198 protein-coding genes, 3 tRNA genes, 3 rRNA genes, 2 pseudogenes, 1 CRISPR repeat array and 1 riboswitch (2 of these 208 only partly in view) are annotated in these 226358 nt (G+C 67.5%); of the genes and pseudogenes, 88 read left to right on the top strand and 118 right to left on the bottom strand.

Annotated elements, in window-relative coordinates; all coding sequences use genetic code 11:
- The 5 genes from AAG895_RS17540 to AAG895_RS17520 form a co-directional block, all read right to left on the bottom strand.
- A protein-coding gene (locus AAG895_RS17540) for a BPSS1780 family membrane protein (RefSeq protein WP_345793257.1) crosses the window boundary here: on the bottom strand, positions 1-648 show its 5' portion. 162 nt of this gene lie to the left of the window's left edge; only the first 648 of its 810 coding nucleotides appear in the window; the start codon lies at positions 646-648; its stop codon lies beyond the left edge, outside the window.
- A gap of 21 nt (positions 649-669) precedes the next feature.
- Positions 670-1626: a homoserine kinase gene (locus tag AAG895_RS17535; RefSeq protein WP_345793256.1), complete on the bottom strand. Its 957-nt coding sequence runs from the start codon at positions 1624-1626 to the stop codon at positions 670-672.
- 38 nt (positions 1627-1664) lie between these two features.
- On the bottom strand, positions 1665-2204 hold the full coding sequence (locus AAG895_RS17530; RefSeq protein WP_345793255.1) for a DNA-deoxyinosine glycosylase: 540 nt from the start codon (positions 2202-2204) through the stop codon (positions 1665-1667).
- Entirely contained in the window at positions 2201-2524 is a 324-nt protein-coding gene (locus AAG895_RS17525; protein ID WP_345793254.1) for a DUF2782 domain-containing protein, read from the bottom strand. Before AAG895_RS17525 ends, AAG895_RS17530 begins: the two co-directional genes overlap by 4 nt.
- Before the next feature lie 111 nt (positions 2525-2635).
- Entirely contained in the window at positions 2636-3361 is a 726-nt protein-coding gene (locus AAG895_RS17520; RefSeq protein ID WP_345793253.1) for a TIGR00730 family Rossman fold protein, read from the bottom strand.
- A gap of 134 nt (positions 3362-3495) precedes the next feature.
- On the opposite strand from AAG895_RS17520, the gene polA reads away from it, so the two are divergent.
- On the top strand, positions 3496-6267 hold the full coding sequence (polA, locus tag AAG895_RS17515; protein WP_345793252.1) for a DNA polymerase I: 2772 nt from the start codon (positions 3496-3498) through the stop codon (positions 6265-6267).
- Complete coding sequence (gene msbA / locus AAG895_RS17510; protein WP_345793251.1) at positions 6267-8090, top strand: lipid A export permease/ATP-binding protein MsbA; 1824 nt, start codon at positions 6267-6269, stop codon at positions 8088-8090. The genes polA and msbA overlap by 1 nt, the downstream gene beginning before the upstream one ends.
- A gap of 96 nt (positions 8091-8186) precedes the next feature.
- Here msbA and vapC read toward each other — a convergent pair whose 3' ends face one another.
- The 4 genes from vapC to AAG895_RS17490 form a co-directional block, all read right to left on the bottom strand.
- Positions 8187-8588, bottom strand: coding sequence for a tRNA(fMet)-specific endonuclease VapC (gene vapC / locus AAG895_RS17505; RefSeq protein ID WP_345793250.1), 402 nt, complete (start codon positions 8586-8588; stop codon positions 8187-8189).
- Complete coding sequence (vapB, locus tag AAG895_RS17500; protein ID WP_345793249.1) at positions 8588-8821, bottom strand: type II toxin-antitoxin system VapB family antitoxin; 234 nt, start codon at positions 8819-8821, stop codon at positions 8588-8590. The genes vapC and vapB overlap by 1 nt, the downstream gene beginning before the upstream one ends.
- A 61-nt stretch (positions 8822-8882) precedes the next feature.
- Positions 8883-10718, bottom strand: coding sequence for a nucleoside-diphosphate sugar epimerase/dehydratase (locus AAG895_RS17495; protein WP_345793248.1), 1836 nt, complete (start codon positions 10716-10718; stop codon positions 8883-8885).
- A gap of 16 nt (positions 10719-10734) precedes the next feature.
- Positions 10735-11286 (bottom strand): sugar transferase, encoded by a 552-nt coding sequence (locus AAG895_RS17490; protein ID WP_345793247.1) that lies wholly within the window; start codon positions 11284-11286, stop codon positions 10735-10737.
- Positions 11287-11337: 51 nt separating this feature from the next.
- Here AAG895_RS17490 and AAG895_RS17485 point away from each other — a divergent pair.
- Positions 11338-12204, top strand: a pseudogene (locus AAG895_RS17485) (IS630 family transposase); the annotation flags it as partial.
- A gap of 159 nt (positions 12205-12363) precedes the next feature.
- On the top strand, positions 12364-14064 hold the full coding sequence (locus AAG895_RS17480; RefSeq protein ID WP_345791802.1) for an IS1634 family transposase: 1701 nt from the start codon (positions 12364-12366) through the stop codon (positions 14062-14064).
- An 8-nt stretch (positions 14065-14072) separates the two neighbouring features.
- Here the strand turns inward: AAG895_RS17480 and AAG895_RS17475 are convergent.
- From AAG895_RS17475 to AAG895_RS17380, 20 genes and pseudogenes are all read right to left on the bottom strand, one after another.
- Positions 14073-14739, bottom strand: a pseudogene (locus AAG895_RS17475) (IS630 family transposase); the annotation flags it as partial.
- 124 nt (positions 14740-14863) lie between these two features.
- A complete protein-coding gene (locus tag AAG895_RS17470) occupies positions 14864-15766 on the bottom strand; it encodes an NAD-dependent epimerase/dehydratase family protein (protein ID WP_345793246.1) in 903 nt (300 codons plus the stop codon).
- Complete coding sequence (locus tag AAG895_RS17465) at positions 15763-16905, bottom strand: glycosyltransferase family 4 protein (protein ID WP_345793245.1); 1143 nt, start codon at positions 16903-16905, stop codon at positions 15763-15765. Before AAG895_RS17465 ends, AAG895_RS17470 begins: the two co-directional genes overlap by 4 nt.
- A 110-nt stretch (positions 16906-17015) precedes the next feature.
- The gene (asnB, locus tag AAG895_RS17460; protein ID WP_345793244.1) at positions 17016-18917 is read right to left on the bottom strand and encodes an asparagine synthase (glutamine-hydrolyzing); all 1902 of its coding nucleotides are present in this window, start codon (positions 18915-18917) and stop codon (positions 17016-17018) included.
- Between the two features lie 84 nt (positions 18918-19001).
- Complete coding sequence (locus tag AAG895_RS17455; protein ID WP_345793243.1) at positions 19002-20231, bottom strand: glycosyltransferase; 1230 nt, start codon at positions 20229-20231, stop codon at positions 19002-19004.
- The gene (asnB, locus tag AAG895_RS17450) at positions 20224-22140 is read right to left on the bottom strand and encodes an asparagine synthase (glutamine-hydrolyzing) (RefSeq protein ID WP_345793242.1); all 1917 of its coding nucleotides are present in this window, start codon (positions 22138-22140) and stop codon (positions 20224-20226) included. The genes AAG895_RS17455 and asnB (AAG895_RS17450) overlap by 8 nt, the downstream gene beginning before the upstream one ends.
- Positions 22140-26414 (bottom strand): D-glucuronyl C5-epimerase family protein, encoded by a 4275-nt coding sequence (locus tag AAG895_RS17445; protein WP_345793241.1) that lies wholly within the window; start codon positions 26412-26414, stop codon positions 22140-22142. The genes asnB (AAG895_RS17450) and AAG895_RS17445 overlap by 1 nt, the downstream gene beginning before the upstream one ends.
- On the bottom strand, positions 26411-27793 hold the full coding sequence (locus AAG895_RS17440) for a glycosyltransferase (protein ID WP_345793240.1): 1383 nt from the start codon (positions 27791-27793) through the stop codon (positions 26411-26413). The genes AAG895_RS17445 and AAG895_RS17440 overlap by 4 nt, the downstream gene beginning before the upstream one ends.
- A 6-nt stretch (positions 27794-27799) precedes the next feature.
- Complete coding sequence (locus AAG895_RS17435; protein WP_345793239.1) at positions 27800-29488, bottom strand: methyltransferase domain-containing protein; 1689 nt, start codon at positions 29486-29488, stop codon at positions 27800-27802.
- The gene (locus AAG895_RS17430) at positions 29478-31244 is read right to left on the bottom strand and encodes an ABC transporter ATP-binding protein (RefSeq protein ID WP_345793238.1); all 1767 of its coding nucleotides are present in this window, start codon (positions 31242-31244) and stop codon (positions 29478-29480) included. Before AAG895_RS17430 ends, AAG895_RS17435 begins: the two co-directional genes overlap by 11 nt.
- The gene (locus tag AAG895_RS17425; protein ID WP_345793237.1) at positions 31237-32019 is read right to left on the bottom strand and encodes an ABC transporter permease; all 783 of its coding nucleotides are present in this window, start codon (positions 32017-32019) and stop codon (positions 31237-31239) included. The genes AAG895_RS17430 and AAG895_RS17425 overlap by 8 nt, the downstream gene beginning before the upstream one ends.
- Positions 32020-32023: 4 nt before the next feature.
- On the bottom strand, positions 32024-33106 hold the full coding sequence (wecB, locus tag AAG895_RS17420; protein ID WP_345793236.1) for a UDP-N-acetylglucosamine 2-epimerase (non-hydrolyzing): 1083 nt from the start codon (positions 33104-33106) through the stop codon (positions 32024-32026).
- Positions 33096-34202 (bottom strand): DegT/DnrJ/EryC1/StrS family aminotransferase, encoded by a 1107-nt coding sequence (locus AAG895_RS17415; RefSeq protein WP_345793235.1) that lies wholly within the window; start codon positions 34200-34202, stop codon positions 33096-33098. Before AAG895_RS17415 ends, wecB begins: the two co-directional genes overlap by 11 nt.
- Complete coding sequence (locus AAG895_RS17410; RefSeq protein ID WP_345793234.1) at positions 34199-34792, bottom strand: acyltransferase; 594 nt, start codon at positions 34790-34792, stop codon at positions 34199-34201. The genes AAG895_RS17415 and AAG895_RS17410 overlap by 4 nt, the downstream gene beginning before the upstream one ends.
- Positions 34789-35829 carry an FAD-dependent oxidoreductase gene (locus AAG895_RS17405; RefSeq protein WP_345793233.1) on the bottom strand — a complete coding sequence of 347 codons (1041 nt, stop codon included), beginning with the start codon at positions 35827-35829 and terminating at the stop codon, positions 34789-34791. The genes AAG895_RS17410 and AAG895_RS17405 overlap by 4 nt, the downstream gene beginning before the upstream one ends.
- Before the next feature lie 3 nt (positions 35830-35832).
- Positions 35833-36891, bottom strand: a complete 1059-nt coding sequence (locus tag AAG895_RS17400) for a Gfo/Idh/MocA family oxidoreductase (protein WP_345793232.1) — start codon at positions 36889-36891, stop codon at positions 35833-35835.
- Position 36892: 1 nt separating this feature from the next.
- Entirely contained in the window at positions 36893-38194 is a 1302-nt protein-coding gene (locus AAG895_RS17395; RefSeq protein WP_345793231.1) for a nucleotide sugar dehydrogenase, read from the bottom strand.
- 97 nt (positions 38195-38291) lie between these two features.
- Entirely contained in the window at positions 38292-39467 is a 1176-nt protein-coding gene (locus tag AAG895_RS17390) for an ATP-binding protein (RefSeq protein WP_345793230.1), read from the bottom strand.
- Between the two features lie 53 nt (positions 39468-39520).
- Positions 39521-39781, bottom strand: a complete 261-nt coding sequence (locus AAG895_RS17385; protein ID WP_345793229.1) for a GNVR domain-containing protein — start codon at positions 39779-39781, stop codon at positions 39521-39523.
- Positions 39782-39813: 32 nt separating this feature from the next.
- Positions 39814-40362 carry a hypothetical protein gene (locus AAG895_RS17380; protein ID WP_345793228.1) on the bottom strand — a complete coding sequence of 183 codons (549 nt, stop codon included), beginning with the start codon at positions 40360-40362 and terminating at the stop codon, positions 39814-39816.
- 282 nt (positions 40363-40644) lie between these two features.
- Here AAG895_RS17380 and AAG895_RS17375 point away from each other — a divergent pair, with 282 nt between their 5' ends.
- On the top strand, positions 40645-41838 hold the full coding sequence (locus AAG895_RS17375; protein ID WP_345793227.1) for an AAA family ATPase: 1194 nt from the start codon (positions 40645-40647) through the stop codon (positions 41836-41838).
- Positions 41839-41866: 28 nt separating this feature from the next.
- Here the strand turns inward: AAG895_RS17375 and AAG895_RS17370 are convergent, their stop codons facing one another.
- Both AAG895_RS17370 and AAG895_RS17365 read right to left on the bottom strand, forming a co-directional pair.
- Positions 41867-43213, bottom strand: coding sequence for a HipA domain-containing protein (locus AAG895_RS17370; RefSeq protein ID WP_345793226.1), 1347 nt, complete (start codon positions 43211-43213; stop codon positions 41867-41869).
- Positions 43214-43218: 5 nt separating this feature from the next.
- Entirely contained in the window at positions 43219-43560 is a 342-nt protein-coding gene (locus AAG895_RS17365) for a helix-turn-helix domain-containing protein (RefSeq protein ID WP_345793225.1), read from the bottom strand.
- 355 nt (positions 43561-43915) lie between these two features.
- Between AAG895_RS17365 and AAG895_RS17360 the strand changes: the two genes are divergently transcribed.
- Positions 43916-44359 carry a glycosyltransferase gene (locus AAG895_RS17360; RefSeq protein ID WP_345793224.1) on the top strand — a complete coding sequence of 148 codons (444 nt, stop codon included), beginning with the start codon at positions 43916-43918 and terminating at the stop codon, positions 44357-44359.
- 277 nt (positions 44360-44636) lie between these two features.
- On the opposite strand, the gene AAG895_RS17355 is transcribed toward AAG895_RS17360, so the two are convergent.
- Complete coding sequence (locus tag AAG895_RS17355) at positions 44637-45605, bottom strand: GDP-L-fucose synthase (RefSeq protein ID WP_345793223.1); 969 nt, start codon at positions 45603-45605, stop codon at positions 44637-44639.
- Positions 45606-45642: 37 nt separating this feature from the next.
- A complete protein-coding gene (gene gmd, locus AAG895_RS17350; protein WP_345793222.1) occupies positions 45643-46776 on the bottom strand; it encodes a GDP-mannose 4,6-dehydratase in 1134 nt (377 codons plus the stop codon).
- A gap of 157 nt (positions 46777-46933) precedes the next feature.
- On the opposite strand from gmd, the gene AAG895_RS17345 reads away from it, so the two are divergent.
- Positions 46934-47332, top strand: coding sequence for a DUF6165 family protein (locus AAG895_RS17345; protein ID WP_345793221.1), 399 nt, complete (start codon positions 46934-46936; stop codon positions 47330-47332).
- Here AAG895_RS17345 and AAG895_RS17340 read toward each other — a convergent pair.
- From AAG895_RS17340 to cobU, 15 genes are all read right to left on the bottom strand, one after another.
- Complete coding sequence (locus tag AAG895_RS17340) at positions 47314-48273, bottom strand: glycosyltransferase family 9 protein (protein ID WP_345793220.1); 960 nt, start codon at positions 48271-48273, stop codon at positions 47314-47316. The two genes, AAG895_RS17345 and AAG895_RS17340, sit on opposite strands and share 19 nt — an antisense overlap.
- Entirely contained in the window at positions 48270-49505 is a 1236-nt protein-coding gene (locus AAG895_RS17335) for an O-antigen ligase family protein (protein WP_345793219.1), read from the bottom strand. The genes AAG895_RS17340 and AAG895_RS17335 overlap by 4 nt, the downstream gene beginning before the upstream one ends.
- 7 nt (positions 49506-49512) lie before the next feature.
- Positions 49513-50586, bottom strand: a complete 1074-nt coding sequence (locus AAG895_RS17330) for a glycosyltransferase family 10 (protein ID WP_345793218.1) — start codon at positions 50584-50586, stop codon at positions 49513-49515.
- Between the two features lie 10 nt (positions 50587-50596).
- A complete protein-coding gene (locus AAG895_RS17325; RefSeq protein WP_345793217.1) occupies positions 50597-51607 on the bottom strand; it encodes a glycosyltransferase in 1011 nt (336 codons plus the stop codon).
- Positions 51608-51903: 296 nt separating this feature from the next.
- Positions 51904-53034: an ISAs1 family transposase gene (locus tag AAG895_RS17320; protein WP_345793216.1), complete on the bottom strand. Its 1131-nt coding sequence runs from the start codon at positions 53032-53034 to the stop codon at positions 51904-51906.
- A gap of 72 nt (positions 53035-53106) precedes the next feature.
- Entirely contained in the window at positions 53107-54447 is a 1341-nt protein-coding gene (locus AAG895_RS17315; RefSeq protein ID WP_345793215.1) for an ISL3 family transposase, read from the bottom strand.
- Positions 54448-54594: 147 nt separating this feature from the next.
- The gene (locus tag AAG895_RS17310; RefSeq protein ID WP_345793214.1) at positions 54595-55680 is read right to left on the bottom strand and encodes an IS5 family transposase; all 1086 of its coding nucleotides are present in this window, start codon (positions 55678-55680) and stop codon (positions 54595-54597) included.
- Between the two features lie 98 nt (positions 55681-55778).
- Complete coding sequence (locus AAG895_RS17305; protein ID WP_345793213.1) at positions 55779-56909, bottom strand: glycosyltransferase family 4 protein; 1131 nt, start codon at positions 56907-56909, stop codon at positions 55779-55781.
- Positions 56910-56916: 7 nt separating this feature from the next.
- Entirely contained in the window at positions 56917-57237 is a 321-nt protein-coding gene (locus tag AAG895_RS17300) for a type II toxin-antitoxin system YafQ family toxin (protein ID WP_345793212.1), read from the bottom strand.
- Entirely contained in the window at positions 57215-57487 is a 273-nt protein-coding gene (locus AAG895_RS17295) for a type II toxin-antitoxin system RelB/DinJ family antitoxin (protein ID WP_345793211.1), read from the bottom strand. The genes AAG895_RS17300 and AAG895_RS17295 overlap by 23 nt, the downstream gene beginning before the upstream one ends.
- 83 nt (positions 57488-57570) lie before the next feature.
- The gene (locus AAG895_RS17290; protein WP_345793210.1) at positions 57571-58473 is read right to left on the bottom strand and encodes a mitochondrial fission ELM1 family protein; all 903 of its coding nucleotides are present in this window, start codon (positions 58471-58473) and stop codon (positions 57571-57573) included.
- A gap of 17 nt (positions 58474-58490) precedes the next feature.
- Entirely contained in the window at positions 58491-59219 is a 729-nt protein-coding gene (cobC, locus tag AAG895_RS17285) for an alpha-ribazole phosphatase family protein (protein WP_345793209.1), read from the bottom strand.
- A gap of 30 nt (positions 59220-59249) precedes the next feature.
- Positions 59250-60017, bottom strand: coding sequence for an adenosylcobinamide-GDP ribazoletransferase (locus AAG895_RS17280; RefSeq protein ID WP_345793208.1), 768 nt, complete (start codon positions 60015-60017; stop codon positions 59250-59252).
- A gap of 171 nt (positions 60018-60188) precedes the next feature.
- Complete coding sequence (gene cobT / locus AAG895_RS17275) at positions 60189-61238, bottom strand: nicotinate-nucleotide--dimethylbenzimidazole phosphoribosyltransferase (protein ID WP_345793207.1); 1050 nt, start codon at positions 61236-61238, stop codon at positions 60189-60191.
- Between the two features lie 97 nt (positions 61239-61335).
- Positions 61336-61884, bottom strand: coding sequence for a bifunctional adenosylcobinamide kinase/adenosylcobinamide-phosphate guanylyltransferase (gene cobU, locus AAG895_RS17270; protein ID WP_345793206.1), 549 nt, complete (start codon positions 61882-61884; stop codon positions 61336-61338).
- A gap of 103 nt (positions 61885-61987) precedes the next feature.
- Positions 61988-62227, top strand: a riboswitch (cobalamin riboswitch).
- Between the two features lie 129 nt (positions 62228-62356).
- Between cobU and AAG895_RS17265 the strand changes: the two genes are divergently transcribed.
- The 9 genes from AAG895_RS17265 to AAG895_RS17225 all read left to right on the top strand — a co-directional run bounded on the left by AAG895_RS17265 (position 62357) and on the right by AAG895_RS17225 (position 71392).
- Entirely contained in the window at positions 62357-64192 is a 1836-nt protein-coding gene (locus AAG895_RS17265; protein WP_345793205.1) for a TonB-dependent receptor, read from the top strand.
- Between the two features lie 54 nt (positions 64193-64246).
- Complete coding sequence (locus AAG895_RS17260; RefSeq protein WP_345795329.1) at positions 64247-65227, top strand: iron ABC transporter permease; 981 nt, start codon at positions 64247-64249, stop codon at positions 65225-65227.
- Complete coding sequence (locus AAG895_RS17255) at positions 65224-66033, top strand: ABC transporter ATP-binding protein (protein ID WP_345793204.1); 810 nt, start codon at positions 65224-65226, stop codon at positions 66031-66033. The genes AAG895_RS17260 and AAG895_RS17255 overlap by 4 nt, the downstream gene beginning before the upstream one ends.
- 10 nt (positions 66034-66043) lie before the next feature.
- Entirely contained in the window at positions 66044-66841 is a 798-nt protein-coding gene (locus AAG895_RS17250; protein ID WP_345793203.1) for a hypothetical protein, read from the top strand.
- A complete protein-coding gene (gene cobO, locus AAG895_RS17245) occupies positions 66838-67443 on the top strand; it encodes a cob(I)yrinic acid a,c-diamide adenosyltransferase (protein WP_345793202.1) in 606 nt (201 codons plus the stop codon). The genes AAG895_RS17250 and cobO overlap by 4 nt, the downstream gene beginning before the upstream one ends.
- 132 nt (positions 67444-67575) lie before the next feature.
- A complete protein-coding gene (locus AAG895_RS17240; RefSeq protein ID WP_345793201.1) occupies positions 67576-67815 on the top strand; it encodes a helix-turn-helix domain-containing protein in 240 nt (79 codons plus the stop codon).
- Entirely contained in the window at positions 67809-69185 is a 1377-nt protein-coding gene (locus tag AAG895_RS17235) for a type II toxin-antitoxin system HipA family toxin (protein WP_345793200.1), read from the top strand. The genes AAG895_RS17240 and AAG895_RS17235 overlap by 7 nt, the downstream gene beginning before the upstream one ends.
- Positions 69182-70030, top strand: a complete 849-nt coding sequence (gene cobA, locus AAG895_RS17230; RefSeq protein ID WP_345793199.1) for a uroporphyrinogen-III C-methyltransferase — start codon at positions 69182-69184, stop codon at positions 70028-70030. The genes AAG895_RS17235 and cobA overlap by 4 nt, the downstream gene beginning before the upstream one ends.
- Positions 70031-70126: 96 nt before the next feature.
- Positions 70127-71392, top strand: a complete 1266-nt coding sequence (locus AAG895_RS17225) for a cobyrinate a,c-diamide synthase (RefSeq protein ID WP_345795328.1) — start codon at positions 70127-70129, stop codon at positions 71390-71392.
- Positions 71393-71458: 66 nt separating this feature from the next.
- Here AAG895_RS17225 and AAG895_RS17220 read toward each other — a convergent pair whose 3' ends face one another.
- Positions 71459-72343 (bottom strand): LysR family transcriptional regulator ArgP, encoded by an 885-nt coding sequence (locus tag AAG895_RS17220; protein WP_345793198.1) that lies wholly within the window; start codon positions 72341-72343, stop codon positions 71459-71461.
- Between the two features lie 122 nt (positions 72344-72465).
- On the opposite strand from AAG895_RS17220, the gene AAG895_RS17215 reads away from it, so the two are divergent.
- The 3 genes from AAG895_RS17215 (at position 72466) to AAG895_RS17205 (ending at position 74738) form a co-directional block, all read left to right on the top strand.
- On the top strand, positions 72466-73071 hold the full coding sequence (locus AAG895_RS17215; protein ID WP_345793197.1) for a LysE/ArgO family amino acid transporter: 606 nt from the start codon (positions 72466-72468) through the stop codon (positions 73069-73071).
- A gap of 123 nt (positions 73072-73194) precedes the next feature.
- Positions 73195-74052 carry an archaetidylserine decarboxylase gene (gene asd, locus AAG895_RS17210; protein WP_345793196.1) on the top strand — a complete coding sequence of 286 codons (858 nt, stop codon included), beginning with the start codon at positions 73195-73197 and terminating at the stop codon, positions 74050-74052.
- A 251-nt stretch (positions 74053-74303) separates the two neighbouring features.
- The gene (locus AAG895_RS17205; protein WP_345793195.1) at positions 74304-74738 is read left to right on the top strand and encodes a CBS domain-containing protein; all 435 of its coding nucleotides are present in this window, start codon (positions 74304-74306) and stop codon (positions 74736-74738) included.
- A gap of 82 nt (positions 74739-74820) precedes the next feature.
- On the opposite strand, the gene AAG895_RS17200 is transcribed toward AAG895_RS17205, so the two are convergent.
- The gene (locus AAG895_RS17200; protein WP_345793194.1) at positions 74821-76119 is read right to left on the bottom strand and encodes an acetyl-CoA hydrolase/transferase C-terminal domain-containing protein; all 1299 of its coding nucleotides are present in this window, start codon (positions 76117-76119) and stop codon (positions 74821-74823) included.
- Between the two features lie 138 nt (positions 76120-76257).
- Entirely contained in the window at positions 76258-77847 is a 1590-nt protein-coding gene (locus AAG895_RS17195) for a DEAD/DEAH box helicase (protein WP_345793193.1), read from the bottom strand.
- A gap of 422 nt (positions 77848-78269) precedes the next feature.
- On the opposite strand from AAG895_RS17195, the gene AAG895_RS17190 reads away from it, so the two are divergent.
- Positions 78270-79400 (top strand): M48 family metallopeptidase, encoded by a 1131-nt coding sequence (locus AAG895_RS17190; RefSeq protein WP_345793192.1) that lies wholly within the window; start codon positions 78270-78272, stop codon positions 79398-79400.
- 67 nt (positions 79401-79467) lie between these two features.
- On the opposite strand, the gene AAG895_RS17185 is transcribed toward AAG895_RS17190, so the two are convergent.
- From AAG895_RS17185 to cbiB, 4 genes are all read right to left on the bottom strand, one after another.
- Complete coding sequence (locus tag AAG895_RS17185; protein WP_345793191.1) at positions 79468-80517, bottom strand: MBL fold metallo-hydrolase; 1050 nt, start codon at positions 80515-80517, stop codon at positions 79468-79470.
- 120 nt (positions 80518-80637) lie between these two features.
- Positions 80638-81600 carry a cobalamin-binding protein gene (locus AAG895_RS17180; protein WP_345793190.1) on the bottom strand — a complete coding sequence of 321 codons (963 nt, stop codon included), beginning with the start codon at positions 81598-81600 and terminating at the stop codon, positions 80638-80640.
- Between the two features lie 29 nt (positions 81601-81629).
- Positions 81630-82700: a threonine-phosphate decarboxylase CobD gene (gene cobD, locus AAG895_RS17175; RefSeq protein ID WP_345793189.1), complete on the bottom strand. Its 1071-nt coding sequence runs from the start codon at positions 82698-82700 to the stop codon at positions 81630-81632.
- The gene (gene cbiB / locus AAG895_RS17170) at positions 82693-83655 is read right to left on the bottom strand and encodes an adenosylcobinamide-phosphate synthase CbiB (RefSeq protein WP_345793188.1); all 963 of its coding nucleotides are present in this window, start codon (positions 83653-83655) and stop codon (positions 82693-82695) included. The genes cobD and cbiB overlap by 8 nt, the downstream gene beginning before the upstream one ends.
- 173 nt (positions 83656-83828) lie before the next feature.
- On the opposite strand from cbiB, the gene AAG895_RS17165 reads away from it, so the two are divergent.
- The 3 genes from AAG895_RS17165 to AAG895_RS17155 all read left to right on the top strand — a co-directional run bounded on the left by AAG895_RS17165 (position 83829) and on the right by AAG895_RS17155 (position 86636).
- Entirely contained in the window at positions 83829-85340 is a 1512-nt protein-coding gene (locus AAG895_RS17165; RefSeq protein WP_345793187.1) for a cobyric acid synthase, read from the top strand.
- 16 nt (positions 85341-85356) lie between these two features.
- Positions 85357-86202 (top strand): NADPH-dependent 7-cyano-7-deazaguanine reductase QueF, encoded by an 846-nt coding sequence (gene queF / locus AAG895_RS17160; RefSeq protein ID WP_345793186.1) that lies wholly within the window; start codon positions 85357-85359, stop codon positions 86200-86202.
- A 125-nt stretch (positions 86203-86327) separates the two neighbouring features.
- Entirely contained in the window at positions 86328-86636 is a 309-nt protein-coding gene (locus AAG895_RS17155) for a c-type cytochrome (protein ID WP_345793185.1), read from the top strand.
- An 89-nt stretch (positions 86637-86725) separates the two neighbouring features.
- On the opposite strand, the gene AAG895_RS17150 is transcribed toward AAG895_RS17155, so the two are convergent.
- From AAG895_RS17150 to AAG895_RS17135, 4 genes are all read right to left on the bottom strand, one after another.
- On the bottom strand, positions 86726-88936 hold the full coding sequence (locus tag AAG895_RS17150; RefSeq protein ID WP_345793184.1) for an EAL domain-containing protein: 2211 nt from the start codon (positions 88934-88936) through the stop codon (positions 86726-86728).
- Positions 88937-88988: 52 nt separating this feature from the next.
- A complete protein-coding gene (locus AAG895_RS17145; protein ID WP_345793183.1) occupies positions 88989-90944 on the bottom strand; it encodes an ATP-binding protein in 1956 nt (651 codons plus the stop codon).
- Between the two features lie 122 nt (positions 90945-91066).
- Entirely contained in the window at positions 91067-92203 is a 1137-nt protein-coding gene (locus AAG895_RS17140; RefSeq protein WP_345793182.1) for an HDOD domain-containing protein, read from the bottom strand.
- A 15-nt stretch (positions 92204-92218) separates the two neighbouring features.
- Positions 92219-93229 carry a CDP-6-deoxy-delta-3,4-glucoseen reductase gene (locus AAG895_RS17135; protein WP_345793181.1) on the bottom strand — a complete coding sequence of 337 codons (1011 nt, stop codon included), beginning with the start codon at positions 93227-93229 and terminating at the stop codon, positions 92219-92221.
- Positions 93230-93250: 21 nt separating this feature from the next.
- On the opposite strand from AAG895_RS17135, the gene AAG895_RS17130 reads away from it, so the two are divergent.
- The 6 genes from AAG895_RS17130 (at position 93251) to AAG895_RS17105 (ending at position 100194) form a co-directional block, all read left to right on the top strand.
- A complete protein-coding gene (locus tag AAG895_RS17130) occupies positions 93251-94123 on the top strand; it encodes an SDR family oxidoreductase (protein WP_345793180.1) in 873 nt (290 codons plus the stop codon).
- Positions 94124-94195: 72 nt separating this feature from the next.
- Positions 94196-94606, top strand: a complete 411-nt coding sequence (locus tag AAG895_RS17125) for a CopD family protein (RefSeq protein WP_345793179.1) — start codon at positions 94196-94198, stop codon at positions 94604-94606.
- A gap of 67 nt (positions 94607-94673) precedes the next feature.
- Positions 94674-96110 carry a sigma-54 dependent transcriptional regulator gene (locus AAG895_RS17120; RefSeq protein WP_345795327.1) on the top strand — a complete coding sequence of 479 codons (1437 nt, stop codon included), beginning with the start codon at positions 94674-94676 and terminating at the stop codon, positions 96108-96110.
- A gap of 133 nt (positions 96111-96243) precedes the next feature.
- Complete coding sequence (locus tag AAG895_RS17115; RefSeq protein WP_345795326.1) at positions 96244-98256, top strand: cache domain-containing protein; 2013 nt, start codon at positions 96244-96246, stop codon at positions 98254-98256.
- Complete coding sequence (mobB, locus tag AAG895_RS17110) at positions 98253-98744, top strand: molybdopterin-guanine dinucleotide biosynthesis protein B (protein ID WP_345793178.1); 492 nt, start codon at positions 98253-98255, stop codon at positions 98742-98744. The genes AAG895_RS17115 and mobB overlap by 4 nt, the downstream gene beginning before the upstream one ends.
- A gap of 115 nt (positions 98745-98859) precedes the next feature.
- Positions 98860-100194 carry an NAD(P)/FAD-dependent oxidoreductase gene (locus AAG895_RS17105; protein ID WP_345793177.1) on the top strand — a complete coding sequence of 445 codons (1335 nt, stop codon included), beginning with the start codon at positions 98860-98862 and terminating at the stop codon, positions 100192-100194.
- 15 nt (positions 100195-100209) lie between these two features.
- Here AAG895_RS17105 and AAG895_RS17100 read toward each other — a convergent pair whose 3' ends face one another.
- The 3 genes from AAG895_RS17100 to AAG895_RS17090 form a co-directional block, all read right to left on the bottom strand.
- Positions 100210-101115 (bottom strand): helix-turn-helix transcriptional regulator, encoded by a 906-nt coding sequence (locus AAG895_RS17100; protein ID WP_345795325.1) that lies wholly within the window; start codon positions 101113-101115, stop codon positions 100210-100212.
- Positions 101116-101213: 98 nt separating this feature from the next.
- On the bottom strand, positions 101214-101852 hold the full coding sequence (mobA, locus tag AAG895_RS17095) for a molybdenum cofactor guanylyltransferase MobA (protein WP_345793176.1): 639 nt from the start codon (positions 101850-101852) through the stop codon (positions 101214-101216).
- The gene (locus tag AAG895_RS17090) at positions 101849-102712 is read right to left on the bottom strand and encodes a formate dehydrogenase accessory sulfurtransferase FdhD (RefSeq protein WP_345795324.1); all 864 of its coding nucleotides are present in this window, start codon (positions 102710-102712) and stop codon (positions 101849-101851) included. Before AAG895_RS17090 ends, mobA begins: the two co-directional genes overlap by 4 nt.
- 176 nt (positions 102713-102888) lie before the next feature.
- Between AAG895_RS17090 and AAG895_RS17085 the strand changes: the two genes are divergently transcribed.
- From AAG895_RS17085 to AAG895_RS17045, 9 genes are all read left to right on the top strand, one after another.
- Positions 102889-103356, top strand: a complete 468-nt coding sequence (locus AAG895_RS17085) for a DUF3305 domain-containing protein (RefSeq protein ID WP_345793175.1) — start codon at positions 102889-102891, stop codon at positions 103354-103356.
- Positions 103353-104039, top strand: coding sequence for a DUF3306 domain-containing protein (locus AAG895_RS17080; protein ID WP_345793174.1), 687 nt, complete (start codon positions 103353-103355; stop codon positions 104037-104039). The genes AAG895_RS17085 and AAG895_RS17080 overlap by 4 nt, the downstream gene beginning before the upstream one ends.
- A 128-nt stretch (positions 104040-104167) precedes the next feature.
- The gene (locus AAG895_RS17075; RefSeq protein WP_345793173.1) at positions 104168-106261 is read left to right on the top strand and encodes a 4Fe-4S binding protein; all 2094 of its coding nucleotides are present in this window, start codon (positions 104168-104170) and stop codon (positions 106259-106261) included.
- 10 nt (positions 106262-106271) lie between these two features.
- Positions 106272-106910: a molecular chaperone TorD family protein gene (locus AAG895_RS17070; protein ID WP_345793172.1), complete on the top strand. Its 639-nt coding sequence runs from the start codon at positions 106272-106274 to the stop codon at positions 106908-106910.
- Positions 106911-106978: 68 nt separating this feature from the next.
- A complete protein-coding gene (locus AAG895_RS17065; protein WP_345793171.1) occupies positions 106979-107185 on the top strand; it encodes a hypothetical protein in 207 nt (68 codons plus the stop codon).
- Between the two features lie 13 nt (positions 107186-107198).
- On the top strand, positions 107199-110111 hold the full coding sequence (locus tag AAG895_RS17060) for a formate dehydrogenase subunit alpha (protein ID WP_345793170.1): 2913 nt from the start codon (positions 107199-107201) through the stop codon (positions 110109-110111).
- Between the two features lie 18 nt (positions 110112-110129).
- Positions 110130-110762, top strand: coding sequence for a formate dehydrogenase FDH3 subunit beta (gene fdh3B / locus AAG895_RS17055; RefSeq protein ID WP_345793169.1), 633 nt, complete (start codon positions 110130-110132; stop codon positions 110760-110762).
- Positions 110759-110992, top strand: coding sequence for a hypothetical protein (locus tag AAG895_RS17050; RefSeq protein WP_345793168.1), 234 nt, complete (start codon positions 110759-110761; stop codon positions 110990-110992). Before fdh3B ends, AAG895_RS17050 begins: the two co-directional genes overlap by 4 nt.
- Positions 110993-111002: 10 nt before the next feature.
- Positions 111003-112025 carry a formate dehydrogenase subunit gamma gene (locus AAG895_RS17045; RefSeq protein ID WP_345793167.1) on the top strand — a complete coding sequence of 341 codons (1023 nt, stop codon included), beginning with the start codon at positions 111003-111005 and terminating at the stop codon, positions 112023-112025.
- A 135-nt stretch (positions 112026-112160) separates the two neighbouring features.
- On the opposite strand, the gene AAG895_RS17040 is transcribed toward AAG895_RS17045, so the two are convergent.
- Together AAG895_RS17040 and AAG895_RS17035 are read right to left on the bottom strand one after the other, a co-directional pair.
- Positions 112161-115040 (bottom strand): EAL domain-containing protein, encoded by a 2880-nt coding sequence (locus tag AAG895_RS17040; protein WP_345793166.1) that lies wholly within the window; start codon positions 115038-115040, stop codon positions 112161-112163.
- Positions 115037-116626, bottom strand: a complete 1590-nt coding sequence (locus AAG895_RS17035) for a FecR domain-containing protein (RefSeq protein ID WP_345793165.1) — start codon at positions 116624-116626, stop codon at positions 115037-115039. Before AAG895_RS17035 ends, AAG895_RS17040 begins: the two co-directional genes overlap by 4 nt.
- A 281-nt stretch (positions 116627-116907) precedes the next feature.
- Here AAG895_RS17035 and AAG895_RS17030 point away from each other — a divergent pair, with 281 nt between their 5' ends.
- Entirely contained in the window at positions 116908-118071 is a 1164-nt protein-coding gene (locus AAG895_RS17030) for a THUMP domain-containing protein (RefSeq protein ID WP_345793164.1), read from the top strand.
- A 25-nt stretch (positions 118072-118096) separates the two neighbouring features.
- Here the strand turns inward: AAG895_RS17030 and AAG895_RS17025 are convergent, their stop codons facing one another.
- Positions 118097-119230, bottom strand: a complete 1134-nt coding sequence (locus AAG895_RS17025; protein WP_345793163.1) for a PilT/PilU family type 4a pilus ATPase — start codon at positions 119228-119230, stop codon at positions 118097-118099.
- A 19-nt stretch (positions 119231-119249) separates the two neighbouring features.
- On the bottom strand, positions 119250-120293 hold the full coding sequence (locus AAG895_RS17020; RefSeq protein WP_345793162.1) for a type IV pilus twitching motility protein PilT: 1044 nt from the start codon (positions 120291-120293) through the stop codon (positions 119250-119252).
- Between the two features lie 92 nt (positions 120294-120385).
- Here AAG895_RS17020 and AAG895_RS17015 point away from each other — a divergent pair, with 92 nt between their 5' ends.
- From AAG895_RS17015 to AAG895_RS17005, 3 genes are read left to right on the top strand one after another with little or no spacing between them, the layout of a single operon-like run.
- Positions 120386-121093, top strand: coding sequence for a YggS family pyridoxal phosphate-dependent enzyme (locus AAG895_RS17015; RefSeq protein WP_345793161.1), 708 nt, complete (start codon positions 120386-120388; stop codon positions 121091-121093).
- Between the two features lie 43 nt (positions 121094-121136).
- Positions 121137-121961, top strand: coding sequence for a pyrroline-5-carboxylate reductase (gene proC, locus AAG895_RS17010; protein WP_345793160.1), 825 nt, complete (start codon positions 121137-121139; stop codon positions 121959-121961).
- 3 nt (positions 121962-121964) lie between these two features.
- A complete protein-coding gene (locus AAG895_RS17005) occupies positions 121965-122546 on the top strand; it encodes a YggT family protein (protein ID WP_345793159.1) in 582 nt (193 codons plus the stop codon).
- 90 nt (positions 122547-122636) lie between these two features.
- On the opposite strand, the gene AAG895_RS17000 is transcribed toward AAG895_RS17005, so the two are convergent.
- The 5 genes from AAG895_RS17000 to AAG895_RS16980 are packed head-to-tail and all read right to left on the bottom strand — an operon-like array spanning position 122637 to position 126499.
- On the bottom strand, positions 122637-123914 hold the full coding sequence (locus AAG895_RS17000) for a dihydroorotase (RefSeq protein WP_345793158.1): 1278 nt from the start codon (positions 123912-123914) through the stop codon (positions 122637-122639).
- A gap of 32 nt (positions 123915-123946) precedes the next feature.
- Positions 123947-124906 carry an aspartate carbamoyltransferase catalytic subunit gene (locus tag AAG895_RS16995; RefSeq protein ID WP_345793157.1) on the bottom strand — a complete coding sequence of 320 codons (960 nt, stop codon included), beginning with the start codon at positions 124904-124906 and terminating at the stop codon, positions 123947-123949.
- Between the two features lie 55 nt (positions 124907-124961).
- Positions 124962-125465, bottom strand: coding sequence for a bifunctional pyr operon transcriptional regulator/uracil phosphoribosyltransferase PyrR (gene pyrR, locus AAG895_RS16990; RefSeq protein ID WP_345793156.1), 504 nt, complete (start codon positions 125463-125465; stop codon positions 124962-124964).
- Complete coding sequence (gene ruvX, locus AAG895_RS16985; protein WP_345793155.1) at positions 125452-125940, bottom strand: Holliday junction resolvase RuvX; 489 nt, start codon at positions 125938-125940, stop codon at positions 125452-125454. The genes pyrR and ruvX overlap by 14 nt, the downstream gene beginning before the upstream one ends.
- Positions 125933-126499 carry a YqgE/AlgH family protein gene (locus tag AAG895_RS16980; RefSeq protein ID WP_345793154.1) on the bottom strand — a complete coding sequence of 189 codons (567 nt, stop codon included), beginning with the start codon at positions 126497-126499 and terminating at the stop codon, positions 125933-125935. Before AAG895_RS16980 ends, ruvX begins: the two co-directional genes overlap by 8 nt.
- Before the next feature lie 92 nt (positions 126500-126591).
- On the opposite strand from AAG895_RS16980, the gene AAG895_RS16975 reads away from it, so the two are divergent.
- Positions 126592-128037, top strand: a complete 1446-nt coding sequence (locus AAG895_RS16975) for a deoxyribodipyrimidine photo-lyase (RefSeq protein ID WP_345793153.1) — start codon at positions 126592-126594, stop codon at positions 128035-128037.
- A 159-nt stretch (positions 128038-128196) separates the two neighbouring features.
- Positions 128197-129357 carry a PatB family C-S lyase gene (locus AAG895_RS16970; protein WP_345793152.1) on the top strand — a complete coding sequence of 387 codons (1161 nt, stop codon included), beginning with the start codon at positions 128197-128199 and terminating at the stop codon, positions 129355-129357.
- A 196-nt stretch (positions 129358-129553) separates the two neighbouring features.
- Here AAG895_RS16970 and AAG895_RS16965 read toward each other — a convergent pair whose 3' ends face one another.
- Genes AAG895_RS16965 through AAG895_RS16940 form a run of 6 tightly spaced genes read right to left on the bottom strand, consistent with a single transcriptional unit; the run spans position 129554 to position 139140 of the window.
- Entirely contained in the window at positions 129554-135436 is a 5883-nt protein-coding gene (locus AAG895_RS16965; RefSeq protein ID WP_345793151.1) for an Hpt domain-containing protein, read from the bottom strand.
- A gap of 26 nt (positions 135437-135462) precedes the next feature.
- Positions 135463-137568: a methyl-accepting chemotaxis protein gene (locus AAG895_RS16960; protein ID WP_345793150.1), complete on the bottom strand. Its 2106-nt coding sequence runs from the start codon at positions 137566-137568 to the stop codon at positions 135463-135465.
- A 58-nt stretch (positions 137569-137626) separates the two neighbouring features.
- Entirely contained in the window at positions 137627-138133 is a 507-nt protein-coding gene (locus AAG895_RS16955) for a chemotaxis protein CheW (protein ID WP_345793149.1), read from the bottom strand.
- 6 nt (positions 138134-138139) lie between these two features.
- Positions 138140-138505, bottom strand: coding sequence for a response regulator (locus AAG895_RS16950; protein ID WP_345793148.1), 366 nt, complete (start codon positions 138503-138505; stop codon positions 138140-138142).
- A gap of 19 nt (positions 138506-138524) precedes the next feature.
- Positions 138525-138929 carry a response regulator gene (locus AAG895_RS16945; protein WP_345793147.1) on the bottom strand — a complete coding sequence of 135 codons (405 nt, stop codon included), beginning with the start codon at positions 138927-138929 and terminating at the stop codon, positions 138525-138527.
- Between the two features lie 58 nt (positions 138930-138987).
- Positions 138988-139140, bottom strand: a complete 153-nt coding sequence (locus tag AAG895_RS16940; RefSeq protein WP_345795323.1) for a rubredoxin — start codon at positions 139138-139140, stop codon at positions 138988-138990.
- A 150-nt stretch (positions 139141-139290) separates the two neighbouring features.
- Between AAG895_RS16940 and AAG895_RS16935 the strand changes: the two genes are divergently transcribed.
- From AAG895_RS16935 to hemL, 3 genes are all read left to right on the top strand, one after another.
- A complete protein-coding gene (locus AAG895_RS16935) occupies positions 139291-140124 on the top strand; it encodes a bifunctional hydroxymethylpyrimidine kinase/phosphomethylpyrimidine kinase (protein ID WP_345795322.1) in 834 nt (277 codons plus the stop codon).
- A complete protein-coding gene (gene thiE / locus AAG895_RS16930) occupies positions 140117-140758 on the top strand; it encodes a thiamine phosphate synthase (protein ID WP_345793146.1) in 642 nt (213 codons plus the stop codon). Before AAG895_RS16935 ends, thiE begins: the two co-directional genes overlap by 8 nt.
- A gap of 82 nt (positions 140759-140840) precedes the next feature.
- Positions 140841-142124 (top strand): glutamate-1-semialdehyde 2,1-aminomutase, encoded by a 1284-nt coding sequence (gene hemL, locus AAG895_RS16925; RefSeq protein ID WP_345793145.1) that lies wholly within the window; start codon positions 140841-140843, stop codon positions 142122-142124.
- 482 nt (positions 142125-142606) lie between these two features.
- Here the strand turns inward: hemL and mgtE are convergent, their stop codons facing one another.
- The 11 genes from mgtE to AAG895_RS16870 all read right to left on the bottom strand — a co-directional run bounded on the left by mgtE (position 142607) and on the right by AAG895_RS16870 (position 153079).
- The gene (gene mgtE, locus AAG895_RS16920; RefSeq protein WP_345793144.1) at positions 142607-144049 is read right to left on the bottom strand and encodes a magnesium transporter; all 1443 of its coding nucleotides are present in this window, start codon (positions 144047-144049) and stop codon (positions 142607-142609) included.
- A gap of 98 nt (positions 144050-144147) precedes the next feature.
- Positions 144148-144840 carry a monofunctional biosynthetic peptidoglycan transglycosylase gene (gene mtgA, locus AAG895_RS16915; RefSeq protein WP_345793143.1) on the bottom strand — a complete coding sequence of 231 codons (693 nt, stop codon included), beginning with the start codon at positions 144838-144840 and terminating at the stop codon, positions 144148-144150.
- A gap of 22 nt (positions 144841-144862) precedes the next feature.
- Positions 144863-145696: a shikimate dehydrogenase gene (aroE, locus tag AAG895_RS16910; RefSeq protein WP_345793142.1), complete on the bottom strand. Its 834-nt coding sequence runs from the start codon at positions 145694-145696 to the stop codon at positions 144863-144865.
- A gap of 8 nt (positions 145697-145704) precedes the next feature.
- The gene (locus AAG895_RS16905; protein WP_345795321.1) at positions 145705-146577 is read right to left on the bottom strand and encodes a TonB family protein; all 873 of its coding nucleotides are present in this window, start codon (positions 146575-146577) and stop codon (positions 145705-145707) included.
- A gap of 73 nt (positions 146578-146650) precedes the next feature.
- Positions 146651-148558, bottom strand: a complete 1908-nt coding sequence (locus AAG895_RS16900; RefSeq protein WP_345793141.1) for an RNB domain-containing ribonuclease — start codon at positions 148556-148558, stop codon at positions 146651-146653.
- Between the two features lie 33 nt (positions 148559-148591).
- On the bottom strand, positions 148592-149470 hold the full coding sequence (rarD, locus tag AAG895_RS16895; protein WP_345795320.1) for an EamA family transporter RarD: 879 nt from the start codon (positions 149468-149470) through the stop codon (positions 148592-148594).
- A gap of 197 nt (positions 149471-149667) precedes the next feature.
- Entirely contained in the window at positions 149668-150564 is an 897-nt protein-coding gene (locus tag AAG895_RS16890) for a methyltransferase domain-containing protein (protein WP_345793140.1), read from the bottom strand.
- A gap of 16 nt (positions 150565-150580) precedes the next feature.
- Positions 150581-151153 carry a YqiA/YcfP family alpha/beta fold hydrolase gene (locus tag AAG895_RS16885; protein ID WP_345793139.1) on the bottom strand — a complete coding sequence of 191 codons (573 nt, stop codon included), beginning with the start codon at positions 151151-151153 and terminating at the stop codon, positions 150581-150583.
- Between the two features lie 15 nt (positions 151154-151168).
- Positions 151169-151993 carry an undecaprenyl-diphosphate phosphatase gene (locus AAG895_RS16880; RefSeq protein WP_345793138.1) on the bottom strand — a complete coding sequence of 275 codons (825 nt, stop codon included), beginning with the start codon at positions 151991-151993 and terminating at the stop codon, positions 151169-151171.
- Positions 151994-152255: 262 nt separating this feature from the next.
- A complete protein-coding gene (locus tag AAG895_RS16875; RefSeq protein ID WP_345793137.1) occupies positions 152256-152510 on the bottom strand; it encodes a YkgJ family cysteine cluster protein in 255 nt (84 codons plus the stop codon).
- A gap of 50 nt (positions 152511-152560) precedes the next feature.
- The gene (locus AAG895_RS16870; RefSeq protein ID WP_345793136.1) at positions 152561-153079 is read right to left on the bottom strand and encodes a DUF2478 domain-containing protein; all 519 of its coding nucleotides are present in this window, start codon (positions 153077-153079) and stop codon (positions 152561-152563) included.
- 113 nt (positions 153080-153192) lie between these two features.
- On the opposite strand from AAG895_RS16870, the gene hrpA reads away from it, so the two are divergent.
- Complete coding sequence (gene hrpA, locus AAG895_RS16865) at positions 153193-157533, top strand: ATP-dependent RNA helicase HrpA (protein ID WP_345793135.1); 4341 nt, start codon at positions 153193-153195, stop codon at positions 157531-157533.
- Positions 157534-157558: 25 nt separating this feature from the next.
- Here the strand turns inward: hrpA and AAG895_RS16860 are convergent, their stop codons facing one another.
- Complete coding sequence (locus AAG895_RS16860) at positions 157559-157897, bottom strand: hypothetical protein (protein ID WP_345793134.1); 339 nt, start codon at positions 157895-157897, stop codon at positions 157559-157561.
- A gap of 232 nt (positions 157898-158129) precedes the next feature.
- Here AAG895_RS16860 and rpsF point away from each other — a divergent pair, with 232 nt between their 5' ends.
- The 12 genes from rpsF (at position 158130) to AAG895_RS16800 (ending at position 168768) form a co-directional block, all read left to right on the top strand.
- Entirely contained in the window at positions 158130-158516 is a 387-nt protein-coding gene (gene rpsF / locus AAG895_RS16855; protein WP_345793133.1) for a 30S ribosomal protein S6, read from the top strand.
- A gap of 1 nt (position 158517) precedes the next feature.
- A complete protein-coding gene (priB, locus tag AAG895_RS16850) occupies positions 158518-158832 on the top strand; it encodes a primosomal replication protein N (RefSeq protein ID WP_345793132.1) in 315 nt (104 codons plus the stop codon).
- A 1-nt stretch (position 158833) separates the two neighbouring features.
- Complete coding sequence (gene rpsR / locus AAG895_RS16845) at positions 158834-159109, top strand: 30S ribosomal protein S18 (protein ID WP_133590273.1); 276 nt, start codon at positions 158834-158836, stop codon at positions 159107-159109.
- A gap of 15 nt (positions 159110-159124) precedes the next feature.
- A complete protein-coding gene (rplI, locus tag AAG895_RS16840) occupies positions 159125-159574 on the top strand; it encodes a 50S ribosomal protein L9 (protein WP_345793131.1) in 450 nt (149 codons plus the stop codon).
- Positions 159575-159710: 136 nt separating this feature from the next.
- The gene (dnaB, locus tag AAG895_RS16835; RefSeq protein ID WP_345793130.1) at positions 159711-161111 is read left to right on the top strand and encodes a replicative DNA helicase; all 1401 of its coding nucleotides are present in this window, start codon (positions 159711-159713) and stop codon (positions 161109-161111) included.
- A 420-nt stretch (positions 161112-161531) separates the two neighbouring features.
- Positions 161532-163068, top strand: a 16S ribosomal RNA gene (locus tag AAG895_RS16830).
- A gap of 72 nt (positions 163069-163140) precedes the next feature.
- A tRNA-Ile gene (locus AAG895_RS16825) sits at positions 163141-163217 on the top strand.
- Between the two features lie 25 nt (positions 163218-163242).
- Positions 163243-163318 (top strand) — tRNA-Ala (locus AAG895_RS16820).
- Positions 163319-163600: 282 nt separating this feature from the next.
- A 23S ribosomal RNA gene (locus AAG895_RS16815) occupies positions 163601-166487 on the top strand.
- A gap of 120 nt (positions 166488-166607) precedes the next feature.
- Positions 166608-166721 (top strand): 5S ribosomal RNA (rrf, locus tag AAG895_RS16810).
- Together the 16S, 23S and 5S rRNA genes with 2 tRNA genes alongside form the textbook arrangement of a ribosomal RNA operon.
- 137 nt (positions 166722-166858) lie before the next feature.
- Positions 166859-168022, top strand: coding sequence for a UbiH/UbiF family hydroxylase (locus tag AAG895_RS16805; RefSeq protein ID WP_345793129.1), 1164 nt, complete (start codon positions 166859-166861; stop codon positions 168020-168022).
- 17 nt (positions 168023-168039) lie between these two features.
- The gene (locus tag AAG895_RS16800; RefSeq protein WP_345793128.1) at positions 168040-168768 is read left to right on the top strand and encodes a DsbC family protein; all 729 of its coding nucleotides are present in this window, start codon (positions 168040-168042) and stop codon (positions 168766-168768) included.
- Between the two features lie 68 nt (positions 168769-168836).
- Here the strand turns inward: AAG895_RS16800 and AAG895_RS16795 are convergent, their stop codons facing one another.
- Positions 168837-170087: a murein transglycosylase A gene (locus AAG895_RS16795; RefSeq protein WP_345793127.1), complete on the bottom strand. Its 1251-nt coding sequence runs from the start codon at positions 170085-170087 to the stop codon at positions 168837-168839.
- 63 nt (positions 170088-170150) lie between these two features.
- On the opposite strand from AAG895_RS16795, the gene AAG895_RS16790 reads away from it, so the two are divergent.
- Genes AAG895_RS16790 through AAG895_RS16780 form a run of 3 tightly spaced genes read left to right on the top strand, consistent with a single transcriptional unit; the run spans position 170151 to position 172070 of the window.
- Positions 170151-170273, top strand: a complete 123-nt coding sequence (locus AAG895_RS16790; RefSeq protein WP_345793126.1) for a hypothetical protein — start codon at positions 170151-170153, stop codon at positions 170271-170273.
- Positions 170263-171138 (top strand): ATP-binding protein, encoded by an 876-nt coding sequence (locus AAG895_RS16785; protein WP_345793125.1) that lies wholly within the window; start codon positions 170263-170265, stop codon positions 171136-171138. Before AAG895_RS16790 ends, AAG895_RS16785 begins: the two co-directional genes overlap by 11 nt.
- Positions 171135-172070 carry a Nudix family hydrolase gene (locus AAG895_RS16780; protein ID WP_345793124.1) on the top strand — a complete coding sequence of 312 codons (936 nt, stop codon included), beginning with the start codon at positions 171135-171137 and terminating at the stop codon, positions 172068-172070. The genes AAG895_RS16785 and AAG895_RS16780 overlap by 4 nt, the downstream gene beginning before the upstream one ends.
- A gap of 64 nt (positions 172071-172134) precedes the next feature.
- Here the strand turns inward: AAG895_RS16780 and AAG895_RS16775 are convergent, their stop codons facing one another.
- From AAG895_RS16775 to AAG895_RS16720, 12 genes are all read right to left on the bottom strand, one after another.
- Complete coding sequence (locus AAG895_RS16775; RefSeq protein ID WP_345793123.1) at positions 172135-172356, bottom strand: DNA gyrase inhibitor YacG; 222 nt, start codon at positions 172354-172356, stop codon at positions 172135-172137.
- A gap of 7 nt (positions 172357-172363) precedes the next feature.
- A complete protein-coding gene (gene zapD / locus AAG895_RS16770; RefSeq protein ID WP_345793122.1) occupies positions 172364-173119 on the bottom strand; it encodes a cell division protein ZapD in 756 nt (251 codons plus the stop codon).
- A 63-nt stretch (positions 173120-173182) separates the two neighbouring features.
- Entirely contained in the window at positions 173183-173842 is a 660-nt protein-coding gene (coaE, locus tag AAG895_RS16765; RefSeq protein WP_345793121.1) for a dephospho-CoA kinase, read from the bottom strand.
- 15 nt (positions 173843-173857) lie between these two features.
- Positions 173858-174805: an SPOR domain-containing protein gene (locus tag AAG895_RS16760; RefSeq protein ID WP_345793120.1), complete on the bottom strand. Its 948-nt coding sequence runs from the start codon at positions 174803-174805 to the stop codon at positions 173858-173860.
- Between the two features lie 88 nt (positions 174806-174893).
- Entirely contained in the window at positions 174894-176258 is a 1365-nt protein-coding gene (locus tag AAG895_RS16755) for a TrpB-like pyridoxal phosphate-dependent enzyme (protein WP_345793119.1), read from the bottom strand.
- A 32-nt stretch (positions 176259-176290) separates the two neighbouring features.
- On the bottom strand, positions 176291-177022 hold the full coding sequence (locus AAG895_RS16750; protein WP_345793118.1) for a type III pantothenate kinase: 732 nt from the start codon (positions 177020-177022) through the stop codon (positions 176291-176293).
- Positions 177019-177801 (bottom strand): biotin--[acetyl-CoA-carboxylase] ligase, encoded by a 783-nt coding sequence (locus tag AAG895_RS16745; RefSeq protein ID WP_345795319.1) that lies wholly within the window; start codon positions 177799-177801, stop codon positions 177019-177021. Before AAG895_RS16745 ends, AAG895_RS16750 begins: the two co-directional genes overlap by 4 nt.
- A gap of 194 nt (positions 177802-177995) precedes the next feature.
- Complete coding sequence (gene ntrC, locus AAG895_RS16740; protein ID WP_345793117.1) at positions 177996-179414, bottom strand: nitrogen regulation protein NR(I); 1419 nt, start codon at positions 179412-179414, stop codon at positions 177996-177998.
- Positions 179415-179487: 73 nt separating this feature from the next.
- A complete protein-coding gene (gene glnL, locus AAG895_RS16735) occupies positions 179488-180555 on the bottom strand; it encodes a nitrogen regulation protein NR(II) (protein WP_345793116.1) in 1068 nt (355 codons plus the stop codon).
- Positions 180556-180610: 55 nt separating this feature from the next.
- A complete protein-coding gene (locus AAG895_RS16730; protein WP_345793115.1) occupies positions 180611-181099 on the bottom strand; it encodes a DUF4124 domain-containing protein in 489 nt (162 codons plus the stop codon).
- A 128-nt stretch (positions 181100-181227) separates the two neighbouring features.
- Entirely contained in the window at positions 181228-182637 is a 1410-nt protein-coding gene (gene glnA / locus AAG895_RS16725) for a type I glutamate--ammonia ligase (RefSeq protein WP_345793114.1), read from the bottom strand.
- 218 nt (positions 182638-182855) lie between these two features.
- The gene (locus AAG895_RS16720) at positions 182856-184046 is read right to left on the bottom strand and encodes a cation diffusion facilitator family transporter (protein ID WP_345793113.1); all 1191 of its coding nucleotides are present in this window, start codon (positions 184044-184046) and stop codon (positions 182856-182858) included.
- Positions 184047-184105: 59 nt separating this feature from the next.
- Here AAG895_RS16720 and AAG895_RS16715 point away from each other — a divergent pair, with 59 nt between their 5' ends.
- The 4 genes from AAG895_RS16715 to clsB all read left to right on the top strand — a co-directional run bounded on the left by AAG895_RS16715 (position 184106) and on the right by clsB (position 187713).
- Positions 184106-184558: a rhodanese-like domain-containing protein gene (locus AAG895_RS16715; RefSeq protein ID WP_345793112.1), complete on the top strand. Its 453-nt coding sequence runs from the start codon at positions 184106-184108 to the stop codon at positions 184556-184558.
- A 114-nt stretch (positions 184559-184672) separates the two neighbouring features.
- On the top strand, positions 184673-185773 hold the full coding sequence (nadA, locus tag AAG895_RS16710; protein ID WP_345793111.1) for a quinolinate synthase NadA: 1101 nt from the start codon (positions 184673-184675) through the stop codon (positions 185771-185773).
- Between the two features lie 36 nt (positions 185774-185809).
- Positions 185810-186559 carry an endonuclease/exonuclease/phosphatase family protein gene (locus AAG895_RS16705; protein ID WP_345793110.1) on the top strand — a complete coding sequence of 250 codons (750 nt, stop codon included), beginning with the start codon at positions 185810-185812 and terminating at the stop codon, positions 186557-186559.
- The gene (gene clsB / locus AAG895_RS16700; RefSeq protein WP_345793109.1) at positions 186559-187713 is read left to right on the top strand and encodes a cardiolipin synthase ClsB; all 1155 of its coding nucleotides are present in this window, start codon (positions 186559-186561) and stop codon (positions 187711-187713) included. Before AAG895_RS16705 ends, clsB begins: the two co-directional genes overlap by 1 nt.
- A 49-nt stretch (positions 187714-187762) precedes the next feature.
- Here the strand turns inward: clsB and AAG895_RS16695 are convergent, their stop codons facing one another.
- Both AAG895_RS16695 and gluQRS read right to left on the bottom strand, forming a co-directional pair.
- A complete protein-coding gene (locus tag AAG895_RS16695; protein WP_345793108.1) occupies positions 187763-188188 on the bottom strand; it encodes a CoA-binding protein in 426 nt (141 codons plus the stop codon).
- A gap of 9 nt (positions 188189-188197) precedes the next feature.
- On the bottom strand, positions 188198-189124 hold the full coding sequence (gene gluQRS / locus AAG895_RS16690) for a tRNA glutamyl-Q(34) synthetase GluQRS (RefSeq protein WP_345793107.1): 927 nt from the start codon (positions 189122-189124) through the stop codon (positions 188198-188200).
- Between the two features lie 357 nt (positions 189125-189481).
- On the opposite strand from gluQRS, the gene AAG895_RS16685 reads away from it, so the two are divergent.
- Positions 189482-190393, top strand: a complete 912-nt coding sequence (locus tag AAG895_RS16685; protein WP_345793106.1) for a DMT family transporter — start codon at positions 189482-189484, stop codon at positions 190391-190393.
- A gap of 22 nt (positions 190394-190415) precedes the next feature.
- A complete protein-coding gene (def, locus tag AAG895_RS16680) occupies positions 190416-190940 on the top strand; it encodes a peptide deformylase (RefSeq protein WP_345793105.1) in 525 nt (174 codons plus the stop codon).
- Positions 190941-191042: 102 nt separating this feature from the next.
- On the opposite strand, the gene ychF is transcribed toward def, so the two are convergent.
- From ychF to AAG895_RS16640, 8 genes are all read right to left on the bottom strand, one after another.
- Entirely contained in the window at positions 191043-192134 is a 1092-nt protein-coding gene (ychF, locus tag AAG895_RS16675) for a redox-regulated ATPase YchF (RefSeq protein ID WP_345793104.1), read from the bottom strand.
- A complete protein-coding gene (pth, locus tag AAG895_RS16670; RefSeq protein ID WP_345793103.1) occupies positions 192131-192823 on the bottom strand; it encodes an aminoacyl-tRNA hydrolase in 693 nt (230 codons plus the stop codon). Before pth ends, ychF begins: the two co-directional genes overlap by 4 nt.
- Positions 192824-192868: 45 nt before the next feature.
- On the bottom strand, positions 192869-193474 hold the full coding sequence (locus AAG895_RS16665) for a 50S ribosomal protein L25/general stress protein Ctc (protein ID WP_345793102.1): 606 nt from the start codon (positions 193472-193474) through the stop codon (positions 192869-192871).
- A gap of 90 nt (positions 193475-193564) precedes the next feature.
- Positions 193565-194515 (bottom strand): ribose-phosphate pyrophosphokinase, encoded by a 951-nt coding sequence (locus AAG895_RS16660; protein WP_345793101.1) that lies wholly within the window; start codon positions 194513-194515, stop codon positions 193565-193567.
- 89 nt (positions 194516-194604) lie between these two features.
- Positions 194605-194681 (bottom strand) — tRNA-Gln (locus tag AAG895_RS16655).
- 45 nt (positions 194682-194726) lie between these two features.
- The gene (gene ispE, locus AAG895_RS16650; protein WP_345793100.1) at positions 194727-195614 is read right to left on the bottom strand and encodes a 4-(cytidine 5'-diphospho)-2-C-methyl-D-erythritol kinase; all 888 of its coding nucleotides are present in this window, start codon (positions 195612-195614) and stop codon (positions 194727-194729) included.
- Positions 195596-196201: a lipoprotein insertase outer membrane protein LolB gene (lolB, locus tag AAG895_RS16645; RefSeq protein ID WP_345793099.1), complete on the bottom strand. Its 606-nt coding sequence runs from the start codon at positions 196199-196201 to the stop codon at positions 195596-195598. The genes ispE and lolB overlap by 19 nt, the downstream gene beginning before the upstream one ends.
- Entirely contained in the window at positions 196198-197913 is a 1716-nt protein-coding gene (locus AAG895_RS16640; protein ID WP_345793098.1) for a tetratricopeptide repeat protein, read from the bottom strand. The genes lolB and AAG895_RS16640 overlap by 4 nt, the downstream gene beginning before the upstream one ends.
- Positions 197914-198114: 201 nt before the next feature.
- On the opposite strand from AAG895_RS16640, the gene mutM reads away from it, so the two are divergent.
- On the top strand, positions 198115-198933 hold the full coding sequence (mutM, locus tag AAG895_RS16635; RefSeq protein WP_345793097.1) for a bifunctional DNA-formamidopyrimidine glycosylase/DNA-(apurinic or apyrimidinic site) lyase: 819 nt from the start codon (positions 198115-198117) through the stop codon (positions 198931-198933).
- A 159-nt stretch (positions 198934-199092) separates the two neighbouring features.
- Entirely contained in the window at positions 199093-201063 is a 1971-nt protein-coding gene (locus tag AAG895_RS16630) for a dynamin family protein (RefSeq protein ID WP_345793096.1), read from the top strand.
- Between the two features lie 93 nt (positions 201064-201156).
- On the opposite strand, the gene AAG895_RS16625 is transcribed toward AAG895_RS16630, so the two are convergent.
- The 5 genes from AAG895_RS16625 to AAG895_RS16605 are packed head-to-tail and all read right to left on the bottom strand — an operon-like array spanning position 201157 to position 205210.
- Positions 201157-201408 (bottom strand): YfhL family 4Fe-4S dicluster ferredoxin, encoded by a 252-nt coding sequence (locus AAG895_RS16625; RefSeq protein WP_345793095.1) that lies wholly within the window; start codon positions 201406-201408, stop codon positions 201157-201159.
- A gap of 19 nt (positions 201409-201427) precedes the next feature.
- Positions 201428-201916, bottom strand: a complete 489-nt coding sequence (gene coaD, locus AAG895_RS16620) for a pantetheine-phosphate adenylyltransferase (protein ID WP_345793094.1) — start codon at positions 201914-201916, stop codon at positions 201428-201430.
- Positions 201913-202452, bottom strand: coding sequence for a 16S rRNA (guanine(966)-N(2))-methyltransferase RsmD (gene rsmD, locus AAG895_RS16615; protein WP_345793093.1), 540 nt, complete (start codon positions 202450-202452; stop codon positions 201913-201915). Before rsmD ends, coaD begins: the two co-directional genes overlap by 4 nt.
- Positions 202449-203825, bottom strand: coding sequence for a pitrilysin family protein (locus tag AAG895_RS16610; protein ID WP_345793092.1), 1377 nt, complete (start codon positions 203823-203825; stop codon positions 202449-202451). Before AAG895_RS16610 ends, rsmD begins: the two co-directional genes overlap by 4 nt.
- Before the next feature lie 8 nt (positions 203826-203833).
- Positions 203834-205210 carry a pitrilysin family protein gene (locus AAG895_RS16605; protein ID WP_345793091.1) on the bottom strand — a complete coding sequence of 459 codons (1377 nt, stop codon included), beginning with the start codon at positions 205208-205210 and terminating at the stop codon, positions 203834-203836.
- A 164-nt stretch (positions 205211-205374) separates the two neighbouring features.
- Between AAG895_RS16605 and ftsY the strand changes: the two genes are divergently transcribed.
- From ftsY to AAG895_RS16570, 7 genes are all read left to right on the top strand, one after another.
- Positions 205375-206706 carry a signal recognition particle-docking protein FtsY gene (ftsY, locus tag AAG895_RS16600; protein WP_345793090.1) on the top strand — a complete coding sequence of 444 codons (1332 nt, stop codon included), beginning with the start codon at positions 205375-205377 and terminating at the stop codon, positions 206704-206706.
- Positions 206703-207398: an ATP-binding cassette domain-containing protein gene (locus AAG895_RS16595; RefSeq protein ID WP_345793089.1), complete on the top strand. Its 696-nt coding sequence runs from the start codon at positions 206703-206705 to the stop codon at positions 207396-207398. The genes ftsY and AAG895_RS16595 overlap by 4 nt, the downstream gene beginning before the upstream one ends.
- Positions 207395-208291, top strand: coding sequence for a permease-like cell division protein FtsX (gene ftsX, locus AAG895_RS16590; protein WP_345793088.1), 897 nt, complete (start codon positions 207395-207397; stop codon positions 208289-208291). The genes AAG895_RS16595 and ftsX overlap by 4 nt, the downstream gene beginning before the upstream one ends.
- A 239-nt stretch (positions 208292-208530) precedes the next feature.
- The gene (gene ahpC, locus AAG895_RS16585) at positions 208531-209094 is read left to right on the top strand and encodes an alkyl hydroperoxide reductase subunit C (protein ID WP_345793087.1); all 564 of its coding nucleotides are present in this window, start codon (positions 208531-208533) and stop codon (positions 209092-209094) included.
- A 128-nt stretch (positions 209095-209222) separates the two neighbouring features.
- Positions 209223-210779: an alkyl hydroperoxide reductase subunit F gene (gene ahpF / locus AAG895_RS16580; RefSeq protein ID WP_345793086.1), complete on the top strand. Its 1557-nt coding sequence runs from the start codon at positions 209223-209225 to the stop codon at positions 210777-210779.
- A 66-nt stretch (positions 210780-210845) separates the two neighbouring features.
- A complete protein-coding gene (locus AAG895_RS16575; protein WP_345793085.1) occupies positions 210846-212741 on the top strand; it encodes an ABC transporter ATP-binding protein in 1896 nt (631 codons plus the stop codon).
- Between the two features lie 47 nt (positions 212742-212788).
- The gene (locus AAG895_RS16570; protein WP_345793084.1) at positions 212789-214570 is read left to right on the top strand and encodes a diguanylate cyclase; all 1782 of its coding nucleotides are present in this window, start codon (positions 212789-212791) and stop codon (positions 214568-214570) included.
- A gap of 69 nt (positions 214571-214639) precedes the next feature.
- On the opposite strand, the gene AAG895_RS16565 is transcribed toward AAG895_RS16570, so the two are convergent.
- A complete protein-coding gene (locus AAG895_RS16565) occupies positions 214640-215839 on the bottom strand; it encodes a CaiB/BaiF CoA-transferase family protein (protein ID WP_345793083.1) in 1200 nt (399 codons plus the stop codon).
- 124 nt (positions 215840-215963) lie between these two features.
- Between AAG895_RS16565 and AAG895_RS16560 the strand changes: the two genes are divergently transcribed.
- The 10 genes from AAG895_RS16560 (at position 215964) to cas2 (ending at position 226160) form a co-directional block, all read left to right on the top strand.
- Entirely contained in the window at positions 215964-216572 is a 609-nt protein-coding gene (locus tag AAG895_RS16560; RefSeq protein ID WP_345793082.1) for a DUF938 domain-containing protein, read from the top strand.
- Between the two features lie 93 nt (positions 216573-216665).
- A complete protein-coding gene (locus AAG895_RS16555) occupies positions 216666-217100 on the top strand; it encodes a hemerythrin family protein (protein WP_345793081.1) in 435 nt (144 codons plus the stop codon).
- A gap of 9 nt (positions 217101-217109) precedes the next feature.
- Complete coding sequence (locus AAG895_RS16550) at positions 217110-218024, top strand: cation transporter (protein WP_345793080.1); 915 nt, start codon at positions 217110-217112, stop codon at positions 218022-218024.
- A gap of 136 nt (positions 218025-218160) precedes the next feature.
- Complete coding sequence (locus AAG895_RS16545; RefSeq protein WP_345793079.1) at positions 218161-220419, top strand: CRISPR-associated endonuclease Cas3''; 2259 nt, start codon at positions 218161-218163, stop codon at positions 220417-220419.
- 343 nt (positions 220420-220762) lie between these two features.
- Positions 220763-221437, top strand: a complete 675-nt coding sequence (gene cas5c / locus AAG895_RS16540) for a type I-C CRISPR-associated protein Cas5c (protein ID WP_345793078.1) — start codon at positions 220763-220765, stop codon at positions 221435-221437.
- The gene (cas8c, locus tag AAG895_RS16535) at positions 221434-223269 is read left to right on the top strand and encodes a type I-C CRISPR-associated protein Cas8c/Csd1 (protein WP_345793077.1); all 1836 of its coding nucleotides are present in this window, start codon (positions 221434-221436) and stop codon (positions 223267-223269) included. Before cas5c ends, cas8c begins: the two co-directional genes overlap by 4 nt.
- Positions 223266-224147: a type I-C CRISPR-associated protein Cas7/Csd2 gene (cas7c, locus tag AAG895_RS16530; protein WP_345793076.1), complete on the top strand. Its 882-nt coding sequence runs from the start codon at positions 223266-223268 to the stop codon at positions 224145-224147. Before cas8c ends, cas7c begins: the two co-directional genes overlap by 4 nt.
- 33 nt (positions 224148-224180) lie before the next feature.
- A complete protein-coding gene (cas4, locus tag AAG895_RS16525) occupies positions 224181-224816 on the top strand; it encodes a CRISPR-associated protein Cas4 (RefSeq protein WP_345793075.1) in 636 nt (211 codons plus the stop codon).
- Between the two features lie 3 nt (positions 224817-224819).
- Positions 224820-225860, top strand: a complete 1041-nt coding sequence (gene cas1c, locus AAG895_RS16520) for a type I-C CRISPR-associated endonuclease Cas1c (protein WP_345793074.1) — start codon at positions 224820-224822, stop codon at positions 225858-225860.
- Between the two features lie 9 nt (positions 225861-225869).
- Positions 225870-226160, top strand: coding sequence for a CRISPR-associated endonuclease Cas2 (gene cas2, locus AAG895_RS16515; RefSeq protein WP_345793073.1), 291 nt, complete (start codon positions 225870-225872; stop codon positions 226158-226160).
- Between the two features lie 188 nt (positions 226161-226348).
- Positions 226349-226358: a CRISPR direct-repeat array (repeat unit 32 nt) (it continues 4202 nt past the right edge of the window).

The following is a 226358-nucleotide window of genomic DNA, read 5'->3' as shown; positions in this document are numbered from 1 at the left end:
CCACACGGCCACGTAGAGCAGCGCGGCGAGCACGAGGAAGGCGAGCAGGTTGTGGAAGCAGGCGCGCACGGACAAGCGCATCGCATCGAGCGGTGCGACCTCGTGCAGCATGACCAGGGCGGGGGCGAACCACAGCGCCATCATCAGCAGCGCCCACAGCACGGTGAACACGGCGACGCCGAACATCATGCCGCCGGCCGCCATGCCCATGCCGGCCATGGCACCCACTGCCATGCCGGTGAGCGCGGCGCTGCCGCCGATCGCCGCGGCCGCCAGCGCGGCCAGCAGCAGCCCGAGCAGGTGGAAGGCGCCCAGCAGCAGGAGGTTGCCGGCGTGGCGGCGGATGCCGTCGAACAGCGCGTCGATGCGCAGCCCCTCGCCGCGGTCGAGCTGCTGCGCGCCCGAGAGCATGCCGGCGACCAGCACGGGCAGGGCGATGGGCGCGGCGGCCCAGCCGAGGAAGGGCAGCATGCCGAGCGCGGCGATGATGACGAAGAAGATCAGGGCCTGGATCACCCAGGCGCCGGGCGCCTTCATGAACAGCCGCCAGCCTTCGGCCAGCCAGTTGAGGGCGTGGGCGGGCGCCACGTCGCCGGGGGCGGGCGCGGGCGGATGGGGGTGGCGGGGCGGGGGCGTTGCAGAATTCATCGCGGTCTTTCCGGGCGCGGGTCAGCGCGGCAGCGGCGGCACCCCGGCGATGCGCAGGCGCAGGATGTCGCGGTACTCGTTGGGGTCCTTCACCAGCACCATCTCGCCGGCACGCGGCAGATGGAAGTCGGCCGCGCGCGACAGCCAGAAGCGCAGCGCGGCGGCGCGCAGCATCGCCGGCCAGGCGGCGCGCTCGGCGTCGGTGAAGGGGCGCTCGGCATGGTAGGCGTCGAGCAGCGCGGCGGCGCGCGCATCGTCGAGACCGCAGCCCGGCGTGGAGCACCAGTCGTTGACGGTGACCGCGACGTCGAACAGCAGTGCGTCGTAGCCGGCGAAGTAGAAGTCGATGACGCCGCCGATGCGCACATCGCCGTCGGCGTCGGTGTCCCACAGCACGTTGTCGCGGAAGAGGTCGGCGTGGATGGCGCCGGCAGGCAGTGCGTCGACGTCGATGGTGGCCTGGAAGGCGAGCTCGGCGTCGAGCAGCGCCTGCTCGTCGGCGGGCAGGAAGGGGCGCACGACCTGCGCGGTGGCGGCGCGCCAGGCCGCGCCGCGCGGGTTCTCCTGGCGGCGGCCGTAGGACTGGCCGGCCAGGTGCAGGCCGGCGAGCATGGCGCCGACCTTTTCGCAGTGCGGCAGGCGCGGGCTCATCTCGGAGCTGCCCGACAGCCGCACGACGAGCGCGGCGGGGCGGTCCTGCAGGGTGCCGAGGTATTCGTTGTGGCGGTTGGCGATCGGACCCGGCACCGGCAGGCCGTGGCGCGCGAGGTGGGCCATCAGGTGCAGGTAGTAGGGCAGCTCGGCGCGCGGGATGCCCTCGAACAGCGTCAGCACGTAGCGGCCGAGCGTGGTGGTGACGAAGAAATTGCTGTTCTGCACGCCGGCCGAGATGCCCTTGAGTTCCACCAGGCGGCCGATGGCGTAGTCCTTGAGCCAGTCGGCGAGCGCGGATTCGGGAACGGGGGTGAAGACGGACATGCGGACTCCGGTGGCGTACCGTGAAGGCGGAATAGGGGCTAGTGTGCCGCCGAGTCGAGCGTGACTGCGGCGCGCACTGCTTGCCAAGCCGCAAGCTTCGCGTCGAAGTGGAGTGACGCGTATGTTGGGCTTGTTGATGGCAGGCGGGTTAAAAACAGCTCGCGCGAAGCGACGCGATTAAGCACATGGCGACGAAACACCTTCTCAGCGAAAGTACCGTTGAAAAAAATGTGGCGAATCTGTGGGCAGTCGTGGAGTAGGCCAGCGAAATCGTTGACCTTGACGCTGGCGGGGATGATTGCGTTGTCCTTGCTGCCGGCGCGCTCGCAGTAGCTGATGACGTCCCACAGCGCCACGCCCGCGGCGGCGAGGCGCTCGAGCCGCTGCGCGTAGGGCAGCTCGGGCCCGGCGCCGAACAGCGCGCTCATGATCTGCCAGAAAGCGTTGCGCGGTTGGGCGTAGTATTCCCCGGCCGCCTGCGAGGTCGCGCCCGGCATGCTGCCGAGCACCAGCACGCGCGCGTCGGCGCGGAACAGCGGGGCAAAGCTGCGCACCAGCGGTGCGGCGGTCGTGCTCACCAGGACTTGATCACCCACATCGGTACGGCGAGGTCGGGCGTGCCGTCGTGGCGCACCATCTGGCCGTTGCCTTCCTTGTCGATCAGGTAGTAGGGCACGCCATGCGGCGGCGTCACCTTGACCATGTAGAGCTTGCCGCGGATGCGGTACTCGGTGACGGTGTCCTCGCCGCGCTGGAGGATGGTCACCTCGGGTTCGTCGCTGGCAGCGCCCTCGGCCGGCATCGGCGGCGGCTCGGGAATCGGTTCGAGGTTCGCGGGCTGCTGGGCGAAGGCCGGCACGGCGGCGGCGAGCAGCAGGGCGAAAAGGGTGCGGCGCATGATGTTCTCCTGAAAGTGCCTCAATTCTAGCCGCAATGCGCCGGATACGCCGGCCGCGCGGCGCGGCAGGGCGGGCGCGAGCCCGGAGGGGCGTGGCCGCGCCCGCAGGACTCACAGGTTCAGCATCATCTCGCGCTCGGCGGGCAGGGGCTGGAAGCCGCGGCGCTCATAGTGCTTGAAGATCGCCTCGACCACCTCCTCGGGCTGGTCGATGACCTGCACCAGGTCGAGGTCTTCCGGGTTGATCATGCCTTCGGCGACCAGGCGGTCGCGCAGCCAGTCGAGCAGGCCCTGCCAGAACGGGCGGTGCACCAGGATGATTGGGATCTGGCGGCTCTTCTTGGTCTGCACCAGGGTCATCGCCTCGAGCAGCTCGTCGAGCGTGCCGAAGCCGCCGGGCATCACCACATAGGCCGCGGCGAACTTCACGAACATGAACTTGCGCGCGAAGAAGTGCTGGAAGGTCTGCGAGATGTCCTGGTAGGGATTCGCGTCCTGCTCGAGCGGGAGCTGGATGTTGAGCCCCACCGAGGGGCTCTTGCCGAAGAAGGCGCCCTTGTTGGCCGCCTCCATGATCCCCGGGCCGCCGCCCGAGATCACCGCGAAGCCCGAGTCCGAGAGCAGGCGGGCGATCTTTTCGGTGAGCATGTAGTACATGTGGTCGGGCGGCGTGCGCGCGCTGCCGAAGATCGACACCGCCGGGCGGATCGCGGACAGCCGTTCGGTCGCCTCCACGAACTCTGCCATAATCCCGAAGATCCGCCAGGACTCGCGCGCGTTGTAGCGCGGCGCGGTGCTGTCGGGCACGCTGCGGGGGAGTTTGTCTTTCGCGGTCATGTTGTTCTCGTCTGTGTTCTAGGCCGGCGCCAGAATCGATGGTCATCGGATCAATGGGGTCAGACCCCATTGATCCGATGACTCGTTGGATCGTGCCGCAGCCCGCCCGGTTTCCCGCAAGGATGTTCCAGAAGATGCCCACCCTGCTGCTCGTCGACGGCTCCAGCTATCTCTATCGCGCCTTCCATGCGCTGCCCGACCTGCGCAACTCGCACGGCGAGCCGACGGGCGCGATCCGGGGGGTGCTGTCGATGCTAAGGCGGCTGGAAAGCGACTACAAGGCAGAATTTCGCGCCTGCGTCTTCGACGCCAAGGGCAAGACCTTCCGCGACGACTGGTATCCCGAATACAAGTCGCACCGCCCGCCGATGCCCGACGACCTGCGCGCGCAGATCGCGCCGCTGCACGAGGCGGTGGTGGCCGAAGGCTGGCCGCTGCTGTCGGTCGAGGGCGTGGAGGCTGACGACGTCATCGGCACGCTCACCCGCCAGGCGCTCGAGCGTGGCTGGGAGGTGGTGATCTCGACCGGCGACAAGGACCTCACGCAGCTCGTGCGCCCGGGTGTGAGGTGGGTCAACACGATGAACGAGGAGGTACTCGACGAGGCCGGCGTCGAGGCCAAGTTCGGCGTGCCGCCCGAGCGCATCGTCGACTACCTGGCGCTGGTCGGCGACACGGTGGACAACGTGCCGGGCGTGGAGAAGTGCGGGCCCAAGACCGCGGTGAAGTGGCTCACCGAATACGGCACGCTCGACAACCTGGTCGCCAATGCCGACAAGGTGGGCGGAAAGGTGGGCGAGAACCTGCGCCGGCATCTGGATTTCCTGCCGCTGGGCCGCAAGCTGGTGACGGTGGCGACCGACGTCGAGCTGCCGGTGGGGCTGGACGAACTGCCGGCGCGCGACGACGACAAGGCGGCGCTGCGCGCGCTGTACGAGCGCTTCGAGTTCAACTCGTGGCTGAAGGATCTGGATGGCGGCGCGGAGAGCGTGGCCGCATCCAAGGCTGCGGCCGAGACGCGGCGCTTCGACGGCCAGGGCGATCAATGGGGTCAGACCCCATTGATCGCCGGATCAGGATCAAAGGGGTCTGACCCCATTGATCCGGTGTATGTGACCATCCTCGACTGGCCCAGCTTCGACGACTGGCTGGAGAAGATCTCCGCCGCCGCGCTCACCGCCTTCGACACCGAAACGACCAGCCTCGACCCGATGGCGGCGAAGCTGGTGGGGATGTCGTTCTCGGTCGAACCGGGCGAGGCGGCCTACCTGCCGCTGGCGCACCGCAATCCGGACGCGCCGGCGCAGTTGCCCTTGAGCGAGGTGCTGGAGAGGCTCAAGCCCTGGCTGGAGTCCGACAAGCATGCCAAGCTCGGCCAGAACCTCAAGTACGACGCCCACGTGCTCGCCAACCATGGCATCCGGCTCGCCGGCATCGCGCACGACACGCTGCTCGAGTCCTACGTGCTGGAGTCCGACCGCCCGCACGACATGGACTCGCTCGCCAAGCGCCACCTCGGCCTCACGACCATCACCTACACCGATGTCTGCGGCAAGGGCGCCAAGCAGATCGGCTTCGACGAGGTCGCCATCGAGCGCGCCACCGAGTACGCCGCCGAGGACGCCGACGTCACCCTGCGCCTGCACCGCCACCTGTGGCCCCAGCTCGAGGCCGTGCCGCAGCTCGAAGCGCTGTACCGCGACATCGAGATGCCGGTGCTCGCCGTGTTGCAGCGCATGGAGCGTACCGGCGTGCTGATCGACCCCTTCCTGCTCAGCCAGCACTCCGAGGAGCTCGGCCGCCGCCTGCACGCGCTCGAGCGCGAGGCGCAGGATCTCGCCGGCCAGCCCTTCAACCTCGGTTCGCCCAAGCAGCTCGGCGAGATCCTGTTCGGCAAGCTCGGCCTGCCGGTGGTCAAGAAGACCGCCACCGGCCAGCCCTCCACCGACGAGGAGGTGCTGGAAAAGCTCGCCGAGGACTACCCTTTACCGAAGCTGCTGCTCGAGCACCGCGGCCTCGCCAAGTTGAAGAGCACCTACGCCGACAAGCTGCCGCGCATGGTCGATCCGAAGACCGGCCGGGTGCACACCAGCTTCTCGCAGGCCACCGCGGTCACCGGCCGGCTGTCGAGCTCCGAACCCAACCTGCAGAACATCCCGATCCGCACCCCCGAAGGCCGCCGCATCCGCGCCGCCTTCATCGCCCCGCGCGACCACCTGATCGTCTCGGCTGACTACTCGCAGATCGAGCTCCGCATCATGGCCCACCTGTCGGACGACGCCCGCCTGCTCGAGGCCTTCGCCCACGGCGAGGACGTGCATCGCGCCACCGCCGGCGAGGTCTTCGGCGTGGCGCCGGCCGAGGTCACGAGCGAGCAGCGCCGCTACGCCAAGGTCATCAACTTCGGCCTCATCTACGGCATGAGCGCGCACGGCCTGGCGAAGAACCTCGGCATCGAGCGCGCCGCCGCGCAGAGCTGGATCGACCGCTACTTCGCCCGCTACCCCGGCGTCGCCGAGTACATGGACCGCACCCGTGCCGAGGCGCGCGAGCAGGGCTTCGTCGAGACCGTGTTCGGCCGCCGCCTCTACCTGCCCGACATCCGCGCCAGCCAGGCCGGTCGCCGCCAGGCCGCCGAGCGCGCGGCGATCAACGCGCCGATGCAGGGCACGGCCGCCGACCTGATCAAGAAGGCGATGATCGCCACCGACGCCTGGCTGGCCTCCTCCGGCCTCGAGTCGAAGCTGGTGCTGCAGGTGCACGACGAACTGGTGCTGGAAGTGCCCAGGGCCGAGCTCGACACCATCCGCGAACAGCTGCCGAAGCTGATGGGCGGCGTGGCCGAGCTGAAGGTGCCGCTGCTGGTCGAAGTCGGCGCCGGCGACAACTGGGACGAGGCGCACTGATGACCGCGCCGACGCTCGCGGAGAAGCCTGCCGCCAGCAGCATGAAGGTGTACATGCGCCTGCTCGGCTACACGCGGCCCTTCCTCGGCTACTTCGCGCTCAGCATCCTCGGCTTTGCGATCGCCGGCGCCTGCAAGGCCGGGCTGGCGAGCGTGCTCAAGTACTTCATCGACGGCCTTGCCGCGCCCGACGCGCCGATCGCCACCGGCCTGCCCTGGCTCGACGCGCTCGACCTCATCTTCGCCATCCCGCTGATGATCGTGGTCATCGCGCTGATCGAGGGCCTCGGCACCTTCCTCGGCAACTACGGCATCTCGCGGGTCTCGCTCGGGCTCATCCACGACCTGCGCACCCAGCTCTTCGGCAGCTTCCTGGTGCTGCCCAACCGCTTCTACGACGCCAACAACTCCGGCCACCTCGTCTCCAAGCTCACCTACAACGTGTCGATGGTGACCGATGCCGCCACCGACGCGGTCAAGATCCTGTTCCGCGAGGGCCTCACCGTCGTCGCCCTGCTCAGCTATCTGCTGTGGATGAACTGGCGCCTGACGCTGACCCTCCTCGTGGTGCTGCCGGCGATCGCCTGGCTGGTGTCGAACGCCAGCCGCAAGTTCCGCCGCCTGTCGAAGAACATCCAGACCTCGATGGGCGAGGTTACCCATGTCGCTTCCGAGACCATCCAGGGCTACCGCGTGGTGCGCAGCTTCGGCGGCGAGGGCTACGAGCGCTCGCGCTTCGTCACCGCCAGCACGGACAACACCAAGCGCCAGCTGAAGATGGTGCGCACGCAGGAGACCTTCTCGGCGCTGATGCACCTGATCGTGTATTCGTCGATGGGCCTGCTGCTCTTCACCGTGCTCAAGGTGCGCGGCGACGCTTCCGCGGGCGACGTGGTCGCCTACATCACCGCCGCCGGCCTCCTGCCGCGCGCGATCCAGCTGCTGGGCGGCGTCAGCGCGCGCATCCAGCGTGGCGTCGCGGCGGCCGACAGCATCTTCGAGCAGCTCGACGAGGCGCCCGAGCCCGACACCGGCACGGTTGAGCGCGCGCGCGTCGCTGGCCGCGTCGAAGCCCAGGGGCTGGGCTTCGGCTATCCCGGCGCCAAAGGGCGCGCGCTGCAGGACATCGACTTCAAGGCCGAGCCGGGGCAGATGATCGCGCTCGTCGGTAAGTCGGGCAGCGGCAAATCCACGCTGGCCAACCTCATTCCGCGCTTCTACCAGCATGACGAAGGCCGCCTACTGGTCGACGGCGTCGCGGTCGAGGACTACACGCTCGCCAACCTGCGCCACCACATCGCGCTGGTGACCCAGCAGGTCACGCTGTTCAACGGCACGGTGGCCGAGAACATCGCCTACGGCGAACTCGCCGGCACCAGCCGCGAAGAGATCATCGCCGCCGCCGAGGCTGCCAACGCCCGCGAGTTCATCGACCGCCTGCCGCAGGGCTTCGATACCGAGATCGGCGAGAACGGCGTGCTGCTCTCCGGTGGCCAGCGCCAGCGCCTGGCCATCGCGCGCGCGCTGCTGAAGAACGCGCCGATCCTGATCCTGGACGAGGCGACCTCGGCGCTGGACACCGAGTCGGAGCGGCTGATCCAGGCGGCGATCGAGCGGCTGATGGCAGGGCGGACGACGATCGTCATCGCCCACCGGCTATCGACGATCGAGAAGGCGGATCAGATCCTGGTGATGGAGGCGGGGCGGATCGTGGAGCGGGGGACGCATGCGGAGCTGGTGGCGCGCGGTGGGGTGTATGCGCGGCTGCAGGCGATGGGGGAGGAGCCGGATGTCTCACGCGGTCCTCCGGTAGATCCTTCGTAACTGTGTCAATTCGCTGATAAACGTTGGCTTGGCGTGGGCCTCGCGAGCAGATTCAAGACCTGACCCCAGCAACTCATTTGCTCGGTGCCCGCACACTCAAATCGCCCAGTTCGCCAGCTGCAGCGCTTCCACGCGCTCAAACTCACGCAGATTATTGGACACCAGCGTCAGCCCCTCGCTGCGTGCGTGCGCCGCGATGTGCAGGTCGTTGACACCGATTGTCTGGCCCCGGGATTCCAGCTTGGCGCGGATGCTCCCATAGTGCATTGCGGCCTTGGGCCCGTAAGGCAGCACTTCCAGCCGGCTGCAGAAATCCTCGACTGCGGCCAGTGAGCGCGTGGGCGCGTTGCTCTTTTCAGCGCCGTGCATCAACTCCGCGAGGGTGATCGACGAGATCGCCATATGGCCGGCGTTTTCGTTGAACAAGGCCAGCGCCGAAAGCGGCCGGCGCTTGATCACGTAGATCACGATGTTGGTGTCGAGCAGATAGCGCAGCATCAAAGCGCCTCGCGTTCCTGCTGTTCCTGGCTGGCGCGGGTCTCCATGAAGTCGTCGGCAACCTGGGGGCCGTCGATGAAGAAGGAGTCCCAGGTATGGCCCACCGGCGCGATGATTCGCTCCACGCCACGTGCGCGGATATCCACCCGTTTCACATCGGGGGGCAGGCGCATGTCGGCTGGCAGGCGCACGGCCTGGCTGCGGTTGTTGGTAAAGACGGTGCTCGCGGTCATGAGACACTCCTTGGGAAGGTGGGATACGGCAAAAGTATATCCCACTGCTGGAGGAGCTAATCTAGTGCCGCGCCGGCTCATACTCCGTCACCCACCGCTTCAGCCCCATCCTCACCTCTTCATCCGCCACCGGCCCCGGCTGTGCCAGCCACTGCTCCAGCTCTTCGAGGAACGTCCCATTCACCGGCCTCGAGCGCGCGATGCGCAGCTTGGGGTGCGGCGTCTCGCGCGTCTCCTCCGCATCCGCCAGCAGCTCCTCGTAAAGCTTCTCGCCCGGCCGCAGCCCGGTGAACTCGATGCGGATCTCGTCTTCCGTATAGCCCGACAGCCGGATCATGTTGCGTGCGAGGTCGACGATCTTCACCGGCTCGCCCATATCCAGCACGAACACCTCGCCCCCTTGGCCCATCGCCGCGGCCTGCAGCACCAACTGCGCCGCCTCGGGGATGGACATGAAGTAGCGGTTGATGTCCGGGTGCGTCACCGTCACCGGCCCGCCGCGGGCGATCTGTTCGGCGAACTTGGGGATCACGCTGCCGGTGCTGCCCAGCACGTTGCCGAAGCGCACCATCTCGATCTGCGTGCTGGCCGTGCCCGAGCTGTGCAGTGCCTCGCAGGCCATCTCGGCCAGGCGCTTGGTGGCGCCCATCACGTTGGTGGGGTTCACCGCCTTGTCGGTGGAGATCAGCACGAAGCGCTCGGCCCCGAAGCGCTGCGCGTGCGCCGCCACCAGCAGGGTGCCGAGCACGTTGTTGCGCACCGCCTGCCAGGCGTTGGCCACTTCCATCAGCGGCACGTGCTTGTAGGCGGCGGCGTGGAAGACGAGCTGCGGCTTCCAGGTGGCGAAGATCTCCTCCAGCCGCGCCGCGTCCTTCACGTCGCCGGCCAGCGGCTCGATCTGCGTCTCGGGCTTGTGCACGCGGAACCACTGCTCGATGTTGTACAGCGCGAACTCGCTCGCCTCCACCAGCACCAGCCGCGCCGGGGCGAAGCGGGCCAGCTGGCGACAGAGCTCGCTGCCGATCGAGCCGCCGGCGCCGGTGATCAGCACGGTCTTGGCGGTAATCATGTGGTGGACGTGTGCGGTGTCGATGTGCACAGAGTCTCGGCCCAGCAAGTCCTCAATGTCGACCGGACGCATGGCGTTGATCGCCACGTTGCCGTTCATGAGGTCTTCGATGCCCGGCACGGTGAACACATGCGCACCCGCACGTACCGCGAGATCGGTCGCATGCTTCAGGGCGTCCGACGCCGCTGACGGCATTGCGAGAATGACGTGGTTAGCGCGGTACTCCTTAAGCACGGCCGGCAGAGTGTGAATGCCGCCCGCAACGGGGTGGCCATTCAGCTCAAGACCCCACTTATCGCGATTGTCATCGACCATCGCCACGACACGCCAGTCGGGGTTTCGCTCGAGTTCCCGGACCAGCATGGCCCCGCCTCTGCCTGCGCCGACCACAATCACCGGCTTGCCTGCCGCGACCAAATCGCCGTACAGGCGGTGCTCCTTCCACATGCGCCAGGCCGCGCGCCCGCCGCCCATGATCATCAATAACAGCATCGGGTAAAGCACGATCATCGACCGCGGTAGCGCGGGGGCGCCGCGGTCGAGTGCGATCAGAATGGTCAGCGCGAGCGCGGAGAGGGCTATGGCCTTCAGGACCCGCTTCAGGTCGGGCAGGCTGGCAAACACCCACATGCCGCGGTAAAGACCCGCGATCCGGCATCCGATGGCATGTACGAACAAGAGCATCGCGCCAGCGACCAGCAGCTTGCTCTCGTAATGCGCCGGCCATTCCAAGTTGAAGCGCAGCAGGAAACCTCCAACCCACGCGGCGATGGCGGCCAGAAGGTCGAACAGAAAAACGAGCGTCGATCGCGCGTGGCGAGTGATCATGAAGAACGTGAGGGTCTCAGGAACGAATCCGGTCGCCGGCCCCCTTGCCGGTCACCGTCAGGAGGATGTAGCGGAAATAGGCCGCCGTGTTCAGGGAGCGCAGCATGCGCGCATCCGTCTCGGCCAGCAACTTCGGTGTTGACATGTCGATATCATTAACCTGCGCCAGGCCGGTAATGCCCGGACGCGCATCGAAGACGCCGCGCCGCGCACGCTCCTCGATCAGCTCGTGCTGGTTGAATAGGCACGGCCGCGGCCCGACCAGGCTCATCTCTCCCTTCAACACGTTCCACAGCTGAGGTAACTCGTCGAGCTTCGTGCGGCGCAAGAAACGACCGAAGGGGGTGATGGCGCTGGCGCTTGCAAGGTGCGTGGCGACCGATGCTGTCCCGGGACGCATTGTGCGGAACTTTATCAACGTGAAGGGTTGCTGAAAGCGCCCCACACGTTGCTGGCGAAACATGGGCGAGCCCGTCTCCACCTTACCAACGAATGCGATCAGCAGCAGTAGAGGCCATCCCAGTGCCAGGCCCAACGAGGAAAATAGAATATCGAGAATGCGGATCATCGAACTACCAACCTTCCCGTAAGTAGTGTCATGTGAGCGATAATATGCCCCATGAAATGCAAACGACCTTCCGACGGCCGCGCCCTCGATCATCACACCTTGCAGGTGATGCGGCAGCAGGCTGTCAAAGCGGTGCGTGAGGGGCAGACGGTGCAAAGCGTCGCGGCGGCGTATGGCGTGAATGAGCGCAGCGTTTTCCGGTGGCTCGCCGACTTTGCCAATGGCGGGCAGAACGCATTGCTGGCCAAGCCGATTCCGGGGCGCCCCAGCAAACTCAGCGCCGAGGAGTTGTCGTGGATCGCCAATGCCGTTTGTGACCACAACCCGCAGCAGTTCAAGTTCGAGTTCGGCTTGTGGACGCTGTCGCTGATCCGTCACCTGATCAAGCGCCAGTTCAAGAAGGAACTGTCGGTCTCCTCGGTCCACCGTCTCATGAAGATCCTGGGCTTCAGCGCCCAGAAGCCGCTCTACCAGGCGTGGCAGCAAGACCCGGTGCTGGTGCGCACGTGGGAGACGGAGACCTACCCCACGATCCGCGCCGAAGCCAAGCGGGTCGGCGCAACGATCTACTTTGGCGACGAGTCGGGTGTCCGCTCGGACTACCACACCGGCACGACCTGGGCGCCGCAGGGCCAGACGCCGGTGGTGCAGGCGACGGGCCGGCGCTTCTCGCTGAACATGATCTCGGCGGTCAGCACGCAGGGCGAGTTTCGATTCATGCTGCATGAAGGCTCGGTTGGCGCGAAGGTGTTCGTCGAGTTCCTCAAGCGCTTGATGGTCAATGCCGAGAAGCCGGTGTTTCTGATCGTCGATGGTCATCCGATCCACAAGGCAAAGATGGTCAAGAGCTACGTCGAGGGCTTGGACGGCAAGCTCAAACTCTTCTACCTGCCGCCGTACTCGCCGCATCTGAACCCCCAGGGTTCGACACTTAACCCCGATTTTCGCGCCTTTTCGGAAAGTGACTCCAGTTCCGGCGCGGGTTTGAAGGCCATGATCGCAAAAGTGCTGTGGTGGCACGTTTGTAACAGCCACCGCCAAACTTGACGGCACTTTGTAGGTCGCTAAAGTGGCGGCATGCACGTCAAGCTCACCACCTCCGGAGGCCGCCGCTACGTCCAACTCGTCGAGTCCTATCGCGACGAGGCGGGACGAGTGAAGAAGCGCACCGTCGCCACGCTCGGCCGCGCCGAACAGGTCGATGGGTCGCTCGACGCGGTCATCAACGGCCTGCTGAAGATCACCGGTCGCGAACCGATGGGCGCCAAGCCGCCGGCGCCCACGGTGTCGTTCGAGTCCGCGCGGGCACTCGGTAACGTGTGGGCGCTGACCGAGCTGTGGAAGTCGCTGGGCTTCTCGGAGCTGCGGCGGGTATTTCGCCGTACGCGCCGCACCACGGACGTGGAAGCGCTGATCCGGCTGATGGTGCTCAACCGCCTGTGCGACCCTGAATCCAAACTCGGCGTGCTGCGCTGGGTGCAGACGGTGGCGCTGCCCGACTTCGGGCCGAAGGCGGTCACGCACCAGCAGTTGCTGCGCAGCCTCGATGCGCTGATGGATCATCAGGACGAGGTCGATGCGGTGGTCGCCGGGCTGCTTCGCCCGCTGATCGATCAGGATCTCTCGGTGGTCTTCTACGACCTCACGACGATCCGAAGCGAAGGACTCAGCCAGCAGGCCGGCGACGTGCGCCAGTACGGCATGGCCAAGGAGGGGCTGATTGCCCGCCAGTTCATGCTGGGTGTGGTGCAGACCGCCGAAGGGCTGCCGATCTACCACGAGGTGTTCGACGGCAACACGGCCGAGACGCGCACCCTGCTGCCCACGCTCACCCAGGTGCTCGAGCGCTTCCCGTCGGTGCAGCGCCTGGTGCTGGTGGCCGACCGGGGGCTGCTCAGCCTGGACAATCTCGAAGCGCTGAAGGCCGTGCGCTTGGCCAGCGGCAAGCCGCTCGAATTCATCGTCGCCGTGCCCGGTCGGCGCTACAACGAGTTCATCGAGCTGCTCGAACCCTTCCACGAAGCGCAGTGCGCTGGCGCCACGCAGGAGGTCATCTCGGAGCACACCTGGAACGACCTTCGGTTGGTGGTCGCGCACGATCCCGCGACGGCCGCAACCAAGACCGAGCAGCGCAATGAGCGTGTCGACGCGCTGATCCGCCAGGCGGACCAATGGTCGGGCAAGCTCACCGAGCAGGATGAAGGCGTGAAGCACCGAGGGCGCAAGCTCTCGGACAGCGGCGCCAAGGCGCGCTTCTACCACGCGGTCAGCGAAGCGCACCTGTCGCGCATCATCAAGGTGGATCTGAGCGAGGAGCTCTTCAGCTACCACATCGACGACAAGGCGAAGCGTCTTGCCGAAATGATGGACGGCAAGCTGCTGCTGGTCACCAACGCCGAGGGCCTCGCCGCGCAGAGCGTGATTCAGCGTTACAAGTCGCTCGCCGATATCGAGCGCGGTTTCAAGGTGCTCAAGTCCGAGATCGAGATCGGCCCGGTGTATCACCGCCTGCCCGAGCGGATCCGCGCGCACGCGTCGATCTGCTTCATGGCGCTGATCCTTCACCGGGTGATGCGCAGTCGCCTGAAGGCGGCCAATGCGGGCTACACGCCCGAGCGGGCGCTCGAGCAACTGCAGCGCATCCAGCATCACCGCGTGCGCCTGAACGGCGGCGAGCCGGTGGCGGGGGTGTCGACGCTCAGCACGGAACAGAACGAGGTGCTTCATGCATTGGGGATAGAAAAACCAGCGGCGCCGGAGCAGTTGGCGCTGTTGTAGTGGCATTTTTGAAAGTGCGATCTAGCAAAAACAAGCACTTGCGAGCGTAACTGTCGAACTCGGGCGGCCCGTCGCCTGCACCACCGGCGTCTGGCCCTGCGGCGCCCAGGTCGTGCCGGTGTGGTAGTCCGAGCGGATACCCGACTCGTCGCCAAAGTAGATCGTTGCGCCGACCCGCTTGGCTTCGGCGCGGATCGTGGGGTAGGTCTCCGTCTCCCACGTGCGCACCAGCACCGGGTCTTGCTGCCACGCCTGGTAGAGCGGCTTCTGGGCGCTGAAGCCCAGGATCTTCATGAGACGGTGGACCGAGGAGACCGACAGTTCCTTCTTGAACTGGCGCTTGATCAGGTGACGGATCAGCGACAGCGTCCACAAGCCGAACTCGAACTTGAACTGCTGCGGGTTGTGGTCACAAACGGCATTGGCGATCCACGACAACTCCTCGGCGCTGAGTTTGCTGGGGCGCCCCGGAATCGGCTTGGCCAGCAATGCGTTCTGCCCGCCATTGGCAAAGTCGGCGAGCCACCGGAAAACGCTGCGCTCATTCACGCCATACGCCGCCGCGACGCTTTGCACCGTCTGCCCCTCACGCACCGCTTTGACAGCCTGCTGCCGCATCACCTGCAAGGTGTGATGATCGAGGGCGCGGCCGTCGGAAGGTCGTTTGCATTTCATGGGGCATATTATCGCTCACATGACACTACTTACGGGAAGGTTGGTAATACCAGCACTCTTGCGATGCAGGTCTACCAATGAGTCGTGGTCGGTCTCTGTACATTTACACAGAGACGCTCAACGCCTACTGCGGTGAAATCGCCATCGTCATCGCGTCAGCGGGACGCACCGGCGGCGTCCAACCAATCAGGTTGCGAGCGGAAGTCCAATCGACGAGCATCGGGCGGGTCAGACTGTCCATGGCCCGCCTCACACCAGGCGCTTTTTCGAGCACATGAAGCCACGGAACTGGTACCGCAATATTGATCGCTCGGTTTCCGAGAATCAGCGAAATCTCCCGGATCAACTCTGATGTGCTGTAATCGGAGCCATCGCCAAGCACGAATAGCCCGCTAGGGCGGTTCATTTCGCTGCATTGAAGGAGGAAATCGACCAAATTGTTCACAAAAATGAAGGATCGTCGAGCATGCGCGGCACCAAAAGGCAGAGGAATGCCACTAGTCACTAAACGGTAGAGACGCGCAAAGTTGCCAGGGCATCCTGCACCGTAGACCATTGGAGGCCGCACGACGGTCAGACGGTCTTTATCGGATCTGAATCGCGCCACGAGCTCATGGTCCGCCCTCAACTTTGACTCGGCATAAGGTGTCATCGGAGATGGCTTCGACATCTCTGTAATTGGTTGGGCGCTCCAGTTCCCGTAGACTCCCAACGAACTGAGATGAATCATTCGACCGACCCGTCCATCCAGCACGCAAGCAGCAAGCTCCAATGGCAGCCGCCGATTGGCGAAGTCGAAGTCGGCGATCGTTCCGCGTACATGTGCTGTTCCGGCCGCATTGATGAGCGCATCAGCCGAACTGCCGATCAGGTCTTTAGCTTCGTCGATAGATGCTTGCTCACCATACGGTGCCAGTGTCTCGCTCCTGCGCCGTAATAACATCAGGACTTGATGACCGTGCTCGACGGCAAGATGCACCAACGAACGTCCGATGTAGCCGGAAGCTCCAGCAATGATGAGTTTCATGTGCCTTCCCTGGGGGGGACGTCGAGCAACTCCAGGTAACGAGCAGCGAGCGCATCGTAACTGTGCCTTGCGATCACATACTCGTACCCGCGGTCACCCATGGCCACACGTTCAGTTATTGGCATTTCTGAAAAACTGGCGAGTGCCTCTGAAATTCCGGGGATGTCTCCGGGAGAAACGGAAAATCCTGCATCGCACTCCGCCACTGGATTGTTTCCAGCATCGATCGCAAACAATACGGGCAGCCGCGCCAGCATATAGTCGAACAGCTTGTTCGGGCTGACGCCAAAACGGAAAAGCGGCTCTGGGCGTAAGGAAATGTAGCCAACCTGACAGGCTTCCAGCAGCGTGGGAATCTCTCGCTTCGGGATCTGGTCAAAAATGGCGACTCGATCCGACAGCCCCTTCGAAACAACTGAAGCTGCGATCGCGGAGCTTCTTTCCCCTCGTCCGACGACAATTGCGACGACACGCTGTTCCCCGCGTTGGTGTAGCAAATCAATTGCTTCAATCAACGATTCGACGTGGTTCGGCGCTCCCAATGCACCCGCATAGACGACGACCAGTCGGCCGTCGGCACGCCACCTTAGCGCTCGCGTCAGAGCCTCGCCGCTCGAGCCTCCGACCCGCGGTGCATGAGTGTCGACGCCGTTGGGGATGTAGTGCCAACGTTCAGGAGCCAGCCCTCGTTCGGCCATATGAGACAAGGTTTCAGGAAGCAGTGAGACGACTGCGTCTGCATGTGTGTATGCGTATCGCTCCAGTCTTTCCGTTACAAGCACGAGTGGATGGCTGGGCCGTACGCCTGCGAGTTCCGTAAGGCTAAGAGGCCACAAATCACGTACTTCAAAAACCGAACGGGCGCCCAGGCGGCGCGCGACACGATGACTGGTGGCGAATACGTACGGATGCGGTGAAGAGGCCACGACCATCGATGGGCGACCGTATCGTCGTGCTAGGCGATCAGCATGAAAGGGTAGCAACGCAGCAAGCGAAGCCATGTTCAGGATTCGTCCGGCACGGTTGCCCTGATACGCGGGGGTTGGGAGAAACTCATACGGCACGCCTTCGATGTCATGGCTACCCCGAAGCGCACCTGGAGAGTCCATCAAATGATGAAAGCCGGCCGTGATGACCATGGGGTTCGCCCTCTGATGCTGCCAGGCGCGAGACAGTTCATATGGGCGGTTGTAACGACCAACCCCGGGGCCTCCGGCATAAGGATGGATGTACCAGATGTTCGGCGCGCTCAAGATGCAGAAACCTTGAATCGATTCAGCCAATGCGCAAGCGTACCGAGCCGGAAGACGAGGGACTGACCGATCTCCCGCCCCGATGGAGAAGCAGTGCGCCAGACGTGCAAGGCGGCTCGCAAGTCGACCCAACGGTCCAGGGTTGATGCGGAATCGAGACAAACCGCTTCGATATGCTCGCCTAGCGCACCATTCATCCAACGAGATTGGGGCGTAACAAATCCCATCTTGTCTCGCCGATCGAGCACTGCGTCGGGCACGATGCCGCGCAGACCGGCCCGCAGCACAGCCTTTGTTTGCCCGGCACGAAGTTTGTGCTCGACTGGAAGCCTGATCGCAAACTCCACCAAGCGATAGTCCAGAAAGGGGACACGGCTCTCGACTGACCAGGCCATGGAGTTACGGTCCTCGTAACGCAAGAGGCTTGGTACGCTGTAGCGATTGAGATCGAGCAATTGCCGCTGCCGTATGTCCGGCGTCGCGCCTAGTGAGACCGCACTCGTCGTGCTCAGGGCGTGCGTGGTCGGTCGCAGCAAACGCTCCATATCAAAGCTGTGTCGGCGAAGAACACGCGGGAGATAACGCGACCCTTCATGCCAGCGCCAGTATCCGCGATCACCTTTCAGCAATAATGCGAGTACTTCCCTAGACGCGTCGATGACACGTCCCTGCCGCAACAGCGACATTACGTAGAAGGCGTAGAATTTTCTATAGCCGCCCAGGATCTCGTCGGCCCCTTGGCCGTCGAGCAGTACGGGGATCCCTGCTTCGCGAGCCTGTCGCATGATCAGCCATTGGGCATACAGGCTGGCAGACGAGAAGGGTTCTTCCTGGTGCCAGACAAGTTGCGCGAAATCCGAGATCAATCCTGCTTCGGTCGGCTCGGACATGTGCCCCGAGGCACCCACGGCATCGATGACACGTTGTGCCCATGGCCCCTCGTCGAATTCGGGCTCAGGGAATCGCGCAGTAAACGTATGGAGAGATCCCTTCGTCATCCTCGCCATTAGCGAGACGATGCTTGACGAATCCAGTCCCCCGGAAAGGCACGCGCCGACAGGAACGTCACTACGCATGCGCAACGCTACTGCTGACGTGATCAACTCCCGAAAGGTATCGCAGGCCTGTTCGAAAGAAGCTAAGTTTTCCGCAGGCGCAGAGAGGCCTAGCTGCCAGTATGCCTTGGGCGAAACCGTGAGGTCCTGCGGTGAAACGACCGCATAGCAACCGGATGGGAAGGCAACGATGCCATCGAAGAACGTGTGATTGGAGGTATTGACGGTCCCGTGAACAAGATAATCGTAGATGGCTTGGTCATTCGTCTTGATGGGTAGAGTGCCGGCCGCGAGCAAGCCTTTAATTTCGGACGAAAACCAGAGTGATCCGTTCTGGGTGCAGAAATGAAGTGGCTTGACGCCAAAGCGATCGCGAGAGAGAACGAGGCATTGCTCGACGCTATCCCAGATGGCCAAGGCCCACATTCCGTTGAACCGCGAAAAACAATCCGCACCCCATACGGAATAGGCTGCAAGGATCACTTCCGTGTCCGATTCAGACCGAAAGGTGCAACCTCGTCTTCGGAGTTCCTCACGCAGTTCGCGATAATTGTAGACTTCGCCGTTGTATGTGATCCAGTATCTGCCCCCGTCATAGCTCATCGGCTGATGACCACTGTCCGTGCAATCAATGATCGAAAGACGCCGATGCCCCAAGGCAAGGCGGCCGATGGATGCGTTGGACAGGTCTGGCTGCTCGCGCCAGAGGCCTGCATTTCCTTTGTCATCGAACAACACGTGACCGGCCCCGTCCGGGCCGCGATGAGCTTGCACGGCCGTCATCGCGAAGATCGAGCGCAGATCACGAACATTCCTGGATACCAGCCCAGCAATTCCGCACATCAGAATGCCCCCGCGTTTCGACCGATCATCTCAACTGCACTCCCCATCGGGCGTTGCCCAAAAAGCATGCTGGGGATTGACTGATCAAAGTTCGTCGTAGATAGCGACAAGCTTCTGACCCTCGACTTCCCAGCAAACATCGTTCCGTACAAGAGACACGTTTCGTTTCCACGTTGAGAGGCGCGTCGTGTCACCAAAGAAATCTTCAATTAATCGGCCTATGGTTTCAGGGGCGCTCATGTCGCCAACCAGGCCAATGTCGCGCCCTTTGACCATTTTCGTTATCTCAGGCAAATCACTGGCAAGGATCGGGAGCCCGGCGGCGATGAACTCGAAGAGCTTGTTTGGCGTACAAAGGTAATTGTTAAGACACGTAGCTTGATAGGGGATGACGCCAGCATCTGCGGCCGCCGTGTAACGTGGTAGTTCTTCCTGTGCGACGGCAGGGTGGAAGAAAACACGACTGCCTAGCTCGAGCTCTTTCACTTTCGCCGCCAGTGGTTTAGAGAGCGCACCATCGCCGAGGATGATCAGTGCAATCGAATCGTCGCGGATATGGGCCATCGCTGCAACGAGCGATTCCAGGTTGCGTCCCGCCGACAACCCTCCCTGGAGGAGCAGAATCCGCGTTGACTCTGGAAGCTTGAATCGCCTATGGAAGAGTTTGGTGGGCTCCGGCGGAGCTGATGCACGGTCCGCGTTGTGAATCACGCCCACACGGCCTATTCCATACCGTTTTTCAAGTTCCGCTGCAATCGACGCATTGACCGTGATCACCGCATTACAGGCACGGATGTGCTTTGCTTCGATCTGAGCCCAGCGCTTCCGCTCGCGTTCGGAGAACTCCTGCTCGCAGTAGAGTTCATGGCTGTCATAGACGAGCTTCGCCCCACAGCGTTCCGCCTGCAGTCGGGCAACGGCGAGCATTGGCAAGTCATGCGCCACAAACACATCAGGCGAGTAGCGTGCTGCCGTATCCGCGAAGAGTCGGACAAAGAACGCCTCCTGATCCACCAGATAACGCCAAGTCAGACGCTTCAGCGTGCGCATGGCGAATCCGTTCATCGGAATCGCACCCCTGATCCAACGATAGGCCTGTAGAACCAGGTTCTCACGCGCTGCCGCGCTGCCGGCAGACAGTCGCACGATCCGACGGTCCCCGTCATCCCTTGCCGAATCGAGGGGCATCGCGACGATCGTAACCACCCAACCTGCGGCCTCGAGACTGTCTGCCTCGAGCAGAATGCGTCGGTCGATCTGACGGTCGGCGGTTAGCATCACTACCGACTTAGCTGCATGCTTCGACTCAGGCATTGACCTTCATGTCTCCGTCAATGAAGATCCGGTGCCAGAGCTCGAGACACAGCAGCCCCCAGACCACGCGCCCGAACTCGCGTTCGCTGTCAATTGCACGTTCGATCGCATTGACGTTATAGATACCCCGTTGCCGAACTCGATCGGAAAGCAGGATATCCCGTACGAACTCGCGTGCCACGCCCTTCGTCCACTGCGCGAGCGGTGTCGGGAAGCCCATCTTGTCCTGTCGGTCGAAGATCTTCTTCGGCACCGTGTTACGAACGGCTTCCTTGAACAGATGCTTCATGCGACCGCCGGCGAACTTGATATTCGGCGGAATGGTCGCCATGAACTCCACGATGCGGTGATCCAGCAAGGGGACGCGCGACTCGATCGATGCCGCCATGCTCGTGCGATCCTCGACGTGAAGCAAAGCCGGCAACGAGCCCTTCAGATCGAAATAGGTCATCCGATTGATGAGCGAATCCAGTCCATCGCGGTTGAAGATCTGCTGGAAAGACTCGAAGGGCGAATAGCCACTCGAGAACAGGTCGTTGCTGAACAGGTGGTTCATGCCTTCGCTACGGTCGATCAAGCTGAAGTAGCGCTTGTCAGGTGCATCGAATAGCCCCTTGCTCCAGAACCCCTGGAGCATTGGGCGATAGGTCTGCAGAAGCGGCAGGTTCGGAACAATCGATTCCAGGGAGACCGCGTATCGATGCTGGTCAGCGGTCTGATAGATCGCGCCGGCAAGGCACTTCTCTAGGTACGCAACCAGATAGCGCGTATAGCCGATGAAGAGTTCGTCGCCACCTTGCCCCCCGAGTACGACTTTCACATGCTCCGATGCGAGCTTCGACACGTAGTACTGCGGAATGACTCCTGGCCCCGCCAGCGGCTCGTCCATGTAGTACATCAGCTTCGGGAGAACATCGGGCAGCTCGGAGCCCTGAATGTAGATCTCCCTGTAGTCCGTCCCCGCAAAGGCGGAAACCTCTTTCGCATAGCCCGTTTCATCGAACTGCGGACCTTCCGGAAAGGCCCCGGTAAAGGTCTTGATCCGCTCCCCCTGGAGCAGACCGGCGGCCAGGCATACGACCGTGCTTGAGTCCAGGCCGCCGGAAAGATGTGCGCCCAGCGGAACGTCCGAACGCAAATGCATACGGGTGGCGTCTTCGATCAAGCCAGCGAGATGGTCCACAAACCAGCGCTCGTCGTGGCCTTCGTCGATCTCATACCTGAGATCCCAGTACTGCCGTGTATGCAGCGAAAGGCGATCGCCATCAAGCTGGACCGTCATGCAATGGCCCGGCTCGAGCTTGAGGATATTCTTGAAGAGCGTCTTGTCGCCCAAGCAGAACTGGAACGTGAGGTAGTCCTGCAGTCCTGGCCTGTCCGCCTCCGCTTTCACCACGCCAGACGCGAGGATTGCCTTGATCTCGGAGCCGAACGCAAGCGTTTTTCCGTCAAATGCGTAGTAGAAGGGTTTTATTCCGATCCGGTCACGTGCGCAGAACAAACGGTGATTTCGCTCATCCCAGATCGCGAACGCGAATATTCCTAGGAAGCGATCAACGCAATGCTCGCCCCATTCACGGTAGGCGTAGAGCAGTACCTCGGTATCCGAATAGGAGTGAATCGGATGACCCTTGCCGATCAGTTCACGCCGCAATTCGAGGTAGTTGTATATCGCGCCATTGAACACGACGGTCAATTCCCCGTCTTGCGTGGTCATGGGCTGCCTGCCGTGTTCGGGGTCGATAATCGCGAGGCGACTATGCCCTAGACAGACCTTCATGTTTCTTGACGTAAAAAGCCCGTCACCATCTGGTCCTCGGTGAGCGATCGACTTGAGCATCGCCTCAGCATGTTTCGGAGATACTGTTGAGGCAACGTCGCTGCCTGCCAAACCAACAAAACCACACATTATGAATTCTCCTCGTTCATGCGCTCAATCCTGTAGCTCTTCATCCACATATACCGAAATCTAGGGCCTCTATATCGATGCGATAAGATGATCTTGATCTCGGCGTTATCAGCGACAAAATGAATTCGCCAAGGCGCCACCGGCTTCATTGAGAAGTCGAAGTTGTGCAAAACTTCTTCTTGTTTCTTTCGTTCGCCCTCAATGGTCGAGAAAAGAGAAAAAATATAACTATCGCCAACCTCAATATCGCCCCCGAGATACTCTGGTTCGACCGAAAAAATATATGCATGCCCAGGGGTTAGTCCAGAAATTATCCATTCATGATTCTGGTTCGTGCTGGCTGCTCCCAAAAAATTCGCCCCTTGAAACTTCGGTCCAAAATCGGCCTGTAGTAGCTGTGGACGATCGGTAGCGTCGAGAAAGAGCCGGAACACCATAGGTCGGTCGGGGCCAATAACACCAGAGGGATCTGCTTTGACAAATATATCCCTGCCGGTGAATCGGTCGAGACCAGGACGGTAGGTGAGAACCTCTTGCCCGATATCTACGGCTCCAGTCATAAACCCGGTCTTAATTTCGTCGAAGGATAGGGCTCCTGCTTCCGGCCGGCGTCGATCGATGTAATATGTCCCATAGGTCGGGTCATAGAGGCGCCACTTGCCGTCGGTGAATATTTCCGCAACAGCGTGGCCATCGTTAGTAGGGAAGTTGAGCATGCTAATAACACGCCCTCTAAGGTTTTGTGAAGCGCTCAATGCCAGCAATGTATTTGTAAACGTCCCGCATGCGCCGATTCGCTCTGTTACTGTGGCCTCAGGAGATGAGTCTGAAGCAACCCCAACTTTGAACTGACCAATATAGCGCATGAATTCAACGATCTTGTCATGATCAGAACTCGCGTCGTCTACCAGAGACCTTGCAATGTGGCGGATCGATTCCGTGATTGGAATCCTAAATACGTTAAGCGGATTAGCGGGGTCAGTGCTTGTGAGAAACTGGTTGGTGTCCCGCCGAAAAAGAGACGGAGTAGTTATGCCGTGCTCCGCCTCAATTGCTTTGATTTGCCGGAGTAGGATGCGTGCCTGTCCGGCGAACGCGCCAAAGTCGATTCGAAGCCTCCTGACTGCGTGTCCAGGGTCGAGACGCATTCTGACCACCTGCCCCGGACCTGGTGAGCCCTCTGCCAGCGTGCGTCCGATCGAGCCGTCGGAGAGAAGCTCACGGACACGAACGAAGTCTGCACGGTTTTGCTCGCTCTCCCAGTGCAGACCGATCGCTGCCAATCGAACTTCGCGCTCAAGTTCGACTACGACATAATTCGTGTCGTTCTCGAGCCCTGCGGTGTAGTCGTCATTCGGGTCCCCATCAATGGAGTTCTCAAAGCCGTGTCCCGGATAGGTGCCGCCCGCGTCCAGTACCCGCAGGGTGATCGGCAGGGTGTTGCTCGCGTCTTGCTTTTCGACGATTGCAGCGACTCCGTCGCGTTGCCGCGCAAGAAAGTCCCGGTGGCGGTCTGCATATTGATAAAAGAACCAATCGTTGGTCAGGTTCGCAATGCGTTGTAACTGTTCGACTTCGTACTGCTGGTAGTCAGGACCTTTGTACCAACCCATGTCTTGGGGGCGAATCGTGAAGACTGCCTCTTTCCATTGCTGATCGCCTTGAAGAGTCCAGATGCCTCCACGCAGTGGGACGAACGTCAAGCGATTTCCTTCGTGGATGGCCTGCGTCTTGATCGCAAAGTTACCTTTACCGGTGTCCTTGTATCGAATGATCAGGCGATGTGGGGGAGTATCGAAAACATCGGCGTAATCCCAGTCTGGAAGTTGAAGGATGAGAAAAGCGTTATGTGTTGTTCCTCCCTGTACAGCTTCATCGCGTGTTTGATAACCATTGGAGAAGTGACGCACTGTTCTACCGTCTACGATCTGCTGGGGGCCCCATTCGGTTCCAGAAAGTCGGACGTGCCCCTCTGCATCTGTAGGAGTGCCAATGTCTAGGCTAATGTATTTACCGGTCTGAGGGTTCTGAAGCAAGACTGTATCGATTAGTGGCGATCTATCCCCATCAATCCAGTCCAGCTGAATGAGTAGTTCTTTCCTTGGGTTCTGGTCATAGCGTAACCAATATCCCGTGTCAAAGAGATTCAGCTTTTCTCTTAGCGCAAGAATGGCTCGACTTGAGAGAGTGTTAAGTTCCTTGTCGTTCAGCGTGCGAGACGCCTCAGCGAGTTGAGGCACGCTGACTAGGTGCGCGTTCAGTACGTGCGTGCCGTTAGGAACCTCCTCGTACCAAGCGTGTCCAGATCGATCTATGTGGGTGATACCGCCTTCACCCAACTCAACAGAGAATCCAAGTCCGGTGCGCTTTATGGCCGACTTGAGGGATTCGTCGTTTTCCTTTGTGCTCTCAAAGGTCCGCACCAAGGACTTAAGCACGTACGCCTGTCCGAAAGCGGATGGCCATGGTGCGCGGCTGGCTATATCGTTATAAGTGTTATCAAATGGATAGTAATAGATCGACGTATTGTTCACGGATGAGTAGTTGGCAGGGTCGAGAAGCCAGTGCAACGCAGAGTCCTTGCGAATAAGATGTGCGTTATCCATGAATGAACTCGCCCCGGGCATTTCTGATCCCGATATCAGCTGTTCCGCAACAATGTATGGCGAATAGACGGGAGTTCCTCGTCCGCTAGCGGGATCCAGTTTTCCGTCCGATTGCCACTTTGTTGATGAATCGCCAATATGTAGTCTTACAACTCCATTTGAGTCCAGAGAGTAGATAGGTAGGAGCGGCGTTTGATCAGGAAGGCTGAGTTGCCCCTTCGGTTCGACGCGGTTGACAAGAGCGGGTGCTCCGGTGAGGTTCAGGTAGCCAGCAGCAATCCTTGCCCAAGGTTCCAAACCTTTCTTCCGCTCCGAAAGTTTTGCAAGGTACTGGAAGTGCTTGGAGGCGTAAGATCTCCCTACTGAGTATCCGAGATCCGATGGACGTACCGGTATGATCCATTTTCGCCAGTGACGAGCGCCGTTCAGATGAAGATCACCATCGCGCATGTCTCGGAAAGTCTGCCCGGGTGCAATTGAACGTTGCTGGATCGTGATATTGGCTGCGATATCGTCGTAGTACTCGATGATGAGTTCGTACCATTGGTCGCGGAGGTTGTCCTTCCACTCGCCGGGTAAAGAGACGTAGAAGTAGGTGTGCGGAGCCCGCATTTCGTCGGGCTTGTCATCGAGCGCCGCGGGGATGAGTTTCCGTGCCGAACGACCGGCCACCTCTTCGATCTGTCCCCAGTGCGTCCCCGCGATGCGTGCCGCACCGGTGGCATCCATCTCGCTTCCGACATCGACCGATACCTCTGTCTTAGAAACGGGATCTCGCAGCGTGATCTTGTCGATCGCGAGTGCGTGAGCGGGAAAGCCGTACGGATTGGCAAACCTGAACAGCAGATCTTCCTTGCGGGGATTGAGGTCGTACCGCAACCAATAGCCCGTGTCGAATTTCGGAAGCCATCGATGCAGCGTGTCGGTACCCCGTTGGAGCCATGTTGCGGCCGTCTCGTCGTTCGTTGCCTCGTGAAGATCCGCCAGCGCAAGAAGTACCCGCATGTGGCCATTCAGGATATGGCCGGGGTTCTCGATTGGCTCAGGAATCTCCTCGAACCAGATATCGGCACCGGCCTCGAACAGGAAGCCACCTGCGCGAAGCGGAGTAAATAGCGGCTGTGCAGCCTTCTTCGCCAAATCGATGTAGCGGCTTTCGCCGGTGCGCTCATATGCTACGAGCAGCGCTTGGATGCCCGTGGCCTGAGCAAAAGCGCTGGACCACGGGGCCTTGATCGAGATGTCGTTGTACGTGCTGTCGAAGTGGTACTGCCAGACCCATTGGCCGTGTTTGTCCTGGCGCAGGTTGTTCTCCAGCCAATCGATACAGGCCTGGAACTTCAGGTCATCCTCAAGCCCCGCAAGCCTTTCGTCATAGACCTCCCTGCCGGCATAGGCGAGCGCATAGAGCGCTATCCATGCAGGGTGGCGCTGTTTACCCACGTTGTTGATGCTTAGAAAAGGGATGCCGTCCGCATCGACCAAGTGGTGGGCGCGATCTACATCCGTCTGCGCTGAGGATGATGAGGCGCTAGCAAAAGGAACGTGGGACCGAAGACTGAGGTAGTCGAGATCCTGATTGCAGCCGGCGAGGACGCCTGTGGCTGCAACAAGGGTGACGAGAGCCTTTCGTGAGCGCAGCGAGAGCGCCTTCAAACGGTTGTTCATGGTGTTGCCTCCGCTTCGCACACCGGGGGCCTTCTCTCGACCGCGGAGTTGAACACTGACCGCATTGCCTCCAGGTAGCTGACGGATTGAGTCCGCCAGGCAAATTCGCCCCGACGCATCTGGATGTGACGTCTCCAGTCCGGAATCTCCGTGCGTGAGAAGGCATGATCGACCGCGGCCGCGATGTCATCTGCGCATTGCATCGGGCGAGCAACGCCAAAGCCCTGCTGAACGACGAACCGATCCAACTCGGGCGACTCGTTTGCCAGTATGGGAAGGCCGGCCTGGATGAATTCGAACAACTTGTTCGGCGTGCAGTAGTAGGAGTTCAGATCGACATGGGGGTACGGGATGATGCCCATGTCTGCGGATGCGCTGTGCTGCAGGAGCTCTGATTGTGGAACTGCCGGCAGAAAGAAAACGCGTTTGTCGAGCAAGCCGTGCTTGCTTGCGATGGCGCGCAAGGTGTCTCCGAACGGGCCGAAGCCCATCATGATCAGGTCAACGTCGGGGGTGGCGACTTTCGAGAATGCAGCGACGAGGTTCTCGAGGTTTCGATTTGGAGCGAAACCTCCCTGGAATAGCAGGAGGCGTCTGTCCTTGCTGAGCCCGAGCTTCTCTCGCAGGAGGTCATACTTGAGCGACGGATCGAACGCAGCGGGAGGATCGATTGCGTTCAACAAGACCTTCGGCATGTCGATTGAGTAGCGCTCAGCCATCTCGCGTCCAATGGATTCATTGACAGCGAAGATCAGGTCGGCATGACGGATCAAGCGAGCTTCGGCAGCTGAGCAGATTCGGCGCTGTATCGCCGAAAAGGACTTTTGCTCTGGATAGAGTTCGTGCGCGTCATAAACGAGGGGGGCGTGGCGCTGGGCGGCAAGTTCGACGCCGGCTTCGAGGGCCGGCAGATCGTGCACCTGGATGACATCGCCCTCGAGGCTCGCTGCAGCGTTCACGAATGCACTTCGGAAGGGCAGGGGGTCGTGCAAGGTGCGGTTTCGATACACCAGCAAGAGCATCGCCCGATAGCACTGCCAGTTTGTCTTTGAAGCGAGCCGAAACGCCGTGTTGAAAGCGGAACGAAGCGCCGGAATTCGATTGGCTGACCAGTTCAGGATTGTGTTCAGTCTCTGCTGACGCCTCATGTAACTGCGATATGTCGGGTTCTCCGGAACTATATTGGTGAGTCCGATACGGACAAGATTTATTCCCTCGGGCGTAACTTCCCTGCTGCTTTCCGGACCAAACGAGAGCGCCACAAGCGTTACCCGGCAACCGGTCGAAATAAGGGACTGGGCCTGGGCAACGACACGCCGGTCGAGATGCTGGTCGTGACAAAGCATCAAAATGGTCTGCGGATGCGGGGTGACACTCATGCTGGCTTACGCTCCCTTTGACTTGCGATGCGCGCGGAGAGTACGACGCATCCAATCGCCAAATCGTACTTCGGTTCGCTCTTTGAACTGCTCGAGCTCCAACTTCAACTGCTCGTAAGAAGACTGTAGTTGAAGCTTTTCATGATTGAGTTGAATCAGTTGGTGCCCTACACCGTCCTTATCTTGCGTTAGGGCATCTATGAGTCGCTGTTGTTGCGTGATCTGCTCGGCGAGGTCATCGCATTTCTGCGTGGCGAGAGTTGCCTCTTGTTCACATGCAGCGATCAGTTTCCTTTGCTCGATCACTGTTCTTGCCAACTGGATTCGGTCCTCAAGACCCGTCTCGGCTCGAACCAGGGCGCGAACTGCGGACGTCTCGATCTGGTCGACTCGTAAAGACGACGAAACAAGGGATTCGTAATCAATCCAGAGGTGGTCCGTTACCTGAATGTGGATCGTTGTGCCGGGTACGTGACAATAGTTCGTTCCGTCCTTGTGTGGGAACACGTAGGAGACCGAAGGAGTCTTGCCTTCGAGAGTGATCGACTCCAAGAAATCGATCGATGGCAGGCGGACGATAAGGCCGTAATAGCCGGCCCGGACCTCGCATGGAAGCGGGACTCTCGTTGGCGTGTCCGGGAAAAGATCGACATCACCGCTGAACACGAGGCCGCTGCCGTCCTCAACAACGATAGAAATCGCCCCGGTTCTGCGTGCTGCAAAGCTCAACAGCGGCAGGCTTTCCGGATAGACCGGGAACTGTGCGACATACCCGCCGCCGACAGCTGAAACCATTCTCGCAGCCTGGGGATAGGGGTCGAGGTTGTCTGCCACACCCAGACGGGAAACCCACTGTGCAGCCGAGATCCGTTCGGTGTCGCATGTGAGGGGGGCGTCGTTCTCGAGGGGCAGGTCGGAACGGCAGAAGATGACGAGAATCTCGCTGTGGCTGCGGAGGAAGCGCCGCTCGGATGCCACGTCGTAGATGTATTGGCCCAAGGCACGCGCAACATCAGCGGCAAGTGCGGACGGCTCGACGGGTGGCTGACCAGGCGCCCCGCATGCAGGGCACACGGCTTCTGTCCAGCCGGACCACTCATTCAGTGCCAGGCGTCGGTAATGGGTCTCTGGTGGGAGCATCGGTGACCATCGCTCGCCCGACAGGACTGCGCGAACTAGTCTCCAGCCAGGTGGGGTGCGGTTTGACAGACCCGCAAGATCGTAGCCTCTGTGATGCCAGTTGACGTGATATTGCTCTCCGCAATTCGTGCAGATTGTGCTGGCATCTAGTAGTTCTTCGCGGAATGGAACGGCGAAGAACACCCAGCCGCGCGCAACTCGAAAGAGTTCCTGCCATGCGACCTGCTCGACCTGATCAGGAAGATGCTCAAAAACGTCTGTAGTGAGCACGACGTCGAATGCATCATCATCGAACGGAAGTGCGCTAACGTCGCCATGTGTGGATGGCAGACGAAGGCGAGAAAGCGCCTCACGGCTACCATCAAAGCCATGAAAAGATGTGTTTACGCGCTCTGCAAGCGTATGGGTGATCTTTCCGTCTCCACAGCCGACGTCTAGTGCGGTCCGAATGCCTTTGGGCCAGTGGTCGCAGATCGCCTGTATCAGGTTGCGTTGCCCAAGCTGAAATTCCTGGTCCCAGACAGCCGCAGATTCGTAGAGCTTCTCATCGGCCATGCGACAACACTTCCCAAGTGGCCTGTTGATTAACCACGCCAATCTCGATCCCAACACCGGGGGGAGGCAGCATCTTGAGTGCGTAGCATCGATCGTGCAGGTCGTACGCTTGTGGCTCAACGCGTGTCGCGATGTTGAGCTCTTTGAACAATGCGACTGAAACGATGTAATCACCTGGACCGAGTTGAAGTGGAGCGAAATTGACTCTTATGAGCCTTTCGCCTGCTACCGTCCCAAACGATGTGCCATCTCTATTGGAAACGACCTGCATTACGCACGTGCCGTCCGGGCGATAAATGGCAATGACCGCAACCGGGTCCAGTAGCTCTCCCCGCGCGGAAAAAGCAATGACTGCCGATGCCTCTTCACCTGTAATCAGGGTGTGACGGCGTTCCCCGTCGGCATCCAGAAAACCGAAGGCCGTGATGTGGGCCTCTCCGGAGCCGTAGCGATCATCCGATTTCAGCTCAAGCAGATCGAGTTTGTGGGTGACACGCTCTCCCTCGGCAATAGGTTGCTCAAGGCAGGATACTTTCACTGCTTGCCATTGGTCCGTGCCGCTGGCCTCGATCTTTCCGAGGCGCACATAGCCGTTCGCTTCGGGATCGAATTGTTCGACCGCGACAGGGTCCGTTTGTGACGCCAGGACATCCAGTTCGATCCAGGCGCCTTCGACAGGTGCCGTTGGCCATGTGATCTGCCATGGGGCATGGCCAAATAGCCCGCCAAAGTCACCGAACTGCCAGCACAGCCGGCCTGAAGCGGTCTCAGGGCCTCGCCAGTTCATATGGGCCGCATCTAGCATCGGGCCGTTGCCTTCGTCGGCGCTCCTGGTCGGCTCAATGCGCCCGAGTTCGGTATCACCGGAACCGAAACGTATTGCCGACACTGACAAGGGTTTGCGAGGTGGCGTAACCTCTCCGATCAGTCGGAAAAGTGTTACACGGCTCTGGCGATCGAGTCCCGCTGCCTGTTGTCGTGTGAGCGACATGGTGCGCGCTCGGGTACGGATCTCCTCGTCTTCACGGACAGCGGCCATATAGGCTTTGCTGACTTGCAGTATTGGTCCTTCCTTACGAACCATACCGCGATCGATCCAAATTGCGCGCTCGCATAGTAACTGGACCGAACTCATGTCGTGCGATACGAAAAGTACCGTAGCGCCGTTTTCCGTGAGGGCTTTCATGCGCTGTATGCTTTTCCCCACAAAGTAGGCATCGCCCGCACCGAGAATTTCGTCGACGATGAGTATTTCGGGCTTGATCGTGGTTGCGACTGCGAACGCGAGCCGTGCGTACATCCCGGCTGAGTACTCGCGGACAGGTCTGTCGATGAAATCTTCGAGTTCAGTGAAGTCGATGATTTCTTCGACCTGAGTGCGTAACGATGAACCTCTCAAACCCTGCAGAGCGAGGGCCGCGTGGATGTTCTCGATGCCGGTAAAATCCGGATGAAAGCCGGTACCGAGTTCCATCAAGGCTTGAATGTTGCCGGTCACCTGGACGCGTCCTGAGTCGGGCTGCATCTGGCCAGAAATTAAGCGCAGAAGGGTGCTCTTGCCCGCGCCGTTGCGGCCAATCAGTGCAGTTCGTTCGCCCTGTCGAACCTCAACGTCTATGCCCCTTAGTGCGTCGAAGATATCGTATCGGCTACGCGGCACGGAGACTCCGAAAGCATCGAGCGCTCGCCAACCTGGGTGGCGAAAGCGTCTAAAGGACTTGGTGACGCCCTCGATCTTGATCGCAATGTCAGACATAGTCGGCGAATAGCGGTTTCAAACGTGTGATGAAGGCAAAGCCGACGAAAAAGACAATGAAGGCCATTCCCGCGAAGATGAGGAGATCGGCAACGGGGACATGTCCGTCAAGTAATGCTGAGCGATAAAGGGACATCAACCGCGCAAGTGGATTGAAGTCGAGCATTGGCTTAAGGCCTGCTGGCACCATGTCGTCGGTATATGCGATCGGAGAGACAAGCATCATGAAAAGAATAATGATGGGGGTTGCCTGCTGTAGGTCTCTGAAGAAAATGGTGAGTGTTGCCGTTATCCATACGAGGCCGAGGGCCATGACGATTTGTAACAGGAAAATTAGCGGAAATGCAAAATGGGAGAGATGGAGATGGCCGCCGTATATACAGGCACCCCAAACCATCAGCATGCCGAGTCCCATACTCGCGTGACCAACCAGTACGTCCTTGGCGACAACCAGCTCAACTGGGAAAAGTGTGTTTCTCAGTAGGCCCCGATTTGCCACAAGACTGGGCGTACCGATGCCGAACGCTTCTGAGAAGGCCAGAAACGGCACCAAGCCGCAGAATATAGTCAATACGTAATCGGCTGTGCCCAGCCCCGGAAGTCGGACCTGCAGAATATGGGCGAATACCACCGCATACATCAGCAGGAAAAGCAGGGGGTATAGTACGAGCCAAACAGCACCGAGCACGTTGCCAGATGTCCTGGCCTTTAGGCCTTGCAGCACTGTCGCCTGCAGAAGACGCCGGTGCTGATAGAGGGTTGCAAGCGCGCGCATTGGCTCAGGTACTCAGTGCCGCGACGATCTTCTCGCTAGCCTTGCCGTCTCCATAAGGGAGATTACCCTTTTCTACAGGTCGAGCAGGCGATGATGCGGCTGACAGGATTCGTTCCCGTGATGCACCGGTCAGAACATTCCAGCCCAGTTCCACGGTTTCGACCCATTCGGTTTCATCACGCATCGTGACGCAAGGGACATCATAGAAAAACGCCTCCTTCTGTACGCCACCTGAGTCGGTGACAATCAGGCGGGCAGACTGTTCAAGGCGAATCATGTCGAGAAAAGGCAGGGGGTCGACCAGCTTCACGTTTCGCATAGCTGGGATGAGTCCTTGGTCTGCCATTATCTTGGCTGTTCGTGGGTGAACCGGAAGGATCACTGCTTGATTGGCTGCAAGATCTGCAAGTGCGAGTCCGATTTCGCGAAGCCGGGTAGGATCGTCCGTGTTCTCTGCCCGATGGCAGGTTGCGAGCACGTATTCACCTTCCTTGAGGTTGAAGCGATCGAGCGCATCGCTACGCGATCGTGCGACATCACGGTAGTACAGGGATACGTCGTACATCACGTCACCGACGAGTGATACGCCCTTCTTAACGCCTTCCCGTGCCAGGTTTTCCACTGCGACTTCAGTAGGACAAAAAAGCAGGTTGGAGACACGGTCCGCCAGGATGCGATTGATCTCTTCGGGCATCCGCATGTTGAACGAGCGCAGTCCAGCCTCCACGTGGGCGACAGGAATATGCAGCTTAGCCGCGGCCAGTGCGCCGGCTAGCGTGGAGTTGGTATCGCCGTAAATCAAAACCCAATCAGGTTTCTCCGACAGCAGCACATTTTCGATTGCTTCCAGCATGCGCCCGGTCATTACACCGTGAGTGCCACCTGAAATCTCGAGATTGAACTTCGGGTGTGGAATGTCGAGCTCGTCGAAGAAGACCTGCGACATATTTGTGTCGTAATGCTGTCCTGTATGAACCAGGATCTCTTCGATGGTGCCTGCATGGTCATTGCGAATGACACGCGACACGGCTGCCGCCTTGATGAACTGCGGGCGGGCGCCGACGATAGTGAGGATCTTAAGCATCATGAATTCCAGTCTTGAGGAGATTGCAGACTGTCCGTTGATCTTCGTACGAAAAGTCCGCGCTCATCGGCAAGCTCATAACCTTCTTTGCTGTTTCTTTGGCAATAGGCGTGCAATCCGGGCAGCAGAGATGCTTGTAGGCCGGCTGTTCGTTCAGCGGAACAGGGTAGTGCACCGCCGTCGGGATGCCCGCCTTCTGGAATGACGACTGAACCGCCTCCCTGTCTTCGCAGAGCACCGTGAACTGGCCGTATACAGAAGTACGTTCGGGACGCTGGATCACGCGTTGGAAACCGATTTCGTCGAGTAGTTGGTTATAGCGCGCACCGATCTCGAGCCGCTGTGCGATCTCCCAATCGAAACGCTCCAGCTTTGCGAGCACGATCGCGCATTGCAGCGTGTCCATGCGCCCACCGACGCCGACGCGGGTGTGCACATAACGCTTGCTCTGGCCGTGAACGCGGATCTCGCGGCAGGCCTGTGCGATCGCGTCGTCGCTGGTAAAGATCGCGCCGCCGTCGCCATAACAGCCCAGCGGTTTGCTCGGGAAGAAGCTGGTGCATCCGATGGAGGACAGGTTGCAGCTCTTGCGCTCCTTGTACTCGGCTCCGAAGCTCTGCGCGGCGTCTTCGATCACCGGGATATTGCCGTGGCGCGCGGCGATGGCGTTGATCTCATCCATATCTGCCGGCTGGCCGTAAAGGCTGACCGGCATGATGGCCTTGGTGCGCGGGGTGATTGCGGCTTCGATCAGGTTCGCATCGATGTTGCACGTGTCGGGCTCGATGTCGACGAAGACCGGCTTGGCACCAAGCAGGACGATGACCTCTGCGGTGGCCACGAAGGTGAACGGGGTGGTGATGACTTCGTCTCCGGGGCCGATACCCAAGGCCATCAGGCTGATCAGGAGGGCCTCGGTGCCGCTGGCGACGGTGATGCAATGCTTTGCACCGGTGTAGGCCTCGAGGCGCTCTTCGAGTTCGCGAACCTCCGGCCCCATGATGTATTGGCCGTGCTCCAGGACCGCATTGATGCTGGCCTGGATCTGCGGTTGCAGTGCGCGGTACTGGGCCTTGAGGTCGATGAAGGGGATGCTCATTTGCTGATGCGCTCCAGGGTTTGGTCGTTGAGTCGATACTGTTGGCCGGTGTGAGGACAGGTGTATTCGCCCTTGCCTTTCACCGGCAGCGGGATCTGTTCGCCGTATTCGCTCATCCAGCCGACCTGGCGGGCCGGCACGCCTACCATCAGGGAGTAGGGCTTGACGTCCTTGTTGATGACGGCGCCGGCGCCGACGAAGGCGAATTCGCCGATGGTGGTGCCGCAGACGATGGTGCAGTTGGCGCCCAGTGTGGCGCCGCGCTTGACCAAGGTATTACGGTATTCGCTCTTGCGCTCGATGAGCGAGCGAGGGTTATAGACGTTGGTGAACACCATGCTGGGGCCGCAGAAAACGCCTTCTTCGAGGGTGACGTTGTCGTAGACCGACACGTTGTTCTGGACCTTGCACTTGTCGCCGATGACGACCTTGTTGCCGACGAAGACGTTTTGGCCGAGCGAGACGCCCTTGCCGATGCGCGCGCCGCCGCAGACGTGGGCGAAGTGCCAGACGCGCGAGCCTTCGCCGATCTGGGCGCCGTCATCGACGATGGCGCTGGGGTGGACGGTGTAGAGGGTGTTCTGAGTCATTGCAGGATCCTTTGTGCGGCGTCGTTGCCTTGGAGCTTGGCGGTGGTCCATTTGCCGCCGTAGATGTGAAGCACCTGGGCGGTGCGCTCGAAGGCCCATTCTCGGGTCGCTTCGGAGGGGTTGGCGGCGCTGCGCAGCAGCGGGCGCACGCCCGAGAAGACATCGACGACATCGTGGCGCGTGACGGTGGGTGTCAGGTAGGCGTTGTGGGCGTCAAGCAGGTATTGGATTTCGTCCTCGCTCGGGCCGGGGTTGTTGGGGCCGGTCTGGCGCACCTCGGTGGTGCCGATGAGTGTTCGGCCCTGGTAAGGCAGCACGAAGAAGATGCGGCTGGAACCGGGCACTTCCAGCAGCATGGCCGCCGGACACGGACGGTCGAGCACGAGGTGGCTACCACGCACCCAGTCGAGGTGGTAGCTCGGCCTGTCGGGCATTGTCTCGCGCAGTTGCATGACCCAAGGGCCGGTGGCATTCACGATGCGGTCGTAGTCGTCGAGTTCGGCGAGGTTGCGCACCTCATGGTCGGTGACCAATTCGCCGCCCAGATCGCAGAACTGCTCGACCACCCAGCTGCCCAGGGCGTAGTCGTCCATCTGTGCATCGAAGAAGGCCCACGCGCCGACGAGCCCCTCGGCTGACAGGCCCGGCTGCAGGGCGAGTACCTCGGCCGGCTTGAGCATGCGCGCGCGCGGAAAGCCGCTACCCATGGCCAGCACGTCGTAGATGCGGATACCGGCCGCGATGGTGAGCTGTGAACGCCCCTTCTCGCGGTACATGGGCAGCAGCATTTCGAGGCGGTGGCACAGGTGCGGGGCGAGTTCCAGCCAGTCGCTGCGGGCGTGCAGCGCCTTGCCGACGAGGCGGAACTGCCCGGTTTCAAGGTAACGAAGGCCGCCGTGCAACAGCTTGGACGACGCGCGGCTGGTCTCGCCCATTGGCTGCCTGCGCTCGTAAAGGGTACACGCCACGCCGCGACGCGCGAGCGCCCAGGCGGTGCATGCCCCCACGATGCCAGCGCCGACGACCGCCACACGCACGTCTCAGTACTCCAGAGGCAGTGCCACGCGCTTGCCGTCGCGCGACGACAGGTACATGGCGATGAGCAGCTCTAGGCTCTTGAGGCCTTCGCGGCCGTCAGTCTCGGCTTCGGCCTCACCACGCAGCGTATTGATCACGTTGTCGTAGTAGAGCGGGTGGCCGAAACCATAGACGCTGGTGGTGGCGTAGCTGGCGTGCTTGATCTCTTCGTCTTCGGGGCGCTGTTCGTCGAATTCCCAGTGCTGGATTTCGTTGACCGCGACGCCGCCGACGCGCACCGTGCCCCTCTCGCCGAGGATGGTGATGCTGCCTTCGAGGTTCTTGGGGTAGGTGAGCATGCTGACGTTGAGCGTTCCCATGGCGCCGCTGCGCCAGCGGATGGCGGCTACGCCCGAGTCTTCGACCTCGATGTCGCGCTCCAGGGTGCCGGTATAGGCCATCACCGATTCGACCGGGCCGATGAGCCAGTCGAGCAGGTCGATGTAGTGGCTGGCCTGGTTCATGAAGGCGCCGCCGTCGAATTCCCAGGTGCCGCGCCACTTGGCGCTGTCGTAGTAATCCTGCGGGCGCGTCCAGAACACGTTGACCGACACCGCGTAAATCTTGCCGAAGCGCTTTTGCTCGACGGCGCGCTTGAGCAACTGCAGCGTGGCGTTGCGGCGGTTCTGCTTGACCACGAAGAGGCGCACGCCGGCCTTGTCGCAGGCTTCGACCATCCGCAGGCCATCGTTCCAGCGCGTGGCCATGGGTTTTTCGGTCATCACGTGCTTGCCGGTCGCCGCAATCTCGATGGCTTGCATGGGATGCAGGCCGCTCGGCGTGGTGAGGATGACGCAGTCGGCGGTGGTGCTGGCGAGCAGGTCGGTGAGCTTGGCATGGCCGCGGGAACCGGTTCTGGCGATCGCTGCTTCGAGCGCGGCGGGGTTGATGTCGCAGACGTCGACCAGTTCGCAGCGGTCGGCGTGCTTTTCCATGGCGGCGAAGTGGTTCTGCGCGATACGGCCGCAGCCGACGAGGGCGAAGCGGATCTTGCGGTCGGTAATGGGGGAGGCGAAATGCATGTCAGAGTCTCCAGGCACAGATGCCGGCTTGCTTGAGTTGATCAGGGTCGAACATACCTTTGACGTCGGCCACCACGGCGCTAGGCGACTTCAACAGGGCCTTGATGTCGGTCGCGGCCAAGGTGGCGTATTCCTGATGGGCCACTGCCACGATGAGCGCGTCGACCGGATTGGAGGTCGCGATCGCGCCGATCTCGACGCCGGGGTATTCGTGGGCGAGCTCGGCGGGGTCCGCATAGGGGTCGGTCGCGACGACGCGGATCCCGAAGTCCTGGAACTCGCGGATGATGTCGATAACCTTGCTGTTGCGGATGTCGGGACAGTTTTCCTTGAAAGTTAGCCCCAACACGCCAACCGTGGCGCTGGAAAGGTCGATCTTGTTCTGCACCATCTTCTTGATGGTGGTGCGGGCGACGTAGCGGCCCATGTTGTCGTTGATGCGGCGTCCGGCGAGGATGACCTGCGGTATGTAGCCAACCTTCTCGGCCTTGTCGGTTAGGTAGTAAGGATCGACGCCGATGCAGTGCCCGCCGACCAGACCGGGACGGAAGGGGAGGAAGTTCCACTTCGTGCCGGCCGCTTCGAGCACGGCGAGAGTGTCAATGCCGAGGCGGGCGAAGAGCACCGAGAGTTCGTTCATCAGCGCGATGTTGAGGTCGCGCTGGGTATTCTCTATGACCTTGGCGGCCTCGGCGATACGGATGCTCTTGGCCTTGTGGGTGCCGGCGACGATGATGCTGCGGTAGAGCTGGTCGACCAGTTCGGCTACCTCGGGGGTGGAGCCGGACGTGACCTTCTTGATTGTGGAGACGCGGTGTTCCTTGTCGCCCGGGTTGATGCGCTCGGGGCTGTAGCCGGCGTAGAAGTCGACGTTGAACTTGAGGCCGGAGAACTTCTCGAGGACCGGGACGCAGTCTTCCTCTGTGGCTCCGGGGTAGACAGTCGATTCGTAAATGACGATGTCGCCCTTCTTCAGCACTTTGCCGATGGTCTCGGAGGCCTTGACCAGCGGGGTGAGGTCGGGACGCTTGTGCTCGTCGATCGGCGTGGGGACTGTGACTATGAAGACGTTGCAGGCCGCGAGATCCTGCGGTTCGGCGGAATAGCGCAGGCCCTTGGCCTCGCGCATTTCTTCGTCCGAGACTTCGAGCGTGCTGTCGTGACCCGCGCGCAGGGCGTCGATGCGCGCCCGGTTGATGTCGAAGCCGAGAACTTCGCGCTGCTTGGCGAATTCAACGGCCAGTGGCAGGCCGACGTAACCGAGGCCGATGACGGCGAGCTTTATGTCAGAAAGGGTGTGCATTTTGTGATTCACTGAATTTAATTATTGAAATGTAATTTTTCGGTGCTGCTGCGCGCGATACGTATGCTGCCGCCGCGAGCGGTGATGGTGGCGCGTCTCATGTGGTCTTGCCTTCAATTGGATCGAACAGCTGGCGCCCTGTTTGCGTCAGACGATAGCGCTGCAGGCGGCTTTGCGGTTTGTCGGGGATGGTCATTTCGATCAGGCTCAGATCGAGGAGACGACGGATCTGTTTGTGCAACTCTCCAGACACGGTGGTGTGCCCCAGCGCTCTCGCCAGTTCGGCCTTGCCGGAAGGCTGGGTGCCGAGTTGCAGGACGATCTTGGCAGCCAGCTTCGACTCTAGCCGTGACTCTAGCCGTGACAGGTTGGCTCGATCATCGTCTGACTCTTGGCGGGTGTCTGACGGGGGCAACTCCGGCGCATGTAACTGCGCAAGGCGAATTCGCAGTCGTACGCCAGTGGCGATCTCCTCGATGACCGGAGCAGGCAGACCTTGCCGGGTGGCTTCATCGAAGATGCGCCGGATGCCGCTGCCCCATTGCTCGATCAGCCCGAGTTCGCGGAACACGCGGGCGATGACGGGGTTGCGAATGCGCGATACGCCGCTCTTCATGTCGTCGATGGTCATCCCCGGCAGCAACAGGCCGGGACTTTCGATGTCAATGCGATCGTCGAAAAAAGCCACGCGGATCGGCGTGCCACGCTGGGCATAGTCACTGTGAACGAGGGCGTTGACGATGGCCTCGCGCAGCATGGTCAGCGGGATGCTCCAGACGTTTTCGCGCCGCATGGCACCGAAGCGCGCGGTCTTGAAGGCGTGCTTCTTCAGGAACAGCTCGATCTCTTCCACGGCGTCTGGCAGGTGGGCGTGCACTTCGTGCTGGTCGAAGATGTCCACCTTGTCGAGTCCACGGAAGCGTCCGCACTGAATCCACGCGTCGGGAAAGTGCTGCTCCCGCGTATTGCCGAACAGCAGGACAGCGCCGCGCGTGGGGACGAGGCGGCCTTGTTCGGCGCGCAGCAGCTTCAGGGTTTGCAGGGATTTTTCATCCAGCGTCCGTGTTGGCCCGAACACGCGTGCCATGGCGGTCGTATCGAGACCGTCCGGGCCGAGTTCGGGCATCGGCTGCTCGTCGAAGACCTGGGCGGCGGCAATATCCTGTTGCGCGACGAGCGTCTTGAGAACGTTGCGCGGCGACGAAAGGTCGCGCTTGAACTTGAGCGTCTTGCTTTCGGGCTGCTGCAGGAGGTGGTCGATGGGGTGGGGCATCGGCTGTGCTGGTGGTGTGAATCAATCTGCGGCGACGATTCCGCACATGGGGGTCAGGTCTTGGCGGCGGTGTTTGCTTTGGCTTTCGCGACGAATTCGGCGACGCAGGCGAGCATCACGCCGCCCATCATGCCCAGGACCGCGGCGAGGGCGAGCACCAGCGCCTTCTTGGGCTTGGAAGGCTTGGCGGGCGCAGTGATCTCACCGATCAGTTCGGTGGGGCGGGTCGCGGGTGGCGTCATCTGCTGGGATAGACGCAGTCGCTCGGTCGGCTGCTGATCGAGCGAGTTGGTGATCGGGCTGCGTTCGATCATGAGCAGGGAGGCCTGGACGTTGTCGCGATCTTTCAGCTTCTCGGCGAGCTGAGCGCAGCGTACTGCTGCTTCAGGGTGGTGCGCTGCTCGTCGAGGCTCTTGAGGCGCTCGGCGATAGGCTTGAGGTTGCCCTCGAACATCGCCATGTGGGCTTTCTGCACACCTTTGACCACCTCGTCGAGCAGGCGCGCAGCATCTTCGGGGGTATCGCCCTCGGCAGTGAGCTGGACGGTGGTCATCACACCCTTCTGCACGCTCGCAGTAATGATGAAGGGGCGTTCGCGCTTGGCGCGTGTAGCGACGTCTTCGCCGTACTGGGCGAGGATGCGGGAGGAGAGTTCATCTGTGTTTTCGAGCATCATCGGCGGCGCAGCGTCGTCAACCTTGACTTGGCCAATCCGCAGCTTGACGCTGGCCTCATCGACGGGCGCCTTGAGGAGCGCAAACGCCGCGCCCCCAGCCATGCAGAGGGTGAAACAGGCCAGGATGAGCCCCTTGCGCCCGGCGAGGATTTGCCAGAGCTCGAGCAGTCTGATCTCGTCGTCATCGTAGGGCTGGGCGGACGGCTGGGTGTTTTGCATGGTGGCAAGACAGTACGGGGAAACCCGGATTATCGCACTTAGGTGTCGCGGACATGAATTGAACGAAGGTAATAGTTTCCTGCAGCGGGGAACCTCTGGCTCGGATAAAAGCCGGGAAGCTGCTCCGGGGCGGTGGGGTATGCATCGGTACGCGATTCTGTGGGCTGCTGGCGCGTGGCTGGCTCACGCTGCTCCATTGAGATCTTTTTGGCGTTATTTGTATATTGCAAAGAACAAAAACGTGGATAAAGTGGACTTCTCGTACTACAAGCAACCTTCGCCATGCTCGACATCCTCCACGCCGATTTCGTCCAGCTCATGGCTCGCTTCGACGAGCCCTATCGCCGCTACCTGCACGGCGATTTCGTGCATGCCGAGCGCCTGTCCGGCGTGCTCGGCCCGCGTGGGGTGGGGAAGACCACCTTCCTGCTGCAGCTCATCGGTGGGACGCCCGATTTTCTGCGCAGCGCACTGTATGTGAGCCTCGATAGCATCCACGCGAGCGGCGTGCAGCTTTATGCCCTGGCCGACCAGTTCCGCAAGCAGGGTGGCAGGTTGTTGGTGCTCGACGAGATCCACCATTACCCTGATTTCGAGCGCGAGCTGAAGAGCATCCACGACGCCCTCGATCTGCAGGTGGTGTTTTCGGGCTCGTCGGCGCTCCACCTCGAGCACAGCAAGGCCGACCTGTCGCGCCGGGCGGTGATGTATGCGATGAGCGGGCTGTCGTTTCGCGAGTACCTGGAGCTGCAGACGGGCGAGTCCTTTGCGGTGTGGTCGCTGGAGCAGGTGCTGGCAGAGCATGAGACCTTGAGCCTGGAGATCAACCGCCGCATCCGGCCGTTGGCGCATTTCGGCGATTACCTGAAGTACGGCTACTTTCCGTACTTCCGCGAATCGGTCGAGACCTACCACCGCAAGCTCGAGCAGACGCTCGCGCTGGCCATCGACCTGGACATCCCGCTGCTGTTCAAGGTCGAGCGCGACAAGCTGGCATCGCTGAAGAAGCTGCTGATGTTGCTCTGTCAGTCGGTGCCGAACCGGATCAACATCAGCAAGCTCTCGGCTGCGATCGGCAGCAGCCGCAGCACCACGTACGCCTACCTGCACTATCTGGAGCAGGCGAACATCCTGCGCAGTGTGTGGGGCGCGGGGCGCAATGCCTCGATACTGAGCAAGCCCGAGAAGCTGTACCTGGCCAACACCAATAACGCCTGGGCGTTATGCCCGGCGCCGCCGTTGGGCACGCTGCGCGAGACCTTCTTCGCCAGCCAGCTCGCCCATGCGCACGCGCTGCGTTACCCGGCCGAGGGCGGGGACTTCATCGTGGACGACCGCTGGCTGTTCGAGATCGGCGGGCCTGGAAAGACTCCCCGTCAGATCGAGGGACACGGCGACGCGTACCTGGCGCTGGACGACATCGAGCACGGGCGGGGGCGGCGGGTGCCGTTGTGGATGTTTGGGTTTTTGTATTGAGGTGGTTAGTTGGGGGGCGGTGGGGGCCTCACGGAAGCAGCTTCCGCAAGGCTGCAGTGGAGACGTCGTCAATGTGGCGAAACGCCGAGGCGATCTTGTCCTGCTCGGTCGCTGGCACCCCGGCCTCGGTGAGGTGAACGCGCCACTGCCGCACCACTCGCCAGACCTCGTCGATCAGTTCGCACGCCGCCGCCAGCGACAGCGTGAATCGTTCGTGCGCGGCAAGTGCGTTGTCGAGCGTCGCCAGCCGGCCCTGGGGGCCGACGCCCAGGTGCAGGAAGCGCTCGCTGGCGTGGCTGGGGCGCGGCAATACGTCGTAGAGCGGGCTGAGGCGCCAGCCGGGCAGGCGCGAGTCCCACAGGAAGCCGTGGTTGCGGAGGTGGTCGTCGTCGTTGCTCACGAAGATGTTGAAGATCATGCGTTTGAACAACTCGGCGGTGTCCTTGCGGATGACCGCGGGGTGGCAGTGGCGGCGGACGGCTTCCGCGAGGTCGGCGTACGACTTGGTGCGTGACTCGGATTCGTCGCAGCCTGCCAGGGTGAGGCCGCTGACGAAGCCCATGCGGTGCTCGGCAGTTCCACCGATGGGGGCGGTGGCAAGCAGGTCGGCATCCGGGGCGAGGGGCGCGTCGGGCGTTGCCCAGTAGCGATCGAAGCGGCGGATGAGCATCACCCGCCGATCGCCCAGCATGACGGTGCGCGCCGGCGGTGTCGTCAGCCCGGCAAGGCGGGCCAGGTGGAGCGCGGCGCACTCGATGGCGGGGATGTCGAAGGCGTCGTGGCGGCTTGCGAACTTGGCCAGCCACAGCACACCGGCCTCGTCGCGGATCGAAGCCTTTGGGCGCGCGCCGCCCAGGGCCGTGCCGTCGACGAAGATGGCTTCGAGGTGCGCGGGGATGGGCTGGCCTTCGTCGATGCGCTCGGCCGCCTCAAGCAGGTGGGCCAGCGTGTGCCATGCGCTGGCGCCGGTCGTCGGGCCCTCGTGAAGGTTGCGGCGAATGTCCAGCGCGCCGACGCGCTCGCTGCCGGCGTGCAGCAGGTATTGCGACTCGGGCAGGCTGTTGGCGGGCACCTTGAGCTTGGCCTCGATGACGCGTCGGCCCCAGGCGTCAGGGGCAGCGTCGCGAATGCCGCCGAAGAAGGGGAGCTGGTTGGCCGGAAGCAGCCTTTTTGCGCGCACGGCTTCGCGATCGGCGAGGCTGAGGCTGACAGGATCGACTTCCAGGGCATCGGCGCGTTTGAGGTAGTTGAGGCCATAGGCGAAGCTCGATGCCAGCAGGCGATCGGCCTCTTCGGTCAGGACGAGCTGCCCGCAGGGCGCCCACGTCGTGCCGAGATGCGCGAAGACCATCAGCTTGGTGTCCTTGGCGGCCATCGTGATCAGAAATCCAGTTCGTCGAGTTCGGTGGCGCTCAGGTCGCGGACGCGCTGGGTGCGCTCCCGCGCTGCAAGGGCGGCGAGTGCGGGGTCGGATTCGGACAGTAGATCCAGCAGTGTGCTGCCGGGGGCGATGGCGTCGAGGTAACGCAGCACCTGGCCGATCGCCAGTCCGGGGTCTCCGCGCTCGAGCCGATAGGCAGTGTTGCGCGACAGGCCTGCACGGAGCGCGGCATCGGTCTGCTTGATGCCACGGGCGAGGCGTAGTCGTGCCAGGCGGCGGCCGAGTTGGGTGGCCTGATCCAGCAGGTGGGGGGCGAGGGCGGCGGATTGCGAGATTTTCATGCTCGTGAAATCGATTTCAGTGAGCTTTGTGTTCGAAATTACGATCAAATTGAAGGGCGGTGCGTCGCTTGTCAAGCTGCGTCGACCTGACGGACGGCTCGCTGCGTTATCCGGCCGAAGCCGGGGGGGCCGTCGTGCACGACCGCTGCCTGTTCGAGATTGACGGGCCTGGAAAGGCCGCTCGCCAGCTCGAGGGGCATGGCGCCGCGTACTTGGCGCTGGACGACATCGAGCACGGGCGGGGGAGGCTGTTGGTTTGTGTGCCGGGGAATGTAATGCCGATCGAGTGCTCGTAGGCAAGCGTCTATAATCGCAGCCAGACTTCATCTGGCTGCGACGCGGGACTCTCGGTTTCATGCACATACTCAATTCGGTTTTCGGTGACTCCACCGGCGGACGATGGGGCGCGACGCTCAAGACGGCGGAACTCCTCGCGGCCCGTGGGCATCGAGTGACGCTGCTGCTTGCCCCCGAGGACGCGCACAAGGTCCCGGACTATGGGCACGCGAACATCGAGGTGGTGACCCTGCGCAACTCGGGTCACTACGATCTGATCGCGAGTTTCCGCGCGCGTCGACTGATCCGCGTGCGGGCCATCGATGCCGTGATCGCCCATAGTGGGCGGGCGATCCACATGCTCAAGCGCGCCGCGCCGCGTGGTGTGCCCGTGATCGCCTTCAACCATAGCCACAACATCAAGCTCACGCTGAAAGCCGACGCCTTCTTCTGCATCACGCCCTACATGAAGCGGATCGTCGATGCGGCGACCGGGGGGGGAACCCGCGTTCGTGATCAGTAATGCGGTGCAGGTGCCACCGCTGGAGGTGCTGGAGGAGCGCAGCGATGACGCGCTTTTCAGTGTGGGCGCGATCGGGCGGATGGTGCCCAACAAGGGTGAGGGAGTGATGAGGGAGTGATGAGGGAGTGATGGGGTCAAGTCTTGCATTTGCTGATCCAATGCGGGGGATGTTTTCCCTTAAAGGCGCGTCGATGGCCTAGTCTTCCGTCGCTGCGCCAGTCTTGCTAAGGATCTTGCGAGTGGGGTTGTGATGGTGACTGCGTGCGAGAGGTCGTGCCTACGTCCTCGCTGCGTCGAGGTGCGCCAGGAACCACGAATACGTTTCTTGCAGCCCGTTCTGAAGTGAAATACGCGCCTGCCACCCCAGCCGCGCCAGCCGGCTTACATCCATCAGCTTGCGCGGCGTGCCGTCCGGCTTCGTCGTATCGAACACCAGCTTGCCCTCATAGCCGATCACCCTGGCCAGGGTCTCGGCCAGCTCGCGAATGGTCACGTCCGTCCCCGTGCCCACATTGATGTGCGAGCGCATCGGTTCGGTTTCGCTGGCGTAGCGTTCCTGCGGGATGTTCTGCAGATGCACCACTGCCTCGGCGAGTTCGTCGACATGCAGGAACTCCCGCATCGGCGTGCCGCTGCCCCAGATCACCACTTCGGCCGCTCTTGCCATCTTGGCCTCGTGAATGCGCCGCATCAGTGCGGGGATGACGTGGCTGTTCTCGGGGTGGAAGTTGTCGCCTGGGCCGTAGAGGTTGGTGGGCATGGCACTGCGGTAGTCGCGGCCGTACTGGCGGTTGTAGCTCTCGCACAGCTTGATGCCGGCGATCTTGGCGATGGCGTAGGGCTCGTTGGTGGGCTCGAGCAGGCCGGTGAGCAGCGCCTCTTCCTTCATCGGCTGCGCGGCGAGCTTGGGGTAGATGCACGACGAGCCGAGGAACATCAGCTTGTGCACGCCGTGGGTTTGGGCGGCGTGGATGATGTTGGCCTCGATCAGCAGATTTTGGTGGATGAACTCGGCCGGGTAGGTGTTGTTGGCATGGATGCCGCCGACCTTGGCCGCGGCCAGATAGACCTGATCGATGCGCTGGGCCGCGAAGAAGGCATTGACCGCGTGCTGGTCGGTGAGGTCAAGCGCGTCGCGGCCGGCGGTGAGGATGTTGGCGTAGCCCTGCGCCTGCAGCCGGCGCACGATGGCCGAGCCGACCATGCCGCGATGGCCGGCGACGAAGATGGTGTCGGTGAGGTTCATTCTGTAAGAGCGGCGCAAGCCGCGATGTTCGAGTCGATCAATTTTCAACGGCCACCGCCACATCGTGCCCATGCGCCTTCAGGAACGCATGCCGCTGCGCCACCTTGAGGTCTTCAGCGACCATCTCGGCGCACATCTCTTTCACAGTGATCTCCGGCGTCCAGCCGAGCTTGTCCTTGGCCTTGGTCGGGTCGCCGAGCAGGGTCTCGACCTCGGCGGGGCGGAAGTAGCGCGGATCGACGCGCACGATGATGTCGCCCACCTTCAGCGCAGGGGCTCTCAATTCGCTCCCCTCGCCGTCGATGTGCTCGACCACCGCGTGCTCTTCCACGCCCTTGCCCTCGAAGCGCAGCGTGATCCCCAACTCCGCCGCCGACCAGCGGATGAAGTCGCGCACCGAATACTGCACGCCGGTGGCGATCACAAAGTCTTCCGGCTGGTTCTGCTGCAGCATCATCCACTGCATGCGCACGTAGTCCTTGGCGTGGCCCCAGTCGCGCAGTGCGTCCATGTTGCCCATGTACAGGCACTCTTCAAGCCCCTGCGCGATGTTGGCCAGGCCGCGAGTGATCTTGCGCGTGACGAAGGTCTCGCCGCGGCGCGGGCTTTCGTGGTTGAACAGGATGCCGTTGCAGGCATACATGCCGTAGGCCTCGCGGTAGTTCACCGTGATCCAGTAGGCGTAGAGCTTGGCCACCGCGTAGGGGCTGCGCGGGTAGAAGGGGGTTGTCTCCCTCTGCGGGATCTCCTGCACCAGACCATAGAGCTCGGAGGTGGAGGCCTGGTAGAAGCGCGTCTTCTTGTCCAGGCCGAGCAGGCGGATGGCCTCGAGCAGGCGCAGCGTGCCCATGGCGTCGACGTCGGCGGTGTACTCGGGCGACTCGAAGCTCACCGCTACATGCGACTGCGCCCCGAGGTTGTAGACCTCGTCGGGTTGCACCTGCTGCAGGATGCGGGTGAGGTTGGACGAGTCGGTGAGGTCGCCGTAGTGCAGGACCATGCGCGGGTTGGGGGTGTGCGGGTCCTGGTAGATGTGGTCGATGCGCTGCGTGTTGAAGCTCGAGGCGCGGCGCTTGATGCCGTGGACTTCGTAGCCTTTGGCGAGCAGGAACTCGGCGAGGTAGGAGCCGTCCTGGCCGGTGATGCCGGTGATGAGGGCGATCTTCTTCATAGGGTGCTTTTGTGTTTCCGAGGCACGGGCTGCAGAGGGCCATGCGTTAGAATCCACGGCCTGGGTTGTCCGGACGATTATCCCATCTTCACAGGCTGGTCTGCCGTTATACGTGCGCTGGCCGCAGACATCATGTGCTTGAACAGGAAAAGAAATGATGAGTAAGGGTTCGTTGCTGATCGAGGTGGGTGCAGGTGAGGTGATCGACAAGATCACGATTCTGAAGATCAAGGCCGAGCGTATGACCGACCCGGCCAAGCTGAAGAACGTGAATCACGAGCTGGCGGTGCTGAGTGCGGCGTGTGCGCAGAATCTGGCTGCGACGCCTGAGTTGGCGCGCCTTGAGACTGAACTTCAGTCCGTGAATGAGGCGCTGTGGGTGATCGAGGACGATATTCGTGCCTGTGAGGCGGCGCGTGACTTCGGGCCGAAATTCATAGAACTGGCGCGCTCGGTGTATATCCAGAACGACAAGCGTGCGGCGATAAAGAAGCAGATCAACGCGCACTGCGGCTCGAGCATCGTCGAAGAAAAGTCCTACACCGAGTTTTCCTGAGCGGGCAGCTTGCTCAGCACCGCGTCGAGTACGGTCTGCACGTCGAGGTCGGTCAGGTTGGCCACCTCGATTGCGTCGAACGCGCCGCGACGGATGCCGGTGCGTGCGGCGCTGGTGTGTGGTCCGAACAAGGCCAGCCCGGGCCTGCCAAGGCACGACGCGACGTGGCTGGGGCCGGTGTCGTTCCCCACGACGAAACGCGCGCCCTTGAGCACGCCTGCAAGTTCGAACCAGTTGAGAAAGCCATTCGGGCCGAGCAGGGTGTGGCCGGGAATGCTTTTGCACAGTTCGATTTCGTCCGGGCCCGGAGCGGTGACGACGTCGTAGCCTCGCGCAATGAGTGCTGCGGCCAGTTGGTCGTAATAGGGCCAGCGTTTGTGCGGGTGCCGGGCGGCACAGCCCGGAATGAGGGCGATGTAGGGTGAGCGCACGCCTGCTTCGGCGAGCGTGGTGCGCACATCATCGGCCATCCATTCCACGTTGGGCCGGGCGCATTCCGCGGGCTCGACGCCTGCGTCCCGCAGTTGCGCCAGATAGCCGTCGATTGCCGAAGCGGGCCGGTGGCCCACGACGCGCCCGCTCCAGATCGTGTTCTTCAGGAAGAGGCGGTGATAGAGCTCGGTGCGATCGGTTTTCTGTAGATCGAAAACCCGGTCGAAGCTCTCGTTTTTCAACGCCGTGCGCAGGGACCACAGGGCGCCAAGCCTCCAGAGTGGCGCACGGTTGTCGATGAGGATGCGGTCGATATGCGGACAGCGCCCCATGAGTTTGCGAAAAGGCGCAGTCGTCAGCAGCACGATTTCGGCCTGCGGGAACCGGGCGCGGATGTCGCGCAATGCGCCGTCCGTCTGCACGATGTCGCCAAATGCGCCATGGCGGATGACGAGGATTTTTTCGGCGGAAGGTGAAGGCTTGCGAGCGTGTGTCGGCATGAGCGTCATGCGGAGGGGTTTCTGACGGTGGGTGACGGGGTAGGGTCGGGTGTGTTTGCGAGATGCGCCAGTACCGCCAGGAAAAGCATCGCATAGATGTTGAACTCACGCGATGCGTAGGAAATGCTGAATTGTGTTTGAACGAGCACCGCGCACGTTGAGGACAACAATAGTCCGGCCTGCAGGCGCTGTGTCTGGGGCAGTGTGCGCCAAGCTTCTATGGAGCGTACCAGCGACATGATCAGCACGAGTGCCAGGGTGCCGACGCCGACAAGGCCGGTCTCATACCAGGCGTCCAGCCAGAGATTGTGCAGGTGTCTGACGGTGTGGCCCTCGAGGCTGCCGATGCTGACAACTTCGCGATAGCCCTGCGTATTGCCCATGCCGACACCGAACCACGGATTCGCAGGCGGGTGCTGGATGGCCTGGTGCCACAAGGTGAGACGCCCGCTGCTGAATTGATCGAGTCGCTGGAAGAGGTCGTCACCAAGCTCCAGCCCGCGCAGCAGGGCATCGCCATTCAGGACTATGGCCAGCGCCAGCAGCGCAAGTCCGGAGGCCAGGACCCGCAAGGCGGAAATCCGCGTAACCAGCAGGCACAGTGTGACGGACGCGGCAAGAAAACTGACCAGTGTCGTACGTTCGTCTGCAAAGATGACCATGCCGGCCGTGAGCGCATACGCCGCCAACGCTTTCGTCAGCGTGCATGAGGTGTGTGGCGTACTGATGCTATATCCGACCAGGAAAGGCGCGAAGATGACGAGGTCCACGGTGCGCAGATCGAGGCGCGGGACGAAGTTTTCGCTGGTCAGGGCAGTCTTGAAAAGATCGAGATAGCACGCTGTGAGCGCAGCGAGCGCGCCGATGGCAAGGGCGCGCAAGAGCGGGGTGATTTTTTTGGGGTCGTCTCGCAGGACGGCATAGGTGATAGCGCCCGTGCTCATGTAGAGCAGGACCGTCGCCCAGATCTTGATCGCACGCGCTGCATCCTCGGCAATAAAAATGCTTGGTGCGTAGGCGCATCCGAGCATCGCAAGGTGCTTGCCGCCTTCAATCAGGTCCTTGCGCCGCAGGTGCGACAGGGCGAGCAGTGCCCATAAGATGTAGCCAAAGAACAGCGTGTTGAAAAGCCCGCGTCCGCCGATGTTGGCGACGGGGAAAAGCGCCGGGGCCAGCCAGCCGAGCCTCAGGAAAGCCGACCGAAGCGCGGCCAGCCTGGCCGAAAGGGTTTGTCTTGTCACGACCATTTCATGCCGGCCTGGATTGGCGCAGGTTCTTTCGCGACCTCAGGCGCACGCGGAGTTTTTCCAGAACGAAGCCGAGCGCAGCGATCGGGTGCCGCGTGCGCCAGGCATGCCGTCCGTACAGGGTGCGGGGCGCCCTTTTGTCGCTTGCGGCTTGCGTCTCGCGGGCTTCTGCCGCCTCGATGATCCGGGTAATGATTGCAAAAAGATTTTCGCGCTCGAGGACGCGGCGCCGGGCTTCATCGATGGCGGGTAGCCGTCGTGCCCATTCATTGTTGCGGATGGCGTCGGCGATCACGCGGGCAGCGCCATCGGGGTTGTGAATGTCGAGCGGGATGAAACTGTCGGCCGGGAAGTAGTCAGTGGCGTTCGGTGCGCCAGCGTAAAAAGGGAGGCAGCGCCCCAGAAAGGCGTCGGTCAGTTTTTCGGTGATGTGATGCGGGGCGACATGATTTTCGACCGCGACGTGATAGCGGAACGGCGCCAGGGCTTCCGCCTTGTCGTCCATCGGAATCGCGCCACGCCCGAAAAGGGTGATGTCGGGCAACAACTCGGTCAGGCGTTGGATAAAATGGAAGCGCTGGGCGTGGAGCGTATGCGTCTGCTGCTTCGGGGAAAATACGCAGGATAGGTCCCGGGTTTTGTCCGCGAGGGCGGGGCCCGCCAGCATCTCGGCATGGGATTTCCAGTGTCCTTGTGCGCTGCCGTAAAACCAGTGGTTGGCTGCGTGCTGGTAGTGGCGGCGGGGGTGCGGCAGGGCCCACGCCGGCTGGCTGGTGAGGACATGGCCGAACTGGGCCGTATAGCCCTTGCCGTATGTCTTGATGGATTCCGGCTCGGTCGTGATCAGCACGGTGTTGTGCGGATGGCTGCGCACGTGTTCGAGCGCCTGCTTGCGGTTTTGTCCCGCATGCGGCGGCAGATCGTCATAGACGACGAGCCAATCGTAGGTGTCCGCATCGCGTTCGAAGGTGAATTGGCAGTTGCCCCATCGCATCCTTGCGTTGCTGAAATAGCGTTGCCACTCGGCCGGGTTGAGGCGGCTGAGGAATTTGACGATCGTTGTTTCGCGTTGCATGCGTAGCGGGTCAGATGAGTTCTTGATAAACGGAAAGCGTGTTCTCGATCATGCTGTCCAGCGTCAGATGCGTGCGTGCGTGGCTGAATGCGGCGTGGAACTGTGCCCTGAAGGCTCCTGAATCCTTTAGTGCCGACTTGATCGTGCCGGCCAGCGAACCGGGGTCCTCCACATCGCAGAGTGCCTGGGCGGGCAGCAGCTCTGGCATGACACCGACACGGGTCGACACCACGGGTAGGTCATGCTGCAGCGCCTCAATCAGCACGTATGGGCAGCCTTCGTAGCGGGATGAGATGACCATGAGGTCGGCACTGCGCATGTATGGCAGGACGTCGCACTGGTGCCCTGCCAGCCGAACACGGTCGCTCAGGCCGTTGCTAACGATCAGTTGTTCCAGGCGAGGGCGCTCGAAGCCTTCGCCGAGAATGAGCAGGGATGCATCGATTGTGCGCCAGGCCTCGATCAGCAGGTCAAAGCCCTTGACGGGGACGAGGCGACCCACTGCGATGACGCGTTTGCCGCGCGGCGCGTGATGCCAGGCTTCGTCCGACGCCATAGCATGGCCGTCGGGAAGCGCAACACCGTTATAGACGATGCGGACCGCCGGATGCGCGACGTTTACGGTGGATACTTGGCTGACGGCGATGACGCGTTCGAATGCATGAAACATGCGGACGTTCTTCTTCCGGCTGTGCAAGGTTGCCACGCTGCGGACCTTGAGCAGGGGAAGCAGGCGTCCAACCATGCTAGCCGCCTTGTTGCCATGGGCGTGGACGATATCTGGACGGGTGCGTCTCATCGTGCGCCAGAGCCGGAACAGCGCAATCGGGTTTCGCCGGCTGCTCGAGAATGCAAAAGGCATGAAGGTGACACCTTGTGCGAAACGCGCGCCGTACATCGGGTCTGCGATGACGCTGACCTGGATGCCGTTCTTGTGGCGCATCAGGCCGTTTGCCAGTTCGACCACGTGCTTTTCAAGGCCGCCTTCACCGTACCCGGCCATGACGATGGTGATGTTCAATTTATCTGCGATCCTGGGGATACTGCGGGTCGATCGGGCCTAACAGGGTGTTGAAAATTGAACCGACACCTTCGGTTTCCAGCTTGGCTGGGAAAAATCGACGCTGAAGAACCCGGGCGTGGTTTGGCATGAAGCACTTTCCAGCCGTCTTTCGAGCCGATTCCGCTACCGCAATTCAGCAGCGCTCCCGTCGCTGCAAAGACGTTGGGCTCTATGCCGTTTCCAGTGGAAATTGACTTCTCAACAAACATGACGGTAGCGCCCGTAGTCGCGGGGGATGCAGGGCAATCGCACCTTCATGTCATAACTCCAAGCAGCTCGGCACGAAATTCGTCAATCGTCGCCGCCAGCATGCGCTTGGACTTGATGCTCGCCCTGCGCGTCGTGTTGAGCCGCAGCAGGTTCATCACGATGTGACGAACGATGGCGAAATTGTTGGCGGCATAGCCGCTGCGCACCCGTGACTGATCCTCGTTGAACTGCACATCCAGACACCAGTGAAGCCGATTCTCCACCTCCCAGTGGCTGCGTACGGCCCGAGCGATGCGCTCGGCGTCGGCGGGCAGGCTGCTGATGTAGAAGACGCGCTCGGTGCTGGTGTGTTCGCCCACGGTGCGAATGCGCTCGACCACCGCGAAGCTTGTCAGATCCTGCCAGTCCTCGGACTTGTAGAGGCGATCGATCGCGGCGTAGGCGCAGCATCGACGGATCTCGATGCGACCGTGGTCCTTGATCGTGGTCTCATGGGTCGAGCTCGGCGTCAGCGGCCCTCGCGGATCGATGTCGGCAAACAGGATCGAATCGTGCAGGTTCGGATGGTTCTCCTTCACGCACAGCACGTAATGCGCGCCGCGCTCGCGGATCGTGCGGGCGATCTTGGTCTGGGTGCCCATTGCGTCGATCGTCACCACGCAGCCCTCGATCGCCAGTTTGGCGAGCAGCTCGGGAATCGCGGTGATCTCGTTCGACTTCTCAGCGGTCGCCGTCTGGCCCAGCACGACGCCCATGCCAGCCGCAAACGCGCTCACCAGGTGCAACGGGCTGGCGTCGGTCTTGCCCTTGCCGCCCGAGCGCCTGCTGGTCTTCCCATCGATGGCCACGACCGTATCTCCGGCCAGCGCCGGTACCACCATGCCGACCCAGCGCCGGAACGCCGACTCGAACTCGTCCGGCGCGATCAGGCCGAACACGCGTCCGATCGTGTCGTGAGACGGGATGCCGTGCTCAAGCTTCATGAAGCCTCGCAGCCAGTCGATCTTGGCCTCGGCCCACAGCTCGATGTCGACGAAGTCGTCGACACCCGACAGCACCGCGCATACCGCCACCGTCAGCAACTCGGCCAAGTCGTGGCGCGCATGCCGCGCGCTGCGCGGGTCGGAAATCGAGACGAACACCTGCGTCAGCGGCATGACGTTTCCTGCCTTCATGGGATGCCCAAAAAGGTAGGAAACTACACAATTTATGACAATGTGAACAGGGGTCTCGCAAGGTCATGAAAGTTAACGAGTTATTGCATTGGCGTATGCGAAGTCGGTGCGATTGCCCTGGCGGGGGATGGCCGGCACCAAGGGGTTGTTCGGTAGATGTTCGAGCTTGGACATGCGCAGGTAGGCAATCGCGATGAAGTTCTCGGGGTCCCGGAAGCCTCGAGCGGCGGTCTTGGCCTGTTGCAGCAATCCATTCATCGCTTCGACGTAGTCGTTGCTGCGCGCGTCGAGCATGCCGCGCACGACGCCACCGAGATGTTCCTTCAACGTGGCAGCCAGGCGCTTGAACGGCTCCAGCCGCGAGCGTCGAGCCCAACTCATCCACTTCGTCAGTGCCCCGAGGGCGACCGCTTCGCTGTTACTGTCACGCGCCTCGCTGTAGACGAGCCGCAGGGCCTGCTTGAGTCGCCAGGCCCGCGCGCTCTTCAGGTTCGAGCGCTGCAGCCAGTGCATCGCCTCGAACTGTGCGCGAGTCCAACTCGCCGCATCCTTTCGCATGCCCCAAAGCAACTGGCGAAGGGTCTTCTTGCTGTGCGCGCCGACCGCCTCGCGGACCGCCGCCGCCGAACTGCGCATCTCCTCACGGCGCACCTCATCCATCGCCGCATTGGCCAGCGCAACGACGTGAAAGCGGTCGTAGCTGATCTGCGCGTTGGGCAGCGACTGGCCAATCCCCTTGGCGTAGGCCGCGCTCATGTCGATGCAGGCGTGCTCGATCGTGGCCGGATCGCCGCCATGCGCGCGCAGGTCGTCGGCGAAGGCCGCCAAGGTTTGATGGTCACGGCCCGGGCAGGCGAACAGCAGACGCTTGGCCGCCAGATCATGCACCACGGTGATGTACTGGTGACCCCGCTTGACGCTGGTCTCGTCGATGCCCACATGGCGCACGCCCGACATGTCGTCCTTGGCGCGCGCCACCTCGACGTAGTGGCGCACACGCCGCCACAAACGCTTGGCCGCCACCCGCATCTGATTGGCGGCCTGGCGTACCGGCAGCGCCCGGCACAGCGACAAGCCCAGCGCTTCGAACAGCAAGGTGAAGCCGCTCCCCTCGCGCGCCCATGGCACCGGCAACTGCGTGGTCTTGCCGCAGCCCGTGCACTGCACGCGCGGCACCTCGGCATGCAACCACGCTTCGAACTGGAAGAAGTCCAGGTGCCGCCAGCTACGGCGTACCCGGTCATGGATCAACTGATGCTCGACTCCACACGCCGGGCAGGCCGCACGCTTGCCGGTGTGCTCGACCTCGAAGTCGATGCGCCGCTTGCCGGTGTTGAGCTCGACCTTGGCAACGTGCCAGGGCGGCTGCAGGCCGAGTGCGGTGGTGAAGAGGGCTTCGATCTGGTGGCTCATCGGATGCGAGGTCGGCGTCAGTGTCGGGCGGTTGTACCACCGATCGTCATGTTTGTTGAGAAGTCAATTTCCACTGGAAACGGCATAGAGCCAGACGTTGTTTCCTATCCCATGCCGCACTTCGAATGGCGCGCGAGCGCCAACGAATTACGACGCCAACAAATTGCCCAATCGCGTCAGGTTGTACGCGGCGAAATTGAGCAGTGCATGCACGCGAATCTTGTCCAGGCCGCGTGCCATCAAACGGCGCAGCGTGCCGATGTCCTTCACCCAGCCGAAGGCTTCCTCGATCATCTTTCGACGACGCAGACTGACCTTGTAGCCTTCGGTGGTCTTGATGTGCTCGGGCACGGCACTGCTTTGGCTCTTGGCTGCCACGTGCGGGGCAATCCCCAGTGCCGTCAGGGCGTCCACGAAGTCGGCGGTGTCGTAACCTCGATCTGAAGCCACGGTGGGTTTGCGGCCCCCGCTCGCCGGCTTGATGCTGCGCTTGACCATCACCAGCGCGGCCTCACGTTCGGCGGTCCCGGTGGCTGGAGTCGTGTGCACATCGACGATCAGCCCGTGCCGGTTCTCGGCCAGTGCATGCGTGGTGTAGCTCAGAAACGCCATACCGCCGCCCTTGCTCGCCAACAGGGACTCGGGGTCGGTGCGCGAAACATGCGTCGCGTTCGAGCGTTTCTTGCCCCGGAAATCGACCTCGGGGTTGCGCCCCTGATCCGGTCCGGGTGGCTCGTCCGAGCCGTCGCGTGCGACCATGCTCTTGTGCGAGGCCCAAGCCCGCAGCAACGAGCCATCGACGCTGAAATGCTCGTCGGACACCAGCTCGGCCCATTCGGCAATCGCCACCACGCCGCCGAAGAACTCGCGCATCACGCTTTCCTTGAGCAGGCGCTCGCGGTTGGCCGAGAACGTCGAGTGATCCCAGATCGCCTCGTCCAGCGTCAGCCCGACGAACCAGCGGTACATCATGTTGAAATCGATATGCTCGACCAGCGCACGTTCCGAGCGGATCGAAAACAGGCATTGCAGCAGTGAGGCCCGCAGCAATCGTTCCGGCGCAATCGAGGGACGTCCGCCTTCGGCATAGAGCGCATCGAAATGCGCAGACATCGAACGCAAGACCAGATCGGCGAGCACCTTCACGCGACGCAGCGGGTGGTCTCGGGGAATTCGATCCTCGAGATTGACGTAGCTGAACAGGGGGCTTTGTTTATGGTCGGCGCCGCGCATCGGAACAATTGGAGTGGTAATGCAGATCGTATTGCAACGTCCGGGAAAGCCTTGCCAGTGCTCGGATCTGGCTAAATCAACAACCTGCTAATACGCGCTCAGGCTTGATTGAGGTCGCGGTAGAGTTTAATTGTGTGCGCCTGCATGTGCTCGAGCAGAAAGCGCGTGTTGAGCGATACCGCTGGCGTTTCGCCGCGCACGGTCGCCAGTGCGCATTGGCTCGCGGCGATTACATCCCCCTTCGCCACCGCCCCATGCGGAAACAGCTCCCCCAGGATCTCCGCCACCCCGCCATGCGCATACCCCACCACCGGCCGCCCCATCGCCAGCGGCTCGAGCACCGTGCGCCCGAAGGATTCCGGTGTGGAGGACAAACTCAGCACGCAGTCCGAGATCGCGTAGATCTCACGCACGTCGCTGCGGTGACCGATAAACACGATGCGCTCGCCCAGCCCCTCCGCCTGCACGCGTTCGCGGATTTCCTTCGCGTAGCCCGGCCGTTTGGGGTCCTCGCCACCGACCACCAGCCCGATCACGTCCAGCCCGTCGGCGACCAGCCTGCCGACGAGGCTGATGAAGTCGTGATGCCCCTTCAGTCTGGTGAGCCGCCCCGGCAGCGTCAGCACCTTGCGCTGGCCGATCTGCGGGAACTCGGCATGGAAACGCGCCAGCCACTCGTCCGCCGGCTGGTAGTCGCGTGGGAACTCCGCCGGGTCGATGCCGCGCGGGATCACCGTGATGCGCTCGTCCGCCAGATGCGGCCAGCGGCTGGCCGGGTAATGCGTACGGATGTAGTCGCGCACCGTGTCGCTGACCGCGATCACCCGCTCGCCGGCGCACATGATCGCGCTGTAGCGGCTCACCGAGTGCATCCCATGCACCGTGGTGACGAAGCGCGGCCGGGCGCCCGCCGGCATGCCGCGCCACGCAAGCCACGCCACCCAGGCGGGCAGGCGCGAGCGGGCGTGGACGATGTCGAAGCGCTCGGCCTCGAAGAGTTTGCGCAGCGCGCGGTAGTGCAGGAAGGTGGCCGGCGACTTGCGCCCGAGGTCGCGCGCGATGTGGCGCGAGCCTTCGCGCTGCAGCTGCTCGACCAGCCGCCCGCCCTTGGACAGCACCACCGATTCATGCCCGGCCGCGACCAGCGCGCGCGCGATCTCCAGCGTGCCACGCTCGACGCCGCCGCTGTCGAGCGCGGGGAGCAGTTGCAGGACCTTGAGGGGCTTCATTTGCGCTTCAACCCTCGAAGAGGTCCGTGTGCGTGCCGGCGCGGACGAAGGTGATCTGCTTTTCGTCGGCGGTGTAGATGAGCAGGAAGTCGCCGCCGACGTGGCATTCGCGGTGATCGGCCCAGTCGCCCTTGAGCGGGTGGTCGAACCACTCGGGGCCGAGCGGGGCGTCGTTGGCGACGAGCAACAGCATGACCTCCTTGAGCCGCTTGAGGTCGAAGCGGCCCGAACGGCCCAGGCGTTCCCAGTCCTTATGGAAGCCCTTGCTGAAATCCGCGGCGCGCGGCAGCGATGCCCGCTTGTTTTTAGCGGGCTTTTTCGAGCTCATCGAACAGGGCGTCGGTTGATCCGAAACCTGCCTGGCGAGCCTTCATCATGGCGCGTGCCTCTTCCATGGCGGCGCGTGTTTCGGCGTTGGGGACCTTGAGCTCGAGCGGAAAAGCCTGGTCGTTGACGACACGCTTGAGGAAGATGCGCACGGCGTCCGACATCGACAGACCCATGGCGGCCAGCGCCTCAGTGGCCTGGGTCTTGGTTTCGTCGTCGACGCGGATGTGGAGCATTGAACTCTGTGCCATGGCTTCCTCGCTTACTGGGTGCGGATTATGTATCGCATATGAGATGCGATCAAGGCGGATCGTTCCGCACGGTGAGCGGCGCGCTATTGCGGCCAGCGCGACAGCACGACCGCCGCCACGCGCTCGGCTTCGCTCAGGCGGGTCGGCGGCGCGTGCAGGGCGCCTTCACGCTGCCAATCCGCAAAGCTGGTGACGAAGCCCTCGCGCTGCAAATCGGCCACCCCCGCCGTGATGCGCGTCTCGCCCAGCCGCGGCACCGCGAGCAGGCCGGTGGCGGCGCCGGCGGTGAGGCTCTCGTAGACCATCGACACGCTGTCTTCGGTCACCCAGGCCTGCGCGCTGCGCGCCACCTGTTCCATCGCCCAGCCGGGCGGGGTGTCGCGCACCGGACGCACGTCGACGCCGCGTTCGCGCAGGGCGAGCAGTGCGGCTTCGGTCTCGGCCGGGGTGCGGCGCGAGGTGGTCAGCGTCCAGCGCATCGCCGGCGTGGCGGCGAGGATGGCGTCGATCTGGGCGAGCAGGCCGGGGGTGTCCCAGCCATGGTGCTTGGACGGTCCGCCGATCAGGAACAGGCCCTTGTCAGCCGCGCGCTCGGGGCTGGGGCGGGCGGTGTTGAGCACGCCGCGGGTGGCGACGACGTTGGCGCGAGCGGGCGGCTTGTCGTGCTGCGGGATCACGCACAAGTCGAACCAGCCCAGCGGCAGGCTGGGCCGCATCAGCGCGATGAGTGTGCCGCCGCGTGCGCGTCGCGCGGCCAGGCCAGCCAGGTGCGTGCGGTGGCCGGCGACGAGGATCAGGTCCGGATCCGGCCGCGTGGCGCCGGGCGGGAAGCGGCCGGCGAGCCACTGCCACAGCGCGCTGCGACCGGCCGGGGCGTCGATCCAGTGCGTCTCGACCGCCGTACGCGCCGCCAGCGCCTGCGCCAGTCCCTGCAACTGGCTGCGGTGGCCGGGCTTGTTGTCGGTGATGAGCCAGAGGACGGTCATGGCGGGCTTCTCCTGCCTCAGCGGTTGAACCACTTCAACACCACCCCCCAGCTTTCCACATCGATTCGCGTCACCAGTCCGCAGCCGAAGTCCAGCCCCAGCCAGCGCTCGGGTGGCATGCCGAGCAGGTGGCCGGCGATGGCGCGCAGCGGGCCGCCGTGGGCCACGACGACGACATTCTCGGCGGGTGGGGGTGCCTCCCGTGGGAGCGGGCTTGCCCGCGAATCTCCAATCGACGAGCCATTCGCGGGCAAGCCCGCTCCCACAGGGCGTTTCTCGGCCCGCGGCGCAGATTCTGAAACTGGTGAAATTGGGGTTTGTCCCCTATTTCCATTTCCCGAAGAGGCGGTCTGCGGCGCGCAGCCCGGGCCGTGCCTGATCTCTTCCAGCCAGGCCAGCACCCGTGCGGCCATCTCGCGCGGCGACTCCCCGCCGGGCGCGCGAAAGCCGAGCGGGTCGGCCGCCCAGTCGTCGATCGCGCTGCCGATGTCGGTGAAAGTGCGGCCTTCCCAGTCGCCGAAGTGGATTTCCATGAGCCGGTCGTCCACGTGCGGCGTGCCGAGTTCCTGCGCGAGCAAGCGCGCGCGCGCGAGCGGGCTGGCGTGCAGGGTGAAGGATTCGGGCAGCAGCGGGCGCAGGCGCGCGGCGACCGCGACCGGGCACTCGGCGAGTCCGACGTCGGTCTGGCCATAGCAGACGCCCGGCTCGACGGCGGGGCGGGGGTGGCGGATGAGGTGGAGTTGCATGGGGTGCAGGGGCCGGCGCGTGGCGCGTGCTCAGGCCCAGTGGGCCAGGATGCCGATGTAGCACGCCAGCTCCGCCGCCTGCTGCACGGCGCCGAGCAGGTCGCCGGTGTGGCCGCCGAGGCGGCGCAGGAAGAGGCGGGCGAGCCAGAGGGTGAGGAGCGCCGCCAGCCCCAGCGCGCTCAGCCCCTGCAGCGGGGCGAGCAGGACGAAGGCGGGCAGCAGGCCGCAGAGGCCGGCGAGGATGAGTTCGCCGTGGCTCAGCCGCTGCGCGAGCGCGGCGGCCTTGCTGCTGTCGTCGCTGCGCGCGTAGGGCAGGGCGTGCAGCACGCCGACCGCGGCGAGGCGCGACAGTGGATGGGCGACGAGGAGCGCGATCGCGGCGGTGGCCGGGCCGCTGGCGGCCAGTTCGATCAGCGCCGCCGCCTTGGCGAGCAGCATCAGCACGATGCCGATGGCGCCGTAGCTGCCGATGCGCGAGTCCTTCATGATCGCCAGGATCTGCGCCTTGTCCCAGCCGCCGCCCAGCCCGTCGCAGGCGTCGGCGAAGCCGTCCTCGTGCAGCGCGCCGGTCAGGCGGATGGTGAGCGCCATCGACAGGATCACCGCCAGGCTCGCCGGCAGCACCTGGGCGAGCGCGTAAAGCGCCGCGGCCCCGGCAAGGCCGACCACCCAGCCCACCAGCGGCAACCAGGCGCCGGCACGGGCGAGGCGCTCGGGCGACCACGCCACCCAGGCCGGTACCGGCAGGCGGGTGAAGTAGCCGAGGGCGGTGAAGAAGCGGGCGAGCGGTTCGCGCATCAGGCGGTGCAGGTTTGCGGGAGGTTTGTGGGAGATTTTTCGGAGATCTGTGGGAGATCTGTGGGAGCGGGCTTGCCCGCGAACATCGCCAGCTCAAGCGCCGCATTCGCGGGCAAGCCCGCTCCCACAGACAGTTGCTCCCGCGACAGCCTCTTCGTGGGCAGCGCGCGTTCAAGTCTGCGTGCTGACCCCCGCCGACTCGAAGCTCGCCATCTCGTTGAGGAAATTCACCGCCGCCTGCACCAGCGGCAGGGCGAGCGCGGCGCCGGTGCCCTCGCCCAGGCGCAGGTCGAGCTCCATCAACGGTTCGACGTCGAGGTGGTCGAGCTGCACGCGGTGGCCGGGCTCCTGCGAGCGGTGGGCAAACACGCAGTAGGCGAGCACCTTGGGCTGGATCGCGTGGGCGACGAGGAGGGCGGCGGTGACGATGAATCCGTCGACGAGGATCAGCATGCGCTTCTCGGCGGCGCCGAGCATCGCGCCCGCCATCATCGCGATCTCGAAGCCGCCGTACTCGACGAGCACGTCCAGCCCCGAGCGCGGCCGTCCGCCGCGCTCCAGCGCCTGCGCCAGCAGGGTGCGCTTGTGGAACAGGCCGGCGTCGTCCAGCCCGGTGCCGCGGCCGGTCACGGTGTACAGGTCGGCGTCGTGCTCCGCGCCTACCAGGCAGTGGGTGATCAGCGACGCCGATGCGGTGTTGCCGATGCCCATCTCGCCGAAGCCGACGCAGTTGCAGCCGTTGCCGGCGAGCGCATGGGCGATCTCGCGTCCGCGCTGCAGCGCCGCGTCGCGCTGGGCGGCGGTCATCGCCGGCTGTTGCAGGTAGTTGGCGGTGCCCGGCGCGATCTTGGCGTCGATCAGGCCGCCGCGCCTGCCGAAGTCGTGGTTGACGCCGGCATCGACGACGGTCAGCCCGAGGCCCATCTGGCGGCTGAACACGTTGATCGCCGCGCCGCCGGCGAGGAAGTTCTCCACCATCTGCCAGGTCACGTCCTGCGGGTAGGCCGACACGCCCGCCCTGGCTGCGCCATGGTCGCCGGCGAAGACGACGATGTGCGGCTGCTGGAGCGCGGGGGTGAGCGTCTGCTGGATGAGGCCGATCTGATGGGCGAGCGGCTCGAGCCGTCCGAGCGCGCCGAGCGGCTTGGTCTTGCGATCGATCTTGTCCTGCAGCGCGGCGGCGAGCAGGGTGTCGGGCGGGGCGATGGCGAAGGGCGTCATGCGGCGAGGTGGTTCCGAGGTTGGGCAGCGCAGGGGGGCGTCACGCCCGGCGTCGGCGATGTCCGACGGATGACGGGCGCTTGGCGCGCGTGGAAGTTTAGCCCTGCTTCAGCACCAGTGGCAGCCCGGCGGCGACGAACACGACGCGCGGGCAGCGCGCGGCCACGGCCTGGTTGAGTCGTCCGGCCTCGTCGCGGAAGAGGCGCCCCAGCGGCGTCTCGGGCACCAGTCCGAGTCCGACCTCGTTGGCGACCAGGATGACGCGGCCGGGCAGCTTGGGCAGGGTGGCGAGCAGGGCGTCGCGCTCGCGGCGGAACAGCGGCAGCTCGTCCGCGCTGGCTCCCGGCGGCAGTCGATCCGCGTCGATCAGCAGGTTGCTCAGCCACAGCGTGAGGCAATCGACCACCACGCAGCGCTCGGGCGCCGCTTCGGCGCGCAGCGCGTCGGCGAGCGCGACCGGCGCCTCCACGGTGCGCCAGCCGGCGGGGCGGTCGGCCCGATGGCGGCGGATGCGCGCGGCCATCTCCGCGTCGAGCGCCTCGGCGGTGGCGATGACGGTGACGGCGAGGCCGGATGCGGCGGCGCTGCGTTCGGCTTCGCGGCTCTTGCCCGAGCGGGCGCCGCCGAGGATGAGTTCGCAGGTCATGGGTGCTTCGTTTCCATAGCTCGGTCTTATCGCTGCAAGGGCTGTGTTTTATTGCAGTGCACGATACTGCCCCGTACGGTATCATCCGCCCCCACTGCCCCGGAAGGGGTGGCGCGTTATCGGTGCCCACGGGCGTTTCTCGCCCAGGGTTAAACGGGAAACAGGTGCGCGGCCCCTCGCAAACGAGGCCGCAATGCCTATGCTGCCCCCGCAACGGTAAGTGCGCGCAAGGCGTGTCATGCAGCCACTGGGACTCCACTCCCGGGAAGGCGACCCGCCCGTCCGGCCCTCGGGCCGGCACAGCGCACGAGCCCGGAGACCGGCCGGAACGCGAATTGGCGGATGTGCCGCGGGGTGGCGGCGACGGGCGCGGTTTGTCTTGCTCTCTTCGGTTCTCCCACGCTGTCGGTGCGTCCAGGTGAAGTTGCCATGGCGTGCGGGGACGCGCGGCATGGCGAAGGGAGTTCAAACAATGAAGATCCGCCTCTCCGCGCTCGTGTCCGCGTGCGCGCTCGCTTACCCGTTTGTCCCGGCCCAGGCCGACGATGCCCAGCTCAACCACGTCGTCGTCACCGCCACCCGCCAGCCCATCACTGCCGACGAGGCGCTTGCCAGCGTCGACGTGATCGACCGCGACGAGATCGCGCGCGCCGGCAATGCCAGCCTGGTGCAGCTGCTGGCGGGCCGTCCCGGCGTTCAGGTGTCCAGCAGTGGCGGCCCCGGCGCCAACAGCAGTGTGTACATCCGCGGCGCCAACTCCGGCCACACCTTGCTGCTGATCGATGGCGTGCGCGTGGGATCGGCGACCAACGGCGCCCCCACGCTGGAGACCATTCCGCTCGAGCTGATCGAGCGCATCGAGATCCTGCGCGGCCCGGCGAGCGCGCTCTACGGGTCGGACGCCATCGGTGGCGTGATCCAGGTGTTCACGCGCAAGGGCCGCGAAGGCTTTCAGCCCAGCGTGCGCGCCGGCATCGGCACCGACGGGGCGCGCACGCTGGGGGCGACGCTGGCGGGCGGGGCCGAGCGCCTGCGCTACAACGTGTCGGCCGGCACCGAGCGCAGCGACGGCATCGATGCCAAGCCCAACTCCACACGCGGCAGCGATGGCGACGACGACGGTTTCCGCAACGAGTACTTCAGCGGCTCGGTGTCGCTCGGCTTCCGCGAGGCGGACGAGATCGGCCTGACCGTGCTGCACTCGGATCTGCGCAACTGGTACGACAACGCCAAGGTGTTCGACTCCTACCTCGACAAGCGCACCAGCTCGCTCGGCCTGCACATGCGCAACCAGCTCGCCGCCGACTGGACCAGCACGCTGCGCTTCGGCTACGGCGCCGACGAATCGCGCAACCGCGCCGACCTCAACGATCGATCCGTCTTCGACACCGAGCAGCGCCAGCTCACCTGGCAGCACGACATCGCCCTGGGCGCCGGCTCCCTGCTGGCCGCGTACGAGTACCTCGAGCAGGAGGTCGACTCCAGCTCCGCTTACGCCAAGACCAGCCGCTACACCAACTCCCTGCTGCTCGGCTGGAGCGGGCAGTTCGACCGTCACCACCTGCAGCTCAATGCCCGCCACGACGAGGATTCGCAGTTCGGCAGCAAGACCACGGGCGCGCTCGCCTATGGCTATCGCCTGAGCCCGGAGTGGCGCGCGCGCGCCAGCATCGGCACCGCGTTCAAGGCGCCGACGTTCAACGACCTCTATTTCCCCTGGGGCGGCAATCCGGACCTGCGGCCCGAGGAGGCCCTGAACCGCGAGGTCGGCCTGGTGTGGGAGCGCGACGGCACCCGCGCGAGCGCCACCTACTTCAACAACCGCATCAAGAACCTGATCGCCTGGGCGCCGCTCGATCCGGCCGATCCGATGAGCGCCTGGGCGCCGGCGAACGTCGCGCAGGCGTCGATCCAGGGCGTCGAGCTGGCTGCCAGCGCGATGTTGGGTGACTACCGCGTGCGCGCCACCGTCGACTTCCTCGACGCCGAGGACAAGGCAAGCGGCGACGAACTCGGCCGCCGCGCGCGCATCGGCGGTTCGCTCGGCATCGAGCGCGCCATGGGGCCGTGGACCTGGGGGATGGAATGGAACGGGCAGGGCCGGCGGTATGATCGCATTCCGAACAGCGCGGCCAACCGCATGGGCGGCTACGGCCTGCTGAACGCCTATGTGCACTACGCGCTGGCGCCGGACTGGAGCGTGGAAGTGCGCGCCAACAACATCCTCGACAAGGACTACGAGCTTGCCCAGAACTACGGCACCCAGGGGGCCAACGCCTTCGTGGCCGTGCGTTACGCGATGCACTAAGGCGCGATGCTCGTCGCCACCCAGCGTCACCACGTCCCCGGTGGCCGGCTCCTGATGCGGCCGGGCCGCCACCACCCCGTGCTGCTCGCCGCCGGCCTGCTGTCGGCGGCGGCGCTGGCGCTGCTGTGGGCCCTGGTGGCGGGCGACATGCCGATCGGCCTGGCCGAGGCCCTTGCCGCCCTCGCCGGCAGCGAGGGCATGGCCGCCGACGTCGTGCGCGAGCTGCGCCTGCCGCGTGCGGTCGCCGCCTTCGTCTGCGGCGGCCTGCTCGCCACCGCCGGCGCGCTGATGCAGGTGCTGCTGCGCAATCCGCTTGCCGATCCGTACATCCTGGGCATCTCCGGCGGCGCGGCGGTGGGGGCGCTGGCGGCGATCACGCTCGGCGCGGCCTCGATCTGGGTCGATACGCTGGCCTTCGGCGGTGCGCTCGCCGCGATGCTGCTCGTCTTCGGTCTGGCGCATGGCGACGGCAGCTGGACGCAGACGCGGCTGCTGCTCACCGGCGTCATCGTCGCCGCCGGCTGCGGCGCGGCGGTGACGCTGATGCTGGCGCTGGCGCCCGACACGCGGGTGCAGTCGATGCTGTTCTGGCTGATGGGCGATGCCAGCGGCGCGGCGCGGCCGTGGCCGGGGCTGGGGGTGCTGGTGCTGGGGCTGGCCGCAGTGATGCCGTTCGCGCGCGACCTCAACGTGCTCGCGCGCGGTGAGCTGAACGCCCGCGCGCTCGGGGTGAGCGTGCGCAGGCTGCGCATGGGCCTGTACGTGCTGGCCTCGCTGCTGACCGCGACCGCGGTCACGCTGGTGGGCTCGGTGGGCTTCGTCGGGCTGATCATCCCGCATCTGGTGCGGCTGGCGCTCGGCAACGACCAGCGCGTGCTGATCCCCGCCGCGGCGCTCGCCGGTGGCATCCTGCTGACGCTGGCCGACACCGCCGCGCGCACCGTGCTCGCGCCGCAGCAGCTGCCGGTGGGTGTGCTCACCGCGCTGATCGGGGTGCCGGTGTTCCTGTTCCTGCTCGCGAGGCATCCGCGGTGAGCGCTGCGTACGCCGACGGCCCGCCGCTGCTGGAGGCCGAGCGTCTCGCCCTGCAGGTGGGCGAGCGCTGGCTGTGCTGCGAGTTCAGCCTGAGCCTGGCGGCGGGCGAGTGCCTGGCCCTGCTCGGCCCCAACGGTGCCGGCAAGACCACCTTGCTGCACACCCTGGCCGGGCTGCGCGAACCCACGGTAGGGCAGGTGCGCCTGGGTGGCCTGCCCTACGCGGCCTGGTCGCCGCTGGAGGCGGCGCGCTTTCGCGGCCTGCTGCCCCAGCAGCAACCGGACCATTTCGCCGCCTCGGTGCTGGAGACGGTGCTGATCGGCCGTCACCCCCACCTCGGCCGCTGGGGCTGGGAGACGAGCGAGGACGAGGCCATCGCCCGTCAGGCGCTGGCCGACGTCGGCCTGCAGGGCTTCGAGACGCGCGACGTCCTCACGCTTTCCGGCGGCGAGCGCCAGCGCGTCGCGATCGCCACCCTGTTGGCGCAGTCGCCGCAGCTCTTCCTGCTCGATGAGCCGCTCAACCACCTCGACCTGCATTACCAGATCGCCACCCTCGAGCTGTTCCGCAGCGTCGTTCGCGGCGCCGGGAAAGGCGGCGCGGCGCGGCACGGCGCGGTGATGGTGCTGCACGACATCAACCTCGCCGCGCGCTACGCCGACCACATAATCCTGCTCGACGGCCGCGGCGGCGTGAAGGCGGGCAACCGCGACACCGTGTTGCGCGCCGAGCTGTTGAGCGAGGCCTTCGGCCATCCCCTGCGTCGCTTCGAGAGCGAAGGGCGCGTCGTCTTTCTTCCGGATTGAGCGTTCACCGATGAAACACCTTCTTCGCCGCCTGCTGGGCGGCCTGCTGCTGGCCGTTGTGGCCTTGCCCGCCGCCGCGGCCTGCCCGCGCATCGTCAGCCAGTCGCCCTACATCACCGATGCGCTGGAATGGCTCGGGCGCGGCGACTGCATCGTCGGCGTGTCGCGCTACGACACGCGCGAGCTGCCGCGCACCGGCGGCGTCAAGGACCCCGACCTCGGCGCCATCGGGGCGCTGGATCCCGGGCTGATCGTCGTCTCCCGGGGGACCGATCCGGCCCTGCTCGACATCTTCGAGCCGGAGGCGCGCATCCTGCAGGTCGATGGTTTCGGCTCGATGGCCGACACCGAGGCGATGCTGCTCAGCCTGGCCGAGGCGACCGCCGTCCCCGACGCCCGGGCGCGGGTGGAGGGCTTTGCGCGCGCCTGGCGCGCCGCGGCCGCGGCGGTGCACGGCGGCGGCAGGCGCGTGCTGGTGATCTCGGCGTGCTCGGCGCAGCCGTATTCCTTCGGCCGCGGCCACATGGTCGGCGACGCCTTTGCCCATGCCGGCTTCGAGGTGGTGGAGAGCGCCGAGCGCATCCGCCACCTGCGCCCCGGCGAGGACGTCCCCGGCATCGTCGCCGCCATCGAGCGCTTCCAGCCCGAGCTGCTGGTCTCGCTGACGCCCGACAATGCGGAAAACTGCAGTGCCGAACTCGGCCTGGTGTCGGTGCCGATCGTCGCCCTCGAGGGGCGGCATTTCTTCCATCCGGGGCCGGCCCTGCTGACCGGCCTCGCCCAACTCGCGGAGCAGACGAAACCATGAGCGAACAGGATCGCGACAGCCGCCACAACGAGCGCATGGCGCGCAAGAAGGCGGTGGTGGACGAGAAGATCGCCACCGCCCAGGCCGAACGTGGTGTCCTGCTGGTCAACACCGGCAACGGCAAGGGCAAGTCCAGCGCCGGCTTCGGCCTGGTCGCGCGCTCGCTCGGCCACGGCATGAAGGTGGGCGTGGTGCAGTTCATCAAGGGCCGCTCGGATACCGGCGAGGAGGCCTTTTTCCGCGCCCAGCCGGGGGTGAGCTGGCACGTGATGGGCGAGGGCTTCACCTGGGAGACCCAGGACCGCGCCCGCGACGTCGCCACCGCCGAAGCCGCCTGGGACATGGCGCGCGGCCTGCTGCAGGACCCCTCGGTCGGCCTGGTGGTGCTCGACGAGCTCAACATCGCGCTCAAGTACCGCTATCTTGAGGTCGACACGGTCGTCGCCGACCTGCTGGCGCGGCCGACGATGCAGCACGTCGTCGTCACCGGCCGCGGCGCCCCGCCCGCGCTGGTCGAGGCGGCCGACACCGTGACCGACATGACGCCGGTCAAGCACGCCTTTGCCGCCGGCATCAAGGCGATGCCCGGCATGGAGTGGTGAGCGAGGCTGGATGCTGTGATTCCGGATGCGCCCGGGGTGAGACTGGGCTGCAGAGCTGCAGCGCTTGCCGATTTCTTGCATTTAGCGGGAAAGTCGATATCCTGGAATTATCGAAAAATCCGATAAAAAGCGATGTCCAGACTCTATTCCCCTCAGCAAGCCGCCCAGCTTCTGGTGGGGCGGCGCAAGGCGCTCGGTTTGTCGCAGGCCGAGGTCGCGGCGCGGCTCGGCATCAGCCAGAACCGCCTGTCGGAACTGGAGTCGCGGCCCGAGCGACTGACCCTGGACCGTCTGCTCGCCTTGGCCGGAGTGCTCGGACTCGAGCTTGCGATTGGCGACAAGCCCCCACCACGAGGCGACAGCGAATGGTAGCCGCAGGACGCCGATCCCACGCTCGTGCGCTCGATGTCTGGGCCAACGGCCAGCACGTCGGGCAATGGCGCATCAGCGGGCAGGGGGAGGACAGCTTCCAGTACGCAAGCGCCTGGATGGAGGCGGCCGAAGCGCGCCCCCTGTCCCTCTCGCTGCCCATGCCTCTCGATGCGAATGCGCCGCCGCTGCGCGGTGCCCGTGTGCGTAATTATTTCGACAACCTGCTGCCCGACAGCGAGTCGATCCGTGCCCGCCTGCAGGCCCGCTTCCACACCGCGAGCAAGGGGGCGTTCGACCTGCTGAAGGCGATCGGCCGCGACTGCGTCGGCGCCGTACAACTGCTGCCTGAAGGCGCGTTCCCCGGAGAGGTGTTCCGCATCGATGTCGAGCCCCTGGACGAGGCCGGCGTGGAGCGCATGCTGCGCGCCGCAGTGGCGGCGCCGGCGCGGGCTTTCGGCGGAGCGGCCGCCGATGCCGATGAGTTTCGTATCTCGATCGCCGGCGCGCAGGAGAAGACCGCGCTGACCCGGCACGAGGGGCGGTGGTGCCGCCCGCTGGGTGCCACTCCCACCACGCACATCTTCAAGCTCCCGCTCGGCCTGGTCGGCAACCGGCAGGCGGACATGCGCACCTCGGTCGAGAACGAATGGCTGTGCGCGCGCCTGCTGGAAGAGTTTGGCGTGCCGGTTGCCGCGTGCGAGATCGCCCGTTTCGGTGAGCAGAAGGTGCTCGTCGTCGAGCGCTTCGATCGACGCCTGGCGCGCTCGGGAAATTACTGGCTGCGCCTGCCGCAGGAGGATTTCTGCCAGGCGACCGCGACATCGCCCGCGCTGAAATATGAAGCCGATGGCGGGCCGGGCCTGGTCGACATCGCGCGCATCCTGCAGAGTGCGGAGACGCCCGCAACCGACCTGCGCATCCTGTTGAAGGCGCAACTGCTGTTCTGGCTGCTCGCGGCGACCGACGGGCATGCGAAGAACTTCTCGCTCTTTCTTCTGGCGGGCGGGCGCTACAGGCTGGCACCGCTTTACGATGTGCTGTCGGCATGGCCTGTGGCCGGGCCGGGGCCGAACCGCCTCGATCCGGCGCGGTTGCGGCTCGCGATGGCGCTCCGTGGCCGCAATGTTCATTACCGCCTGCGTGACATCCAGCGCCGGCACTTCAATGCCACGGCCTACAGGTGTGGGTACGGCGCGGACATGGAAGACCTCATCGAAGAGGTTCTGGCGCAGGTCGGGCCGGCCCTCGACCGTGTGGAGGCTTCATTGCCAGCGGGTTTTCCCGAAGACGTGTTCGTGGCCATTGCCGCGGGCATGCGTGCTGCCGCTGCCAGACTCAATCACAACACAGACACGAAAGGTGCCGCATGAGCCTGCCCGATCTCTCCAGCTTCCGCCCCGGGCCGCTGCCCGGCCACGTCTATCTGGTCGGCGCCGGGCCGGGTGACCCGGAGCTGCTGACGCTGCGCGGCGCGCGGCTGGTGGCGGGGGCCGACGCGGTGGTGTACGACAACCTCGTCGCGCCCGCCATCATCGACCTCGCGCCCGCCGCGGCCGAGCGCATCTACGTCGGCAAGAAGGCGGCCGACCACACGCTGCCGCAGGAGGAGATCAACGCGCTGCTGGTGCGCCTGGCGCAGGCGGGCAAGCGCGTGCTACGGCTCAAGGGCGGCGACCCCTTCATCTTCGGCCGCGGCGGCGAGGAGATGGAGGATCTGCTCGCCGCCGGCATCACCGTCGAGGTGGTGCCGGGCGTCACCGCGGCGGCCGGGGTGGCGGCCTATGCCGGCATTCCGCTCACCCATCGCGACCACGCGCAGTCGGTGGTGTTCACCACCGGCTTCCTCAAGGACGGCGCGCTCGATCTCGACTGGTCGCTGCTCGCCCACCGCGGCCAGACGCTGGTGATCTACATGGGCGTGTCGCGCCTGGCGGAGATCTGCGCGCAGCTGGTCGCCCACGGCCTGCCGGCGAGCACGCCGGCGGCGGTCATCGAGCGCGGCACCACGCACGCGCAGCGCGTGGCCCGCGCCGAGCTCGCCACGCTCGCTGACGAGGTGCTGCGCCAGGGCATCCGTCCGCCCTCGCTGACCGTGGTGGGCGACGTGGTGAGCCTGTACCCGCGCCTGACCTGGTTCCATCCCGGCGAGCCGCCGCCGTCCTCGCCGCTGCCGCACGCCGGCTGTGCGGTCGTGCACCCGAAAGACAAGGATTGAGCCGTGCCCGTATCGAACACCCCGCCCGACGCCGCCCCCAGCGACGCGCCGGGCGCCACTTCCGCCACCGGCGCCGCACGCTGCCCCGCGCTCTTCATCGCCGCACCCGCTTCCGGCCAGGGCAAGACCACCATCACCGCCGCGCTCGCACGCCTGCACACCCGGCTCGGGCGCCGGGTGCGGGTGTTCAAGTGCGGGCCGGATTTCCTCGACCCGCAGATCCACGCGGTGGCGAGCGGCGCGCCGGTGCACAACGTCGATCTCGGCATGTGCGGCGAGGCCGACATCGCCTGGCGCCTGCACGCGGCCGCAGGCGAGTCCGACCTGATCCTGGTCGAGGGCGTGATGGGCCTCTACGACGGCCAGCCCTCCGGCGCCGACATCGCGCGCCGCTTCGGCATCCCGGTGATGGCGGTGATCGACGCGCGCGCGATGGCGCAGACCTTCGGCGCCGTCGCCTACGGCCTCGCCCACTACCAGCCCGGCCTGCCCTTTGCCGGCGTGCTCGCCAACCATGTAGGCAGTGCGCGCCACGCCGACATGCTGCGCGCCGCGCTGCCCGCCGGCATGCGGTGGTTCGGCGCGGTGATGCGTGACGCCGATGCCGCGCTGCCCGAGCGCCACCTCGGCCTGATGCAGGCGGAGGAGATCGCCGACCTTGGCGCGCGCCTCGACCGCCTGGCCGATCATCTCCAGGTCACGGGGGCGGCCGAACTGCCGCCGGCGGTCGATTTTCCCGCGGCCAGCGCGCCGGCGATCCCGCCCCTGCTCGCCGGCCGCCGCATCGCGATCGCGCGTGACGCGGCCTACGGCTTCATCTATCCGGCCAACGTCGACACCCTGCGCGCGCTCGGCGCCGAGCTCGCCTTCTTCTCGCCGCTGGCGGGCGAGACCTTGCCGACGGCCTGCGACGCGGTGTGGCTGCCGGGTGGCTACCCCGAGCTGCACGGCGGGACGCTGGCTGCCAACGCCGCCTTCTGGGCCGACCTGCGTGCGCACGTCGCCGCCGGCAGGCCGGTACTGGCGGAGTGCGGCGGGCTGATGAGCCTGCTCGACACCATCGTCGACAAGGCCGGCGTCGCCCATGCCTTCGGCGGTCTGCTGCCCGGCCGCGCGGTGATGCAGCAGCGGCTCGCCGCGCTCGGCATGCAGGCGGTCGACCTGGCGCAGGGGCGGATGAGCGGCCACACCTTCCACTACTCGAAGACCGAGACCCCGCTCGTGCCCTGGCGGCATGCGCACGGCACCGACGGCAGCGCGGGCGAGGCGGTGTATCGCAGCGGGTCGATCACCGCGTCCTACGTGCACTTCTGGTTCCCGTCGAACCCGCCGGCGGTGGCCGCGCTGTTCGGCGTCGCCTGAACGCGGACTGCGCGCGGGGCCCGATCCGTTCGGCCGGAGGCGGGCGTTCGAGGCGCCGGCCCGCCTTCAGCCGCCGAGCGCGCGTCCCGCGGCGTCGCCGATCGCCTGTGCCAGCCGCGCCATGACCGGCGACTGCACCTGCCAGTGGTGCCAGTACAGCACCACGTCCTCGCGCTCCGGCGCCAGGTCGACCAGCTCGCCGCGCGCCAGGTGCGCGCGCGCCTGGATCTCGGGGACGAAGCCGTAACCCAGTCCGGCCACCGCGAAGGCCATGAAGCCCTCGGACGAGGGCACGACGTGGTGCGGATACTGGCCGGCATCGAGCCCGAAGTGGCGCTGCAGGAAGGCTTCGTGCATGTCGTCGTGGCGGCCGAAGACGATCGCGGGTGCGCTTGCCAGCGCTTCGCGCGTCAGCCCGCGCGGGAACCAGCGCGCGCGGAACGCAGGCGAGCCGGCGCACAGGTAGGGCATGGTGCCCAGCCGCTCGGCCGCGCAGCCGCGCATCGGGTCGGCACGGGTGGACACGCAGCCGAGCACCTCGCCGTCGGCGAGCAGCGCGTGGGTGTGGTCCTGGTCGTCGACCACGCAGTCGAGCACGATGCCTTCCTCGCGCACCACCTCGGCTACCGCGCCGATGAACCAGGTGGCGAGCGAATCGGCGTTGACGCCGACCGCCAGGCGCAGCGGCCCGTGCGCCTGGCGCGGTGCCAGCGCCCGCCGTGCCTCGGCCTCCATCAGCCGCAGCTGTGCCAGATAGGGCAGCAACCGGCGTCCGGCGGGCGTGGGGCGTACCGGTTTGCTGCGTACCAGCAGCACCTGGCCGAGTTCGGCCTCGAGCAGCTTCACGCGCTGCGACACGGCCGACTGCGTCAGCGCCAGACGGCGCGCTGCGCGCTCGAAGCCGCCTTCCTGCAGCACCGCCTCGAAAGCGAGCAGCCGGTGATCGATCATTAGCGTTTCTACTCGAAAACGAAATAAATCGATTCTACTTAATGAGCGCGCTCCGCGGCTCTATATTCCGGTCCGACAGCGCCCTCCTGCACGGGCGCCGGATAACAACAACGGAATGCATCATGAGCCACGTCTACTTCAACGGTTTCATCCTCACCCTCGGTCTCATCATGGCGATCGGCGCGCAGAACGCCCATGTGCTGCGCCAGGGCCTGCGCGGCGAGCACGTGCTGCTCACGGTGAGCGTGTCGGCGGTCTGCGACATGTTCCTGATCGGCCTCGGCATCGCCGGTCTGGGCAGCCTCTTCGTCGCCAATCCTGACCTGATGGCGGTGGCGCGCTACGGCGGCGCCGCCTTCCTGCTCTGGTACGGCGGACGGGCGCTGCGCTCGGCCCTGCGCGGCGGGCGGACGATGGATTTCGCCGAGCACAAGCGCATGTCGCGCGGCCAGGCGCTGCTGGCCGCCGCCGGCTTCAGCCTGCTCAATCCGCACGCCTATCTCGACACCGTGGTGCTGCTCGGCTCGATCGGCAGCCAGCAGGCCGAGGATCTGCGCCCGCTGTTCGCCGCCGGTGCGATCACCGCCTCGATCGTGTGGTTCCTGATGCTGGGCTACGGTGCGCGCCTGCTCGCGCCGCTGTTCGCCAAGGCGCTGGCGTGGCGGGTGCTCGATGCCCTGGTGGCGCTGATGCTGTGGGGGATCGCGGCCTCGCTGCTGCTCGCCTGAAGCGTCGCGCGGCGTTCCGCCGCGCAGTGCGACAGCGTGTGTCCGCGCCGGACTGCGGGAGGCGGCCCGGTATAATCGGCGGCTTCCGCGCCCTTCGAGCGCCACTCGCCCAGGATTTCCGCCGTGTCCGAACGTCTCGCCGTCGCTCTCCAGTACGCCCTGCCCAAGCGCCTCCTCACCCAACTTGCCGGCAAGCTCGCCGGCCTCGAGGGCGGCAAGGCGACGACCGCGGTGATCCGCTGGTTCATCGGCCGCTACGGCGTGAACATGGCCGAGGCCGCCAACCCCGACCCGGAGAGCTACGCGAGCTTCAACGCCTTCTTCACCCGCCCCTTGCGCGAGGGCGTGCGGCCGATCGCGGACGCCGAATTCGTGTGCCCGGTCGACGGTGCGATCAGCCAGTTCGGGCCGATCGAGTTCGACCAGGTCTTCCAGGCCAAGGGCCACTCGTATTCCACCACCGCGCTGCTCGGTGGCGACCGCACGCTCGCCGCGCGCTTCGAGAACGGCGACTTCGCCACGATCTATCTGTCGCCGCGCGACTACCACCGCATCCACATGCCCTGCGCCGGGCGGCTGACGCAGATGATCTACGTGCCGGGCGAGCTGTTCTCGGTGAATCCGGCGACCGCGCGCGGCGTGCCCGGCCTGTTCGCGCGCAACGAGCGCGTGGTATGCGTGTTCGAGGGCGCCTTCGGCCCCTTCGCGATGGTGCTGGTGGGCGCGACCATCGTCGGCAGCATGGCGACGGTGTGGCATGGCGTGGTCAACCCGCCGCGGCGGCCCGACATCGAGAAGCGCAGCTACGCCGAGGGCGAGGTCGTCCTTGACCAGGGGGCGGAGATGGGGCGCTTCCTGCTTGGCTCCACGGTGGTGCTGCTGTTCCCGAAGGACGTGCTGCGCTTCGCCTCCGAGTGGGCGCCGGCGCTGCCGGTGCGCATGGGCGAGCCGATGGCCCAGCTGCATCCGCGCGCGTCCTGAGCCGCCTGGCGGCGGGCGCGGCGCACCCGCGTGGTGCGCCCGTGGGCGTTCATGCACGGCGGTGATGCATCCCCGGCGCCGCAGCTGCTGCAGCGCAGCGTGTGAGCTCTGTCACGCTGTGGTCAAAAAAATCCTTTAGAACAGTGACTTGTGCCAGGCTTTCGGCTTCCATGGAAAGGCTTGCACAAGCTGGCACGATTGAAGCTAGTGAACCGTGCCGTCCAATCACAAGATGCAGAAGGAGACAGACCATGCCCACCCGTCCCATTCACCATGTGCTTGCCGAGCGCCCCTTCGTCAATGTGTCGATCTTCGCGTCGGTACGCGAGGTCACGCGGCTCATGCAGGAGCAGCATTGCAGCGCGGCGCTGATCACCGAGCACGGCGTGCTCACCGGCATCTTCACCGAGCGTGACGCCACCTTCCGCGTCATCGCCGCCGGGCTCGACCCCGACGCCACCGCCGTCGGCGAGGTGATGACGCACAAGCCGCTCACGCTCACCGAGGACAAGCCTTTCGGCCATGCCCTGCATCTGATGTACGAGAACCGCATCCGCCACGTGCCGGTGGTGGATACGGCTGGCAGGCCGGTCGGCGTCGTCACCGCGCGCGATGCACTGCTGCTCGACGCGCTCGACTTCAACACCGAGCTGATCCGCCGCGAGGAGATCACCGTCATCCTCTGACCGCCCTTCGCGGGCAAGGCCGCTCCCACAGGCGGTTGCTCCCACGGCGGGGGGTGCTCGCGAGTGCCCCCCGCTTGACGGCCTAGAGCAGCCCCATCTTCCGTGCCGACTCGCGCAGCTCGCCGCGGAAATCCGGGTGCGCGATGGCGATCAGCGCCTGCGCGCGCTGGCCAGCGGTCTTGCCGCGCAGCTGGGCGACACCGTACTCGGTGACCACGTAGTTGATGTCGTTCTTGCTCGTGGTGACGTGCGTGCCGGGCGACAGCACCGGCGCGATGCGCGACACCGCGCCGCCCTTGGCGGTCGAGGGCAGCACGATGAAGGCCTTGCCGTCGCGCGAACGGTTGGCCGCGCGTACGAAGTCCACCTGGCCGCCGGTGCCGGAGTAGGGCAGGTGGCCGAGGCTCTCCGAGCCGCACTGGCCGAGCAGGTCGATCTGCAGCGTGGCGTTGATCGCGCACAGCTTGTCGTTGCGTGCCGCGAGGTAGGGATCGTTGGTGAAGTCCACCGGATGCATCTCGATGCCCGGGTTGCGGTGCAGCGTGCGATACAGGCGGCGCGAGCCGAGCGCGAAGGTGGCGACGGTCTTGCCCGGCATGAAGGTCTTGCGGCGGTTGGTCACCGCGCCCGACTCGATCAGCGACAGGATGCCGTCGCCGATCATCTCGGTGTGGATGCCGAGGTCGCGCTTGTGCTGGAGCTGCATCACCACCGCGTCGGGGATGCCGCCGTAGCCGATCTGCAGCGTGGCGCCATCGTCGATGAGGTCGGCGACGTACTTGCCGATCGCCTCCTGCACCGCGCCGATCTCCGGCAGGCCGACTTCGAAGAGTTCCTCGTCGCTTTCCACCAGTCCGCTCACCTGCGACACATGGATGTGGCAGTCGCCATTGGCAAACGGCACGTTCGGATTCACCTCGAGCAGCACCACGCGTGCGCGGCGCACCGCCGCCATGGTGTAGTCGGGCGCCAGCGCGAGGCTGAAGTAGCCGTGCTCGTCCATCGGCGAGGCCATCGACACCACGACGTCGGCGGGCGACAGGCCGCGGTCGATCAGCATCGGCAGTTCGGAGAAGTACGCCGGTACGTAGTCCACCCAGCCCGCCTGGCCGCCGGCGCGCGTGGCGCCGCCGAAGAAGTAGGCGTCGTGGCGGACGTGGTGGCGGGTCTCGGGATCGATGTAGGCGAACTTGCGCAGCGGCAGGATCTGGCTCACCGCCACGTCGCGCAGGCTGTGCCGGCGCTCGGAGAGCGCGTGCAGCAGCGCGGGCGGTTCGCCCACGCCCGTGGGCACGACGACGGTGTCGCCGTCGCGGATGAGCGCGACGGCGTCGCCCGCCGTCATGCGTTTTTGCTGATAGAGGGCTTCCGGCTTGCTCATGCTGGCTCCGCGGCGAGGTGACGGTCGGGAAGAAACGGCGCGATTATACCCATAACCATACTGTTGCGTATGGGTCGCGTGTCCGACCGGCTCGGGAGCCTCAGGGGACGACGGAGGCGACGTCCCCTGCAGAGGCGCTCAGCGCTCGCCGCCGCCCGGCTTGGCCGAGAACAGGGCCGCGCGCGCCGGCGCGCGCCGCTGCTGGCCTTGTCCCGTGCGGTTGCCGTTGGCTTCGGGGCGCCGGTTTGCAGGCGAACGGTTGCCGTCGGCTTCGGGGCGTCGCGCGGGACTGGCGCGATTGCCGTCGACTTCCTTGCGCGCTTGCGGGGCGCGGTTGCCATTGATCTCGCGCGCTTCGGCCTGCATCGGCGCGCGGTTGCCGTCGACCTCGCCGCGTACGCCTTGCGGCTTGCGGCTGCTTGCACGGCCTTGTTCTCCGCTGCGGCCGCCAGCGGCCGGACGGTCGCCGCCGCGTGCCTGGGCAGCCGCCTGCGGGCGCGGCGGCGCCTGGCGTCCGCCACCGCGGCGCGGCATCGGCGGGCGCTGATGGTCGGCGTCGTGCGCGGCTTCGCCACCGGCGCTGGGCACGAAATCCTCGGCCACGGCACGGTCGAGGCGGCGCTTGATCACGCGCTCGATCGCGGTCAGCAGCTTGATTTCCTCGTTGTCGACGAGCGAGATCGCGTTGCCGGCGGCGCCGGCGCGGCCGGTACGGCCGATGCGGTGCACATAGTCCTCGGGCACGTTGGGCAGCTCGAAGTTGACCACCTGCGGCAGCTGGTCGATGTCGAGGCCGCGCGCGGCGATGTCGGTCGCCACCAGCACCGGCAGCGAACCGTCCTTGAACTGGGCGAGCGCGCGCGTGCGTGCGGCCTGGCTCTTGTTACCGTGGATCGCGGCGGCGCCGATGTCGTGCTTGGTCAGGTACTCGGCGAGCTTGTTGGCGCCGTGCTTGGTGCGGGTGAACACCAGCGCCTGGAACCACTGCTTTTCCTTGATCAGGTGGGCGAGCAGCTCGCGCTTCTGTTTCTGGCCGATCATGTAGACCGCCTGGTCGACGCGCTCGGCGGTGGTGTTGCGCGGCGCGACCTCGACCGTGGCCGGGTTGTGCAGCAGGCCGTGGGCGAGCTCGCGGATCTCGTCCGAGAAGGTGGCCGAGAACAGCAGGTTCTGGCGCTTCTTCGGCAGCAGCGCGAGCACCTTGCGGATGTCGCGGATGAAGCCCATGTCGAGCATGCGGTCGGCTTCGTCCAGCACCAGGATCTCGACACCGGAGAGGTCGAGCGTCTTCTGGCCGACGTGGTCGAGCAGGCGGCCCGGGGTGGCGACGAGGATGTCGACCCGTTTCCTCAGCGCGCTGATCTGCGGGTTGATGTTGACGCCACCGAACATCACCAGCGAGGACAGCGGCAGGTGCTTGCCGTAGGTGTCGACCGACTCCTGGACCTGGGCGGCGAGCTCGCGCGTGGGCGTGAGGATCAGGCAGCGCGGGCGGCCGGGCGGGTGGGGGTGGGCGTGGGTCTGCGACAGGATGTGCAGCAGCGGCAGGGTGAAGCCGGCGGTCTTGCCGGTGCCGGTCTGCGCGGCGGCGAGCAGGTCGCCGCCGGTGAGCACCTGCGGGATGGCCTTGGCCTGGATGGGCGTGGGGGCGGTGTAGCCTGCTTCGGCGATGGCACGTAGCAGCGGTTCGGCCAGCCCGAGGCTGGCGAAGGTGAGTTCGGGGTTCATTCAGTGGTCCGGCGCGAGCCCGCCGCGTTCGAGCGGCACCAATCCGGGCTGCGGGAAGAGATCCGGGCCGCCTGGCAGCCGCGAGGATCGTTTCAGGAGTCGCTGCGAACGACTGGTGCACCGCAGCGAACCGGCACTATAAGCGCTTCGCCCCCGATAAGCGAGGCCTTTCCGCCACCGCGGACGGTTTCCGCGCAAGGCGCGCCGTGCGCCGCGTGCAGACGCTTCGATTGGGCGGCGCGCGTGGGCGGCCCGGGCGCGCCGACGGGGGCCGTGCTCCCCACTCCGGGCGGCGCCAGAGGTGCCGATCTGCGGGCGCAGGCTGCGCGCAGCCCGCAGCTTCGTTACACTCTCGCCGCCGCGTTGATCATCGCTTCCCTTTCACCCGTCTCGACGCGTCCGAGCCGACCGATCCGAATTCGATGCACGATTTCGAGCCCCGCAGCAGCGTCACCCGCTTGCGTGCCCGCCTTGCCCGGCGGCTCGCGCTGGTGTCCTTGGTCGGCCTGCTGGCGTTGTTCGGCCTGATCCTGGCCCTGGCGGCGATCGCGCTCGCGGCCATGACCGCCGCGTGGGTCGCGATCGACCACGGCCAGCCCTTGCACACCGTGGGCTGGGTCGGCCTTGGCCTGGCCTGCCTCGGTTCGGCGATTGCCGGGCTCCATGCACTGCTGCACCTCGCTCCCCAGCCCGAGGGCATCCGCCTGCCGCGGGCGGCGGCGGAGGAGTTCTTCAGCTTTCTCGATGAGCTCGCCCGCCGCTCGGGCGTGGAGCCGATCGACCAGGTACGCATCACGGACGAGATCGGCGCCGCCGTGCTGCAGCGCCCGAGCCGGGGGCTGATGGGCGCGCTGCGCACCGAGCTGCTCGTCGGCCTGCCGCTGGTGCATAGCCTGTCGCCTGCCCAGTTCGGTGCCGTGCTGGCGCATGAATTCGGTCACATCGCCGCGCAGCGCCAGGGCTTGTGTGGCTGGGGTGCCTACCTGCGGGCGTGGTGGATGCGTACCGTCGACGCCCTGCTGCCGGGCATCCCGCCGGGGCTGCCGTGGCTGGCTCGTCATGGCGAGCGGTTCTGCCGCGACATGCTGCGCCTGGCGCGCATCGAGGAGCTCGAGGCGGATGCGGTGGCGGCGCGGCTGGTGGGGCCGGTACTGCTCGGCGAGACCCTGGTCGAGCTGAGCCGCAAGGCGCACTTCCTGGAGCACGACTACTGGCCGCGCGTGCAGGCGCTGCGTACGCTCGATGCAGGGTCGGTGGTGCGGCCGTTCCGCGAGATGGGGCACGGGGTGGCGGCCGGGTTCTCGCATGCGGTGGTCGCGGCCGACCCCGAGCTGCACGCCAGCGAGGCTCGGGCGCATCCTTTCCACCCGTCGCTGCGGCGCCGCCTGAGCGCGCTCAGGATGCGGGCGGCGGCGCAGCCCGTGCCCTCCGGGTCGGCGGCCGAGCACTTCTTTCCCGGGCTGCTCCCCAGCCTGGCGTGGATCTTCGATCGCGCATGGTGGGCGGCTGCACGCAATCCGCGCCACCCGATGACGCCGCCCGACGCGCCTTGAGTGCGGGCGCCGCAAGTGGCCGCGCGCGCAACCGGCCCGCGGCCGGCGGCGCGCACGCCGGCCGTACTCAGAACGCTTCGCGCTCGGCCTCGAGATAGGCGAGGCTCACGTACTTGCCGATGTTGCCGTCGAAGCCTGCGGTGTCGGCGGCACGGCTCGCCACGCGCGGGTCGGCGAGCACGCGTGCGCGCGCCGCCGCCATGTCGGCGCCGTCTTCCACCGCGCGCACGCAGTTCTCGTAGATGCCTTCGAACAGCTCCCGATTCCATTTCAGCACCTCGGCGCTGGCATGCCCGTGGCCGGGCACCCAGATCTTCGACGGCGCATTCTTCTCGAGCGCGTCGTAGAAGCGGAAGGTGCCGGGGTAGGAGCCGTCGTCCATGTTGGCGATGCGGCGGTCCATGGCAACGTCGCCGACATGGGTGAGCTGGTCTTCGACGACCTCGATGCAGATGTCGCCCGGGGTGTGCGCCTGGCCGTAGTGGTGGATGCGCAGGGAGACGTCGCCGAAGCTGAAGCGGTCGCCATGATTGGTCTCGCGATTGGGGGCGACGATGCGCGTGCCGGCGGTGGCCTGGTTGGTCCAGCGCTCCATCAGGCTGTGCCACAGGCTGCCCTGCACGCCCTCGATCTCCTTCTTGCTGACGGGATGCGCGTAGATCGGCAGATCGCTGCCGAAGGCGTCCTCGAAGGCGTGGTTGGCGAGCCAGTGGTCGCCGTGATAGTGGGTGTTGAAGATCGCCACCACCGGCTTGTCGGTGATCGTGCGGATCATGCGCAGCGCCATCTCGCCGATCTGCACGGAGCCGCCGGGGTCGAGCATCACCACGCCCTCGCGGGCGACGACGAAGGTGATGTTGCTCATCATTCCCTGGTTCTCGGGGGTGGGGAAACCGTCCTTCGACCAGATCATCCACACGTGCTCGGACAGGCGCTGAGGCGCGATGTCGGGCACCGCCGGGCCGCGGATGAAGTCCTCGACCTCCCGCGCGAAGGCGCTGAGCGGCGTCCACTGGCTGGCGACCCCGGCGAGCGTGGCGGCGCCGAGTCCGAGCTTGAGCAGCTGGCGACGGCTCAGGCCGTCGGCGGTGGGCAGAGGGCGGTCGGGTCGGCGCATGGTGGTCTCCGGTGTCGTTGCGGGGCTGCAGGGAATATTAACGAAAACCGATCGACCCGATGCGCCGCGATCGCACCGTGCCCGGGGCTGTCCCCGGGTGGGCGAGGCGCCGGAGTACGGTCAGTCGCGCGCGTTCCCTGCCGCCGGGCGACGGCTGCGCGCGTCCTCGAGCTGAGCGCAAAGCTGCTCGGCGCCGTCGAGGATGCGCGGGGTGTGGCGCTGAATGAGCTGGGGCGGAATGAAGAACAGGTTGTCGCGCTGTGTGGCCTCGAGCTGCGCCCAGCGCTTCCACTGGTCGAGCCACTCCGGCCGCGCCTCGCCCATGCCGCTGGCGACGATCGCCTCGGGGTTGGCGGCGAGCACGGCCTCGACGCCGATGGTGGGCGCCAGCTGCGACAGCTCGCCGAACACGTTGCGGCCGCCGCACAGGCGGATCACGTCGGCGATCAGATGCGCGTCGTTGATCGTCATCAGCGGGCGGTCCCAGATCTGGTAGAAGGTGCGCACCGCCGGCTGTCCGCCATAGCGGGCGGCGAGCGCGGCGTGGCGCGCGCGGAAGGCGCTGGCGGCGCCCTCGGCGACGGCCTCGCTGCCGGCGAGACGGCCGAACTGCTCGAGGCTTCTCGCCACGTCCTCGAGACTGCGCGGCTCGTTGAGGAACACGGGGATGCCGAGCGCCTGGAGGCGGCCGAGGTGGGCGTCGCGGTTGCCGCTGCGCCAGCCCACCACGAGGTCGGGGCGAAGGGCGACGATGGCCTCGAGGTCGACCTGGGTATAGCCGCCGACCTGGGGCAGGGCGCGGGCGGCCTCGGGATAGTCGCTGTAGGCGACGACGCCGACGACGCGATCGCCGGCGCCGGCCGCGAACAGGAGTTCGGTGACGTGGGGGGCGAGGCTGACGATGCGGCGCGCGGGTTGGGCGAGCACCACGCGTTGGCCGGTGTCGTCGGTGATCGCGACCTCGGCGCGGGCGGCCGAGGGCAGGACGAGCGAGAGCGTGGCGAGCAGGCCGGCCAGGCCGGCGGCAAGGGGCGAGGCCGCGGCGGAGCGGCTGTTGGCGGAGCGGGCGTGGGGCATGGTCATCGGATCGGGCTGGAGGGCGCGCCTTGGCATCAAGGCCGCCGTGGTGCGGGAATCGGGGCGGAAGTGGGCCTCATGTCCGCGTCGGCAGGCGCAGCCGGGGCGGGTCCCAGGCAGGCCGGGAGCGCTTCCGCCAGTCGCGCCCATCCGGCCTCGTCCGCTGGCAGGCCGAAGCGCAGCGCCGGAGGGTGCTCGAACGCGCGCAGCAGGATGGCGCGGCGCGCGAAGGCGTCATGCAGGCGCGCCGCATCGGGATGCTCGACGTGCTTGAACAGCGCCGGGCCGCGTGCCTGCAGGCCGTGCGCGGCGAGCAGGGCGTGCAGGCGCGCGCCGGCCGCGAGCAGTGCGGCGCGCGCCCGGGCCTGCCATGCGATGTCGCCGAGGGCATGGCGTGCCGCCCAGCGCGACGGCCCGGCGAGGGTCCACGGGCCGAGGCGTTCGGCGAGCGCGCTGCGGACCTCGGGGGGCGCGAACACGAAGCCCACGCGTGCGCCGGCAAGGCCGAAGAACTTGCCCAGCGAGCGCAGCACGACCAGTCCGTCGCTGCCGGCCAGGGGCACCAGGCTCGCCTCCGGCGTGGTGTCGACGAAGGCCTCATCCACCACCAGCCAGCCGCCGCGGCGCGCGAGGCGGGCGTGCCAGTCGAGCAGGCGGTCGCGGCCGAAATGCAGCCCGGTCGGATTGTTCGGCTGCACCAGCACGACGATGTCGCTGCGCTCGACCGCGGCGTCGACCGCGTCGGCGCATTGCTCGGCGTCGTCTTCGAGGGCGATGGTCCGCGTCGGGCGTTCGCGCCAGGCGTGGGCGTGTTCGGCGTAGCCGGGGCTGAGCAGGCTCACCCGTTCGCCGCGCAGCACGGCGGGCAGGGCCTGGATCGCCGGCTGCGAGCCGGCGACCGCAAGCAGCTGCGCGCTGCCGTAGTAGCGCGCAGCGGCAGCGTCGAGTCCGTCGTCGTCCTCGGGCAGGCGCTGCCAGGCGTCGGCCGGCACCGGCGGCACGGGGTAGCCCTGCGGGTTGATGCCGGTGGAGAGGTCCAGCCAGCGCTCCAGCGCAATGCCGTGGGCGAGGGCGGCGCGGCGCAGGCGGCCGCCATGCTCAAGCATGGCCTGCTCCGATGCCGGCGAGCAGGGCCGCCGCGGCGATCGTGGCCAGCCACAGCCAGCTGCCGTGGCGGACCAGCGCCACCGCGCCGCGGATGCTGGCCACGTCGGCGCCACGGCCCCCGCCCAGCGGCGGCCGCACTTCCTCGCGGCCGTGATAGATCGCCGCACCGCCCAGGCGTACGCCGAGCGCTCCGGCCCCGGCGGCCATCACCGGGCCGGCGTTGGGGCTGTCCCAGGCCGGCGCCTGCGTGCGCCAGCATGCGAGGGCCTGGCCGGTGCGTCCGAGCAGGGCGTAGGTCAGCGCGGTCAGCCGGGCGGGGACGAAGTTGAGCACGTCGTCGATGCGCGCCGCCGCCCAGCCGAAATGCAGGAAGCGCGGCGTGCGGTAGCCCCACATCGCATCGAGGGTGTTCGCCAGCCGGAACAGCAGCGCGCCTGCGCCGCCGGCGAGGAGGAACCAGAACAGCGCGCCGAACACCGCGTCGTTGCCGTTCTCCAGCACCGACTCGGTGGCCGCCCTGGCGACGCCTTCCTCGTCCAGCGCCGTGGTGTCGCGGCTGACGATCCAGCCCACGCGCTCGCGCGCTTGATCGAGATTGCCGGCTGCCAGCGGGGCGGCGATGGCCTGCGCGTGCTCGGCCAGGCTGCGGCCGCCCAGCGCCAGATAGAGCAGACCTACGTCCACGGCCCAGTGCGCCTGTGGGTGGACGCCGCGCAGCCACGCCGCGAGTGCGACCCAGGGCAGCACGGCCAGCGCCCACGCCAGCACGCCGGCGAGGCGCCCGCCCGCGGTGCCGTCGCGGCCTGGGAGGGCGCGGCAGGCGCGCTCGACCCAGCCCGCCCAGCGCCCGAAGCCGACCAGCGGGTGATAGCGGCGCACCTCGCCGAAGGCGCGGTCCGCGAGCAGGCCGGCGCCCATCTTGAGGGCGAGGAGGAGCGGGAAGGAAAGCAGCATTGACGCGGGTTCCTGCACATTCAAGGGCTGAGCGAAGGCGGGGGCGAGCGGGCGGACTCGGTGCATGCGCCTTGCCACCGGCGCGACCACGAGTCAGAGGCACGCGAGCGCCTCGCGGGGGCGATCTCGGCGATAATTCCGCCCCTTTCCGCAAAACCGCAGGATTCTACGCCATGTCCCCCCCGATCACGCTGATGGTGCAGGGCACCACCTCGGACGCCGGCAAGAGCACCCTGGTCGCCGGGCTCGCGCGTTGCCTGCGCCGGCGCGGCCTGCGCGTGGCGCCTTTCAAGCCGCAGAACATGGCGCTCAACTCGGCCGTGACGGCCGACGGTGGCGAGATCGGCCGCGCCCAGGCCCTGCAGGCACTCGCCGCGGGCGTCGCGCCGCACACCGACTTCAACCCAGTGCTGCTCAAGCCCTCGTCAGACATCGGCGCTCAGGTCATCATCCACGGCCACGCCGTCGCCAACCTCTCGGCGCGCGATTACCACGCCTACAAGCCGACCGCGATGGCGGCGGTGATGCAGAGCTGGGACCGCGTGTGCGGCGCCTACGATGCGGTGCTGGTCGAGGGCGCCGGCAGTCCGGCCGAGATCAACCTGCGCGACCGCGACATCGCCAACATGGGCTTCGCAGAGGCGGCCGACGTGCCGGTGGTGCTGGTCGCCGACATCGACCGCGGCGGCGTGTTCGCCCACCTGGTGGGCACGCTCGAGCTGCTCTCGCCCTCCGAGCAGGCGCGGGTGAAGGGCTTCGTGATCAACCGCTTCCGCGGCGACATCGGCCTGCTGCAGTCCGGCCTCGACTGGCTGGAGGCGCGCACCGGGCGTCCGGTGTTCGGCGTGCTGCCCTACCTGCACGGGCTCTTCCTCGATGCCGAGGACGCGCTCGCCGATGCTACCGCCGACGTGCGTGCGGGCGAGGCTGCGCTGCGGGTGATCGCGCCGGTCTATCCGCGCATCTCGAATCACACCGATCTCGATCCGCTGCGCCTGCATCCACAGGTGGATTTCCACTGGGTCGGCCCGGGGCAGACGATCCCACCTGCCGACCTGATCGTGCTCCCCGGCTCCAAGAGCGTGCAGGCCGACCTCGCCTGGCTGCGCGCGCAGGGCTGGGAAGAGGCGATCCTGCGCCACCTGCGCTACGGCGGGCGGGTGCTGGGAATCTGCGGCGGCTTCCAGATGCTCGGTCGCGAGCTCGCCGATCCGCTCGGCCTCGAGGGGGCGCCGGCCAGCGTCGCCGGCCTCGGCCTGCTCGACATTCGCACCGAGCTCGCGCCGCACAAGCAGCTGCGCAACGTGCGCGGCCGGCTCGCGAACCTGGGCGGGGTCGGCCGGTCCGAGCTCCTGTCGGCGGACGGCGCGGCGGTCGCCGGCTACGAGATCCACATGGGGGTCAGCCGCGGCTCCGCACTCGAGCGCCCCGCCGTGCTGCTCGATGACGCTGGCGGCACGCGGCCCGACGGCGCGCTGTCGACCGACGGGCGGGTCCTCGGCACCTATGTGCATGGGCTCTTCGATGACCCGGAGGCGGTGTCCGCGCTGCTCGACTGGGCCGGGCTGCGCGGCGCCGCCACGGTGGATCTCGCCGCCCGCCGCGAAGTCGACCTCGACCGTCTTGCCGACGCCGTCGAGGCTCATCTAGACCTCGACGCGCTGCTCGCCGCCGCGCGCCACTGACGTTCCGGGATCACGCATGAACACCCACTCCACGCGCCCGCACGGCGCCGAATCGTCCCCGCTCGGCCGGGTCGTCGCCTACCGCGACACCTATGCGCCCGAGCTGCTGTTTCCGATCGAGCGCCAGTTGAAGCGCGCCGAACTCGGCCTGCGCGCCGATGCGCTGCCCTTCGTCGGCGAGGACCTGTGGAATGCCTACGAGCTGTCCTGGCTCGACGCGCGTGGCAAGCCGGTGGTCGCGCTCGGCGAGTTCCGCGTTCCGGCCGCCTCGCCGCGGCTGATCGAGTCGAAGTCGCTCAAGCTCTATCTGAACGCCTTCAACCAGCAGCGCTGTGCGAGCGTCGAGGAGGTGCGCGCGACGATCGCGCGCGACCTGTCGGCAGCGGCCGGCGCCGCGGTGGCGGTGGTGCTGCGGCCGCTGCACGAGCGCCCCGAGCGCCGCTTCGGCTACCCGGAAGGCGTATGCATCGATACGCTCGAGATCGACATCGACCGCTACCAGCCCTTTCCGGAGGCGCTGCGTGCCGACGGGCCGGAGGTGCAGGAGACGCTCTACTCGCACCTGCTGAAATCGAACTGCCTGGTCACCGGCCAGCCCGACTGGGGCACCCTGGTGGTGCGCTACCGCGGTCCCGCCATCGATCGCGCGGGCCTGCTGCGCTACGTGGTCTCCTTCCGCGCGCACGACGAATTTCACGAACAGTGCGTGGAGCGGGTGTTCTGCGACCTGATGGCGCGCTGCAGACCGCGCGCGCTGGCGGTGTGGGCGCGCTACACCCGTCGTGGTGGTCTCGACATCAATCCCTTCCGAGCCAGCGGCGCTGGCTCGAGGGCGGACGAGGCGATGGAAGTGCGCCAGTGAGGACTCGGCCGGGCGGTGATGGAGCGCACTGCAAATGTGCAACATCGTTTGCGAATCATGGGCAAAGCTGCGCCTGCGGTGGTTTAATACGAGCCGGTAACAACCAACACCAAGAGGTAAGGAATATGAAGGCACTCGTTGCTGCTGCGGTTGCTGCAGGTCTCCTCTCCGCTTCGCCCGCTTTCGCCTCCGAGGCGCTGGCCAAGTCCAAGAATTGCATGGCCTGTCACGCGGTGGACAAGAAGCTGGTCGGCCCGGCCTACAAGGAGGTTGCCGCCAAGTACGCCGGTCAGCCCGACGCCGTCGCCACCCTGGCGACCAAGGTGCAGAAGGGCGGCGTGGGCGTGTGGGGCAAGGTTCCGATGCCGCCGAACGCCCAGGTGAACGACGCCGACGCCAAGGCGCTGGTCGAGTGGATCCTCTCGCTCAAGTGATGCAGGGCCCAGGCCGCGCGGTCGTGCGGTCCTGAGTTGAAAAAAGCCGGCATGCGCCGGCTTTTTTCTTGCGGGTGCGCAGGCGCGGCTCAGTTCGCGTAATGCGCGGTCGCGCTGCTGGCGTCGAACGCCTCGAACAGCCGTTCGGGGCTCGAGAGCCAGTTGCGGGCCTCGGCCGCTGCCGCCGGGCGGGCAAACAGGTAACCCTGCATCACGTCGCAGCCGAGGGCGCGCAGCGCGCGCGCCTGCTCTTCGTTCTCCACGCCTTCGGCGACGAGCTCGAGCTCGAAGCCGCGCGCAATGCCGGTGATCGCCGAGATGATCGGGTTGGTCATCGGGCCTTCGAGGTCGCGCACGAAGCTGCGGTCGATCTTGAGCGAGCTCACCGGAAACTTCTGCAGGTAGGCGAGCGCCGAGTAGCCGGTGCCGAAGTCGTCGATGGCCACGCTGATGCCGGCCGAGCGCAGTTCGCGCAGCTTGGCGGCGACGCTGGTGGTGTCGTCCATCATGATGCTCTCGGTGATCTCGATCTCGAACTGGTCCGGATCCAGCGCGTGGCGTCCGAGGCATTCGGTGATGGAGGCGACGATGTTGGCGCGGTGGAAGTCGTGCGCCGAAAGGTTGATCGACAGCCGCGGCGCCTCGATCCCCGCCGCCCGCCACTCGGCGACCTGGGTGCAGGCACGCTCCAGGACCCAGGCGCTGATCTCGCCGATCAGGCCGACCTCCTCGGCCACCTGTACGAACGTGGCGGGCGGGATCGGACCGAGCACCGGGTGCTGCCAGCGCAGCAGGGCTTCGAGGCCCACGATGCGACGCTCGATCACGCTTACCTGGGGCTGGTAGTGCAGATCCAGCTCGTTGCGGGCGAGGGCGGTGCGCAGGTCGTTCTCGAGCGCAATGCGGTCGCGGTGGCGGGTGTTGAGGTCGGGGTCGAAGAATCGGTAGGCGTTCTTGCCCGAGCGTTTGACCTGGTACATCGCGACATCGGCGTGACGGGTGAGCTCCTCCGCCGTGCCGCCGTCGCGCGGGTACAGTGCGATGCCGACGCTCACCGTGGCACGGAACTGGCCCTGGCTGAGGGAAATCGGCGCGCCGAGCGCATCCAGCACCTTGCGCGCGATCACCTCGGCGTCCTCGGGCTGATTGATGTCAGGCAGCAGCACGGTGAACTCGTCGCCGCCGAGGCGGGCGAGGGTGTCGCCGCGGCGCAGCGTGGCCGACAGGCGGCTGGCGATGGCGCGCAACAGCGCGTCGCCTTCGGCATGGCCGAAGGTGTCATTGACCAGCTTGAAGCGATCCACGTCGATGAACATCACCGCCAGCGCCCCGGTGCGGCGCTGGGCCTGCGCGATCGCCAGCTCCAGGCGGTCCTTGAACAGCACGCGGTTCGGCAGGTGGGTGAGCTGGTCGTGATAGGCCTGGAAGGTGATGATCTCCTCGGCGCGCTTGCGCTCGGAGATGTCGCGCGCGACGCCGTACAGGCCGACGACGCGGCGGTCGTCCTCCTGCGTGATCATCGGAATGCCGGTGAGCGACACGGTGACGCTGTCGCTTTCGCTGTCGGCGCCGCCGCGGTAGCGGCGCAGGCGCAGCTCGACGTTGAAGCTCTCCCCCGGCAGGCTGCTCGGCTGGCTGAGCAGGCCGTCGATGCGGTCGAGGTCCTCGGGCATCACCAAGGTGGTGAAGGGGCGGCGCATGAGCGCGCTGCGGTCGTAGCCGAGCAGGGCCTTGACGCGCGGATTCACGTAGGTGAAGCGGCCGGCGCTGTCCAGGGTGAAGATGAGGTCGGGCGAGCTCTCGACGAGGTAGCGGTGCAGGCGCTCGGAAGCCTTCAGGCGCTGGCTCATCAGCTTGTTGGCCTTCTCCAGGGCGCCCTTGTGCAAGGCGCCGTCGACCGCGCGCTGCAACTGGGCCACGTGGTAGGGCTTGCGCACGTAGTCGTCGGCGCCGCGGCGCAGCGCCGCGATCGCGGCATCGATCGCATCCTCGCCGCTGATGATGATCACTGCCTCGTCGCGCTGGTGGTCGACCAGCCAGTCGAGCAGGGCGAGGCCGTTGGCGTCGGGCAGGCGGTAGTCGAGCAGGATGAGCGCGTAATGCTCGTGCTCGAGGCGCTCGATGGCCTCGCCGATCGTGCCGCACTCGTCGAAATGCCTTCCCGGTCGTGCAAGCACGTGCGGGAAGGTGCGGCGCAGGGACGGATCATCGTCGACGATCAGGATCCTGAACGTGCCGGCCTCGACACCGGAAGTCCGCTCGGTCTGAGGCCGGAATGCATGCTCGGTCGGCGTGACCATGGCTCCCGGGAGGTGTGGTTTGGAGGTCTTGTTCGACCGCATGATGCAACACTCAGGCGCTTTGTTCCAGCGGCACGAAAATCTGGAAGCTGGTGCCTGCACCCATCTGGGATCGGCATAGCAAGGTGGCATCCCATTGGGCGAGGATCTCGCGCACCACGCTCAGTCCCAGACCCTGGTGGCCGCTGCCCTTGGTAGTCTGCCGCGGCGTGAGCGGGTCCTGGGCACGTTCCGCCGGCAGGCCCGGGCCGTTGTCCACGAAGCGGATCTCGAGGCAGTTGCGGCCGTCTACGTTGACCAGCGGGAACACCGACACCACCAGCCGCTGGCCCGGCTGCAGCGCCTCGGAGGCGTTGCGCAGCAGGTTGAGCAGCACCTGCTTGAGCGCCGAGGCGGGGATCGCGGCGGGCGGCACGTCACGCGCGGCGCGCAGCTCGAGCTGGATGCCGCGGCTGCCGAACAGCGGCTCGCCGTAGAGCGTGCGCATGTCGAGCAGCAGCTCGGGTACGCGGCAATGACGTGTCTCGCTGACCTCCGCAGGCAGATCCGCGGCGCCGCGCAGCAGGTTGTCGATGCGATCGAGCTCGGCGTTGAGCAGGCTCATCTCGTCCTGCAGGGGGATGTCGTCCGCGCGCTCCTGGCTCAACATGCCGATGCGGCTCTTGAGCACGGTGAGCGGGTTGGTCGCTTCGTGCACGACCTTGCGCACGTGCTCGCGGAAGCGCTGTTGCAGGACGGCCTCGCGGGCGGTGAGCTCGCTGCGCTGGCGGTGGTAGCTGCGCAGCGCGCGTGCAGCCGCGCCGAGCAGGGCCGCATAGCGCCAGCGCACCTCGCTGTCGAGCGCCTTCGCCGCGGCCGCGCCGATCACGGCCACCGTGGCGTCCTGGCCCGAGCTCAGCGGCAGCACGTGGAAGCCGCAGCGGCCCAGCCAGCGTGCGATCTGCCAGTCGGCCACGCTGCGCCCAGGCCCGCCGCCCTCCGCGAAGTACGCGGTCGGATGTTCGCTGCGCGCACCGAGCGCGATGCAGCTGGCCTCGTCGTCGATACGCAGCTCGAGTTCGCCGATGAGCGCGGCGACGCTGTCGGGCGCCGCATCGAGAAGCGGCCGCAGGCGGCCGTCCTCGCTGGCGCCGAGGAGAATGGGAGGCGTGTGCAGGCCGAACAGCGGGCACGCGATCTTCAGCCGTTCGCGAATGGTCGCGCTGTCCAGATCGACGAAGGCCGCGGTGAGCAGGCCGAGCATGCCGGCACAGCGGTAGGGGTCCTCGGCCAGGCGCAGCGAGGGGCGCGCGGGCGGGCTCGCCGAGGCCGGCACGGCGGGATAGGCGGCATGGCCGGAGACGATATAGCCGACATCGGTGCGCAGGCTCAGCACGCTCGTCGTCTCCAGGCCGCATAGCGTGGCGACGCGCGCGGCGTGATCCTGCCAGTCGGCGGCGGCAAGACGCTCGGCGGCCTCGACCACGGCGAGCAGGGGGTGCGCCGTTGCCAGCTGTTCGTCGAGCAGGCCGCAGGCTTCGAGGGCATCGCCGAGGCTGGGCGGCAGGCCGCAGGCGGCCACGAGGGCGGCGGCGTCCGGGCAGCGTTCGCGCTTCCAGGCGGGCGAGCGGGTGAGGCCTCGCCACAGCCCGGCGAGATAGGCCTCGTCCGGGCGCGGGTACCCGGTCTCGATGGCGAGATGGAGCGCGCATTCGGCACGCAGCAGCGCGCCGTCGGTCGCCTCGTCGCCCGCCTCGCCGGCATGGCCGAGGCCGAGCAGCCAGGCGCGCAGCAGGTCCGGACCGACACCCTCGAGGCGGCGGCGCAAGGCCGCGTTGATGCCTTCGCGCAACTCGCCGGCACGGATCGGATCGGCCACCAGCAGGGCCACGCTCAGCGCCGGATCGCGTGCGGCGACGAGGGCGATCTCGGACCAGTTCGGCGCCGGCGCAGCCAGCAGGCGCAGGATGGTGGACGCGCCATCCGGCAGGGGCTGGAGCTCGAAGGCACTGAAGGCGGCAGGCAGCATGCGGTCGGACGCGAGGAATGGGGCTCGGGGATTCTAGCCGTTCGTCCCGCCGCTTTCCGTGACCGGTGTGGCAGTCGGATGCTTGGCGCCGGCGCCTGCCGCCGCGCGGGTGCCGGGCGCACTCATGCGTTCAGGCTGTCGGCGAAGCCGAGGCCGACGAGCAGGGCGCGATTGACACGCTCGAACGGCAGGTGCAGCTCGCCGGCGGCGGCATTGAGCGCCTTGACGTCGAAGTTCTCGCAGGATTGCGCCAGGCGCAGGAAGGGCGCGAACTCGCCCTGGCCGTAGAGCAGGGCCTCGCTGACGTTGGCGGGCAGGTTCATCTCCTCGAGCAGGGCCTGCATCGAGGTGCCGAGCAGGGTGTGCAGCAGGGAAAAGGCGCCGGTGATGAAGAGGTTGTCGCGCTCGCCGGCATCGAAGTAGCTCGCGCCGATTTCCTCCATGAAGCGGCCGCGCGCGATCGCGGTCTGCATCAGCGCGGGCGCGCTCGGGTCGCGGCTGGCGGTGACCAGCAGCAGCGACAGCCATTTGTTGAGGGCGTCGTAGCCGAGGATGCTCACCGCGTGGCGGAAGGACTGGATCTCGACCATCAGGCCGAAGCCGGCCGAGTTGATGTAGCGCAGCAGCTTGTACGACAGCGCCACGTCCTGCTTGAGCACCGCCTCGATGTCGCGGATCTCGCCGTTGTTGCGCACCAGGTTGAGCAGGCGGACGATCTGCGCGTGCCCGGGCGTGAGCGCCTTGGCCGGCGGGTTGCCGTGGAGGAAGAACCAGCCCGAGGCGCCGTCGTAGCCCGCGCCGACGGCGTCGCGGAATCCGCCGATGTCGGGCAGGCCCCAGGCCAGGCTGAGCCCCGGCGAGCCTGACGGGGTGGGGACGCGGCGGGCGTCGATGAGGACGAAGCGCCAGTCGTAGCCGGCGGGCAGGGCGACGCCCGGCTGGTACCAGGTCAGGCACATGCCCACGCCGGCGTCGCGCAGATTGGCCATCAGCGCCTGTGTCTGCGGGTGGGCGAGCGTCTGCGCCGGGATTTCGATGGCGACGTTGTCGGGAATCGACCACGCCATGAGGTCGGGCGTGGGTACGAGGCGACCGAGGCTGACGAAGACCGGATGGTGGGTCGGCCACACCTCGGCCTGGCCGGCGAGCGCCTCGGCCACCGCGCCGATGTTCGGGCCGTGGGCGATGATGCGGTTGGCGGTGATGGCGCGGTTCTTGTTGACGACCGGTTCGCGGGTCAGCAGCGTGGTCTGGCTCATCGAGCGCTCCGGGGCTCAGTTCGAGGGCTGGGCGAAAGTGAACGCATCGGCGAAGAAGGCGTCCCCCGCCAGTCCGCGCTCGATGCAGAAGCTGCTGCGCGCGACCTCGATCATTGCCGGTGCGCCACAGGCATAGACCTCATGCTGCGCGAGGTCGGCAAAATCGTCCAGTACCGCCTGGTGCACCAGCCCCTGGCGGCCGTCCCATGCTTCGTCCGACAGTACCGGCACGTAGCGGAATCCGGGCAGCGCGGTTTCCCAGGTGCGCGCGAGCGCGTCCATGTACAGACCGGCGCGGGTGCGTGCCCCCCAGTAGAGCGTGATCGGCCGTTGCAGGCCGGTGTGGAGGGCGTGCTCGACGATGCCCTTGATCGGCGCGAAGCCGGTGCCGCCGGCAACCATGACGATCGGTCGCGTGGAGTCCTCGCGCAGCCAGAAACTGCCGAGCGGGCCCTCGAAGCGCAGGATCTCCTTCTCCTTCATGGTCTCGAACACATGGGCGGTGAAGCGGCCGCCGTCGATGCGACGCACGTGGAGCTCGAGATGGCCGGCGTCGTGGGGCGCATTGGCGATCGAGAAGCTGCGGCGCTGGCCGTCGGCGAGCAGGATGTCGATGTACTGGCCGGCGCGGAACTGGAACTGCTCGCTCGCCGGCAGCTTGAGGTCGATCAGCATGACGTCGTCGGCGAGGCGCTCCAGGCGCTGCACGCGCGCCGGCAGCTTTCTCACCGGGATGTCGTCGGCGCGGCTGACGTTGCGCGCCTGCACGACCAGGTCGCCCAGCGGGCGGGCGCAGCAGAACAGGGTGTAGCCCTCGCTGCGTTCGGCGTCGGTGAGCGCGCCCGCGGAGTGCGGCTTCAGATCCACCTCGCCTTCGAGCACCTTGCCCTTGCAGGCGCCACAGGCGCCGTCGCGGCAGCTGTGCGGCAGCAGCAGGCCTGCGGCGAGTGCGGCCTCGAGCACGGTCTGATCATCGGCGGCCTCGAAGTGATGGTCGCCGGGGCGAAGTGAAATCCGATGGGTCATGGTGCGTGAGATAATCAAAAAATGAAACGAATCCTGATCGTGGGCAGCGGTGACGTCGCGCTCCGCGCCCTTCCCTGGCTGACGCGCCGCTTTCGCGTGTTCGCCCTCGTGCGCCAGCCCGAGAGCTGCCCGGCACTGCGCGCGGCGGGCGCGGTCCCGCTGCTCGGCGACCTCGACGATCGCCACAGCCTGCGCCGCCTGGCCGGGCTGGCCGACGCGGTGCTGCACTTTGCGCCGCCGCCCGCGAGCGGCCCGGACGACCCTCGCACGAAGCGGCTGCTGGCCGCGCTCGGAAGCGGCAAAAGTCTACCACAGGGGGTGGTATACATAAGCACGACAGGGGTTTACGGCGACTGTGGCGGGGCCCGCGTGGACGAGACGCGGCGCTGCAACGCACAGACTGCGCGCGGTCGGCGCCGGGTCGATGCCGAGCGCCGGCTGCGTAGCTTCGGCCGCCGCGCCGGCGTGCGCGTGGCCGTGCTGCGCGCGCCCGGCATCTACGCCGCCGACCGCCTGCCGCTCGACCGCCTGCGCCGCGGCGATCCGGTGCTGGTCGTCGACGAGGACGTGCATACCAACCACATCCACGCCGACGATCTCGCCCGCCTCGCCTGTCTGGCGCTGTTTCGCGCTCCCGCGGGCCGGGTGTACAACGCGAGCGACGACTCCGGCATGAAGATGGGGGACTACTTCGACGCCGTGGCCGACGCCTTCTCGCTTGCCCGCCCGCCGCGCCTGCCGCGCGCCGAGATCGCCGCCCGGCTGTCGGCGCTCACCCTGTCCTTCATGGGCGAGTCGCGCCGCCTCGACAATCGCCGGCTGAAGCGGGAACTGCGCGTGCGCCTGCGCTATCCGACGATCGCGGACGGGCTGCGCGCCGCGACCGCGGGCTGACCCAGCCGCGGGCGCGCCTGCAGCGCCGCCCTGTTGCGCACATTTCCGATCAATCCTGGAGCGAGATCCTCGATGCTGTCCCTGAAGGCCCTGCACATCGTCTTCGTCGTGAGCTGGTTCGCCGGCCTGTTCTACCTGCCCCGCCTGTTCGTCAATCATGCGATGGTCGAGGACGCGGCCACCCGCGAGCGCCTGGCGATGATGGAGATGAAGCTGTACCGCTTCATGACCCCGCTCGGCATCCTCGCCGTCGGCCTCGGCCTGTGGCTGTGGTTCGGCTACGGCTTTGCCGGCGGCTGGCTGCACCTGAAGACACTGCTCGTGATCGGGCTCATCGGCTACCACCTGTACTGCGGCAAGCTGATGCGCGACTTCGCCGCCGGCCGCAACACGCGCAGCCATGTCTGGTACCGCTATTTCAACGAGATCCCGGTGCTGGTGCTGTTCGTCGTGGTGTTCCTGGTGGTGCTCAAGCCGTTCTGAGGCTGCGGGCACGGAGGCGTGACGGAGGAGGATGGCGGTGAGGGGAGAGGGCACGATGGTGCACGAGATGACGCGGGGCCAGGCGGGCGCCGCCGGCGCGCGTGCGGAGCCGGTGGGCCTGGCCGAGTACAACTGGCAGGCGCATTCGGTGCTGGTGGTGGACGACGAGGAGGGCATGCGCAACTTCCTCGAGCGCACGCTCGCCCGCCGGTGCGGCATGGTGCAGTCGGCGGCGGACGCCGAGCACGCGGCGGCGCTGATGGCGCGGCTGCATTTCGATCTGCTCATCCTGGACATCGCGCTGCCCGGGAAGTCGGGCATCGAGTGGCTGCACGAGCTGCGCGAGCATGGCTACACCGGCGACGTCATCCTCGTCACCGCCTTTGCCGACATGGAGACCGCGATCGACGCCCTGCGTGGCGGCGCCTCCGACTTCATCCTCAAGCCCTTCCGCGTCGACCAGATTCTCAACTCGATCAAGCGCTGCTTCGAGCGCGCCGGTCTCGCGCGCGAGAACTTCGTGCTGCGCCGCGAGCTCGCCGGCCTGGCGGCGGATCCCACCGGCCTCGTCGGCCATTCGCCGGCGATCGAGCAGCTGCGCGCGATGGTGCGGCGCATCGGGCAGATGCCCAGCACGGTGCTGCTCCTCGGCGAGTCGGGCACCGGCAAGGAGGTGGTGGCGCGCGCCCTGCATCAGACCAGCCCGCGCGCGCAGCGCCCCTTCGTGCCGGTCAACTGTGCGGCGATCGCTTCCGAGCTGATCGAGAGCGAGCTCTTCGGTCACGTCAAGGGCGCCTTCACCGGCGCCACCGAGAGCCGCAACGGACTGTTCTACTACGCCCACGGCGGCACGCTGTTCCTCGACGAGATCAGCGAGCTGCCCTTGCCGATGCAGACGCGCCTGCTGCGCGTGCTCGAGGAGCGCAAGCTGCGCCCGGTGGGCTCCGAGCGCGAGGTGCCGGTGGATGTGCGCATCATCGCCGCTTCGAACCGCGACCTGGCCACCGAGGTACGCGCCGGGCGCTTCCGCGAGGATCTCTACTACCGGCTGGCGGTGGTCGATGTCGCGCTGCCGCCGCTGCGCGCGCGGCCCGAGGACATCCCCGACCTGATGCGGCATTTCATGGGGCAGTTCTCCACCCAGCTCGGGGTGGCGCCCTTGCCGCTGTCGCACGAGGTGGTGAGCCGGCTCACCGCCTACCCCTGGCCGGGCAACGTGCGCGAACTGCGCAACTACGTCGAGCGCTCGCTGATCCTCGGCTGCTTCCCGCCCGAGCCGCACGCGGGTGGTCACGCTCCGCTGCTGGCGGCGGAGGACGATCTCGAACTCAGCCTCGCGGAGGTCGAGCGCCGCCACATCGAGCGCGTCACCGCCGCTTGCGACGGCAACAAGACCGAGGCGGCGCGCCGGCTGGGCGTGTCGCGCAAGACCCTCGAGCGCAAGTTCGCCGACTGGGCGGCCGAGGCCGAGTACGCCGCGCGGCGCGCGGAACGCCGGGCCTGAATCGCATGCGCACCCCGGGGAGGCGGCGCGACCGGCCGGGCGCGGGACGGGGGCGTCGAGGGTGACACCCCTTGTCGATCGCCTGCGCCGCTCGGTGCGCGCCAAGCTGCTCGGACTGGTGCTCGCGCCGCTGATGCTCGGCTTTCCGCTCATCATGGGCCTGCTCTGGTACTGGGGCGAGGTGTATTACCACCGCCTCATGGTGTCGCGCGTCGGCAGCGACCTGGCGACTGCGCACGGCTATTTCGAGCGCGTGGTCGACGGCGTCGGCAGCAGTGTTCAGGGGCTGGCCGGCTCGCATGCGCTCGCGCGCACGCTGGCCGAGGAGACGCCGGCCGGCGTCTCCGCCCTGCTGGCGGCGCGCAAGGGCGGCCTGGGCCTGGACTTCCTGAACCTGCTCGATGTGAACGGACGCGTGCTCCACGCCTCCACCGCCACGGCGACCGGCGCAGGCCGTGCCGACTGGCCGGTCGTGCAACGGGCGATCCGCGCCGGCGGCGGCAGCGTGGTGGAGCGCTTCACGCCCGAGCAGCTCGGCGAGATCGATGCCGCGCTGCGCGAACGCGCCCGTCTCGCGCTGGTGCGGACCGCGCGTGCGCGCCCCGATCCGCGCGCGGAGGAGGACCGCGGACTCGTGGTCCATGCGGCCGCGCCCGTCGTCGACGCCGCCGGCAATCTCATCGGCGTGCTCGAAGGCGGCGTGCTGCTCAATGGCAACCTCGATTTCGTCGACACGCTCAACGCCATCGTCTATCGCGAAGGCAGCCTGCCCGAAGGCAGCGAGGGCACGGCCACCCTTTTCGTCGATGACGTGCGCATCGCCACAAACGTGCGCCTCTTCGAGGGCGTGCGCGCGCTCGGTACGCGCGCCTCGGACGAGGTGCGCAGGCACGTCCTCGACCACGGCCGCACCTGGCTGGAGACCGCCTTCGTGGTCAACGACTGGTACGTGTCGGCCTACGAGCCCGTGCTCGACAGCCGCGGCGAGCGTGTCGGCATGCTCTACGTCGGTTTTCTCGAAGCGCCGTTCCGCGCCGCCAAGCGCATGGCGCTGCTTGCGGTGGGCGCGCTCGCCCTGCTGGTGTGCGTCGCCGGTGCGCTGCTGACGCTGTACTGGGCGCGCGGCATCTTCCGTCCGATCGAGCGCATGCACGCCACCATCGGCCGCATCGACGCGGGCGACGAGCGTGCGCGTGTCGGCGATCTCGCCAGCCGCGACGAGCTCGGCCGCCTCGCCACCGCCTTCGACCGCCTGCTCGACGACCAGGCCGTGCGCCGCGGCGAGCTGCAGGCGCTGAACGCCTCGCTCGACCGCAAGGTTGCCGAGCGCACCGCCGCCCTCGCCGCGGCCAATGAAGAACTGCGCGCCGCGCAGCGCCGGCTGGTGATGAGTGAGAAGCTCGCCGCGATCGGCGAACTCACCGCCGGCGTCGCGCACGAGATCAGCAACCCCACCGCGGTGATCCAGGGCAACCTCGACCTGCTGCGCGAGGAGCTCGGCGCTGCGGCGCAGCCGGTGGCCAACGAGATCCGTCTCATCCACGAGCAGGTCGGACGCATCCGCCTGATCGTCACCAAGCTGCTGCAGTTCGCCCGCCCGGGCGAGTTCGCCGGCTACGTCGAGCGCGTGGATGTCAACGCCGCGCTCGCCGACTGCCTGGTGCTCACCCGCCAGCACCTCGTGCGCGCAGACGTGAGGGTCGTGCAGCGATTGGCCGCGACCGTCCGGGTCAACATCAACCTGCAGGAGCTGCAGCAGGTGCTGATCAACCTCATCGTCAACGCCGTGCAGGCCATGCCCGCCGGCGGCACGCTGACGCTGGAGACCACCGACCGCGACCCCGCCGGCGACGCGCGCGGGGTGCGCATCACCGTGCGCGATACCGGCAGCGGCATCCGTGCCGAGGACCTCGCGCGCATCTTCGACCCCTTCTTCACCACCAAGAAACGTCAGGGCACCGGGCTCGGACTGTCCATCAGCCACACCCTGGTCGAGCGCTACGGCGGCCGCATCGAGGTGGACAGCGCCCCCGGGCAGGGTGCGGCCTTCACCGTCAGCCTGCTCGCCGAGCCCGTGTATCGAGAACTCCCCGCGCTGCCGCCCGGTGGCCGCGACGACGCAACCGCAGGAACGCAAGCAACATGAAAGTGATGGGTTTCGCCGGCTGGTCCGGCAGCGGCAAGACCACCCTGGTCGAACAGGTGATCGGCGTGCTCAGCGCGCGCGGTCTGGTGGTGTCGCTGGTCAAGCACGCGCACCACAGCTTCGACATCGACCATGCCGGCAAGGACTCGTGGCGCCACCGTCAGGCCGGCTGCAGCGAGGTCATGGTGAGCTCGGCGCAGCGCTGGTCGCTCACCCGCGAGCTGCGCGGCGCGCCCGAGGCCACGCTCGACGAGCTGCTCGCCCGGCTCGGGCCTTGCGACCTGGTGCTGGTCGAAGGCTTCAAGCGTGCCGCGATTCCCAAGATCGAGGTGCACCGCGCCGTGGTGACCGAGCCGCTGCTGCATCCGGACGATCCGCACATCATTGCCATTGCCACCGACGTCAGGCTGGGCGCAACACTGCCCCAGCTCGACATCAACGATCCCGCGCAGGTGGCCGACTTCATCGTGGACCGCCTGCGCTTGTAGCGCCACCCCGCCCGCGATCGCGTGGCGCGCTGTTGCATCGGTGCGACCTGCGGGCAAGAGGCCGGCCATGCTCTGCTAAGATTCTCGAGATTAAAAATTTTATCGAGAGAAAATCATGCAGATCGACAAGGCCACGTCGGGGGCGCCTCACCGTATCGTCATCGTCGGCGGCGGCGCGGGCGGGCTGGAGTTGGCGACACGCCTGGGCCGCAAGTTCGGCCGTCGCGGCACGGCCGAGGTCACGCTCATCGACAGCAAGCGCACCCACGTCTGGAAGCCCAAGTTGCACGAGATTGCTGCCGGGAGCATGGATCTCGGTGATCACGAGGTGCCCTACCTGGCGCAGGCGCACTGGCATGGATTCCGTTTCCGCATCGGTCGGATGACCGGCCTCGATCGTCGGGCGCGCGAGGTGCACGTCGCGCCCTTCGTGGATGAGGACGGCAAGGAGGTCACACCGGCGCGCTCCTTCCCCTACGACACGCTGGTGATCGCGGTCGGCAGCCAGAGCAACGATTTCGGTACCCCCGGCGTGCGCGAGCACGCGCTCAAGCTCGAGACGGTCGCGGACGCGCGGCGCTTCCATGTGCGCATGGTCAACGCCTGCGTGCGCGCCCACGCCCAGCCCACGCCGCTGCGCCCCGAGCAGCTGCACGTGGCGATCATCGGTGCCGGCGCCACCGGCGTCGAGCTTGCCGCCGAGCTTCACCACACCACCCGCGAGGTGGTGGCCTACGGCCTGGATCGCGTCGATGCCGACAAGGACATCAGGCTCGTCCTCATCGAGGCCGCCCCGCGCGTGCTCCCGGCGCTGCCCGAGCGCCTCTCGCAGGCCACCGAGCGCCTGCTGCGCACGCTCGGCGTGGATGTGCATACCGATGCACGGGTGGCGGAGGTGATGGCCGACGGCGTGCGCCTTGCCGACGGTCGCGTGCTGCCCGCCGAGCTGGTGGTGTGGGCGGCAGGGGTGAAGGCGCCCGACTTCCTCGGCGAACTGGATGGTCTGGAAACCAACCGCATCAACCAGCTCGTGGTGAGGCCGACGCTGCAGACCTCGGCCGACGACGACATCTTCGCGCTCGGCGACTGCGCCGCCTGCCCGTGGCCGGACAAGAACGGCTTCGTGCCGCCGCGCGCGCAGGCCGCGCACCAGCAGGCCGCGCATCTGTACCAGCAGCTGCAGCGCCGCATCGCCGGCAAGCCGATGCGGGACTACCGCTACCGCGATTTCGGTTCGCTGGTGTCGCTCGGCGAGTTCAGCACCGTGGGCAACATGATGGGCGGACTCACCCGGGGCGACCTGTTCATCGAGGGCTGGTTTGCCCGCCTGATGTACGCCTCGCTGTACAAGATGCACGAGCTTGCGCTGCACGGCTGGGTCAAGGTGACGCTCGACACCCTGGCGCGCATGATCACGCGTCGCACCGAGCCCCGCGTCAAGCTGCACTGAGACCGGGGTGCCCCGTCAGTCGAGGCCGAGCACCCGTCCGAGGGGGCTGAGGTCGTAGCCGCCGAGCCGGTTCGCCAGCGCCTGCGAGCGTGCGTCGCCGTGTGCGGCGAGCAGATCCTGGAACAGGCGGCGGAACAGCACGTCGCGCGGCAGCGCGAGGTCGAAGGCCTCCCAGCCGAGCGCCAGGAAGCCGAGGCCGAACTCCGCCGCCGCCGCGCGCGTGCCGGGTGCGCAGTCGGCGTCCTCGCGCGCGACCAGGGCCGCAGCCTCGCGCTCGGTGTGGGCGGTGGCGACGGCGCTGCAGTCCGCGGCCGCGAAGCCACGGCTGGCGAGCGCGGACGCGAGGAAATGCGCCGAGCCGGCGCCGGGCTGGCGCATCGCCCAGCGATAGTCGAAGGCGGCCAGGGTCTCGATGCCGTCGACCTCGAGGCCGCGGCGCAGGATCACCCCCTGTTCGCGCAGCGCCAGGCGGACCAGCGCCCACTGGCGGTGCGGCGCGAAGCGGCGCAGCAGCATGGCGTGCTGCTGCGCGCTGTGCTCGACGCCGCCCCAGTGCAGCGCGCACACGCTGGCGCGGCGGCGGGCGAGCAATTCCAGCCCCGCCAGGGTGCCGGTGGGGCTGTAGGCGACGAAGGCCTCGCCGCCCAGCGCCGGCGCGAGCGCGCCCACCGTGGCGGCCAGCAGCGGGTCGTCGCTGCCGGTGATCAGCAGGCGGTCGGTGAGCGCGCCGCCGTGGGCCTGCTCGAGCAGCCATTCCTCCAGCAGCGCGCGCGGGAACAGCCACTTGCCGCCCACGCGCGCGGCGGGCAGCTCACGGCTGTTGGCGAGCTCGTAGAGCTTCTTCTCGTTGAGCTGCAGGAAGGCCGCGGCCTCGCGCGCGTTGAGGCAGGCCGCGGGCGCGGCGGGCGCCCCGGCGTGCATGTCCGGCGCCGGTGGCCGGCGTCGCGAGGGCGCGGCGTCCGCGGCGTGGTCTGCGCCATGCGGCGCACCGGCGCCTGCCGGATGCGCGGGGCGCGACGTCATCGGCGCGGTGCGTCCTCGGCGCCGGGCAGGTCGCGCGCGGCCTCCGCCAGCTCGTCGCGGGTGTTGATGTTGCGGAAGGCGGCTTCCTCGTCGTCGAAAGGCACCTCCACCACCTTCAGCGTGCCGTACCAGCGGTCGATCTTGCGCCCGCCGCCGGCCAGGAAGGCGCCGAGGTGGTCGGCGATATCGCGTCGGCACAGGCAGAACACCGGGTGCGGCTGGTCGAAGGTCTTTGCTACCGCGAGCTGGGCATCGGCGGCGTGCAGCGCCGTGGCCAGGCGCTCGACGAGGTCGGCGGGCAGGAAGGGCGAGTCGCAGGGCGCGGTGACGACGAAGGGGTGCTGCGCGCGCTTGAGCGCGGCATGCAGCCCGGCGAGCGGACCGGCGAAACCGCCGATGTCGTCGCCGAACACCGGATGGCCGAAGCTGCGCCAGGCCTCCAGGTTCTGGTTGGCGTTGATGATCAGTTCATCGACCTGGGGGGCGAGGCGTTCGAGCGCATGCGCCGCCATCGGTCGCCCGGCGAGCGCGACCAGGCCCTTGTCGACACCGCCCATGCGGCTGCCCTGGCCGCCGGCGAGCAGCACCCCGGTGATGCGGCGGTCGGCGGGGCGGGGGATGGAAGGGGAACTCATCGTCGGGGTGTCTCGTGTGGCGTGAATGGGCGCCAGTCGCGCACGAAGCGGTCGGCGCCGGAGAACAGCAGGTAGTGCTTGCCCTGGGCGCGGCCGATCATGGTGAGGCCGATCTTCTCCGCGATCTGCCAGCCCATGTGGGTGAGCCCGGAGCGCGACACCAGGAAGGGGATGCCCATCTGCGCGGTCTTGATCACCATCTCCGAGGTCAGCCGGCCGGTGGTGTAGAAGATCTTGTCGGCGCCGTCCAGGCCGTCGAGCCACATCTGGCCGGCGATCGCGTCCACCGCGTTGTGGCGGCCGACGTCCTCGAAGAACATCAGGATCTCGCAGCCGGCGGGCGTGGCCCGCGCGAGCGCGCAGCCGTGCACCGCGCCGGCCTGCTTGTAGATGGATTCGTGGTGACGCACCGCGTCCATCAGGGCGTAGAGGGTCGATTGCCCGAGCTGGCGGTCCTGCGGCAGGCGGACCTGGTCGATCTCGTCCATCAGCCCGCCGAACACGGTGCCCTGACCGCAGCCGGTGGTGACGGTGCGGCTGCCGAGCTTGTGCTCGGCGTCGTGCAGGCCGTGGCGCGTGGTCACCGCCACCGCGTCGACGTCCCAGTCGACCTGCACCGCGGCGATCTCGTCGAGGCTCCTGACCAGGCGCTGGTTGCGCAGCCAGCCGATCGCGAGCGCCTCGGGGGCGGCGCCGAGCGTCATCAGGGTGACGATCTCGCGCTTGTCGACGTAGAGCGTGAGCGGGTGCTCGCCGGCGATCGCGGTCGGCACGGTCGCGCCGTGCTCGTCGATGGCGGGGATCTCGACGGTGAGCGGGCGGCTGGCCTGGCTGAGCAGTGGACGGGCGGGAGGAGGCATCGCGGCGAGGGTGAAAGGCGTGAGCACCCGATTGTAGCTGCAAGACCGGTGGGGCATGGATGGGCTGCGCCCGCGAGTCGGGCGCGGGTTGCCAGCGCGGGTTTTCACGGTCGCGCCGGGACCGCGGGGGTCGTATGCTGTGGACGACGTACATCTTCCTTTCCCGGTGCTGCACGATGAAAGACTTCCCGATCGCGGTGATCATGGAGCGTCGCCGCCTCGACAACCCCTGGGTCGATGCCGCCTGGGAGGCGGTGGGTGCGGTGCCGGCCTTCGACGATCCCGATCCGGCGCCGCGCCGGATCGTCGACGAGGCCGATCGCAGCCAGTGGCGTTTCGGCGGCTTTGCGCTCGAACTCTTCCGCGACGAGGCGGAGAACTACTTCGCCAACATCGCCGCGCCCATTCCCAAGGTGTTCGTGCTCTGGCGTGCCGACGGCGAGCTGGCGCGTCCGGTCACGGTCACGGTGAGCTACGGCGAGGCGGCGCGCTGGCTGGACTCGGGCGAGCAGGTCGATGGGGTGCCGATGCCGCGCGAGATCGCCGACTGGGTGGGCGATTTCGTGAATACCCACTACAAGCCGGAGCCGAAGAAGAAGGTCAAGCGCAACGACCCGCTCGGCCTGGACCGGAGGCGCACGTGAGCGGTGGCTTCCTGTCGCGCTGGTCGCGCCGCAAGCTCGCCGCCGCGGTGCAGCAGGCGGTGCAGCCTGACCCGGGCAGCACGGTGGCGGCGGAGGTGACGGGCAGCGCCGGCGCTGTCGAGCCTGCTGCGCCGGGTTCGGTGGTGGAGCCCGTCTCGCCACCGTCGGCAAGCCCCGAGGCGCAGCTGCCGCCGATCGAGGGGCTGTCGCTGTCCTCCGATTTCACCGCCTTCCTCAAGGAGGAAGTGAGCGAGGCGCTGCGCCGCAAGGCCTTGCAGAAGCTGTTCTCCGATCCGCACTTCAACCGCATGGACGGGCTGGACATCTACATCGACGACTACTCCCAGCCCGACCCGATTCCGCCGGAGATGATGGCGAAGCTCCAGCACGCGCGCGAATGGCTGCAGGCAAACGCGCCTGCAGCGGACGCCGAGGCGGTGCTGCCGGGGGATGCGGCGAGTGTCGGGGCCGGGCCGGGCGTCGGGGGCGCTGCGCCCCCTGGTCCGTCCGGGTCCGACGCGTCCGAGGACCTTCCGCTGGGGGCGGCGGCGACGGAGCTGGGGCCTCATCCGGGTGCCGGAGCACTGGGTGCGTGCGATGCCGTCGCCACGCCCGACGTCACGCCGGATACCTGTCCCGATACCAGGCCCGATCCGCTTACGCCGAGACAAAAGGCGCCATGAGCGACAAATTGTCCCGCCAGCCATTTTTCGGGCTGTGACGGAGGGATTCCTGAAGGCCTGCGGGGCAATGAGTTCCCTCGTATCTGGCCTATGAACTGCTTTGCCTAGGAAGACCACTGGAACCAGACATGTCCGACAGCCAGCAGCCGATTTCCCGGGTTCACCTCTGCGATTGCAATCGCAGCTTCAGCCTCGATGCCGCGCGCCTGGCGCCGGCGAGCTGTCATCACGCCTTGTGCGGTCGCGAGCTGCCTGCGCTCGAGGCCGCGCTCGCCGGCGGCCAGCGCGTACACGTCGCCTGCACCCAGGAGACCGCGCTGTTCGGCGAACTGGCCGAGGCGCAGGGCGCAGGCGAGCGCATCCGCTTCTTCAACCTGCGCGAAAGTGCCGGCTGGTCGACCGAGGCCGCCGCGGCGACGCCCAAGCTCGCCGCGCTGATCGCCGCCGCGACCACGCTCGCCGACCCCGAGCCGGTACCGGCGGTGCAGATGTCCGCGGGACGCAGCCTGCTGATCATCGGTGAGGCGGGCGCGGCGCTCGGCTGGGCGGAGCGCCTGGCCGGCAGCTTCGAGCCGGCGGTGCTGATCACCGCGCGCACGCCGGACGCCGAGCTGCCGGCAGTCAATGCCTACCCGGTGTGGTCGGGCAAGCCGCTGACGCTTTCCGGTCACTTGGGCGCCTTCGAGCTGGAATGGACGCAGCAGAACCCGATCGACCTCGAGCTGTGCGTGCGCTGCAACGCCTGCGTGAAGGCCTGTCCCGAGGGCGCGATCGGCTGGGACCTGCAGGTCGATGAGGACGCCTGTCGCAGCCACCGCGCCTGCGTCGCCGCCTGCGGCGAGATCGGCGCGATCGACTTCGCGCGCGCCGACGTGGCGCGCAGCGAGCGCTTCGACCTCGTGCTCGACCTCTCCGCCGAGCCGCTGCTCCGGCGCGTCGAGCTGCCCGACGGCTACGCTGCGCCCGGGCGCGACCCCTTCGAGCAGGCGCTCGCGGTGCAGGCGCTGGGCGAGTTCGTCGGCGAGTTCGAGAAGCCGCGCTACGTCGCCTTCGAAGCCGGCCTCTGTGCGCACAGCCGGGCGAAGAAAACGGGCTGCAGCAACTGCATCGAGGTCTGTGCCACCGAGGCGATCCGCAGCAAGGGCGACGTGATCGCGGTCGACCCGTATCTGTGCAAGGGCTGCGGCACCTGCAGCACGGTGTGCCCATCGGGTGCGCTGTCCTTCCAGTTCCCGCGCGTGCCCGAGCTCGGCCAGCGCGTGAAGACCCTGCTCGCCGAATACGCCCGCGCCGGCGGCCAGGACGCCTGCCTGCTGTTCCACGCCGCGGAGGCGGGCAATGCCGCCATCGCCCGCCTCGCGCGCCGCGGCCGCGGTCTGCCGGCGCGGGTGATTCCGGTCGAGCTGTGGAGCGCGGATGCGGTCGGGCTGGATCTGATGCTCGGCAGCCTCGCGCTCGGTGCCTGCCAGGTGGCGGTGCTCGCCGCCGGCAGCCACGACGCCGCGCCGATGCGGGCGCAGGCCGCTCACGGCCAGACCATCCTCAGCGCGCTCGGCTACGCCGGCGAGCACCTGCGCGTGATCGAGGCCGACGCCGACGGCTGGCAGGCGCTCGAGCGCGGCCTGTACGACTGGGCGCCCGCGACCGGCGTCGCCGAGCCGGCGCGCTTCCAGCTCCTGCCGAAGAAGCGCGAGACGCTGGATTTCGCGCTGCGCCACCTGGTCGCGCACGCCCCCGCGGCGCAAGCGCCCGCCGGGCTGCCGGCGGTGATCGCCTTGAAAGCCGGCGCGCCCTTTGGCCAGGTGCTCGCGTCCGACGCCTGTACCCTCTGCATGTCCTGTACCGGCGCCTGTCCGGCCGGCGCGCTGCGCGCCGCGAGCGATGCCTACCGGCTCGAGTTCGTCGAGAAGAACTGCCTGCAGTGCCGGCTGTGCGAGGCCTCCTGTCCGGAGTCCGCGATCACCCTCGAGCCGCGCCTGCTGCTTGGCGAGCCTGCACGCAAGGCGCGCCCGTTGCGCGAGGCCGACATCTTCCATTGCAGCGCCTGTGGCAAGGCCATGGGCGCGGCGCCGCTGATCGAATCCATGATCTCCCGCCTGTCCGGGCATTCGATGTTCGCTGGCGAGGCCGAGCGCGCCCGCCTGCGCATGTGCGCCGACTGCCGGGTGATCGACATGATGAAGGCCGGATCGGCTGTCAAGGCCTGGGACCTCACTGAATGAACGACGCCGAATGAAAGACGCCACGATCGCCCTCCAGCCGCAGCCGACCTGGTCGGACGAGGACCGCGCGCGCGCCGAGCACTACGCGCTGCTCGCCCGCCTGTTCCACGCCGCCCCCGATGCCGCGCTGCTGGCTGCGCTCGCGCAGGCCGGACGCACGCTGGGTGGCGAAGGCGGTGACCTGCCGCGCGCCTGGGCCGCGCTCGGCGCCGTGGCGCAGTCGATGCCGCTGGCGACGGTGGCCGACGAATTCGACGCGCTATTCGTCAGCGTCGGCAAGCCAGAGGTCATGTGCAATGGCTCCTGGTACCTCACCGGCTTCCTGCAGGAAGAGCCGCTCGCCGAACTGCGCGACGACCTCGCCGAACTCGGCCTCGGCCGCCGGCCGGGCGTCACCGAGACCGAGGACCACATCGCCGCGCTCGCCGAGGTCATGCGCCACCTGGTGCTGACCGGGCCGGACGAGGCCGGGCTGATGCGCCAGCAGCGGTTCTTCAGCCGCCACATCGCGCCCTGGTACGCGCAGTTCGCCGGCGCGCTGGCGGCGGCACCGGGGGCGGATTTTTACGCGAAGGTCGGCGGCTTGCTGGCGGCCTTCATGGACATCGAGCGCCAGGCGTTCGACATGCTGGAGGCGGAAGCGCACTGAGCGCGGTTGCCATCGAGACGATGCCGGGCCGGCACGGGCCGCTCCGGCACTTAGAGGGGAGAGCGAGGATGAAGGACGAAACCACCAAGCTGTCGCGCCGCAACTTCCTGGCCGCGATCGGCGCCGGCAGTGCCGCCAGCGCCGCTGCGCTGGCCGCGACTGCCGCGCAGGCGTCGCCGGTCACCGCCCGGGTGGTCGAGGACGCGCGCCGCGAGGCCGCCGACCAGGGCGTGAGCGCGCATATGCGCAATTACTACCGCACGACGCGGATCTGAGGAGGACGCGAGGATGTTGACGAAGAAATCCGCGACCGCCGCCACCAGCGCGCGGCGCCTGCGTGGCGCTGCCGCCCGTGCGCTCGGCCAGACCATGGACCGCCGCGCCTTCCTCAAGCGCTCCGGCCTCGGCGTGGGCGCCGGCGCGCTCGCCACCCAGCTGCCCTACAACTTCATCGGCGCCGCCGATGCCGCCGCGCCCGCGGGCGCCTCGCGCGCCGAGGGCAAGGCCGAGATCCGCCGCACCATCTGCACCCACTGCTCGGTGGGCTGCGCCGCCGACGCCGTGGTGCGCAACGGCGTGTGGGTGCATCAGGAGCCGGTGTTCGACTCGCCGATCAACCTCGGCGCGCACTGTGCCAAGGGCGCCTCGCTGCGCGAGCACGGCCACGGCGAATACCGCCTGAAGTACCCGATGAAGCTGGTCGACGGCAAGTACCAGAAGATCTCCTGGGAACAGGCGATGAACGAGGTCGGCGACCGCCTGCTGAAGATCCGCGAGGAGTCCGGCCCCGACGCCGTCTACTTCATCGGCTCGTCGAAGCACAACAACGAGCAGGCCTACCTGCTGCGCAAGTTCGTCTCCTTCTGGGGCACCAACAACACCGACCACCAGGCGCGCATCTGCCACTCCACCACGGTGGCCGGCGTGGCGAACACCTGGGGTTACGGCGCGATGACGAACTCCTACAACGACATGCAGAACGCCAAGGCGATGCTGTTCATCGGCTCGAACGCGGCCGAGGCGCACCCGGTGTCGCTGCTGCACATCCTGCACGCCAAGGAAAACGGCGCGAAGATGATCGTGGTGGACCCGCGCTTCACCCGCACCGCGGCCAAGGCGCACCAGTACATCCGCATCCGCTCGGGCACCGACGTGCCCTTCCTGTTCGGCCTGCTGTACCACATCTTCCAGAACGGCTGGGAGGACAAGCGCTACATCGAGGATCGCGTGTTCGGCATGGACAAGATCCGCGACGAGGTGCTCGCCAAGTGGACGCCGGACAAGGTGGAAGAAGCCTGCGGCGTGCCCGAGGACCAGATGCTGCTGGCCGCGCGCACCATGGCCGAGAACCGCCCCTCCACCATCGTCTGGTGCATGGGCCAGACCCAGCACACGATCGGCAACGCGATGGTGCGCGCCTCCTGCATCCTGCAGCTCGCGCTCGGCAACATCGGCAAGTCGGGCGGCGGCGCCAACATCTTCCGCGGTCACGACAACGTGCAGGGCGCGACCGACGTCGGCCCCAACCCCGACTCGCTGCCCGGCTACTACGGCCTCGCCGCCGGCTCGTGGAAGCACTGGTGCGGCGTATGGGGGGTGGACTACGAGTGGGTCAAGAGCCGCTACGCCTCGCAGGAGATGATGGAAAAATCCGGCATCACGGTGTCGCGCTGGATCGACGGCGTGCTCGAGAACAAGGACCTCATCGACCAGCCCGCGGGCAACCTGCGCGCGGTGGTGTACTGGGGGCACGCGCCCAACTCGCAGACGCGCGGCGCCGAGATGGTCGAGGCGATGAAGAAGCTCGACACCCTGGTGGTGATCGACCCCTATCCGTCGGCCACCGCGTCGATGGCGGCGATGGTGAGGAAGGACGGCGTGTACCTGCTGCCGGCCTGCACCCAGTTCGAGACCACTGGCTCGTGCACCGCCTCGAACCGCTCGCTGCAGTGGCGCGAGAAGGTCATCGAGCCGCTGTTCGAGTCCAAGCCCGACCACACCATCATGTATGCCTTCGCCAAGAAGTTCGGCTGGGCCGACGAGTTCGTGAAGAACATCAAGGTCGAGAAGGACGCCCAGGGCTGGGACGAGCCGAACATGGAGGACACGCTGCGCGAGATCAACCGCGGCACCTGGACCATCGGCTACACCGGCCAGTCGCCCGAGCGGCTCAAGCTGCACATGAAGAACATGCACACCTTCGACGTGAGGACGCTGAAGGCGCAGGGCGGACCGTGCGACGGCGAGTATTTCGGCCTGCCCTGGCCCTGCTTCGGCACGCCGGAGATGAAGCACCCGGGCACGCCGAACCTCTACGACACATCCAAGCACGTCATGGACGGCGGCGGCAACTTCCGCGCCAACTTCGGCGTCGAGAAGGACGGCGTGTCGCTGCTCGCAGGCGAGGGTTCGGCCTCCAAGGGCGCCGACCTGCAGATGGGCTACCCCGAGTTCGATCATGTGCTGCTGAAGAAGCTGGGCTGGTGGGACGAGCTCACCGACGCCGAGAAGGCCGCGGCCGAGGGCAAGAACTGGAAGACCGACGTCTCCGGCGGCATCCAGCGCGTGGTGATGAAGAACCACGGCTGCCACCCCTTCGGCAACGCGAAGGCGCGCGCCGTGGTGTGGAACTTCCCCGATCCGATCCCGCAGCACCGCGAACCGATCTACTCGCCGCGCCCGGACATGGTCGCCAAGTACCCGACGCACGACGACAAGATGAAGTTCTGGCGCCTGCCCACCCTGTACAAGTCGATGCAGGAGAAGGTGAAGGACATCTCCAGGGACTACCCGCTGGTGATGACCTCCGGCCGCCTGGTCGAGTACGAGGGCGGCGGGGAGGAAACCCGCTCCAACCCCTGGCTCGCCGAACTGCAGCAGGAGATGTTCGCCGAGGTGAACCCGAAGGACGCCAACGATGCGGGCTTCCGCAACGGCGAGTACATCTGGGTCGAATCGCCGACCAAGGCGAAGCTCAAGGTGCGCGCCCAGGTCACCCAGCGCGTGGCGCCGGGCACGGTTTTCCTGCCCTTCCACTTCTCCGGCTGGTGGCAGGGCAAGGACATGCTCGAGTTCTACCCCGAGGGTGCGGCGCCGATCGTGCGTGGCGAGGCGGTCAACACCGCCACCACCTACGGCTACGACGCGGTGACGATGATGCAGGAAACCAAGACCACCCTGTGCCGCGTGAGCAAGGCCTGAGGGCGAGGAGAATAAATAATGGGACGCATGAAATTCCTCTGTGACGCCGAGCGCTGCATCGAATGCAACGGCTGCGTCACCGCGTGCAAGAACGAGCACGAGGTGCCCTGGGGCGTGAACCGCCGCCGGGTGGTGACGATGAACGACGGCGTGCCGGGCGAGCGCTCGATCTCGGTGGCGTGCATGCACTGCTCGGACGCGCCCTGCATGGCGGTGTGCCCGACCGACTGCTTCTACAAGACCGAAGACGGCGTGGTGCTCCACGACAAGGACAAGTGCATCGGCTGCGGCTACTGCTTCTATGCCTGTCCGTTCGGCGCGCCGCAGTTCCCCAACGGCCCGGCGGCCTTCGGCGCGCGCGGCAAGATGGACAAGTGCACCTTCTGCGCCGGCGGCCCGGAAGAGACCAACTCGGCGGCGGAGTACGAGAAGTACGGCTCCAACCGCCTCGCCGACGGCAAGCTGCCGCTGTGCGCCGAGATGTGCTCGACCAAGGCGCTGCTGGCCGGCGACGCCAACGTGGTGGCCGACATCTTCCGCGAGCGCGTGTTGCGCCGCGGCACCGGCGCCGAGGTGTGGGGCTGGGATGCCGCCTACGGTGGCGGCGAGCGCAAGCGCGAACGCGAGCACAAGCGGGAGGGCCAGTCATGAGTGGCAAGCTGAAATCGATGGCGCTCGCGGCCCTTGCCGGCTGCGCGCTGTTCGGCCTCTCGGCCTGCAGCGAGGTGCCCCAGGTCACGGTCTACGAGCAGGGCGAGTATCGCGGCAAACCCGATACCCGCCCCTGGGAAGGCGGCGAGTTCAAGGGCGACCGCGTGGCCTGGGAGAGGGCGCTTCGCGAGCGCGCCCGCGGCCAGTCCGAGTACAACCGCATCCAGTGAGGAGAGCGCCATGACGACACCATCGATGCGGGTGCGCCACGGCGGCTGGCTGGCCGTGCTGCTGCTCGCGCTCATGCTGTGGGCGGCGGCGCTGCCGCTGCAGGCGGCCGAGCGTCCGCCCGGCAGCACGGCGGCCGACCAGGCCGAACGTCAGGTCGAGCGTCCGCTCAACAATGCGCCGGTGTGGCGCGCGGTGCGTTCGGGCGAGGCGCATTTCACGACCGTGCGGGGCCCCGAGGCCGGCGTGCTGATCCAGAGCGAAGGCAACACCTGGCGCCAGCTGCGCAACGGCCCGATCACGCTCTACGGCGGCTGGCTGCTCATTCTCGTGCCCTCGGCCATCCTGCTGTTCTGGCTGATCAAGGGCACGATGAAGCTGCACGGCGCCAGGACCGGACGCACGATGAAGCGCTTCTCGGGCTTCGAGCGCTTCGTGCACTGGGGCACGGCGATCACCTTCCTGCTGCTGGCGGTGACCGGGTTGGCGATCCTGTTCGGCAAGCACGTGCTGCTCCCGATCGTAGGCCATGACGGGCTGGGCCTGCTGCTCAACGCCGGCAAGCTGGTGCACAACTACGTCGGGCCACTGTTCGGCGTGTTCGTGGTGCTGATGTTCATCGCCTTCCTGCGCGACAACGTCTGGCAGTCGATCGACGCGGTGTGGATCCGCCGCGCCGGCGGGCTGCTCGATGGCGGCCACGTGCCCTCCGGCCGCTTCAACTTCGGCGAGAAGACCTGGTTCTGGTTCGGCGTCACCTTCCTCGGCCTCACGGTGGCGATCTCCGGGCTGATCATGGACTTCCCGAACCTCGGCGACTGGAGCCGCGCCGACATGCAGACCGCCAACGTCGTGCATGCGATCGGTGCCATCCTGATGCTGGGCCTGGCCTTTGGCCACATCTACATGGGCACGCTCGGCGTCGAAGGCGCCTACCAGGCGATGAAGACCGGCCATGTCGACGAGACCTGGGCGCGCGAACACCACGAGCAGTGGTATCACGACATCAAGGCGGGCAAGTCCGGGCATCCCTGAGCCCGAGCCCCCGCCTCCCTTCCCCCGCCCGGGCGCTCCTCTCCCTTCTGCCCGGGCACATTCGGCCCTGCGACGCCTCGATGCGCCGCAGGGCCGCGTTTTCTTGGGGGGGCGGCCGCGCAGCGTGGCGCCCCGCTAGTGCTGGGTGCGTGCGTTGAAGACGGCGCGGGCGGCGTGCGGGGGGGGCAACCGCAGCCAGTGGCGGATCTCGTCGGCCGGCAGGGGCTGGGCGAACAGGTAGCCCTGGGCGACGTTGCAGTGGTGGCGGGAGAGGAAGCCGAGCTGCGCCTCGGTCTCCACGCCCTCGGCGACCACCTTCATGCCCAGCCCGTGTGCGAGGGCGATGGTGCCGCGGACGATGGCGGCGTCGTCGTTGTCGTCGGCGATGTCGCCGACGAAGCTCTTGTCGATCTTCAGCTCCGAGATCGGAAAGCGCTTGAGCAGCGAGAGCGAGGAATAGCCGGTACCGAAATCGTCCACCGCGACGCTGACCCCGAGCGCGTCGATGCGGCGCAGCAGCTCGGCCGCCCGCTCCGGGTCGCGCATCGCGGTCGACTCGGTGAGCTCGACCTTGAGCATGCGCGGATCCAGCCCGCTATCGGCGATCGCCTCGCGGATGGCCTCCACCACGCCCATGTCCGAGCACTGGCGTGCCGAGATGTTCACCGCGAGCGGCACCGGGTGCAGCTCTTCGGCTTGCCAGCGTGCTGCCTGCTCGGCGGCCGCGCGGATCGCCCATTCGCCGATGCTGCGGATGATGCCGCTCTCTTCCGCCGCAGGGATGAACACGTCCGGGCGCACCAGGCCGGCGCCCGGGCGGTGCCAGCGGATGAGTGCCTCGAGACCGGTGAGGCGGCCGTTGGCGAGATCGATCTGGGGCTGGTAGAAGAGTTCGAACTCGCGGCTGACCAGGCCGTGGCGCAGCGCCGACTCCATGCTCAGTCGATCGCGCGACCAGGTGTTCATCTCGGGCGCGTAGAAGGTGTAGCTGGCGCCGCCTTCCACCTTGCCGCGGTACATCGCCTTGTCGGCCATCGACAGCAGGGTCTGCGGGTCGGCGCTGTCCTGCGGACCGACGCTGATCCCCACGCTGCATGACAGCACGAGCCCGGTGTCGCCGTCGGCCTCGAACTCGCGCTCGAGCAGGTCGAGCAGCTTGCGGGCGACCGAGACCACGGCCGCGCGATCATGGAGGTTGTCCATCAGGATGATGAACTCGTCACCGCCCCAGCGCGCGACCGTATCGCCGGTGCGCACCGATGCCTGCAGGCGCTCGGCCACCACCTGCAGGACCCGGTCGCCCACGTAGTGGCCGAGGCTGTCGTTGATGCGCTTGAAGCGGTCGAGATCGACGAACAGGAGCGCGACGAGCGTGCCGCGGCGCTGGGCATTGGCGAGCGCCTGGTGCAGGCGGTCGATGAGCAGGGCCCGGTTGGGCAGGCCGGTGAGCAGGTCGTGGGTGGCCTCGTGCTGCAGGCGGGCGGTGATGGCGAGCGTCTCGGTGACGTCGTTGAGCACCAGCACCGCGCCCTCTCCAGGCTGTCCGACCGGCGTCGCGGTCAGGCGCAGCGCGTACTCGCGCCCCTCCGGGCTGTGCCAGGGGATGGGGTCGGGCAGGCGGATGGTCTGGCGGTGCTTGAGCGCGGCGAGCACGGTGCTCACCGCATCCGCGGTGAGGTCGGTGAACTCGCGCAGCAGCTCGCCTACCAGGCGCCCCTCGGCCTCCTCGCGGCGCAGGCCGGTAAGGCGTTCGGCGACCGGATTGATCATCAGCACCCGCGTGTCCTCGTCGATCGCGACCACCGCGTCGGTGATCGAGCGCAGCGTGGCGTCGGCGTCGTGGCGGGCATGGAGCAGCGATCCGCGGGTCCGCTGCAGGTATCGGGCGAACCAGATCAGGTAGCCGAGCAGGAAGCCGAGCACCGCGGCACCGGGCGGCACCCACAGCTGCATCGTGCCGAGCGCGGCGCCGCTCGCCAGCGGCGGCACGAGGACGAGGCCGCCGAGCGCGAGCGCGCCGCGCATCGAGGCCTTGTCCATGAGCATCGCGCCGAGCGCGAGGAAGATCAGGCTGGCCGCCAGGGTCCACGCGGGGCTGGCGGTCGTGTAGATGAGCCCGTTGCGCAGGGCCTCGAAGGCGCGGGCGTGGAATTCGACCGCCGGCATGGGTTGGCCCTGCGGCGAGGCCGGGGTCGCCAGTCCGCCGTCGATGCCGTGGGCGGTGGCGCCGATGAACACGGTCTGGCCGCGCAGCGTGCGCACGAGCTCGGGCTGGGTGAGCAGGCTGAAGTAGGACAGCACGCGTGGCGCGCTCGCCGCATCGGGATAGGGCAGCAGCAGCTCGCCGTCGCGAATCCAGGGCGTGGCCGCGGCGACCCTGCGCATCCAGGCCTCCGGCCCGCCGAGCGCGCCGCGGGTGGGAGCGGCCGCGGGGCCGGCCGCGACCTTGAGCGTGGCGAGCGCGAGCGCGTCCCAGCGTGGATGCGCACTGCCGGCGCGGGCGAAGGTCCGGCGCGCGAGGCCGTCGGCGTCGAGCTCGACGTCGACATGGCCGAGGGCCGCAGCGCTCGCGACCAGTTGCGGGACAGGGAGCAGTTCGCTCACGCCACTGCCCCCTCCCTCGGTGTGACGTGGCGCCAGCGGCAGCACCACGCGCTCCGAGGCCGCCAGCGCCTGCGCGAGCTCGGTGTCTCCCGGCGCCGCCTCCGGGAACAGCACGGCCATGCCGATCCCGGCCACCCCCGACACGGCGAGGCGGTCGATCAGCTCGGCGTGCACGCTGCGGTTCCACGGCCAGCGCCCGAGCGCGCTCAGGGTCGCCTCGTCGATGGCGATGACCACCGCGCCGGGCGCCGGGGCTTCGGCGCGAAACAGGGGCTCGAGGGTGTCGTAGGCGGCCAGGTCGACGCGCTTGAGCGGAGACCAGCCGGCGAGCACGGCAAGGCTCGCGACCGCAGCCGCGAGCAGCCAGCCGCCATGGGGCGCGAGCGCCTGGAGCAGGCGCAGGGGACTCATAGCGCGAGCAGCAGGGGCAGCAGGATCAGGAGCGCGCGCCAGTGATCGTGCGGCACCTCGATCTGCTGTGGCTTGCCCCACGGGCCGGGCGGGCTGCCCGCTTCCTGGCTGCGGATGCGCACGTACCAGGTGCCGCCGGGCGGGCGGGGCGCGTCGAGCAGGGCTTCTCGGGTCGCGTAGGCATGCTCGGGCGCGGCGAAGTCGGCGCTGCGCGAGAGCTCGACCTCATAGCCCTGGACGTCGTCGGCCGCGCGCCAGCGCAGCTGCAGGCGCTCGCCGTCGAACTCCGGTGGCTCGGCGCTCGGTCCCGCGGCCGGGCGACGGAAGCGCTGGGCGTCAGAGTAGGGGCCGCGCCCGTCGACGGCCGTGCTGACGCCGACGCGCCAGTAGTAGTCACCGGCAGGCAGGTCCTCGTCCAGGACCAGGGAGGCGGTGCGGAGATCGTCGCGCGCGACGAGGATGCGCTCGAAGCCGGCGTCGGCCGCGAGCTGGAAGTGGTAGGCGCCGGCTTCGGGGTTGTGCGCCCATTCGAAACGCACGCGCGCGTCGGTGGCGAAGCCGCCCTGTGCGGGCACGCTCGGGAAAGGTGGCTCGGGGTGGGCGTCGATGACGACCTCGCGCCCGCCATCGAGGCCTTCCAGGCCGCGCCCGTCGATCGCCCGTACCCGCAGCCGGTAACGGCCGTCAGCCAGCCCGGCGCGGCCGAGGACGGCAGGCTCGGCGCCGCTACGGTCCGACTCGAGCACGGTGAAGTCGGCGTCGGGCGCGAGCTGGGTGCGATACCCCACGGCGCCGGCGACGGCCTCGATCGGGATGCGGAAGGGCACGCGGTCGATCACCGCGGGCAGGCCGTCGAGCGCGGGTGCCGGCAGCAGGGCGGAGGCGCGCTCGGGCGACCTGCCGGGGCTGACCTGGGTGCCGGTGCCTGCGGGCAGGCGCACGCTGCCGCGGCGGTTCTGCAGCGCGATCTCGCCCTCCAGGGTCTCCGCGCGCATCGCCCTGCCCTCGGCAGTGACGCGGAAGTCCGTGCCGCGCACCGCGGCCACGGCGGCCGGAGTCCGGATGATGTAGCGCCCGCCACCGCGTCCCACCGGACGCACGGCGCTTTCGATGCGGCCATCGCGCAGCTCGAGGTCGAGCTGCTGCGCGCCCGAGGCCTTGAGGCGCTTGAGCGCGCGCACCTGCAGTTCGCTGTTGGCGCCGACCAGGCTGCGGCTGCCGTCGGGAAATTCCAGGGTCAGGCTGCTGTCCTCGCCACTGCGGATGAGCGCGCCGGGGCGCACCGTCATGCCGGCAACGAGCGGCTCGATGTCGTCTCCGACCTGCTGCTCGACCGCGCCGCGCACGTCGACGACCTGGGCGCTGCGATGCTCGCCGCGCATCCAGGCGACCGGGATGCGCAGCACGGTTCCGGGCTGGATGGTCCGAGGCTCGAGGATGCGGTTGTAGTCCTGGATGCGCGGCCAGTAGTCGATGCTCTTGAGGTAGCGCTGGGTCAGGTTCCAGGGATTGTCGCCGGGGCGGACGACATACACGAAGTCCTCCGCCAGCGCCGTCGTTCCGCACCACGCAAGGGCGAGTGCCACCACCAGTCGAACCGCCGGGCCGCGAGGGCGCCGCGCATGCGCGCGCGTCGATGAGAGCATGGGGTCAGCCTTGTCGATGCAGATCGATTACGGGATTGTTCTCGGATTTTCTTCGCAGTGCGCGTGAATATTACCTTGTGCCCGTCGGAATCAGGGCGGTCTTTCCTGCGCTGCATGCCGCGGTGCCGCCGAGGCTGGCCGCGAGGCGCCGGCCGCCGATGCGTCTGCGGCGGAGGCGGGGCGCTACAATGCGGGCCCCCGATCTGTGCCTGGAGCCCTCGATGGCCGAAGTGTTCTTTTCCCCTTGTCCGCGCGGACTGGAAGACCTGCTTGCCGAAGAGCTCGCGGCCCTCGGCGCGCGCAATGCGCAGGCGGTGCACGGCGGCGTCGGCTGGCAGGGCGACTGGCTGGCCTGCCAGCGCGCCAACCTCGAGAGCCGGCTCGCCACCCGCGTGATGTGGCGGGTTGCGCAGGGGCGCTACCGCGCCGAGGTCGACATCTACAAGCTCGCCTACAGCGTCACCTGGGCGAAGTGGTTCACCGCCGACGACACCATCCGCATCTACGTCACCGCGCAGAAGTCGCCGCTGAAGAGCCTGGAATTCATCACCCTGCGGGTGAAGGACGCAGTGTGCGACCACTTCCGCACCGTCGCCGGACGGCGGCCGAGCGTGGATACCGCCAACCCGGCGGTGCGCATCCACCTGTTCCTGACTGCCGACACCGCGACCCTGTACATCGACACCTCGGGCGAGCCGCTCTACAAGCGCGGCTACAAGCCGGCCGCGGTCGAGGCGCCGCTCAAGGAGAACCTCGCCGCCGGCATCCTGCGCCTGACCGGCTGGCAGCCGGGCGAAACCCTGGTCGATCCGATGTGCGGCAGCGGCACCTTCCTGATCGAGGCGGCGCAGATGGCGCTCGACATCGCCCCGGGGCTGGGGCGCAGCTTCGCCTTCGAGCGCCTGCGCATTCATGACCGCGCGGGCTGGGCGGCGCTGCGCCGCGCCGCCGAACAGCGCCGCAAGCCGGCGCGCGTGCTGCCGGTCTTCGGCTCGGATCTCGTCGGCGAATGGGTGCGGCGCAGCCGCCTGAACCTGGACGCGGCGGGCCTGGCCGACTGCGTGCGGCTGGACCGTGCCGACGTGCTCGAGCGCACGCCGCCGGCGGCCGAGGGGGTGATGGTGGCGAACCCGCCCTATGGCGTTCGGATCGGCGAGAGCGAGGAACTGGCCGCCTTCTATCCGCGCCTGGGCGACGCGCTCAAGCAGCGCTGGGGCGGCTGGCGCTGCTACTTCTTCACCGCCGACAGCGCGCTGCCCAAGCTGATCGGCCTCAAGGCGAGCCGGCGCACGCCGCTCTTCAACGGCGCGCTCGAGTGCCGGCTCTACGAGTACCGCATGGTGGCGGGCAGCAACCGCGACCGCCCGCCGCGCGCGCACGCCTGAGCCCGCGACGCGGGGGCGGGCGGCGTCAGAGGATGCCGAGGTTCTTCAGCCCGCCGCTGCTGTCCTGCTCGCCATGACGGCTGTGGAGCTTGATCTGCAGGCGCAGGTCGTTGACCGAGTCGGCGTTGCGCAGCGCGTCCTCGTAGGTGATCAATTCGTCCTCGTAGAGCTGGAACAGCGACTGATCGAAGGTCTGCATGCCGAGCTCGCGCGAGCGCTTCATGATCTCCTTGATCTCGGGCACGTTGCCCTTGAAGATCAGGTCGGCGATCAGCGGGGAGTTGAGCAGCACCTCGACCGCGGGCACGCGACCCTTGCGGTCCTTCAGCGGCAGCAGGCGCTGAGAGATCATCGCGCGCAGGTTGAGCGAGAGGTCCATCAGCAGCTGCTGGCGGCGGTCTTCCGGGAAGAAGTTGATGATGCGGTCGATCGCCTGGTTGGCGCTGTTGGCGTGCAGCGTGGCTAGGCACAGGTGGCCGGTCTCGGCGAAGGCGACGGCGTAGTCCATGGTCTCGCGGTCGCGGATCTCGCCCATCAGGATCACGTCGGGCGCCTGGCGCAGGGTGTTCTTGAGCGCGGCCTCCCAGGATTCGGTGTCGATGCCGACCTCGCGCTGGGTGACGATGCAGTTCTTGTGCGGGTGGAGGAACTCGATCGGGTCCTCGATCGTGATGATGTGGCCGAAGGTGTTTTCGTTGCGGTAGTCGACCATCGACGCGAGCGAGGTCGTCTTGCCGGTACCGGTGCCGCCCACGAAGATCACCAGGCCGCGCTTGGCGAGCGCGATGTCGTTGAGCACCGGCGGCAGGCCGAGCTCACCGAAGTTGGGAATCTTCTGCGGGATCGTGCGCAGCACCAGCCCGACCTTGCCCTGCTGCATGAAGGCGTTGGCGCGGAAGCGGCCGATGCCGGCCGGCGAGATGCCGAAGTTGCACTCCTTGTGCGCCTCGAAGTCGGCTGCCTGGCGGTCGTTCATGATCGCGCGCGCGAGCTCGGCGGTGTGCTGCGCCTGCAGCATCTGGTTCGACTGCGGCACGATCTTGCCGTCGATCTTGATCGCGGGTGGAAAGCCGGAGGTGATGAAGAGGTCGGAGCCGTTCTTCTGCAGCATCAGCCGCAGCAGGTCGTGCATGAACTTGAGGGCCTGATCGCGTTCCATCTGGTGGTGCTCCTGCGGCTCAGGCCGCGAAATTGTCCTTGTTCTGCGCCTTCATGCGCGCCTCGGCCGCCGACACCACGTTGCGGCGCACGAGGTCGGCGAGGCACTGGTCGAGCGTCTGCATGCCCATGTTCTGGCCGGTCTGGATCGAGGAGTACATCTGCGCGATCTTGTTCTCGCGGATCAGGTTGCGAATCGCGGGGGTGCCGATCATGATCTCGTGCGCCGCCACCCGGCCCTGGCCGTCCTTGGTCTTGAGCAGGGTCTGCGAGATCACCGCGCGCAGGGATTCCGAGAGCATCGAGCGCACCATGTCCTTCTCGGCCGCAGGGAAGACGTCGACGATACGGTCGATGGTCTTGGCCGCCGACGAGGTGTGCAGGGTGCCGAACACGAGGTGGCCGGTCTCGGCTGCGGTGAGCGCGAGGCGGATGGTCTCGAGGTCGCGCATCTCGCCCACCAGCACCACGTCCGGGTCCTCGCGCAGCGCGGCGCGCAGGGCGTTGTTGAAGGACATCGTGTCGCGGTGCACCTCGCGCTGGTTGATCAGGCAGCGCTTGGATTCATGCACGAATTCGATCGGGTCCTCGACGGTGAGGATGTGGCCGTACTCGTTCTCATTGACGTAGTCGATCATCGCCGCCAGCGTGGTCGACTTGCCCGAGCCGGTGGGGCCGGTGACGAGCACGATGCCGCGCGGCTGGTTGGCGATCTCCTTGAAGATCTTCGGGCAGTTGAGCTCCTCCAGCGTCAGCACCTTGGACGGAATCGTCCGGAACACCGCCGCCGAGCCCCGGTTCTGGTTGAAGGCGTTGACACGGAAGCGGGCGAGGTTGGGCACGGCGAAGGAGAAGTCGCACTCCCAGCTCTCCTCGTACTGCTTGCGCTGGGCGTCGTTCATGATGTCGTACACCATCGCGTGCACTTCCTTGTGCTCGAGCGGCGGCAGGTTGATGCGGCGCACGTCGCCGTGCACGCGGATCATCGGCGGCAGCCCCGCCGACAGATGCAGGTCGGAGGCCTTGTTCTTGACCGCGAAGGCAAGCAGTTCGGTGATGTCCATGTTCTCTTCGACAGGGGGCGCCCCGGAAAGGGGCCAACGGGGCGATGCTATACTTCGCGCGCTTCGCCTCCAAAGGAAATAGGGCACGGAAAATGACGACTATCGCCGCGCGGCTCCATGACGTCCGCGCCCGGATCGAGGCGGCCACGGCTGCCGCCGGGCGGCCGGCGGCCGGCGTGCGCCTGCTGGCGGTGAGCAAGACCTGGCCGGTCGAGGCGGTGCGCGAGGCGGCGCTGGCCGGGCAGCGGGCGTTCGGCGAGAACTACGTCCAGGAGGGTGTCGACAAGGCCGAGGCCCTGCGCGAGCTGGGTCTCGAATGGCATTTCATCGGCCCGCTGCAGAGCAACAAGACGCGGCTGGTCGCCAACGCCTTCGACTGGGTGCACAGCGTCGATCGTCTGAAGATCGCCGAGCGCCTGGCGGCGCAGCGCGACGTGCATCTGCCGCCACTCGATGTCTGCATCCAGGTCAACGTCAGCGGTGAGGCGAGCAAGAGCGGCGTGGCGCCCGCGGCGGTCGCCGGGCTCGCGCAGGCGGTCGCGGCCCTGCCTCGGCTGCGCCTGCGCGGCCTGATGTGCATTCCCGAGCCGACCGAGGACCGCGCGCTGTTGCGTGCCCGCTTTGCGCTGCTGCGCAGCCTGCGCGATGAACTCAACGCCGGCGGCTTCGGTCTCGATACCTTGTCGATGGGCATGTCGCACGACCTCGAACCGGCGATCGCCGAAGGCGCCACCATCGTGCGCGTCGGCACGGCGATCTTCGGCGAGCGTGCGAGGTCCGCTCCCACCCCTTCCGCCTGACGGACGTCGCGACGCGCGTCGGGCCCAGCATCCAGGTCAAACGATGAAGATCACTTTTCTCGGCGGCGGCAACATGGCCACCGCCCTCATCGGCGGCATGCTCGAGCGCGGCTTCGCTGCGGCCGGCATCCAGATCGTCGAACTCGGCGAAGCGGCCCGTGCCGCGCTCGAACAGCGCTTCGGCGTGCGCGCGGTCGCGGCCTTCGACGAGGCGGCGATCGATTGCGACGTGCTCGTGCTCGCGGTCAAGCCGCAACAGATGAAGGCCGCGCTCGCGCCGCTCGCCGGGCGCATGCGCGCCCAGCTCGTCATCAGCATCGCCGCCGGCCTGCGCCTGGCCGATCTCGGGCGCTGGCTGGGCGCGCCGGGGACGCCCTACGCGCGCCTGGTGCGCTGCATGCCCAACACGCCGGCCCTGATCGGCGCCGGGGTGACCGGCCTGTACGCCGACCCGTCGGTGGACGCCGCCGGGCGCGAGGCGGCAGAACGCATCCTCGGTGCGGTGGGCAGCACCGTGTGGGCCGCCGACGAGGCCCGGATGGACGCGGTGACCGCGATCTCGGGCAGCGGTCCGGCCTACGTGTTCCACTTAATCGAGGCGCTCGAGGCTGCCGGCCGCGGCCTGGGCTTCGACGAGGCCGACGCGCGCCGGCTGGCGATCGACACCGTGCTGGGGGCGGCGCGCCTGGCGGCGAACTCGGAAGACTCGCCCACCGTGCTGCGCCAGAAAGTGACCTCCAAGGGCGGCACCACCGAGGCCGCGCTCGCCAGCCTGGCCGCGGCCGGCTGGCACGACCAGCTCATCGCCGCGGTGAAGGCCGCCGAGGCGCGCGGCCGCGAACTCGGCGAACAACTCGGCAAGGACTGATCCATGCTCGCCAACATCCTGCTGCTGGTGCTCGACGTCGCCGGCGGTTTCCTGACCCTGATGCTGCTGGCGCGTTTCTACATGCAGTGGCAGCGCGTCTCTTTCCGCAACCAGCTCGGCCAGTTCGTCGTCACCACCACCGACTGGATCGTGCGCCCGCTGCGCCGCTTCATCCCCGGACTGTTCGGCCTCGACATGGCGAGCCTGCTGCCGGCCTGGGTGGTGCAGGTGCTGCTGGTGATGGCCGAGCTCAGCCTGCGCGGCGCGGTGTTCAGCGGCAATACCGCTGCGGTACTTGCCGGGCTGTGGGGCGTGGGCCTGATCGAGCTGCTGCGCATGATGGTGTACCTGATGTTCGCGGTGGTGCTCGGTTCGGCGCTGCTGTCCTGGGTGAGCCCGCATGCGCCGCTGGCGCCGCTGCTCAACGCGATCGCTGCGCCTTTCCTGCGCCCCTTCCGGCGCGTGGTGCCGACCATCGCCAACGTCGACCTGTCGCCGCTGCTGCTGCTGCTGGTGCTGCAGATCGTGCTGATGGTGCTCGCCAGCGCGCGCAACGGCTTCGCGCCGCTGCTGTTCGGCGGCTGATTTTCGCATCACCGCCCGGAACGCAAAGGGGCAGCCCATCCGCGGCTGCCCCTTTGCGTTCCGGACTTGCGCCTTCGTGCCGAGCCGGGCTCAGCCTTCGAACATCACCTGCCCCTCGACCAGCGTGTAGTGCACCTTGCCCGGCAGCTCCATGCCGAGGAAGGGCGTGTTCTTGCCCTGGCTCCTGAGGCCTTCGCGGCTCACCGTGACATGGGTCGCGGGGTCGAACACGCAGACGTCGGCGCGCGCGCCCACCGACAGGTGGCCGGCCTTGGTGATGCCGACGATCCTGGCCGCGTCCGAGGTGATGCGGGCGAGGCCGTCGAGCAGCGACAGCCCGGCACGGTCGGCCCACTTCAGCGTCAGCGGCAGCAGCAGCTCGAGGCCGGTGGCGCCGGGCTCCGACTCCGAGAAGGGCGTCTGCTTGCCGTCGTCGTCCACCGGGGTGTGATCCGAGCACAGCGCGTTGATGCGGCCTTCGGCCAGGCCGCGGCACAGCGCCTCGCGGTCGCGCTGGCTGCGCAGCGGCGGGATCAGGTGGCAGTTGGGGTTGAAATAGCCGATGTCCATGTCGCACAGGTGAACATGGTTGATCGACACGTCGCAGCTCACGTCCGTGCCATCGGCGCGCGCCTGGTCGATCAGCGCAAGGCCGGCGGCGGAGGACAGGCGGGTGATGTGCAGGCGGGCGCCGGTCACCTTCGCCAGTTCGAGGTAGGTGAACAGCGCGACCGTCTCGGCGGCCACCGGAATGCCCGACAGGCCGAGGCGGGTGGCGACCTCGCCGTCGTGGGCGTGGCCCACGCGCGACAGGAAGGGCGCCAGCGGCTGCAGCCAGACGCGGAAGCCGAAGGTGGCGGCGTACTGCAGCGCGCGCATCAGCACGGCGTTGTCGACCACCGGCACGTTGGCCTGCGAGAAGGCGACGCAGCCGGCCTCGACCAGCTCGGCCATCTCCGACAGGCGCTCGCCCTTGAGGCCGATGGTGAGCGCGCCGACCGGATAGATGTGGGCGCGGTTCAGCTTCTTGGCGCGGTAGGTCAGCATCTCGACCAGACCGGGCTCGTCGAGCGTGGGGTCGGTGTCGGGCGGGATCGCCAGGCTGGTGACGCCGCCCGCCATCGCCGCCTCCATCTCGGACTCGAGCGTGGCGCGGTATTCGAAGCCGGGTTCGCGCAGGCGCGCGGCGAGGTCGATGAAGCCGGGGGCGACCACCAGCCCGCTGGCGTCGATCGTGCGCTCGGCAGCGAAACCGTCCGGAGCCCGGCCGAGGGCGACGATCTTGCCGCCGGCGATGTAGACGTTCTGCACCGCGTCGGTGCGATTGGCCGGATCGACGACGCGGCCGTTGGAAATCAGGATGTTCATGCGTGAGTCCTTGTGCCTGTGCTGTCCGCGACTCAGCGGCTGCCGAGCATGCTCATCACCGCCATGCGCACGGCGATGCCGAAGGTGACCTGGGGCAGGATGACCGCCTGCGCGCCATCGGCCACGGCCGAGTCGATCTCGACGCCGCGGTTCATCGGGCCGGGGTGCATCACGATCGCGTCGGGCTTGGCGAGCGCCAGCTTCTCGGCGGTGAGGCCCCAGATCTTGTAGTACTCCTGCGGCGTCGGCAGCAGGGCGCCGTTCATGCGCTCGTTCTGCAGGCGCAGCATCATCACCACGTCCACGCCCTTGAGGCCCTCGCGCATGTCGTGGAACACGCGCACGCCCAGGCGCTCGACCTCGGTCGGCAGCAGGGTCCGGGGGCCGATCACGCGCACTTCCGGGACGCCGAGCGTGGTCAGTGCGGCGATCTGGCTGCGCGCCACCCGCGAGTGCAGCACGTCACCGACGATCGCCACCGTCAGGTTGGTGAAGTCGTGCTTGAAGTGGCGGATGGTGTACATGTCCAGCAGGCCCTGCGTCGGGTGCGCATGGCGGCCGTCGCCGGCGTTGACCACGCTGATGTGCTCGCGCCGGGTGTTCTGCAGGTGCTGGGCGATCAGCATCGGCGCGCCGCTGGCGGCGTGGCGGACGACGAACATGTCGGCCTGCATCGCGCACAGGTTGTCGACCGTGTCGAGCAGGCTCTCGCCCTTGGCGGCCGAGCTGGTGTTGATGTTGAGGTTCACCACGTCGGCCGACAGGCGCTTGGCGGCGATCTCGAAGGTGGTGCGGGTGCGCGTCGAGTTCTCGAAGAACAGGTTGAACACGCTCTTGCCGCGCAGCAGCGGCAGCTTCTTGACCTCGCGCTCGGCCACCTCGGTGAAGGGCGCGGCGGTGTCGAGGATGGCGGTGAGGATGTCGCGCGGCAGACCGTCTAGCGTGAGCAGGTGCTGCAGTTCGCCGTGCTGGTTGAGCTGGGGGTTTCGCATCGGGCGTGCCTCGGAATCAGCGGTGGGCAGGGAGTGGGGTATTGGCGGCCCGCGCTCAGGTGCGCTGGGTCAGCTTGAGACCGAAGGCACCGGCCGCGTCGCGCTGCAGGTCGAGGCTCTGCTCGCGCGGCAGCGCTTCGGCAAGGGTGTGGGCGCAGTAGCGCGCGGCGATCGGCAACTCGCGGCCGCCGCGGTCGACCAGCACGGCGAGCTCGACCCGTGCCGGGCGACCGAAGTCGAACAGCTCGTTGAGCGCGGCGCGGGTGGTGCGGCCGGTGTAGAGCACGTCGTCCACCAGGATCACGTGCGCGCCGTCGACGTTGAACGGGATCTCGGTCTTCTGCGGGCTGGCGTGCAGGCCCTTGCTGCCGTAGTCGTCGCGATAGAACGACACGTCGATCGCGCCCAGCGGCTGGGCGATGCCGAGGGCCTCGTGCAGGCGCTCGGCCAGCCACAGGCCGCCGGTGTAGATGCCGACGAGCGCGGTGGCGGGGCCGACATGGGGGCGGATCTGCTCGGCGAGCTGGCGGCACAGGGCTTCGGCGTCAAGGTCTTTCATGGCGTCTGGTGTCCAGGAAGGTTTGCAGGATGATCCGTGCGGCGGCGGCGTCGAGCGCCGCCTTGCGTTCGCGCCAGCCCGCGCGGCCGGCCTCGGCGAGCCCGGCTTCGGCCGCGACCGAGGACAGGCGCTCGTCGGCGGTGAAGACCGGCAGCGCGAAGCGGCCGTGGAGCTGGTTCGCGAAGCGGCGGCAGCGCGCGGTGAGCGCGTGCTCGCGGCCGTCGAGATGGGTGGGCAGGCCGACCACGAGCGCGACTGGGCGCCACTCCGCGATCAGTCTGGCGATGGCGGCGAAGCGCTCGGCGTTGGCTTCGGCATGGACGGTGGTGAGCGCGCTGGCGTGGCCGGTCTCGAGCTCGCCGCTGGCCACGCCGATGCGCGCGAGCCCGAAGTCGAAGCCGAGCAGCGTGCCGCGGGCGGGGAGGGCAGCGGGGGCGGGTGCAGCAGGCCGAGCGGCAGCGGCCGCGTCAGGCATGTCCGGCGACATCGCTCAGGTTGGTGAAGTCGACGCCCAGCTTCTGCATGGCGGCGACGAGGCGCTCCTCGGGCGGCAGGTCGAACACGATGGCGAGGTCGGCCGGTACGGTGAGCCAGGCATTGTCGAGGAGTTCCTGCTCGAGCTGGCCGGCGGCCCAGCCGGCATAGCCGAGGGTGACGATGACGTCGCGCGGTTCGCCACTGGCGCCAATCGCCTGCAGCACGTCGCGGCTGCTGGTGAGCCCGATCTCGTCATTGACCTTGAGCGTGGAGTGCCAGTCGCCGAGCGGGCGGTGCAGCACGAAACCACGGTCGGTCTGCACCGGGCCGCCGAAATAGACCGGCTGGTTGGCGAAGCCCTCGGCCTCGAGGGGCAGGTCGATGCGCTCGAAGAGCGTGGCGAGCGTCATGTCGATCGGCCGGTTCACGATGATGCCGAGCGCGCCCTGATCGTTGTGCTCGGCGATGTAGGTCAGCGTGCGCGTGAAATGCGGATCGCCCATGCTGGGCATGGCGATCAGGAAGTGGTTCGTGAAGTTGGCCGTGGGCGTTTCCATGCGCGGCATTTTACGCCGATCGGACGGTCGGCGTGTGTCGGGAGGTGGCGGACTCGGCGATAATACGGGCTCTTTTTGTCCTGGACAAAACCGTGCCTTCCGCCCTTGTCTGGTTCCGCCGCGACCTGCGCAGCTTCGATCACGCCGCGCTCCATCACGCCCTGCGCTTCGCTGATCGCGTGTACTGCGCCTTCGTCTTCGATACCGCCATCCTCGACGCGCTGCCCACGCGCCGCGATCGCCGCGTCGAGTTCATCCACGCCAGCCTCGTCGAGCTCGACGCTGCGCTCGATGCCATGGCGCGCGCAGCCGGGGGCGGCGGTGGCGGGCTGATCGTGCGCCATGGCCGCGCCGAGGACGAGATCCCCCGCCTGGCGCGCGCGCTCGGCGTCGACAAGGTGTTCGCCAACCGCGACTACGAGCCCGAGGCGATCGTGCGCGACAGCCGGGTGGCGCAGGCGCTCGCCGCGTCCGGCCTCGGCTACGAGGATTTCAAGGACCAGGTGATCTTCGAGCGCGACGAACTGCTGACCCAGGCCGGCAAGCCCTACAGCGTGTTCACGCCCTACAAGAACGCCTGGCTGAAGCGGGTGGACGACTCCCAGGTGCGTGCGTATGCGGTGGAAAGCTACGCCGCTCGCCTCGCGCCCAAGCCTGCCGCCGAGACCGTGCCCTCGCTCGCCGACATCGGCTTCGAACCCACCAATCTGGCCGAAGTGCAGATGCCGGTCGGGATGCGCGGCGGCAAGCGCCTGTTCGACGACTTCGCCGGGCGCATCGAGCGCTACAAGCGCGCGCGCGACTTCCCGGCGGTGAAGGGGGTGAGCTATCTGTCGACCCACCTGCGCTTCGGCACGGTATCCATCCGCCAGCTCGCCGCCCACGCCCGCGCCCGCGGCGGCGAGGGCGCCGAGACCTGGCTGTCGGAGCTGATCTGGCGCGACTTCTACCACCAGATCCTGTGGCACCACCCGCAGGTGGTCGATCGCGCCTTCCGCCCCGAGTACGAGGCGATCAAATGGGACGACGCGCCCGAGCTCTTCGCCGCCTGGTGCGAGGCGCGCACCGGCTACCCGATCGTGGACGCCGCGATGCGCCAGCTCAACCAGACCGGGTACATGCACAACCGCCTGCGGATGATCGTCGCCTCCTTCCTCACCAAGGATCTCGGCGTCGACTGGCGCCTGGGCGAGCGCTACTTCGCCGCCCAGCTCAACGACTACGACCTCGCCGCCAACAACGGCGGCTGGCAGTGGGCGGCCTCCACCGGCTGCGACGCCCAGCCCTGGTTCCGCATCTTCAACCCCATCACCCAGTCGGAGAAATTCGACCCCGAGGGCCGTTTCATCCGCCGCTACCTGCCCGAGCTCGCGCGCGTGCCCGACACGTTCATCCACGCTCCGTGGACGATGGGCGCCATCGACCAGACCGCCTGCAGGACGAAGATCGGCATCGATTACCCGGGCCCGATCGTGGATCACGCCGCCGCGCGCGAGCGCACGCTGAAGCGCTTCGGCGTGGTGAAGAACGACGGCTGAGGCCGCGGTTCATCCGCCCACGAAGGGCCGCGAGTGCAGGCGGCGCCCGCCACCCCGCTCCCGCGCGGATCGCAGCCGCGCCAGCCGTCCCCCGAGCGCCTCGTCCGCGTCCGAATGCAGGACAATGACGCCCCGTCACCTCGCACCGGACGCCCCGCCATGACCGCCCCTGCCTTCGACTTCGACCGCCTCATCGACCGCCGCAGCCTCCCGAGCGAGAAATGGGGCCGCTACGCCGGCCGCGACGTGCTGCCGTTGTGGGTCGCCGACATGGACTTCGCCGCCCCGCCCGTCGTCATCGACGCCCTGCACCGGCGCATCGACCACGGCGTGTTCGGTTACACCGACGCCTGGCCGTCCCTGATCGACGCGGTGGTCGACGGCCTGCAGCGCGACCACGGCTGGACCATCCAGCCCGACTGGCTGGTGTGGCTGCCCGGTGTCGTCGCCGGCTTCAACCTCGCCTGCGCGATCGCCGGCCAGCCCGGCGACGGCGTGCTCACCGCCACCCCGGTGTATCCGCCCTTCCTCGGCGCACCCGCCCACACCGGCCGCGTCCTGCAGCGCGTCGAGCTCGTGCTGCGCGACGGGCGCTGGCAGTGGGACTGGGACGCGCTCGAGGCCGCCTGCACGCCTTCCACCCGCCTGTTGCTACTGTGCAGCCCGCACAACCCGGTAGGCCGCGTGTTCGACGATGCCGAACTGCGCCGGCTGGCCGACTTCGCCGCGCGCCACGACCTGCTGGTGTGCTCGGACGAGATCCACTGCGGGCTGGTGCTCGACCCAGCCCGCCCGCACCGTCCGCTCGCGGCCCTCGACGAAGCCACCGCAGGCCGCACGATCACCCTGATGGCGCCGTCCAAGACCTGGAACATCCCGGCGCTCTACTGTGCCTTCGCGGTGATTCCCGACGCCGCCCTGCGCCGGCGCTACCGCCATGCGATGCGCGGCATCGTCCCGCATGTGAACGTGCTCGGCATGGTGGCGGCCGAGGCGGCCTATCGCGACGGCGATGCCTGGCGCCGGGCGCTGCTCGACTACCTGCGCGCCAACCGCGACCGCGTCGTCGAGGCCGTGGCGGCGATGCCCGGGCTGACGATGGCGGTGCCCGAGGCGACCTACCTGGCCTGGATCGATTGTCGGGCGATGATGGCGGCGCGCGGCCTCAGCGACCCGGCGGCCTTCTTCGAGGCCGCAGGCGTTGGCCTGTCGGACGGGGCGGCCTTCGGTGCGCCCGGCTTCGTGCGTCTGAACTTTGGTTGCCCGCGGTCGACGCTGGATGCGGCGCTGGCGCGCATGGCACACGCCTTGGGCGCCTGATCGGACCGTGCGTCAGGGCGAGGGGGGCCGAGGGGGGGACGAGGGGCGGGGCGAGAGGGGGCGAACCGTGGGAGCGGGCTTGCCCGCGAATTGCGCAAGATCAAGCGCGACGTTCGCGGGCAAGCCCGCTCCCACAGACCGTCGCTCCCACGGGGGGCGGTCGTGGGAAGCCCTGCGCCTGCAGCGAAGCGCCTGCTCAGTGCGGTGACGGCGCGGGGCCCTGCGTGTAACCCGCCACCAGTTCCAGGAGCTCCTCTTCCTGATACGGCTTGCCCAGGTAGTGGTTGGCACCGACCTCCTCGGCGTAGCGCCGGTGCTTCTCGGCCAGCCGGGAGGTGATCATGATCACCGGCAGATGGGCGAGGCGGGCGTCTGCGCGGATGTTGCGCACGAGGTCGAAGCCGTCCATGCGCGGCATCTCGATGTCCGACAGTACGACGTCGGGCAGGGTGTCGAGCAGCTGCTCGAGCGCATCGACGCCGTCCTTCGCGGTGATCACGCGGTAGCCCTCGCGCTCGAGCAGGCGGCCGGTGATCTTGCGCACGGTGAGCGAATCGTCGACCACCATCACCGTCGGCAGGTGCAGCGGCGGCGGCGCCTCGGCGGCGGGCGAGTCCAGGCCCAGACCCTCGACCTCCTCGGCCAGGCCGCGGCTGGCGAGTGCAACCGGGTTGAGGATCAGCACGATCTCGCCGTCGCCGAGCACGGTGGCGCCCGTCATGCCGACGATGCGGGTGAGCTGCGGGCCGGCGTTCTTGACGATGATCTCCTGGTTGCCGCGTAGCCCATCCACATGCAGGGCCAGGGTCTGTGCCCCGGCGCGCAGCAGCAGCACCCAGTTGTAGCGCTGCTCTTCCGGGCGCGCCTCGCGGTCGCCGAGCAGGCGCGGCAGGTAGCGGTAGGGATAGTGCTCGCCCTGCCAGTCGATGCCGTGCGCCTCCTGCATGCTGCGCAAGGCGTCGGGCTTGAGCTCCATCGCCTGCACGACCATGTTCGATGGGATCGCCCAGGTGCGCCCGCCGCCCTGCACGAGCAGCGCCTGGGTGACCGCGAGCGTGAGCGGCAGGCGGATCGAGAAGCGCGTGCCTTCGCCGCGTCGGCTGCTCACGTCCACCCGGCCGCCGGCGGCGGCGGTCTGCGCCTTCACCACGTCCATGCCGACGCCGCGTCCGGAGACGGCAGAGAGCTCGGTCGCTGTGCTGAAGCCGGAGACGAAGATGAGGTTGGTGAGGCGGCGCTCGTCGGGGTGCTCGTCGGCGCCGAGCAGCCCGCGCTCGCGGGCGCGGGCGGCGATGCGCTCGAGGTCGAGCCCGGCGCCGTCGTCGGCGATCGTGATCGCGATCTCGTTGCCTTCCTGGCTCACCGTGAGCTCGATGATGCCGGTCTCGGGCTTGCCGGCGGCGCTGCGTGCGGCAGGGGGCTCGATGCCGTGGGCAACCGCGTTGCGCAGCAGGTGTTCGAGCGGCGCGGCCATCTGTTCGAGCACGCTGCGGTCGATCTCGATGCGGCCGCCGCGCAGGTCGAGCGTGGCGCGCTTGCCGAGCTCGCGTGCGCTCTGCCGCACCACGCGGTAGAGCCGGCTGGCGAGGCTGTCGAAGGGCAGCATGCGCACCTGCATCAGCCCCTGCTGCAGTTCGCGGGCCATGCGCGCCTGGCTGTTGAGCGCGAGGTCGGCGCCGTCGAGGTTGTGCAGCAGGTTCTGCTGCACGGTGGTCACGTCGTTGACGCTCTCCGCCATCATCCGCGTCAGCTCCTGCAGGCGGGTGTAGCGGTCGAGCTCGAGCGGGTCGAAGTCGCCCGCATGCGCGCCGGCGTGGGCGATGCGCGATTGCATCTGCACTTCGGCCTGGATCTCGACCTCGCGCAGCTGGTTGCGCAGGCGGATGACGTTCTCGGTGAGGTCGAGCAGCGAGCGGCGCAGCGTGCGCAGCTCGCCATCGATGCGGCTGCGGGCGACGCCGATCTCGCCGGCCTGGTTCACGAAGCGGTCGACCCGCTCCGCGCGCACGCGCAGCGTCGGGCTGGCGAGCGACTCGGCGTCGTCCCCTTGGGCGGCCGCCGCTCCGGCGCCGGTCTTCGCGCTCGTGGCGGGCTGCGACGCGGCGGCGGGGGCTGCGCGCTCGCCGAGCGCGAGGGTGTCGATCATCTGCTCGCAGCGATCGAGGCCATGGGCGAGCGTGTCGGCGAGGACTGCGGCCGCCTGCCGAGTCGACAGGCCGTCCTCGAGCTGCGACTCGAGCTGGTGCAGGTGTGCGCCCAGGCTCATCGCGCCGGCCATGCGCGCGCTGCCCTTGAGCGAGTGCAGCAGGCGTGCGACCTGCCGGGAGGCATCGGCCGCGTCCGGTTCGTCGCGCCAGCGGCGCAGCAGGGCGTGGAGTTCGGTCAGGGTCTCGGCGGCTTCCTCGAGGAAGATCGGCAGCAGGTCGTGATCGATGTCATCGCTGACGGCCGGGGCGGATTCGGCCGCGGCCTCCGCTTCAGTCGGTCGGCGCGCTTCGGCGGGCGCCCAGGCGCTGCCTTCCGCGAGGGGCTCGAACTCGGCTTCGAGGTCGGAGGTGACGGCGGTTTCGAAGTCGGTTTCGAGGTTGGTCTCGAGGCTGGCGCCGAACTCGGGCGCGGCCTCGGTCTCGAGGTCGGTCACGAAATCCGCTTCGAGCAGGTCCTCCGGCTCGGGCGCGGGGGCTCCCGCCGCCGTGTATGCCCGTTCGGCAGCGGGTGCGGTCGCGGGGGGCGCGTCGCAGGGCAGGTCGTCTGCGGCTTCGAGTGCGGCGATGAGCTCCGGTTGCGGCGCCGGCAGGCGGGCCGCGAGCACGTCGCCGAGCATGGCCTCGAGGGCGCGTACGGCCTGGTCGAAGCGCTCGAGCTGCCCCGGCTGGGCGATCGCTGCGCGTTCGGCCAGGCGCTCCATCGCATGCTCGAGGGCGCGTCCAAGCTGGTGGGGCGCGGGCAAGCGTGCCGTGCCGGAGATTCCGGCGAGCGTATGCGCTGCCCGCAGCGCTGCCTTCGCGGGCGGACGCGGGTTGGCGGCGAGCTGGCGCAGTTCGTCGGCCAGGGTGTCGAGATGCTGGCGGGCTTCGCTGCAATAGAGTTCGTAGAGCGCGCGCGAGAGTTCGACGTCGCCGATCCGGATCGAGTCGGGGGGCTCGACCTCGGCGGCCTCGGGCACGTACGCGGGCGCTGCGGTCGCTGGCGCCTCCGGGGGGGGCGTCGCGTCGTCTCCGGCAGGGGCCTCGTCGCTGGCCTTCGCGCCCGGTTCGCCGGTCGCGCCCGCCGGCTCGGTCGCCAGCAGAGGCGACTCCGCTTCCGGGGGCGCGGCGAAACCGAGTTCGCCCTCGATGACGAAGTCCGCGCTCTCGATCAGCAGTTCGCTCGCCGTGGCTTCGGGCGCCGATTCGCCTTCGGTCTCTGCCGCGGCCTCCGGTGCGGGGATCTCGGGGAGCGCGGCCTCCGCTGCCGTTGCCGGGGCGGGCGCGGGGGCCACGGGCGCGGTGTCCGCTTCGCGCAGGCGTGCGGCCTCGGCGAGCAGGGCCTCGTCGTCCACCCCGCGTGGGTCGCCCGCCTGCAGCCGGGCGACCCACGCGGAGAACACCTCGTGGCCCATCGCGATGAAGTCGAGCAGCGGGGCGGTGATCGTCCAGTCGAGCTGCAGCCAGCGGTTGAGCGTCTGCTCGACGGCCCAGGCGGTCTCGCCCAGTTCGGCCAGGCCGACCATGCGCCCGCTGCCCTTGAGCGTGTGGAAGCCGCGGCGGATCGTCACCAGAGCCTCGTTCGCCCGCGGATCGGCGCGCAGGGTCTGGAGCTGCGTGGCGACGGTGGCGAGGACGTCGACCGCCTCCTCGATGAAGATCGCGAGCAGTTCGGCGTCGATCCCCGCATCGGCCTGCGCGGTCGCGGCGGGCGGGGCCGCAGGCGCCGCAGCGTCCGTCGCGGTGAGCCGTGGCAGCGCGGGCGCTTCGGCGGTGGGCTCGAGCTCTTCCAGGGTCTCGATGAGCTCGAGTTCGAGGTCCTCGCCGGCGCCCGGGGCGGAAGGCTCGTCGAATGCGGGAGCGGCTTCGGGTGCGGCGGAATCGTTCGCCGTGGCCATGAAGTCCTCGGGCCGGGTCGCCTCGCTGTCGAAGGGCTGCGGCTGGGGCCCTGCGGCATCCGCAAAGGCTTCCGCGTCCACGAGAATCTCGGGGAGCTCGTCAGGGGGGGACTCGGAAAGGGACTCGCCGATGGGCTCGAAAAGCGGCTCGAAGAGGGGCTCGGCGAGCGGGGCGACGACGGGCTCGACGACCGCTTCGGTCGGAACGAGGTCGGGCGCAGCGAAGTCGGGCGCAGCGAGTTCGGGCGCAGCGAGTTCGGGCGCAGCGAGTTCGGGTGCGGCGAGGTCAGGCGCGGGCAGCTCGGGGGTGGGCAGCTCGGGTGCCGCCGCCGTGGTCGGGCGCGCCCCGAGCAGGTCTTGCAGCGGCGCGCCGCCGCGGGGCAGTGCCTCGATGTGGAAGCCGAGTGCGGACAGCTGGTGGGCGAGGGCCTCGAACTCGGCCTGCCCGGCGGTGCTGTCCTCGCGCGCGAGACCGGCGATCCTGACCGCCGCGTCACGCACCAGCGCGAGCGCATCGGTTTCACCCAGCACGCTGAGCGCGCCGACGATCTGCTGCAGGGGTTGGTGCAGTTGCAGCAACGGCTCGCGCCGGCTGGGGTTGCGGAAGAAGCCGTCGAGCGCCTGTTCGACGTGGCCGAGGCTGACCAGCATCTCCTTCGACAGCTGCTCGAGCAGGGCCTTCTCCGCGGCCGGCGCGGCACCGGCACGTACCGCATCGCCGGCCTCGACGCTCGGCGTTTCGCCGCGCTGCAGCGCGTGCAGGCGCTCCACCATGGCGTCCACGCGGGCAGCGAAGCCCGGGTCGGGGGGGCGGCGCTCGAGTCCGGCCTCGAGCAGCAGCAGCGCGGTGGCGACCTCCATCGCGGCGGCGTCGGCAAACTGCAGCGGGTCGCGCCGCAGCCAGCGCGCGAACTCGAGCAGCGCTGCGACCAGCGCCTGAGCGCGCGGGCGCGCGAGCGCTGCCGCCGGGGCCTCCATCGCGGCGAGGGCGTCCTCGAAGTGCGCGAGGGCGACCGCGGTGCCGGCGCAGAAGTCGTCCCAGTGCGCGCGCGCGGCGCCGAGCTGGCGCTGGAGCGTGTCGAGCAGGGGGGCGCTCGGCGTGCCGCTCACCCCCAGGCCCGCCTCGGGCAACAGGGCGTCGAGCTGCCAGCAGGCGTGCACGGCGCGTTGCTGCTCGGTGTGCGCCGGGCAGCGTGCGATCTGGTAGAGCAGCTCGCGCAGCAGGCGGTCGGGGACCGTGGGTGTGCCGGAGAGCAGGCGGCGGAACTGGGCGTCGATCTGGGTGCACAGACGTTTGACCGCCGGCTCTGGGGCCAGGCTGCCTTCGATCAGCGCATCGTAGAAGGCCAGGCTCGCCCACCACAGCACGCGTGCGGCGGGCGTCGGCTGCAGCGCCTCGACTTCGGCGATGGCCTCGCGCATGGTGCGCGCGCCCCCGCCGGCGCTACCCTTGCGCAGCCAGTCGAGCAGGCCGCGTTCGAAGCGGGTGCGCGCGCCGCGCAGCGCGGCGTGCACGTCATCCGGTGTGGCGGCGCTTGCCGCGCGTGCGGGCGGACGGCGCGTGAGGTCGGGGTGGAAGAGGTCGGCCGGACTGACGTCCTTCTGCCCGCGGGCGGCCGCCAGCTCCATGTAGGCGTCCGCCAGCCGCAGCGCCTGGTCCGGCGCGCCGTGGGCGAGTTCCTCGAGATAGTTGCCGATCACCGCCAGCGCGCGTCGCGCCAGCGCGCGCCGGGCAGCGTCGGCAGGCACGACCTCGCGGCTCATCTCGCCGAGCAGCTGCTCGAGCATGTCGGTGAACTGGGTCAGGCCGTCGAGCCCGACGATGGCGAGCGCGCCGCGTACCTGGTGCACATGGGTCTGGGCGAATTGCAGACCCGCTCCATCGCTGCCCGCGTCGCCCTGCGCGAGCGCCTCGCGGGCCCGCTCCAGCGCCGCGTCGATCTCGCCCTTGACCCAGGTCAGCGGACCCAGGTCCGGTTCGTTGGCGTGTGTCATGCTGGTCGCTCCCCGCAACCGCCGGCTCAGACCTTGAAGCCCGACACCGAGCCCTTCAGCTCGACGGCGAGTTCGGCGAGCTGGCCGATCGATACCGCGGTCTGGCGGGTGCCGAGCGAGGTCTGCTCGGTCACCGCGAGGATGTCCTTCATCGTCGCCGCCACGCGCCCGGCGGTCGCGGCCTGGTCCTGGGTGTCGGCCGAGATCCGTTCGATCAGCTGCGCCGTCTCTGTCGATACCTGGCCGATCTCGGCCAGCGCCTGGCCCGCGGCGTCGGAGAGCTGGGCGCCCTCGACCACGTTGCGGGTGGCGTTCTCCATCGCGCCGACGGCGTCCTGGGTGTCGGTCTGGATGGTCTTGACGATGGCGGCGATCTGCTTGGTGGCCTCGGCCGAGCGTTCGGCCAGGCGCTGCACCTCTTCGGCCACGACGGTGAAGCCGCGACCGGCTTCACCGGCCGAGGCGGCCTGGATGGCGGCGTTGAGGGCGAGTACGTTGGTCTGCTCGGTGATGTCGGAGATGAGCTCGACGATCTCGCCGATCTCCTGCGAGGACTCGCCGAGGCGCTTGATGCGCTTGGCGGTCTCCTGGATCTGGGCGCGGATGTCGTTCATGCCACGGATGGTGTTCTCCACCGCGTCCGCGCCCTTGCGCGCGGCGTCGAGCGAGCGGCGCGCGACCTGGGCCGACTGCAGCGCCCGCTCGGAGGACTCGGTCATCGACAGCGCCATGCGTTCGGCGGAGGCGCCCGCCTCCTCGATCTCCTGCGACTGGCGCTCGGTGGCGGCGAGCAGCTCGGTGGAGGTGCGCCGGGCGGACTCGGTGGCGGCGGTCACGCGCGTGGCGGCGTCGTTGATGCGGCGCACCAGCACCGAGAGCTCCTCGATGGTGTAGTTGACCGAGTCGGCGATCGCGCCGGTGATGTCCTCGGTGACGGTGGCGCGGATGGTGAGGTCGCCGTCGGCGAGGTCACCCATCTCGTTCATCAGGCGCAGGATCGCCTGCTGGGTGAGGTTGCGCTCGTCTTCCGCCTGCTGGCGCTGCTGCTCGCTCTCGCGTCGGCGCACGGCCACGTCGGCGCCGTAAGTGCGCGCCATCTGCAGCAGCGAGAGCAGGGCGAGCACGGCGCTCAGGGCCGCGGCGAGGTGCAGCGTGCCGAAGCCGCCGGCGCCGCGCGTGAGGGCCGCGCTGACCGCCGCGCTGCCGTCGAGCAGCGAAGCCGAGTCGCGGATGATCCGGGTGGCGGCTTCCTTGGCCTGCAGCAGCGGCGCGGCGCTGGCGACGATGTCGTTGGCGGCGAGCAGGGTGGAGCCGGCGCCGGCCTCGATGTTGGCGGCCAGCTCGCGGTGTGCGGTGCCGGCGCTGCGCTGGACGAGCGCGGCGACGAGGGCGCGCAGGCGGTCGGTGTCGGCGGCGAGCGCGGTGGCGATCGCGGGCTCGGCCTCCTCGGCCAGCATGAGCGCGTTGGCGTGCGCGGTGGCGCGCTGCGCGTGGCTGATCACGCCGTAGGCCGCGGCGACGGTGTCGGCCTCGCCGCCGCTGGCGAGCAGGCTGCGCACCAGGCGGTCGCTGCTCTCGAGGAGCGGGACGCTGGAAGCGTTGAGCGTGTCGACCGCGGTCGCGAGGGTGACGAAGGTCTGCCCGTGCTCGACGAGCTGGCCGGTGCTGGCGGCCGTCTGCTTCCAGGTGTCGCCGAGCGTGGCGAGCGCTGCCCGCGCAGGAGCGGGGACCGGCGGCAGCATGTCGCCGGCGAAGCTGCCGCCGGTCTCAAGGGTCTGCAGCAGTTCGCCGAAGCGGGTGCGCGTCTGCTCGAGCTCGCCGATCGCGGGGGCATTGCCGCCGCGCACCAGCTGTGCGGACTTGGCGATCTGCTGCGACAAGGTCTGCAGTTCGCTGGCGGCGCTCACCTGGAGCGCGGCAAGGGCCGATTCGCGGGTCTGGTAGACGAGCAGGCCGGCGCTCGCGGCAGCGAACAGCACGAACAGCGCGCCCAGGCCGCGCAGCTTGCCGGCGGATGCGCCGACGCTCGCGGCCGGCGCGGCGGCGCGCGGGGTGGTCTCGATGATGGTTGCGGAGTCCATGCCGGACGCCTCGGTGGAGGCTTTCTTGCTGGCGAACAGTTTCAGTCCCATGGTGCGTGCTCGGTTGGTGCTCGGTTCGGAGGAGGGGGCGAGTGCCGTGGCGGTGCGCTCATTCGCGGCCCGCGTCGAGGAAAGCCGGGTGGGCGAGCAGGCGCGCGCTGTCGATCCGCAGCCAGGGTCGGCCCTGCAGGTCGCGTACGCGCGCAGCGACCCAGGGACGCTCGTCGCCGACGGGATCGGCCTCGAAGTCGTCCTCGCTGCGCAGTCCGGTGGAGGCCGAGACCAGCAGCGCACAGTGGACGCCGTGGCGCGCGCCGATCAGCAGCAGGCGGGCACGCCCGGCGGCAACCGTAGGCGGCTGGCCGTTGAAGCGGGCGAAGTCGATCACGCCGTAGAGCGTGCCGCGCACGTTGGCGAGGCCGCGGTACCAGGGCTGCGTCAGCGGTACCGCGGACAGCGCCGGCGGCGGCAGGATCTCGCCGGCCTCGGGGAGCGCGATCAGCCAGTTCTCGCCGCCGCACTGGAAGCCGAGCAGGCCGCGGCGCTCCGCCGTCTTCGCCTCGGCGAGGCGGCGGGCGAGCCGCTCCTGGAATTCGCGCAGACTGCTGCGGGCCATGCCGGGTCAGCCCATGGCCCGGATGCGGGCAAGCAGTTCGTCGTGGTCGACCGGCTTGACCAGGTAGGCGAGCGCGCCCTGGCGCATGCCCCAGATCTTGTCGGTTTCCTGGCCCTTGCTGGTGCACATGATGATCGGGATGTTGCGGGTGGCGTCGTTGCGCGAGATCGTGCGCGTGGCCTGGTAGCCGTTCATGCCCGGCATCACCACGTCCATGAGGATGAGGTCGGGTTTCTCGGCCTGGCTGCGTACGACGGCCTGCTCGCCGCTCTCGGCGGTGATCACCTTGTAACCATGGCGGGTCAGCACCTCGTCGAGGGCGAGGCGTTCGGTGGGCGAGTCATCCACCACGAGGATCTTGCGGATCGGCATGTCTTGGGTCCTGCCGGGATCAGTGCTCGGTCGCCGGCGGGGCCGGACGCGCGGCGGCGTGGGTGGCCACCGCCTTGAGCAGGCTGTCCTTGGTGAAGGGTTTGGTGAGGTATTCGTCGGAGCCGACCATGCGCCCGCGCGCGCGGTCGAACAGCCCGTCGCGCGACGACAGCATGATCACCGGCGTGGACGACAGACGCGGATTCTTCTTGATGAGTGCGCAGGTCTGGTAGCCGTCCAGGCGCGGCATCATGATGTCGACGAAGATCACGTCGGGGTGGTGGTCGGTGATCTTCGCGAGCGCGTCGAAGCCGTCCTCAGCGAGCAGCACCTGGCAGCCCGCCTGGGACAGGAAGATCTCCGCGCTGCGGCGGATCGTGTTGCTGTCGTCGATGACCATCACCTTCAGCCCGGCAATGTCCATGCTGTGTTCCCGATGCGTTGTCGATGAAGAGGGGGTCGCGGAGCCGGCCGGGGGCGGCTCAGATCTCGACCATCTCGAAGTCTTCCTTGCGTGCGTGGCACTCCGGACAGGTCCAGTTCGGCGGCACGTCTTCCCAGCGCGTCCCGGGGGCGATGCCCTCCTCGGGCAGGCCAGCGGCCTCGTCATAGATGAATCCGCAGATCAGGCACATGTAGGTCTTGTAGGGGATATCGGCCATGGGTCGGTCGTGCTTGAGGGTTGGCGGTAGAATCCGGGACATCTTAACGCATCCCTCCGGATGCCTTTCGTGGTGCATTTCTCGCTCATGCCGATCGCGATTCCCGAAACTCCGCCCTGTGTGATGTGCCTGTCGGCGGGCGACGCGACCGCAGGCGGCGGCCTCGCGGCCGACGTGCTGACGCTCGCCAGCATGGGCTGCCACCCGCTGCCGGTGCAGACCGCCGCCCTCGTGCGCGACACGCGCGGCATCGACGAGGTGTGGCCGGTCGAGCCCGAGCTGCTCGCCCTGCAGGCGCGGGCGGTGCTCGAGGACGTGCCGGTGGCGGCGTTCAAGCTCGGCTTCTGCGGCAGCGTCGAGAACGCCGCGCTGATCGCCGAGATCCTGTCCGATTATCCGGAGGTGCCGCTGGTGGTGGAGCCGGCGCTGTATGCGGCGGTCCTGCTCGGCGAGGCCGGCGAGGAGGTGGCGCCGGCGCTTGCCGACCTGATCCTGCCGCAGACCACGCTGCTGGTGGTCGATCGCCACGAGCTGTGCCGACTCGCCGGCGTGGCCGACGGGGGCGGCGGCGAGGACCCTGCCGATGACGAGGACGCGATCGATGACCCGGGCGTCGACGAGGCGCTCGCCCGCCTGCTCGGAGGTGGCACCGAGTTCATCCTGCTCACCGGCGGCAGCGAGCACGGCCCGCAGGTCGTCAACACCCTGTTCGGCCACGAGGGCGTGGTACGCACGGATGCGTGGCCGCGTCTGGCCGGGCGCCACCTCGGCGCAGGCGCCACGCTTGCCGCCGCTGCGGTCGCGGCGATGGCGCACGGCATGGCGCTCCCCGAAGCGGTGCGCGAGGCCCAGGAATTCACCCAGCAGGCGCTGCGTCACGCCTACCGGGCCGGCATGGGGCGGGCATTGCCGGATCGTTTCTTCTGGGCGCGTGGCAAGGACGACGACGATGTCTGAAACCCCCTCCGATCCGAGCGCGCCCGGCTTGCGCGGCCTCTATGCGGTCACCCCGGACGAGCCCGATACCGCCCGCCTGATCGCGTGTGCCGAGCGGGTGCTGGCCGGGCGGCCGGCGCTGCTGCAATACCGCAACAAGACTGCCGACGCTGCGCTGCGCCGCCTGCAGGCGGTCGCCCTGCAGGCGCTGTGCCGGGCGGCCGGCGTGCCCTTCATCGTCAATGACGATCTTGCGCTCGCCCTCGAGATCGACGCCGACGGCGCCCATCTGGGTCGTGACGACGGTGCGCCCGCCGCCGCGCGCGCGGCGCTCGGCGCGCAGCGCATCCTCGGCCTCACCTGCTATGCCGACTGGTCGCGCGCCACCGAGGGCGCCGCGGTCGGCGCCGACTACATCGCGTTCGGTGCGATGTTCCCCTCGGTGACCAAGCCGAATGCGCCGCCGGCGCCGTTCGCGATGATCACGCGTGCCAAGCGCGAGCTCGGCCTGCCGGTGGCGGCGATCGGCGGCATCACGCTCGCCAACGCGCCGCAGGTGCGCGCCGCCGGCGCCGACCTGCTCGCGGTGGTGAGCAACGTGTTCGCCGCGGACGACCCCGCCGCGCGCGTTGCGGCCTATCACGCACTTTTCTGAGTTCTTGACCTGTGCGGTGGACCCGCCCCGCCGCTCGGCGCGACAATGCCGCCTTTCGCATGCAGCACAGGAACGACACGCCATGACCAGCCGTAACGCAAGCCTCTTTCAGCGCGCCCAGCAGACCATCCCGGGCGGCGTCAATTCGCCGGTGCGCGCCTTCCGCTCGGTGGGGGGGACGCCGCGCTTCCTCGCGCGCGCCGAGGGCGCCCGGGTGTGGGATGCCGATGGCAAGGACTACATCGACTACGTGGGCTCCTGGGGGCCGGCGATCGCCGGCCACGCCCACCCGGCGATCGTCGAGGCGGTGCGCGAGGCGGCCTTGAAGGGCCTGTCCTTCGGCGCGCCCACCGAGAGCGAGGTCGAGATGGCCGAGCTGATCTGCGCGATGTTGCCTTCGGTGGAGATGGTGCGCCTGGTGAGCTCCGGCACCGAGGCCACGATGAGCGCGATCCGCCTCGCCCGCGGCTTCACCGGCCGCGACGCGATCGTGAAGTTCGAGGGCTGCTATCACGGCCACGCCGACAGCCTGCTGGTGAAGGCCGGCTCCGGCCTGCTGACCTTCGGCAATCCGTCCTCGGGCGGCGTGCCGGCGGATTTCGCCAAGCACACCATCGTGCTCGACTACAACGACCTGCAGCAGGTCGAGGACGTGTTCAAGGCACGCGGCGACGAGATCGCCGCGATCATCGTCGAGCCGGTGGCGGGCAACATGAACCTGATCAAGCCGCAGCCCGGCTTCCTCGAGGGGCTGCGCCGCATCTGCACCGAATACGGCGCGGTGCTGATCTTCGACGAGGTGATGACCGGCTTCCGTGTGGGCCCGCAGGGGGTGCAGGGCCTGTACGACATCACGCCCGACCTGACCACGCTCGGCAAGGTGATCGGCGGCGGTATGCCGGTGGGCGCCTTCGGCGGCCGCCGTGACATCATGGAGAAGATCGCGCCGCTCGGTAGCGTGTATCAGGCCGGCACGCTGTCGGGCAGCCCGGTGGCGGTGGCCGCGGGCATGGTGTCGCTGAAGCTGACGCGCGAGGCGGGTTTCTACGAGCGCCTGGCCGCGAGCACGCAACGCCTGGTCTCCGGCCTGGCGGCCGCCGCGCGCGATACCGGCGTGACCTTCAGCGCGGATTCGGTGGGCGGCATGTTCGGCGTCTATTTCGCTGACAAGGTGCCGGCTTCCTTTGCCGACGTGATGGCTTCGGACAAGGAGCGCTTCAACCGCTTCTTCCACGCCATGCTGGAGGCCGGCCACTACTTCGCGCCGTCGGCTTTCGAGGCCGGCTTCGTGTCGGCGGCACACGGCGAGGCGGAGATCGACGCGACGGTGGCGGCGGCGCGCGAGGTGTTTTCGAGGCTGGGTTGAGGGCTGTCGGGGCCCGGAGGGTGTCGCGCAACCCCGGGCCTTGTCGAACGCTTGCACACAGGTGTTGAGCTCGGAGGTTTCGAGCCTTTACCCGCCGGGGACGCGCGGGGTATTCCTTCCGGGGCTGCGGAACTCGCTCGATTCCTCGCTCGGACAGTCCTCGCCCCTTCACGAATACCCCACACATCCCCGGCTACCGTGGTTACTGTTCGGAGGCACCAAAACCGTCGCCACCTGCAGGTGTTGATTTTTCGTCGAGCTGAACCGGCGTCTCTCGGATGCGTGCGGGGTGTTCCTGAAGGGGCGAGGACTGTCCGAGCGAAGCGAGTTCCGCAGCCCCGGAAGGAACACCCCGTGCGCGTCCTCGCAGCGAGCCGTCGAGCGGAGACGCTCGAGCCGCTCCAGCCGCGTAACGGAGCCCCCAAGTATCCCTCGCCAGGCCAAGCCGCCCGAGGTGCGTCCCGCTTACGAATGCCCCACCCTCACAGCAGGAACAGCGTCGCCAGCCCCAGGAAAATGAAGAACCCGCCCGAGTCGGTGAGCGCGGTGATCATCACCGAGCCGCCGAGCGCCGGGTCGGCGCCCAGGCGCTGGCGCAGCATCGGGATCAGCACGCCGGCGCAGGCCGCCAGCAACAGGTTCAGCGTCATCGCGCTCGTCATCACCAGCCCGAGATCGATGCTGCCGTACAGCCACCACGCCAGCACCCCGAGCAGGCCGCCCCACACCAGGCCGTTGATCAGCGCCACGCCCAGCTCCTTCTTCAGCAGGCGCGTCATCGCCGACTGCTCCACCTGGCCCATCGCGATCGCACGCACGATCATCGTCACCGTCTGGTTGCCCGAGTTGCCGCCGATGCCGGCCACGATCGGCATCAGCGCCGCCAGCGCCACCAGCTTCTCGATCGAATCCTCGAACAGGCCGATCACCCGCGAGGCCACGAAGGCCGTCACCAGGTTGATCGCCAGCCAGGCCCAGCGGTTCTTCACCGAACTCCACACTGACGCGAAGATGTCCTCCTCCTCGCGCAGACCGGCCTGGGACAGGATCTCGGCCTCGGACTCCTCGCGGATGAAGTCCACCACGTCCGCTACCGTGATGCGGCCGATCACCCGCCGCTCGGAATCGATCACCGGCGCCGACACCAGGTCGTAGCGCTCGAAGGCCTGCGCGGCCTCATCGGCCGCATCCTCGGGCGTGAAGCTGATCACCGTCTCCGAGCGCATGACCTCGGCCACGGTCTTCTCCGGATCGTTGATGAGCAGCGACTCGAGGGTCAGGATGCCCTCGAGGTGGTCCTCGCGGTCGACCACGAAGAGCTTGTCGGTATGGTCGGGCAGCTCGTCGAAGCGGCGCAGGTAGCGCAATACGACCTCGAGGGTGACGTCGTCGCGCACCGTCACCATGTCGAAGTCCATCAGCGCGCCCACCGAGTCCTCGGGGTAGGACATCGCCGCGCGCAGCTGCTCGCGGCCTTCGGTGTCGAGCGACTGGAAGACGTCCTCGATGACCTCGGGCGGCAGGTCGGGAGCGAGGTCGGCGAGCTCGTCGGCGTCGAGCGATTCGGCGGCCGCCTTCAGCTCTTCCGGCGCCATCGTCTCGATCAGCGACTCGCGCACCGCATCCGAGACTTCGAGCAGGATCTCGCCGTCGCGCTCGGCCTTGACCAGGTCCCAGACGTAGAGGCGTTCGTCGAGCGGCAGCGCCTCGAGGATGTAGGCGATGTCGGCCGGGTGCAGGGCGTCGAGCTTGGTGCGCAGCCCGGCTTCGTGCTGCTTGTGCACCAGGGATTCGACGAGCTCGTGGCGCGGCATGTCCTGGCGATGGACGAGGTCCTCCACCACCTTCTGGCGGGCGAGCAGTTCCTGCACCTCTTTCAGGTGGTGCTGGACGTCGTCGGGGTGGTGTTCTTCGTGCTCGGTCATCACGCGAACGGGGGCGGGCGCAAAGCCGGAATTCTACGGGCTCGGGGAGGGCGCCGCGACCCCGATTCCGTTGCAGTGCAAAATATTCCCCTTGCCGCTCAAGGCACCTGCGAGTGGATCATGCGGCGCTGCACGCGCGCGGCATGGGCGGCGAGGCGGGGGCCGTAGTTGCGCTCGTAGTAGCGCGGATTGGGCAGCATCACCGCGAGCCGCGCGGCCTCGCCCGGGCCCAGGCTGGCCGCCGGGCGGCCGTAGTAGTGGCGTGCCGCGGCCTCGGCGCCGAACACGCCGTTGCCCCATTCGGCCACGTTCAGATACACCTCGAGGATGCGGCGCTTGCTCCAGGTGGTCTCGATCATCAGCGTGATCACCGCCTCCTGGCCCTTGCGCAGCCAGCTGCGCGAGGGCGACAGGAAGAGGTTCTTCGCCAGCTGCTGGCTGATCGTCGATCCGCCGGCGGCGAGCCGGCCGCGCTCGGCGTTGCGCTCGAGTGCACGCTGGATGCCTTCCCAGTCGAAGCCGGCGTGGTCGAGGAAGCGGTCGTCCTCGGCGGCGACCACGGCGCGCTTGAGGTGGACCGAGATACGCTCGTAGGGCACCCATTGATGGCGCAGCGTGGCCTTGGGGTCGGCCTCGCGCAGATCCGCGAGGCGCATGCGCATGAAGCTGGTGCTGCCCGGATCGAAGCGGCTCCACCACACCACCTGGGTGAGCAGGACCGCCTGCCAGAACAGCAGCAGGAGGACGACGACGGCGAGACCGCGGCCGAGCCAGCCGAGTGCGCGTCGCATCCTGCGCCTCCCCGGATGCAGCTCAGCCCGCCGCGATCAGCCGGCGCAGCTCGGCCAGCACCGGGGCGCTGTCGGGGCGCAGGCCCCGCCACAGGGCGAAGCTTTCCGCGGCCTGCTCGACCAGCATGCCCAGGCCGTCGGCCACGCGTGCGGCGCCGTCGGCCAAGGCGGCATCGAGAAAGGGCGTGCGGCGGGGGCCGTACATCATGTCGTAGGCGAGCGCGCCCTCGGCGTAGAGGCCGGGTGGCAAGGGCGGCAGTTCGCCGGCGAGGCTGGCGGCCGTGGCGTTGATGACGAGGTCGAAGCGCCCGCCGGCGAGCGCGTCGAAGCCGCCACCCTGCAGTCGGGTGGCGCCCGCCTGCGTTGCGAACAGGGCGGCGAGCGCCTCCGCCTTGTCGGCGCTGCGGTTGGCGATGACGAGCGTCGCCGGGCGTTCGGCAAGCAGCGGCAGCAGCACCCCGCGGCTGGCGCCGCCGGCACCGAGCAGCAGGACGCTGCGGCCGGCGAGCGCGCAGCCGAGGTTGATGGTGAGATCGCGCACCAGGCCGGCGCCGTCGGTGTTGTCGCCGAGGATGCCTTCGGCGTCGAACGCGAGCGTGTTGACCGCGCCGGCCGCCTGCGCACGTGGTGTATGGCGGTCGGCGAGCGCGAAGGCCTCGAGCTTGAAGGGCACGGTCACGTTGGCGCCGCGCCCGCCGGCGGCGCGGAAGTCGGCGATCGTGCGCGCGAAACCGTCGAGCGGAGCGAGCAGGGCCTCGTAGCTGAGCGCCTGGCCGGTCTGGCGCGCAAAGGCGGCATGGATCAGCGGCGACTTGCTGTGGGCGATGGGATTGCCGACGACGGCGTAGCGGTCCATGAGCGGTCTCAGTTGGCGCGCACCTGGTCGCTGTTGGTGAAGGTCCAGGTGCGGGTGATCTCGATGATGTCGTAGTCCTTGCGGATGTCGGGCGGGAAGGGGGCGTAGGGCGCGGCCATCTTCACGATGCGCATCGCCGCCTCGTCGAGCACCTTGTGCCCCGAGCTGCGCTGCACGCCCACCTTGTCCACCGAGCCGTCGGCGCGGATCGATACCGACAGCAGCAGGCTGCCATAGAGCTTGCCGCGCGCCGCGTCGGGGTAGTTCAGGGTGCCGACGCGCTCGACCTTCTGCCGCCAGTCCTCCACGTACTGGGCGAAGCGGTATTCCTTGGCGCGCGCGCCGATGAACTTCTTGCGCGGGCGCTTGGCGAGCTCCTGCAGGTCGCGGTCGATCTGCGCCTCGAGGCGGGCGACGGCCGCGGCGCTGTCGAGCAGGTCGAGGCCACTGACCGGCGGCGGCGCCTCCGGGCGCGGCGTGGGCTGCTCGACCTTCTTCGGCGCGGCCGCGACCTTCGCCGGGGCCTTGTCGCGGGTGATCACCGGCTGCTGCTCGCGCACCGGCTCGGGGGTGCGACGCTTGGCCTCGACGAGGGCGTCGCCCTCCTTGCGCGTGGGCTGGGGCGGCAGCGGGGTACTCGGGCGCGCCTCCTGCTCGGTGTTGCCGCCGCCGTCCACGTTGGCTTGCGCGAGCACCTCGGCCTTGTCCGGTGCCTTGGCGTGGCGGGTATTGACCAGCACGACCTCCAGACCCTTGTCGCGCACCGGCTTGTGCTCGGGCAGGCGGAACTGGATCAGCAGCAGCACGCCGTGCAGGGTGAGCGAGATCGCGAATGCCGCCAGCAGCAGGGGGCCACCAAGGCGGGCCAGGCGCCGGCCCATCGCCCGCGCGCCTGCGCTGCCGCTCGCAGCAGCGGGCACGGCCGGGGAGGGCGCCGCCTGCGACATGGCGGCCTCAGGCGAAGCCGAAGCCGGCTTCGGCGAGGGCGCCGGGCTCGGGTTCGGCAAGCGTCTGCACGAAGCGGGCCTCGACCTCGACGTCGAGCAGGTCGGTGTGCTCGACGAAGAGCTTGACCCGGCTCCCGGGGATCTGCAGCGGCAGCGAGGGCACGCGGAACACGAGCGGGATCTCGGTCAGGCGCACCACGTTCTCGCGCAGCACGGTGGCCTCGACCTCGCCGCGGCCGTGCTGACGCAGCCAGCGCAGGCACCAGTAGCGTTCCATGCCGCGCTGGAATTCGGCGTACTCGGCGTAGGTGAGCTCGAAGTCGCGCATCGCCGCCATGAGCTCGGCCGACTTGGGGGCGAAGGCCGGGGGCGTGCCCTGCAGCACCGAGATGATCTGCCACTGGTTGACCAGGTCCACGTAGCGGCGCAGGGGCGAGCTCGACCACGCGTAGCAATCCACCCCGAGGCCCTCGTGCGGCGCGGCGACGGTGGTCATGCGCACCTTCCCGCCGCCTTGCGCGCGATAGAGGCCGGGGATGCCCGAGGCGTCGAGCAGCTTGCCCCAGGTCATGTTGGCGTGAATCATCAGTTCGGCGACCAGCTTGTCCATCGGCGAGCCGCGCAGCCGGCGGCTGATGCTGACGTGGCCGGGGCCGTCGGCGGTGTCGACGTTCCAGTCGACGCTGAAACCGAAGTCGATGCGGTCCTCGTTGCCGCCGGCCTTGCCGCGGCCGGCCTCGAGCACGGTGGCGAGGTCCCACAGCAGCGAGAGCTCCTGTTTCCACGGGAAGTCGGGCAGGCCGCTATGCACGGTCTCGTCGTTGAACACCGGCTCGATGTCGTGGTGACGCAGGTTGGCGACGATCGGGACGATCTCCACCCGGCTCTCCTCGCCGACGATGGCCAGCCCGGGGGTGACGTCCAGGTAGAGCGACACCGCCGGGCAGTCGCGGCCTTCGGCGAGGGTGAAGGTCTGCACCACCTCGTCGGGCAGCATGGTGATCTTGCTGCCGGGCATGTACACGGTGGACAGACGGCGGCGGGCGATCGCGTCCAGCCCGGAGCCGCGCGCGAAGCCCAGCGCCGGCGCGGCGATGTGGATGCCGATGCGCCAGCCGCCGCCGGCGCGCGGCGTCACCGAGAAGGCGTCGTCGATTTCGGTGGTGGAGGCATCGTCGATCGAGAACGCGGCCACCTCCGCGCGCGGCAGGCCTTGCGGGAGCGTCGCAGGCTCGACGGCGGGGAAGCTCGTGCCCTCCGGGAAGTGCTCGAAGAGGAAGCGGTTGTAGTGGAAGTCGTAGCTCGATGCGAGCGCGCCGCAGGACAGCAGCAGGCGCGGCGCCGACAACCCGCTGTCCACGCAGGCGGCCTCCAGAGCCTTGATCTCGGGGCGGTTGCGGTCGGGGCGGTAGAGCGCCTGCGGCAGCAGCGCGGCGATCTCGGGCGGCAGGCGGCCGGCGACGAGCTCGGTGCGCATGTGCTCGATCGCGGCGGCCTGCTGACGCTTTTTCTCCAGGCCGGCGAGCGCGGCCTGGAGGATGTCCGCGGGCGCCTTGCGGAAGCGCCCCTTGCCCTTGCGATGGAACCAGATCGGCGCCGAGTGCAGGCGCAGCAGGACGGCGGCGGATTCGATCGCGGTCGGTGTATGCCCCTGGTATTCGGCGGCGAAGTCGGCGAAGGCGAATTCCTCGTCGCCGCACACCTCCCACAGGAACTCGATGTCGAGCGCTTCGGCGTCGGCCTCGGCGCGCGCGAGCAGATCGGCCGGGCCAGGCTCGCGGAATTCGAGCATCACGTTGGCGCGCTTGAGCTTGACCCGCTTGCCGTGCGTGTTCTCGACCTGCAGGGTGGTTTCGTTATCGGCGAGGATGGTGCCGGCCTTGAAGGCCCCGTCCTCTTCATACAGCACGAACATCGGCATCTGCCTGGAGAATTCAAGCGCGCTAGTTTACTGGATTCGGAGCGCGGGCCGGCGTGCGGCACGCAGCAGATCGAAGGAATACACCGCGAGCGCGAACCAGATGAGTGCGAAGCCGACGAGCTGGGTGGTGTCGAAGGGCTCGCGAAAGAGCAGCACGGCGACGAGGAAGTTGAGGCTGGGCGCGATGTATTGCAGGAAGCCGACGGTGGCCAGTGGCAGGCGGCGGGCGCCGACCGCGAACAGCATCAGCGGCACCGCGGTGATCACCCCGGTGAGCGGCAGCAGCCAGTCCGTCGCGGCGCCGCTGCCGAAGGCGAGGCTTTCGTGCATGTGCAGCCAAAGCAGCCAGCCGAGCGCGAGCGGCGCAACCACCAGAGTCTCGATGAAGAGCCCGCCCACCGCGTCTACCGGGGCGCGCTTGCGCAGCAGGCCGTAGAGGCCGAAGGTGCCCGCGAGGAAAAGCGGGATCCACGGCAGGCTGCCGAGCTGCCACACCCGCCAGCCCACGCCCGCGCAGGCGATCGCCACCGCAACCGCCTGCAGCGGGCGCAGGCGTTCGCCGAGAAAGAGCGCGCCGAGCGCCACACTGACCAGCGGGTTGATGAAGTAGCCCAGGCTCGCCTCGAGCAGCCGGCCGGCGTCGATCGCCCAGATGAATACCAGCCAGTTGCTGCTCGTGAGCAATGCGGTGAGGGTGAGGAGCGCGAGCAGGCGCGGCTGGGCAAGCGCCGCACGTACGCGGGCGTAGCCGCCGGTCGAGCTCACCGCCGCGAGCAGGCCGGCGAGGAACAGGGCTGACCACAGCACGCGGTGGGCGACGATTTCGAACGGCGGCACGCTGCCGAGGGCGCGGAAGTAGAGCGGCGCCAGACCCCAGGTCACGAAGGCGGCGAGCGCGGCGAACATGCCCTGGCGCGCGGCACGTGCGTCAGCTTCGGCGCTGGAGATGGACGGGATCTGGGTGGGCGTGCGGGCGTCGGGGGCGGGCAAGTGGGGATCCGGGGAACGGTCGGGAGACGGCTGGAGGGGGCGGCGTGGGCGCGAAGAAGGCGCTGCGGGGCGGGGTGTGCCCCCGCCCTGGTGCGCGGCAAGGGGCCTGGCGGTCAGCCCGGACGGCGCGCGCTTGCCACCAGGGTTCGCGCGGGGACCAGGTAGCCGCCGCGATCGTCTGCGCAGCGATGTGCTGCGAGCTCATCCGCGACTGCGGCCTGCAGTGCATCCTGAGTGGCCTGCGGCAGGCGGCCGAGCGCTTCGGCCGCACCCCCGGCGAGGTCGAGGAAAGCCTGCCAGTAGGCGGTGGCGGTGTCGAAGTGGCAGCTGAACGCGCACGTGCGGATGTCGATGTCGACGAAGCCGGCCGCGGTCAGGACGTGCGCGAGCGCCTCGGGCTGACCGTAGCGGAACACCGAGGGGCGAGGCACCTTGGGCGGCGGCAGCAGGTGGGCGATGGTGTCCTGCGCACGGTGGATCAGGGGTACGGTTTCGCGCGGTCCCCACACCGACAGCGCGAGCACGCCGCCGGGCGCGAGCACGCGGTGCATCTCGGCGAGGGCGCGCTCGGGCTCGGGGAAGATGAACAGCGCAAGCCCGGCGAGCACGCGGTCAACGCTGGCGTCGGCCAGGCACAGCTGCTCGGCGTCGGTGGCGGCGAAGCAGGGTGCGTCCGCATGTTCGCCGCAGCGGTGCGCGCCCTCGGCGAGCATGCCCTCGGCGATGTCGGTGGCGAGCACGGTGCCGCCGGGCGCGACCCGCAGCGCGGCATCGCGCGCGAGCAGGCCGGGGCCGCTGGCGAGATCGAGCACGCGCTGGCCGGGCGCGAGCGCGGCGGCATCGAGCAGGGCGGCGGCGAGGTCGGCGCGCAGATGGGCGCCGTCGGCGTAGCGTGCGGCGATGCGGTTGAAGCCGGCGCGCTCCATGGCCTTGAAGCGGCGCGGGTCGAAGCCGGGCGCGGCGCTGGCGGCCTCTTTCGCAATGCCACGGGCGTTGTCGTGCGTGCTCATCGGTGGCGGGCTCCCGTCAGCGGCAGGTGAAGTCGATGACCGGGTCGAGGAAGTCGCCCCAGCGCGAGAAGCCGTGGTCGCCGCCTTCGAGCACGGACTGCCGGGCACCGGCGTACTTGCGCACGGCGTGGCGGTAATCGAGCACTTCGTCGCCGGTCTCCGCCAGCAGCCAGTAGCGATCCGGGCGGGTGATCGCCGGCACCTCCAGCGCGCGCAGCTCGTCGATGTGGGCGCGGGTGAACGCGAAGCGCTCGCCGGTGTACATGTTGTCCTGGATGCCCACGTAGGCACCCAGCTCGAGCGGTGCGACCACCGCCGGATTGACCAGCACCGCGCGCAGGTCGTGGCGCTCGGCGAGCCAGGTGGCGTAGTAGCCGCCGAGCGAACTGCCGACCACCGCGGGCTCGAGGCCGGCGGCGCGGGCGCGCGCGATCGCATCCTCGGCGAGCGCGATTGCCGCGCGCGGCGACACCGGCAGTTGTTCGCACCAGAACCGCTCGGCGAGCCCGCGCTCGGCCATGCGTGCCTTGAGCGCCTGAGCCTTGATCGAGGCCGGTGCGGAGCGGAAGCCATGGAGGTAGACGATCATCGCAATTTGTCTCGATCAGGGCTCGGACCACTCGACCCAGCCGAAGTACCAGGTCGCCAGCACGAAGAGGCCGAAGATGATGCGGTACCAGGCGAAGACGACGAAGGTGTGGTTGGAGATGAACTTGATGAAGCTCTTCACCGCCCACATCGCGGCGATGAAGGAGGCGACGAAGCCGACCGCGAACACCGGCAGGTCTTCGAGCCGCAGCAGCGCCCAGTTCTTGTACAGGTCGTAGGCGGTGGCGGCGAACATGGTCGGGATCGCCAGGAAGAAGGAGAACTCCGCTGCCGTTCTGCGCGACAGGCCGAAGATCAGTCCGCCCATGATGGTCGCGCCCGAGCGCGAGGTGCCGGGGATCATCGCCAGCGCCTGCGCGAAGCCGACCTTGAGCGCGTCGGTCCAGCGCATCTCGTCCACGTCGTTGATGCGGGGGTGATAGGCGCGCTTTTCCACGTACAGGATGATCAGGCCGCCGACCACGAGCGCGGTCGCCACCGTGATCGGGTTGAAGAGCAGCCCCTTGATCGTGGAGTGGAACATCAGCCCGAGGATGGCTGCGGGCAGGAAGCCGATGAACAGCATCCACACGAAGCGCTGGGCGCTCGGCTGGGTCGGCAGGCCGACGGCGACCTTGATCAGGCGCTCGCGGTAGTCCCAGCACACGGCGAGGATGGCGGCGAGCTGGATGACGATCTTGAAGACCTTGCTGGTGTCGTCGTTGTAGCCGAGCAGGTCGCCGACGATGATCAGGTGGCCGGTGGAGGACACCGGCAGGAATTCGGTGAGGCCTTCGACGATGCCGAGGACGAGTGCGATCAGGAGGAGGGAGAGGTCCATGCGGCGAGGTTCGGGTGCGTGCTGACGGGTTCGGCTGCGGCGCCGGGCGAAGCGCCCGATTATAGCCGCTGGAATATTGCACTGCAGGGTCGTGGCTCGCGGTGGCAGGGCGATCCCACGATGCCGCGGTGGGAGTGGGCTTGCCCGCGGAAGCGGTGCTTGCGCGGGGGCGTTCGCGGGCAAGCCCGCTCCCACAGGGGCCGCTCCCACAGGGGCCGCTCCCACAGGGGCCGCTCCCACACGCGCGCCCACACGCGGCCGTTCAGGCTGCGGTCAGGCGCTCGAGGCGGTCGAGGAAGCGCATGGCATGGGTGCGGTCAGCACCGCACATCTCGGCGGAAGGCTGCAGGCTGGCGCACACCGCAGGCCGCCGCGGGTCGCCGAAGAGCTGGCAGCGGTCAGACGCGTCGAGCTGGACGCAGCGCACGCCGGCGGGCTTGCCCTGCGGCATGCCGGGAATCGGCGAGGAGATCGAGGGCGCGATGCAGCATGCCGCGCAGCCCGGGCGGCAGCGCATTGCATCGCCCGTGGCCGGGGCCGTTGCGCAACGCATCGTGCGGGACGCCGTCACGCTTGCGCTTGCCGGGCGCTCCACCAGTCGAGGATGGCGCCAAGCGTGGGCGGCAGCAGCGCGCCCTCGCCGCCGGTGAAGTCCTTCCATTCGTCGAGGAAGCGCTCGCCTACCGCGGTCAGCAGCGGCACGCCGGCCATCACCGTCTCGCCCATCTCGTCGCGCAGGCCGGCACCCGACACTTCCTGCGCGCCGAACTTGTTGATGATCACCAGCTCGACCCCGCGCGCGATCGCGCCGCGCACCGCCATCGAGCCGCGCGCCAGCGCGTCCGGGTCGACCCGGCAGGACACCGAACCCCGCCCCAGGTCCTGCGACAGCGGAATGCTCTCGCCGGTCTCGAGGTTCTCCAGTTCCATGGCGCAGGGGTCGTCGATGACGGTGGCGATGTCGTGCTGCAGCACACCGCCGAGCTTCACGCCGCGGGCCGCGAGCGCACGCGCCGCGGCGGCGAGCAGGGCCTCGATGTTGTCGGTGGGCTTGTAGACGACGGCGGCGATGGCGTGGGCGGGCATGGTCGGGCTCGGCTTGCAGGTCGTGCGGGGACGGCGGTCATTGTCGCACCGCGGCGCCAACAAGGCGACGATGCGGAGGATAATGCGCGCCCTGACGAAGCTGAAACGGATCCATGAGGGCTGACCATCGGGGCGCGCGGCGCCCCTCCGACCTGCCGAATTTCGACGACTGTCTGAGTGTCGATCGCCCGCGCCTGCGCCGCCTGGCGCGCGATCTCGCGCGCCCGCTGCGCGCAGGCGGCGCAGACAAGGGGGGCGCATCGCAGCCGGGCCGATCGGGAGAGGATGCGCGCGCGCAAGGACAGGCTGCGGCTGCCGACCGCCAGACGCGCCTGCAGGCGGACTTCGACGCGCTCCTCGAGCGTTCGCGCGCCGCGCTGCTCGCCCGCCGCGCCGCCCTGCCGGTGCCGGACTTTCCGCCCGAGCTCCCGGTGTCCGCTCGCCGCGACGAGATCGCGCAGGCGCTTGCCGCCCACCAGGTCATCATCGTCTGTGGCGAGACCGGCTCGGGCAAGACCACCCAGCTGCCCAAGATCGCGCTGACGTTGGGGCGCGGCGTCGCCGGCCTGATCGGCCACACCCAGCCGCGCCGGCTGGCCGCGCGCGCCACCGCGAGCCGCATCGCACAGGAGCTCAAGAGCCCGCTCGGCGAGGTCGTCGGCTACAAGATCCGCTTCACCGACAAGACCGGCGAGCGCAGCCACGTCAAGCTGATGACCGACGGCATCCTGCTCGCCGAGACCCAGACCGACCCGCTGCTCGCCGCCTACGACACCCTGATCATCGACGAGGCCCACGAGCGCAGCCTCAACATCGACTTCCTGCTCGGCTACCTCAAGACCCTGCTGCCGCGCCGGCCCGACCTGAAGGTGGTGGTGACCTCGGCGACGCTGGATGCCGAGCGTTTCGCGAAGCACTTCGCCGACGCGACGGGCAGGCCGGCGCCGGTGATCGAGGTGTCGGGCCGGCTGTATCCGATCGAGATGCGCTACCGGCCGGTGGAGAACGAGGCGCTCGACCCTGCTGCGGCCGCGCGCGGCGCCGCGCGCGGCGGAAAGGAGGCCGGAAGGGACGCCAGCAAGGACAGGAGTCGCGACCTCATGGACGCGCTGGTCGATGCGGTCGACGAGGCACAGCGCTGCGGCCCCGGCGACGTGCTCGTCTTCCTGCCCGGCGAGCGCGAGATCCGCGAGGCCGCCGAGGCGCTGCGCAAGGCCCACCACCTGCCCGGCACCGAGATCCTGCCGCTGTTCGCGCGCCAGTCGGCACAGGAGCAGGCGCGCGTGTTCTCGCCCTCCAACGGGCGCCGGGTGGTGCTGTCGACCAACGTCGCCGAGACCTCGCTGACCGTGCCCGGCATCCGCTACGTGGTCGACACCGGGCTGGCGCGCATCAAGCGCTATTCGCCGCGCAACAAGGTCGAGCAGCTGCAGGTCGAGAAGATCGCCCAGTCGGCGGCGAAGCAGCGCGCCGGCCGCTGCGGCCGCGTCATGGACGGCATCTGCTTCCGCCTCTACGACGAGGACGACTTCGACCGCCGCCCGCCGCACACCGACCCGGAGATCCTGCGCTCCTCGCTCGCCGGCGTGATCCTGCGCATGAAGGCCTTGAAGCTCGGCGCGGTGGAGGATTTCCCCTTCATCGATGCGCCCGGATCGCGCCTGATCGGCGACGGCTATGCGCTGCTCGCCGAGCTCGGCGCCGTCACCGACGACGAGGCGCGCCAGCTCACCCCGATCGGCAGCGAGCTGGCGAAGCTGCCGCTCGACCCGCGCATCGGCCGCATGATCCTCGCTGCGCGCGACCGCGGTGCGCTCGCCGAGCTGCTGGTGATCGCCGCCGCGCTGTCGGTGCAGGACCCGCGCGAGCGTCCGCAGGACAGCCCCGGCGCCGCCGACCAGGCGCATGCGAAGTTCCGCGGCGGGGAGCAGGACGAGAAGTCCGAGTTCCTGTGGTACTGGCACCTGTGGAAAGCCTGGGACGAGGTGCAGCGCCACGAGTCGTCCAGCAAGCAGAAGGCCTGGTGCAAGAAGAACTTCCTGAATTACATGCGCATGCGCGAGTGGCGCGACGTGTTCGCCCAGCTCCATACCCTGTGTGCCGAACATGGTTGGAAGGAGAACGCGCAGCCGGCGAACTACGAGGCGATCCACAAGGCGCTGCTCGCCGGCCTGCTCGGCAACATCGGCTGCAAGGTGGACGATGCTTCGGGGCCGCAGGCGGGGGCGTATCTGGGCGCGCGCGGCATCAAGTTCTGGCCGCATCCGGGTTCGGCGCTGGCGAAGAAGGCGGGTAAGTGGATCATGGCCGCCGAGCAGGTCGAGACCAGCCGTCTGTTCGGGCGCTGCATCGCGCGCATCGAGCCGGAGTGGGTGGAGGAGGTCGGCGGCCACCTGGTCAAGCGCCAGGTGTTCGAGCCGCACTGGTCGAAGTCCTCGGGCGCGGTGCGCGCCTGGGAGCGCGGCACGCTGTACGGCCTGGTGATCTACCCGCGCCGCGGCGTGGCCTATCGCGACATCGACCCGGCGCTGTGCCGCGAGCTCCTCATCCGCGAGGGCCTGGTGCAGGGCGAGATCGCCGAGGGGCCGGCGCGCGCGATGGCCTTCCTCGCCCACAACCAGCGCCTGGTCGCGGAGATCGAGCGCCTCGAGCACAAGTCGCGCCGCCCGGACGTGCTGGTGGACGAAGCGCTGATCGAGGCCTTCTACGACAGCAAGATCCCGCAGGACGTCTGCGATGTCGCGGGCCTCGAGCGCTGGCGGAAGAAGGCCGAGAATACCGAGCCGAAGCTGCTGCACCTGTCGCGCGAGCAGTTGATGCGCCACGAGGCGGAAGGCGTCACGACCGATCGCTTTCCGCCCGCACTGGAGGTGCTCGGGCAGAAGTTGAAGCTCAGCTACCTGCACCAGCCTGGCGAGGCCGACGACGGCGTCACGCTCACCGTACCGCTCGCCATGCTCAACCAGATCCCCGCCAACCGCTGCGAGTGGCTGGTGCCGGGGCTGCTGGAGGAGAAGGTCGCGGCGCTGATGAAGACCGTGCCGCAGAAGCACCGCCACCGCCTGCAGCCGGTGGGCGAGAGCGCGGCGGCCTTCATGGCGGCCTTCGAGGCCGGAGAGTTCGATACCGACGAGGCGCTGTTGAAGATGCTGCAGCGCTTCGTCGAGGAGCGCGTGCAGTTGAAGTTGCCGCTGGAGAGCTTCCGACCGGAGAACCTGAAGCCGCACTGCTTCATGAACTTCCGCGTGATCGACGAGCACGGCCGCGTGATGGGCCAGTCGCGCAACCTGATGGAGCTGCGTGCGCGCTTCCGCGAGCAGGTGGCGGCGCGCTTCTCGGCGGCGAAGATCGGCGGCGCGCTCGCGGGTGCGCTGTCGGCCGCGGGCGTCGGCGCGGGCGGTGATCAGGCCGGTGGCGGCGGGGCGCGTGGCGCGGATGAGGGCGCAGGCACGAGGTCCGACCGCGGGCGGTATGGCGTGCGCGCGGACGCTGCGCCGGGCGCGGGCGTCGCGGCGGGGCGGAAGGGTGGCAAGGCCGTCGGGAACGCGGGGGGCGACGCGTCTGGCCGCGGCGCTGCCGCCGCCGAGTTGCCGGCGCAGTCCCTGTCCGGCTTCACCGCCTGGTCCTTCGGTGCCCTGCCGGAGCTGCTCGAGATTCGCGTCGCCGGCCGCGAGGTGATCGGCTTTCCCGCGCTCCACGACGACGGCGACAGTGTCTCGCTACGGCCCTACGACACCCCGGAGGAGGCCGCGCGCGTGCATCGGAGGGGGCTTGCCCGGCTGTTCGCGCTCAATCTGAAGGATCAGGTGCGGGCGGTCGAGCGCCTGCCAGGCCTGCGCGAACTCGCGCTGCAGTACATGAGCTTCGGCACCGAGGCCGAGCTGAAGGCAAGGCTGGTCGAAGCCACGCTGACGCGCTGCTGCCTGCTCGAACCGCTGCCGGCCGACGCCGAGGCGTTCGCGCGCCGCTGCGCCGAGGCCCGCAGCCGCGTCAGCCTGGTTGCGCAGGAGTTCATGCGGCTGGCCGGCGGCCTGCTCGCGGAGCATTCGGCCCTGCAGAAGCGCCTGGCGGGCCTCAAGACCTTCCCCGACGCGGTGGCCGACATGCAGTCCCAGCTCGCCGCGCTGCTGCCTAAGGACTTCCTGGTCGCTTTCCCGTGGGAGCGGCTGGCGCATTTCACGCGCTATCTGAAGGCGGCGTCGGTGCGGGTGGACAAACTTCGCAACAATCCGGCGCGCGATGCGCAGGCGATGGCCGAGTGGAAGGCGCTGGCCCAGGCCTGGGAACGCGAACGCCTCGCCCGCCGCCGCGCCGGCGTCGAGGACCCGGCGCTGGAGGAGTTCCGCTGGCTGCTGGAGGAGCTGCGCGTCGGCCTGTATGCGCAGGAGCTGAAGACGCCGATGCCGGTTTCGGTCAAGCGCCTGCAGAAGATCTGGGACAGCCGGCCGCGCTGAGCGGCGGCGTCATCGGCGCCGCGCCTCAGCGCAGCGGGATCACCAGCGGCGGAATATCCACGCCGATCACAACGGCCGGCGACCGGCTGTAGCTGTACGAGCGGTAGGGGCGCTCGTAGTAATGATGGTGGATCTCCGGTTCGCGGTAGTAGCGCGGGCGTTCGCGGATGATCACCTTCTCGCGATACACGGTGCGCTCGTCCCAGTGGCGGCGATAGCGGTGATCGTGCTTGTAGTGATGCTTGTGATGGCCCCAGCGCGGGCCGCGGTCGTCCCGGTCGGCGTGAGCGGCAGGCGCGGCGGCGGCAAGAATCCCGCCGCAGAGCAGGGCGGTGACGAGCTTGCGGGTCAGGGTCGTGTTCATGGTCTGCCTCGTTGATGTTGTTGCAGGGCATCGGCCTTGCGGCTTCGATACTAGGCGAGCGCCGCAGCCCGCCCCAGTCGCAGAGTGTAAGCAGGCTTTTGTAACTGCGCCGCGGTGGTTCGCGCGCGACTGTCCTTTGATTCTTCGGACTTTCTTGTTACACTGCCGGGCTTCCCTTGCTCCACCGGAACGCATGCCGGGGGGCTGCAACAACCAACCGCAAGGAGTTTGCATGCGACATTATGAAATCGTATTCATCGTGCACCCGGATCAGTCCGAGCAGGTGCCGGCGATGGTCGAGCGCTACAAGTCCATCGTGACCAGCCGCAACGGCCAGATCCACCGCCTGGAAGACTGGGGTCGCCGCCAGATGGCCTATCCGATCCAGAAGGTGCACAAGGCCCACTACGTGCTGATGAACATCGAGTGCGACGGCGAGACGCTGGCCGAACTCGAGCACTCGTTCAAGTTCAACGACGCCGTGCTGCGCCACCTCACCATCAAGATGAAGAAGGCCGTCACCACGCCTTCGCCGATGATGAAGGAAGAGAAGTCGCGCTCGATGAACATCGGCTCCGACGACGCCAAGCCGGCCGACAGCGAAGCGGCTGCCGCCTGAGTTGCCTGAGCCGGGTCTGAACGAACTGCGCCTCGATGCGCGCGTGGCCGAAGTGCTGCCGCTGCGTCGAACCCCTGCCGGAATCCCTGTTGCCAACTGCGTGCTGGCACACGAATCGAAACAGCTCGAAGCGGGTCTGACCCGCGATGTTTCGGTGGAACTGCAGGCGGTGGCGTTGGGCGATCTGGCGGCGGTGCTGGCCGCGGCGGTTCCGGGCAGCGCATTGCGCGCCACCGGATTCCTGGCCGCGAAGAGCCTGCGCAGTCGAACCCCGGTTCTGCATCTGAACACAATCGAATTTCTCGAAGGAAACTGAAATGGCCTTCAAGCCCAAATCCAAGTTCAAGAAGAAGGACGACCGTGGCGGTCGTGGTCTGTTCAAGCGTCGCAAGTTCTGCCGCTTCACCGCGGAGAAGGTCGAGGAAGTCGACTACAAGGACGTCGACGTGCTGAAGGACTTCATCACCGAGAACGCCAAGATCATGCCGGCGCGCATCACCGGCACCAAGGCCGGTTACCAGCGTCAGCTGTCGGTCGCCGTCAAGCGCGCCCGCTTCCTGGCCCTGATGCCCTACACCGACCTGCACCAGTAAGAGGAGAACGGAAACATGCAGATCATTCTTCTCGAGAAGGTGGTTAACCTCGGCGGCCTCGGCGACGTGGTCAAGGTCAAGGACGGCTACGCCCGCAACTTTCTGATCCCGCAAGGCAAGGCCAAGCGCGCGACCCAGGCCAACCTGGCCGAGTTCGAAGCGCGCCGCGCCGAGCTCGAGCGCGCGCAGGCCGAAAAGCTGGCTGCTGCCCAGGAGCTGGCCGGCAAGCTGGAAGGCGTCAGCGTCGAAGTCGCCCGCAAGGCCGGCATGGACGGTCGTCTGTTCGGCTCGGTCGGTAACGCCGACGTCGCCGAGGCGCTCGCCGCCAAGGGCTTCGATATCGAGCGTTCCGCGATCCGCATGCCGGAAGGCCCGCTCAAGCAGGTTGGCGAGACTCAGCTCGAAGTGTCGCTGCACGCCGACGTGCTCGCGAACATCACCGTCGTGGTGGCCGCCGAGCAGTAATCGCGGCTGCTGCACGCGAATCATCGAAAAGGGCTGCCGCGTGCAGCCCTTTTTGCTTCCCGGCATTCCGAGCGCCTTGCCTTGGCGCTTCGTCCGGCTCGCTACAATGTCCGTCCCCGCCCCCATGGTGCGCCCGATGAGTTCCGCTTCTTCCCGCTTCCCCGACTTTCCCGCCGATCCGCAGCTCGCGCAGATCAAGCTCCCGCCGCATTCGCTGGAGGCCGAGCAGTCGTTGATCGGCGGCATCCTGCTCGACAACCAGGCCTGGGAGCGCATCGCCGATCTGGTGAATGAGGCGGACTTCTATCGAGACGATCATCGCCGCATCTACCGCCACATCACCAAGCTGGTCGACCAGGGGCGTCCTGCCGACGTCGTCACCGTGTTCGAGTCCCTGGAGAAGAACGGCGAGGCCGAGCAGGCCGGTGGGCTCGCCTATATCGCCGAGATCGCCAACAATACCCCGTCGGCCGCGAACATCCGGCGTTATGCGGAGATCGTTCGCGAGCGCGCGATCCTGCGCAAGCTGGTCGCGGTGGGCGACGAGATCGCGGCAAGCGCGCTGAGTCCTTCGGGCAAGGATGCGAAGGCCTTGCTCGACGAGGCCGAGGCCAAGGTGTTCGAGATCGCCGAGGCGGGCGCGCGCCATGCCAGCGGCTTCGTGTCGATCCAGCCGATCCTGAAGCAGGTGGTCGACCGTGTGCAGGAGCTCTACGACCGCGACAACCCGTCCGAGGTGACCGGCGTGCCGACCGGTCTGGTCGATCTCGACGAAAAGACCTCGGGGCTTCAGCCCTCGGACATGATCATCGTCGCCGGCCGTCCGGCGATGGGCAAGACGACGTTTGCGCTCAATCTCGCCGAGCACATCGCGATCGAGCAGCGCCTGCCGGTGGCTATCTTCTCGATGGAAATGCCGGGTACGCAGCTGGCGACGCGCTTCATCTCGTCGGTCGGGCGCATCGACATGCAGAAGATCCGCAGCGGGCGCCTCACCGACGACGACTGGCAGCGCCTGACCATGGCGATGGGCAAGCTCTACGACGCGCCACTCTTCATCGACGAGACGCCCGGGCTCAATCCGATCGACCTGCGCGCCCGTGCGCGCCGTCTGGCGCGGCAGTGCGGAAAGCTCGGCCTGATCGTGATCGACTACCTGCAGCTGATGAGCGGTACGCGCGAGGGCGACAACCGGGCGTCCGAGCTGTCGGAGATCTCCCGTTCGGTGAAGTCGCTCGCCAAGGAATTGCACGTGCCGATCATTGCTCTGTCCCAGCTCAACCGCAGCCTCGAGCAGCGCCCCAACAAGCGGCCGGTGATGTCCGACCTGCGCGAGTCGGGCGCCATCGAGCAGGACGCGGACATCATCATGTTCATCTACCGAGATGAGGTCTACAACCCGGACTCTCCGGACAAGGGCACCGCAGAGCTGATTATCGGCAAGCATCGTAACGGCCCGACCGGCACCGTGCGCCTGACTTTCATCGGGGAGAACACGCGCTTCGAGAACTACGCCGCCGCGCCAGGGATGTATTGAGCGTTCGGTGGTTCGGCCTTGCTTTCATGGGGCGAATGTCTGCATAAGTATCTTTGTTGTTTTTTGTTGTTGACGTTGTTTTTTGGGTGTCTATAATGCGCACCTCTTCAGCGCTGCAGCGGTTCTTCGGAAGGCGAGGCGGCGGTGGAGGGAGAAGCGAGGCGGGTGTTGTGCGGGTCAGCGTTTCGGGTTTGTTCCGGGGCGGCGGTAAAAAAAGATTCGCAAGATGCTTGACAGTGGTTGGATAGCTGATCATAATCTCGCTTCTCTGCTGCAGCGAATGCAGCGGTTCTTTAAAAAATTGAACAACCGATAAGTGTGGGTGCTTGGTTGTTGTGGTCGAGTCGCTTTGGCGACTGGTTTCACAATGATTGGTGCTCATGCTGATTAAAGTCAGTATTTTGAGTACTTTGCTGGATTGAACTTAAGAGTTTGATCCTGGCTCAGATTGAACGCTGGCGGCATGCTTTACACATGCAAGTCGAACGGCAGCGGGGGCTTCGGCCTGCCGGCGAGTGGCGAACGGGTGAGTAATGCATCGGAACGTGCCCATGTCGTGGGGGATAACGTAGCGAAAGCTACGCTAATACCGCATACGTCCTGAGGGAGAAAGCGGGGGATCTTCGGACCTCGCGCGATTGGAGCGGCCGATGTCGGATTAGCTAGTAGGTGGGGTAAAGGCCCACCTAGGCGACGATCCGTAGCGGGTCTGAGAGGATGATCCGCCACACTGGGACTGAGACACGGCCCAGACTCCTACGGGAGGCAGCAGTGGGGAATTTTGGACAATGGGCGCAAGCCTGATCCAGCCATGCCGCGTGAGTGAAGAAGGCCTTCGGGTTGTAAAGCTCTTTCGGCCGGGAAGAAATCGCACGCTCTAACATAGCGTGTGGATGACGGTACCGGACTAAGAAGCACCGGCTAACTACGTGCCAGCAGCCGCGGTAATACGTAGGGTGCGAGCGTTAATCGGAATTACTGGGCGTAAAGCGTGCGCAGGCGGTTTTGTAAGACAGATGTGAAATCCCCGGGCTTAACCTGGGAACTGCGTTTGTGACTGCAAGGCTAGAGTACGGCAGAGGGGGGTGGAATTCCTGGTGTAGCAGTGAAATGCGTAGATATCAGGAGGAACACCGATGGCGAAGGCAGCCCCCTGGGCCTGTACTGACGCTCATGCACGAAAGCGTGGGGAGCAAACAGGATTAGATACCCTGGTAGTCCACGCCCTAAACGATGTCGACTAGTCGTTCGGAGCAGCAATGCACTGAGTGACGCAGCTAACGCGTGAAGTCGACCGCCTGGGGAGTACGGCCGCAAGGTTAAAACTCAAAGGAATTGACGGGGACCCGCACAAGCGGTGGATGATGTGGATTAATTCGATGCAACGCGAAAAACCTTACCTACCCTTGACATGTCTGGAACCTTGCTGAGAGGCGAGGGTGCCTTCGGGAGCCAGAACACAGGTGCTGCATGGCTGTCGTCAGCTCGTGTCGTGAGATGTTGGGTTAAGTCCCGCAACGAGCGCAACCCTTGTCACTAGTTGCCATCATTTGGTTGGGCACTCTAGTGAGACTGCCGGTGACAAACCGGAGGAAGGTGGGGATGACGTCAAGTCCTCATGGCCCTTATGGGTAGGGCTTCACACGTCATACAATGGTCGGTACAGAGGGTTGCCAAGCCGCGAGGTGGAGCCAATCCCTTAAAGCCGATCGTAGTCCGGATCGTAGTCTGCAACTCGACTACGTGAAGTCGGAATCGCTAGTAATCGCAGATCAGCATGCTGCGGTGAATACGTTCCCGGGTCTTGTACACACCGCCCGTCACACCATGGGAGTGGGTTTCACCAGAAGTAGGTAGCTTAACCTTCGGGAGGGCGCTTACCACGGTGAGATTCATGACTGGGGTGAAGTCGTAACAAGGTAGCCGTATCGGAAGGTGCGGCTGGATCACCTCCTTTCAAGAGAACAGGCCATCGACGGCCAAGTATCCACAACTTATCGGTTGTTCAGGCGAAGAGCCTCGGATGAGAGGGTCTGTAGCTCAGCTGGTTAGAGCACCGTCTTGATAAGGCGGGGGTCGTTGGTTCGAACCCAACCAGACCCACCAATCAATTGGTTGCTCGAAGCAGTATGGGGCTGTAGCTCAGCTGGGAGAGCGGCGGCTTTGCAAGCCGTAGGTCGTCGGTTCGATCCCGACCAGCTCCACCAGTACTGTCCAGGGAACAGGTTCGAGAAGTAAGAGATGGCGGGCATCGGTTGCGATGGCGGTATCTCTTACTTCTTGGTCGGCAGCTTCGGTTGCCGGGTGTAGAGGTTCGCTCTTTAACAAAGTGGAAGAAGTGTAGTACGTACCGAGCCGGTGCGTACTGCAAGTTGTGTGATTGCATTGATCAAGGCTGCGTAGTCAGCACAGTCTTGATCGCACAAACGAGTTCGTTCCTGTACGCGGGCCTTCGAGATGGCAACATCGGAGAGGGTCCAAGGTTATAGGATCAAGCGACTAAGTGCATGTGGTGGATGCCTTGGCGATCACAGGCGATGAAGGACGTGTAAGCCTGCGAAAAGCGTGGGGGAGCTGGCAATAGAGCTTTGATCCCACGATGTCCGAATGGGGAAACCCACCCCGCAAGGGGTATCCCAGACTGAATACATAGGTCTGAGGAGGCGAACCGAGCGAACTGAAACATCTAAGTAGCTCGAGGAACAGAAATCAACCGAGATTCCGCAAGTAGTGGCGAGCGAACGCGGAGCAGCCTGCACGACTAAACCATCAGCTTAGCAAAACGGTCTGGAAAGTCCGACGATACAGGGTGATAGTCCCGTATGCGAAAAGCCGGTGGCGGGTCTGAGCGTGCGACAAGTAGGGCGGGACACGAGAAATCCTGTCTGAAGATGGGGGGACCATCCTCCAAGGCTAAATACTCGTGATCGACCGATAGTGAACCAGTACCGTGAGGGAAAGGCGAAAAGAACCCCGGGAGGGGAGTGAAATAGATCCTGAAACCGCATGCATACAAACAGTGGGAGCCTCGTAAGGGGTGACTGCGTACCTTTTGTATAATGGGTCAGCGACTTACGTTCAGTAGCGAGCTTAACCGAGTAGGGGAGGCGTAGCGAAAGCGAGTCTGATAAGGGCGTCAGAGTTGCTGGGCGTAGACCCGAAACCGGATGATCTATCCATGGCCAGGATGAAGGTGCCGTAACAGGTACTGGAGGTCCGAACCCACTAACGTTGAAAAGTTAGGGGATGAGCTGTGGATAGGGGTGAAAGGCTAAACAAATCCGGAAATAGCTGGTTCTCCCCGAAAACTATTTAGGTAGTGCGTCGTACGGACACTTGCGGGGGTAGAGCACTGTAATCGTTGGGGGGGTCATTGCGATCTACCCCGCGATAGCAAACTCCGAATACCGCAAAGTGATATACGGCAGACAGACATCGGGTGCTAACGTCCGGTGTCAAGAGGGAAACAACCCAGACCGCCAGCTAAGGTCCCAAATGCATGGCTAAGTGGCAAACGAGGTGGGAAGGCATAGACAGCTAGGAGGTTGGCTTAGAAGCAGCCACCCTTTAAAGAAAGCGTAATAGCTCACTAGTCGAGTCGTCCTGCGCGGAAGATGTAACGGGGCTCAAGCCATGAACCGAAGCTGCGGATGTGTCTTTGACACGTGGTAGGGGAGCGTTCCGTAAGCCTGCGAAGGTGTCTCGTAAGGGATGCTGGAGGTATCGGAAGTGCGAATGCTGACATGAGTAGCGATAAAGGGTGTGAAAAGCACCCTCGCCGTAAGCCCAAGGTTTCCTGCGCAACGTTCATCGGCGCAGGGTGAGTCGGCCCCTAAGGCGAGGCAGAAATGCGTAGTCGATGGGAAACAGGTCAATATTCCTGTACCGCTCTATGATGCGATGGGGGGACGGAGAAGGTTAGCTCGGCCATCTGTTGGAATAGGTGGTTTAAGCGTGTAGTCGTGCTGCGTAGGCAAATCCGCGTGGCTTAGATGAGGCGTGATGACGAGGATCCTCGGATCCGAAGTGAGTGATACCCAGCTTCCAGGAAAAGCCTCTAAGCTTCAGTCATAGAGTGACCGTACCGCAAACCGACACAGGTGGGCTGGTAGAGAATACCAAGGCGCTTGAGAGAACTCAGGAGAAGGAACTCGGCAAATTGATACCGTAACTTCGGGAGAAGGTATGCCCCTGGTACGTGAAGGCCCTCGCGGCCGGAGCGGAACGGGGTCGCAGAGAATCGGTGGCTGCGACTGTTTATTAAAAACACAGCACTCTGCAAACACGAAAGTGGACGTATAGGGTGTGACGCCTGCCCGGTGCCGGAAGGTTAAGTGATGGGGTGCAAGCTCTTGATCGAAGCCCCGGTAAACGGCGGCCGTAACTATAACGGTCCTAAGGTAGCGAAATTCCTTGTCGGGTAAGTTCCGACCTGCACGAATGGCGTAACGATGGCCACACTGTCTCCTCCTGAGACTCAGCGAAGTTGAAATGTTTGTGAAGATGCAATCTCCCCGCGGCTAGACGGAAAGACCCCATGAACCTTTACTGTAGCTTTGCATTGGACTTTGACGGGACTTGTGTAGGATAGGTGGGAGGCTATGAAGCCAGGACGCTAGTTCTGGTGGAGCCATCCTTGAAATACCACCCTGGTGTCGTCGAGGTTCTAACCCAGGCCTGTGAATCCAGGTCGGGGACCGTGCATGGTGGGCAGTTTGACTGGGGCGGTCTCCTCCCAAAAGGTAACGGAGGAGTACGAAGGTCACCTAGGTACGGTCGGACATCGTACTGATAGTGCAATGGCAAAAGGTGGCTTGACTGCGAGACCCACACGTCGAGCAGGTGCGAAAGCAGGTCATAGTGATCCGGTGGTTCTGTATGGAAGGGCCATCGCTCAACGGATAAAAGGTACTCTGGGGATAACAGGCTGATTCCGCCCAAGAGTTCACATCGACGGCGGAGTTTGGCACCTCGATGTCGGCTCATCACATCCTGGGGCTGTAGCCGGTCCCAAGGGTATGGCTGTTCGCCATTTAAAGTGGTACGTGAGCTGGGTTTAAAACGTCGTGAGACAGTTTGGTCCCTATCTGCCGTGGGCGCTGGAAGTTTGAGAGGGCCTGCTCCTAGTACGAGAGGACCGGAGTGGACGCACCCCTGGTGTACCGGTTGTGACGCCAGTCGCATCGCCGGGTAGCTATGTGCGGAAGAGATAACCGCTGAAAGCATCTAAGCGGGAAACTCGCCTCAAGATGAGACTTCCCCGGGGCCTCGAGCCCCCTGAAGGGTCGTTGAAGACCACAACGTTGATAGGCCGGGTGTGTAAGCGTGGCAACACGTTCAGCTAACCGGTACTAATTGCCCGTGTGGCTTGATCCTATAACCTTCAAAACAAAACGAACTCGACTCTCTGGTTGCCAAAACACGCAATCCAGACAATCACACAACTCACTTCTTCCAATCTTTGCTCTGCAAATCAACGCAGAGAACAAGTCAAAGTCTGACGACCATAGCCGTGTGGAACCACCCCTTCCCTTCCCGAACAGGACCGTGAAACGCACATGCGCCGATGATAGTGAGGTCCGCCCTCGTGAAAGTAGGTCATCGTCAGACTAACCCCATACAACGCCCCGTACATGTCCAATGTGCGGGGCGTTCGCTTTTTCGGGGCCCGCGCTCGAACGCCAGGGTGACGCGCCAGCGCCCCTCGGGCACAATCGGCTGTCGTATCGATTCTCCCGTGGAGCGTCATGAAATTCGACCTCATTATCGTCGGCGGTGGCCTCGCTGGCGCTGCGCTCGCGGTGGCGCTTCGCCGCAGCGCGCTGCGCATCGCGCTGGTCGAGCATGCGGCCCCCCGCCGACCTCACGGCTGGGACGCGCGCATCTACGCCTACAGTCCTGCGAGCGCGCGCTTCCTGAACGAACTCGGCGTGTGGTCGCACCTCGATCCGCAGCGCCTGTGCCCCGTGTCCGAGATGCGCATCCGCGGCGATGCGGGTGGGGAGCTATCGTTTTCGGCCTACGACAGCGGTCTTCCGGAGCTCGCGTGGATCGGTGAATCTAGCCTTGTTCACATGGAGCTCTGGGAAAGCCTCAGGCGCCAGCACAACGTCACGCTGTTCTGCCCGGCGATGCCGGCTAGCCTCGAGGTCGCCGCGGCTGGGGCCAGCCTTCGTCTTGCCGACGGCCGCGCGCTGGAAGCTGCCCTCGTGGTCGCGGCAGACGGGCGCGAGTCCTGGGTGCGCGCGCGCGCCGGTATTGCGTCCAAGGTGACGCCCTATGGGGAGCGGGGTGTAGTGGCGAACTTTGCCTGTGAGCGGCCGCACCGGGGTGTTGCATTCCAATGGTTCCGGGAAGATGGCGTGCTTGCGTGGCTGCCCCTTGCCGGCGATGCGATTTCGATGGTCTGGTCGGCGCCTGATGCGCTCGCCGACGAACTGCTTGCGCTCGAGCCAGATGCGTTCTGTGCTCGGGTTGATGCGGCGGGTGCGCGGGCCCTCGGACGGCTGGAGCTCCTTGGTGAGCGTGCGGCGTTCCCGCTGCGCTTGATGCGGGTGGATGAGATCGTGCGGCCGCGTGTCGCGTTGATCGGTGATGCGGCCCACGCGATCCATCCGCTCTCCGGGCATGGCATCAATCTTGGTTTTCAGGATGCGCAGGCGCTTGCCGAGGTGCTCGGCGCGCTGCCTGGGTGGTGTGACGTCGGCGATCTGGCGGTGTTGAGGCGTTACGCGCGGATGCGTGCGGAGGAACCGTTTCTCCTGCAATACACCACGCATGCACTCAATCGGCTCTTCGGCCGTCATGATCCTGCTCTTGCCATGCTGCGGAATCTGGGAATGAACCTGGTCGGGCATCTACCGGTCGTAAAGGACGCGCTTGTGCGCTACGCGGCCAACGGCCGTTTCTGAAACATGTGGAGAACCCGATGAACGTCTTACCCGTCCCCTCCTTCGTCCGTCCGCTGAGCGTCATGCTTGCGCTTGGGGCGGTCACGCTTGCACACGCCGACGAAGCAGAGGTCAAGAAGAGCATGGAGGCCTTCATCGGCGCGCCTGCGGTCGAGTCGGTCAAGCGTACCGAGTATGGCGGCCTCTATGAGGTCGTTCTGAAGAACGGCCAGCTTGTTTATACCGACGTCAAGAACAGCTTCATCATCGACGGCAGCATCATCGACACCGCCACGCGCCGTGACGTGACCCAGCTGCGGATGAACCAGCTGTCTGCGATCGATTTCTCCAAGCTGCCGCTCGATCAGGCGGTCAAGTTGGTCAAGGGCAAGGGCACGCGCGTGATCGCAACCTTCGAGGACCCCAACTGCGGCTACTGCAAGCGTCTCGGCAAGGAGCTGGCGGAGATGGACGACATCACCGTCTATACCTTCCTTTATCCCATCCTCAGCGAAGATTCGCGCACCAAGTCTGACAACATCTGGTGCGCCAAGGATCAGGGCAAGGCCTGGACCGATTGGGTGATCAACGGCAAGACTCCGGCTACCGCCAGCTGTGACACGGCAACGGTCGCGCGCAACGTGGAGCTTGGGCAAAGCCTGCGCATCAACGGCACCCCGACCATCTTCCTGGCCGACGGCACCCGCATCGGTGGCTACGTGCCCCGCGCCGAGCTCGAGAAAGCGCTGGCAGCAGTCAAGCCCTGAGTGCGCGACGCCGTGGCGACGGCCACCCGCCGTCGCCACGCGTCTCTTGGGGCCCCATGATCTGCCGCTCAGCGAGGTGGAGGCGGGGTCATCCCCTTCGGCAGCAGTACCCACATGCTTCCCTGCTGACGCATGCGGCCCGCTTCGCGGCCCGCATCCTCGCCGAAGCCCCAGAAGAAGTCCGCCCTCACCACGCCCTTGATTGCGCCGCCCGTGTCCTGGGCCATCATCAGTCTATTTAGTGGCGTGGTGCTCAAGGGCTGGGTGGTCGACAGGAAGACCGGCGCGCCAAGTGGTACGTAACGCGGATCCACGGCGATGCTGCGCCCTGCGCTCAGCGGCACGCCGAGCGCTCCCACCGGGCCGCCATCCGCTGCGGGCAGCTCGCGAAAGAACACATAGCTCGGATTCGCATTCAGCATCTCCTGCAGGCGGGCGGGATTCTCCTGTGCCCAGCGCTTGATGCCGTCCATCGAGGCTTTCTCGAGAGGGAGTTCGCCCTGCGCAACCAGCCAGCGCCCGATCGACTGATAGGGGTGTCCGTTCTGGTCGGCATAACCGATGCGCACCGTCCGTCCATCGGGCAGCTGAACGCGGCCGGAACCCTGGACCTGGAGGAAGAAGAGCTCGATCGGGTCGTCCGCCCACAGCAGCACCGGGGCGGGTACCGCCTCGGCGCGCTCGCCGAGCTGCTGACGGTTCCAGTAGGGCACGACCTTGTTGCCCACCAGCCGCCCGCGCAGGCGCAGGCTCTTGAGTTCGGGATAGACGTCGCCGAGCTCGATGGTGAGCATGTCCTTGGGGACGCCGTGGATCGGCCAGGCGCTGCGCGCAGACCGCGTGCGGCTGCCGCGGATCAGTGGTTCGTAGTAGCCGGTGACCAGGCCCTGCGTCGTTCCGTCGGCATTCGTGAGCTGCCACGGCGTGAACTCGGCCTCGAAGAACTGCCGCACGGCCGCGCCTGCCGGGGCTGTGCCAAGCCGGCTGGCGCGATCACAGGCGGGCTTCCACGCGGACTGGCGCGCGAGCACCGAACACGATGCGCGAAAGGCGGGCCATGCAGCGGCGGCGTCATCCTGCGGCCAGCCGGTCACGGCGAGCCAGCTGCTCGCCCGCAATGGCGGTGCGGCGGGCTCGGTGGCCGCCGTGGGCGGTTGTCCCGGGCAAGGCGGGCAGGACGGACAGGGCTGCGCAGCGGGGCAGGTACCGTCAGCCTCGACGCGGGGTGCGCCGGGCGGGTGCGCGCAGGCGCCGAGCAGCAGAGCGGCGAGCAGGCCGACGGTGAGGAGAGGGCGGGGAGCGGGGCGCATCGGCGACATCGGTTGAACTCGGATTGCTTTGCCGCCAGTATACCGGGCCCTCGCTGGCAGCCGGAGAAGGCCGTGTGGCTCATCTTCATCGAGCTCATCGTCGCGCTGGCCCTGCTGCTGCTCGTAGTCCTGGTGCAGCGCCGCCCACCCGACAGATCCGAGGATCCGGACAACGGACACCGACATGACGACTGAACTCGCTGACCTTCTGGCTCGCGCCGAGCGCGTGCTCGAGCGCCTCGAAACCCTGCTGCCCGGGCCGGTGTCGCCGCCCGACTGGGAGGCCGCCGTCGCCTTCCGCTGGCAGCGCAGGAACGGGCGCGTGGCGCTGCGACCGGTGCTCGCCCCGCACCGCATCACCCTTGCCGACATCCAGGACGTCGACGACCAGAAGGCGCGCATCGACCGCAACACGCGCCAGTTCATCGCCGGCCGACGGGCCAACAACGTCCTGCTCACCGGCGCGCGCGGCACGGGCAAGTCGTCGTTGGTCAAGGCGCTGCTCAGCGAGTACTCGGCCCAAGGCCTGCGTCTGATCGAGGTGGACAAGACCGATCTCGTCGACCTGCCCGAGATCGTCGAGCTCGTGGCCGACCGGCCGGAGCGCTTCATCCTGTTCTGCGACGATCTCTCCTTCGAGGAGGGCGAGGATGCCTACAAGGCCCTGAAGAGCGTGCTCGACGGCTCGGTGTCGGCGATGTCGGACAACGTGCTGATCTACGCCACCTCCAACCGCCGCCACCTCATGCCGGAGTACCACGACGAAAACCTCCAGACCCGCCACGTCGATGGCGAGCTGCACCCGGGCGAGGCGGTGGAGGAGAAGATCTCGCTGTCCGAGCGCTTCGGCCTGTGGCTTTCGTTCTATCCCTTCAGCCAGGACGAGTACCTCGACATCGTCGCGCACTGGCTGCGAACCTTCGGGGCGAGCGGGGAAGAGATCGATGCCGCCCGCCAGGACGCACTGCAGTGGGCACTGATGCGCGGTTCGCGCTCCGGGCGCGTCGCCTGGCAGTTCGCCCGCGACCATGCCGGACGCCTCGAGGACGACGGGCGATGACGCGCAAGGAGGTCGATGTCGCCGCCGGCGTGTTGCTGCGCCCGGACGGCACTTACCTGCTCGGCCAGCGTGCGGCCGACACGGTCTATGCGGGTTATTGGGAGTTTCCGGGTGGCAAGGTCGAAGCGGGCGAGACGCCGGCACAGGCCCTGTGTCGGGAGCTCGACGAGGAGCTCGGCATCCGGGTGACCGGGCTACGACCGTGGCTGAGGCGCGAGCATGCGTACGAGCACGCGCATGTGCGCCTGCACTTCTTCGAGGTCGCCTCGTGGGAGGGCGAACTCGACGACAGGGTGCATAGTGCGCTCGCCTGGGTGAGGCCCGATGGCCCTGCCTGCCAGCCGATGCTCCCTGCCAACGGGCCCATCCTCAAGGCCTTGCGCCTGCCGCGGCTGATGGGCATCACGCGGGCGGCAAGCGTCGGCGTGGACGCGCAACTCGCCGCCCTCGACTCGGCGCTCGCGCGCGGGCTGCGCTTGGTGCAGGTGCGCGAGGCGCTCCTCGACGCTGCCGAGCGTGCGCGCTTCGCCCGCGAGGCGCTGGCGCGCGTCCGCACCCATCGGGGTCTTCTCCTCATCAATGGCGACACCGCGCTTGCGCGCGAACTGGGTGCCGATGGCGTACATCTCAGTGCGCGAATGCTCGCCGAGGCGGTGGCGCGCCCCGATTTCGAGTGGGTGGGGGCGTCCTGTCACGCTCGCGCGGAGCTCGAACGCTGCGCGGAACTCGGTCTGGACTATGCACTGCTCGGGCCCGTTCAGCCTACCGCGACCCATCCTGGCCAGCCGGCCCTGGGCTGGCAAGCCTTCGCCGCATTGGCCGAAGGCTTGCCGATGCCGATCTTCGCCCTCGGCGGGCTGGTGGAAGCCGACATGGAGCGTGCCCGCGAGGCCGGAGCGCATGGAATCGCCGCGATCCGCGGCGTCTGGTAGCAGGAGGGCGCGCCGGCTCGCGCAGCCGCGGGCGCCGCGATGCGAGGGCGGCAACCGCGGATGATCAGCGGCGGCGACCCTCGCCGAGCCCCGGGGGCTGGAAGTCGATGTCGTCGAGCGGGGCATCGGGCGGCGAGGTCGGCACCCGGTAGGCCTCGGACGCCCAGGCGCCGAGGTCGATCTGCCGGCAGCGTGCCGAACAGAACGGCCGCCAGCGGCTCTCGACCTGCCAGGCCACGGGCTTGCCGCAGGTGGGGCAGCTCACCATGCGAACCTTGTCGTTCATGGCACGCTCACAGGCTGCAGAAGGTCAGCTCGAAGGCGACGTCGCGCTCGGCCAGGCGGGGACGGGCGACGGTCTCGGGCAGCATGAACCTTACGTTGAGGGCGTACTTGTTGGCGCTGATCTCGGGCACCACCGTTTCCGCCTGGGCCAGTCGCACGCGCAGCATCTGCGCGGTGCGTCCGGCCATGGTCAGCTGGAAGGCGCCGCTGCGTGCGAGTTGAGGTTCCGGCCGGCCGCTCGCGCGCAGCAGGCGCAGCACGATCTCGATGCCGTCGCGGATGGGCGCCATGGGATGGATCCAGCCGTCGAGATCGCGGCGGCGCAGGTCGGGCTCGCGGTTGAGCCAGTAGTGATAGGACGGCAGGTCGAACTGGCAGACGCCGCCCGGAATCGCCGCGCGGCTGCGGATGCTCATCAGCCATTCGTTCTCGCGCAGGTACTGCCCGATCTTGCCCGCCATGGCCAGCAGCCCGGCCGAGGCCTGCTCGATCTCGTAAAGGGCGCCGGCGAGGGCTTCTTCGGAGATCTCGGGGTTGTTGCGAAAGGACATCAGGATCTGGCGCTGGCGCTCGAGTTCCTGCACCAGGTCCACCTTGAGGTCGGCCCGGCTGGCGACCTCGAGCGTCTCGAAGATGGTGAGCAGGGCGACGTGATGATCCTGCGGCGCATCTGCGGCGCTGAAATGGGCGATCTTCACGAAAAGATCCTCCAGACGCAGCAGCGTGCGGATGCGCTCGTTGAGAGGATATTCGTAGCTAATCACCGCACAGGGGTCCGCAATTATCGTGCCTTTTCGAGTCCGGGCGATGATAGCACAGCACCCGTTTCACGACTCCGCAAGGCCTCCGGGCGCGCACGACGTGGCATGCGTGCGCGCCGCCTCCACATAGGCTGCATGGAGGTGTTCGACCTGGGCGCGCAGGGCGGAAAGGTCTCCGCTGTTGTCGATGACGTCGTCGGCCGCGGCGAGGCGCTGGCTGCGGCTGGCCTGCGCCGCCATGATGGCGCGGATCTGATCCTCGGCAAGCGCGCTGCGCGCCCGAACTCGGGTCACCTGCAGCGCCTCGGGGCAATCGACCACGCAGATGCGATCGCAACGCTCGTGGTAGGTGCCCGATTCGATGAGGAGCGGCACCGCGAGGATCACATAGGCGCCCTGCGCCGCGCTGCATCGGCGCGCGCTCTCGTCGCCGATCATCGGGTGCAGGATGGACTCGAGCTGCCGGCGTGCCTCGGGCCGTTCGAAGGCGAGCGTCCGCATCGCGCCGCGATCGAGGCTGCCGTCGGATGCAATCATTGCGGCGCCGAACGCGCTGCGGATCGCGCCGATCGCCGCCCCGCCCGGGGCGGTGAGCTCATGGGCGATGCGGTCGGTGTCGACGACGCTGGCGCCGAGGGATTCGAAATGATCGGCCGCGGCGCTCTTGCCGCTGCCGATGCCGCCGGTGAGACCGACAATGTAGGGACGTTGGGGGCGTGCTCGCATCGGAACTCGATATCTTCAGCGTGGGGTGCAGGCCTGGCGCTTGCCTCGCAGGCCGGGAGCGGCCGACTCGACGGCGCGCACTTCGTTCGCCGGCAAGGTGGCCTGGATACGATACGTCGTTGCCATGCGCGGCTCGATGCCGGCGCCGCTGACGCCCTTTTCCCGCAACTGACCGAGCAGCACGCGCGCGCGCGCCTCGGTCTTGAACACGCCAAGCGACACCGCGTGCTGGGTCGGGCCCGACTCCTGGACGATGAAGGTGTCGGTGACGCCGAGCAGATTGAGTTCGACGACGCGCCGCTCGGCCTCGGCGCGGGAACGCTGAGGCGGGATGCGCACCCACCACGAATCGGGCGTCTCGGTGCGCACGCGCACCGGGGTGACGCCGATCCTGCGCAGGCGCTGGCTGATGCGATCGGCGTGGTCTGCGCTGAGGTTGGCCCAGGCCAGGCAAACCGGTGGCGGCCCGGTCGTGTCGGCGGGCGCGGCGGCGTTCTCCGCGCTGGCCGGTTCGGCCTCCGTAGGCGTCGCCGCGTCCGGCGGCGGGCCTTCGGCGCTTTCGGCGCGCACTGCCTCGTCTGCGTCCGAGGTCTGGGCCGGCGCGGGCGCGGGTGAGCGTGCGTCGTCCGCTTCGGCTGGCCCGGCGTCCACGCCCGTGGCTCCCTCCGGCGCGTCAGGGGGCGCGTCGGCCATGTCGGCGCTTGCGACCACTTCGGGTTCCGCAGGTGCGGGCGCAGCGAGCGCAGGCACGGGCAGCGCAGGAGTCGGGGCGACGGGGGGTGCGGACAGGCCGCTGCCAGCCGCGAGCTCACGCGCCAGGCGGATGCGCTCGGGGTCGAGTTGCGCGGCAATGCGCCCCGGCTCGCCCCCGCCCGGCGCCTCGCCCAGCCAGCCACTGATGGCAGCGAAGGCGAGCGCATTGAGCACTAGCAGGAGGATGATCAGGAAGCGCATGGTCGTCATGAGTCCAGCTTAGTCGATCCGCAATCGGGGCTGAAGGCGGCCGGCAGGCCCCCCGGCCTCGCCGGCCGCGGGGCGCGCACGGCCCGCTTCAGCCGACCTTCGGCAGGTGTGCGAGCGAGGCGGCCACGGCTTCGGCCGGGTAGTCGTAGTTCTCCAGCTTGCCCGAGAAGTAGCGCTCGTAAGAGCTCATGTCGAAGTGGCCATGGCCGGTGAGATTGAAGAGGATGGTCTTCGCCTCGCCGGTAGCCTTGCATTTGAGGGCCTCGTCGATCGCCTGGCGGATGGCGTGGCAGGACTCGGGCGCCGGGACGACGCCCTCGGCACGCGCGAACTGCACGCCGGCCTCGAAGGTGGCGAGCTGCGCGACCGCGGACGCCTCGATCAGGCCTTCGTGAAGCAGCTGCGACACCAGCGGCGAATCCCCGTGGTAGCGCAGGCCGCCGGCGTGGATGCCCGGCGGCATGAAGTCGTGGCCGAGCGTGTACATCTTCATCAGCGGCGTGAAGCCGGAGGCGTCGCCATAGTCGTAGGCGAACTCGCCCTTGGTCAGCGTCGGGCAGGAGGTCGGCTCCACCGCGACGCAGCGCAGGCCGTCGGCACGCTTGTCGCCCGCGGCCTTGTCGGCGAGGAAGGGGAAGGCGATGCCCGCGAAGCTCGAGCCGCCGCCGCAGGGGCCGATGACCACGTCGGGGTAAAGTCCGATCTTGTCGAACTGCTTCTTGGCCTCCAGGCCGATGATGCTCTGGTGCAGCACGACGTGGTTGAGCACCGAGCCAAGGGTGTAGTTGGTGTCGGCGCGCCCGGCAGCCTCCTCCACCGCCTCCGAGATCGCGATGCCGAGCGAGCCCTGGTTGTCGGGATCCTCGGCGAGCAGGCGGCGGCCGGTCTCGGTGAGTTTCGACGGGCTGGCGAAGACTTCCGCCCCCCAGGTCTGCATCATCAGGCGGCGGTATGGCTTCTGCTCGTAGCTGACCTTGACCATGTAGACGCGCACCTCGAGCCCGAACATCTGGCCGGCGAAGGCGATCGACGAGCCCCACTGGCCGGCGCCGGTCTCGGTGGTCAGCCGCTTGATGCCGGCCTGCTTGTTGTAGAAGGCCTGCGGCACGGCGGAGTTGGGCTTGTGCGAGCCGGCGGGCGACACGCCCTCGTACTTGAAGAAGATCTTCGCCGGCGTGCCCAGCGCCTGCTCCAGGCGCACCGCGCGCACCAGCGGGCTGGGCCGCCACAGGCGGTAGATCTCGCGCACTTCGTCGGGGATCGTTATCCAGCGCTGGGTGCTCATCTCCTGCTCGAGGATCGCGCCGGGGAAGATCGCGCCCATCTGCTCCGGGGTGGCCGGCTTGCCGTCGGGGCCCAGCGGCGGGGCGAGCGGGCTCGGCAGGTCGGCAGCGACGTTGTACCAGTGGGTGGGAATATCGGCGGCGTCGAGCAGGATGCGGGTGGCTTCCATGTTGTTATCTCCCTCGTTTGATGTGATCGGTGTCAGACGGCTGCGGGCAGCGCGGCGATCGCGCCGAGTCCGGTGAGCACCAGGTTGTCCACCCGGCGCACGGGGATCTCGAGCAGGTCTGCGAAGCTGTCCGCGGCGCCGCCGCCGAGCAGGCAGGTGACCCGCGCTTCGCCTGCGATCTGGCGGAACATGCGCTCGACGGCACCCGCCTGGGCTTGCAGGCATCCAGAGCGGATCGCGTCGACCGTGCACCGTGGCTGCAGGCTGAAGTGGCCATCGGCGAGCGGCAGCCGGGCCGTCCCGCGCGCGAGCGACTCCAGCATCAGGTCCACCCCCGGCACGATGAGGCCGCCGAGGAAATCCCCGCCCGACGACAGCAGGTCGACGGTGGTCGCCGTGCCGGCAGTCACGACCAGGCAGGCATGCGGGTGCAGCGCACGCGCGCCGATGAGCGCAGCCCAGCGGTCGGCGCCGAGCTGGGCCGGAGCAGCGTAGTGATTGCGCACGCCCGCGAGGGCCGCGCCAGGCACCAGCCACTCGAGGCCGAGGCCGGCGCAGGCCGCTTCGAGCCGTTCGGCGATCAGGGCGCCGGCGACGTTGCAGCCGAGCGCGCGCCGCAGGCCGGGGTGGCGTTGCCGCACCACGGTGAGCGCGCCGAGCTCGTCATGGGCGAGCGCGCCTTCATCGACTGCCTGCAGCGCGCTGGTCGTGCTCACCACCCGCCACTTGACGCGGGTATTGCCGGCATCGATGAGCAGGATCATCTGCCGCCCTCCGCGAGCGGTCGCAGCGAAACGTCGCCCGCCAGGATGCGTTCGATACCGTTGGCGGTACGCAACAGCAGCGCGCCGTCGTCGTCCACGCCCGCACACAGGCCATGGCGCGTCTCCTTCTCGCCGCTGATGCACACCGGCAGCTCGGCGAAGGCGTTGCGTTGCTCCCAGGCACCGCGCAGCGCCGGGAAGCCGGCGACGGCGAAGGTGTCGAGCAGGCGATGCAGTTCGGCGAGGATGGCGGCGAGGATGAGCGCGGGCGCGGGCTGCGGTGCCTCGAGCGCGTGGGCGAGGTCAGTGACGCCGGTCTGCGCCGGAATCGCCGCGTGCTCCGGGAGGCGCAGGTTGAGCCCGATGCCGATGACCGCGGCCGGCCTTCGGCCACGTCCCGACAGCAGGTCGATCAGGATGCCGGCGAGCTTGTCTCCGTGCACCAGGACGTCATTGGGCCACTTGAGTTGCAGCCCCGCCACGCCGAGCCGCTCGAGTGCGCGTGCGAGCGCGAGCCCAGCGACAAGCGAGAGCCCGGCGGGTGCCGCCGCACCGGGCGGGAAGTGCCACAGTACCGAAAAGGTGAGGCTGGCGCCGTCCCAGGACAACCATTGCCGGCCACGACGGCCGCGCCCGGCCGTCTGGCGGTCGGCGACGAGGACGTGGAGGCGGTTTTCGTCGTGGGGCGGGGCGTCGAGCAGGGTGGTGTTCGTCGAGGCGCATTCCGCCACCCAGTCGATGGCGAAGTCGCGTGCCAGCGGACCGAGCGCATCGATCACCGCGGTCGTGCGTGCAGCGGTCGAAGACGGTGAAGCGAGGTCCGGAAGGGGGGGCGTCGTTGGCACGGGCAGGGTTCGGGCAGGCACGAAAACCCGCATTATCCGCCATCCCGACGCACCGGCAAGGTGCGCGCCGGCCCCGCAGGTGGGCGGTCTGCAGTCTTCGTGCCCGACGCAGGCGGGCGGCGCGTCGTTCAGTGTTCCTGTTCGTCGCTGGTCCGCCCTTCGTCCATGCCGAGGTCCTGGATCTTGCGGCTGATCGTGTTGCGACCGATGCCGAGCAGTTGCGCGGCCTCGATCCGGCGCCCGCCGGTTGCGGCGAGGGCGCGCCGGATCAGCGTGCGCTCGAAGTCACGGGTGAGGCGATCGAAGACCTCGCCGGGACTGGCTGCAATCAGGCGGTCGGCCTCGACGCCGAGGCCCTCGATCCAGCTCGTCGGGGCTTCGCGCCCGGGCTGGTCTCGAATCTCCGGTGGCAGATCGGCCACCTCGACCACCTGCGCCGGCGCCATCACGGTGAGCCAGTGGCACAGGTTCTCGAGCTGGCGCACGTTGCCGGGGAAGGGCTGGCTCTGCAGGTACTCGAGTGCCGCATCCGAGATGCGCTTGCGCTCGACGCCGAGCTCCTGCGCGCTCTTCTGCAGGAAGTGGCGCACCAGCAGCGGGATGTCCTCGCGCCGCTCGCGCAGCGGCGGCAGGCGCAGGCGGATGACGTTGAGGCGGTGGAAGAGGTCCTCGCGGAACAGGCCCTGGCGCACGCGCTCCTCCAGGTCCTGGTGGGTGGCGGCGATCACGCGCACGTTGGCGCGGATCGGCTGCTGGCCACCGACGCGGTAGAAGTGGCCATCGGAGAGCACGCGCAGCAGCCGGGTCTGCAGCTCGGCGGGCATGTCGCCGATCTCGTCCAGGAACAGGGTGCCGCCGTCGGCCTGCTCGAAACGGCCGCGGCGCTGGGTCGCCGCACCGGTGAAGGCGCCACGCTCATGGCCGAAGAGCTCGGATTCGAGCAGGTCGCGCGGGATGGCCGCGGTGTTGATGGCGATGAAGGGCGCGTCACGGCGCGGGCTGTGGCGGTGCAGGGCGCGCGCGACGAGCTCCTTGCCGCTGCCCGATTCGCCGTTGATCAGCACGGTGGCGTGCGAATGCGCCAGGCGGCCGATGGCGCGAAACACCTCCTGCATCGCCGGTGCCTGGCCGAGGATCTCGGGGGCAAGGGTCGCCTCCTCGCTTGCACCGTTCTGGTGCGCACCTTGCTCCAGCGCCCGCCTCACGAGCGCGACCGCCTGGTCCACGTCGAACGGCTTGGGCAGGTACTCGAAGGCGCCGCCCTGAAACGCGGATACCGCGCTGTCGAGGTCGGAATAGGCCGTCATGATGATGACCGGGAGCTGCGGATGGCTGGCCTTCACCTTGTGCAGCAGGTCGAGTCCGGACTCGCCGGGCATGCGGATGTCGGACAGCAGCACTGCCGGCGGTTTGGGCGAGCGCTCGAGCTCGGCGAGCGCGTCGCTGGCCGAACTGAAGCTGGCGTGATTGATCCCCTCGCGGCTGAGGGCCTTTTCGAGCACCCAGCGGATGGAGCGGTCGTCATCGATGATCCAGACGTCGTTCATGGTTCTCTTGAATGCACTAATGTGGTGCGTCGTGACATGCGGGCCCGCTCCCGCGCTGCGGTTGCGGGTGTGCTCAGACGCGGTCGGAAATCGGCAGCAGGATCGTGAAACAGGTGTGGCCGGGACGGCTGTCCACCTCGATCATGCCCTGGTGTTGCTCGATGAAGCTCTGGGCGAGCGAGAGGCCGAGGCCGCTGCCGCCATCCCGCCCCGAGACCAGCGGATAGAAGATCCGGTCGCGGATCTCCTCCGGAATGCCGGGGCCGTTGTCGATCACTTGCAATTCCAGTGCCAGCTTGAAACGTCTCTTGGCGAGGGTGACCTGACGCGCAATGCGGCTGCGCAGGCGGATCTCGCCGCGGCCGTCGAGCGCCTGGGCCGCGTTGCGGACGATGTTGAGCACCGCCTGGATGAGCTGCTCGCGGTCGGCGGTGAGCTCGGGCAGGCTGAGGTCGTAGTCGCGGCGGATGTCGAGCGCGGGAAACTCGGCAAGGATCAGGCGGCGCACCCGCTCGAGCACGTCGTGGATGTTGAGCGCGGCCGGCCGCATCGTGCAGTGCGAGCTCAGCAGCCGGTTCATCAGGTCCTGCAGGCGGTCGGCTTCGGCGATGATGACATCGGTGAACTCGCGCAGCTGCGGGTCGTCGAGCTCGTGCTGCAGTAGCTGCGCCGAGCCACGGATGCCCCCGAGCGGGTTCTTGATCTCGTGCGCCAGATTGCGGATCAGCTCGCGGTTGGCCTGCTGCTGGTGCAGCAGCTGCTCCTCGCGTGCGACGCGCAGCTGGGCGTCGATCGGGCGGAACTCGAGGAGCAGGCGCACGCCGGCGGCGTCGACCGGCGTCACCGTGCAGTCGAGCCGGATCGGGTCGGCGTCGCTGCGGCTGACGGTGATGTCCTGGCCGGTGTAGCTCCAGTTGGTGCGCAGCGCATTGTCGAGCGCGGCGCCCAGTCCGGGCGGATTGCCGAGCAGCCGCGCGAGCGGCTGGCCGAGCAGCTTGCGCTGGCTGGCTGCGAACAGGTTCTCGGCGCCGGGGTTGATGTAGCGGATCGCCAGCCGTCCGTCCACGAGGACGACCGCCGACGAAAGCAGGTCCAGTCCGGCGAACGAGCCGGCGGCGGTGTGGCTGGGAGGTGTGGGCATGGGCGCGTCCTGGTGGTCTCCAGATGACAAAGCAAGATGCGCGCCAGTGCGGGGTTCATCGCAGGCCGGAGATCTCCCGGCGCAGGGCTTCGATGTTGCGCTTGTGGAGCTCGACCTTGTCCTTGAACGGCTGCAGGCGGTCGAGCACCTTCTGGTAGTTGCGCTCGTCGCCAAGGCGCACCGCCTCCTGTTCGGCGAGCGCCTTCTCGGCTTCGGCGAGGGCGCCTTCCTCGGTCGCCAGCTCGCCCTGCAGGACCTGGCGGCGGGCGTCGTCGCGGCTGCGCTGATCGTTCGGGCTCACGCGCGGAAAGGCGCCGGGTGAGGCGCTGGCCGGGGCGCCGGACGCGGCGGCGGGGCGGCGTACGGGTGCAGGCACGGTCGACACCGGCTGGTCGCTCTGCAGGCGTACGCAGTTGCGGCCGAGAGAGCGGTCGTTGGTGTAGGTCACCCGCCCGTCGGCATCGGTGCACTTGAAGATGTCCGCGTACGCAGGTGCTGCCAGGCCGGTGAGCAGGAGCAGCGGGAGGAGTCGAAACGGTCGCATGCGCTTGTCCGGACGCCAGCTGCGGGATGCCGGCACGCCCTTGTCCTTGCAGAATGAAGCCTGATTAGACCCCATAAAAAAAGGACGGGCAATGCCCGTCCTTTCCTCGCAGCGCAGTAATCCGCGGATTACAGGCTGTAGTACATGTCGAATTCCACCGGGTGTGTGGTGATGCGCATGCGGTCGACCTCTTCCATCTTCAGCGCGATGTAGGCGTCGATGAAGTCGTTCGAGAACACGCCGCCACGGGTCAGGAACTCGCGGTCCTTGTCGAGGTAGTCCAGCGCCTGCTCGAGGCTGGTGCACACGGTCGGGATGAGCGCGTCCTCTTCCGGCGGCAGGTCGTACAGGTTCTTGTCGGCCGGGTCGCCCGGGTGGATCTTGTTCTGGATGCCGTCCAGGCCCGCCATCATCAGCGCGGCGAAGCACAGGTAGGGGTTGGCCAGGGGATCCGGGAAACGCGCCTCGATGCGGCGGCCCTTCGGGTTGGCGGTGTAGGGGATGCGGATCGAGGCCGAACGGTTGCGCGCCGAGTAGGCCAGCTTGGTCGGGGCTTCGTAGTGCGGCACCAGGCGCTTGTAGGAGTTGGTGCCCGGGTTGGTGATCGCGTTGAGCGCGCGGGCGTGCTTGATGATGCCGCCGATGTAGTACAGCGCGGTCTCCGACAGGCCGGCATAGCCGTTGCCCGCGAACAGGTTCTGGCCGTCCTTCCAGATCGACTGGTGCACGTGCATGCCGGAACCGTTGTCGCCGACGATGGGCTTGGGCATGAAGGTGGCCGTCTTGCCGTACTGGTGGGCGACGTTGTGCACGATGTACTTGAGCACCTGGGTCCAGTCGGCGCGCTGGGTCAGCGTGCTGAACTTGGTGCCGATCTCGCACTGGCCGGCGTTGGCGACTTCGTGGTGATGCACCTCGACCGGCACGCCGCAGGCCTCCAGCGCCAGGCACATGGCGGCGCGCACGTCGTTGAGGCTGTCGACCGGCGGGACCGGGAAGTAGCCGCCCTTCACGCGCGGACGGTGGCCGGTGTTGCCGCCTTCGAACTTGTCGGCGGTGGACCAGGCGGCCTCTTCCGAGATGATCTTGCTATACACGCCGGACATATCGACCGACCACTCGACCGCGTCGAAGATGAAGAATTCGGGCTCGGGGCCGAAGAAGGCGGTGTCGCCGATGCCGGTGCTCTTCAGGTAGGCCTCGGCACGCTTGGCGATGGAGCGCGGGTCGCGATCGTAGCCCTTGCCGTCGGAAGGTTCGATGACGTCGCAGGTGATGACCAGGGTGGTCTCGTCGAAGAACGGGTCGATGTAGGCGGACGAGGGTTCCGGCATCAGCACCATGTCGGAGGCCTGGATGCCCTTCCAGCCGGCGATCGAAGAACCGTCGAAGGGATGGCCGTGCTCGAAGTGTTCCTCTTCGAAGGCGGACACGGGCAGACCGACGTGCTGCTCCTTGCCGCGGGTATCGGTGAAGCGCAGGTCCACGAAGCGGACTTCGTTTTCCTGGATCATCTTCATGACGTCTTGGGCGTTCATTTTCACTCCTGGTGAGATGAGGCGTTGTTGCGTTGAGCGGGTGGTGCAGCGGCCTGCGGTCGATGCGCCGGATTAGGGTGCAGGGCTCTAAGCACTAAGCGTGCCAGATGCTGTTGGCTACCGGTTTCATTGTGCCACAAGGGGGCATGCCCGAAAGCAGTGCCCGCGGCATGTTCGCAATGCACCGCAATGGTGCGCAAGGCATTTTGTGCGCACCATTACGGTGCGGTCTCCACAAAGATGCGGATGCTGCGGTAGTGCGGCTGATCCCGCAGCAGCGCACGATGGCGCGCGCGCAGCCCCTCCATGTGCGCCTGGTCGAGCGGTGCCGGGAGCACGATCTCGACCTCGATGCGCTGGCCCAGGTAGTGCAGCTGGATGCGCTTGGGCGCCGGCGCGCCAGGACCCAGGAGCGCGCGCATCTGATCGGTGATCTCCGGGCGGTCGGGCAGGGGGCCGGGCGGCATCACCTGCAGGTCGCCGTCGTCCTCGGGGTCGATGTGCACCAGCACGTCCTGGACCTCGGGGTGGGCGCTGCGTACGCGCAGGTATACCGAATCCGAGACACGGTGTCCCTCGGACACGGTGAGCCGCGGGTCCACCTGGACATGCGCGTCGCACAGCACACGGCCCGCCATGCGCCGGGTGCGCATCTCGTGCAGGCCGATCACGCCCGGCGTCTCCTGGATCGTCCGGCGCAGGCGTTGCCGCGCCTCTTCGGGCAAGCCGGTGTCGATCAGCTCGCCGACGGCGTTCCACGCCAGCTTCACGCCCATGCGCAGGATCAGGAAGCCGACGACCGCCGCTGCGAGCGGCTCGAGGAAGGGATAGCCCGCCAGGCTGCCGCCGATGCCCGCGGCCACCACCAGCGAAGATGCCGCGTCCGAGCGTGCATGCCAGGCGTTGGCCTCGAGCATCGGCGCGCGCAACCGGCGGGCGGCGGCAAGGGTGTAGCGGAACAGGCCTTCCTTGGCGAGCAGGGTGAACAGGGCCATCGCCAGCGCAGCCGGATGGAGAGCGGGCTGAGCGTCCATGTCCTGCAGGCGCACGCCCGAGTTCCACAGGAAACCGATGCCGACGCCACCGAGCACGGCACCCAGCAGCATCGTGGTCGCAGTCTCGATGCGCGCATGTCCATAGGGATGGTCTCCGTCGGCCGGGTCGGCGCTGCGCCGACCGGCGATCAGCACAAGAAGGTCGGTCACGAGATCCGACAGCGTATGGGCGGCGTCTGCGACCAGGCTGAAGGCGTTGGCGAACAGGCCGATGAAGACCTGCCCCAGTGCGAGCGTCGAGTTGGTCAGGATGGCGACCAGTGTGGCGCGCTGGATGCCCCGGCTGCGGGCAGCTTCGCCGTCCTGCGGGGGCTTGGGTGCGGTGCTGCGAAGGGATGCTCGAGCGGGGTGCATGGGGGGGCGCGATGGACGCGCTATACTTCGGCCGACCTTCATTTTAGACGGATGTTCGCATGGGAACCCTGTCGGACCTGTTGTCCCTCGCGCACGAGCGCGCCGAGACGCTCGCCCTGCCCTACCAGGGCGCGCTCACGCCCGCCGAAAGCTGGCAGGTGATGCAGCTTGCCCCTGGCGCCAAGCTCGTCGATGTGCGCACGCGAGCCGAACTCGACTGGGTCGGGCGGGTGCCGGGTGCGGTCGAGATCGAGTGGAAGTCCTACCCCTCGATGCAGGAGAATACGAACTTCCTCGCCCAGCTCAAGCATCAGGTCGATTCCGAAGCGCTCGTGCTGTTCCTGTGCCGCTCGGGTGCGCGCTCGGATTCCGCAGCGCGTCTCGCGAGTGCCAACGGCTATGCGAACTGCTACAACGTCCTCGAGGGCTTCGAGGGCGACCGCGACGCCAACAACCAGCGCAACCGCATCGGTGGCTGGCGTCACGCCGGCCTGCCCTGGTATCAGGGCTGAGCGGCAACAAACCCTTACCCGGCCCCTCGCGGCCCGACCGAACCCGGGGCCCCGTGCTGGGGTCCGATACCCGTAACCCCGGGGATTGCCCCCAACGGATCCGGATAGCGAACCATGCAAGTGTCCACCATCAGCTTCGACCGTTTCAACGTGCTCGCCGACAACGAGGCGCAGGAGCGCATCCGCGCCGCCCGCGCGCGTCTCGGCGAGCGGGCGGTGCTGCTGTGCCACCATTACCAGCGCGCCGATGTCTACCAGCACGCCGACCTCACCGGCGACTCCTTGAAGCTCGCCCGCCTGGCCTCGCAGACCGACGCGGAGTTCATCGTGTTCTGCGGCGTGCATTTCATGGCCGAGGTCGCCGACATCCTGTCCAAGCCCAGCCAGATCGCGATCCTGCCCGACCTCGCGGCGGGCTGCTCGATGGCCGACATGGCGAGCCTGGCCAAGGTCGAACGCTGCTGGCGCGAGCTCGCCGAGGTGCTCGACAAGCCGGACGAGCTGATCACCCCGGTCACCTACATCAACTCTGCGGCCGACCTCAAGGCCTTCTGCGGCGAGCACGGCGGCATCGTGTGCACCTCGACCAACGCCCCGACCATCCTTGACTGGGCGTTCTCGAAGCGCGAGAAGGTGCTGTTCTTCCCCGACCAGCACCTCGGGCGCTGGACCGGCTTCAAGAAGGGCATTCCGCTCGACGAGATGGTGGTCTGGGATCCCGACCTCGAGTACGGCGGCCTCACCCCCGAGCAGATCCGCAACGCGAAGATCCTGCTGTGGAAGGGCCACTGCTCGGTGCATCAGATGTTCCAGCCGGTGCACATCGACCGCTGGCGCGAGAAGCACCCGCAGGGCTTCGTGATCTCCCACCCCGAGAGCATGCTCGAGGTGTGCCAGAAGTCCGATTACGTCGGCTCGACCGAGTTCATCCTCAACACCGTCACCCAGGCGCCGCCCAACACCCACTGGCTGGTGGGCACCGAGCTCAACCTGGTGAGCCGGCTGGCCGAGGAGATGAAGCCGCAGGGCAAGGTGGTGCAGTTCATGGCGCCGACGGTGTGCATGTGCTCGACGATGCAGCGCATCGACCCGCAGCACCTGGCGTGGACGCTGGAGAACCTCGCCGAGGGCAAGGTGGTGAACCAGATCAAGGTGCCCGAGCACGAGGCCGAGCTCGCCCGCATCGCGCTCGACCGCATGCTCGCGGTGTCCTGAGGCGGCGCCGATCCTACCAACCCGCAGCGGGCGGCCATGACGCTCCGAATCTGCAGCTACAACATCCACAAGGGCTTCTCGCAGTTCAACCGCCGCATGGTGGTGCATGAGCTGCGCGAGCGGCTGCGCAGCCTGGATGCGGATCTCGTCTTCCTGCAGGAGGTGCAGGGCCTGCACCTCGGCCATCCGGTGCGCCACCCCGACTGGCCGCTGCAGCCGCAGCACGAGTTCCTCGCCGAGGACGCCTGGCAGCAGACCGCCTACGGCGGCAACGCGGTCTACGACCACGGCCACCACGGCAACGCCATCCTCAGCCGTCACCTGATTCTGAGCACCGCCAACCAGGACGTGTCCGACCACCGCTTCGAGCGTCGCGGTCTGCTGCACTGCGAGGTCGAGCTGCCCGCGTTCGAGCGCCCGGTGCACTGCGTCTGCGTGCACCTCGGGCTGATGGCGGGCAGCCGACGGCGGCAGATGATGGCGCTCGCCGAGCGCATGGAGCAGCTCGCGCCGGACGATGCGCCGCTGATCATCGCCGGCGACTTCAACGACTGGCGTAACCACGCCGACGACCTGCTCGGCCGCCGCCTCGGGCTCACCGAAGCCTTCGGCAGCGGGCGCGGGCGTCCGGCGCGCAGCTTCCCGAGCGCGCTGCCCTTCTTCCGCCTCGACCGCATCTACGTGCGCGGTTTCCGCGTCCGCCAGGCCCAGGTGCATTACGGCGCGCCGTGGGCGCGGATCTCCGATCACGCGGCGCTCACCGCCGACCTGGAGCCGGTTTCCTGATGCGCTTCGTCGCCGGCAACGCGGTCGGGCTGCTGGAAAATGGCGAGCAATACTTCCCGGCCCTGGAGGCGGCAATCGAGGGCGCGGCGGCGGAGATCTTCCTGCAGAGCTACATCTTCCGCGACGACCGCACCGGACGCCGCATCGCCGCGGCGCTCGAGCGTGCCGCGGCCCGGGGGGTGGTCGTGCGCGTGATGGTCGACGGCTTCGGCGGGCGCGATTTCGTCGCCCGGCTGCTGCCCCGCCTGCGCGCGGCCGGCGTGCAGGTGCTGGTCTATCGCCGTGAGTTGCGCATGCTGTCGCTGCGCCGCCATCGCCTGCGTCGGCTCCATCGCAAGCTGGTGGTCGTAGATGGGCGGCGCGCCTTCGTCGGTGGGATCAACATCGTCGATGACTACGATGCGGGCGTGCTGGCCCATCCGCGCCACGACTATGCAGTGGTCGTCGAGGGGCCGCTGCTCGCGCCCATTCTCGACTCGGCGCAGCGGCTGTGGCGGCTGGTGGCGTGGGCGAGCTTTCGCCGGCGCGACTCGCAGCCGGCGCTGGCGCCGCCCCTTACGGCGCCGGCGGGTGCGCTTCGCGCGGCCTTCATCGTGCGCGACAACCTGCGCCACCGGCACGCGATCGAGGACGCCTACCTGGACGCGATCGCGCGCGCGCGCGATGAGATCGTCATCGCCAATGCCTACTTCTTTCCCGGAAGTCGTTTCCGCCAGGCACTCGTCGATGCCGCCGGGCGCGGCGTGAAGGTCACGTTGCTGTTGCAGGGGCTGTCGGATCATCCGCTGCAGGCCTACGCCACGCGCGCGCTCTACCCGATGTTCCTCGCCCGTGGCATCCGCCTGTTCGAATATCACCGCAGCCACCTGCACGCGAAGGTGGCGGTGATCGACCGTCAGTGGTCCACGGTGGGTTCGAGCAACATCGACGCCTTCAGTCTGTTGCTCGCGCGCGAGGCCAACGTGGTCATCGACGACGCCGGCTTCGCCGACGGCCTGCGCGCAAGCCTCGAGCAGGCGATCTGCGCAGGGGCGCGGGAACTGCGCGTGACCGACTGGCAGCGCCTGCCGCTCGTGCGCCGCGGCCTGAGCTGGCTGGCCTATCAGCTCGTGCGCCTGGCGATCGGCGTCGCGGGCTACGGCGGCAGCCACTGAGGGCGGGCGCCCGCAGCGCGGGCGACCGGAGCGCCCCGGCTGCGGGCGCTCAGCTTCCGATCAGGCGCTGGTGCTCGATCTTCGTGCAGCGGTCGACGACGACCTTGAGCCCGGCCTCGGCCGCCTTTCGCGAGGCTTCGGGCGCGATCACGCCGAGCTGCAACCACACGCAGCCCGCGCCCACCGCGATCGCCTCATCCACCACCGCCATCACCTCGGCCGGCTTGCGGAACACGTCCACGATGTCGATCCGCTCCGGCACCTCGTGCAGGCTCGGGTAGCATTTCAGCCCCATGACCTCGGAGTAGGCCGGATTGACCGGGATGATCGTGTAACCCGCGCGCTGCAGGCGATGGGCGACCTCGTTGCTGGGGCGATCGGGCTTGGCGGAGAGGCCGACGATGGCGATCGTGCGGCTGTCCTCGAGCAGCTTGCGGATGGCTTCGGGCTGAGCGCTGATGTCGTTCGGGTGCATGCGAGTTCCTCAGTGAAAGCCGGGCGCCTCCGCCTGGCGGCGGCGGGGCACGGCGGCGATGGACCAGTGCGCCCGCGCCCACTGCCAGATCTCCGCCAGTGGCGCGGCGGCGAGCGCGGCGGGGGGATTCTGGCCGAGAAAGCGCAGGGCGGCCAGCAGCGCGGTGGCCGGCGGATGTTCGTCGATCGCGCGCGCGAGCGTCTGTTTCGAAAGCTTCTCGCCCGCGGCGTTGGTCGCCAGCGGCAGGTGCGCGTAGGCGGGCACGGTTTGGCCGAGCAGGCCGAGCAGGTGGATCTGGCGTGCGGTCGAATCGAGCAGATCGGCGCCACGCACGACGTGGGTCACGCCGGCCTCGGCGTCATCGACGACCACCGCGAGCTGGTAGGCGAAGAGGCCGTCGGCGCGCCGGATCACGTAGTCGCCGGCATCGGCGGCGAGGTCGATCTGCTGCGTGCCCTGCACCGCGTCGTCGAAGCGGATCACGCCCTCGGCGCGCACGCGCCAGGCGCGTCCCTCGCGTCCGGGCGGCAGGCCGTCGCGACAGGTTCCCGGGTAGCGGCGCGAGCCGTCGCGGGCGAGCGGCTGGTCGGCGAGCTCGCGCCGGGTGCAGGTGCAGGGGTAGGCGTGCCCCGCTGCCTTCAGGGTCTCCAGCGCGGCGGCGTAGGTGGCCGTGCGCGCGCTCTGCCAGACGATCTCGCCGTCCCATTCGAAGCCGAAGCGCTCAAGTGTGGCAATGATGCCCTCGGCGGCGCCGGGGACGGTGCGCGGCGCATCCACGTCCTCGATGCGCAGCAGCCAGCGGCCCTGATGGGCGCGCGCATCGAGGAAGCTGCCGACCGCGGCGACCAGCGAGCCAAAGTGCAGCGCGCCCGTGGGCGAGGGGGCGAAGCGGCCGACGTAAGGGGTGTTGGAGAAGGGGGGGGGGCTGTGCGGCATGGCGTGGATGCTAGCACCGCAGGCATGGTGCTCGAACGCGCGGCTGTGTGCCGGTGCGCCCGCATCGGCGCCGGGCGGTGAGTACGTGCCGGGACCCGCACCAGGATGGGGCCGACGCGGGCGGGATGGAGTATCGTCCACAGCTTCGCGTCCCGGCCATTTCGGTGAGCGTGCCGCCTTCATCGAGCCGCTTCATCGATTCGGCTCATCGAGCCTCCTCATCGCGCTCCCCGCTCCGCACTCCTTGATCGCACTGCCCTCCGTGTCGTTCGTTCCATCGTCCCCCTCGCCGCCCGCCTTCGAACACTGCCCACGCTGCTCCGCGGGTGATCCAGCGCGGATGCGCGCGGAGCGCCGATGAGCGCCGCGCCCACGTCCGCCACGCCGCCCGGCGCGCACAGGCTGCAGGCCGACCTCCTGCTCACGCTCACCACGATCATCGCCGCCGCCGGCTGGATCTTCTCCAAGGAGGCGCTCGCCGGCATGCCGCCGCTGATCTTCATCGGCCTGCGCTTCGCCCTCGCCGGGCTCGTGCTGGCGATGTTCTCGCTACCGCAGCTGCGTGCGCTCGATCGCCGCGGACTGCGCAACAGCCTGCTCGTCGGCGCCCTTTTCGCGGGTGGCATGGTGCTGTGGATCCTCGGGCTGTCGCACAGCAGCCACCTCGGCGAGGCCTCGTTCATCTCCAGCATGGGCATCGTCATGGTGCCGGTGTTCGCGCGCCTGTTCTTCGGCGACCGTCCTCCGGCGAGCACCTGGTTCGCGCTGCCGCTCGCGCTCGCCGGCTTTGCCTGCCTGTCGCTCGATGGCGGTTTCGAGGTCGAGCTCGGGCAGTGGTTCTTCCTCGGCGCGGCGCTGGTGTTCGCGCTGATGTTCAACGTCAATTCGCACGTCGTCCGCAATGTGCCGGTGCGTGCGCTGAGCGTGGTGCAGATGCTCGCGGTGGGTGTACTGGTGCTGCCGCCGGCGCTGCTCATCGAGTCCTGGCCGCAGACCTGGAGCGCACCGGTGCTCGGCTGGCTGCTCGCCAGCGCGCTGCTCGCCACGACCCTGCGCTTTCTGGTACAGCTCTATGGCCAGAGCCTCACCACGCCGAGCCACGCCGCGCTGATCATGATGCTCGAGCCGGTGTGGACCGCGCTCGCCGCCGCCTGGTGGTTCGCCGAGACCATGAGCGCGCTGCAGCTCGCCGGCTGCGGGCTGATCTTCATGGCGCTGGTGGTGAGCCGCTGGGCGTGGATCCGCGGCCTCTTCGGAGAGCGCGCGTGAAAACGACGAGGATGCAAAGCCGATGACTGTCCGTACCCTGCTCCGCATGGGTGACCCGCGCCTGCTGCAGCCCGCCGCGCCGGTCACCACGTTCGCCACGCCCGAACTCGCCGCGCTGATCGAGGACATGTTCGACACCATGGCCGCGCACGGCGGCGTAGGCCTGGCCGCGCCGCAGATCGGCGTCGGCCTGCAGGTGGTGATCTTCGGCTTCGAGCACAGCGAGCGCTATCCGGATGCGCCGCCGGTGCCGCGCACCATCCTGCTGAACCCGGTGATCATCCCGCTCTCCGTGGAAAGCGAGGAGGGCTGGGAGGGCTGCCTGTCGGTGCCCGGCCTGCGCGGCATGGTGCCGCGCGCCACCCGCATCCGCTACACCGGTTTCACGCCGGAGGGCGAGTCGATCGAGCGCTTCGCCGAGGGCTTCCATGCGCGCGTGGTGCAGCACGAGTGCGACCACCTGGCCGGCGTGCTCTATCCGATGCGGGTGCGGGATTTTCGCCGCTTCGGGTTCACAGACGTGCTGTTTCCGGAACTGCAGGGATAGGCCGAGCGGGTTCGGGCGTGCGCGAAAAGAAGCGACCCCGTCGCGGCGCCTTGCCGGGACGGGGTCTCGAGGGGCTGGCGGGATGCGTCCGCGCGGCTGGATTCAGACGTTGAACAGGAAGTTCAGCACGTCGCCATCCTTGACCACGTACTCCTTGCCTTCCGCGCGCATCTTGCCCGCCTCCTTGGCGCCGGCCTCGCCCTTGAACTGGATGAAGTCGTCGAAGGCGATGGTCTGGGCGCGGATGAAGCCGCGCTCGAAGTCGGTGTGGATGACGCCTGCGGCCTGCGGCGCGGTGTCGCCGACGTGGATGGTCCACGCGCGCACTTCCTTGACGCCGGCAGTGAAATAGGTCTGCAGGCCGAGCAGCGTGTAGCCGGCGCGGATCAGGCGGTCGAGGCCGGGCTCCTCGAGGCCCATGGTCTCGAGGAATTCCTTCTTGTCGGCGTCCTCGAGGTCGGCGATCTCGGCTTCGATCGCGGCGCACAGCGCGACCACCTCGGCACCCTCGGCGGCGGCGTGGGCACGCACGGCGTCGAGATGCGGGTTGTTCTCGAAGCCGTCCTCGGCGACGTTGGCGGCGTAAAGCACCGGCTTGGCGGTGATCAGGCAGAAGGGCTTGAGGCTGGCCCATTCTTCCTTGGACAGGTCGAGCGCGCGCACGGCCTTGCCCTGGTCGAGCTGAGCGAAGCACTTCTCGAGCACCGCGACCAGGATCTTCGCTTCCTTGTCACCCGAAGCGGCGGGACGCTTGTAGCGGTTGAGCGCCTTCTCGACGGTGGCCATGTCGGCCAGCGCGAGCTCGGTGTCGATGACCTCGATGTCGCGGATCGGATCGACGCTGCCGGAGACGTGGATCACGTTGTCGTCGGCGAAGCAGCGCACCACGTGCACGATGGCATCGGTCTCGCGGATGTTGGCGAGGAACTGGTTGCCCAGGCCTTCGCCCTTGGAGGCGCCGGCGACCAGGCCGGCGATGTCGACGAACTCGACGATCGCGGGCTGGATCTTCTGCGGCTTGACGATCTCGGCAAGCTGGGCGAGGCGCGGATCGGGCACCTCGACGATGCCGACGTTGGGCTCGATGGTGCAGAAGGGGTAGTTCTCGGCCTGGATGCCGGCCTTGGTGAGGGCGTTGAACAGGGTCGACTTGCCGACGTTGGGCAGGCCGACGATTCCGCATTTCAGGCTCATGGCTGGGATTCGTCCTTGGGTGTGTCTGAGGCCGCCGCGCCGGGCGTGGCTGCGGGTCCGGGCGCCTTGGGGGGCTTCGGAGGCTTTGGCGGCTTTGGCGGCGCAGGGCGGGCGTTGAGCTTGGTGGCGGCGGCGTTGAGCTCGCCGCGCACGATCTGCGGCCAGATCGCAAGCGCCTTGTCGAGGGCCTCGTCGATCAGTTGCTGCTCTTCGCGGCGCGCCGGCTTGAGCACGAAGTTCACGACTTCGTTGCGGTCGCCGGGGTGGCCGATACCAATGCGCAGCCGCCAGTAATCGTTGGTGTTGAGGTGGGCCGAGGTGTCCTTCAGCCCGTTGTGGCCGCCGAGGCCGCCGCCGAACTTCAGCCGCAGCTGCCCAGGCGGGATGTCGAGCTCGTCATGCACGACGAGGATCTCGGCCGGCTCGATGCGATAGAAACGCGCGAGCGCACCGATCGCCTGGCCGGAGCGGTTCATGAAGGTCTGTGGCATCAGCAGCCACATGCCGGCCTCGCGCGCGTTGGCGACCAGGCCGTGGAAACGGGATTCGTGCGAGAAGCGTGCGCCGAGCCGGTCGGCGAGCCGCTCACAAAACCAAAACCCGGCGTTGTGCCGGGTCTCGGAATATTCGGCGCCCGGATTGCCCAGGCCGACGATCAGACGAGGCGGGCGCGCGGGCGCGTTGCTCATCGTGCGTTGGCTTCCGGCATCCGGATCGCAGGCGGCGGAAGTGGCTTACGCCGCTTCGCCTTCGCCTTCGCCCTCGGCAGCCGCACCCTTCACGAGCAGCGCGGTGGCGACGACCGGGTCGCCTTCGCCGTGCGCCACCAGCTCGACGCCGGCCGGCAGCTTGATCTGCGAGACGTGCACCGACTGGCCGGCTTCCATCGCCGACAGGTCGACCTCGATGAACTCGGGCAGGTCCTTCGGCAGGCACTGAACGTCGAGTTCGTTGATGGTGTGCGAGATCATGCAGCCGCCGAGCTTGACCGCCGGGCTGACGTCGTCGCCGACGAAGTGCAGCGGCACCTTCAGGTGCATCTTCTGGGCGGCGTCGACGCGCTGGAAGTCGAGGTGCAGCACCTGCTGCTTGAACGGATGCCACTGGGTGTCGCGCAGCACGACGGACTGCTTGGCGCCATCGACGTCGATGCTCAGCACGGAAGCGTGGAAGGCTTCCTTGCGCAGCAGGTGGTAGAGCTCGTTGTGGTCCATGGCGACGGCCTGGGCTTCGCCGGCGCCGCCGTAGATGATGCCCGGGACCTGGCCGGCGCGACGCAGGCGGCGGCTCGCACCCGTACCCTGCGCGTCACGCTTGGTGGCCTTGAATTCGATTTGCATGGTGTTGCTCCTGAGTGAAGGGTGTCCCCGACCGCGACCAGACGGAGACGGTGAAAGCCCACGTGGCGCTGAGCCGCGCGGGCGAAAGGCTTATTCCATGAACAGCGAGGAAACGGATTCCTCGTTGCTGATGCGCAGGATGGTGTCGGCGAGCAACGAGGCCACCGAGATCTGGCGGATGCGGTTGCAGGCCTTGGCATCCTCGCGCAGCGGGATGGTGTCGGTGACGACCAGCTCGTCGAGCGCAGAGTCGTTGATGCGCGACACCGCAGCGCCCGACAGCACGGCGTGGGTGCAGTAGGACAGCACGCGCTTGGCGCCGTGCTCCTTGAGCGCCGCAGCGGCCTTGCACAGGGTACCCGCGGTGTCGACGATGTCGTCCATGATCACGCAGGTGCGGCCCTCGACTTCGCCGATGATGTTCATCACCTCGGACACGTTGGCCTTCGGGCGGCGCTTGTCGATGATCGCCAGGTCGCACTCCATGCGCTTGGCGAAAGCGCGCGCGCGCACCACGCCACCGACGTCGGGCGACACGACCAGCAGGTCGTCGTACTTCTGCTTGTCGAGGTCGGCGAGCAGCACCGGCGCGGCGTAGACGTTATCGACCGGGATGTCGAAGAAGCCCTGGATCTGGTCGGCGTGCAAATCCATGGTCAGCAGGCGCTGGACGCCGACCGCCTGCAGCATGTTGGCCACGACCTTGGCGGTGATCGGCACGCGCGCCGAGCGCGGGCGGCGGTCCTGGCGGGCGTAGCCGAAATACGGCAGCGCGGCGGTGATGCGGCCGGCCGAGGCGCGCTTCAATGCGTCGACCAGCACCAGCAGCTCCATCAGGTTGTCGTTGGTCGGCGAGCAGGTGGGCTGCAGGACGAAGACGTCCTTGCCGCGCACGTTCTCGAGCAGTTCGACGTTGACCTCGCCGTCCGAGAAGCGGCCGACGGTGGCCGAACCGAGGGAAATACCCAGACGTCGCGTCACGTCGGCGCCAAGCTTGGGATTGGCGTTGCCGGTGAAGACCATCAGGCTGCCGTGGGGCATGACCGCTACTCCGATGCCGTGTAAATTTTCTGCCGGTAGAAACGATTCGGGCAGGCACCGGGAAAAACCTGGGCCTGCCCGACGTTGTATGGCTGGGGAGGAAGGATTCGAACCCTCGAATGCCGGAATCAAAATCCGGTGCCTTAACCGACTTGGCGACTCCCCAAGAAACCTTTTTCACTGCGATGCCGATCGGACGATCAGGCGGGCGCTATTCTAACCACTCGTAAAGCGGATGGCGAGCCAGACTGCGCGCTACCCATGCCTTCCAGCGTGGCGGACAACTTTTCGCGATGCGGTCGGCCTCGGCTTCCGAGGGAACTTCCGCAAACACGCAGGCGCCCGAGCCTGTCATCATGGCTGGCGCTCGGGCGCTCAACCAGTCGATCGCATCCTGCACCGCGGGATACCGACTGCACGCAACGGGCTGCAGGTCGTTTCGCGTGGTGCTTGCTGCGAAGTCCGCCATTTTGATGAGGGGCGTGTTTCGCGTCAAGTCCTGCGCAGAAAAAATTTCGGCAGTCGGTACGGAGACGCCGGGCGAGATCACCACGTACCACGCCGGGGGCAGGTCAAGCGCCTGCAGCGCCTCGCCTACGCCCTCCGCGAAGGCGTCGCGGCCGAACACGAACACCGGCACGTCGGCGCCAAGCTGCAAGCCCAGCCCCTGCAACGCGTTGCGCGACAGACCGGTGTTCCACAGGCGGTTGAGCGCGATCAGCGTGGTTGCGGCGTCCGAACTGCCGCCGCCGATGCCGCCGCCCATCGGCAGCCGCTTGTGCACGGTGACGTCGGCACCGAGGGCGGTGCCGGTCCGGGCTTGCAGCAGGCGCGCAGCGCGGACGACGAGGTCCGCGTCTTCCTCCACGCCGGGTACGTCGTTCACCCGCCTGATCACGCCGTCGGTACGCAGGCCGAAGTCCAGGCTGTCGCCCCAGTCGAGCAGTCTGAACGCGGTCTGCAGCAGGTGGTAGCCGTCGGCACGGCGGCCGACGACGTGGAGGAACAGGTTGAGCTTGGCCGGGGCCGGACAGCCGAGCAGGCGGGTGGCGGTGTCGCGGGCGCCGGGCTGTGCCGCGGTCAGGGCTGGGTGGTCCATGCGTCGATGATCAGGCGGATGCGCGCGTCGCCGCGCGAGATGTCGAGCCGCGTGGGCGGGGAATCGGGGTGCTCGTCCGCGTAGGCGAGGTAGTCGATGCGCCAGCCCTCGTCGATGACATGGAGCGGGCGTCCGGCGCCGTCGCGCACGCGCACCTGGGTGGCGGCGTCGGTTGCGCCCTGGACCCACAGCGGCAGGCGCGCGGCCGGAACGTCGACGCCGAGCACCGACGGCAGCAGTGCGTCGGCGCTGGCGGCATCGATCCGCGAGCCGTCGGCGTGCGTGAGGCTGGCGCCCTGCGGACCGCGGTCGAGGCGGGCGACGACCTGTCCGAGCGGGCTCAGCAGCAGCAGGCGATCGCGCTCCGGGGCGTGCTCCCATTCCACTCTGCCGCTCGCCGCCTGGCGGCCGTCCGTGGCCGACAGCCGGCCTTCGAGCGTGAAGCCGGGCAGTGCAGCGCGGCGCGCCGCGACGGCCGGCTCACGCGGCGTCAGCGGCGCGCAGGCGGCGAGCAGGGCGCTGGCTGCGCCGGCAAGAAGAAACCTCCGGCGGGCGGACGGGCGCACCGGACTCGTCGTTGCGCTCATCGGAGGCCCAGGCGGCGCACCGTGTCGGCGAGGAGCTTGTTCTCGGGGTGGGCAGCGAGCGCCTGGTCGAAGATGCGGCGGGCGTCTTCGCGACGCTCGAGGCTCCACAGCACCTCGCCGAGGTGCGCGGCGATCTCGGCGTCCTGGCGCTTGGCGTAGGCGCGCTCGAGGTGAACGAGGGCGCCCGCACCGTCGCCGCGACGGAAGCGCACCCAGCCCAGGCTGTCGAGGATGAAGGGGTCATCCGGCGAGAGTTCGAGCGCACGCAGGATGAGCGCTTCGGCTTCGTCAAGCCGCAGCTTGCGGTCGGCGAGCGAGTAGCCGAGCGCATTGTGGGCATGAGCGTGATCGGGCTGCAGCGCGATGACCCTGCGCAGCCGCGTCTCCATCAGGTCGATGCGGTCGATGCGCTCGGCCAGCATGGCCGCCTCGTAGAGCAGGGCGGTGTCGTCGGGCGTCTCGCGCAGGGCGTCGTCGATGACCAGCAGCGCCTCGGCGGGACGGTCGGCGTCGCGCAGGATCTGCACCTCGGCGAGGACGTAGCGGCGCATGATCTCCGGCTCGTCGGCCTCGCCCTGAAGCAGGGCGCGGGCTTCATCGACGCGGCCCTCGCGCGCCAGGCTCTGGGCGCTGCGGATGTTGGCCTCGGGGCGGAGCTCGGGGTCGGAGATCTCGTCGAACCAGGTGCGCGCGGCCTCGCCCTGGCCGCGATCGGCGGCGAGCTGGCCCAGATGCAGGCGGATCAGGTCGGGCTGCGGGTGGCCGGCGGCGAGCGCGCGCGCGAAATGGGTCTCCGCCACCGCGGGTTCGTTCAGCTGCATGGACAGGAGCCCGACCGCATAGAGGAGTTCGCCATCGTCGGGGCGCGCCTCGAGCAGGCGGCGGAATTCCCTGCGCGCGTCGTCGAAACGCTGGGCCGACACCAGGCTGCGGGCCCAGGCAAGGCGCAGCGTGCTGCTCTCCGGCTTGAGCGCGAGCGCGGATTCGAGCTGGCGCAGGGCCTCGTCACCGGCGCCGCCCTGCTGCAGGATCTGCGCCTTGAGCAGCACCGCCGGTTCCCAGCCCTGGTTGAGCTCGAGCGCGCGATTCACCGCCGCCAGCGCGCCCATGGAATCCTCGGCGGCCATGGCCGCCTGCGCGCGCGCGATGTGGGCCTCGGGTACGTCGAGATAGGGTTCGGTGAGGCGATTGACGATCGAGCGGACCGCCTGCTTGTCGGCCACGCGCGCCAGCGTGCGGTTGAGTCCGAGCAGGTTCTGGGCGAGGCGGCCGTTGGACTGCGCGAGCACGCGGGCGAGCTGGATCTGGATGGCGTCGAGGTTGACCTCGCCGCCGTGTTCGGCGCTCGTCATGCTCGCCAATACTCGCCGTGCCTCTTCCGAGTCCGGCGCCACCTCTGCCCAGATGCGGGCGGCCTCGGAGGCCATGCGCAGGTTGCGCGAGTACATCGCGATCTCGGTCGCGCGCCGTGCAATGCGCGGGTCGCGGGTGGAGCGCGCGAGGTCGAGGTAGAGCTGCGCGGAGAGGCCGATCTGGCCGCGCGCGCCGGCGATCTCGGCGAGCAGGAAGCTGTACAGCGTGCGCGGGGTCAGCTCCTGGTCGGGCAGCGGACCGCCCACCGCGTCGCCATTGGCCGCCGTCGCGGCGCCGCCGGCGCCGATCGCGAGGGCGAGGCAGAGGGAGCGGGCGAGGCGGGTAAGCTGGGTCTTCATGGAAAGGGTCCGGCGCGACTGCGGTGGAGTTGCGAAAAAGCGCCCACCTTCCGGCGGTGCTGGATGACGCCGGTTGGAGAGGCTGAATTAGAATTCGGTTCGCGTCATGGTATGCAGATCGATGTCCCTGCCGCAACACGTCGTGCCGCCAGGGCCCGTCGTGTCGCCCGCCGCCGTTCGCCCACGAGCCCCCATTCCCCCATGCCCGAACTGCCCGAAGTCGAGACCACCTGCCGCGGGATCCGGCCTCACGTCGAGGGTCGCGCCCTGAGCGCCCTCGTCGTGCGCAACCCGCGCCTGCGCGTGCCGGTGCCGGACACGCTGCCGGCCCGGATCGGCGGGCGCATCCTGCGCACGGTCGGCAGGCGGGCCAAATACCTGTTGCTCGGCTTCGACGGCGGGAGCGTGATCGTGCACCTGGGCATGTCGGGCAGCCTGCGCGTGGTGCCCAGCAGCGAGCCGCCGGGCGCCCACGACCATGTCGATTTCGTGTTCGGGGCGCAGGCGCTGCGCCTGCGCGATCCGCGCCGCTTCGGCATGGTGGTGTGGCAGGAGGGGGATGTCGCGCGTCATCCCTTGCTGGCGAACCTCGGGCCCGAACCGCTCGATGCGGCCTTCGACACCGACTGGCTGTACGCCGTGACGCGCGGGCTGCGGGCGCCGCTCAAGCATGTGCTCATGGACAGCCATCGCGTCGTCGGCGTCGGCAACATCTACGCCTCGGAGAGCCTGTTCCGTGCCCGCATCCATCCGCTCGAGCCTGCCGGGCACCTCGGTCCCCGGCGCTGCGCGCGGCTGGTGGCATCGGTGCGCGCGACGCTGGCGGCGGCGATCGCCGCGGGTGGCAGCACGCTGCGCGACTTCGTCGGCGGCGACGGCCAGCCGGGCTACTTCCAGCAGCAGTATTTCGTCTATGGACGCAGCGGCGAGCCCTGCCGCGTGTGCGGCAGCGCTGTGCGCCGCATCGTCAGCGCACAGCGGGCGACCTACTTCTGTCCGCGCTGTCAGCGGCGCAGCTGAGCGCGCGCACCGCCCGCGCAGCTTGCGTTCGGCGTCCGCCGTGCACTTTGGCACGGATCCGCGGCGTGAAGCTGGCTATGCTCAGCGTGCGGGGGTGCGGGAGATCCGGCCGTGCCTTTTGCGCGCGCCTGCCGCGCGCCCTGTCCGACGAGCGAATCCATGACCGACCTGACCGAACAATTCTCTGCCTACAGCCGCTGGCGCGGCCAGACCGGCGATGCGGTGACGCGGTTGCGCGCCTGGCTGGCGCGCAACGACGTCGGTGACGTGCAGTCCGACCTGCGCCTGCAGTACCTGCTCGAGCGCCTGCACGACGACAAGCTGACGGTGGCCTTCGTCGCCGAGTTCTCGCGCGGCAAGTCGGAGCTCATCAACGCCATCTTCTTCGGCGATCACGGCGACCGCATCCTGCCCTCCAGCGCCGGTCGCACCACCATGTGTCCGACCGAGCTGCAGTGGAGCAAGGGCGCCACGCCCGAGCTGCGCCTGCTGCCGATCCGCTCGCGCGCTCGACAGGCGCCGGTGAGCGAACTCAAGCGCTATCGCGAAGCGTGGACCATCGTCGCGCTCGAGGCGGTCGATGCCTCCAGCCTGCAGGCGGCGCTGGCGCGCGTGGGCGAGACCGAGCGGGTGGAGGCGGACGAGGCCGAGTCCCTCGGGTTCGCGGTTGACGCCTCGGGCGACGAGGGCATCAAGCCGGGCGCCGATGGCATGGTCGAGATTCCGCGCTGGCGCCATGCGGTGATCCAGTTCCCGCATCCGCTGCTCGAGCAGGGGCTGGTGGTGCTCGATACGCCGGGCCTGAACGCGATCGGCGCGGAGCCCGAGCTCACCCTGTCGATGCTGCCCAACGCCCACGCCGTGCTGTTCATCCTCGCGGCCGACACCGGCGTCACTCAGAGCGATCTCGCGGTGTGGCGCAATTACGTGCAAGGCAGCGCCACGCGCCAGCGCGGCCGCCTGGTGGTGCTCAACAAGATCGATGGCTTGTGGGACGGCCTGCGCGACGAGGCGCGCATCGAGGCCGAGCTCGGGCGCCAGGTCGAATCCGTGGCGGACACGCTCGGCATCGAGCGCGGCGCGGTGTTCCCGGTCTCCGCCCAGAAGGGGCTGGTGGCGCGGATCCAGGGGGATGCCGAGCTGCTCGAGCGCAGTCGCATTCCCGCGCTCGAGCGTGCGCTCAGCGACGACCTGCTGCCCACCAAGCAGGACATCGTGCGCGAGGACACGCTGGCCGAAACGCGCGAGGTGGCGGCACGCACCCGCGCGCTGCTCGAGGGCCGGCTGTCCGGGCTGTGCGAGCAGTTGCAGGAGCTCACCGACCTCCGTGGCAAGAACCAGAGCGTCCTCGAATACATGATGCGCAAGATCCGCACGGAGAAGGAGGAGTTCGAGCAGGGCCTGCAGAAGTACTACGCGGTGCGCTCGGTGTTTTCGAACCTGACCAACAGCCTGCTCGCGCACATGGGGCTCGACGCGTTGCGCGACGAGACGCGGCGCACGCGCGAGGCGATGCTGGAGTCGACCTTCACGCGCGGGCTGCGCGAGGCCATGGAGGGATACTTCCACAACCTGCGCACCAACCTGCAGCGGTCCAGCGCCGAGATCAGCGAGATCTCCCGCATGCTGGAGACGATGTACAAGCGTTTCAGCGTCGAGCACGGACTCAAGCTGTCGCCGCCGGAGAGCTTCTCGACGATGCGGTACGAGGCCGAACTCGACCGCCTCGAGGCGATCTTCAATCGCCAGATCAACACTGCGCTCACGCTGGTCACCACCGAGAAGCATGCGCTCACGCAGAAGTTCTTCGAAACCGTGGCGATGCAGGCGCGGCGCACCTTCGAGATCGCCAACCAGGACGTCGAACAGTGGCTGCGGGCGGTGATGTCGCCGCTCGACACGCAGGTGCGCGAGTATCAGATCCAGCTCAAGCGCCGGCTGGAGAGCGTCAAGCGCATCCACGAGGCCACCGACACGCTGGAGAATCGGGTCGAGGAGCTCAAGCAGGGCGAGGAGGCGGTTCGCACGCTGATCGCCGAGCTCGACGGGCTGGAGGCGGGCATTGCCGCCGCCCTCGGCGTGCCGGCTCAGGTGGCGGAGCAGCGCGGGGGCTTGCGCGCCGCGGCCTGAGGTCGAGCGGTCCGGTCGGCAGCAGGCGCAACGAAAAAGGGCAGGCCGACGGCCTGCCCTTGCCGCGTGGACGCGGGGTGTTCGCTGTCTTGCTCAGGCCTTTCCGGTCAGCTTGAGGAACTTCTCCATCAGCTGGTCCTTGGTCTCCGAGTGGCCCGGGTCGAGCGGAATACAGTCGACCGGGCACACCTGCTGGCACTGCGGTTCGTCGAAGTGACCGACGCACTCGGTGCACTTGTCGGGGTCGATCTCATAGATCTCTTCGCCCTGGTAAATCGCGCCGTTGGGGCACTCCGGTTCGCAGACGTCGCAGTTGATGCATTCGTCGGTAATCATCAGAGCCATGGTCTTCGCTTCCTTGCGTTTACTTTGATTTCAGTCTTTCCTGCAGCCGTGCGAGCACCCTGGGCTGCACGAACTTGCTCACATCGCCGCCGAGGCGGGCGATCTCCCGCACCATCGTGGCCGAGATGAACATGAACTCCTCTCCCGGCGTGAGGAATACCGTTTCGACGTCCGGGTAGAGCTTGCGGTTCATCCCCGCCATCTGGAATTCGTACTCGAAGTCCGATACCGCGCGCAGCCCGCGAAGGATCACGCGCGCATCCTGCTGCTTCAGGAACTCCATCAGCAGGCAGTCGAAACCGACCACTTCCACGTTGGGGAAGGCGGATACCGCGTCGCGCGCGATGTCGACCCGATCCTCGAGCGAGAAGATCGGATTCTTGCTGTTGCTGCGCGCGACCGCGACCACCACGCGGTCGAACAGGATCGCGGCCCGCCGCACGAGATCCTCATGGCCGCGGGTGAACGGGTCGAAGGTACCCGGGTACACCGCGATCGTTTCCTTCATGCCTGGCTCCTGCGCATCAGATGGAAGTGAACCTGTCCGGCGCGGCCCTGTTTGATGGCATGCCACGCGCCCAGCTGTTCCACTGCGGCCTCGGACTCGACGTATAGCCAGCCGTCCGGCACCACGAGCCGGTCGAGCCAGGGCAGCACCCGCTCGATCCAGCCCTGCTTGTAAGGCGGGTCGAGAAACACGCCGTCGAACGTGCGCGGCGTCGTCTGCGCGAATCTTACCGCATCGCCGCGCACGATCTCTACTTGCGAAGCCTGTAGGGTCTTTGCCGCCTTGTGCAATGCATCGAAGGCGCGCGGATCACGCTCGACGAGGACGACCTCGGCGGCACCGCGCGAGGCCGCCTCGAAGCCGAGGATGCCGGAGCCGGCGAAGAGGTCGAGGCAGCGCTGGCGGTCGAGATCCTGGCCCAGCCAGTTGAAGAGGGTCTCGCGCACGCGGTCGGGCGTCGGACGCAGGCCGGGCACGGCGGCAACCTCGAGCAGGCGCGAGCGCCATGCGCCGCCGACGATGCGCACCCGGCTCACTGCGCACCGCCCGGGGCGGCCGCGGGCGCGGCAGCCTGGTCGCCGTCGCCGCCGGCGATCACGGTGACGAGCTGCTCGGGGCGGATGCGGCGCTGCCAGGCATCCCGCACCGCCTCGGCGGTCACGGCTTCCACCGCGCGGGGATAGGTGTCGAGCCAGTCGAGCGGGAGGCGATAGAAGCCGATCATGGCGACGTGGTCGAGCAGCTTCGCGTTCGAGTCCAGGCGCAGACCGAAGCCGTTGACGATGTTGTCCTTGGCCGCCCGCAGTTCCTCCGCGCTCGGACCCTCGGCAAGGAAGCGGTCGAGCGTCTCGCGCACCACCGCGAGCGCCTCGTCGGCCTGCGCGCCGCGCGTCTGCAGGCCGATCTGGAACGGGCCTGCGACCTGTTGCGGCGACAGGAAGCTGTACACGCTGTAGGCGAAGCCGCGCTTTTCGCGCACTTCACGGGTGAGGCGCGACACGAAGCCGCCGCCGCCGAGGACGTAGTTGCCCACCAGCAGCGGGAAATAGTCCGGATCCTCGCGCGCCATGCCGGGCTGGCCGACGAGGATATGGGCCTGCGCCGACGGATGCGGGATGCGGATCACCTGCGCGCGTGTCGCCGCCGGCGGTGGCGGCGGCGAGGCCGCCTCGGTGGCGGGCAGCGCCGCGGTGAGGCGGACGGCGATGCGCTCGGCGGTGGCGCGGTCCACGTCGCCGACGATGGCCACCGCGGCGCGTCCGGCGCCGTAGTGGCGGCGGTGGAAATCGACCAGGTCGTCGCGGCCGAGGGCGGCGAGCGACTCGGGCGTGCTGTCGTTGCCGTATGGATGGCCCGCGTACAGCACGGCGTTGAACTGGCGGGCGGCGAGCGTCGCGGGCTTGGTCAGCGCCTCGCGCAGGCCGGCGATGGCGCGGCTGCGCTCGCGCTCGAGGATGTCGGCGGGGAAGCTCGGGCGCGCGAGCAGGGTGGCGACGAGTTCGACCGCGGCGTCGAGCTCGGTCGCGGACGACAGGCTGCGCAGCGAGAGGCTGGCGCGATCGTTGTCGGCGCCGCCACGGACCTCGATGCCGAGGTCGGCCTTGCGGTCGGCGATGGTCTGCTCGTCGAGCTCGCCGGCGCCGGCGTCGAGCAGAGCCTGGGTCATGCTCGCGAGTCCGGCCTTGCCTGCGGGGTCGAGCGCAGTGCCGGCGGCGAAGTCGACCTGGATATCCACCAGCGGCAGGGCGCGGCTTTCGACGAAATGCACGCGCGCCCCGGTCGTGGCGGTCCAGTGCTGGATCTCGGGGGTGGCGAGCACCGGGCTGGCGAAGGCGGCGAGGCCGAGGCAGAGCGCGGCGCGGCCGGCGGCGCGGCGGCGGGCGGTGATGGCGGAGCTGAAGGCGGACATGGCGGTTCTCAGTGACGCGGGGCGGCGAAGGGCGAGCGCGGGCGCGCTGTCTTCAGGGCTTGCGGTTCGAGGCGGGCGCTGCTGAGGGTGTCGTCGTCGAAGTAACGCCGCGCCACCGCCTGCACGTCTTCCGCGGTCACCGCGCGCAGGCCTTCGAGCAGCGCATCCTCGTCGCGCCAGGACAGGCCGGCCGACTCGAGGTAGCCGATCTCCATCGCCTGCCCCATCAGCGAGTCGCGCTTGTACACCCGGCTGGCGATCGCCTGCGTCTTGACGCGGGCGAGCTCCTCCGCGCTGATGCCCTCGTCGCGGATGCGCTGGATCTCGCCGCGCAGGGCAGCCTGCAGGGCCTCGGTGCCGGTGCCGGCGGCGGGCACCCCGAACAGGTAGAACAGGGCCGGGCCGCGGTTGGCCGTGTCGTAGCTCGCGCCCACGCTGACCGCGAGCGGGTTGTCCCGCACGAGGTGGCGGGTGAGGCGTGCCCCGTCGTAGCCGTCGAGCACGGCCGCCAGCACCTGCAGCGCGTAGGCCTCGCGATCCCCTGCGGGATCACGCAAGGCGGGGACCTGCCAGGCCATGGCCAGGTAGGGCAGCTCGGCCGGCGCCTTCACCACCGCGCTGCGCGGTCCGCGCTGCGCGGGTTCGGTGGAAATGCGGCGCGCCGGCAGTGGGCGAGCCTCGAGCTTGCCGTAGTGCTGCTCGGCATCGCGGAACACCTCGCGGTGATCCACGTCGCCGACGACGACCAGCCAGGCGTTGTTCGGCGCGTACCAGCGCTCGTACCACGCGCGCGCGTCCGCGGGCTGCATCGCCTGGAGGTCGGTCATCCAGCCGATCACCGGGCGGCGGTAGGGATGGGCCTGGAAGGCGGTCGCCATCAGCTGCTCGAACACCAGCGCGCGCGGCTGATCGTCGGTGCGCAGGCGGCGCTCCTCCTTGACGACCTCGAGTTCGCGGCGGAACTCGTCGTCGGTGAGCACCAGGTTGTTCATGCGGTCGGCCTCGAGCGCCATCATCTCCGTCAGATGGGCCGGCGGCACCTGCTGGAAGTAGGCGGTGTAGTCCTTGCCGGTGAAGGCGTTGTCGCGCCCGCCCACCGCGGCCACGCGCTTGTTGAACTCGCCCGGACCGACCTCGCGCGTGCCCTTGAACATCATGTGCTCGAGCACGTGGGCCACACCCGAGACGCCATCGGGCTCGTCCATGCCGCCGGCGCGGTACCACACCATGTGCACCACCGAGGGCGCGCGGCGATCCTCCTTGACGATCAGCTTCATGCCGTTGGCGAGCGTGGTCTCGAACGGGTTGGCGAGTGCGGGCTGGAGCAGCGCGGTGGCGAGGGCGGCGCCCACGAGCGCGCTGCGGGCAAGGCTTCGACGAAACATGGAGTTGTCCTGCATCTGTTAGAATCCGCGGCACTCCGCGTGTGCCCGCTGCGCGCTGCGCAGCCCGGCCGGGGAGCCGCATCTTAGCGTGATCGGCGATGCGCGCCCATGCTTGCCGGGTGCCGCCCGCCGATGCAAAACGACCCCTCTGACCCGAGCGTTTCATGTTTGGTTTCCTGAAGAAGAAGTTCGGCAAGCCTGGCGACGAGCCCAGGCCGGCCGAGCAGCCCGACGGGGCGCAAGACGTCCCCGTGGCGGACGTCGCTGACGCCGCAGCCGGCCCTGGGGCGGAGCAGCGCACCGCAGCCGCGAGTCCAGTCGATGAGGCGCCGGGCGCAGCGGGGCCCGGTCCTGTCGAGGCGCCGGTGGCTCCGGCCGCTGCCGAGCCGGCGGTGCCCGTGGTCGAATCCGAGCCTGCGCCCCAACTCGGACCCGAGGCCGCGCCGCAAGCCGAACCGGAAGTCGAGCCGGAAGTCGAGCCGGAAGCCGAACCGCCTGCGGCGCCGACGCTCGCCGAGCCCGAGGTCGCTCCCGCGCCGGCGGCGAAGAAGTCCTGGACCGAGCGCCTCAAGGCCGGCCTCGCCCGTACCCGCCAGCAGCTCGGTGGCGGGCTGGCCAGCCTGTTCGGCCTGCGCAAGATCGACGAGGACCTGCTCGAGGAACTCGAGTCCACGCTGCTGATGGCCGACTGCGGCGTCGATGCCACCCAGCACCTGATCGACGATCTGCGCCGGCGCTGGAAGCGCGACCACCTCGAGACCGCCGACCAGCTGCAGAAGGCGCTCGCCGACGGCCTCAACGAGATCATCGCCCCGCTCGAGGCGCCGCTGCAGGTCGAGGGCCACCAGCCCTTCATCATCATGATTGCGGGCGTCAACGGCTCGGGTAAGACGACCTCGATCGGCAAGCTCGCCAAATACTTCCAGGCCCAGGGCAAGAGCGTGCTGCTGGCTGCAGGCGACACCTTCCGCGCCGCGGCGCGCGAGCAGCTCATGACCTGGGGCGAGCGCAACAACGTCACCGTGGTCGCGCAGGACAGCGGCGACGCCGCGGCGGTGATCTTCGACGCGATCAACGCCGCGCGTGCGCGCAAGATCGACGTCGTGCTCGCCGACACCGCCGGCCGCCTGCCGACCCAGCTCCACCTGATGGAGGAGATCGCCAAGGTGCGTCGGGTGATCGCCAAGGCCGACCCGAGCGGGCCGCACGAGGTTCTGCTCGTGCTCGATGCCAACATCGGCCAGAACGCGCTCGCCCAGGTCAAGGCCTTCGACAAGGCGATCGGCGTCACCGGCCTGGTGGTCACCAAGCTCGACGGCACCGCCAAGGGCGGCGTGCTGGCGGCGATCGCGCGCCAGTCTCCGAAGCCGCTGCGCTTCATCGGCGTCGGCGAGGGCATCGACGACCTGCAGCCGTTCAAGGCGCGCGAGTTCGTCGATGCGCTGTTCGAGCCCGGCGCCGGCGCGGTCAAGCACGGAGCGGGCGGACGCGCATGATCGTCTTCGAGGACGTGGCCAAACGCTATGCGGGTGGCTACACGGCGCTGGCGGGCGTCAGCTTCGAGATCCGCCATGGCGAGCTCGTCGTGCTCTCCGGTCACTCCGGAGCCGGCAAGAGCACGCTGTTCAAGCTCATTCCGGTGATCGAGCGCCCCAGCGCCGGGCGCGTGCTGATCAACGGCCAGGACGTCTCGCACCTGCCCAAGACGGCGATTCCCTACCTGCGCCGCAACCTCGGACTGGTGCTGCAGGAGAGCCGGCTGCTGTTCGATCGCAACGTCCACGACAACGTGATGCTGCCGCTGGTGATCACCGGCCATCCGGTGGGCGACGCCGCCAAGCGGGTGGCGGCAGCGCTCGAGCGCGTGGGGCTTGCGGGGCGCGGCAAGGAGAGGCCGGCCGGGCTCTCCGGCGGCGAGCAGCAGCGCGTGGCGATCGCGCGTGCGATCGTGAATCGGCCGTCGATCCTGATCGCCGACGAGCCCACCGCCCACCTCGACCCCGCCTACGCCGCCGACATCGCGGCGCTGTTCCGCTCCTTCAATGACGCGGGCGTCACCGTGCTGGTGTCCACGCACGATGCCAGCCTGTTCGCCGCCAGCCGGCCGCGTCGGCTGGTACTGGCGAAGGGCCAGCTGGTCGAGGACTCGCGCCCGGGCGGACGCCCGGCGATGGAGGCGGCGGCGTGATCAACTGGCTCTATCTGCATGTGCGCGCCATTGGCCAGGCCTTGCACAGGCTCGTCGCGCAGCCCCTCGGTACGCTGCTGTCGGCGCTGGTGGTCGGGATCGCGCTGTCGCTGCCCGGTGGCGGTTACCTGCTGCTCGACAACGTCGCCTCGCTCGCGCGCGGTGTGTCGGGCACGCCCGAGATCAGCATCTTCCTCGACATGGATGCCGGCGCAGCCGAGTTGGCGGCGATCGAGCAGCGCATCAAGGCGATGCCCGAGCTTGCCAGCTACCGCTTCGTGCCGCGCGACGAGGGCCTGCGCCAGCTGGAGGCCGCGGGCCTGGGCGACGTGCTCGGCGGACTCAAGGCCAACCCCTTGCCGGACGCCTTCGTTCTTGCCCCGCGCGACGAGGATCCGGCGCTGTTCGAGCGGCTCTCCGCCGAGATGCGCGGCTGGCCCAAGGTGGCGCACGTGCAGCTCGATTCGGCCTGGGTCAAGCGCCTGCACGCGCTGCTCGGCCTCGGGCGCTCGGCGGTGCTGATGCTCGCGGGCCTGCTCGGCTTCGCGCTCGTCATCGTCACCTTCAACACCATCCGCCTGCAGATTCTCACCCAGCGTCAGGAGATCGCGGTGAGCCGGCTGCTGGGTGCCACCGATCCCTTCATCCGCCGGCCGTTCTACTGGTTCGGCGGCCTGCAGGGCGCGCTCGGCGGCCTGGTGGCGCTCGGTACGATCGCGCTCGGCGTGCGCGCGCTCGCCGGGCCGGTCGCTGCGCTTGCCGAAACCTACGGCGCGGTGTTCGCGCTCAGCGGCCCCGACCTGCGAGCGAGCCTCGTGATCGTCGCCTTCGCCGCCTTCCTCGGCTGGCTGGGCGCGGCGATCTCGGTGCGCCGCCATCTCGCCGGGACTTGAATTCGGCGCGTTCGTCCTCATTAATGTAAGTCGTCGCGTGCTCGCGAGCGGGGCCGCTCGCCCGGCGGCTCGTTCGCCTCCGGCGCGCGCGACGGGCGCTTGTTCCCGAAGCTTCATTAATAGGGAAAAACAATCGAGAGAATCTCGATTATCAATTAGAGCAATTCAGGACCAGGGTCTAGAATTTGACCCATCGAGTTCCAACGCACCGCTCACCAAACCCTACTGGAGGACTACAGATGTCGCTGATCAACACCCAGGTTCAACCGTTCAAAGCCCAGGCCTTCAAGAACGGCAAGTTCATCGAAGTGACCGACGCCGACCTGAAGGGCAAGTGGTCCGTGCTGATCTTCATGCCGGCCGCCTTCACCTTCAACTGCCCGACCGAGATCGAGGACGCGGCCGAGCACTACGCCGAGTTCCAGAAGGCCGGCGCCGAGGTGTACATCGTCACCACCGACACCCACTTCTCGCACAAGGTCTGGCACGAGACCTCGCCGGCCGTCGGCAAGGCCCAGTTCGCGCTCGTCGGTGACCCGACCCACGCCCTGTCCAACGCCTTCGACGTGCATATCGCCGAAGAAGGCCTGGCCCTGCGTGGCACCTTCATCATCAACCCGGAAGGCGTCATCAAGACGATGGAAGTGCACGACAACGCCATCGCCCGTGACGTGACCGAGACCGTTCGCAAGCTCAAGGCCGCGCAGTACGTCGCCTCGCACCCGAACGAAGTGTGCCCGGCGAAGTGGAAGGAAGGCGAAGCCACGCTGGCACCGTCGATCGACCTGGTCGGCAAGATCTAAGTCGTCGCTGCATCCGCCCGGGCCTACCCGGCCCGGGCTGCACGCCACGCAGCCGGCCCCGTGCCGGCTGTGTCGTATCAGGACCGCCGAAAACCGCGGCGGTCGCCTATCGCAAGGGAGTAACCGTCATGCTGGACGCCAACATCAAGACCCAACTGAAAGCCTATCTGGAGCGGGTGACGCAGCCGATCGAGATCGTGGCGTCGCTGGACGATGGTCCCAAGTCGCAGGAAATGCGCGCGCTGCTTCACGATGTCGCCGAGCAGTCCGCACTGATCACCCTGAGCGAGGACGGCAGCGATGCGCGCAAACCCTCGTTCTCAGTCGGCCCGAAGGGCGGCGAGGCCCGCGTCCGCTTCGCCGGCCTGCCGATGGGTCATGAATTCACCTCGCTGATCCTCGCCCTGCTGCAGGCGGGCGGCTATCCGCCCAAGGTCGAGGCCGAGGTCATCGAGCAGATCAAGGGCCTCGACGTCGAGCTCAACTTCGAGACCTACATCTCGTTGTCCTGCCACAACTGCCCGGACGTGGTGCAGGCGCTCAACCTGATGGCGGTGCTCAACCCGAAGATCCGCCACGCCATGATCGACGGCGCGCTGTTCCAGAAAGAGGTCGAGGCGCGCCAGATCATGGCGGTGCCCACGGTGTACCTGAACGGCGAAGAGTTCGACCAGGGCCGCCTCGAGCTCGGCCAGATCCTCGCCAAGGTCGACTCCGGCGCGGCTGCGCGCGACGCCAGGAAGCTGTCGGAGAAGTCGGCCTTCGACGTGCTCGTCGTCGGCGGCGGCCCCGCCGGCGCCGCGGCGGCGATCTACGCCGCACGCAAGGGTATCCGCACCGGCGTGGTGGCCGAGCGCTTCGGCGGCCAGGTCATGGACACGCTGGCGATCGAGAACTTCATCTCGGTGAAATACACCGAGGGTCCCAAGCTCGTCGCCGCGCTCGAGGAGCACGTCAAGGAGTACGAGGTCGACGTCATGAACCTGCAGCGCGTGGCCGCGCTGGTCCCGGGCGAGAACCTGCACGAAGTGAAGATGGAGAACGGTGCCAGCCTCAAGGCGAGGACCGTGATCGTCGCCACCGGCGCGCGCTGGCGCGAGATGAACGTGCCCGGCGAGAAGGAGTTCCGCGGCAAGGGCGTGGCCTACTGCCCGCACTGCGACGGCCCGCTGTTCAAGGGCAAGCGCGTGGCGGTGATCGGTGGTGGCAACTCCGGCGTCGAGGCCGCGATCGATCTTGCGGGCGTGGTCGCCCATGTCACGCTCCTCGAGTTCGCCGACGACCTGCGTGCCGACGCGGTGCTGCAGAAGAAGCTCTACAGCCTGCCCAACGTCAAGGTCATCAAGAGCGCGCAGACCACCGAGGTCACCGGCACCGACAAGGTGAATGGCCTGGTGTACAAGGACCGAGCGTCGGGTACGGAGCACCGACTCGAGCTCGAGGGCATCTTCGTGCAGATCGGCCTGCTGCCCAACACCGACTTCCTCAAGGGTACGGTCGAGCTGTCGCGCTTCGGCGAGATCATTGTCGATGCCAAGGGCCACACCTCGGTGCCGGGCGTGTTCGCTGCCGGCGACTGCACCACGGTGCCGTACAAGCAGATCATCATCGCCATGGGCGAAGGCTCCAAGGCCGCCCTGTCGGCCTTCGACCACCTGATCCGCAGCAGCGCGCCAGCGATGTAAGCCTGCGCCAGGCCGCAAGACGGCCCCGCCCGTGCGGGGCGCGCGCAAGCATTCTGGAGGTTTTTCGTGCCGTTCAGCTGGTTCGAGCGCCGTATCGATCCATACCCCGAAGCCGCCCCCGGCACCGCGCCGCGCGGCTTCTTCGCCTTCCTGTGGGCGGGCACCGAGGGTATGCGGCCCTTCATCCTCGGCATGATGCTGCTCACCGCGAGCATCGGCGCCTTCGAGGCCCTGCTGTTCGCGATGCTCGGCAAGGTGGTGGATTGGCTCGCCGCGGTGGAGCCTTCGCGCCTGTGGTCGGACGAGGGCGGCACCTTGCTGCTGCTCGCGGCCATCATCGTCGGCAGCATCGCGCTGGTGGCGGTGCAGACCATGCTCAAGCACCAGAGCCTGGCGGGCAACTTCCCGATGCGGCTGCGCTGGAACTTCCACCGCCTGATGCTCGGGCAGAGCATGAGCTTCTACCAGGACGAGTTCGCCGGCCGGGTGTCGGCCAAGGTCATGCAGACCGCGCTCGCGGTGCGCGACACCTGCCTGATCATGACCGACATCCTGGTCTTCGTGACGATCTACTTCGTCACCCTGACCGTGGTGGTGGCGAGCTTCGACGCCTGGTTCCTCGCCCCCTTCCTCGGCTGGCTGGCGCTCTATGTGGTCGTGCTGCGCTGGTTCGTGCCGCGCCTGTCCAAGGTCTCGCGCGCGCAGGCCGACGCGCGTGCGCTGATGACCGGGCGCATCACCGACGCCTACACCAACATCGCCACCGTCAAGCTGTTCTCCCACGCCGGCCGCGAGGCCGCCTACGCGCGCGGCGCGATGCAGGAGTTCATGGGCACCGTGCATGCGCAGATGCGGCTGGTGAGCGGGATCGAGATCGTCGTGCACAGCCTGTCGATGGGCCTGATCCTCGCCACCAGCGGGGTGGCACTGTGGCTGTGGAGCCAGGGCGAGGTCGGCGTCGGCGCGGTGGCGGCGGCGACCGCGATGGCGCTGCGCCTCAATGGCATGTCGCACTGGGTGATGTGGGAGATGGCCTCGCTGTTCGAGAACGTCGGCACCGTGCAGGACGGCATCAACACCTTGTCGCGCCCGCACGCGGTGGTCGACCGTGCGGACGCCAAGCCGCTGGTCGTGAGCCGCGGCGAGGTCCGCTTCGAGCACCTCGGCTTCGCCTACGGCGCCACCGGCCCGCAGGCGCGGCGGGTGATCGACGACTTCACGCTGACCATCCGCGCGGGCGAGAAGATCGGCGTGGTCGGGCGCTCGGGCGCGGGCAAATCGACCCTGGTGAACCTGCTGCTGCGTTTCTACGACCTCGAGCAGGGCCGCATCCTGATCGACGGCCAGGACATTGCCGGCGTCACCCAGAACAGCCTGCGCGCGCAGATCGGCATGGTCACCCAGGACACCTCGCTGCTGCACCGCTCGGTGCGCGACAACATCCTTTACGGCCGCCCCGACGCCACCGACGCCGACATGATCGCCGCCGCGAAAAGGGCAGAAGCGCACGAGTTCATCCTCGGCCTCACCGACCCCAAGGGGCGGCGCGGCTACGACGCCCACGTCGGCGAGCGCGGCGTCAAGCTCTCCGGCGGGCAGCGCCAGCGCATCGCGATCGCGCGCGTGATGTTGAAGGACGCGCCCATCCTGCTGCTCGACGAGGCCACCAGCGCGCTCGACTCCGAGGTCGAGGCCGCCATCCAGCAGAGCCTCTACCGCCTCATGGAGGGCAAGACCGTGGTGGCGATCGCGCACCGCCTGTCGACGATCGCGGCGATGGACCGCCTGGTGGTGATGGACCGCGGCCGCATCGTCGAGGAGGGTGACCACCATGGCCTGCTCGCCCGCGGCGGCTTGTACGCCCGCCTGTGGGCGCACCAGAGCGGTGGCTTCCTGGGTGCCGAGGCCGACGACGAGCCGCTCCGCGACGCCGACGAGGAGGCCGTGGTCCAGCCGGGCTGATGCACGCCCCGCCGCCCAGGTCGATGCAGGGGGATTAGAATACGCTGATGAACCGGGAGCCCAGTACCCGCGGCGCATCGCGCCTCGCAGACGACGTTGCCCACGCGCGCAGCGTGGTGCTCGTCTATCTGTGCAGCGCGCTGCTCTTCGGCGCGCTGCTCATGCTCGAGTTGCGGTGGGTCGACCAGAGCATCGCCGCGGTGGCGCGTGAGCGCGGCGCGGCCTTGTTCTCGCTGATCGAGACCACGCGCGAGTGGAACGCCCGTCACGGCGGCGTCTATGTCGCGCAGACCGACCAGGTGCCGCCCAATCCCTACCTGAGCCACCCGGCGCGCGACCTCGAGACCGCCGACGGTCGCCGCCTGACCATGATCAATCCGGCCTACATGACGCGGCAGATCGCCGAGCTGGCCGCAGCCGTGGAGGGCATCCGGCTGCACATCACCAGCCTCGATCCGATCCGCCCCGACAACCGTCCGGACCCCTGGGAGGCCGAGGCGCTGCAGCGCTTCGAGCAAGGCGAGGCGGAGGTGCTCGCGCTGACGTCCGAAGAGGGTGAGCCGGTTCATCGCTACATGGCGCCGCTCTTCGTGGTGCAGGCCTGCCTGCAGTGCCATGGCGCGCAGGGCTATGCGGTCGGTGACATCCGCGGCGGCATCTCGGTGACGATGCCCGCGCGCGCGCTGACGGCGCTGCGCGACAGCCAGCGCGAGCGCGCTGCGCTCCTGCATCTGGGCGCCTTCGTGCTCGCCGCCGGCCTCATCCATGGCCTGCTGGCGGTGAATCGGCGGCGCGTGCGCGAGGTGAAAGGCATCAACGCCGAGCAGGAGCGCGTGATCCAGCGCCGCACCGGCGAACTCGCCGCGCTCAACCGCGATCTTGCCGCCGAGGCCGCCAAGCAGCGCGAGAGCACGCGCCAGCTTGCGGCGAGCGAGGCGCGCTACCGCGCCATCTTCGAGCACACCGCCGAGGGCATCATGGTGCTCGATGCCGAGGTGCGCATTGCCCAGGTCAATCCCGCGTTCTGTGCGATCACCGGTTATGCCGTGGACGAGGTCGTCGGCCGCAGCCCGTCGATAATGGCGTCCGGGCGTCACGACGAGGCCTTCTTCGCCGACATGCGCGCCCAGCTGGCGCGCGAAGGCAGCTGGCAGGGCGAGATCTGGAACCGGCGCAAGAGCGGCGACCTGTACGTGCAGTGGATGTCGGTCACCCGCATCGGCGAGCCGGATCATCCCGAGGGCTACGTGAGCACGCTCACCGACATCACCCTGCGCAAGCAGGCGGAGGAGCGCATCCGCTTTCGCGCCGACCACGACGCCCTCACCGGACTGCCGAACCGCGACCTGTTCGCCGACCGTCTGAACTCGACGCTCGCCGGCGCCATCCGCCACGGACACCGCTTCGCGCTGCTCGCGGTCGACCTCGACCACTTCAAGGCGGTCAACGATCGCATGGGGCACCTCGCCGGCGATGCGCTGCTGGTGGAGGCGGCCGTCCGGCTGCAGGCCTGTGTACGCGAATCCGACACCGTGGCCCGGCTCGGGGGGGACGAGTTCGCCGTCCTCCTCACCGAGCTCGCCGGGGCGGCCGACGCCGAGGAGGTTGCGGCGCGGATCTGCGACCTGCTCGCCCGCCCCTTTGCGCTGGCGGAGGGCGAGGCCCGCGTCAGCGCCTCGATCGGCATCGCCTTCGGCCCCGCGCCGGGCGCCGACCTGGAGACGCTGCGGCGCTGGGCCGACCGCGCCCTCTACGCCGCCAAGGCCGAGGGGCGCGGACGCTTCCGGGTCTACGACGCCGGCCTGGGGGGCGAGGCGGCGAGGGTCTGAGCCGGCGTCAGCTTTGCGCGGCGGGCGTCGAGGCTGCTGCAGGGGCCTGGCCAGACCCGGGCGGCGCCTTCAGATCGCGCCCTCGGCGCGCAGGGCGGCAATGCGGGCGTCGTCGTAGCCGAGGCTGCGCAGCACGGCGTCGGTGTGCTCACCCAGGGCCGGACCGATCCACTCGCTGCCGCCCGGGGTGGCCGACAGCCTGGGCACCACGCCCGGCATGCGGCAGTCGCGCCCGTCGGGCAGCTTCACGCTGTGCAGCATCTCGCGGGCGAGGAATTGCGGGTCGGCGAACATGTCGGCGACCGAGTAGATGCGCGAGGCCGGCACCTCGGCGGCGGCCAGCGTGGCCAGCACCGCGGCCTCGTCGTGCTGCGCCACCCAGGCGTCGATCAGCGCGTAGAGCTCGTCGCGGCGCGCATCGCGGCCGGCGTTGTCGGCGAGCGTCGGGTCCTCGGCGAGATCGTCGCGGCCCATCGCCTTCGCCAGCCTGCGGAAGATCGCGTCGCCGTTGGCGCCGATGGTGATGTGGCGGCCGTCGCGGGTGGTATGGGTGTTGGACGGCGTGATGCCGGGCATGATGTTGCCGGTGCGCTCGCGCACGAAGCCGAAGACGTCGAACTCGGGCACCAGCGACTCCATCATCGCGAACACCGCCTCGTACAGCGCCACGTCCACCACCTGGCCCGCGCCGCCGTTCACCTCCTTGTGGCGCAGCGCCATCAGCGCGCCGAGCGCGCCCCACAGCGCCGCGATCGAGTCGCCGATCGAGATCCCGGTCTTTACCGGCGGCCGGTCGGGGAAGCCGGTCACGTAACGCAGTCCGCCCATCGACTCGCCGATCGCCCCGAAGCCCGGCTGCTGCGCCATCGGCCCGCTCTGGCCGAAGCCCGACAGGCGCACCATGACCAGGCCGGGGTTGATCGCCGACAGCGCCTCCCAGCCCAGGCCGAGCTTGTCGAGCACGCCGGGGCGGAAGTTCTCCACCACGATGTCGGCCTCGGCCACCAGCCGGCGCACCAGCTCGACGCCCACCGGGTGCTTGAGGTTCGCCGTCACCGACTTCTTGTTGCGCGCCTGCAGGTACCACCACAGCGAGGTGCCCTCGTAGAGCTTGCGCCACTTGCGCAGCGGATCGCCGCCGTCGGGCGACTCGATCTTGATCACCTCGGCGCCGAACTCGGCGAGGATGCGGGCGGCGAAGGGGCCGGCGATGAGGGTGCCGAGCTCGATCACCTTGAGGCCGGCGAGGGGTTTGGTGGGTGTGGTCATGGCGGGGGCGGGGCGGTGAACAGGGTGCGTCATTATCTCAGCCTTGGCGCCTGTGTCCGTGCATCTGTCAGCTGAGGCCAGGCAGGCGATAATCGGGGCCTGCCTTTCTTGCTCCCTGCACCTGATGCCGACCCTCGACCGCCGCCAGTTCTCGCCCTCCGCCGCGCGCAACCGCGACCCCATCCTCGCCGTGCTGCAGCGCGTGCTGCCCGACGCGGGCCTGGTGCTGGAACTCGGCAGCGGCACCGGCGAGCATGCGGTGCATTTCGCCCGTCACCTCCCGGCGCTGCGCTGGCAGCCGAGCGATGCCGACCCCGCGGCGATGCCTTCGATCACCGACTGGGTGGCCTACGGCGCGCTGACCAACGTGCTGTCCCCGCTGTGCTTCGATCTTGCGGCCAGCCCCTGGCCGGTCGCTGCGGCCGACGCGATCGTGGCGATCAACGTGCTGCACTACTCGCCCTGGGAGAGCACGCCCGCGCTGTTTGCCGGTGCGGCGGCGGTCCTGCCCGCAGGCGGCGTGGTCTATTGCTATGGCCCTTACCGTCGCGCGGGCGTCCACACCGCGCCGAGCAACGCCGACTTCGACGCCTGGCTGCGCAGCGTCGATCCGCGCTTCGCCGTGCGCGACCTGGAGGCGGTCGAGGTCGAGGCGCAGCGCTGCGGCTTGCGCCTCGATGAGGTGATCGACATGCCGGCGAACAACTTCAGCCTGGTCTTCCGCCGCGGCTGAGAACGCCGCGCAGGCGGCGCCCGTCCGGGGGCCGCCTGCGCGACAATACGGCCGGGCGCGCGTCCGCGCCCTTACCAGGACATCGAGATCGACATGCCCATTTTCTGGCGACCACAGTTCCGCATCGGCCACGACGACATCGACGCCGACCACCGCTACCTGATCCTGCTGATCAATACCGTCGAGCTGGTGCTGCGCTTCCCGGACGACCCGCGCAACGTCGAGCTGGCGCTGACCGAGCTGCGGCGCTACGCCGAATACCATTTCGAGCGCGAGGAGCGCATCCAGATCGCCTGCGGCTACATCCACCTCGACCAGCACAAGCGCGAACATCGCCAGCTGCTTGCCGAGATCGACGTCCTCGCGCAGCGCATCCACGCCACGCTCGCGGATCCTGACGGCGGGTTGGAAGGCATCAAGGCGCAGAGCGGCGAGATCACCGCCTTCCTGCGCAAGTGGCTGGTGGATCACGTGATGAAGGCGGACATGCAGCTCGTGCCGCTGTTCCGCAAGCCGGTCGCACGCTAGGAAAGGCACGTGAACGACACGCCTGGAATGGACGCCGACGGCCGCGCTGCAGGCGGCTGCTGCGGCCAGTGCGGCGGTGCGGCAGCGAGCGCAGGGCCTGCCGCGCATACCGGCCCCGCCGTGGCGCGCGTGCGCAGCGTGTTCCGCATTCCGGGCATGGACTGCCCGTCCGAGGAGCAGATGATCCGCATGCGCCTGGCCGATGCGCCGGTGGCGGCGCTCGCTTTCGATCTCGCCGGTCGGCGGCTGACGGTGGATCACGACGACGACCCGCAGGCGATCCTCGCCCGCCTCGTCCCGCTGGGCTACGGCGCCGAGCTGGCCGAGTCGCGTGCGCTCGCTGCCGGCGAGGCGCAGGCCGGCGCGCCGGCCGACGAAGCGGCCGAGGCACGGGTGCTGTGGACGCTGCTGGCGATCAACGCGTTGATGTTCGTCGTCGAGCTCGGCGCCGGTATGTGGGCGCGCTCGGCGGGGCTGATCGCCGACGCCATGGACATGTTCGCCGACGCCGCGGTGTATGGCGTCGCGCTCTATGCGGTGGGGCGGGCGGCGCGCCACAAGCTCGCCGCGGCGCGGCTGGCGGGCGTGCTGCAGCTGGTGCTGGCGCTCGGCGCGCTCGCCGAGGTGGTGCGCCGCATCGTCACCGGCGCGATGCCCGAGCCTGTCGGCATGATGGGCATCGCGCTGCTCGCGCTCGCCGCCAACGTCGCCTGCCTGGTGCTGATCGCCCGCCATCGCGAAGGCGGTGTGCACATGAAGGCGAGCTACATCTTCTCGGCCAACGACGTCATCGCCAACCTCGGGGTAATCGGCGCCGGCGCGCTGGTGGCCTGGCTCGGGACGCCGTGGCCGGACCGGGTCATCGGGCTGCTGATCGGGGCGGTGGTGCTGGCGGGCGCGGTGCGCATCCTGCGGTTGAAGTGAAGGTCGTTGCTGGCAAAGGCCAGTGAGTCTTCAGACATGACAGGTGCTTTGATTGGTTGCAGCCTCTCAAAATCATTCATGCGAGGGTACTATCTGATCTTCATCTTTCCCGGGGCCTTCGAGGCCGCAACGATAAATGGCGTTCTACGCTCATTCCACTCAACGTTCGGACAGATCCGACTGGCAGGCGCTCGCTGAGCATTTGAAGAACGTCGGGGACATAGCCAGCGACAAAGCGGCGATCTTCGGTGCGCGCGGAATGGCCGAGGTCGCGGGACTGCTCCATGATCTCGGCAAATATTCCGACGATTTCCAGCGTCGAATAGCAGGTGACGCCATTCGGGTGGACCACGCGACGCGTGGTGCAATGCTGGCCGTTGAACGCTACAAACACATCGGCATGCTGCTCGCCTATGGCATCGCCGGTCATCATGCTGGCTTGGCAAACGGCAGCGAGGGGAGCGAGCGAATTGCACTTTGCGACCGGCTGAGGGGTGTCGGACTGCCACCGTTGAAGGATGATTGGCAACGCGAGATCGCTCTGCCTGAGCACATAACTCCACCCAAGCTCGTTCCGCAGAACGGGCGCGGCATGTTCCAGTTCGCATTCTTCGCACGTATGTTGTTCTCGTGCCTGGTGGATGCGGATTATCTCGACACCGAGTCGTTTTACGATCGTGTTGCGCCTCCGGGCCAGCCCAACGACCGCAGCGCATCGCGTGGGCTGGCGTCGCCGTCCCTGGAGTCGCTGCGCGAGCGCCTCGATACCTATCTTTCCGGCTTCGACGCCGATTCGCATGTCAATCGCGTCCGGGCGGAAGTCCTTGCTCATACGCGCAAGGCCGCGGCACATGCGCCCGGCCTGTTTTCGCTCACGGTGCCTACCGGCGGCGGAAAGACGCTGGCCTCACTTGCCTTCGCACTCGATCATGCGATTGGGCACGGGCTTCGGCGGGTGATCTTCGTGATCCCCTTCACCAGCATCGTCGAGCAGAACGCCGCGGTGTTCCGCACTGCGCTCGGCGATCTTGGGGAGGCTGCGGTGCTGGAGCACCACAGCGCTTTCGTTGCCGCCCAACTCCCCCGGTCGGACGTTGAGCGTTACCAGGCCAAGGAAAAGCTGCGGCTCGCGATGGAGAACTGGGATGCGCCCATCATCGTCACCACCGCCGTGCAGTTCTTCGAGAGCCTGTTCGCTGCACGGCCGTCACAGTGCCGCAAGCTGCATAACATCGCGGGTAGCGTGGTCATCCTCGACGAAGCGCAGACCTTGCCGCTGAAGTTGCTGCGGCCCGCCGTCGCAGCCATCGATGAGCTGGCCCGTAACTACCGCAGCAGCATTGTCCTGTGCACCGCCACCCAGCCAGCCTTGAACGCACCGGAGTTTCGCGGTGGGTTCGCTAAGGATCAAGTGCGCGAACTCGCTCCGAACCCGCCCGAACTCTTCCGCAGGTTGGACCGGGTGCGGGTGCGACATGTCGGTACGCTCGATGACGATGAGCTCGCGGTCCAACTCCGCGCACTCGACCAGGTGCTGTGCATCGTCAATAACCGCCGCCACGCCCGTGCGGTGTATCAAGCGCTCGCCGACCTGCCTGGCGCGCGCCACCTGACCACGCTGATGTGCGCCAAACACCGCAGTCTGGTGTTGGCCGAGGTTCGGGTGCGCCTCAAGGCCGGCGAGCCTTGCCGGCTGGTTTCGACGTCGCTGATCGAAGCCGGTGTCGATATCTCCCTGCCCGCTGTCTATCGCGCAGAGGCGGGCCTGGACTCCGTCGCCCAAGCCGCGGGGCGCTGCAACCGCAACGGCGAACGGCCTGCCGACCAGAGCGAGGTGCGTGTGTTCGCAACCGCCCACGGCGACTGGGCGCCTCCGCCGGAACTTCGCCAGTTCGCCCAGGCTGCACAGGAGGTCATGCGCCAGCCGCAGTTCCGTGACGATCCGCTGTCTCCGGCGGCGATCGAGGCTTACTTCCGCCTGCTCTACTGGCAGAAGGGCGACAAGGAGCTGGATGCGGCGGATCTGCTCGGCTTGTGCGCGGAGAGCCGAATCGATTCCCTGCCGCTGGAAACGCTGGCAGCCAAGTTCCGCATGATCGACACGGTGCAGATGCCGGTGATCGTGCCCTTCGACGACCACGCGCGCCGCGACATCGAAAGCCTGCGCTTTGCGGAAAAGAGCGGTGGTCTCGCGCGCAAGCTGCAGCCCTACCTCGTGCAATTGCCGCGCAATGGCTTCGATGCGCTGCGCAAGTCGGGTGCTATCCAGCCGGTCGCGCCGGCCAGGTGGGGGGAGCAGTTCATGGAACTGGTGAACATGGACATCTACAGCCGCGAGTTCGGCATCTGGTGGGAGGACCCCACGTTCATGGAGTCGGCAAATACGATCATCTAGCAACAGGGGATGGTTCAAGCAGAAATGCGCTCTACTAGAAAAACTCTTTGGAACTAGAATTATTGGTGACGGGAAACTACGATGCAACGGCACAACATCGGAGTTGTCGCCATGGAACGAGAGTCCGAGATTGCCGCAGACGTTGAGATCGACCTCACGCTCAAGGTCAGGGCTCAATGGCGTCCTGCCCTGTTGTTGTGGTGTGTCGTCAGCGTGCTTGGCTCCGTCTTGCTTGCTTGGCTGGGCCGATGACGTGGGTTGAAACCAAAGTGTCTTGCTAGTAGCTGTTAAGGGGAATGGCGTCCTGGGTAATCCCGGGACGCCAACTTCGGAGGGTTATTGGATGACTTACGGAATCCGCCTGCACGTATGGGGCGAGCGGGCCTGCTTCACGCGGCCGGAAATGAAGGTGGAGCGGGTGAGCTACGACGTCATAACGCCGTCGGCCGCGCGCGGCATCCTGGAAGCAGTTCACTGGAAACCAGCGATCCGCTGGGTCGTGGATCGCATCCACGTGCTCAAGCCGATCCGCTTCGAGTCCATCCGCCGCAACGAGGTCGGCGGCAAACTGTCGCCGGCCAGTGTCAGCAAGGCGATGAAGGCCGGCTCCACCGCCGGGTTGGTGGCGTATGTCGATGAGGATCGCCAGCAGCGTGCCGCGACGGTGCTGCGCGATGTGGCCTATGTGATCGAGGCCCACTTCGAGCTCACCGACAAAGCCGGGCCGGACGATTCGGTGGGCAAGCATCTGGACATCTTCAACCGCCGCGCCCGCAAGGGGCAGCACTTCCACGCACCCTGCCTGGGCGTGCGCGAGTTTCCCGCCCACTTTGCCCTGATCGAGGACGGGCAACCGCTACCCGACGGGCATCCCGCACGCGATGCGGACAAGGACCTGGGCTGGATGCTGCACGATATCGATTTCGCCCGGGATATGACGCCGCGCTTCTTTCGCGCACAGTTGAAAGCAGGCGTCATCGAGGTACCGCCGTGGCAGGGCGCGGAGGTCAAGTCATGATCCTGCAGGCGTTGAACCGCTATTACGAGCGGCTGATCGAGCAACGGGCCGAGGATGTCGCCCCGGCAGGTTGCAGTCCAGAGAAGATCAGCTTCGAGATCCTGCTGACGCCGGATGGCGAAGTGGCGCAGGTCAACGACATTCGAGACAGCACCGGTAAGAAGCCCCTGCCGCGCATGCTAAACGTGCCGCAGGCCGAAAAGCGCACGGTCGGCATCAAGTCCAACTTTCTGTGGGACAAGACGAGTTACGTGCTTGGTGTGAGCAACACCAGCAAGCGCGCCGACAAGGAGCACGAGGCCTTCGTCGAGCTGCACGAGACCGCGCTCGCCAGTGCGGACGACCCCGGACTCAACGCCTTGCTCCGCTTCCTGCGCGGTTGGTCACCGGCGCAGTTCGAGGCGCGCGGTTTCCCGCCCGACATGGTCGACGCCAATCTCGTGTTTCGCCTGGACGGCGAGCACTGCTATCTGCACGACCGGCCGGCCGCGCGAGCAGTGCGTGCCAAGCTCCTCGCGGGCGACGAGGGGCAGGACGCGGCGGCAGGCGGGGCGGTCTGCCTGGTCAGCGGGGAGGTCGCACCGGTGGCCCGGCTGCATCCTGCGATCAAGGGTGTGAACGGGGCGCAGAGTTCGGGCGCGTCCATCGTCTCCTTCAACCTCGACGCCTTCACGTCTTATGCCAAGAGCCAGGGCGACAACGCGCCGGTATCCGAGCCGGCGGCCTTCGCCTATACCACGGCGCTGAACTATCTGCTGCGCCGGGGCGAACACAACCGCCAGCGCCTGCAGGTGGGCGACGCGTCGGTGGTGTTCTGGGCCGAAGCGCCCGATGCGAAGCAGGCGAGCGCGGCCGAGGATCTCTTTGCCGCCCTGCTCAGCCCGCCTGCCGATGATGCATCGGAGGCGGCGCGGGTGCGCGCGGTGCTGGAGCGCATTGCGAAGGGCCGCCCGGTGGCGGACCTCGCCCCCAATCTCGAACCCGGCACCCGCATGTATGTGTTGGGTCTCGCACCCAATGCCTCGCGCCTGTCGGTGCGCTTCTGGCAGGTCGATACGCTGGGGGTGCTCGCCCGCCGTATCGCCCAGCATGCGGAAGACCTGTCGCTGGCGCCGCTGCCGTGGCGCACCGAGCCATCCGTGTATCGGCTGGTGCTGGCGACGGTGCCGCACCGCGAGGGCGCCAAACCCAAGGCCGACGACGCGATCAACATCGTCATCGGCGAGACGATGCGCGCGATTCTCAGCGGCGGGCCGTATCCACGCAGTCTGCTGGCCAACACCATCATGCGGTTTCGGGCGGACGGAGACATCTCCGGCCTGCGCGTGGCCTTGTGCAAAGGCGTTCTGGCGCGCGAACGGCGCCGGGACATTCGTACATCCGAGGAGGAGATCCCCGTGAGTCTCGACAAGCAATCCACCCAGTCCGGCTACCTGCTCGGGCGGCTGTTCGCAGTGCTCGAACACGTGCAGCGCGCTGCCCTGGGCAGCCAGATCAACGCCACGATTCGCGACCGCTACTACGGTGCGGCATCGGCCACGCCGGCCTCGATCTTTCCGATGCTGTTGCGCAACACCCAGAACCACCTCGGAAAGCTGCGCAAGGAGCGTAAGGGCCAGGCTGTGAATCTGGAGAGGGACATCAGCGAGATCTTCGGCGGCTTGCCAGACCAGTTCCCGCGCAGCCTCAAGATCGAAGACCAGGGCCGCTTCGCCATCGGCTACTACCACCAATCGCAGTCCTACTTCACGCGCCGCGACGCGGCTGATGGCGCGTACGCCGACGAATCCGCCGAATCTACCGACATCGAAACCGAAGGAGCCGACCAATGACCGCCATCGCCCACCGCTACGAGTTCGTTTATCTGTTCGACGTCACCAACGGCAACCCCAACGGCGACCCGGACGCCGGCAACTTGCCGCGGCTGGATCCGGAAACGAACTGCGGCTTGGTGACCGACGTTGCACTCAAGCGCAAGATCCGCAATTTCGTGATGCTGGACAAGGAAGGTGCGCCGGGCTTCGCGATCTACATGCAGGAGAAGGCGATACTCAACAACCAGCACAAGAAGGCCTACGACGCGCTGGATATCAAGCCCGAGGACAAGAAGCTGCCGAAGGACGAGGCCAAGGCCCGCGAGATCACGGTGTGGATGTGCACCAACTTCTTCGACGTGCGCACCTTTGGTGCGGTGATGACTACCGGTGTCAACGCTGGCCAGGTTCGCGGGCCGGTGCAACTCGCCTTCGCCACCTCGGTGGAGCCGGTCCTGCCGCTGGAAATCTCGATCACCCGCATGGCGGTCACCACCGAGAAGGAAGCCGAAGCACAGAGCGGTGACAACCGCACCATGGGCCGCAAGCACATCCTGCCTTACGGGCTGTATCGCGCCCACGGCTTCGTTTCCGCCAAGCTGGCCGAGCGCACTGGCTTTTCCGATGACGACCTGCAACTGCTTTGGAACGCGCTCATCAACATGTTCGAGCATGATCGCTCAGCGGCGCGCGGTGAGATGGCGGCGCGCAAGCTGATCGTCTTCGAGCACGAGACCGCCATGGGTAATGCCCCTGCGCATGTACTGTTCGACTCGGTCAAGGTGAAGCGTGCCGAGGGCACCGAAGACCGGCCGGCACGCAGCTTTGCGGACTATCGCGTCAGTGTCGACGCGGAGGCCATGCCTAAGGGCGTGAGCGTCCGCGAACTGCTGTAAGCAGGCGCGGTGGCCGAGCGAGGAATGGGGCCCATGGACGAGTCCGACGACCTCATTCCTCTTTCCGCTCTCCAGCACTATCTCTACTGTCCGCGCCAGTGCGCGCTGATCCATGTCGAGCGCCTGTGGGCCGAAAACCGGCAGACGGCGGAGGGGCGTTTACTGCACGACCGTGCCGACACCCCTCAGATCGAGCGTCGCCATGGCGTGCGCACGATCACCGCGATGCCATTGTCTAGCGCAGAGCTTGGTATTGCCGGAGTTGCGGACGTCGTGGAGTTCAGGGCAGATGAGGCGGGTGAGCATCCGTTCCCGGTCGAGTACAAGCGCGGCCGCCCGAAAGGTCATCGCGCCGACGAGGTACAGCTATGCGCACAGGCGCTTTGCCTGGAGGCGATGTTCGGATGCAATGTGGAAGAGGGTGCTTTGTTTTACGGCCAGACTCGCCGCCGGCAGGCGGTGGCGTTCGACAACGACCTGCGTCGGCTGACCCTGGAAACGATACAGGCCGTACGCGGGATGATCCGCGCAGGTCAAACGCCGACCGCGAGCTACCAGGCCAAACGCTGCGATGCCTGCTCGCTCATTGATCTCTGCCAGCCGAAGTTGCTTGGCAAGGGGCGGGACGTCGAAACGTGGTTGCGGGGACAGATTGCCGAGGAACCCTGACGCATGCGCCGACAGCTCAACACCGTATATGTGACTACCGAGGGCTCATGGCTGCGCAAGGATGGCGAGAATATCGTCATGGAGGTCGAGGGAGAGACGCGTGCGCGCCTGCCGGCTCACATGCTCGACAGCCTGGTTTGCTTCGGCCGCGTGTTGGTGTCGCCACCGCTTCTGGGTTACTGCGCGGAACAGGGCATCAGCGTCTGCTACCTGAGCCCCAACGGCAGATTCCTCGCTCGCGTGGAGGGGCCGGTTTCGGGCAACGTACTCCTGCGCCGTGAGCAGTACCGCCGAACCGACGATCCGCCGCGGTGCGCTGGCATCGTGCGTAATCTGCTGATCGGTAAGGTCCACAACCAGCGTGCGGTGGTATCGCGTGGGCTCCGTGACTACGGCGACGATTTGCCGACGCCGGATCGCGATGCGTTGTTACACACCTACAAGCGGCTCAAGCGCATCGGTGTGCGTTTACTTGCCGAGGTGCCGATCGACATCTTGCGGGGGCTTGAGGGTGAAGCGGCACAGGCCTATTTCGGAGTATTCGACCATCTGATCCGCGTGCCGGACGCAACAATGCGTTTTTCCGGGCGTAGCAGGCGTCCCCCAACCGATGCCGCCAATGCGCTCTTGTCGTTTCTCTACACCCTGCTAACGCACGATTGCCGCTCGGCGCTCGAAACCGTTGGGCTGGATCCGGCCGTGGGGTTTCTCCATCGTGACCGTCCCGGCCGCCCAAGCCTGGCGCTGGACCTCGTTGAGGAGTTCCGCCCCGCGTTTGCCGATCGGCTAGCCCTTTCGCTGATCAATCGCAAGCAGGTCTCTGCACGCGACTTCACGCACATGGACAACGGCGCTGTACTGCTCAAGGAAGATGCGCGCAAGACCGTGCTCACGGCCTACCAGGAACGCAAGCGGGAACAGCTACGCCACGCCTTTCTCGATGAGAAGGTCGAGATCGGGTTGTTTCCGGTGATCCAGGCCCAGTTACTTGCCCGGCACCTTCGTGGCGATCTCGACGCCTATCCGCCATTTCTCTGGAAATAGGGTGACGTCATGATGGTTCTCGTGAGTTACGACGTGAGCACGAGCAGCGCGAGCGGCGAGAGGCGCCTGCGTCGCCTGGCCAAGGCGTGTCGTGACTACGGGCAGAGGGTGCAGTACTCGGTGTTCGAGATCGAGGTCGACTACGCGCAGTGGACCTTCCTGAAAAATCGGCTGTGCGAATTGATCGACCCCGAGCAGGACAGCCTGCGGTTCTACTATCTCGGCAAGAGCTGGCAGAGCAAGGTCGAACACGTGGGCGCGAAGCCTGCGCTCGATTTGAACGGCCCACTGATCCTTTGATCCGCGCTCTCTGCGAACCACAAGCTCCCTGCTTGGCGCTGGGAGGTTCGCAGCGGTGCTAAGCCCCCGTTACCTAAGGTGATCGCTAGGTAAGTTGCTGTTTGTTGGTTGCATTTTATGACGCATGCTACTCGGTTCGCAGGTCTAGAGTATTTTGCGTCGTGTCTTCAATAGGTTGCGGAGACAGGGTCGCGCCCC

The sequence above is a fragment of the Thauera sp. JM12B12 genome (assembly GCF_039614725.1).
Classification (GTDB): domain Bacteria; phylum Pseudomonadota; class Gammaproteobacteria; order Burkholderiales; family Rhodocyclaceae; genus Thauera.
The sequence above is the reverse complement of the archived record's forward strand: the minus strand, read 5'-3'. Positions and strand labels throughout refer to the sequence as shown.

Excerpts from the sequence above, each read along its gene's own strand:
- AAG895_RS16780 (WP_345793124.1), top strand. The coding sequence starts at position 171,135 with ATGACGCGCAAGGAGGTCGATGTCGCCGCCGGCGTGTTGCTGCGCCCG.
- AAG895_RS17240 (WP_345793201.1), top strand. The coding sequence starts at position 67,576 with ATGTCCAGACTCTATTCCCCTCAGCAAGCCGCCCAGCTTCTGGTGGGG.
- vapB (WP_345793249.1), bottom strand. The coding sequence starts at position 8,821 with ATGACCGCGAGCACCGTCTTTACCAACAACCGCAGCCAGGCCGTGCGC.
- cobA (WP_345793199.1), top strand. The coding sequence starts at position 69,182 with ATGAGCCTGCCCGATCTCTCCAGCTTCCGCCCCGGGCCGCTGCCCGGC.
- AAG895_RS17220 (WP_345793198.1), bottom strand. The coding sequence starts at position 72,343 with ATGATCGATCACCGGCTGCTCGCTTTCGAGGCGGTGCTGCAGGAAGGC.
- AAG895_RS17490 (WP_345793247.1), bottom strand. The coding sequence starts at position 11,286 with ATGATCCGCATTCTCGATATTCTATTTTCCTCGTTGGGCCTGGCACTG.
- ahpC (WP_345793087.1), top strand. The coding sequence starts at position 208,531 with ATGTCGCTGATCAACACCCAGGTTCAACCGTTCAAAGCCCAGGCCTTC.
- AAG895_RS17440 (WP_345793240.1), bottom strand. The coding sequence starts at position 27,793 with ATGAGTGTCACCCCGCATCCGCAGACCATTTTGATGCTTTGTCACGAC.
- AAG895_RS17040 (WP_345793166.1), bottom strand. The coding sequence starts at position 115,040 with ATGAGTCCCCTGCGCCTGCTCCAGGCGCTCGCGCCCCATGGCGGCTGG.
- asnB (WP_345793242.1), bottom strand. The coding sequence starts at position 22,140 with ATGTGTGGTTTTGTTGGTTTGGCAGGCAGCGACGTTGCCTCAACAGTA.
- polA (WP_345793252.1), top strand. The coding sequence starts at position 3,496 with ATGCCCACCCTGCTGCTCGTCGACGGCTCCAGCTATCTCTATCGCGCC.
- AAG895_RS17075 (WP_345793173.1), top strand. The coding sequence starts at position 104,168 with ATGTCCGACAGCCAGCAGCCGATTTCCCGGGTTCACCTCTGCGATTGC.
- AAG895_RS17410 (WP_345793234.1), bottom strand. The coding sequence starts at position 34,792 with ATGACTCAGAACACCCTCTACACCGTCCACCCCAGCGCCATCGTCGAT.
- AAG895_RS16905 (WP_345795321.1), bottom strand. The coding sequence starts at position 146,577 with ATGGGCCGGCGCCTGGCCCGCCTTGGTGGCCCCCTGCTGCTGGCGGCA.
- hrpA (WP_345793135.1), top strand. The coding sequence starts at position 153,193 with ATGAGGGCTGACCATCGGGGCGCGCGGCGCCCCTCCGACCTGCCGAAT.
- AAG895_RS17445 (WP_345793241.1), bottom strand. The coding sequence starts at position 26,414 with ATGAACAACCGTTTGAAGGCGCTCTCGCTGCGCTCACGAAAGGCTCTC.
- AAG895_RS17265 (WP_345793205.1), top strand. The coding sequence starts at position 62,357 with ATGAAGATCCGCCTCTCCGCGCTCGTGTCCGCGTGCGCGCTCGCTTAC.
- AAG895_RS17340 (WP_345793220.1), bottom strand. The coding sequence starts at position 48,273 with ATGACGCTCATGCCGACACACGCTCGCAAGCCTTCACCTTCCGCCGAA.
- cobO (WP_345793202.1), top strand. The coding sequence starts at position 66,838 with ATGAGCGAACAGGATCGCGACAGCCGCCACAACGAGCGCATGGCGCGC.
- AAG895_RS17310 (WP_345793214.1), bottom strand. The coding sequence starts at position 55,680 with ATGCGCGGCGCCGACCATAAACAAAGCCCCCTGTTCAGCTACGTCAAT.
- AAG895_RS17355 (WP_345793223.1), bottom strand. The coding sequence starts at position 45,605 with ATGAACCTCACCGACACCATCTTCGTCGCCGGCCATCGCGGCATGGTC.
- AAG895_RS16605 (WP_345793091.1), bottom strand. The coding sequence starts at position 205,210 with ATGTTTCGTCGAAGCCTTGCCCGCAGCGCGCTCGTGGGCGCCGCCCTC.
- AAG895_RS16715 (WP_345793112.1), top strand. The coding sequence starts at position 184,106 with ATGGGAACCCTGTCGGACCTGTTGTCCCTCGCGCACGAGCGCGCCGAG.
- AAG895_RS16885 (WP_345793139.1), bottom strand. The coding sequence starts at position 151,153 with ATGATCGTCTACCTCCATGGCTTCCGCTCCGCACCGGCCTCGATCAAG.
- wecB (WP_345793236.1), bottom strand. The coding sequence starts at position 33,106 with ATGATGCTTAAGATCCTCACTATCGTCGGCGCCCGCCCGCAGTTCATC.
- pyrR (WP_345793156.1), bottom strand. The coding sequence starts at position 125,465 with ATGAAAGACCTTGACGCCGAAGCCCTGTGCCGCCAGCTCGCCGAGCAG.
- mobB (WP_345793178.1), top strand. The coding sequence starts at position 98,253 with ATGAAAGTGATGGGTTTCGCCGGCTGGTCCGGCAGCGGCAAGACCACC.
- AAG895_RS16565 (WP_345793083.1), bottom strand. The coding sequence starts at position 215,839 with ATGACCACACCCACCAAACCCCTCGCCGGCCTCAAGGTGATCGAGCTC.
- cas1c (WP_345793074.1), top strand. The coding sequence starts at position 224,820 with ATGCGCCGACAGCTCAACACCGTATATGTGACTACCGAGGGCTCATGG.
- AAG895_RS17155 (WP_345793185.1), top strand. The coding sequence starts at position 86,328 with ATGAAGGCACTCGTTGCTGCTGCGGTTGCTGCAGGTCTCCTCTCCGCT.
- queF (WP_345793186.1), top strand. The coding sequence starts at position 85,357 with ATGAACACCCACTCCACGCGCCCGCACGGCGCCGAATCGTCCCCGCTC.
- AAG895_RS17200 (WP_345793194.1), bottom strand. The coding sequence starts at position 76,119 with ATGAGCAAGCCGGAAGCCCTCTATCAGCAAAAACGCATGACGGCGGGC.
- AAG895_RS17415 (WP_345793235.1), bottom strand. The coding sequence starts at position 34,202 with ATGAGCATCCCCTTCATCGACCTCAAGGCCCAGTACCGCGCACTGCAA.
- AAG895_RS17205 (WP_345793195.1), top strand. The coding sequence starts at position 74,304 with ATGCCCACCCGTCCCATTCACCATGTGCTTGCCGAGCGCCCCTTCGTC.
- cas7c (WP_345793076.1), top strand. The coding sequence starts at position 223,266 with ATGACCGCCATCGCCCACCGCTACGAGTTCGTTTATCTGTTCGACGTC.
- mobA (WP_345793176.1), bottom strand. The coding sequence starts at position 101,852 with ATGAGTTCCCCTTCCATCCCCCGCCCCGCCGACCGCCGCATCACCGGG.
- AAG895_RS17185 (WP_345793191.1), bottom strand. The coding sequence starts at position 80,517 with ATGCGCCGACCCGACCGCCCTCTGCCCACCGCCGACGGCCTGAGCCGT.
- AAG895_RS17395 (WP_345793231.1), bottom strand. The coding sequence starts at position 38,194 with ATGCACACCCTTTCTGACATAAAGCTCGCCGTCATCGGCCTCGGTTAC.
- AAG895_RS16875 (WP_345793137.1), bottom strand. The coding sequence starts at position 152,510 with ATGCGCTGCCGCCCGGGCTGCGCGGCATGCTGCATCGCGCCCTCGATC.
- cbiB (WP_345793188.1), bottom strand. The coding sequence starts at position 83,655 with ATGCTGCTTTCCTTCCCGCTCCTCCTCGCCCTCAAGATGGGCGCCGGC.
- ftsY (WP_345793090.1), top strand. The coding sequence starts at position 205,375 with ATGTTTGGTTTCCTGAAGAAGAAGTTCGGCAAGCCTGGCGACGAGCCC.
- AAG895_RS17260 (WP_345795329.1), top strand. The coding sequence starts at position 64,247 with ATGCGGCCGGGCCGCCACCACCCCGTGCTGCTCGCCGCCGGCCTGCTG.
- rplI (WP_345793131.1), top strand. The coding sequence starts at position 159,125 with ATGCAGATCATTCTTCTCGAGAAGGTGGTTAACCTCGGCGGCCTCGGC.
- lolB (WP_345793099.1), bottom strand. The coding sequence starts at position 196,201 with ATGAGCGCAACGACGAGTCCGGTGCGCCCGTCCGCCCGCCGGAGGTTT.
- proC (WP_345793160.1), top strand. The coding sequence starts at position 121,137 with ATGAAGATCACTTTTCTCGGCGGCGGCAACATGGCCACCGCCCTCATC.
- AAG895_RS17470 (WP_345793246.1), bottom strand. The coding sequence starts at position 15,766 with ATGAAACTCATCATTGCTGGAGCTTCCGGCTACATCGGACGTTCGTTG.
- AAG895_RS17280 (WP_345793208.1), bottom strand. The coding sequence starts at position 60,017 with ATGCGCGAACCGCTCGCCCGCTTCTTCACCGCCCTCGGCTACTTCACC.
- mgtE (WP_345793144.1), bottom strand. The coding sequence starts at position 144,049 with ATGACCGAGCACGAAGAACACCACCCCGACGACGTCCAGCACCACCTG.
- AAG895_RS17015 (WP_345793161.1), top strand. The coding sequence starts at position 120,386 with ATGACGACTATCGCCGCGCGGCTCCATGACGTCCGCGCCCGGATCGAG.
- ispE (WP_345793100.1), bottom strand. The coding sequence starts at position 195,614 with ATGGACCACCCAGCCCTGACCGCGGCACAGCCCGGCGCCCGCGACACC.
- AAG895_RS17105 (WP_345793177.1), top strand. The coding sequence starts at position 98,860 with ATGCAGATCGACAAGGCCACGTCGGGGGCGCCTCACCGTATCGTCATC.
- AAG895_RS17455 (WP_345793243.1), bottom strand. The coding sequence starts at position 20,231 with ATGCCTGAGTCGAAGCATGCAGCTAAGTCGGTAGTGATGCTAACCGCC.
- AAG895_RS17030 (WP_345793164.1), top strand. The coding sequence starts at position 116,908 with ATGGCCGAAGTGTTCTTTTCCCCTTGTCCGCGCGGACTGGAAGACCTG.
- AAG895_RS16705 (WP_345793110.1), top strand. The coding sequence starts at position 185,810 with ATGACGCTCCGAATCTGCAGCTACAACATCCACAAGGGCTTCTCGCAG.
- cobT (WP_345793207.1), bottom strand. The coding sequence starts at position 61,238 with ATGACGCCCTTCGCCATCGCCCCGCCCGACACCCTGCTCGCCGCCGCG.
- AAG895_RS17295 (WP_345793211.1), bottom strand. The coding sequence starts at position 57,487 with ATGGCACAGAGTTCAATGCTCCACATCCGCGTCGACGACGAAACCAAG.
- AAG895_RS17085 (WP_345793175.1), top strand. The coding sequence starts at position 102,889 with ATGAAAGACTTCCCGATCGCGGTGATCATGGAGCGTCGCCGCCTCGAC.
- AAG895_RS17430 (WP_345793238.1), bottom strand. The coding sequence starts at position 31,244 with ATGTCTGACATTGCGATCAAGATCGAGGGCGTCACCAAGTCCTTTAGA.
- AAG895_RS16785 (WP_345793125.1), top strand. The coding sequence starts at position 170,263 with ATGACGACTGAACTCGCTGACCTTCTGGCTCGCGCCGAGCGCGTGCTC.
- ahpF (WP_345793086.1), top strand. The coding sequence starts at position 209,223 with ATGCTGGACGCCAACATCAAGACCCAACTGAAAGCCTATCTGGAGCGG.
- AAG895_RS17025 (WP_345793163.1), bottom strand. The coding sequence starts at position 119,230 with ATGGAACGCGATCAGGCCCTCAAGTTCATGCACGACCTGCTGCGGCTG.
- fdh3B (WP_345793169.1), top strand. The coding sequence starts at position 110,130 with ATGGGACGCATGAAATTCCTCTGTGACGCCGAGCGCTGCATCGAATGC.
- AAG895_RS17365 (WP_345793225.1), bottom strand. The coding sequence starts at position 43,560 with ATGAAAATCTCGCAATCCGCCGCCCTCGCCCCCCACCTGCTGGATCAG.
- AAG895_RS17305 (WP_345793213.1), bottom strand. The coding sequence starts at position 56,909 with ATGAAGCCCCTCAAGGTCCTGCAACTGCTCCCCGCGCTCGACAGCGGC.
- AAG895_RS16730 (WP_345793115.1), bottom strand. The coding sequence starts at position 181,099 with ATGCGACCGTTTCGACTCCTCCCGCTGCTCCTGCTCACCGGCCTGGCA.
- AAG895_RS17090 (WP_345795324.1), bottom strand. The coding sequence starts at position 102,712 with ATGCCTCCTCCCGCCCGTCCACTGCTCAGCCAGGCCAGCCGCCCGCTC.
- AAG895_RS16555 (WP_345793081.1), top strand. The coding sequence starts at position 216,666 with ATGCCCATTTTCTGGCGACCACAGTTCCGCATCGGCCACGACGACATC.
- AAG895_RS17005 (WP_345793159.1), top strand. The coding sequence starts at position 121,965 with ATGCTCGCCAACATCCTGCTGCTGGTGCTCGACGTCGCCGGCGGTTTC.
- AAG895_RS17315 (WP_345793215.1), bottom strand. The coding sequence starts at position 54,447 with ATGAGCCACCAGATCGAAGCCCTCTTCACCACCGCACTCGGCCTGCAG.
- AAG895_RS16720 (WP_345793113.1), bottom strand. The coding sequence starts at position 184,046 with ATGCACCCCGCTCGAGCATCCCTTCGCAGCACCGCACCCAAGCCCCCG.
- cobD (WP_345793189.1), bottom strand. The coding sequence starts at position 82,700 with ATGCTTGAGCATGGCGGCCGCCTGCGCCGCGCCGCCCTCGCCCACGGC.
- AAG895_RS16560 (WP_345793082.1), top strand. The coding sequence starts at position 215,964 with ATGCCGACCCTCGACCGCCGCCAGTTCTCGCCCTCCGCCGCGCGCAAC.
- AAG895_RS16625 (WP_345793095.1), bottom strand. The coding sequence starts at position 201,408 with ATGGCTCTGATGATTACCGACGAATGCATCAACTGCGACGTCTGCGAA.
- AAG895_RS16695 (WP_345793108.1), bottom strand. The coding sequence starts at position 188,188 with ATGCACCCGAACGACATCAGCGCTCAGCCCGAAGCCATCCGCAAGCTG.
- AAG895_RS17145 (WP_345793183.1), bottom strand. The coding sequence starts at position 90,944 with ATGCTGCCTGCCGCCTTCAGTGCCTTCGAGCTCCAGCCCCTGCCGGAT.
- AAG895_RS17235 (WP_345793200.1), top strand. The coding sequence starts at position 67,809 with ATGGTAGCCGCAGGACGCCGATCCCACGCTCGTGCGCTCGATGTCTGG.
- AAG895_RS16640 (WP_345793098.1), bottom strand. The coding sequence starts at position 197,913 with ATGAAGACCCAGCTTACCCGCCTCGCCCGCTCCCTCTGCCTCGCCCTC.
- AAG895_RS17375 (WP_345793227.1), top strand. The coding sequence starts at position 40,645 with ATGCTCGACATCCTCCACGCCGATTTCGTCCAGCTCATGGCTCGCTTC.
- AAG895_RS17385 (WP_345793229.1), bottom strand. The coding sequence starts at position 39,781 with ATGATCGAACGCAGCCCGATCACCAACTCGCTCGATCAGCAGCCGACC.
- ruvX (WP_345793155.1), bottom strand. The coding sequence starts at position 125,940 with ATGCCTGACGCGGCCGCTGCCGCTCGGCCTGCTGCACCCGCCCCCGCT.
- AAG895_RS16665 (WP_345793102.1), bottom strand. The coding sequence starts at position 193,474 with ATGCAAATCGAATTCAAGGCCACCAAGCGTGACGCGCAGGGTACGGGT.
- pth (WP_345793103.1), bottom strand. The coding sequence starts at position 192,823 with ATGAGCAACGCGCCCGCGCGCCCGCCTCGTCTGATCGTCGGCCTGGGC.
- AAG895_RS16960 (WP_345793150.1), bottom strand. The coding sequence starts at position 137,568 with ATGGGACTGAAACTGTTCGCCAGCAAGAAAGCCTCCACCGAGGCGTCC.
- gmd (WP_345793222.1), bottom strand. The coding sequence starts at position 46,776 with ATGAAGAAGATCGCCCTCATCACCGGCATCACCGGCCAGGACGGCTCC.
- AAG895_RS17360 (WP_345793224.1), top strand. The coding sequence starts at position 43,916 with ATGCACATACTCAATTCGGTTTTCGGTGACTCCACCGGCGGACGATGG.
- AAG895_RS17435 (WP_345793239.1), bottom strand. The coding sequence starts at position 29,488 with ATGGCCGATGAGAAGCTCTACGAATCTGCGGCTGTCTGGGACCAGGAA.
- AAG895_RS17345 (WP_345793221.1), top strand. The coding sequence starts at position 46,934 with ATGAGTAAGGGTTCGTTGCTGATCGAGGTGGGTGCAGGTGAGGTGATC.
- AAG895_RS17300 (WP_345793212.1), bottom strand. The coding sequence starts at position 57,237 with ATGAGCTCGAAAAAGCCCGCTAAAAACAAGCGGGCATCGCTGCCGCGC.
- cobU (WP_345793206.1), bottom strand. The coding sequence starts at position 61,884 with ATGACCTGCGAACTCATCCTCGGCGGCGCCCGCTCGGGCAAGAGCCGC.
- AAG895_RS16570 (WP_345793084.1), top strand. The coding sequence starts at position 212,789 with ATGAACCGGGAGCCCAGTACCCGCGGCGCATCGCGCCTCGCAGACGAC.
- coaE (WP_345793121.1), bottom strand. The coding sequence starts at position 173,842 with ATGCGAGCACGCCCCCAACGTCCCTACATTGTCGGTCTCACCGGCGGC.
- AAG895_RS17050 (WP_345793168.1), top strand. The coding sequence starts at position 110,759 with ATGAGTGGCAAGCTGAAATCGATGGCGCTCGCGGCCCTTGCCGGCTGC.
- AAG895_RS17250 (WP_345793203.1), top strand. The coding sequence starts at position 66,044 with ATGAAACACCTTCTTCGCCGCCTGCTGGGCGGCCTGCTGCTGGCCGTT.
- AAG895_RS16750 (WP_345793118.1), bottom strand. The coding sequence starts at position 177,022 with ATGATCCTGCTCATCGATGCCGGCAATACCCGCGTCAAGTGGCGGGTG.
- AAG895_RS16995 (WP_345793157.1), bottom strand. The coding sequence starts at position 124,906 with ATGCGAAACCCCCAGCTCAACCAGCACGGCGAACTGCAGCACCTGCTC.
- AAG895_RS16805 (WP_345793129.1), top strand. The coding sequence starts at position 166,859 with ATGAAATTCGACCTCATTATCGTCGGCGGTGGCCTCGCTGGCGCTGCG.
- AAG895_RS16610 (WP_345793092.1), bottom strand. The coding sequence starts at position 203,825 with ATGTCCGCCTTCAGCTCCGCCATCACCGCCCGCCGCCGCGCCGCCGGC.
- AAG895_RS17065 (WP_345793171.1), top strand. The coding sequence starts at position 106,979 with ATGAAGGACGAAACCACCAAGCTGTCGCGCCGCAACTTCCTGGCCGCG.
- msbA (WP_345793251.1), top strand. The coding sequence starts at position 6,267 with ATGACCGCGCCGACGCTCGCGGAGAAGCCTGCCGCCAGCAGCATGAAG.
- cas8c (WP_345793077.1), top strand. The coding sequence starts at position 221,434 with ATGATCCTGCAGGCGTTGAACCGCTATTACGAGCGGCTGATCGAGCAA.
- ntrC (WP_345793117.1), bottom strand. The coding sequence starts at position 179,414 with ATGAACGACGTCTGGATCATCGATGACGACCGCTCCATCCGCTGGGTG.
- AAG895_RS16760 (WP_345793120.1), bottom strand. The coding sequence starts at position 174,805 with ATGACGACCATGCGCTTCCTGATCATCCTCCTGCTAGTGCTCAATGCG.
- AAG895_RS17140 (WP_345793182.1), bottom strand. The coding sequence starts at position 92,203 with ATGAGCCAGACCACGCTGCTGACCCGCGAACCGGTCGTCAACAAGAAC.
- AAG895_RS17190 (WP_345793192.1), top strand. The coding sequence starts at position 78,270 with ATGCACGATTTCGAGCCCCGCAGCAGCGTCACCCGCTTGCGTGCCCGC.
- AAG895_RS17195 (WP_345793193.1), bottom strand. The coding sequence starts at position 77,847 with ATGAACCCCGAACTCACCTTCGCCAGCCTCGGGCTGGCCGAACCGCTG.
- AAG895_RS17425 (WP_345793237.1), bottom strand. The coding sequence starts at position 32,019 with ATGCGCGCGCTTGCAACCCTCTATCAGCACCGGCGTCTTCTGCAGGCG.
- AAG895_RS17070 (WP_345793172.1), top strand. The coding sequence starts at position 106,272 with ATGAAAGACGCCACGATCGCCCTCCAGCCGCAGCCGACCTGGTCGGAC.
- AAG895_RS17120 (WP_345795327.1), top strand. The coding sequence starts at position 94,674 with ATGACGCGGGGCCAGGCGGGCGCCGCCGGCGCGCGTGCGGAGCCGGTG.
- glnA (WP_345793114.1), bottom strand. The coding sequence starts at position 182,637 with ATGAACGCCCAAGACGTCATGAAGATGATCCAGGAAAACGAAGTCCGC.
- cas5c (WP_345793078.1), top strand. The coding sequence starts at position 220,763 with ATGACTTACGGAATCCGCCTGCACGTATGGGGCGAGCGGGCCTGCTTC.
- AAG895_RS17400 (WP_345793232.1), bottom strand. The coding sequence starts at position 36,891 with ATGCATTTCGCCTCCCCCATTACCGACCGCAAGATCCGCTTCGCCCTC.
- cas2 (WP_345793073.1), top strand. The coding sequence starts at position 225,870 with ATGATGGTTCTCGTGAGTTACGACGTGAGCACGAGCAGCGCGAGCGGC.
- AAG895_RS17125 (WP_345793179.1), top strand. The coding sequence starts at position 94,196 with ATGCTGTCCCTGAAGGCCCTGCACATCGTCTTCGTCGTGAGCTGGTTC.
- thiE (WP_345793146.1), top strand. The coding sequence starts at position 140,117 with ATGTCTGAAACCCCCTCCGATCCGAGCGCGCCCGGCTTGCGCGGCCTC.
- hemL (WP_345793145.1), top strand. The coding sequence starts at position 140,841 with ATGACCAGCCGTAACGCAAGCCTCTTTCAGCGCGCCCAGCAGACCATC.
- vapC (WP_345793250.1), bottom strand. The coding sequence starts at position 8,588 with ATGCTGCGCTATCTGCTCGACACCAACATCGTGATCTACGTGATCAAG.
- AAG895_RS17330 (WP_345793218.1), bottom strand. The coding sequence starts at position 50,586 with ATGCAACGCGAAACAACGATCGTCAAATTCCTCAGCCGCCTCAACCCG.
- AAG895_RS16870 (WP_345793136.1), bottom strand. The coding sequence starts at position 153,079 with ATGCCCGCCCACGCCATCGCCGCCGTCGTCTACAAGCCCACCGACAAC.
- AAG895_RS17150 (WP_345793184.1), bottom strand. The coding sequence starts at position 88,936 with ATGGTCACGCCGACCGAGCATGCATTCCGGCCTCAGACCGAGCGGACT.
- clsB (WP_345793109.1), top strand. The coding sequence starts at position 186,559 with ATGCGCTTCGTCGCCGGCAACGCGGTCGGGCTGCTGGAAAATGGCGAG.
- rpsR (WP_133590273.1), top strand. The coding sequence starts at position 158,834 with ATGGCCTTCAAGCCCAAATCCAAGTTCAAGAAGAAGGACGACCGTGGC.
- AAG895_RS16945 (WP_345793147.1), bottom strand. The coding sequence starts at position 138,929 with ATGGACATTGCCGGGCTGAAGGTGATGGTCATCGACGACAGCAACACG.
- AAG895_RS16630 (WP_345793096.1), top strand. The coding sequence starts at position 199,093 with ATGACCGACCTGACCGAACAATTCTCTGCCTACAGCCGCTGGCGCGGC.
- coaD (WP_345793094.1), bottom strand. The coding sequence starts at position 201,916 with ATGAAGGAAACGATCGCGGTGTACCCGGGTACCTTCGACCCGTTCACC.
- AAG895_RS16800 (WP_345793128.1), top strand. The coding sequence starts at position 168,040 with ATGAACGTCTTACCCGTCCCCTCCTTCGTCCGTCCGCTGAGCGTCATG.
- AAG895_RS16965 (WP_345793151.1), bottom strand. The coding sequence starts at position 135,436 with ATGACACACGCCAACGAACCGGACCTGGGTCCGCTGACCTGGGTCAAG.
- AAG895_RS16955 (WP_345793149.1), bottom strand. The coding sequence starts at position 138,133 with ATGGCCCGCAGCAGTCTGCGCGAATTCCAGGAGCGGCTCGCCCGCCGC.
- AAG895_RS17135 (WP_345793181.1), bottom strand. The coding sequence starts at position 93,229 with ATGACCCATCGGATTTCACTTCGCCCCGGCGACCATCACTTCGAGGCC.
- AAG895_RS16660 (WP_345793101.1), bottom strand. The coding sequence starts at position 194,515 with ATGCCCCACGGCAGCCTGATGGTCTTCACCGGCAACGCCAATCCCAAG.
- AAG895_RS16860 (WP_345793134.1), bottom strand. The coding sequence starts at position 157,897 with ATGAACACGACCCTGACCCGCAAGCTCGTCACCGCCCTGCTCTGCGGC.
- AAG895_RS17180 (WP_345793190.1), bottom strand. The coding sequence starts at position 81,600 with ATGACCATGCCCCACGCCCGCTCCGCCAACAGCCGCTCCGCCGCGGCC.
- AAG895_RS16880 (WP_345793138.1), bottom strand. The coding sequence starts at position 151,993 with ATGGACCTCTCCCTCCTCCTGATCGCACTCGTCCTCGGCATCGTCGAA.
- AAG895_RS16545 (WP_345793079.1), top strand. The coding sequence starts at position 218,161 with ATGGCGTTCTACGCTCATTCCACTCAACGTTCGGACAGATCCGACTGG.
- AAG895_RS17100 (WP_345795325.1), bottom strand. The coding sequence starts at position 101,115 with ATGCACGCCGGGGCGCCCGCCGCGCCCGCGGCCTGCCTCAACGCGCGC.
- ychF (WP_345793104.1), bottom strand. The coding sequence starts at position 192,134 with ATGAGCCTGAAATGCGGAATCGTCGGCCTGCCCAACGTCGGCAAGTCG.
- AAG895_RS17290 (WP_345793210.1), bottom strand. The coding sequence starts at position 58,473 with ATGACCGTCCTCTGGCTCATCACCGACAACAAGCCCGGCCACCGCAGC.
- AAG895_RS17495 (WP_345793248.1), bottom strand. The coding sequence starts at position 10,718 with ATGATCACTCGCCACGCGCGATCGACGCTCGTTTTTCTGTTCGACCTT.
- AAG895_RS17000 (WP_345793158.1), bottom strand. The coding sequence starts at position 123,914 with ATGAACATCCTGATTTCCAACGGCCGCGTCGTCGATCCGGCCAATCGC.
- AAG895_RS16775 (WP_345793123.1), bottom strand. The coding sequence starts at position 172,356 with ATGAACGACAAGGTTCGCATGGTGAGCTGCCCCACCTGCGGCAAGCCC.
- rarD (WP_345795320.1), bottom strand. The coding sequence starts at position 149,470 with ATGTTCGCCGCGCTCGCCGCCTTCGTGACCTGGGGTCTGGCGCCGCTC.
- AAG895_RS16935 (WP_345795322.1), top strand. The coding sequence starts at position 139,291 with ATGTGCCTGTCGGCGGGCGACGCGACCGCAGGCGGCGGCCTCGCGGCC.
- AAG895_RS17525 (WP_345793254.1), bottom strand. The coding sequence starts at position 2,524 with ATGCGCCGCACCCTTTTCGCCCTGCTGCTCGCCGCCGCCGTGCCGGCC.
- AAG895_RS16890 (WP_345793140.1), bottom strand. The coding sequence starts at position 150,564 with ATGAGCACGCACGACAACGCCCGTGGCATTGCGAAAGAGGCCGCCAGC.
- AAG895_RS17465 (WP_345793245.1), bottom strand. The coding sequence starts at position 16,905 with ATGGTCATCACGGCCGGCTTTCATCATTTGATGGACTCTCCAGGTGCG.
- AAG895_RS16595 (WP_345793089.1), top strand. The coding sequence starts at position 206,703 with ATGATCGTCTTCGAGGACGTGGCCAAACGCTATGCGGGTGGCTACACG.
- AAG895_RS17215 (WP_345793197.1), top strand. The coding sequence starts at position 72,466 with ATGAGCCACGTCTACTTCAACGGTTTCATCCTCACCCTCGGTCTCATC.
- rpsF (WP_345793133.1), top strand. The coding sequence starts at position 158,130 with ATGCGACATTATGAAATCGTATTCATCGTGCACCCGGATCAGTCCGAG.
- AAG895_RS16970 (WP_345793152.1), top strand. The coding sequence starts at position 128,197 with ATGACCGCCCCTGCCTTCGACTTCGACCGCCTCATCGACCGCCGCAGC.
- AAG895_RS17165 (WP_345793187.1), top strand. The coding sequence starts at position 83,829 with ATGTCCCCCCCGATCACGCTGATGGTGCAGGGCACCACCTCGGACGCC.
- mutM (WP_345793097.1), top strand. The coding sequence starts at position 198,115 with ATGCCCGAACTGCCCGAAGTCGAGACCACCTGCCGCGGGATCCGGCCT.
- AAG895_RS16940 (WP_345795323.1), bottom strand. The coding sequence starts at position 139,140 with ATGTGCCTGATCTGCGGATTCATCTATGACGAGGCCGCTGGCCTGCCC.
- def (WP_345793105.1), top strand. The coding sequence starts at position 190,416 with ATGACTGTCCGTACCCTGCTCCGCATGGGTGACCCGCGCCTGCTGCAG.
- AAG895_RS17320 (WP_345793216.1), bottom strand. The coding sequence starts at position 53,034 with ATGAAGGCAGGAAACGTCATGCCGCTGACGCAGGTGTTCGTCTCGATT.
- dnaB (WP_345793130.1), top strand. The coding sequence starts at position 159,711 with ATGAGTTCCGCTTCTTCCCGCTTCCCCGACTTTCCCGCCGATCCGCAG.
- AAG895_RS17520 (WP_345793253.1), bottom strand. The coding sequence starts at position 3,361 with ATGACCGCGAAAGACAAACTCCCCCGCAGCGTGCCCGACAGCACCGCG.
- AAG895_RS17380 (WP_345793228.1), bottom strand. The coding sequence starts at position 40,362 with ATGCAAAACACCCAGCCGTCCGCCCAGCCCTACGATGACGACGAGATC.
- cobC (WP_345793209.1), bottom strand. The coding sequence starts at position 59,219 with ATGCAACTCCACCTCATCCGCCACCCCCGCCCCGCCGTCGAGCCGGGC.
- AAG895_RS16980 (WP_345793154.1), bottom strand. The coding sequence starts at position 126,499 with ATGGAAACGCCCACGGCCAACTTCACGAACCACTTCCTGATCGCCATG.
- AAG895_RS17535 (WP_345793256.1), bottom strand. The coding sequence starts at position 1,626 with ATGTCCGTCTTCACCCCCGTTCCCGAATCCGCGCTCGCCGACTGGCTC.
- cas4 (WP_345793075.1), top strand. The coding sequence starts at position 224,181 with ATGGACGAGTCCGACGACCTCATTCCTCTTTCCGCTCTCCAGCACTAT.
- AAG895_RS17020 (WP_345793162.1), bottom strand. The coding sequence starts at position 120,293 with ATGGACATCACCGAACTGCTTGCCTTCGCGGTCAAGAACAAGGCCTCC.
- AAG895_RS17060 (WP_345793170.1), top strand. The coding sequence starts at position 107,199 with ATGTTGACGAAGAAATCCGCGACCGCCGCCACCAGCGCGCGGCGCCTG.
- AAG895_RS16950 (WP_345793148.1), bottom strand. The coding sequence starts at position 138,505 with ATGCCGATCCGCAAGATCCTCGTGGTGGATGACTCGCCCACCGAACGC.
- AAG895_RS16795 (WP_345793127.1), bottom strand. The coding sequence starts at position 170,087 with ATGTCGCCGATGCGCCCCGCTCCCCGCCCTCTCCTCACCGTCGGCCTG.
- asnB (WP_345793244.1), bottom strand. The coding sequence starts at position 18,917 with ATGTGCGGAATTGCTGGGCTGGTATCCAGGAATGTTCGTGATCTGCGC.
- AAG895_RS17370 (WP_345793226.1), bottom strand. The coding sequence starts at position 43,213 with ATGGCCGCCAAGGACACCAAGCTGATGGTCTTCGCGCATCTCGGCACG.
- mtgA (WP_345793143.1), bottom strand. The coding sequence starts at position 144,840 with ATGCGACGCGCACTCGGCTGGCTCGGCCGCGGTCTCGCCGTCGTCGTC.
- nadA (WP_345793111.1), top strand. The coding sequence starts at position 184,673 with ATGCAAGTGTCCACCATCAGCTTCGACCGTTTCAACGTGCTCGCCGAC.
- AAG895_RS17480 (WP_345791802.1), top strand. The coding sequence starts at position 12,364 with ATGCACGTCAAGCTCACCACCTCCGGAGGCCGCCGCTACGTCCAACTC.
- AAG895_RS16900 (WP_345793141.1), bottom strand. The coding sequence starts at position 148,558 with ATGTTCGTGCTGTATGAAGAGGACGGGGCCTTCAAGGCCGGCACCATC.
- gluQRS (WP_345793107.1), bottom strand. The coding sequence starts at position 189,124 with ATGCCGCACAGCCCCCCCCCCTTCTCCAACACCCCTTACGTCGGCCGC.
- AAG895_RS17390 (WP_345793230.1), bottom strand. The coding sequence starts at position 39,467 with ATGCCCCACCCCATCGACCACCTCCTGCAGCAGCCCGAAAGCAAGACG.
- AAG895_RS16755 (WP_345793119.1), bottom strand. The coding sequence starts at position 176,258 with ATGGAAGCCACCCGCATCCTGCTCGACGCCGCCGATATTCCCACCCAC.
- glnL (WP_345793116.1), bottom strand. The coding sequence starts at position 180,555 with ATGCCCACACCTCCCAGCCACACCGCCGCCGGCTCGTTCGCCGGACTG.
- AAG895_RS17115 (WP_345795326.1), top strand. The coding sequence starts at position 96,244 with ATGCTCGGCTTTCCGCTCATCATGGGCCTGCTCTGGTACTGGGGCGAG.
- AAG895_RS16685 (WP_345793106.1), top strand. The coding sequence starts at position 189,482 with ATGAGCGCCGCGCCCACGTCCGCCACGCCGCCCGGCGCGCACAGGCTG.
- AAG895_RS17130 (WP_345793180.1), top strand. The coding sequence starts at position 93,251 with ATGAAACGAATCCTGATCGTGGGCAGCGGTGACGTCGCGCTCCGCGCC.
- aroE (WP_345793142.1), bottom strand. The coding sequence starts at position 145,696 with ATGGACCGCTACGCCGTCGTCGGCAATCCCATCGCCCACAGCAAGTCG.
- AAG895_RS17045 (WP_345793167.1), top strand. The coding sequence starts at position 111,003 with ATGACGACACCATCGATGCGGGTGCGCCACGGCGGCTGGCTGGCCGTG.